General features: G+C 69.3%; 220 protein-coding genes, 3 tRNA genes and 1 pseudogene (1 of these 224 cut by a window edge). 81 read left to right on the top strand and 143 right to left on the bottom strand.

Annotated features, from left to right (window positions below):
• On the top strand, window positions 1-1210 hold the 3' portion of the coding sequence (gene gdhA / locus FB381_RS07075; protein ID WP_211352549.1) for an NADP-specific glutamate dehydrogenase. Its footprint begins 131 nt before the window's first position; the window shows 1210 of its 1341 coding nt (coding positions 132-1341); its start codon lies beyond the left edge, outside the window; it ends in the stop codon at window positions 1208-1210.
• Between the two features lie 138 nt (window positions 1211-1348).
• Here gdhA and FB381_RS24070 read toward each other — a convergent pair whose 3' ends face one another.
• The 10 genes from FB381_RS24070 to FB381_RS07035 all read right to left on the bottom strand — a co-directional run bounded on the left by FB381_RS24070 (window position 1349) and on the right by FB381_RS07035 (window position 7621).
• Window positions 1349-1744 carry an EamA family transporter gene (locus FB381_RS24070; RefSeq protein ID WP_211352344.1) on the bottom strand — a complete coding sequence of 132 codons (396 nt, stop codon included), beginning with the start codon at window positions 1742-1744 and terminating at the stop codon, window positions 1349-1351.
• A 101-nt stretch (window positions 1745-1845) separates the two neighbouring features.
• Window positions 1846-2193, bottom strand: a complete 348-nt coding sequence (locus FB381_RS24065; RefSeq protein ID WP_211352343.1) for a hypothetical protein — start codon at window positions 2191-2193, stop codon at window positions 1846-1848.
• The gene (locus tag FB381_RS07065) at window positions 2186-2719 is read right to left on the bottom strand and encodes a MarR family winged helix-turn-helix transcriptional regulator (protein ID WP_141779640.1); all 534 of its coding nucleotides are present in this window, start codon (window positions 2717-2719) and stop codon (window positions 2186-2188) included. The genes FB381_RS24065 and FB381_RS07065 overlap by 8 nt, the downstream gene beginning before the upstream one ends.
• A gap of 179 nt (window positions 2720-2898) precedes the next feature.
• Window positions 2899-2971 (bottom strand) — tRNA-Ala (locus FB381_RS07060).
• Window positions 2972-3035: 64 nt separating this feature from the next.
• The gene (locus FB381_RS07055) at window positions 3036-3671 is read right to left on the bottom strand and encodes a histidine phosphatase family protein (protein WP_170225090.1); all 636 of its coding nucleotides are present in this window, start codon (window positions 3669-3671) and stop codon (window positions 3036-3038) included.
• 5 nt (window positions 3672-3676) lie between these two features.
• Window positions 3677-4051, bottom strand: coding sequence for a ribosome silencing factor (rsfS, locus tag FB381_RS07050; RefSeq protein WP_141779638.1), 375 nt, complete (start codon window positions 4049-4051; stop codon window positions 3677-3679).
• Window positions 4048-4728, bottom strand: coding sequence for a nicotinate-nucleotide adenylyltransferase (gene nadD, locus FB381_RS07045; protein WP_141779637.1), 681 nt, complete (start codon window positions 4726-4728; stop codon window positions 4048-4050). Before nadD ends, rsfS begins: the two co-directional genes overlap by 4 nt.
• Window positions 4729-4739: 11 nt before the next feature.
• On the bottom strand, window positions 4740-4901 hold the full coding sequence (locus FB381_RS23860) for a hypothetical protein (protein ID WP_170225089.1): 162 nt from the start codon (window positions 4899-4901) through the stop codon (window positions 4740-4742).
• A gap of 28 nt (window positions 4902-4929) precedes the next feature.
• Window positions 4930-6180 (bottom strand): glutamate-5-semialdehyde dehydrogenase, encoded by a 1251-nt coding sequence (locus FB381_RS07040; RefSeq protein WP_141779636.1) that lies wholly within the window; start codon window positions 6178-6180, stop codon window positions 4930-4932.
• 4 nt (window positions 6181-6184) lie between these two features.
• Window positions 6185-7621: an MFS transporter gene (locus tag FB381_RS07035; RefSeq protein ID WP_170225088.1), complete on the bottom strand. Its 1437-nt coding sequence runs from the start codon at window positions 7619-7621 to the stop codon at window positions 6185-6187.
• Window positions 7622-7678: 57 nt separating this feature from the next.
• Here FB381_RS07035 and FB381_RS07030 point away from each other — a divergent pair, with 57 nt between their 5' ends.
• Window positions 7679-8605 (top strand): helix-turn-helix transcriptional regulator, encoded by a 927-nt coding sequence (locus tag FB381_RS07030; protein WP_141779634.1) that lies wholly within the window; start codon window positions 7679-7681, stop codon window positions 8603-8605.
• 36 nt (window positions 8606-8641) lie between these two features.
• Here FB381_RS07030 and FB381_RS07025 read toward each other — a convergent pair whose 3' ends face one another.
• The 6 genes from FB381_RS07025 to FB381_RS07000 form a co-directional block, all read right to left on the bottom strand.
• Complete coding sequence (locus FB381_RS07025) at window positions 8642-9526, bottom strand: phosphotransferase family protein (RefSeq protein ID WP_141779633.1); 885 nt, start codon at window positions 9524-9526, stop codon at window positions 8642-8644.
• Window positions 9527-9551: 25 nt separating this feature from the next.
• Window positions 9552-10796 carry a phospholipase D-like domain-containing protein gene (locus FB381_RS07020; protein WP_170225087.1) on the bottom strand — a complete coding sequence of 415 codons (1245 nt, stop codon included), beginning with the start codon at window positions 10794-10796 and terminating at the stop codon, window positions 9552-9554.
• Between the two features lie 172 nt (window positions 10797-10968).
• Complete coding sequence (locus FB381_RS07015; protein ID WP_141779631.1) at window positions 10969-11922, bottom strand: electron transfer flavoprotein subunit alpha/FixB family protein; 954 nt, start codon at window positions 11920-11922, stop codon at window positions 10969-10971.
• A 21-nt stretch (window positions 11923-11943) separates the two neighbouring features.
• Complete coding sequence (locus tag FB381_RS07010) at window positions 11944-12717, bottom strand: electron transfer flavoprotein subunit beta/FixA family protein (RefSeq protein ID WP_425465441.1); 774 nt, start codon at window positions 12715-12717, stop codon at window positions 11944-11946.
• Between the two features lie 132 nt (window positions 12718-12849).
• Window positions 12850-13191 carry a hypothetical protein gene (locus tag FB381_RS07005; protein WP_141779629.1) on the bottom strand — a complete coding sequence of 114 codons (342 nt, stop codon included), beginning with the start codon at window positions 13189-13191 and terminating at the stop codon, window positions 12850-12852.
• A gap of 4 nt (window positions 13192-13195) precedes the next feature.
• On the bottom strand, window positions 13196-13975 hold the full coding sequence (locus tag FB381_RS07000) for an enoyl-CoA hydratase/isomerase family protein (RefSeq protein ID WP_141779628.1): 780 nt from the start codon (window positions 13973-13975) through the stop codon (window positions 13196-13198).
• A gap of 216 nt (window positions 13976-14191) precedes the next feature.
• Here FB381_RS07000 and FB381_RS06995 point away from each other — a divergent pair, with 216 nt between their 5' ends.
• The 3 genes from FB381_RS06995 to FB381_RS06985 are packed head-to-tail and all read left to right on the top strand — an operon-like array spanning window position 14192 to window position 18416.
• Window positions 14192-14422: a hypothetical protein gene (locus FB381_RS06995; protein WP_141779627.1), complete on the top strand. Its 231-nt coding sequence runs from the start codon at window positions 14192-14194 to the stop codon at window positions 14420-14422.
• Window positions 14397-14963 (top strand): peptidoglycan recognition protein family protein, encoded by a 567-nt coding sequence (locus tag FB381_RS06990; protein ID WP_141779626.1) that lies wholly within the window; start codon window positions 14397-14399, stop codon window positions 14961-14963. Before FB381_RS06995 ends, FB381_RS06990 begins: the two co-directional genes overlap by 26 nt.
• A 30-nt stretch (window positions 14964-14993) precedes the next feature.
• On the top strand, window positions 14994-18416 hold the full coding sequence (locus FB381_RS06985) for a M36 family metallopeptidase (RefSeq protein WP_141779625.1): 3423 nt from the start codon (window positions 14994-14996) through the stop codon (window positions 18414-18416).
• Window positions 18417-18498: 82 nt separating this feature from the next.
• Here FB381_RS06985 and FB381_RS06980 read toward each other — a convergent pair whose 3' ends face one another.
• The gene (locus FB381_RS06980) at window positions 18499-19392 is read right to left on the bottom strand and encodes an RNA polymerase sigma-70 factor (RefSeq protein WP_141779624.1); all 894 of its coding nucleotides are present in this window, start codon (window positions 19390-19392) and stop codon (window positions 18499-18501) included.
• Window positions 19389-19973, bottom strand: coding sequence for a carboxymuconolactone decarboxylase family protein (locus FB381_RS06975; protein WP_141779623.1), 585 nt, complete (start codon window positions 19971-19973; stop codon window positions 19389-19391). The genes FB381_RS06980 and FB381_RS06975 overlap by 4 nt, the downstream gene beginning before the upstream one ends.
• A gap of 258 nt (window positions 19974-20231) precedes the next feature.
• Here FB381_RS06975 and FB381_RS06970 point away from each other — a divergent pair, with 258 nt between their 5' ends.
• Window positions 20232-20975 (top strand): NUDIX domain-containing protein, encoded by a 744-nt coding sequence (locus FB381_RS06970; protein WP_211352342.1) that lies wholly within the window; start codon window positions 20232-20234, stop codon window positions 20973-20975.
• A gap of 24 nt (window positions 20976-20999) precedes the next feature.
• Here the strand turns inward: FB381_RS06970 and FB381_RS06965 are convergent.
• A pseudogene (locus FB381_RS06965) lies at window positions 21000-21863 on the bottom strand (EamA family transporter); the annotation flags it as partial.
• A 46-nt stretch (window positions 21864-21909) separates the two neighbouring features.
• On the opposite strand from FB381_RS06965, the gene FB381_RS06960 reads away from it, so the two are divergent.
• Window positions 21910-22863 (top strand): LysR family transcriptional regulator, encoded by a 954-nt coding sequence (locus FB381_RS06960; protein WP_141779621.1) that lies wholly within the window; start codon window positions 21910-21912, stop codon window positions 22861-22863.
• Here the strand turns inward: FB381_RS06960 and FB381_RS06955 are convergent.
• The 4 genes from FB381_RS06955 to FB381_RS06940 all read right to left on the bottom strand — a co-directional run bounded on the left by FB381_RS06955 (window position 22836) and on the right by FB381_RS06940 (window position 26749).
• Window positions 22836-23798: a co-chaperone YbbN gene (locus tag FB381_RS06955; RefSeq protein ID WP_141779620.1), complete on the bottom strand. Its 963-nt coding sequence runs from the start codon at window positions 23796-23798 to the stop codon at window positions 22836-22838. The two genes, FB381_RS06960 and FB381_RS06955, sit on opposite strands and share 28 nt — an antisense overlap.
• A 65-nt stretch (window positions 23799-23863) precedes the next feature.
• Window positions 23864-24370 (bottom strand): PH domain-containing protein, encoded by a 507-nt coding sequence (locus FB381_RS06950; protein ID WP_141779619.1) that lies wholly within the window; start codon window positions 24368-24370, stop codon window positions 23864-23866.
• A 233-nt stretch (window positions 24371-24603) separates the two neighbouring features.
• Window positions 24604-25557, bottom strand: a complete 954-nt coding sequence (gene meaB / locus FB381_RS06945; protein WP_141779618.1) for a methylmalonyl Co-A mutase-associated GTPase MeaB — start codon at window positions 25555-25557, stop codon at window positions 24604-24606.
• A gap of 1 nt (window position 25558) precedes the next feature.
• The gene (locus FB381_RS06940; protein ID WP_141779617.1) at window positions 25559-26749 is read right to left on the bottom strand and encodes an acetyl-CoA C-acetyltransferase; all 1191 of its coding nucleotides are present in this window, start codon (window positions 26747-26749) and stop codon (window positions 25559-25561) included.
• Window positions 26750-26892: 143 nt separating this feature from the next.
• On the opposite strand from FB381_RS06940, the gene mce reads away from it, so the two are divergent.
• The 4 genes from mce (at window position 26893) to FB381_RS06920 (ending at window position 31589) form a co-directional block, all read left to right on the top strand.
• On the top strand, window positions 26893-27342 hold the full coding sequence (mce, locus tag FB381_RS06935; protein ID WP_141779616.1) for a methylmalonyl-CoA epimerase: 450 nt from the start codon (window positions 26893-26895) through the stop codon (window positions 27340-27342).
• A 188-nt stretch (window positions 27343-27530) separates the two neighbouring features.
• The gene (ccrA, locus tag FB381_RS06930; RefSeq protein WP_141779615.1) at window positions 27531-28871 is read left to right on the top strand and encodes a crotonyl-CoA carboxylase/reductase; all 1341 of its coding nucleotides are present in this window, start codon (window positions 27531-27533) and stop codon (window positions 28869-28871) included.
• Between the two features lie 145 nt (window positions 28872-29016).
• Window positions 29017-30375, top strand: a complete 1359-nt coding sequence (locus tag FB381_RS06925) for a coiled-coil domain-containing protein (RefSeq protein WP_141779614.1) — start codon at window positions 29017-29019, stop codon at window positions 30373-30375.
• Entirely contained in the window at window positions 30372-31589 is a 1218-nt protein-coding gene (locus tag FB381_RS06920; protein ID WP_141779613.1) for an AI-2E family transporter, read from the top strand. The genes FB381_RS06925 and FB381_RS06920 overlap by 4 nt, the downstream gene beginning before the upstream one ends.
• An 81-nt stretch (window positions 31590-31670) precedes the next feature.
• On the opposite strand, the gene FB381_RS06915 is transcribed toward FB381_RS06920, so the two are convergent.
• On the bottom strand, window positions 31671-32633 hold the full coding sequence (locus tag FB381_RS06915; RefSeq protein ID WP_141779612.1) for an EamA family transporter: 963 nt from the start codon (window positions 32631-32633) through the stop codon (window positions 31671-31673).
• Window positions 32634-32671: 38 nt separating this feature from the next.
• Here FB381_RS06915 and FB381_RS06910 point away from each other — a divergent pair, with 38 nt between their 5' ends.
• The gene (locus FB381_RS06910) at window positions 32672-33292 is read left to right on the top strand and encodes a CGNR zinc finger domain-containing protein (RefSeq protein WP_141779611.1); all 621 of its coding nucleotides are present in this window, start codon (window positions 32672-32674) and stop codon (window positions 33290-33292) included.
• On the opposite strand, the gene FB381_RS06905 is transcribed toward FB381_RS06910, so the two are convergent.
• Window positions 33274-34560, bottom strand: coding sequence for an ArsB/NhaD family transporter (locus tag FB381_RS06905; RefSeq protein ID WP_141779610.1), 1287 nt, complete (start codon window positions 34558-34560; stop codon window positions 33274-33276). The two genes, FB381_RS06910 and FB381_RS06905, sit on opposite strands and share 19 nt — an antisense overlap.
• A 101-nt stretch (window positions 34561-34661) precedes the next feature.
• Here FB381_RS06905 and FB381_RS06900 point away from each other — a divergent pair, with 101 nt between their 5' ends.
• Both FB381_RS06900 and FB381_RS06895 read left to right on the top strand, forming a co-directional pair.
• Complete coding sequence (locus FB381_RS06900; protein ID WP_141779609.1) at window positions 34662-35630, top strand: HAMP domain-containing sensor histidine kinase; 969 nt, start codon at window positions 34662-34664, stop codon at window positions 35628-35630.
• Window positions 35627-36289 carry a response regulator gene (locus tag FB381_RS06895; RefSeq protein WP_141779608.1) on the top strand — a complete coding sequence of 221 codons (663 nt, stop codon included), beginning with the start codon at window positions 35627-35629 and terminating at the stop codon, window positions 36287-36289. The genes FB381_RS06900 and FB381_RS06895 overlap by 4 nt, the downstream gene beginning before the upstream one ends.
• Here FB381_RS06895 and FB381_RS06890 read toward each other — a convergent pair.
• Window positions 36256-37707, bottom strand: a complete 1452-nt coding sequence (locus tag FB381_RS06890; RefSeq protein WP_170225086.1) for a serine hydrolase domain-containing protein — start codon at window positions 37705-37707, stop codon at window positions 36256-36258. The two genes, FB381_RS06895 and FB381_RS06890, sit on opposite strands and share 34 nt — an antisense overlap.
• Window positions 37708-37750: 43 nt before the next feature.
• Here FB381_RS06890 and FB381_RS06885 point away from each other — a divergent pair, with 43 nt between their 5' ends.
• Window positions 37751-38377 (top strand): TetR/AcrR family transcriptional regulator, encoded by a 627-nt coding sequence (locus tag FB381_RS06885; RefSeq protein WP_170225085.1) that lies wholly within the window; start codon window positions 37751-37753, stop codon window positions 38375-38377.
• A 10-nt stretch (window positions 38378-38387) separates the two neighbouring features.
• On the opposite strand, the gene FB381_RS06880 is transcribed toward FB381_RS06885, so the two are convergent.
• The 3 genes from FB381_RS06880 to FB381_RS06870 form a co-directional block, all read right to left on the bottom strand.
• Window positions 38388-39179: an alpha/beta fold hydrolase gene (locus tag FB381_RS06880; RefSeq protein WP_141779605.1), complete on the bottom strand. Its 792-nt coding sequence runs from the start codon at window positions 39177-39179 to the stop codon at window positions 38388-38390.
• 17 nt (window positions 39180-39196) lie between these two features.
• The gene (locus tag FB381_RS06875; RefSeq protein WP_141779604.1) at window positions 39197-39985 is read right to left on the bottom strand and encodes a hypothetical protein; all 789 of its coding nucleotides are present in this window, start codon (window positions 39983-39985) and stop codon (window positions 39197-39199) included.
• 144 nt (window positions 39986-40129) lie between these two features.
• Window positions 40130-41908 (bottom strand): 3-hydroxyacyl-CoA dehydrogenase family protein, encoded by a 1779-nt coding sequence (locus tag FB381_RS06870; protein ID WP_141779603.1) that lies wholly within the window; start codon window positions 41906-41908, stop codon window positions 40130-40132.
• Window positions 41909-41966: 58 nt separating this feature from the next.
• On the opposite strand from FB381_RS06870, the gene FB381_RS06865 reads away from it, so the two are divergent.
• Complete coding sequence (locus tag FB381_RS06865; RefSeq protein WP_141779602.1) at window positions 41967-42470, top strand: SRPBCC family protein; 504 nt, start codon at window positions 41967-41969, stop codon at window positions 42468-42470.
• Window positions 42471-42589: 119 nt separating this feature from the next.
• Here FB381_RS06865 and FB381_RS06860 read toward each other — a convergent pair whose 3' ends face one another.
• Entirely contained in the window at window positions 42590-43756 is a 1167-nt protein-coding gene (locus FB381_RS06860) for a 3-hydroxyacyl-CoA dehydrogenase family protein (protein WP_141779601.1), read from the bottom strand.
• A 149-nt stretch (window positions 43757-43905) separates the two neighbouring features.
• Between FB381_RS06860 and nucS the strand changes: the two genes are divergently transcribed.
• Window positions 43906-44580 (top strand): endonuclease NucS, encoded by a 675-nt coding sequence (gene nucS, locus FB381_RS06855; protein WP_141779600.1) that lies wholly within the window; start codon window positions 43906-43908, stop codon window positions 44578-44580.
• A gap of 87 nt (window positions 44581-44667) precedes the next feature.
• Complete coding sequence (locus FB381_RS06850) at window positions 44668-44916, top strand: hypothetical protein (RefSeq protein WP_141779599.1); 249 nt, start codon at window positions 44668-44670, stop codon at window positions 44914-44916.
• Between the two features lie 17 nt (window positions 44917-44933).
• Here FB381_RS06850 and FB381_RS06845 read toward each other — a convergent pair whose 3' ends face one another.
• From FB381_RS06845 to FB381_RS06820, 6 genes are all read right to left on the bottom strand, one after another.
• Complete coding sequence (locus FB381_RS06845; protein WP_141779598.1) at window positions 44934-46760, bottom strand: bifunctional metallophosphatase/5'-nucleotidase; 1827 nt, start codon at window positions 46758-46760, stop codon at window positions 44934-44936.
• A 111-nt stretch (window positions 46761-46871) separates the two neighbouring features.
• On the bottom strand, window positions 46872-47051 hold the full coding sequence (locus FB381_RS06840) for a hypothetical protein (RefSeq protein WP_141779597.1): 180 nt from the start codon (window positions 47049-47051) through the stop codon (window positions 46872-46874).
• 32 nt (window positions 47052-47083) lie between these two features.
• Window positions 47084-47980, bottom strand: coding sequence for an NAD(P)/FAD-dependent oxidoreductase (locus tag FB381_RS06835; protein ID WP_141779596.1), 897 nt, complete (start codon window positions 47978-47980; stop codon window positions 47084-47086).
• 115 nt (window positions 47981-48095) lie between these two features.
• Entirely contained in the window at window positions 48096-48527 is a 432-nt protein-coding gene (locus tag FB381_RS06830; protein WP_246087994.1) for a DUF6069 family protein, read from the bottom strand.
• A gap of 144 nt (window positions 48528-48671) precedes the next feature.
• Entirely contained in the window at window positions 48672-50753 is a 2082-nt protein-coding gene (locus tag FB381_RS06825) for a protein meaA (protein ID WP_141779594.1), read from the bottom strand.
• A gap of 80 nt (window positions 50754-50833) precedes the next feature.
• Window positions 50834-51142 (bottom strand): STAS domain-containing protein, encoded by a 309-nt coding sequence (locus tag FB381_RS06820; protein ID WP_170225083.1) that lies wholly within the window; start codon window positions 51140-51142, stop codon window positions 50834-50836.
• A 201-nt stretch (window positions 51143-51343) separates the two neighbouring features.
• Here FB381_RS06820 and FB381_RS06815 point away from each other — a divergent pair, with 201 nt between their 5' ends.
• On the top strand, window positions 51344-51916 hold the full coding sequence (locus tag FB381_RS06815) for a cob(I)yrinic acid a,c-diamide adenosyltransferase (RefSeq protein WP_141779593.1): 573 nt from the start codon (window positions 51344-51346) through the stop codon (window positions 51914-51916).
• 20 nt (window positions 51917-51936) lie between these two features.
• On the opposite strand, the gene FB381_RS06810 is transcribed toward FB381_RS06815, so the two are convergent.
• The gene (locus FB381_RS06810; protein WP_170225082.1) at window positions 51937-52932 is read right to left on the bottom strand and encodes a helix-turn-helix domain-containing protein; all 996 of its coding nucleotides are present in this window, start codon (window positions 52930-52932) and stop codon (window positions 51937-51939) included.
• Between the two features lie 387 nt (window positions 52933-53319).
• Between FB381_RS06810 and FB381_RS06805 the strand changes: the two genes are divergently transcribed.
• Window positions 53320-56499: a DEAD/DEAH box helicase gene (locus tag FB381_RS06805; RefSeq protein WP_141779591.1), complete on the top strand. Its 3180-nt coding sequence runs from the start codon at window positions 53320-53322 to the stop codon at window positions 56497-56499.
• A gap of 154 nt (window positions 56500-56653) precedes the next feature.
• On the opposite strand, the gene FB381_RS06800 is transcribed toward FB381_RS06805, so the two are convergent.
• The 17 genes from FB381_RS06800 to prmC all read right to left on the bottom strand — a co-directional run bounded on the left by FB381_RS06800 (window position 56654) and on the right by prmC (window position 70847).
• On the bottom strand, window positions 56654-57814 hold the full coding sequence (locus tag FB381_RS06800; protein WP_170225081.1) for an MFS transporter: 1161 nt from the start codon (window positions 57812-57814) through the stop codon (window positions 56654-56656).
• Between the two features lie 43 nt (window positions 57815-57857).
• On the bottom strand, window positions 57858-58478 hold the full coding sequence (locus tag FB381_RS06795; protein WP_141779590.1) for a DUF1707 and DUF4870 domain-containing protein: 621 nt from the start codon (window positions 58476-58478) through the stop codon (window positions 57858-57860).
• Window positions 58479-58566: 88 nt separating this feature from the next.
• Window positions 58567-58983, bottom strand: a complete 417-nt coding sequence (locus tag FB381_RS06790; protein WP_246087993.1) for a DUF2550 domain-containing protein — start codon at window positions 58981-58983, stop codon at window positions 58567-58569.
• A gap of 52 nt (window positions 58984-59035) precedes the next feature.
• Window positions 59036-59428, bottom strand: coding sequence for a F0F1 ATP synthase subunit epsilon (locus FB381_RS06785; protein ID WP_141779588.1), 393 nt, complete (start codon window positions 59426-59428; stop codon window positions 59036-59038).
• Window positions 59428-60864, bottom strand: a complete 1437-nt coding sequence (gene atpD, locus FB381_RS06780) for a F0F1 ATP synthase subunit beta (protein WP_141779587.1) — start codon at window positions 60862-60864, stop codon at window positions 59428-59430. Before atpD ends, FB381_RS06785 begins: the two co-directional genes overlap by 1 nt.
• Before the next feature lie 28 nt (window positions 60865-60892).
• Complete coding sequence (locus FB381_RS06775) at window positions 60893-61825, bottom strand: F0F1 ATP synthase subunit gamma (protein ID WP_141779586.1); 933 nt, start codon at window positions 61823-61825, stop codon at window positions 60893-60895.
• Between the two features lie 3 nt (window positions 61826-61828).
• Window positions 61829-63469, bottom strand: coding sequence for a F0F1 ATP synthase subunit alpha (gene atpA / locus FB381_RS06770; RefSeq protein WP_141779585.1), 1641 nt, complete (start codon window positions 63467-63469; stop codon window positions 61829-61831).
• 79 nt (window positions 63470-63548) lie between these two features.
• Window positions 63549-64361, bottom strand: a complete 813-nt coding sequence (locus FB381_RS06765; protein WP_141779584.1) for a F0F1 ATP synthase subunit delta — start codon at window positions 64359-64361, stop codon at window positions 63549-63551.
• On the bottom strand, window positions 64361-64900 hold the full coding sequence (locus tag FB381_RS06760) for a F0F1 ATP synthase subunit B (RefSeq protein ID WP_141779583.1): 540 nt from the start codon (window positions 64898-64900) through the stop codon (window positions 64361-64363). Before FB381_RS06760 ends, FB381_RS06765 begins: the two co-directional genes overlap by 1 nt.
• A 29-nt stretch (window positions 64901-64929) precedes the next feature.
• The gene (locus tag FB381_RS06755) at window positions 64930-65148 is read right to left on the bottom strand and encodes an ATP synthase F0 subunit C (protein ID WP_141779582.1); all 219 of its coding nucleotides are present in this window, start codon (window positions 65146-65148) and stop codon (window positions 64930-64932) included.
• A 78-nt stretch (window positions 65149-65226) separates the two neighbouring features.
• Window positions 65227-66033, bottom strand: coding sequence for a F0F1 ATP synthase subunit A (atpB, locus tag FB381_RS06750; RefSeq protein ID WP_246087992.1), 807 nt, complete (start codon window positions 66031-66033; stop codon window positions 65227-65229).
• A gap of 113 nt (window positions 66034-66146) precedes the next feature.
• Window positions 66147-66440, bottom strand: a complete 294-nt coding sequence (locus FB381_RS06745; protein WP_170225080.1) for a hypothetical protein — start codon at window positions 66438-66440, stop codon at window positions 66147-66149.
• 225 nt (window positions 66441-66665) lie between these two features.
• Window positions 66666-66809: a hypothetical protein gene (locus FB381_RS23855; protein ID WP_170225079.1), complete on the bottom strand. Its 144-nt coding sequence runs from the start codon at window positions 66807-66809 to the stop codon at window positions 66666-66668.
• Window positions 66810-66927: 118 nt separating this feature from the next.
• Window positions 66928-67983 carry a hypothetical protein gene (locus FB381_RS06740; protein ID WP_141779579.1) on the bottom strand — a complete coding sequence of 352 codons (1056 nt, stop codon included), beginning with the start codon at window positions 67981-67983 and terminating at the stop codon, window positions 66928-66930.
• 100 nt (window positions 67984-68083) lie between these two features.
• Entirely contained in the window at window positions 68084-69256 is a 1173-nt protein-coding gene (locus tag FB381_RS06735) for a glycosyltransferase family 4 protein (protein ID WP_141779578.1), read from the bottom strand.
• Window positions 69256-69993: an L-threonylcarbamoyladenylate synthase gene (locus FB381_RS06730; RefSeq protein WP_342778383.1), complete on the bottom strand. Its 738-nt coding sequence runs from the start codon at window positions 69991-69993 to the stop codon at window positions 69256-69258. Before FB381_RS06730 ends, FB381_RS06735 begins: the two co-directional genes overlap by 1 nt.
• Window positions 69990-70847, bottom strand: coding sequence for a peptide chain release factor N(5)-glutamine methyltransferase (gene prmC, locus FB381_RS06725; protein WP_141779577.1), 858 nt, complete (start codon window positions 70845-70847; stop codon window positions 69990-69992). Before prmC ends, FB381_RS06730 begins: the two co-directional genes overlap by 4 nt.
• 176 nt (window positions 70848-71023) lie before the next feature.
• Here prmC and FB381_RS06720 point away from each other — a divergent pair, with 176 nt between their 5' ends.
• Window positions 71024-72352 (top strand): sunset domain-containing protein, encoded by a 1329-nt coding sequence (locus FB381_RS06720; RefSeq protein ID WP_141779576.1) that lies wholly within the window; start codon window positions 71024-71026, stop codon window positions 72350-72352.
• A gap of 142 nt (window positions 72353-72494) precedes the next feature.
• On the opposite strand, the gene prfA is transcribed toward FB381_RS06720, so the two are convergent.
• From prfA to FB381_RS06680, 8 genes are all read right to left on the bottom strand, one after another.
• Window positions 72495-73571: a peptide chain release factor 1 gene (gene prfA / locus FB381_RS06715; protein ID WP_141779575.1), complete on the bottom strand. Its 1077-nt coding sequence runs from the start codon at window positions 73569-73571 to the stop codon at window positions 72495-72497.
• A 127-nt stretch (window positions 73572-73698) separates the two neighbouring features.
• A complete protein-coding gene (rpmE, locus tag FB381_RS06710) occupies window positions 73699-73911 on the bottom strand; it encodes a 50S ribosomal protein L31 (protein WP_141779574.1) in 213 nt (70 codons plus the stop codon).
• A gap of 165 nt (window positions 73912-74076) precedes the next feature.
• On the bottom strand, window positions 74077-75864 hold the full coding sequence (rho, locus tag FB381_RS06705; RefSeq protein WP_141779573.1) for a transcription termination factor Rho: 1788 nt from the start codon (window positions 75862-75864) through the stop codon (window positions 74077-74079).
• A gap of 200 nt (window positions 75865-76064) precedes the next feature.
• A complete protein-coding gene (thrB, locus tag FB381_RS06700; RefSeq protein ID WP_141779572.1) occupies window positions 76065-76994 on the bottom strand; it encodes a homoserine kinase in 930 nt (309 codons plus the stop codon).
• A gap of 6 nt (window positions 76995-77000) precedes the next feature.
• Window positions 77001-78071, bottom strand: coding sequence for a threonine synthase (thrC, locus tag FB381_RS06695; RefSeq protein WP_141779571.1), 1071 nt, complete (start codon window positions 78069-78071; stop codon window positions 77001-77003).
• Window position 78072: 1 nt separating this feature from the next.
• On the bottom strand, window positions 78073-79386 hold the full coding sequence (locus FB381_RS06690) for a homoserine dehydrogenase (protein WP_141779570.1): 1314 nt from the start codon (window positions 79384-79386) through the stop codon (window positions 78073-78075).
• Between the two features lie 85 nt (window positions 79387-79471).
• Window positions 79472-80416 carry a zinc-binding dehydrogenase gene (locus FB381_RS06685; protein ID WP_141779569.1) on the bottom strand — a complete coding sequence of 315 codons (945 nt, stop codon included), beginning with the start codon at window positions 80414-80416 and terminating at the stop codon, window positions 79472-79474.
• A gap of 55 nt (window positions 80417-80471) precedes the next feature.
• Window positions 80472-81134: a hypothetical protein gene (locus FB381_RS06680; RefSeq protein ID WP_141779568.1), complete on the bottom strand. Its 663-nt coding sequence runs from the start codon at window positions 81132-81134 to the stop codon at window positions 80472-80474.
• A 105-nt stretch (window positions 81135-81239) separates the two neighbouring features.
• Here FB381_RS06680 and FB381_RS06675 point away from each other — a divergent pair, with 105 nt between their 5' ends.
• Complete coding sequence (locus tag FB381_RS06675) at window positions 81240-81809, top strand: hypothetical protein (protein WP_246087991.1); 570 nt, start codon at window positions 81240-81242, stop codon at window positions 81807-81809.
• Window positions 81810-81830: 21 nt separating this feature from the next.
• On the opposite strand, the gene lysA is transcribed toward FB381_RS06675, so the two are convergent.
• Window positions 81831-83219 (bottom strand): diaminopimelate decarboxylase, encoded by a 1389-nt coding sequence (lysA, locus tag FB381_RS06670; protein ID WP_141779566.1) that lies wholly within the window; start codon window positions 83217-83219, stop codon window positions 81831-81833.
• A gap of 120 nt (window positions 83220-83339) precedes the next feature.
• Window positions 83340-85004, bottom strand: a complete 1665-nt coding sequence (argS, locus tag FB381_RS06665; protein WP_141779565.1) for an arginine--tRNA ligase — start codon at window positions 85002-85004, stop codon at window positions 83340-83342.
• An 85-nt stretch (window positions 85005-85089) separates the two neighbouring features.
• On the opposite strand from argS (FB381_RS06665), the gene FB381_RS06660 reads away from it, so the two are divergent.
• From FB381_RS06660 to FB381_RS06645, 4 genes are all read left to right on the top strand, one after another.
• A tRNA-Arg gene (locus tag FB381_RS06660) sits at window positions 85090-85162 on the top strand.
• 87 nt (window positions 85163-85249) lie between these two features.
• Complete coding sequence (locus tag FB381_RS06655) at window positions 85250-85855, top strand: acetoacetate decarboxylase family protein (RefSeq protein ID WP_141779564.1); 606 nt, start codon at window positions 85250-85252, stop codon at window positions 85853-85855.
• 48 nt (window positions 85856-85903) lie between these two features.
• Window positions 85904-86251, top strand: coding sequence for a VOC family protein (locus FB381_RS06650; RefSeq protein ID WP_141779563.1), 348 nt, complete (start codon window positions 85904-85906; stop codon window positions 86249-86251).
• Between the two features lie 158 nt (window positions 86252-86409).
• A complete protein-coding gene (locus FB381_RS06645; protein ID WP_211352341.1) occupies window positions 86410-86637 on the top strand; it encodes a MazG-like family protein in 228 nt (75 codons plus the stop codon).
• Window positions 86638-86641: 4 nt separating this feature from the next.
• On the opposite strand, the gene FB381_RS06640 is transcribed toward FB381_RS06645, so the two are convergent.
• The 3 genes from FB381_RS06640 to FB381_RS06630 all read right to left on the bottom strand — a co-directional run bounded on the left by FB381_RS06640 (window position 86642) and on the right by FB381_RS06630 (window position 89094).
• Complete coding sequence (locus tag FB381_RS06640) at window positions 86642-87403, bottom strand: lysophospholipid acyltransferase family protein (RefSeq protein ID WP_141779561.1); 762 nt, start codon at window positions 87401-87403, stop codon at window positions 86642-86644.
• A 69-nt stretch (window positions 87404-87472) separates the two neighbouring features.
• Window positions 87473-88426: an LCP family protein gene (locus tag FB381_RS06635; protein WP_141779560.1), complete on the bottom strand. Its 954-nt coding sequence runs from the start codon at window positions 88424-88426 to the stop codon at window positions 87473-87475.
• Window positions 88423-89094, bottom strand: coding sequence for a hypothetical protein (locus FB381_RS06630; protein WP_141779559.1), 672 nt, complete (start codon window positions 89092-89094; stop codon window positions 88423-88425). Before FB381_RS06630 ends, FB381_RS06635 begins: the two co-directional genes overlap by 4 nt.
• A 219-nt stretch (window positions 89095-89313) precedes the next feature.
• Between FB381_RS06630 and FB381_RS06625 the strand changes: the two genes are divergently transcribed.
• Window positions 89314-93102, top strand: a complete 3789-nt coding sequence (locus FB381_RS06625) for a multifunctional oxoglutarate decarboxylase/oxoglutarate dehydrogenase thiamine pyrophosphate-binding subunit/dihydrolipoyllysine-residue succinyltransferase subunit (RefSeq protein WP_211352340.1) — start codon at window positions 89314-89316, stop codon at window positions 93100-93102.
• A 98-nt stretch (window positions 93103-93200) separates the two neighbouring features.
• On the opposite strand, the gene FB381_RS06620 is transcribed toward FB381_RS06625, so the two are convergent.
• A complete protein-coding gene (locus tag FB381_RS06620) occupies window positions 93201-95384 on the bottom strand; it encodes an MMPL family transporter (RefSeq protein ID WP_141779558.1) in 2184 nt (727 codons plus the stop codon).
• Between the two features lie 85 nt (window positions 95385-95469).
• Between FB381_RS06620 and FB381_RS06615 the strand changes: the two genes are divergently transcribed.
• A complete protein-coding gene (locus FB381_RS06615; protein ID WP_211352339.1) occupies window positions 95470-96171 on the top strand; it encodes a TetR/AcrR family transcriptional regulator in 702 nt (233 codons plus the stop codon).
• Window positions 96172-96183: 12 nt separating this feature from the next.
• Window positions 96184-96360, top strand: coding sequence for a DUF6104 family protein (locus FB381_RS23850; protein ID WP_170225078.1), 177 nt, complete (start codon window positions 96184-96186; stop codon window positions 96358-96360).
• Window positions 96361-96530: 170 nt separating this feature from the next.
• Here FB381_RS23850 and FB381_RS06610 read toward each other — a convergent pair whose 3' ends face one another.
• The 3 genes from FB381_RS06610 to FB381_RS06600 are packed head-to-tail and all read right to left on the bottom strand — an operon-like array spanning window position 96531 to window position 99027.
• Entirely contained in the window at window positions 96531-96737 is a 207-nt protein-coding gene (locus FB381_RS06610) for a hypothetical protein (RefSeq protein WP_141779556.1), read from the bottom strand.
• 26 nt (window positions 96738-96763) lie between these two features.
• Window positions 96764-97888, bottom strand: a complete 1125-nt coding sequence (locus tag FB381_RS06605) for a fatty acid desaturase family protein (protein ID WP_141779555.1) — start codon at window positions 97886-97888, stop codon at window positions 96764-96766.
• Window positions 97889-97932: 44 nt separating this feature from the next.
• Window positions 97933-99027, bottom strand: coding sequence for a flavin reductase family protein (locus tag FB381_RS06600; protein WP_141779554.1), 1095 nt, complete (start codon window positions 99025-99027; stop codon window positions 97933-97935).
• A gap of 146 nt (window positions 99028-99173) precedes the next feature.
• On the opposite strand from FB381_RS06600, the gene FB381_RS06595 reads away from it, so the two are divergent.
• Window positions 99174-99809, top strand: a complete 636-nt coding sequence (locus FB381_RS06595) for a TetR family transcriptional regulator (protein ID WP_141779553.1) — start codon at window positions 99174-99176, stop codon at window positions 99807-99809.
• 6 nt (window positions 99810-99815) lie between these two features.
• Here FB381_RS06595 and FB381_RS06590 read toward each other — a convergent pair whose 3' ends face one another.
• The 4 genes from FB381_RS06590 to FB381_RS06575 form a co-directional block, all read right to left on the bottom strand.
• Window positions 99816-101417 carry an MDR family MFS transporter gene (locus FB381_RS06590; protein WP_141779552.1) on the bottom strand — a complete coding sequence of 534 codons (1602 nt, stop codon included), beginning with the start codon at window positions 101415-101417 and terminating at the stop codon, window positions 99816-99818.
• A 195-nt stretch (window positions 101418-101612) separates the two neighbouring features.
• Entirely contained in the window at window positions 101613-102581 is a 969-nt protein-coding gene (locus FB381_RS06585) for a zinc-binding dehydrogenase (protein ID WP_141779551.1), read from the bottom strand.
• Window positions 102582-102760: 179 nt separating this feature from the next.
• Entirely contained in the window at window positions 102761-103954 is a 1194-nt protein-coding gene (locus tag FB381_RS06580) for an NAD(P)-dependent malic enzyme (RefSeq protein WP_141779550.1), read from the bottom strand.
• A gap of 177 nt (window positions 103955-104131) precedes the next feature.
• Entirely contained in the window at window positions 104132-104536 is a 405-nt protein-coding gene (locus tag FB381_RS06575; RefSeq protein WP_141779549.1) for a S24/S26 family peptidase, read from the bottom strand.
• A gap of 29 nt (window positions 104537-104565) precedes the next feature.
• On the opposite strand from FB381_RS06575, the gene sodN reads away from it, so the two are divergent.
• The 3 genes from sodN to FB381_RS06560 all read left to right on the top strand — a co-directional run bounded on the left by sodN (window position 104566) and on the right by FB381_RS06560 (window position 106367).
• Complete coding sequence (sodN, locus tag FB381_RS06570; RefSeq protein WP_246087990.1) at window positions 104566-104991, top strand: superoxide dismutase, Ni; 426 nt, start codon at window positions 104566-104568, stop codon at window positions 104989-104991.
• A 196-nt stretch (window positions 104992-105187) separates the two neighbouring features.
• Window positions 105188-105568 (top strand): ATP-binding protein, encoded by a 381-nt coding sequence (locus FB381_RS06565; protein ID WP_141779548.1) that lies wholly within the window; start codon window positions 105188-105190, stop codon window positions 105566-105568.
• 1 nt (window position 105569) lies between these two features.
• Entirely contained in the window at window positions 105570-106367 is a 798-nt protein-coding gene (locus FB381_RS06560) for a SigB/SigF/SigG family RNA polymerase sigma factor (protein WP_141779547.1), read from the top strand.
• 18 nt (window positions 106368-106385) lie between these two features.
• On the opposite strand, the gene FB381_RS06555 is transcribed toward FB381_RS06560, so the two are convergent.
• The gene (locus FB381_RS06555; protein ID WP_141779546.1) at window positions 106386-106757 is read right to left on the bottom strand and encodes a hypothetical protein; all 372 of its coding nucleotides are present in this window, start codon (window positions 106755-106757) and stop codon (window positions 106386-106388) included.
• A 293-nt stretch (window positions 106758-107050) separates the two neighbouring features.
• On the opposite strand from FB381_RS06555, the gene FB381_RS06550 reads away from it, so the two are divergent.
• Window positions 107051-107305 (top strand): WhiB family transcriptional regulator, encoded by a 255-nt coding sequence (locus tag FB381_RS06550; protein WP_008362075.1) that lies wholly within the window; start codon window positions 107051-107053, stop codon window positions 107303-107305.
• Window positions 107306-107398: 93 nt separating this feature from the next.
• Here the strand turns inward: FB381_RS06550 and FB381_RS06545 are convergent, their stop codons facing one another.
• Entirely contained in the window at window positions 107399-108892 is a 1494-nt protein-coding gene (locus FB381_RS06545) for a sensor histidine kinase (protein WP_141779545.1), read from the bottom strand.
• 83 nt (window positions 108893-108975) lie between these two features.
• Between FB381_RS06545 and FB381_RS06540 the strand changes: the two genes are divergently transcribed.
• Together FB381_RS06540 and FB381_RS24575 are read left to right on the top strand one after the other, a co-directional pair.
• Window positions 108976-109815: a DUF2785 domain-containing protein gene (locus tag FB381_RS06540; RefSeq protein ID WP_141779544.1), complete on the top strand. Its 840-nt coding sequence runs from the start codon at window positions 108976-108978 to the stop codon at window positions 109813-109815.
• A 113-nt stretch (window positions 109816-109928) separates the two neighbouring features.
• Complete coding sequence (locus FB381_RS24575) at window positions 109929-110003, top strand: 50S ribosomal protein bL37 (RefSeq protein ID WP_369797015.1); 75 nt, start codon at window positions 109929-109931, stop codon at window positions 110001-110003.
• An 82-nt stretch (window positions 110004-110085) separates the two neighbouring features.
• Here FB381_RS24575 and rsrA read toward each other — a convergent pair whose 3' ends face one another.
• The 6 genes from rsrA to FB381_RS06510 form a co-directional block, all read right to left on the bottom strand.
• Entirely contained in the window at window positions 110086-110349 is a 264-nt protein-coding gene (gene rsrA / locus FB381_RS06535; RefSeq protein ID WP_141779543.1) for a mycothiol system anti-sigma-R factor, read from the bottom strand.
• On the bottom strand, window positions 110346-111083 hold the full coding sequence (locus FB381_RS06530) for a sigma-70 family RNA polymerase sigma factor (RefSeq protein WP_141779542.1): 738 nt from the start codon (window positions 111081-111083) through the stop codon (window positions 110346-110348). Before FB381_RS06530 ends, rsrA begins: the two co-directional genes overlap by 4 nt.
• Before the next feature lie 90 nt (window positions 111084-111173).
• Window positions 111174-111419, bottom strand: a complete 246-nt coding sequence (locus tag FB381_RS06525) for a glycine zipper domain-containing protein (protein ID WP_141779541.1) — start codon at window positions 111417-111419, stop codon at window positions 111174-111176.
• Between the two features lie 56 nt (window positions 111420-111475).
• Window positions 111476-112114, bottom strand: coding sequence for an alpha/beta hydrolase family protein (locus FB381_RS06520; protein ID WP_141779540.1), 639 nt, complete (start codon window positions 112112-112114; stop codon window positions 111476-111478).
• A 1-nt stretch (window position 112115) separates the two neighbouring features.
• Window positions 112116-112859 (bottom strand): SOS response-associated peptidase, encoded by a 744-nt coding sequence (locus FB381_RS06515; RefSeq protein ID WP_141779539.1) that lies wholly within the window; start codon window positions 112857-112859, stop codon window positions 112116-112118.
• A 55-nt stretch (window positions 112860-112914) separates the two neighbouring features.
• On the bottom strand, window positions 112915-113634 hold the full coding sequence (locus FB381_RS06510; protein WP_141779538.1) for a hypothetical protein: 720 nt from the start codon (window positions 113632-113634) through the stop codon (window positions 112915-112917).
• Window positions 113635-113954: 320 nt separating this feature from the next.
• On the opposite strand from FB381_RS06510, the gene FB381_RS06505 reads away from it, so the two are divergent.
• From FB381_RS06505 to FB381_RS06470, 8 genes are all read left to right on the top strand, one after another.
• The gene (locus tag FB381_RS06505) at window positions 113955-116549 is read left to right on the top strand and encodes a sigma-70 family RNA polymerase sigma factor (RefSeq protein WP_170225077.1); all 2595 of its coding nucleotides are present in this window, start codon (window positions 113955-113957) and stop codon (window positions 116547-116549) included.
• 33 nt (window positions 116550-116582) lie between these two features.
• A complete protein-coding gene (gene aroA, locus FB381_RS06500; RefSeq protein WP_211352338.1) occupies window positions 116583-117896 on the top strand; it encodes a 3-phosphoshikimate 1-carboxyvinyltransferase in 1314 nt (437 codons plus the stop codon).
• A 7-nt stretch (window positions 117897-117903) separates the two neighbouring features.
• Entirely contained in the window at window positions 117904-118911 is a 1008-nt protein-coding gene (gene rsgA / locus FB381_RS06495; RefSeq protein WP_141779536.1) for a ribosome small subunit-dependent GTPase A, read from the top strand.
• An 87-nt stretch (window positions 118912-118998) separates the two neighbouring features.
• Entirely contained in the window at window positions 118999-119871 is an 873-nt protein-coding gene (locus tag FB381_RS06490; RefSeq protein WP_141779535.1) for an inositol monophosphatase family protein, read from the top strand.
• 54 nt (window positions 119872-119925) lie between these two features.
• Window positions 119926-120360, top strand: a complete 435-nt coding sequence (locus FB381_RS06485) for a CBS domain-containing protein (protein WP_141779534.1) — start codon at window positions 119926-119928, stop codon at window positions 120358-120360.
• 63 nt (window positions 120361-120423) lie between these two features.
• Window positions 120424-121128 carry a response regulator transcription factor gene (locus FB381_RS06480; RefSeq protein ID WP_246087989.1) on the top strand — a complete coding sequence of 235 codons (705 nt, stop codon included), beginning with the start codon at window positions 120424-120426 and terminating at the stop codon, window positions 121126-121128.
• A complete protein-coding gene (locus FB381_RS06475; RefSeq protein ID WP_141779533.1) occupies window positions 121125-123749 on the top strand; it encodes a DUF4153 domain-containing protein in 2625 nt (874 codons plus the stop codon). The genes FB381_RS06480 and FB381_RS06475 overlap by 4 nt, the downstream gene beginning before the upstream one ends.
• Before the next feature lie 4 nt (window positions 123750-123753).
• A complete protein-coding gene (locus FB381_RS06470) occupies window positions 123754-124128 on the top strand; it encodes an FKBP-type peptidyl-prolyl cis-trans isomerase (RefSeq protein ID WP_211352337.1) in 375 nt (124 codons plus the stop codon).
• A 63-nt stretch (window positions 124129-124191) separates the two neighbouring features.
• On the opposite strand, the gene FB381_RS06465 is transcribed toward FB381_RS06470, so the two are convergent.
• Both FB381_RS06465 and FB381_RS06460 read right to left on the bottom strand, forming a co-directional pair.
• Entirely contained in the window at window positions 124192-124398 is a 207-nt protein-coding gene (locus FB381_RS06465; RefSeq protein ID WP_246088303.1) for an RNA-binding S4 domain-containing protein, read from the bottom strand.
• Window positions 124399-124598: 200 nt separating this feature from the next.
• Window positions 124599-125870, bottom strand: coding sequence for a DUF445 domain-containing protein (locus FB381_RS06460; RefSeq protein WP_141779530.1), 1272 nt, complete (start codon window positions 125868-125870; stop codon window positions 124599-124601).
• A gap of 134 nt (window positions 125871-126004) precedes the next feature.
• Here FB381_RS06460 and FB381_RS06455 point away from each other — a divergent pair, with 134 nt between their 5' ends.
• The 3 genes from FB381_RS06455 to FB381_RS06445 all read left to right on the top strand — a co-directional run bounded on the left by FB381_RS06455 (window position 126005) and on the right by FB381_RS06445 (window position 128310).
• Window positions 126005-126406, top strand: coding sequence for an FAD synthase family protein (locus FB381_RS06455; protein WP_141779529.1), 402 nt, complete (start codon window positions 126005-126007; stop codon window positions 126404-126406).
• A 199-nt stretch (window positions 126407-126605) separates the two neighbouring features.
• Window positions 126606-126905 carry a hypothetical protein gene (locus tag FB381_RS06450; RefSeq protein ID WP_141779528.1) on the top strand — a complete coding sequence of 100 codons (300 nt, stop codon included), beginning with the start codon at window positions 126606-126608 and terminating at the stop codon, window positions 126903-126905.
• 94 nt (window positions 126906-126999) lie between these two features.
• Window positions 127000-128310 carry an aspartate aminotransferase family protein gene (locus FB381_RS06445; protein ID WP_141779527.1) on the top strand — a complete coding sequence of 437 codons (1311 nt, stop codon included), beginning with the start codon at window positions 127000-127002 and terminating at the stop codon, window positions 128308-128310.
• Window positions 128311-128332: 22 nt separating this feature from the next.
• Here the strand turns inward: FB381_RS06445 and FB381_RS23845 are convergent, their stop codons facing one another.
• Complete coding sequence (locus tag FB381_RS23845) at window positions 128333-128518, bottom strand: hypothetical protein (RefSeq protein ID WP_170225076.1); 186 nt, start codon at window positions 128516-128518, stop codon at window positions 128333-128335.
• A gap of 79 nt (window positions 128519-128597) precedes the next feature.
• Here FB381_RS23845 and FB381_RS06435 point away from each other — a divergent pair, with 79 nt between their 5' ends.
• Window positions 128598-129848 carry a D-arabinono-1,4-lactone oxidase gene (locus FB381_RS06435; protein ID WP_141779525.1) on the top strand — a complete coding sequence of 417 codons (1251 nt, stop codon included), beginning with the start codon at window positions 128598-128600 and terminating at the stop codon, window positions 129846-129848.
• An 11-nt stretch (window positions 129849-129859) separates the two neighbouring features.
• Here the strand turns inward: FB381_RS06435 and FB381_RS06430 are convergent, their stop codons facing one another.
• From FB381_RS06430 to FB381_RS06410, 6 genes are all read right to left on the bottom strand, one after another.
• Window positions 129860-130168, bottom strand: coding sequence for a chorismate mutase (locus tag FB381_RS06430; protein WP_141779524.1), 309 nt, complete (start codon window positions 130166-130168; stop codon window positions 129860-129862).
• 43 nt (window positions 130169-130211) lie between these two features.
• Window positions 130212-130580 carry a thioredoxin gene (gene trxA / locus FB381_RS06425; RefSeq protein ID WP_141779523.1) on the bottom strand — a complete coding sequence of 123 codons (369 nt, stop codon included), beginning with the start codon at window positions 130578-130580 and terminating at the stop codon, window positions 130212-130214.
• A gap of 111 nt (window positions 130581-130691) precedes the next feature.
• Window positions 130692-130835, bottom strand: coding sequence for a hypothetical protein (locus FB381_RS23840; protein WP_170225075.1), 144 nt, complete (start codon window positions 130833-130835; stop codon window positions 130692-130694).
• A gap of 150 nt (window positions 130836-130985) precedes the next feature.
• Window positions 130986-133193 (bottom strand): DEAD/DEAH box helicase, encoded by a 2208-nt coding sequence (locus tag FB381_RS06420; protein WP_141779522.1) that lies wholly within the window; start codon window positions 133191-133193, stop codon window positions 130986-130988.
• A gap of 317 nt (window positions 133194-133510) precedes the next feature.
• On the bottom strand, window positions 133511-134212 hold the full coding sequence (locus FB381_RS06415; protein ID WP_141779521.1) for an EcsC family protein: 702 nt from the start codon (window positions 134210-134212) through the stop codon (window positions 133511-133513).
• A 121-nt stretch (window positions 134213-134333) separates the two neighbouring features.
• A complete protein-coding gene (locus tag FB381_RS06410; RefSeq protein WP_141779520.1) occupies window positions 134334-135092 on the bottom strand; it encodes an alpha/beta hydrolase family protein in 759 nt (252 codons plus the stop codon).
• A gap of 107 nt (window positions 135093-135199) precedes the next feature.
• Between FB381_RS06410 and FB381_RS06405 the strand changes: the two genes are divergently transcribed.
• A complete protein-coding gene (locus FB381_RS06405; protein ID WP_141779519.1) occupies window positions 135200-136048 on the top strand; it encodes an acyl-CoA thioesterase domain-containing protein in 849 nt (282 codons plus the stop codon).
• Window positions 136049-136077: 29 nt separating this feature from the next.
• Here the strand turns inward: FB381_RS06405 and FB381_RS24445 are convergent, their stop codons facing one another.
• The gene (locus FB381_RS24445) at window positions 136078-138324 is read right to left on the bottom strand and encodes an Eco57I restriction-modification methylase domain-containing protein (protein WP_141779518.1); all 2247 of its coding nucleotides are present in this window, start codon (window positions 138322-138324) and stop codon (window positions 136078-136080) included.
• 114 nt (window positions 138325-138438) lie between these two features.
• On the opposite strand from FB381_RS24445, the gene FB381_RS06395 reads away from it, so the two are divergent.
• Window positions 138439-139554: an MGDG synthase family glycosyltransferase gene (locus tag FB381_RS06395; protein WP_170225074.1), complete on the top strand. Its 1116-nt coding sequence runs from the start codon at window positions 138439-138441 to the stop codon at window positions 139552-139554.
• Here the strand turns inward: FB381_RS06395 and FB381_RS06390 are convergent.
• From FB381_RS06390 to FB381_RS06380, 3 genes are all read right to left on the bottom strand, one after another.
• Complete coding sequence (locus FB381_RS06390) at window positions 139551-140456, bottom strand: amidohydrolase family protein (protein WP_246087988.1); 906 nt, start codon at window positions 140454-140456, stop codon at window positions 139551-139553. The two genes, FB381_RS06395 and FB381_RS06390, sit on opposite strands and share 4 nt — an antisense overlap.
• A 10-nt stretch (window positions 140457-140466) precedes the next feature.
• Window positions 140467-141327: an RNase H family protein gene (locus tag FB381_RS06385; protein ID WP_141779516.1), complete on the bottom strand. Its 861-nt coding sequence runs from the start codon at window positions 141325-141327 to the stop codon at window positions 140467-140469.
• A gap of 84 nt (window positions 141328-141411) precedes the next feature.
• On the bottom strand, window positions 141412-141990 hold the full coding sequence (locus FB381_RS06380) for a TetR/AcrR family transcriptional regulator (RefSeq protein WP_141779515.1): 579 nt from the start codon (window positions 141988-141990) through the stop codon (window positions 141412-141414).
• 51 nt (window positions 141991-142041) lie between these two features.
• Here FB381_RS06380 and FB381_RS06375 point away from each other — a divergent pair, with 51 nt between their 5' ends.
• Window positions 142042-142518, top strand: a complete 477-nt coding sequence (locus tag FB381_RS06375) for a DUF4383 domain-containing protein (RefSeq protein WP_141779514.1) — start codon at window positions 142042-142044, stop codon at window positions 142516-142518.
• Window positions 142519-142526: 8 nt separating this feature from the next.
• Here FB381_RS06375 and FB381_RS06370 read toward each other — a convergent pair whose 3' ends face one another.
• Entirely contained in the window at window positions 142527-143561 is a 1035-nt protein-coding gene (locus FB381_RS06370; RefSeq protein WP_141779513.1) for a hypothetical protein, read from the bottom strand.
• 155 nt (window positions 143562-143716) lie between these two features.
• Here FB381_RS06370 and FB381_RS06365 point away from each other — a divergent pair, with 155 nt between their 5' ends.
• From FB381_RS06365 to gndA, 7 genes are all read left to right on the top strand, one after another.
• Window positions 143717-144892 carry a 4-hydroxybenzoate 3-monooxygenase gene (locus FB381_RS06365; protein WP_141779512.1) on the top strand — a complete coding sequence of 392 codons (1176 nt, stop codon included), beginning with the start codon at window positions 143717-143719 and terminating at the stop codon, window positions 144890-144892.
• Window positions 144893-144959: 67 nt separating this feature from the next.
• The gene (locus FB381_RS06360) at window positions 144960-145625 is read left to right on the top strand and encodes a DUF2470 domain-containing protein (RefSeq protein ID WP_141779511.1); all 666 of its coding nucleotides are present in this window, start codon (window positions 144960-144962) and stop codon (window positions 145623-145625) included.
• A gap of 82 nt (window positions 145626-145707) precedes the next feature.
• Window positions 145708-146745 carry an AurF N-oxygenase family protein gene (locus tag FB381_RS06355; RefSeq protein WP_141779510.1) on the top strand — a complete coding sequence of 346 codons (1038 nt, stop codon included), beginning with the start codon at window positions 145708-145710 and terminating at the stop codon, window positions 146743-146745.
• 129 nt (window positions 146746-146874) lie between these two features.
• Window positions 146875-147504, top strand: a complete 630-nt coding sequence (locus FB381_RS06350) for a LysE family translocator (protein WP_211352336.1) — start codon at window positions 146875-146877, stop codon at window positions 147502-147504.
• A gap of 83 nt (window positions 147505-147587) precedes the next feature.
• On the top strand, window positions 147588-150272 hold the full coding sequence (locus tag FB381_RS06345; protein WP_141779509.1) for an AfsR/SARP family transcriptional regulator: 2685 nt from the start codon (window positions 147588-147590) through the stop codon (window positions 150270-150272).
• 29 nt (window positions 150273-150301) lie between these two features.
• Complete coding sequence (locus FB381_RS06340; protein ID WP_141779508.1) at window positions 150302-151318, top strand: hypothetical protein; 1017 nt, start codon at window positions 150302-150304, stop codon at window positions 151316-151318.
• Between the two features lie 83 nt (window positions 151319-151401).
• A complete protein-coding gene (gndA, locus tag FB381_RS06335) occupies window positions 151402-152883 on the top strand; it encodes an NADP-dependent phosphogluconate dehydrogenase (RefSeq protein WP_141779507.1) in 1482 nt (493 codons plus the stop codon).
• An 88-nt stretch (window positions 152884-152971) separates the two neighbouring features.
• On the opposite strand, the gene FB381_RS06330 is transcribed toward gndA, so the two are convergent.
• Both FB381_RS06330 and FB381_RS06325 read right to left on the bottom strand, forming a co-directional pair.
• Complete coding sequence (locus FB381_RS06330; protein WP_211352335.1) at window positions 152972-154243, bottom strand: alpha/beta fold hydrolase; 1272 nt, start codon at window positions 154241-154243, stop codon at window positions 152972-152974.
• A gap of 315 nt (window positions 154244-154558) precedes the next feature.
• Window positions 154559-155026: a hypothetical protein gene (locus FB381_RS06325; RefSeq protein ID WP_141779505.1), complete on the bottom strand. Its 468-nt coding sequence runs from the start codon at window positions 155024-155026 to the stop codon at window positions 154559-154561.
• A 140-nt stretch (window positions 155027-155166) separates the two neighbouring features.
• On the opposite strand from FB381_RS06325, the gene FB381_RS06320 reads away from it, so the two are divergent.
• The 4 genes from FB381_RS06320 (at window position 155167) to FB381_RS06305 (ending at window position 159695) form a co-directional block, all read left to right on the top strand.
• Window positions 155167-155748: a TetR/AcrR family transcriptional regulator gene (locus FB381_RS06320; RefSeq protein WP_141779504.1), complete on the top strand. Its 582-nt coding sequence runs from the start codon at window positions 155167-155169 to the stop codon at window positions 155746-155748.
• A 141-nt stretch (window positions 155749-155889) separates the two neighbouring features.
• Window positions 155890-156378 (top strand): MarR family winged helix-turn-helix transcriptional regulator, encoded by a 489-nt coding sequence (locus FB381_RS06315; protein ID WP_141779503.1) that lies wholly within the window; start codon window positions 155890-155892, stop codon window positions 156376-156378.
• Between the two features lie 102 nt (window positions 156379-156480).
• The gene (locus tag FB381_RS06310) at window positions 156481-158865 is read left to right on the top strand and encodes an MFS transporter (RefSeq protein ID WP_246087987.1); all 2385 of its coding nucleotides are present in this window, start codon (window positions 156481-156483) and stop codon (window positions 158863-158865) included.
• A gap of 11 nt (window positions 158866-158876) precedes the next feature.
• Window positions 158877-159695, top strand: a complete 819-nt coding sequence (locus tag FB381_RS06305; protein ID WP_141779501.1) for a YceI family protein — start codon at window positions 158877-158879, stop codon at window positions 159693-159695.
• Window positions 159696-159788: 93 nt separating this feature from the next.
• Here the strand turns inward: FB381_RS06305 and FB381_RS06300 are convergent, their stop codons facing one another.
• From FB381_RS06300 to benA, 8 genes are all read right to left on the bottom strand, one after another.
• Window positions 159789-160130: a hypothetical protein gene (locus tag FB381_RS06300; RefSeq protein WP_246087986.1), complete on the bottom strand. Its 342-nt coding sequence runs from the start codon at window positions 160128-160130 to the stop codon at window positions 159789-159791.
• Window positions 160131-160176: 46 nt separating this feature from the next.
• On the bottom strand, window positions 160177-160908 hold the full coding sequence (locus FB381_RS06295) for an alpha/beta hydrolase family protein (RefSeq protein ID WP_141779500.1): 732 nt from the start codon (window positions 160906-160908) through the stop codon (window positions 160177-160179).
• Window positions 160905-162152, bottom strand: coding sequence for a benzoate/H(+) symporter BenE family transporter (locus tag FB381_RS06290; RefSeq protein ID WP_141779499.1), 1248 nt, complete (start codon window positions 162150-162152; stop codon window positions 160905-160907). Before FB381_RS06290 ends, FB381_RS06295 begins: the two co-directional genes overlap by 4 nt.
• Entirely contained in the window at window positions 162149-164854 is a 2706-nt protein-coding gene (locus tag FB381_RS06285) for a LuxR C-terminal-related transcriptional regulator (protein WP_211352334.1), read from the bottom strand. The genes FB381_RS06290 and FB381_RS06285 overlap by 4 nt, the downstream gene beginning before the upstream one ends.
• Before the next feature lie 20 nt (window positions 164855-164874).
• Complete coding sequence (locus FB381_RS06280; RefSeq protein WP_141779498.1) at window positions 164875-166149, bottom strand: MFS transporter; 1275 nt, start codon at window positions 166147-166149, stop codon at window positions 164875-164877.
• 70 nt (window positions 166150-166219) lie between these two features.
• Window positions 166220-168994, bottom strand: a complete 2775-nt coding sequence (benC, locus tag FB381_RS06275) for a benzoate 1,2-dioxygenase electron transfer component BenC (RefSeq protein ID WP_141779497.1) — start codon at window positions 168992-168994, stop codon at window positions 166220-166222.
• Window positions 168995-169005: 11 nt separating this feature from the next.
• Window positions 169006-169533, bottom strand: coding sequence for a benzoate 1,2-dioxygenase small subunit (gene benB, locus FB381_RS06270; RefSeq protein WP_141779496.1), 528 nt, complete (start codon window positions 169531-169533; stop codon window positions 169006-169008).
• A 2-nt stretch (window positions 169534-169535) separates the two neighbouring features.
• Window positions 169536-170903: a benzoate 1,2-dioxygenase large subunit gene (gene benA, locus FB381_RS06265; RefSeq protein ID WP_141779495.1), complete on the bottom strand. Its 1368-nt coding sequence runs from the start codon at window positions 170901-170903 to the stop codon at window positions 169536-169538.
• A gap of 194 nt (window positions 170904-171097) precedes the next feature.
• Between benA and FB381_RS06260 the strand changes: the two genes are divergently transcribed.
• Genes FB381_RS06260 through FB381_RS06245 form a run of 4 tightly spaced genes read left to right on the top strand, consistent with a single transcriptional unit; the run spans window position 171098 to window position 174815 of the window.
• Complete coding sequence (locus FB381_RS06260) at window positions 171098-172003, top strand: LysR substrate-binding domain-containing protein (protein ID WP_141779494.1); 906 nt, start codon at window positions 171098-171100, stop codon at window positions 172001-172003.
• A gap of 14 nt (window positions 172004-172017) precedes the next feature.
• Window positions 172018-173121, top strand: a complete 1104-nt coding sequence (locus tag FB381_RS06255; RefSeq protein WP_141779493.1) for a mandelate racemase/muconate lactonizing enzyme family protein — start codon at window positions 172018-172020, stop codon at window positions 173119-173121.
• A gap of 47 nt (window positions 173122-173168) precedes the next feature.
• A complete protein-coding gene (catA, locus tag FB381_RS06250; protein ID WP_141779492.1) occupies window positions 173169-174059 on the top strand; it encodes a catechol 1,2-dioxygenase in 891 nt (296 codons plus the stop codon).
• Between the two features lie 54 nt (window positions 174060-174113).
• Window positions 174114-174815: a dienelactone hydrolase family protein gene (locus FB381_RS06245; RefSeq protein ID WP_170225073.1), complete on the top strand. Its 702-nt coding sequence runs from the start codon at window positions 174114-174116 to the stop codon at window positions 174813-174815.
• Between the two features lie 6 nt (window positions 174816-174821).
• Here FB381_RS06245 and FB381_RS06240 read toward each other — a convergent pair whose 3' ends face one another.
• Both FB381_RS06240 and FB381_RS06235 read right to left on the bottom strand, forming a co-directional pair.
• Complete coding sequence (locus FB381_RS06240; protein ID WP_141779491.1) at window positions 174822-175742, bottom strand: diacylglycerol/lipid kinase family protein; 921 nt, start codon at window positions 175740-175742, stop codon at window positions 174822-174824.
• Window positions 175739-177301 (bottom strand): FAD-binding oxidoreductase, encoded by a 1563-nt coding sequence (locus FB381_RS06235; RefSeq protein WP_246087985.1) that lies wholly within the window; start codon window positions 177299-177301, stop codon window positions 175739-175741. The genes FB381_RS06240 and FB381_RS06235 overlap by 4 nt, the downstream gene beginning before the upstream one ends.
• A 17-nt stretch (window positions 177302-177318) precedes the next feature.
• Between FB381_RS06235 and FB381_RS06230 the strand changes: the two genes are divergently transcribed.
• Complete coding sequence (locus FB381_RS06230) at window positions 177319-177909, top strand: TetR/AcrR family transcriptional regulator (protein WP_141779490.1); 591 nt, start codon at window positions 177319-177321, stop codon at window positions 177907-177909.
• Entirely contained in the window at window positions 177906-179414 is a 1509-nt protein-coding gene (locus tag FB381_RS06225; protein ID WP_141779489.1) for a glycerol-3-phosphate dehydrogenase/oxidase, read from the top strand. Before FB381_RS06230 ends, FB381_RS06225 begins: the two co-directional genes overlap by 4 nt.
• A 46-nt stretch (window positions 179415-179460) precedes the next feature.
• Here FB381_RS06225 and FB381_RS06220 read toward each other — a convergent pair whose 3' ends face one another.
• From FB381_RS06220 to FB381_RS06190, 7 genes are all read right to left on the bottom strand, one after another.
• A complete protein-coding gene (locus FB381_RS06220) occupies window positions 179461-181314 on the bottom strand; it encodes a YhgE/Pip domain-containing protein (protein WP_141779488.1) in 1854 nt (617 codons plus the stop codon).
• Window positions 181311-181964, bottom strand: coding sequence for an ABC transporter ATP-binding protein (locus FB381_RS06215; RefSeq protein ID WP_141779487.1), 654 nt, complete (start codon window positions 181962-181964; stop codon window positions 181311-181313). Before FB381_RS06215 ends, FB381_RS06220 begins: the two co-directional genes overlap by 4 nt.
• Before the next feature lie 169 nt (window positions 181965-182133).
• Window positions 182134-182901, bottom strand: a complete 768-nt coding sequence (locus FB381_RS06210; protein ID WP_141779486.1) for an SDR family oxidoreductase — start codon at window positions 182899-182901, stop codon at window positions 182134-182136.
• Between the two features lie 44 nt (window positions 182902-182945).
• Entirely contained in the window at window positions 182946-183644 is a 699-nt protein-coding gene (locus FB381_RS06205; protein WP_141779485.1) for a triose-phosphate isomerase, read from the bottom strand.
• Window positions 183641-184447 carry a sugar phosphate isomerase/epimerase family protein gene (locus FB381_RS06200; RefSeq protein ID WP_141779484.1) on the bottom strand — a complete coding sequence of 269 codons (807 nt, stop codon included), beginning with the start codon at window positions 184445-184447 and terminating at the stop codon, window positions 183641-183643. Before FB381_RS06200 ends, FB381_RS06205 begins: the two co-directional genes overlap by 4 nt.
• Window positions 184410-185930, bottom strand: a complete 1521-nt coding sequence (locus FB381_RS06195; RefSeq protein WP_141779483.1) for an FGGY-family carbohydrate kinase — start codon at window positions 185928-185930, stop codon at window positions 184410-184412. The genes FB381_RS06200 and FB381_RS06195 overlap by 38 nt, the downstream gene beginning before the upstream one ends.
• Window positions 185931-185932: 2 nt before the next feature.
• The gene (locus FB381_RS06190; protein ID WP_141779482.1) at window positions 185933-186430 is read right to left on the bottom strand and encodes a YjbQ family protein; all 498 of its coding nucleotides are present in this window, start codon (window positions 186428-186430) and stop codon (window positions 185933-185935) included.
• A 123-nt stretch (window positions 186431-186553) separates the two neighbouring features.
• Between FB381_RS06190 and FB381_RS06185 the strand changes: the two genes are divergently transcribed.
• Together FB381_RS06185 and FB381_RS06180 are read left to right on the top strand one after the other, a co-directional pair.
• Entirely contained in the window at window positions 186554-187459 is a 906-nt protein-coding gene (locus FB381_RS06185; RefSeq protein WP_141779481.1) for a LysR family transcriptional regulator, read from the top strand.
• A 114-nt stretch (window positions 187460-187573) separates the two neighbouring features.
• Window positions 187574-189094: an APC family permease gene (locus FB381_RS06180; protein WP_141779480.1), complete on the top strand. Its 1521-nt coding sequence runs from the start codon at window positions 187574-187576 to the stop codon at window positions 189092-189094.
• 340 nt (window positions 189095-189434) lie between these two features.
• Here FB381_RS06180 and FB381_RS06175 read toward each other — a convergent pair whose 3' ends face one another.
• The 7 genes from FB381_RS06175 to FB381_RS06145 all read right to left on the bottom strand — a co-directional run bounded on the left by FB381_RS06175 (window position 189435) and on the right by FB381_RS06145 (window position 195787).
• Window positions 189435-190103, bottom strand: coding sequence for a hypothetical protein (locus FB381_RS06175; RefSeq protein ID WP_141779479.1), 669 nt, complete (start codon window positions 190101-190103; stop codon window positions 189435-189437).
• Between the two features lie 271 nt (window positions 190104-190374).
• Window positions 190375-190448: transfer RNA gene (locus FB381_RS06170), tRNA-Met, on the bottom strand.
• A gap of 53 nt (window positions 190449-190501) precedes the next feature.
• Window positions 190502-193399, bottom strand: coding sequence for a UPF0182 family membrane protein (locus tag FB381_RS06165; RefSeq protein ID WP_141779478.1), 2898 nt, complete (start codon window positions 193397-193399; stop codon window positions 190502-190504).
• Window positions 193396-193962: a PPA1309 family protein gene (locus FB381_RS06160; RefSeq protein WP_170225072.1), complete on the bottom strand. Its 567-nt coding sequence runs from the start codon at window positions 193960-193962 to the stop codon at window positions 193396-193398. Before FB381_RS06160 ends, FB381_RS06165 begins: the two co-directional genes overlap by 4 nt.
• Window positions 193963-193991: 29 nt before the next feature.
• Window positions 193992-195044 (bottom strand): YlbL family protein, encoded by a 1053-nt coding sequence (locus tag FB381_RS06155; RefSeq protein ID WP_141779476.1) that lies wholly within the window; start codon window positions 195042-195044, stop codon window positions 193992-193994.
• A 46-nt stretch (window positions 195045-195090) separates the two neighbouring features.
• The gene (locus FB381_RS06150) at window positions 195091-195327 is read right to left on the bottom strand and encodes a hypothetical protein (RefSeq protein WP_141779475.1); all 237 of its coding nucleotides are present in this window, start codon (window positions 195325-195327) and stop codon (window positions 195091-195093) included.
• 34 nt (window positions 195328-195361) lie between these two features.
• Window positions 195362-195787 carry a molybdenum cofactor biosynthesis protein MoaE gene (locus FB381_RS06145; RefSeq protein ID WP_141779474.1) on the bottom strand — a complete coding sequence of 142 codons (426 nt, stop codon included), beginning with the start codon at window positions 195785-195787 and terminating at the stop codon, window positions 195362-195364.
• A 56-nt stretch (window positions 195788-195843) separates the two neighbouring features.
• Here FB381_RS06145 and FB381_RS06140 point away from each other — a divergent pair, with 56 nt between their 5' ends.
• Window positions 195844-197229: a zinc-dependent metalloprotease gene (locus tag FB381_RS06140; RefSeq protein WP_141779473.1), complete on the top strand. Its 1386-nt coding sequence runs from the start codon at window positions 195844-195846 to the stop codon at window positions 197227-197229.
• Complete coding sequence (locus FB381_RS06135; protein ID WP_141779472.1) at window positions 197226-197765, top strand: NUDIX hydrolase; 540 nt, start codon at window positions 197226-197228, stop codon at window positions 197763-197765. Before FB381_RS06140 ends, FB381_RS06135 begins: the two co-directional genes overlap by 4 nt.
• Before the next feature lie 14 nt (window positions 197766-197779).
• Here FB381_RS06135 and FB381_RS06130 read toward each other — a convergent pair whose 3' ends face one another.
• Window positions 197780-198328, bottom strand: a complete 549-nt coding sequence (locus FB381_RS06130; RefSeq protein WP_141779471.1) for a M48 metallopeptidase family protein — start codon at window positions 198326-198328, stop codon at window positions 197780-197782.
• 11 nt (window positions 198329-198339) lie between these two features.
• Window positions 198340-199386, bottom strand: a complete 1047-nt coding sequence (locus FB381_RS06125) for a PHP domain-containing protein (protein WP_141779470.1) — start codon at window positions 199384-199386, stop codon at window positions 198340-198342.
• Window positions 199387-199963: 577 nt separating this feature from the next.
• On the opposite strand from FB381_RS06125, the gene FB381_RS23835 reads away from it, so the two are divergent.
• From FB381_RS23835 to argS (FB381_RS06115), 3 genes are all read left to right on the top strand, one after another.
• Window positions 199964-200122, top strand: a complete 159-nt coding sequence (locus FB381_RS23835; protein WP_091051197.1) for a DUF5679 domain-containing protein — start codon at window positions 199964-199966, stop codon at window positions 200120-200122.
• Between the two features lie 254 nt (window positions 200123-200376).
• A complete protein-coding gene (locus FB381_RS06120) occupies window positions 200377-201141 on the top strand; it encodes a hypothetical protein (RefSeq protein ID WP_141779469.1) in 765 nt (254 codons plus the stop codon).
• Window positions 201142-201299: 158 nt separating this feature from the next.
• On the top strand, window positions 201300-202994 hold the full coding sequence (argS, locus tag FB381_RS06115; RefSeq protein ID WP_246088301.1) for an arginine--tRNA ligase: 1695 nt from the start codon (window positions 201300-201302) through the stop codon (window positions 202992-202994).
• A 12-nt stretch (window positions 202995-203006) separates the two neighbouring features.
• Here argS (FB381_RS06115) and FB381_RS23830 read toward each other — a convergent pair whose 3' ends face one another.
• From FB381_RS23830 to FB381_RS06105, 3 genes are all read right to left on the bottom strand, one after another.
• Entirely contained in the window at window positions 203007-203171 is a 165-nt protein-coding gene (locus tag FB381_RS23830) for a hypothetical protein (RefSeq protein WP_170225071.1), read from the bottom strand.
• Window positions 203172-203235: 64 nt separating this feature from the next.
• Window positions 203236-203721, bottom strand: a complete 486-nt coding sequence (locus FB381_RS06110; RefSeq protein WP_141779467.1) for a carboxymuconolactone decarboxylase family protein — start codon at window positions 203719-203721, stop codon at window positions 203236-203238.
• Window positions 203718-204851 (bottom strand): NAD(P)H-dependent amine dehydrogenase family protein, encoded by a 1134-nt coding sequence (locus tag FB381_RS06105; RefSeq protein ID WP_141779466.1) that lies wholly within the window; start codon window positions 204849-204851, stop codon window positions 203718-203720. Before FB381_RS06105 ends, FB381_RS06110 begins: the two co-directional genes overlap by 4 nt.
• A gap of 171 nt (window positions 204852-205022) precedes the next feature.
• Between FB381_RS06105 and FB381_RS06100 the strand changes: the two genes are divergently transcribed.
• Window positions 205023-206633, top strand: coding sequence for a GMC oxidoreductase (locus tag FB381_RS06100; RefSeq protein ID WP_246087984.1), 1611 nt, complete (start codon window positions 205023-205025; stop codon window positions 206631-206633).
• A 105-nt stretch (window positions 206634-206738) separates the two neighbouring features.
• Here FB381_RS06100 and FB381_RS06095 read toward each other — a convergent pair whose 3' ends face one another.
• The 4 genes from FB381_RS06095 to FB381_RS06080 form a co-directional block, all read right to left on the bottom strand.
• Entirely contained in the window at window positions 206739-206903 is a 165-nt protein-coding gene (locus FB381_RS06095) for a hypothetical protein (protein WP_246087983.1), read from the bottom strand.
• Window positions 206904-207054: 151 nt separating this feature from the next.
• Window positions 207055-207354 (bottom strand): WhiB family transcriptional regulator, encoded by a 300-nt coding sequence (locus FB381_RS06090; RefSeq protein ID WP_141779463.1) that lies wholly within the window; start codon window positions 207352-207354, stop codon window positions 207055-207057.
• Window positions 207355-207460: 106 nt separating this feature from the next.
• Window positions 207461-207664, bottom strand: a complete 204-nt coding sequence (locus FB381_RS06085) for a hypothetical protein (protein ID WP_141779462.1) — start codon at window positions 207662-207664, stop codon at window positions 207461-207463.
• Window positions 207665-207803: 139 nt separating this feature from the next.
• Window positions 207804-209855 (bottom strand): ATP-dependent DNA helicase UvrD2, encoded by a 2052-nt coding sequence (locus FB381_RS06080; protein WP_246087982.1) that lies wholly within the window; start codon window positions 209853-209855, stop codon window positions 207804-207806.
• 159 nt (window positions 209856-210014) lie between these two features.
• Between FB381_RS06080 and FB381_RS06075 the strand changes: the two genes are divergently transcribed.
• The gene (locus FB381_RS06075) at window positions 210015-210263 is read left to right on the top strand and encodes a mycoredoxin (protein WP_141779460.1); all 249 of its coding nucleotides are present in this window, start codon (window positions 210015-210017) and stop codon (window positions 210261-210263) included.
• Between the two features lies 1 nt (window position 210264).
• Here the strand turns inward: FB381_RS06075 and nudC are convergent, their stop codons facing one another.
• On the bottom strand, window positions 210265-211176 hold the full coding sequence (nudC, locus tag FB381_RS06070) for an NAD(+) diphosphatase (RefSeq protein WP_211352333.1): 912 nt from the start codon (window positions 211174-211176) through the stop codon (window positions 210265-210267).
• A 37-nt stretch (window positions 211177-211213) separates the two neighbouring features.
• Here nudC and FB381_RS06065 point away from each other — a divergent pair, with 37 nt between their 5' ends.
• Window positions 211214-213043 (top strand): NACHT domain-containing protein, encoded by a 1830-nt coding sequence (locus FB381_RS06065; RefSeq protein WP_141779458.1) that lies wholly within the window; start codon window positions 211214-211216, stop codon window positions 213041-213043.
• Window positions 213044-213279: 236 nt separating this feature from the next.
• Complete coding sequence (locus FB381_RS24440) at window positions 213280-213411, top strand: hypothetical protein (RefSeq protein ID WP_281285036.1); 132 nt, start codon at window positions 213280-213282, stop codon at window positions 213409-213411.
• 123 nt (window positions 213412-213534) lie between these two features.
• Here the strand turns inward: FB381_RS24440 and FB381_RS06060 are convergent, their stop codons facing one another.
• The 10 genes from FB381_RS06060 to moeZ form a co-directional block, all read right to left on the bottom strand.
• Window positions 213535-216813, bottom strand: a complete 3279-nt coding sequence (locus tag FB381_RS06060) for an ATP-dependent helicase (protein WP_246087981.1) — start codon at window positions 216811-216813, stop codon at window positions 213535-213537.
• Window positions 216810-220169, bottom strand: a complete 3360-nt coding sequence (locus FB381_RS06055; RefSeq protein WP_141779457.1) for an ATP-dependent helicase — start codon at window positions 220167-220169, stop codon at window positions 216810-216812. The genes FB381_RS06060 and FB381_RS06055 overlap by 4 nt, the downstream gene beginning before the upstream one ends.
• A 125-nt stretch (window positions 220170-220294) precedes the next feature.
• A complete protein-coding gene (locus FB381_RS06050; protein ID WP_246087980.1) occupies window positions 220295-220588 on the bottom strand; it encodes a DUF1905 domain-containing protein in 294 nt (97 codons plus the stop codon).
• Window positions 220578-221276: a hypothetical protein gene (locus FB381_RS06045; RefSeq protein WP_141779455.1), complete on the bottom strand. Its 699-nt coding sequence runs from the start codon at window positions 221274-221276 to the stop codon at window positions 220578-220580. The genes FB381_RS06050 and FB381_RS06045 overlap by 11 nt, the downstream gene beginning before the upstream one ends.
• A gap of 73 nt (window positions 221277-221349) precedes the next feature.
• The gene (locus FB381_RS06040; RefSeq protein ID WP_246087979.1) at window positions 221350-222042 is read right to left on the bottom strand and encodes a lysophospholipid acyltransferase family protein; all 693 of its coding nucleotides are present in this window, start codon (window positions 222040-222042) and stop codon (window positions 221350-221352) included.
• Window positions 222015-222335: an MGMT family protein gene (locus FB381_RS06035; RefSeq protein WP_141779454.1), complete on the bottom strand. Its 321-nt coding sequence runs from the start codon at window positions 222333-222335 to the stop codon at window positions 222015-222017. The genes FB381_RS06040 and FB381_RS06035 overlap by 28 nt, the downstream gene beginning before the upstream one ends.
• A gap of 64 nt (window positions 222336-222399) precedes the next feature.
• Window positions 222400-223269 carry a hypothetical protein gene (locus FB381_RS06030; RefSeq protein WP_141779453.1) on the bottom strand — a complete coding sequence of 290 codons (870 nt, stop codon included), beginning with the start codon at window positions 223267-223269 and terminating at the stop codon, window positions 222400-222402.
• Between the two features lie 96 nt (window positions 223270-223365).
• Window positions 223366-224034, bottom strand: coding sequence for a class F sortase (locus FB381_RS06025; protein ID WP_141779452.1), 669 nt, complete (start codon window positions 224032-224034; stop codon window positions 223366-223368).
• A complete protein-coding gene (locus FB381_RS06020; RefSeq protein ID WP_141779451.1) occupies window positions 224031-224321 on the bottom strand; it encodes a hypothetical protein in 291 nt (96 codons plus the stop codon). The genes FB381_RS06025 and FB381_RS06020 overlap by 4 nt, the downstream gene beginning before the upstream one ends.
• Before the next feature lie 175 nt (window positions 224322-224496).
• Window positions 224497-225711, bottom strand: coding sequence for an adenylyltransferase/sulfurtransferase MoeZ (moeZ, locus tag FB381_RS06015; RefSeq protein ID WP_141779450.1), 1215 nt, complete (start codon window positions 225709-225711; stop codon window positions 224497-224499).
• 133 nt (window positions 225712-225844) lie between these two features.
• Between moeZ and FB381_RS06010 the strand changes: the two genes are divergently transcribed.
• Together FB381_RS06010 and FB381_RS06005 are read left to right on the top strand one after the other, a co-directional pair.
• Window positions 225845-226471 (top strand): TetR/AcrR family transcriptional regulator, encoded by a 627-nt coding sequence (locus FB381_RS06010; RefSeq protein WP_141782623.1) that lies wholly within the window; start codon window positions 225845-225847, stop codon window positions 226469-226471.
• Between the two features lie 110 nt (window positions 226472-226581).
• Window positions 226582-226803, top strand: coding sequence for a DUF3107 domain-containing protein (locus tag FB381_RS06005; RefSeq protein WP_141779449.1), 222 nt, complete (start codon window positions 226582-226584; stop codon window positions 226801-226803).
• The last annotated feature ends 117 nt before the right edge of the window (window positions 226804-226920 follow it).

Below are 226920 nucleotides of genomic sequence, written 5' to 3'. Positions count from 1 at the left end.
CGATGCGGCGATCATCCGACGCGTGTGCGAGCCCGAGCGACAGATCATCTTCCGGGTGCCGTGGGTCGACGACGCCGGGCAGGTGCATCTCAACCGCGGGTTCCGTGTCGAGTTCAACTCCGCGCTCGGTCCCTACAAGGGCGGGCTCCGCTTCCACCCGTCGGTCTATCTAGGCATCGTGAAGTTCCTGGGCTTCGAGCAGATCTTCAAGAACGCGCTCACCGGCATGCCGATCGGTGGCGGCAAGGGCGGGTCCGACTTCGACCCCAAGGGCCGCAGCGACGCCGAGGTCATGCGTTTCTGCCAGTCGTTCATGACCGAGCTCTACCGCCACATCGGTGAATACACCGACGTGCCCGCAGGTGACATCGGTGTCGGCGGCCGCGAGATCGGCTACCTGTTCGGCCAGTACAAGCGGATCACCAACCGCTACGAGTCGGGCGTCCTGACCGGCAAGGGCGTCGGCTGGGGCGGCTCGCTGGCGCGCACCGAGGCGACCGGCTACGGCACCGCCTACTTCGCCAACGAGATGCTCAAGACGCGCAACAGCTCCTTCGACGGCAAGACGGTCGTGGTCTCCGGATCCGGCAACGTCGCGATCTACGCCGCCGAGAAGGCCACGACGCTCGGCGCGACGGTCATCGCCTGCTCCGACTCGAGCGGCTACGTCGTCGACGAGAAGGGGATCGACCTCGACCTGCTCAAGGACATCAAGGAGGTGCGCCGGGGCCGCATCGCCGACTATGTCGAGGAGCGTGGCGGCTCGGCGCGGCTCGTCACCGACGGCTCGGTGTGGGACGTACCGTGCGACATCGCGCTCCCCTGCGCGACCCAGAACGAGCTCGACGGCGACGACGCCGTCTCGCTGGTGCGCAACGGCTGCATCGTCGTCGCCGAGGGCGCCAACATGCCCTGCACCCCCGAGGCGGTCAAGGTCTTCACCGAGGCGGGCGTCTCCTTCGCCCCGGGCAAGGCCGCCAACGCGGGCGGCGTCGCGACCAGCGCGCTGGAGATGCAGCAGAACGCGTCGCGCGACTCGTGGAGCTTCGACTACACCGAGGACCGTCTGCGTCACATCATGGTCGACATCCACGACCGCTGCGTCGCCACCGCCGACGAGTACGGCGCCCCGGGCAACTACGTGACCGGCGCCAACGTCGCCGGCTTCATCCAGGTCGCCGACGCGATGCTGGCCCTCGGCGTCATCTAGTCACCGACCACGGCCGGCGTCACCGCGTACGCCGGCCGTGGAGCACCAGCGCGCGGGCGAGCGCCACGAGCGCGGCGGTGCAGCACAGCGTACGGACGATGTTCCCGACGATCCAGGCCCCTCGAGCTGCGCACACGCCTACCCGAGCGTGATGAGCGTGATCGCGGCGCCGGCGAGGATCAGGCCGACGACCTGGAGGGTGCTGAGCCGCTCCTCGAGGAAGATCATGCCGAGGATCACGGGGATCGCCGGGTAGAGCGCGGTCAGCACGACCGCGAGCGAGACCAGCTGCTGCTGCGTCGCGAGGCTGTAGAGGACCAGTGCCAAGGTGCCCAGCACCCCGGCGCCGACGGCTGCCACGACGATCTTCGGTGGCACCTTCAGCGCCGGCAGGTTGCCGACGACCAGCAGCCCGATCACGGCCACAGAGGCCACTCGGCTGGCCACGATGGGCCACATGCCCGCGCTCTCCTCGGCCAGCGGCAGCGCGACAAACTGCAGCGCGAACCCCACTCCGGCGACCAAGGCGCTCACCGTTCCTGTCGCGAAACCAGGACTCGCGGCGGCCGTTCCCGTCGCAGCCCGGGAGACCAACCAGAGAGCGGGCAGCGCGATCGCGATGCCGCCCCAGGCGATCAGCTCCGGACGGCCCCGAAGAGAACCACCGCGGCCAGCACCGGCAGCGCCACGGCCGCGATGTCGCTGACCGGCACGACCACGCTGAACTCGCCCACGCTCATGGCTCGATAGAGAAAGGCCACCCCGACCCCGGTGCCGATGCCCGAGACCGCACCCCACAGGATCGACGCGGCGTCGAGCCGTGCTTCCGGGAACAGCGGAAGGCACATCAGGATGAAGACGCTGCCTCCGACCTGAGCGATCAGCGCGATCGCCATCGCCTCCGCCCGCCGGGCGAGCAGGCCGTTGGCGAAGTGGGTGAGCCCGAAGAAGACCGCCGCGCTCAGTGCGAGGAGCTCACCCACGCGGCTCCGTCCGCGAGTCTCGCTCCGCTTGCCCGACCGGGCAGATCGCACCACCTGTTACGCAGGCCGCCCGGTCGCAGAGCCGGCACAGACGGTCGGCGTCCCCGGGCTGATGGTGCAGCCAGGGCAACAGTTTCACCAGGAGCGCCTCCAGCTGCTCCTGCTCCTCCGTCGTCAGCGAGCTCACCACCGGCTCCAGAGAGCGGTCACGGATCTCCAGGAGGTCCTGGGCCATCCGGCGACCTCGGTCGGTGAGCTCGACGGCAACGCTCCTGCCTGCCCGCGGACCACGACGGAGAAGAGCGTCTCGTTCCAGCCCCTCGATCATCCGCACCGCGGCCGACTGGGTGATCCCGAGCCGCCTGCCGAGCTCGCTGGCCCCGATCCCACCGCGCTGGGAGAGCAGGACCAACGCCGCTGCTGCGCTGTCGCTGAGAGGCGCCGCGCCCGAGATGCCCGCACGCATGTGGTCGAAGAGACCTTGGGCGGCAGCACCGAGGAGGTTCGCCGTACGCGACCTATGCATGACTCATGCATACCTCGGCCCTGCGTACGCATCAACCTTCCGGAACGGAACGGCACGCCATCTCTTGGGCGGCGGGGGTCATCAAGACCGCCGACACCGACCCGCGTCGGGCATCACGGCCTCAAATGAACCAGGGCCGTGTTCCAGACTTGGAACGCGGCCCTGACCTGCTACTTCGGTGGAGGTGAGGGGACTCGAACCCCTGACCCTCTGCATGCCATGCAGATGCGCTACCAGCTGCGCCACACCCCCGTGGCGTTGTCCCGGATGATCACTCCCGGGCAACGAGAAGAACATTAGCGGAGAGGTTCTTCGATCACGAAATCGGGGCCCCTGTTGCGTACGTGGCCAGCCGCCAGGGCGCCGACGGGATGAGGCCGTGGGCGGTGTCGCTGGCGAGAAGCTCGATCCAGGAGCAGTTCGGCAGCGGGGCGAGGGTCGCGACCACGGACGCGTCCCAGCCGAGAAAAGCGGCCACGCCCTGCCGGATGGCGCCGCCGTGGGCGACGACCACGACGGTCTCGCCGGGTGCGACGGACTGCGCGACATCGTTGACCGCGGCACTGAAACGAGCCGCCACCGTGGGCCAGGACTCCCCGCCGTACGGCTCCCAACTGGCCGGCATCTCACCGAAGCGATCGAGGATCTGGGCGCGGTTCAGCCCTTCGGCCTCGCCCGCGCAGACCTCGCGCAGACGCGGGTCGAGGGCGACCTCGCGGCCCGTCTCCTCGGCGACGTACGCCGCGGTCTGCTGGGTGCGCATCAGGTCGGAGGAGACGATGCGGGTGACGGCGTAGGTCGTCCCGAGCGCGTGAGCGGCGGCCTTGGCCTGCTGGTGACCGGTCTCGGCGAGCTCGATGTCGGTCTGGCCCTGATAGCGGCCGTCGGCGTTCCACCCGGTGACACCATGGCGGAGCAGGAGGATGCGGCGGGCCTGGGCGGAGTCGACCACAGAGGTCAGCTCTCGGAGACGATGTCGGCCGGCAGCGAGACGACCGGGCAGTCACGCCAGAGCCGCTCGAGGGCGTAGAACTGGCGCTCCTCCTCGTGCTGCACGTGCACGACGATCTCGCCGTAGTCGAGCAGCACCCAGCGACCCTCCTTGTGGCCCTCGCGGCGCAGCGGCTTGGCGTCGAGGCCACGCAGCTTGAGCTCGACCTCGTCGACGATCGACTGCACCTGGCGCTCGTTGGGCGCGGAGGCGAGCACGAACGTGTCGGTGATCGCCAGCTGGTCGCTGACGTCGAAGGCGATGATGTGGGCGGCCTTCTTCTCCGAGGCCGCCCGGGCGGCGGTGATGGTGAGCTCGAGAGCGTGGTCGGTCGCGGTCATAGTGTGTCCTTGATGTGACCGGTCTCGTTCTGACCGGTCTTGGGTCGGTAGAGGTCATGCTTGCCGATGTACTGCACCACGCCGTCGGGGACGAGATACCAGACCGGCTCACCACGATGCCGCCGCTCGCGGCAGTCGGAGGACGAGATCGCCAGCGCGGGGATCTCGAGCATCGTGATGCGGTCGGCGGGGATCTTGGCGATCACCTCGGGGTCCATGGTGTATCCCGGACGGGTGCAACCCACAAATTGCGCCAGCTCGAAGAGCTCGTCGGTGTCGCGCCAGGTGAAGATCTCGGCCAGCGCGTCGGCTCCGGTGATGAAGTAGAGCTCGGCGTCGGGCAGAGCCTTCGCGAGGTCGCGCAGCGTGTCGATCGTGTAGGTGCGGCCGGCCCGGTCGATGTCGACCCGACTCACCGTGAACCGCGGGTTGGCGGCGGTCGCGATGACCGTCATCAGATAGCGGTGCTCGGCCGGGGAGACGTCGCGGTCGGCCTTCTGCCACGGGTCGCCCGTCGGCACGAAGACGACCTCGTCGAGGTCGAAGAACGACTGCACCTCGGAGGCGGCCACCAGGTGACCGTGGTGGATCGGGTCGAACGTGCCGCCCATCACGCCGATACGGCGCCGCCCGTTCAGGCCCTCCAGCCCCGGCTCAGGCACTCCCCCGCTGCCCATCTGGTCAGAGCTCAGGAGTGCTCACGGCCACCGGCGAACCAGACCAGGACCAGGACCGCGAAGACGAGGATCGCCAGAGCGACGCCACCGATGACCCACTCGATGCCCGAGGTCCCGTGCTCGGCCCCGTGCTCAGCGGAGGTGATGATGCTCGACACTACAGAGTTCGCCATGGCGACAGATTACCTTGCCCGCGCCGGGCTAGCGCACGTGCCCGTCCCCAGTGACGACATACTTCGTCGAGGTCATCTCCGGCAGCCCCATCGGGCCCCTGGCGTGCAGCTTCTGGGTCGAGATGCCGATCTCCGCGCCGAAGCCGAACTCGCCGCCGTCGGTGAACCGCGTCGAGGCGTTGACCATCACCGCCGCGGAGTCGACGGCCGCGGTGAATCGCCGGGCGGCGCCGAGGTCTTCGGTCAGGATCGCCTCGGTGTGACCGCTCGACCAGCGACGGATGTGGCTGATGGCGGCGTCGAGAGAAGGTACGACGGCGGCGCTGATCTTCAGCGCCAGGAACTCCGCCGCATAGTCCTCGTCGGTGGCCGGCTGGACACGGTCGAAGGCCTGGAACGCACTGTCTCCGTGGATCTCCACACCCTGCTCCTGCAGCGCCGGGACCACCATCGGCAGGAACTCCTGGGCGATGTCGGCGTGCACGAGCAGCGACTCGGCGGAGTTGCACACGCTGGTGCGATGCGTCTTGGAGTTGACCACGATCGAGACGGCCCTCGCCAAGTCGGCGGCCTTGTCGACATAGACGTGTACGTTGCCCACCCCCGTCTCGATGACGGGCACCGTCGACTCCTCGACGACGCTGCGGATCAGGCCGGCCCCGCCACGCGGGATGAGCACGTCGACCAGGCCGCGGGCCCGCATCAGCGCCTTGACCGAGTCATGGCCCTCACCGGGCACGACCTGGATGACATCGGCGGGGAGACCGGCCGAGACGACCGCGTCGCGCAGCACACCGACGATCGCCACGTTGCTGGCGGCGATGTTGGACGAGCCGCGCAGCAGCGCCGCGTTGCCCGACTTCAGGCAGATACCGGCCGCGTCGACGGTCACGTTGGGCCGCGCCTCGTAGATCATCCCGACGACACCGAAGGGCACCCGCACCTGACGCAGCTCGAGGCCGTTGGCCAGGGTGCCGCCGCGTACGACGTCTCCGACGGGGTCGGGCAGGGCGGCCAGCTCGCGGAGGGCAGCGGCGATCGCGTCGAGGCGCTCGGGGGTCAGGGTGAGCCGGTCGATGATGTTGGCCGGGCTGCCGGCACCTTCGGCGCGGGCGACGTCGTCGGCGTTGGCCGCGAGCACCTCGGCGGAGCGGTCGATCAGCGCGTCTGCCATCGCGTGCAGCGCCTTGTCCTTCACGCTGCGCGGCGCGACCGCGAGCTGATAGCTCGCCTCCCGCGCCTTCGTCGCGACGTCCTGGATCACTGCTCCGGCACTCATAGCCTCAGGATAGTGAGTCCACCTCAGGATCTCCCCCGGGTTTCACCTGCCGTACGGGTCTCACGCCTCGTGCGAGCGCGACGAAGACCAACGCCAGGGCGGCCTGGAGGACCACGCAGCCGGCGAACGCGACTCCGCCGGAGACACCTGCCAGGCCGGCGTACACGAGACCGAGCACGGCCACACCGACCGCCGTGAAGAGCTGTTGGGCGGTGCCGATCAACCCGCTGGCGAGGCCCGCGGTCTCCGGCGGGACCGCGCCCATCACCATCCCGATCAGCGGCGAGTACATCACCCCTTGGGCGACTCCCAGGACGATCAGCAGCGGCTGCAGCACCCACTGGTCGGGGGATGGCCACTGCGTCACCATCAGGCAGGCGAGCCCCAGCAGGGAGAGCGCCTGAGCAACCCCGCCGGTGACCATCACGACTGCCGGACGACGGCCGCGGTTGTAGCGCGGCCCGGCGGCCGAGGCCACGATGAAGCCCGTGGCGAACGGCACGAAGCACAGCGCCGAGACCATCGGGCTCAGGCCGAGCCCGCTCTGCGTCATCAGGCCGAAGACCGCCACGAAGCCGCCGTAGCCGGTGAAGAAGAGAGCGGTCAGCACCAGCCCCATCAACAGCACCCGCTGCCTCAGCAGCACCGGCGGCGCCAGCGCCTGGCCGACCGGCAGCCGGCCTTCCCAGCGCCAGAACGCCACCGCCGCCAGCACCGCGACGACGATCGCCGCGGTCGACCACCACGACCAGCCCAGCGAGCGGCTCAACGAGACCGGCACGAGCACGGCGACGACCACGACCGCGAACCCCACCGCGCCGACGGGGTCGAGGCGGGCACGCCCGCCACCACGGGTCTCCGGGACCCGGCCGAGCATCGCCAGGACGGCCACCGCCAGCACCGTCGTCGACCCGAAGGCGAGCCGCCACCCCGACGGCGCGGCTCCGGCGAGCGATCCGCCGACGAGCTGCCCGGCGGTCGCCCCCAGGGCCACGGTGACCACATACCAGGCGGAGAGGCGTACGCGCTCCTGGCCGGAGGTGGTCGCCTGGACCGTCGAGAGCACCTGCGGCAGCATCAGGCCGGCAGCGATGCCCTGCAGGATCCGTGCGACGAGCAGGATCCAGAACGTCGGCGCGAGGGCCACCCCGACAGAGGTCACCGCCAGCGCCGCGAGACCGATCCCGAAGAGCCGGCGCCGGCCGAACCTGTCGCCCAGGCGTCCGCCGAGCACGAGCACTGCGGCGAACCCGACGGAGAAGATCGACAACGCGAGCCCGGCGACATCGCTCGCGATGCCGGTCTCGGCCACGAGACTCGGCAGCGCCACCGCGGCGCAGCCCACGATGTAGTTCGCGATGGCACCGCCGCCGAGCAGGGCGACGGCACCGATGGCGTCCAGCTGCCGGGTCGGGCTGGCAGGGAGCGTAGTTGTGGTCACGACACCACTCTCGACCGGATCTATCCAGGTATCCAGAGCGTGTTTATCCTGGTACTCATGGTGACTGCGACAACTCCACCGGCGTCGACGACCCGTGCCGGGACCTCGCCGGCCCGCACGGAGATCGGCGCGTTCCTGCGCAGCCGCCGCGAGCGGCTGACGCCGCAGCGGGTCGGACTGCCCGGCGGCGGCCGCAGACGTACGCCGGGGCTGCGGCGGGAGGAGGTCGCGATGCTCGCCCAGGTGGGCGTGACCTGGTACACCTGGCTGGAGCAGGGCCGCGACATCAACCCCTCGCCCGAGGTGCTCGACGCGATCGCCGGCGCCCTGCAGCTCGACCACGACGAGCGCAACCATCTGTGGCGTCTGGTCACCGGCCACTCCCCCGCCCCGGCGGGCGCCACCAGCGGCTGCGCCGTGGTCACCCCCGGTCACCTGGCGCTGCTCTCCCAGGTGATGCCGTTTCCGGCGTGCGTGCAGAACGCGCGCTACGACATCCTGGCCAGCAACGCTGCCTACCGGTTCATGATCACCGACCTCGACGACGGGCCGGTCGAGAACCGCAACTGTCTGGTGCGGGCGTTCCTCGACCCCGACTGGGCGAAGGCGTATCGCGACTACCCGGCCGTGACCGCGCGGATGGTCGCGCGGCTCCGGGCCGGGATGGCCGCCCACCTCGACGACCCGTCGTGGACCCGTTTCGTGGAGCGGATGCAGTCGGAGTCACCACACTTCGCCGAGCTCTGGCAGCGCGGCGAGATCGCCAGCGACGGCTCGAGCACCACCGACTTCGACCTCCCGCGCTTCGGCAAGGTCTCGTTCGAGTTCACCCGGCTCTGGCTCGACACCGCGGCTACGCTCCACCTCAGCGTGCTGCGACCGGTGAGCGGCACCGACACCGGAGTGCTCGGCCCCCTGAGCGACTTCGTCGCCGACCAGCCGCCGGTCACCACGCGCCCCAGCGTCACCGCCACCCTGTCCTGACCTGGGCTGGCCTGGGCCGACCTGGGCCGACCTGCCCTAGTCTGCGTGGATGTCCTCGCGGCGGGCGATGGTGTGCAGGAGGTCGTGCGCCCGCGCGGCGACCGGATTGGCCGTACGCCGCGCCGCGAGCTCGACCAGGGCGAACAGGTCCGCTGCGCGAGCCAGGTCGAGCGCGGCCCGGGCGCTCCCGCCGCGCTGGGCGACGTAGCCCTCCAGCACGCCGGCGACGTACGCCGCGTCCCGGTCGAACCGGAGCAGGTTGCCGAGGTCGGTGAAGGGTGAGCCGGCGTGGGTGAACTCCCAGTCGAGCACCGCCCGCACCTGGAGCGAGTGCGGGTCGACGACGATGTTCTTGGGGTTGAGGTCGCTGTGCACGAGGCTCACCCGGGTGACCGTGTAGAGCAGGTCCTGAGCGCTCGCGGCGACGTCGCGCAACGCGTCGAGGTCCGCCGTCGACCAGTCGAGACGCTCGGCGTGCGACTCGACCCATTCGGGCAGGTCCAACGCGAACGGGTCCACCCGCAGGTCGCCGTCGACGAAGGTGCCGGCGGTCAGGAACGGCATCCCCGCCAGCGTGCCCGCGATCTGACCGAGCCGGCGGCCGAGGTCGGCGAGCGAGGTCTCGTCGAGGGTCGAGAGCACCTGATCGGCTCGGGCTCCCTCCACGAACTCCGTCACCAGCAGCGCCGGCATGCCCGCTGCCGGGTCGGCGCGGCGTACCTCCAAGACGGCCGGCACCGCCACGAGGCCCCGCACCAGACGGTGCAGGGCCTCCTGGATCTCCGCCGCCTGCGGATGGTGACGTGGATTCGCGAAGACCCGCACCACCGACCGGTCGCCACCGGCGTCGGCCAGGAACGTCTCTCCCGACCAGCCGCCGTCGAGCGGCTGGAGTCCGCCGCCGAGTTCACCGAAGCTCATCCGGCGAGCCTAGCGGCGGGCTCGCTCAGCTGGCGCAGGGGCGCTTCTTGGGCTTGGAGTAGATCTTGTGGGTCGCCCGGGGGCTGTCCCACATCTTGTTGAACCGGGCGGTGTAGGCGTCGTAGTAGCGCCTCGAGTTGAACCTGAAGGTGACCTCGTCGTTGCTGAACGACGGGGGCGACCAGTTCTCCGAGCCGGTCCAGACGCTGAAGGTGCCCTTGCCGGCGAAGGCGCCGTTGACGCTCATCCACTTGTAGTGGGAGTAGCAGCGCGACCCGAAGACGATCTTGTCGCCGCCGGTCGACTTCTTCCGACCCCAGTCCCAGGCGGCGTCGCGCGCCGGGATGCCGACCCGCCTCAGCTTGCGGTAGACCGCGTCGCTGGTGACCGAGCCGATCACCCGCACCACGCAGCCGCGCTTCTTGAGCCGCACGAGCTCGCTCGCGATCCGCTCCCCGCGCTTGCTGTACCACGCATACATGTGGACCCGCAGCAGGGTCTTGCCCCTCGTGCCGTAGCCCTTGGGCGCCCGGCAACCGACCCGGCGCAGCCTGTCGATGACGCGGTCGCCGCTGCCGCGGGCGTAGATCTCCTCGCTCGTCGCTCCCGGACGCTTGCGCTGGAACCCGACGGAGGTGCCGCCACCGGTCCACGAGACGTAGCGGGGCGAGGCCTTCCGGTCGGCCCTCAGCTCGCTGAACATCCGCATCCAGGTCTTCCACAGGCTGGAGTTGGCGTAGATCGTCTGGGCGTCGTTCCACTGCGCGCCGGCCGCGCCGCCACCGAGGTTGCCCGAGCTGCTGATCAGCACGTTGCGCTTGGACCCGACCTGGGTGAACGAGTGGATCTTGATGTGGAGGTTGCCCTTGGTGCCGCCGCGGCAGGCGCCGCCGCAGCCGTAGATGAAGCTCGGACGGTGGCGCTTGGTGCTCAGCCGCTTGGCCAGCTTCTTCTCACCGCTGCTCCACATCTTCCGGTTGACGAGGATCTGCACGTGCACACCGCGCTTGTGCGCGGCGATCAGCAGGTCGACGGTGTCGCTGCGATCCAGGTTGTAGGTCACGAACCTGATGTAGGAACCACGAGGCGCGTGCCGGATGCTGTTGTTGATGCGGCTGGCCACGAAGTTGCGCTGGCCCCAGTTGCCGGTCGGATTGTTGAACGACGGGCCCGCGGGTGGCGCCCACGAAGCAGCAGATGCTGGTGTCGACACCACGGACATCATCGCTACGACCAGCGCCGCCACACAGGCAGCCGCAGCCGAAGCCATCGAAATGTTTCTGGTCGTCAACGACCGCATAGGCATGCCCCACATGGGCTCGGACTATACCCAGCGATGTATCTGCGGCAACGACAATTCGGACAAGTCGCGGTCGAGCACGACAAAAGCCGCCTCCGAGCAGTGCTCGGAGGCGGCTTTTTTGTTGCTATCGGGGCAAGAATCAGCCCTTGGCGGCCTTCACGGCGTCGGTCACGGCCGGGAGGACGGCGTGCAGGTCGCCCACCACACCGAAGTCAACGAGCTCGAAGATCGGTGCCTCCTCGTCCTTGTTGACAGCCACGATGGTCTTCGAGGTCTGCATACCGGCGCGGTGCTGGATCGCACCGGAGATGCCGTTGGCCACGTAGAGCTGCGGGCTGACGGTCTTGCCGGTCTGGCCGACCTGGAAGGTGTGCGGCATCCAGCCGGAGTCGACGGCGGCACGCGAGGCGCCGACCGCGGCACCGAGCGCGTCGGCGAGACCCTCGACGGCGGAGAAGTCGCCGCCGGTGCCACGGCCACCGGAGACCACGATCGCGGCCTCGGTGAGCTCGGGGCGACCCGAGGCCTGACGCGGCTGGGAGGCCACGATCTGAGCGGTCTTGGCAGCATCCGAGATGGTCACCTCGAAGGGGGTGACCGCGGCGGCGCCGGCCTTCTCGACCGGGGCGGCCGAGTTGGGCTTGACCGTGATGATCGGGGTGCCCTTGGAGACCTTGCCCTTGACCGTGAAGTTTCCGGCGAAGACCGACTGGGTCGCCACACCGGAGTCGTCGATGTCGACGGCGTCGGTGATCAGACCGGAGTCGAGCTTGATCGCCAGGCGAGCCGCGACCTCCTTGTTCTCCGCGGAGGAGGGCAGCAGGATCGCTGCCGGGGAGGCGGTGCCGGCCAGCTGGGCCAGCGCCTCGGCCTTCGGGGCCACCAGGTAGCCCTTGATCTGGGCGTCGTCGATCGCGTAGACCTTCTCCGCGCCGTAGGCCTTCACGGCGTCGGCAGCACCAGCGGCAGCGTCGGCGCCGCCGATGAAGACCGCCGACGGCTCGCCGAGCTTGGCGGCGAGGGTCAGCAGCTCGTAGGTCGGCTTCTTGACCTGACCATCCACGTGGTCGATGAGAACGAGAACTTCAGCCATTGTCTATATCCCTTCTCGGCCTCAGATGAACTTCTTGGACGCGAGGAACTCGGCGAGCGCCTTGGCGCCCGAGCCGTCCTCGTCGGTGACGATCTCACCGGCGGTACGCGGCGGACGCGCGGCGGTCTCCTCGACCGTCGTGTACGCGGCGCCGGCGCCGACCTGGCCGGCCTCGACACCGAGGTCGGCGAGCGACCAGGACTCGAGCGGCTTCTTCTTGGCCGCCATGATGCCCTTGAACGACGGGTAGCGGGCCTCGCCCGACTGGTCGGTGACCGAGAGGACCAGCGGCAGCGTGCCGCCGATGACCTCGGTGGCGACGTCGCCGTCACGCTTGATGCGGATCTGGTCGCCCTGGGTCTCGACGACGGAGGCCAGCGTGACCTGCGGCAGGCCGAGGCGCTCGGCGAGCATCGCCGGGACGACGCTCATACCGGCGTCGGTCGAGGCGAGTCCACCGACGACGAGGTCGACGGGGCCGACCTTCTCGATGGCCTTCGCGAGCACCAGCGAGGTGGCGAGGGCGTCCGAGCCGGCGATCGCGTCGTCGACGACGTGGACGCCCTTGTCGGCGCCCATCTGCAGAGCCTTGCGCACGGCGGCCTCGGCAGCCTGCGGGCCCACGGTCAGCGCGGTGACGGTGATCTCCTCACCCTCGCGCTTCTCCTTGATCTGCAGCGACTGCTCGACGGCGTACTCATCCAGCTCGGAGAGCAGCCCGTCGACGTTCACGCGGTCGACGGTGAAGTCGTCCTCGAACTGCCGGTCCGCGGTCGCGTCCGGCACGTACTTCACAAGCACAACAATGTTCATGATGGTGCGGCCTAGCCGGCCCCTCCTGAATTGGTCGTAGTTCGCCAGCGATGTTACCCGTCAGTCACATACGGACGACAGGTGCCTACGGGTTGAGAATGTCACATCGGTCGATCAAGGTCGCACGATGCCCGCGACGATGCGACCGACGATCAGCCAGGCCAGGGCGCCGAGGCCCCAGTTGAAGAGCGCGTTCTTGATCTCCGCGTCCTCGCCACCGAACTGCTTGATGCCGTTCTCTCGCGAGAACAGGCCGAGGTCGGCCGTGTCGGCCAGGTTGAGCACGAAGTCGACCAGGCTGTTTCCCTGGTTGGCCTTGAGCGCGATCATCAGCGCACCGATCGCCAGCGCGAGCGCGGCGAGCAGCGCGATCACCCAGATCACCCTGGAGGCGTAGGACCGGACGGTCTTGACCGCGTCTCCGGCGGAGGACGTCTTGGACTTGGTGTCGGACACGAGTTCACTTCCCTTCGAAGTTGGCTTTGCCGGGGCCGTTCTCGACGAACGAGTGCATCCCGGTCTTGGAGTCCTGCGTCGCGAACACACCCGCGAACTGTTGCTGCTCGATCGCGAGCCCGGTGGCCAGGTCGACCCCCAGGCCCTTGTCGATCGCGGTCTTGGCCGCAGCCAGCGCGTACGGCGCGGCGTTGACGAACTGCTTGGCCCAGGCGAGCGCTTCCTCGTAGACCGAGGCGCTCGGCACGAGGCGGTCGGCGAGGCCGAGGGCGAGCGCCTCGTCGGCCTTGACGAAACGGCCGGAGAAGATGAGGTCCTTCGCCTTCGAGGGACCGATCAGCCGGGCGAGACGCTGCGTGCCGCCGGCGCCGGGGATGATGCCGAGCAGCACCTCCGGCTGACCGAACGTGGCGTCGTCGGCCGCGATCCGGAAGTCGGCCGCCAGCGTCAGCTCGCAGCCGCCGCCCAGCGCGTAGCCGGTCACCGCGGCGACCACCGGCTTGGGGATCTCCGCGACCGCCGTCACCGCCGCCTGCACGCCGGCGACCCTCTTCGCCATCTCGGCGTAGGAGAGGTCGGCCATCTCCTTGACGTCGTTGCCGGCCGCGAACAGTCGCTCGCCGCCGTAGACGACGACGGCGCGTACGGCATCGTCGGCCGCGGCCTGATGAGCGACCTCGAGCAGCTCGGCCTGCACCTGGAAGTTGATCGCGTTCATCTTCGGGCGGTCGAGACGGATCGTGCCGACACCGTCCTCGACGGTGAGGTTGACGAAGTCACCCATCGTGGAAGTCCCCTATATCTGTGAGGGCGGTTACGTTGCCGCGAACACTATCGGGTGCTTTCCAGGTTCAGTGCGGATGCGCCCGCACTGCAGGATCGGGCGGTGCACGATCGGGCAGTGCACAACTGCGGCCCTGCGAACGGTGGACGACGGCGATGTAACTGTGTTGCTCTTGAGGCCCCACAGAAGCAAGACCGTTCCTGAGCAGGAGACGCGATGCCCGACCATCCCCCACACACCGCGAGCCGCCGGGGTCTCCTCGTCGGCCTCGGCGCCGCCATGGCCGCTCCGGCCGTCGTCGCCTCGACCGGCAGCGTGGCCCACGCCGCCGCCGGCGAAGCCGCCGGACGCCCGCAGCAGCGCCCGCAGCAGACCGAGCCCGAGTGCCTCTCCGACCTCGTCGCGATGGGGGTGGTGACCCATGGCGCAGATTTCGTGGCTGGCTGACGTGCTCCGTGCCGCCGGCGTCGCGGTCGTCGAGGAGGGCGACTGGCTCAACCGCGGCGCTACCTCCGGCGGTGGCGCCTTCGAGCCGATCGGTGTGCTGTGGCACCACACCGCAGGCCCCACGACGTCGCCCGAGAACCCGCACCCCTCGCTCGACATCTGCATCAACGGCCGTTCCGACCTCTCCGGTCCGTTGTGCCAGGCCCTGGTCGACTACAACGGCGTCTTCCACGTGATCTCGGCCAACCGGGCCAACCACGCCGGCGTCTGCGGTGGCAGCGGCCCGATCCCCGAAGGCGACGGCAACACCATGCTGGTCGGTTGGGAGATCGACTACAACGGCGTCGACCAGGAGATGTCGCCCGCGCAGTACGACGCCTCGATCGCAGCCACCGCGGCGGTGATCGCCCAGCTCGGCACCGACGCGACCTACGTACGCGGCCATCGGGAGACCAGCACGACCGGAAAGATCGACCCCTACGCGATCGACCTGGACGCGATGCGCGCCGATGTCGCCGCAGCGCTGGGCGGTGGCGCGTAACCCCGGCGGGTAAAGGGACGTTTGGCCCATATGACCGAAACACGTTCCAGTCGCACTCGGGTGAGCCTCGGTGCCGCGCTGAGCATCGCCCTCGGCGCCTTCGTGCTGGCGACGCCGGTCTCGGGTGCCGCGCTCTCCGCTGCTGATGACACTGCAAGCAACACTGCCAACAAGGCCGATGCGGCCCGCTCCGGCGGGCTGCTGGGTCACGAAGCCGATGCCGGCCTCGACGTACGCGATCGGGTGCTGCCCACCTCGGCGCAGGAGTCTGCCGCCGATGCGCTGGACGCCGTCGACATCCGCTGGAACGCCCACGGGACGCCGACCTCGCTGATCACCTCCGACGGAGTGCTGGCCCCGGCCGACTCCTCGAACCCGGTGACGGCCGCCCGCGGCTTCCTCCGCGACAAGGCGGCGGTCTTCGGGCTCAGCCCCGCGCAGATCGACGACCTCGAGCTGGTCAGCGACCAGCTGCTGGCCGACGGCGGTGGCCACGCGGTGCTCTTCCGGCAGACCTACGACGGTCTCGCCGCCGCCACCGAGGGGCTGGTCACCGTGGGCGTCGCCGACGGCGACATCACCTACGTCTCCTCCTCGCTCTCGAAGGTGAGCGGCACCCCGGCGAAGCCGACGCTCTCCCCGAAGCAGGCCTGGCTGAAGGCAGCGGCCTCGGCCGGGCTGTCGGTGGCCGACGACGAGGTCGGCAAGATCGTGACGGACGCCGCCTCGAAGCTGACCAGCTGGACCAAGCTGGCCGTGCCCGGCCTCGCGACCGACCAGCTGGTGCGGCTGCGGGCGCTGCCGGTCCCCGGCGAGGGCGTACGCCCCGTCTTCCAGTCGACGGTCGTCGACTCCGCCGCCGCGACCCTCCTGGGCGAGACGGTGCTGGTCGACGCGGTCACCGGCAAGGTGCTCCTGCGCCAGAGCAACGTCAACCACGAGAACGACCTCGAGGGCCCGTTCACCGGCACCGCACTCGGCGCGTGCGGTCCCAGGCACAGCTTCGAGGTCACCGACGACAAGACCCGCACCCTGGCGGCGGTCGCGGTCGGGCTTCCAGTCGACGACTTCACCGTGAAGCTCTTCGACCCCTCCGGTGAGCTGCTCGTCGAAGGCGACCTGCTCACCAGCCCCGAGGCCGCGACGTACTCGGCCGAGAAGATCGAGGCGGGGACGTACTCGGTCCAGGTCTGCCCCTTCGACGACTCCCTCGTCGCCGGCAGCTACGCGGTGACCGTCGCCTCCTCGGACACGGCGGCGGAGACCGGCGACCTGCCGGGCAGCAACCCGCGCTGGTCCTACTTCCCCGGCACTCCTGACGCCGACTCGACCGGCGGCGACGCGGTCCCGGCCAACGACGTGGTCGCCTGCTGGACCAAGGAGTCGGAGTGCACCGGCCCCGAGCTGAAGAGCCTGGCCAACGCCGGCCCGTGGGACACGCTGCTCAACACCGCCGTCGGGGTGCCGTCGCTGACCACGATCGGCAACAACGCCAACACCCACGAGGGCTGGCTCTCGCCGCTGGCCGCGGGCGGGCTGGAGCAGGCGCCGATCTCGCCGGTGCGCGACTACTCGGGGAAGTTCACCGACGCGTGGAACAACTCCCAGTGCTCGCCCGCCAACCTGGTGCCGGGCGGCAACGACGTCAACTACGTCGTGGGCAACCTGTTCACCAGCCACAACCGGATGCACGACTGGTCCTACTTCCTCGGCTTCACCGAGGAGAACTACAACCTGCAGACCGACAACCTCGGCCGCGGCGGACGAGGGCTCGACGCCGAGATCGGCAACGCCCAGGCCGCCGCGATCGACTCGCAGGTCATCGAGCAGACCGGCCTGCTGACCGGCCGCAACAACGCCAACCAGCTGACCCTGATGGACGGCGTGCCGGGCATCACCAACCAATATCTCTTCCAGCCCGCCGCCGGCGCCTTCTACGCACCGTGCACCGACGGGTCGCTCGACTTCGGGATCGTCGGCCACGAATACACCCACGCCATCTCGAACCGGATGATCGGCGGGCCCGACGACGGCATCACCTCCGAGCAGGGTGGCGCGATGGGTGAGTCGTGGGGCGACCTGGCCGCGGCCGAGCACATGTTCGCCCACGACATCTACAACGGCGGCAGCCCGTGGGCCGTCGGCGCGTACGCCACCGGCAACACCGAGGTCGCGATCCGCGACTTCGCGATCGACAAGAACCCGCTCAACTTCTCCGACTACGGCTTCGACACCACCGGGCCCGAGGTGCACGCCGACGGCGAGATCTGGAACGGCACGATGTGGTCGGTGCGGAAGGCGCTGGTCGACAAGTACGACGCCGCCTTCCCCTACGCCGACAAGGCTCTGCAGCTGCGCTGCTCGGACGGCACGACGACCGCCTCTCCGCTCGCGGCCGACAAGTGCCCCGGCAACCGCCGCTGGATCCAGCTGGTCTTCGACTCGTTCCTGCTCCAGCAGGGCGCGACCTCGATGCTGGACGCCCGCGACGCCTTCCTCGCCGCCGACCAGATGCGCTTCGGCGGCGCCAACCGCCAGGTCATCGCCGACGCCTTCGCCCAGCGCGGCATGGGCCAGTACGCCACCACGACCGCCGACGACCACGAGCCGGTGCCGAGCTTCGCCTCCCCGGAGTCGCGCAGCACGAAGGTCACCTTCAACGCTCCCGGGTCCGGAAAGGTCTACGTCGGTCGGTTCGAGGCGCGAGCCACTCCGATCGCCGACACGAGCGCGGCCACCGCGCTCGGGTCGGTCGCACACTTCGTGCCCGGGACGTACGAGTTCGTCTATGTCTCCAAGACCGGCGGCGCCCAGCGCAAGACGGTCACGATCTCTCCGGCAGAGACCACCAAGACGATCTCGTTCGCGGCCACCAGCAACCTCGCGGCGGCCTCCAACGGGGCCGAGGTGATCGGCTCGACGGAGGGCTCGCGCAACCCCGGCGCCCTGATCGACGGCACCGAGGGCACCAACTGGGGTGGCGTGACCGAGGGCAACGTGGACGAGACCACCCCCTCGATCGCCGTCGACCTCGCTGGGGGCTCGCGCACGGTGAAGACGGTAGGCGTCAGCGCCTACCTCTCCCCCGCGACCGACACCGACGCCGACTCGGGGTCGCGCTTCACCGCGCTGCGGAAGTTCGCGCTCGAGGCCTGCGTCTCCGCGTGCGACACGGCCGGAGCGACCTGGAAGCGCTTCTACACCTCACCCGACGACGCCTTCCCCGGCAAACGTCCGAGGCCGGTCGCGCCCAACCTCAACCTGCGCACCTTCGACGTCCCCGACACCACCGCCGCCGCGGTGCGCCTCGTGGCCCTGGAGAACCAGTGCACGGGCTACGACGGCTACGCCGGCGAGCAGGACGCCGACCCGACCACCACCACCGACTGCAAGACCGGCTCCGACCGCGGCACGATCGTCCACGCCGCCGAACTGCAGGTCTTCGGCCAGTGAGATCTGGCCGGTGATCCGAGAAGGTCTCGACATCTCGCTCAGGCGGGGTGTCGAGACCTTCTCTCGTCGTGCGGTCTCAACCTCACCGTTCGACGTGAACCTGCCCGGAGAGCCCACTGAGCTTGGAGGGGTTGCGCACGTAGTAGAGCCCGGTGACCAGCCCGTCGTCGACACGCACGGTGACAGCCCCGTCGACCTTGTCGCCGAGATAGACCAGCAGCCCAGGGGCGTTGTTGACGGTGGTCAGCTCGAAGGTCGGCGTCTCGTACCTGGTCACCAGACCGGTGAGGAACCGCACGACCTTGTCGGCGCCGTAGATCGGGTTGCGGGCAGCCTGGACGATGCCGCCGCCGTCGGAGAGGAGCACGACGTCGGGGGCGAGCACGTCGAGGAGCGACTGCAGGTCTCCGCCGGTGGCGGCGTCGCGGAAGTGCTCCAGCACCCGGCGCGCCTCGGCGGAGGAGACCGCCTCGCGCGGGCGACGCTCGGCGACGTGGTCGCGCGCGCGGTGGGCGATCTGGCGCACTGCGGCGGACGACTTGCCGATCGCCTCGGCGATCTCGTCGTGGCCGAGCGCGAAGACCTCGCGCAGCACGAACACGGCTCGTTCGGTCGGCGAGAGCGTCTCGAGCACCAGCAGCACAGCGGTCGAGAGCGAGTCGGCGAGCTCGGCGTCGTCGGCGACGTCGGGCGCGGTCAGCAGCGGCTCGGGCAGCCACGGCCCGACGTACGTCTCCTTGCGCCGGGTCAGCGTGCGGATCCGGTTGAGCGCGAGACGGGTGGTGATCCGCACCAGATAGGCCCGCTGGTCACGCACCTCCTCGAGGGGCACGTCGACCCATCGCAACCAGGTCTCCTGCAGCACGTCCTCCGCGTCGGCGGCCGAGCCGAGCATCTCGTAGGCGACGGTGAAGAGGAGGTTGCGGTGGGCGACGAAAGCCTCCGTCGCGGCATCGCTGGCCGCCGGCTCGCTCATGCCTGCGACCTTACCGGCGCCGGGGCCAGCGGGAGGTCGCATACGTCGGAGTATCCCTGGCTCTGCAGCCCGGCGGCCGAGTTGAAGCGCGAGCGCATGTTCTCGACCGCGATCATCTGGGTGAGCTCGACCATCGCCTCGGTGCCCAGCTCGGCCAGCAGCCCCGCGACCATCTCGTCGGTGACGGTCAGCGGCGTGGACGACATAGCCTCGGCGTACTCGAGCACCTGCCTCTCGGTCTCGTCGAAGACGTCGGAGGTGCGCCACACCTGCACCTGGCGGATCTTGTCGAGGTCGAGGTCGTTGTTGTGGGCGAGGTAGTAGCCGAAGTCGAGGCACCAGCTGCACCCGATCGTGCTCGCCGCCGCCATCTCGGCCAGCGACTTGTAGGTCGGGTCGAGCGCCTTCCACCTCCCGACCTTGGTCTCGAAGCCCATCACCGCGCGCAGCAGCGGCTTGTGGTGGAAGTAGACGTAGCCGACGTCGGGCACATCGCCGTACATCTTCTTGCTGACCCGCCGCACCACCGCACCGTAGAGACCGGTCAGATCTGCCTTGGGGATCCTGAACGTGCTGGGCATCGTGCCCTCCTGATTCGGGTTCGCTCATCTCGTCACCATCCAGACACCGGCGGCAGCCTGGGCGTGACAGGAGCGCTCGCTAGGGTTGTCGCGTGAGCGAGCGCCAGCGAGTGAACCATCGAACAATCACGCGACCGCGTCCGTACTCTGGCGCTTGCGCTACGGAGGTGGTCGCATGAGCGAGCGCCAGCGAGTGAACCATCGAACAATCACGCGACCGCGTCCGTACTCTGGCGCTTGCGCTACGGAGGTGGTCGCGTGAACGAGCCAGAGACGACGACCGTGTCGGAGGGCGTTGCCCGGATCGAGTGGGCCGCGGGCGAGGCCGTCGATGTCGTACGCCGCGAGGTGGCCGCCGCTCTGCTGACCCATCATCGTGTCGAGGCCCTGGTCGACCCCGGCCAACCGCTCGAGCAGCGCACCGCGACCTGGTCGGGGCTCCACCGCGAGGGGCTGCTGCGGGGCGTGGCGGGTGGCGACGACCGGATGCTCTACGCGCGGGTCGCGAGCGATGCGCCGGTGGAGGCACCCGAGGGCTTCCGGGCGCTGCTCAACTCGTTCCTCCCGCGCAAGCGCGCGATCGGTCAGATGCTGGTGCGCGATCCCGACGGCCGGGTGCTGATGTGCCAGCTGACCTACAAGAAGGACTGGGACCTGCCCGGCGGCATCGTGGAGGTCGGCGAGTCACCGCGACTAGCCACGAGCCGCGAGATCGAGGAGGAGCTCGACCTCGAGATCCCCGCCGACAACCTGCTCCTCACCGACTGGCTGCCGCCGTGGGGCGGCTGGGACGACGCCGTCTGCCTGGTCTTCGACGGTGGCGTGCACCCGCCCTCGATCCTGGAGCGGACCACCCTCCAGCCCCGCGAGATCCGCTCAGTGGCGTTCTGCACCATCGACGAGGTGCGCGAGCGGGCCGCCGACTTCACCGCGCGCCGGGTCGAGGCCGCTCTCGCCGCCCTGGACGGCGGCCCGGGATACACCGAGTCGGGGCGCGCGTAGCACTCCCTGCGCGACGAGGGCGCCGAGCACCAGCAGCGCTCCCCCGGCGAGCTCGCCGACGCTCGGTGTCTCGCCGAGCAGCAACCACGCGGAGCCGATCGCGACCGGCGGCACCAGCAGGATCCACGGCACCACCGACGAGGCCGGGTGCCGGGCGAGCAGCGAGTTGAAGATCCCGTAGCCGACGAACGAGGCCAGCACGACGGTGTAGGCCGTCGAGGCCAGTGCCTCCCAGCCGAAGGCCGCCACCCCGTCGCGTACGCCGCCGGGCCCGTCGATCACCAGCGAGAGCGCCAGCAGCGGCACGGGCACGACGAGCGCCGACCACACCGTCAGCGCGAGCCCGCCGGGCACCTTCGCGGCCCGCGAGACCACGTTGCCCACCGCCCACGACAGCGCGGCCAGCAGGCAGAGCAGGAGCGAACCGAGGGGCACGTGCCCACCTCGGCCGAGCGCGACGACGAGCAGCCCGAGCGCCCCCGCGAGCACACCGACGACCTGCACCGTGCTCGGCCGCTCGCGGAGCACTCCGGCGGCGATCACGATGGTGAGCACGACCTGCGCCTGGAGCACGAGGCCGGCGAGCCCGGGCGGCATCCCGACGGCCATGCTGGTGTAGAGCAGCCCGAACTGCCCCAGGCTCATGAACGCCCCGACCGCCACGATCACCCGCCACGGCGCCTTGGGCCGCGGCAGCAGGAACACCGCCGGGAAGGCGACGAGGAAGAAGCGCACGGCGACCAGGAGCAGAGGCGGCACCGACTGCCCCTCGCGCGGGGCGAGGCCCCAGTCGATAGCCACGAAGTTGAAGCCCCACAGGACGGCGACGAGCACGGCGAGCAACGAGTCACGACGGTTCACGTCCACCAGGATGACGGCCACGACCATGTAGCACCAGCGAATGAATCTTCACCAAACGACGTAGCATTGCTTCATGATCGACCTCACCTCGATGGTCGCGCTCCGCGCGGTCGACGCCCACGGCTCGGTGGTCGAGGCCGCCGATGCGCTGGGCTTCACCCCCAGCGCCGTCTCCCAGCAGGTCAAACGCCTCGAGCGACAGGTCGGCCTACCGCTGCTGGAGCGGGTCGGCCGGGGCGTGATGCTCACGCATGCCGGCAGACACCTGGTCGACGAGGGCTCGAGGCTCCTCGCCGACATGGAGGCGCTGGAGTCGGGGCTGCACGAGCAGGCCACGACCGTCGCGGGTCGGCTGCGGCTGACCGCCTTCTCCACCGCGATGCGTGGGCTGATCGCCCCGGTCGCGCGCGACCTGCTCGCGGCCCACCCCGGGCTCGCCCTGACCCTCTCCGAGCGAGAGCCCTGGGACACCGTCGACCTGGTCGCCACCGGTCACAGCGAGATCGGCGTGGTGCACTCCTGGGGCGACGTGCCTCTCTCGATCCCCGATCACCTCGTCACCACCGAGCTCCACCGCGATGTCGCCGACATGATCGTCCATCGCGACCATCCGCTGGCCCAGCTGGCCAAGGTGACCCCGCACGACCTCGTCGGCGAGAGCTGGATCGCCACCCCGGAAGGCACGATCTGTCACCAGTGGCTGAACCGGATGTACGCCGGCACCGGCCATCTCCCCCAGATCGCGCACGTCTCGATGGAGTTCGACAGCCACCTCGCGCTCGTGCGGGCAGGCCTCGGCATCGCCCTCATCCCTCGGATGGGACGGGCCGAGCTGGGCGTGGATCTCGTCGCGGTGCGCGTCGTCGACCCGGTGCCCACCCGCGCGATCCTGGCGGTGCACCGCCGCACGATGGGCGCCTCACCGGCGGTCACCACAGTGCTGGCGGCCCTCGCCGGGCAGCACGACCCTGGGCGGAGCGGCTCTGGGCGGAACGGCCCTCAGAAGAGCGCGGAGGCCAGCGACTGACGGCCCTTGAGCACGCGCTCGTCGTCGTTGCCCACGGCGGCGAAGAGCCCGAGGAGGTGCTGGCGAGCCTGGTTGCGCTCGTCGCCCGACGTACGCCGCACCAGGTCGATCAGCCGGAGGAACGAGTCCTCCACGTGGCCGCCGAGCAGGTCGAGGTCGGCGACGAGGGTCTGTGCCTCGATGTCGTCGGGGGCGTCGGCTGCGGCGGCGCGGGCCGCGTTGAGGTCGACCCCCTGCGTACGCTGCAGGACCTTGGCCATCGCCAGCCCGGCGACAGCCTCGGTGTCGGCCGGGTTGGAGGCGATCAGCTTCTCGTACTCGGCCACCGCCGCGTCGATGTCGCCGCGCTCGAGCGCGTCCTGCGCCGGCGCGTAGCGCGGGTCGAGCTGCTGCTCCTCACCCTCCTCGGCCGCGGCGCCGCCACCGATGGCGTTGGGCTTGTGCCGCCCGCCGATCCCTTGGGCGGTGAGCTGCTGGCCGAGCTGCTGGAAGACCGTACGCAGCTCCTCGACGTTGAGCACGCCCGGGATCGGCTGGGTGGCCGGGCGACCGTCGATGAGGATGTAGACGACCGGCACCTGGGCGACCTGGAGCGCCTGTGCGATCTGCGTGTTCTTGTCGATGTCGACCAGTCCAGCCAGGAAGCGGCCCTCGTAGCCCTCCACGACCGTCGAGACGTCGCGCGAGTAGGCGACGCTCTCAGCGGCACGCGAGGCCGAGTAGAAGACCAGCACGACCGGGGCGGTCATCGACGCCTCGACCACCGACTGGAAGATCTGCTCGTCGACCTCGACCGTGTAGGAGCCCGCGCTCCGCCCCTGGGCGGGCGCACCGGCGCCCGGAGCACCGAAGGGCGGCGCGTCCTGGACGGGGCTGTTGCTGGCGAGGCCGGAGAGGTCGACGGCTCCGGGACGGGAGAACGGCTGCTGCGTCATAGGGACAATCCTAGGAGCACGCACCAGCCGGTCGGCCAGCCCCTACCCGGACCCTTGCCCAACCCTTAACCGACGCTGCCGCGAAGACCTGCTCGCTGGACGACGCGCTGGATGGTCAGGTCACGCTCGGTCGGCCGTCCGACGAAGTGGATGTCGTTGAGCCCCTGCTCCTGCGCGGCCGACTCGAAGACGAAGTGGCCGTAGTTGAAGATCTGGCCCGTGAACGACTGCTTGACCGTGATGTCGAGGACTCGCGCGAGCGGCATGGTCGCCAGCTCGCTCGAGAGCACGCCGTGCACCCGGAAGATGCGCATGTTGGTGACCACGAACCGGTCTCGGCTCACCACCAGCGACCGCCAGAACGCATGCCCGACCAGCGCGAACGCCACCAGCACGAGGATCCAGGCGATGTTCATATCGATCGTCGCCGCCACGATCATCAGCGCCAGCCCGAGGATCGCCTCGGCCACCGGCTTGATGTAGGAGACCCAGTGATGGGTGACCTCGTCCACGACGACCTCACCTTCGTCCCGCAGAAGGTGCTTGGAGATATCGACACCGAAGAGGTTCACGAGACCAACGATAGTGACCCCGTCGAGCGGGAGTCGAGAGAACAGGCCGTACGCCGGGACAACTCCCGCCGAGACGTCACTTCTGCAGGTCGAAAGGTCACTCGTGCAGGCCGAGGCGTCAGGTGTGCAGGTCGAGTTGGCACCGTAGCGCCAACTCGACCTGCAGAAGTGACTCTTCGGCCGGCCGGGGTGACCCCTCGACCTGCAGGCGTGACGTCTCGGCTGGGGTGGGATCAGTGGTCGGCGAGGAGGGCGTCGGCGGCGGCGTAGGGGTCCTGCGCGCCGCTCACCACCTTCTCGGCCAGCACGTCGAGGTCGCTGGTGGAGCCGAGGGTCCAGCGGGCACGCAGGGTCTCGACGGCGATCGCCTCGACCTCCGCCCGTGCCCGACGCGTACGCCGCGCAGCCAGCGCACCGCTGGACTCGAGCCACGCGTGGTGCTCGTCGAGCGCACCGACGACCTCGGGCATCCCCTTGCCCGACTGTGCGACAGCGGCGAGGACCGACGGGGTCCAGGCGCCTTCGGCGCGGTCGGAGAGCCGGAGCATCCCGCGCAGATCGCGGCGTACCTTGCTCGCACCGTCCCGATCGGCCTTGTTGACCACGTAGAGGTCGCCGATCTCGAGGATGCCGGCCTTCGCCGCCTGGATGCCGTCGCCCATGCCGGGCGCGACCAGCACGACGGTCGTGTCGGCCAGCCCGGCGATCTCGACCTCCGACTGTCCGACGCCGACGGTCTCGACCAGCACCACGTCGAACCCGGCCGCGTCGAGCACCCGCAGCGCCTGCGGCGCCGACCAGGCCAACCCGCCGAGATGACCGCGCGAGGCCATCGAGCGGATGAAGACACCGGGGTCGGTCGCGTGGTCGGTCATCCGGATCCGGTCACCCAGCAGGGCGCCACCGGAGAACGGCGAGGACGGGTCGACGGCCAGCACGGCCACGGTGCGCCCCGCGGCGCGCAGCTCGCGCACCAGCGCCGAGGTGGTGGTCGACTTCCCGACCCCGGGCGCACCGGTGAGCCCCACGATGTGGGCATGCCCGCTGTGCGGCGCGAGCGCGGCCATCACCTCACGGAGCCGCTCTCCCCCGCCGACGGGGGCGTTCTCCACATACGACACCAGCCGCGCGACCGCCCGGGGCTCTCCGCCCCGGGCGCGCGCGACCAGATCTGCTACCTCAGAGATGTCAGGCCTTCGGGACCCGCACGATCAGGGCGTCACCCTGACCGCCACCGCCGCAGAGCGCGGCCGCACCGTTGCCGCCGCCACGGCGCTTGAGCTCGTGGGCCAGGGCCAGCACGATGCGGGCGCCGGAACAGCCCAGCGGGTGACCGAGAGCGATCGCGCCACCGTTGACGTTGACCTTGTCCTCGGGGATCTCGAGGGCGGCCGCCGACTCGAGGCCGACGGCGGCGAAGGCCTCGTTGAACTCGACCAGGTCGAGGTCGGAGGCGGAGATGCCCTCCTTCTCCAGCGCCTTGGCGGTGGCGTTGGCCGGCTGCAGCTGCAGCGTGGAGTCGGGGCCGGCGACCATGCCGTGCGCACCGATCTCGGCGAGCCACTCGAGGCCGAGCTCCTCGGCCTTCTCCTTGCTCATGATCACGACGGCGGCGGCGCCGTCGGAGATCTGCGAGGAGGTGCCGGCGGTGATCGTGCCGGACTTGGAGAACGCCGGGCGGAGCTTGCCGAGCGACTCGACGGTGGTGTCGCCGCGTACGCCCTCGTCGGCGGAGACGACGACCGGGTCGCCCTTGCGCTGCGGGATCGAGACCGGGACGATCTCGTCGTCGAAGGTGCCGTTCTTCTGCGCGGCGGCGGCCAGCTGGTGCGAGCGCGCGGCGAAGGCGTCCTGCTCCTCACGCGAGAGACCCTTCTCGCGGTCGGCGTTGACGGCCTCGGTCAGGGCACCCATCGCCTGCGCGGTGGCCTGGTCGTAGAGCGCGTCGTAGGCCATCGAGTCGACCAGCGCGGTGTCGCCGTACTTGAAGCCCTCACGCGACTTCGGCAGCAGGTGCGGGGCCTGGGTCATCGACTCCATGCCACCCGCGACGACGATCTCCGCCTCGCCGGCGGTGATCAGCTGCGAGGCGGTCGCGATCGCGTTGAGGCCGGAGAGACAGACCTTGTTGACCGTGATGCTCGGGATGCTGGCCGGGAGGCCGGCGGCCAGCCCGGCGGTGCGGGCCGGGTTCTGGCCGGCGCCCGCCTGGAGCACCTGGCCCATGATCAGGTAGTCGACCTTGTCGGCGGCGACGCCGGACTTCTCGAGCGCGCCCTTGATGGCGACGGCACCGAGGTCGGCGGCGCTCAGGCCCTTGAATGCGCCGAGCAGGCGGCCGATCGGCGTGCGCGCCCCGGCGACGATGACGTTGGACATGGGTCCTCCAAGAATGTTGGTGGTGCTGATCTGCCTCGAGGTTACTAACTAGTAACCTCGGTGGGAAGAGCGATGGCCACGCCTTGCTGTGGCTGTCATCACACATTGTGCCCGTTTGCCCCGACCTACAGGAGAGTAGGCCCATGACAACCGCTGCCATCCCATCGCACCTGTTCACCCAGATCGACCACGTCGGCCTGGCCGTCGCCGACCTCGACGCGGCGATCGACTTCTACGACAAGACCTTCGGCATGAAGCTCGCCCACCGCGAGACCAACGAGGAGCAGGGCGTCGAGGAGGCGATGATCGCGATCGGCGACTCCGACAACAAGCTGCAGCTGCTCGCCCCGCTCAACGAGAACAGCACCATCGCCAAGTTCCTCGACCGCAACGGCCCGGGCATGCAGCAGCTGGCCTACCGCGTCACCGACGTGGAGCAGGTCTCGGCGATCCTCAAGGAGCGCGGCGTACGCCTCCTCTACGACGCACCGCGACGCGGCACCGCCGACTCGCGCATCAACTTCATCCACCCCAAGGACGCCGGTGGCGTGCTGGTCGAGCTCGTCGAACCGGCTGCCCAGTCCGACCACTGAGACCGGGCACCGGACCCGGGCACCGGAACCGAAGCTACCCGAGGGCCGACCCCTACCGCCCGAGCCTCGAGACACATGAACGATCCAAGAGTCATGGGTCACATGTGGCTGGCATATGCGGTTACTCACCAGTAATGTCCAGCGAACTAGAGTCAACCGCGACCCCTACGCACACGCAGGAGCCGACCATGAAGAACATTCTCGACGCGATCCTCGCCGGCGATACGCCCGGTGAGGAGTTCGCGAACCTCGAGATCCCCGACCACTACCGTGCTGCCACCGTCCACAAGGACGAGGCCGGCATGTTCGAGGGCGTCGCGACCAAGGAGAAGGACCCGCGCAAGTCCCTCCACGTGGAGGACGTCGCGCTCCCCGAGCTCGGCCCCGGCGAGGCGATCGTCGCCGTCATGGCCTCGGCGATCAACTACAACACCGTGTGGACCTCGATCTTCGAGCCGGTCTCCACCTTCGGGTTCCTCGAGCGCTACGGCAAGGAGTCCGACCTCGGCGCCCGCCACAACCTCGACTACCACGTCGTCGGCTCCGACCTCTCCGGCGTCGTGCTCGCGACCGGTGCGGGCGTGACCAAGTGGAAGCCGGGCGACCGCGTCGTCGCGCACTGCCTCTCGGTCGAGCTCGAGGCCCCCGACGGTCACAACGACACGATGATGGACCCGTCCCAGCGCATCTGGGGCTTCGAGACCAACTTCGGTGGCCTGGCCGACGTCGCGATGGTCAAGGCCAACCAGCTGATGCCCAAGCCCGAGCACCTCACCTGGGAAGAGGCCGCCTCCCCCGGCCTGGTCAACTCGACCGCCTACCGCCAGCTCGTCTCCACCAACGGCGGCAACATGAAGCAGGGCGACAACGTGCTGATCTGGGGCGCCTCCGGCGGCCTCGGCGGCTTCGCCACCCAGTACGCCCTCAACGGCGGCGCCAACCCGGTCTGTGTCGTCTCCAACGAGGAGAAGGCCCAGATCGTGCGCAACATGGGCGCCGAGATGGTGATCAACCGCTCCGAGCTCGCCCCCAAGTTCTGGAACGAAGAGGGCACCCAGCAGAACCCGAAGGAGTGGAAGCGCTTCGGCGCGGCGATCCGTGAGCTCACCGGCGGCGAGGACATCGACATCGTCTTCGAGCACCCCGGCCGTGAGACCTTCGGCGCCTCCGTCTTCGTCACCCGCAAGGGCGGCACCATCACCACCTGCGCGTCGACCTCCGGCTACATGCACGAGTACGACAACCGCTACCTGTGGATGAACCTGAAGAAGATCATCTCCAGCCACTTCGCCAACTACCGCGAGTCGTGGGAGGCCAACCGCCTCATCAGCCAGGGCAAGATCCACCCGACGCTGTCGCGCACCTACGCGCTCGACGACGTCGGCCAGGCCTCGCTCGACGTGCACCACAACAAGCACCAGGGCAAGGTCGGCGTGCTCTGCCTCTCCCCCGAGGAGGGCCTCGGCGTCCTCGACGAGGAGAAGCGTGCGGCTCACATCGACAAGATCAACCTCTTCCGCGGTGTCTGACTTGTGGAGATCTGAACAAATTCGTATGCTGTGAGACTCGATTCACGGCCGGTCTCCTCTTGCGCGAGAGGCGACCGGCCGTAGTCTTGCTCCTTGGGAGCAGAGGCAGCTCGACGACGACCTACAGGTGAGGAATCCGCTACACATGACGAATGAAGGACTGTCCATCTTCAACGAGGCTCCGGAGCCTCGGAAGAAGCCCGAGCAGGACTCGACCGAGACACAGGTCCTTCCCCGAGTGCCGGGCGCTTCCGGATCGCCCAACTCGCCCCACAACGCGCCACCACCAGCCGCCCCGGGCTCGCTCCCAGCCTTCCCGGTCGTGCGCCGTGGAGGCTACGACCCCGGCACCGTCAACGCGCGGGTCCAGCAGCTGCTCCAGGCCAACGGTCAGGGCCAGTCGGCCCTGCGCAACGCTCAGCGGCGCATCGGCGACCTCGAGCGCCAGGTCACCGACCTCAAGGCTGCCGCCACTCCCAGCAACGAAGCCCCCACCTACGCCTCCCTGGGCGGTCGCGCGAGCGCCATGCTCCGTCTCGCCGAGGAGGAGGCGCTCTCGGTCAAGGAGTCGGCCGAGAAGGAGGCTGCGGTCATCCGCGAGGCTGGGCAGCGTGAGGCTGCCGCCGCGAAGGCGTCCGCCCAGCGCGACATCGAGTCGCTGCGCTCCTCGCAGTACAAGGAGATCGACGACCACCGCGAGAAGGTCATGGCCGAGGTCCAGCAGGCCCGCACCATGGTCCAGTCCGAGAGCGACGACCTGCTCGCCGCCGCCAAGCGCGAGGCCGACCAGATCCGCCTCGGCGTGCAGCAGGAGGTCACCCAGCTGCGTACGTCGACCCAGCGTGAGGTCGAGAAGGCCCGCGCCGGTGCCGACCGCGAGGTCCAGGAGGCCCGCCGGATGCTCGCCGTCGAGCGTGAGCGTCTCGCCCGCGAGGCGGCGGACCACCATGACCAGGCGATGGCCGAGACGGCTCGCATCGTGACCGAGGGCGAGACCCGCGCGGCCGACGCCGAGGAGCGCGCCCGGGTCGCCGGTCAGCACGTCGCCGACCAGCGTGCCGAGCTGGAGAAGGAGTCCGAGGGCCTCATCGCTCGGGCCCGCCGCGACGCCGACGCGATCCTGTCCAAGGCCCGCGCCGAGGCCGACCACCTCGCCTCCACCGCCAACGTCGAGGCCGAGAAGGGCCACGCGATCATCAAGGCCGAGGTCGACCGCCTCACCAAGCGCCGCGACGCGATCGCCGCTCAGCTCTCCTCGCTCACCGACCTGGTCTCCGGCTTCGGCAAGAACGACGACCCGGCAGAGCTCGAGGCGCCGAAGGCTGCCGACGACGAGGAAGACATCGTCGACGGTGAGCTCATCCCCGAGCCGGCCGACGAGGGCGTCAGCCTGGTCGACTCCGAGGACGACTTCGACGATGACGACTTCGACTCCGAGCTCGACGAGCCGTCCGAGAAGACGGCCATCCGCGAGCCCGAGACTGTGAAGTCCGAGGGCCGGTGAACGCCGCTCCTGCGGACCGTCCCGACGACGGTCCGCACGAGGCCGTCTCCACGAAGTCGGAAGCCGACGACGAGACCACACAGGCCGGCAGCGAAGCCGACGCCGACGCGGCGGCCGACGCCGACGCCGACGCCGACGAGAAGCGCGAGCACGATCGACGCTTCGGCAAGCCCGGACCGCCCTTCGACCGCAACGCTCCCTACCTGTTCGGGCTGCTCCTCGGCCTCGGCCTGCTGACGGCGTACGCTGCCGGCAACCTGCTGATCACGATGGGGAGCGTGATCCTCCAGATCGTGGTCGCGCTCTTCCTCGCCTCGGGGATCAACCCGATGGTGGTGTTCCTGCAGAAGCGTGGGTTCCGCCGTCCGTGGGCCGTGCTGACGGTCATCCTCGGCGTGCTGGGCGCGCTCGCGCTCTTCTTCGTCGCGCTGGTCCCGGTGATCAGCGACCAGGTCGCCAAGATCTCCGCCAACGTGCCCGATTGGGTCGCCGAGCTCCAGCGCAACCAGCGCGTCCAGCAGCTCAACGACGAATACCAGATCCTCGACAAGGTGCAGGAGTACGTCGCCAGCGGCAACTTCGTCAGCACCGTCTTCGGCGGGGCTCTCGGCGTCGGTCTCGCGGTGCTCAACGTGCTCGTGACCGCGTTCGTCGTCACCGTGCTGACGCTCTACTTCATCGCCTCCTACGAGAAGACGAAGCACGCCATCTACCGGCTGGCCCCGGCATCGCGCCGCGACCGGGTGACCAAGCTCGGCGACCGGATCTTCGACGGCATCGGTGGCTACGTCTCCGGGGCCTTCGTCGTGGCCCTGTGTGCCGGCCTGTCGACCCTGGCGCTGCTCTTCGCCATCGGGATGGGCGAGTACGCCGTCGCGCTGGCCTTCGTCGTCATGATCACCGACGTGATCCCGATGATCGGTGCCACGATCGGTGCGGCCATCGTGTGCGCGATCACGTTCGCGACGACCGACCTGAAGACCGGCATCATCGCGGTGGTCTTCTACATCGCCTACCAGCAGTTCGAGAACTACGTCGTCTACCCACGGGTCATGTCCCGGGCCGTCGACATCCCGGGTGTCATCACCGTGATCGCGGCCCTCATCGGCGCCTCGCTGCTCGGTGTCGTCGGCGCCCTGCTGGCGATCCCGGCGGCCGCTGCCGTCCTGATGCTCGTGCGCGAGGTCTTCGTCAGGGCTCAAGACGAGCGTTAGCCGCTCCTGATCGCTGCGAGAAGGAGCGCGGTGCACCTGCGAGGTGCACCGCGCTCCTTCTCTTTCACCCGGCGTCTGTCGTCACCCGACGCGGGTCGCCCGCTCGCCCTGTCGCACCGCGATGATGCCGGCCAGCACGACCAGACCGCCGACGATCTGGATCGGAGCCGGCGCCTCTCCGAGCAGGAGCCAGGCGAAGACGACCGCGGAGACGACCTCCAGGAGGCCGACGAACGACGAGAGGCGCGAGCCCAGCCTGCGCGAAGCGGCGATGCCGGTCGCGTACGCCACCGAGCAGGTCAGCACACCCAGACCGATCAACGGCACCCACCAGGCGACCTCCCAGCCCGCCAGCACCGCCGGCGCGGTCGCCATCGCGAACGGGATCGCCCCCACCAGGCAGAGCACGCCGAGCAGCACCGTCGCGGCGCTCAGGCCCAGCCAGGCCATCGGGAGCGGCGGCATGGTCGTGGCCGAGTGGGCGTTGAGCACGAAGTAACCGGCCAGCCCCACCGCGGCGCCCGAGGCCCACAGGATGCCGATCGGGTCGACGTCGGCCCCGCTGACCAGGTCGAGCACGAGCACGAGCCCGGCGATCGCGACCAGCGCTCCCGCCATCGTCAGCCGCGAGGGCCGCTCGCCGTGCCGCGCCCACATCCAGGCGACCACGAGCACGACGCCCATGTACTCCACGAGCAGGGCCGGCCCGACGGCCATCCACTGCACCGCCGAGAAGAACGCGAACTGCGGCACCACGATCGCCAGCAGGGCGTACGCCACGACAGCACGCCAGCTCGCGACCACGGTGCGCCACCTCCCGGCGAGCTGGCGCACCGCGAAGGGGGCCAGCACGACGGCGCCGATGCCGACCCGGAAGATCAGCACGCCGCCCGTCGACCAGCCGGTGTCGAACAGCCCGCGACCCAGCGGTCCGGAGAGGCTGAACGTGACCGCGGACACGACCGCGACGAGCAGCCCGGCCGCCACGAGCGGAGTCTTCGGCGCGCTCGGCAGAGCCTTGTCGTCATTGGTCAAAGTCGCCATGACACATGACAATCCCACCGGCGCGGTAATGTGTCAACATGGTTTTCACCCATGACACCGGTGTAGGTCTCCAGGCGGCGGCCTCGCTCGCCAACACCCTGGCCCTCTCCCCCGGTGCGGTCGACGAGCTGACCACGGTCGACGACCTTTCGGAGCTGTTCGAGTCCTACGGATACACCGGCCGGCACGACAGGACCCGCGCCGAGCTCGACGAGGTGCGCGCGCTCCGCCCGCGCCTGCGTGACCTCCTGGTCGCCGAGGAGGGCGAGGCGGTGCGCCTGGCCAACCAGATGCTGGCCGAGCACGACGCCACTCCCCAGCTCGTGCGACACACGACGTACGACTGGCACATCCACGCCACCGGGTTCGACGCTCCGCTGGCCACCAGGATCGCGGTGGAGACCGCGATGGCGATGGTCGACGTCATCCGCACCGACGAGCTCTCCCGGCTCGCCGTGTGCGCCGACGAGGGCTGCGCCGGGATCGTCGTGGACCTCTCCCGCAACCGCTCCAAGCGCTACTGCTCGGCGACCTGCACCAACCGCAACGCCGTCGCCGCCTACCGCGAGCGTCAGGGCGCGGCAGGCGGCCAGACGGCCAGCGGTCAGTCCAGTGGCCAGGCGAGCAGTCGGGCGAGCAGTCAGGCCAGCACGAAGTAGCGGAGCGCGACGTAGACCCAGGCCACCGCGAGGGTCACGGCGGTCACCACGATGCCGTAGCGGGTGAACTTCCAGAAGCTGATCGGATGACCGGCTTTGGCGGCCAGGCCGAGCACCACCACGTTGGCACCGGCCGCGACGGCGGTCGTGTTGCCGCCCAGGTCCGCACCGAAGACGAGCGCCCACCACAGCGGGCTGTCGGCGCCCGACGACGACGTCGAGGCCACCATCTCCTCCACGATCGGCACCATCGCCGCGGTGTAAGGGATGTTGTCGACGAACCCGCCGACAACCGCCGACCCGATCATCAGGCCGGTCACCCCGGCGAGCTCGTTGTCGCCCATCAGCTCGGCGGCGTACGTCCCGACGGCCCCGATCACGCCGACCTCGACCAACCCGCCGACCAGCACGAACAGCGCCATGAAGAAGGCCAGCGTCGCCCACTCGACCTCCTCGAGGAACTCCTCGGTCTTGGTCTGCGAGACCACCACCATCGCACCGGCGCCGAGCATGGCGACCAGCGACGGATCCAGGTGGAGCTCGGTGTGCAGCCCGAACGCGAGCATGACCAGCCCGAGCACGGCCAGGCAGCGGTAGAGCAGCCCGCGGTCGGGGATCGCCGAGGCCGGCGGCTCGATGAGGCCGTCGAGCTCGACGTGACCCCGCAGATCTTTGCGGAAGAGCACCCGGACCAGGCCGATCAGGACCACCAGCAGGATCAGGCACAACGGCAGCGAGTGCACCAGGAAGTCGTCGAAGGTCAGGTTGGCGCGGCTCGCGATGATGATGTTGGGCGGGTCGGCGATGAGCGTGGACGTGCCGCCGACGTTGGCCGCAAGGATCAGCGAGATCAGGTAGGGCATCGGGCGCAGGCCGAGACGCTCGCAGACCGAGAGCGTGACCGGCGTGACCAGCAGCACCGTCGTGACGTTGTCGAGGATCGGGGAGAGCGCCGCGGTCACCAGGATCAGCAGGGTCGCCAGCCGGGCCGGGCGCCCGCCCGAGTGCCTGACCGCCCAGAGCGCGAGGAACTCGAACAGACCGGTCTGCTTGAGCACTCCGACTATCACCATCATCCCGAAGAGCAGGAAGATGACGTCCCAGTCGACCCCCGTCTCATGGCTGAAGAAGGCCGACTCCGCGTTGATGATCCCGATCACCACCATCGCCGCGACGCCCCCGAGGGCTGCTGCTACCCGATGAAAACGCTCGGTGGCGATGAGTCCGTAGGTCACGATGAAGATCGCCAGCGCGGCGTAAACGATCATGCGTTGAGCTCCATGCCAACGACTCTCCGTTAATACGCGCCGGATCCGAATGGGTGCTGACACCCATAAGTCCTTGCCGAAGAACGTGTCAGGCTTGCCACATGAGCAACCGACGTGGCGGGACGAGTCATCTTCCCCTCTACTGGCAGGTGTGCCTGACCAACGGGACGGTCTTCTGTGTCGGCACCCTGGTCCTGGCGCTGTCGCCGGCCCGGGTCTCGGAGCGGGTGCTGGCCTCGGAGGCGATCATCCTGACCGTCGGCCTGGCCGCCATGGCGACCCTCAACGCCCTCCTGCTGCTGCGCAGCCTGGCCCCGATCGACCGGGTGATCCGCACGATGGACTCGGTCGACCGCCCCTCCCCCGACCAGCGCCTGCCGACCCACGGCAACGGCGCCGGTGCCCGCCTGGTGGCCAGCTACAACGCGATGCTCGAGCGGCTGGAGACCGAGCGGAGCACCAGCAACGCCAAGGCCCTGGCGGCGCAGGAGGCCGAGCGCCACCGGATCGCCCAGGAGCTTCACGACGAGGTCGGCCAGTCGCTGACGGTCGTGCTCCTGGGGCTCAAGGGGCTGGAGCGACAGGTGCCGGAAGAGGTGCGCCCCGAGCTCTCCGCCGTCCGCGAGTCCGCACGCACTGGCATCGACGACGTACGCCGCGTGGCGCGACAGCTGCGACCGGGGGTGCTCGAGGATCTCGGCCTGCACGCCGCCCTGGCCGCACTGACCACCGACGTCGGCGCACTCGGCCGCACGACCGTGCGCCGCACCATCGGGCGGGGCCTGCCCGATCTGCCCCAGGATCGCGAGCTCGTGGTCTACCGGGTCGCCCAGGAGGCGCTCACCAACGTGGTGCGCCACGCGCACGCCGGCACCGCCGAGCTCTCGCTGTGCAAGGTGGGCGACAAGGCAGTGCTCACCGTCTCCGACGACGGCCGCGGCAGTGCCGATCTCGTGCCCGGCGCCGGCATCAGCGGCATGCGCGAGCGGGCCCTGCTCGTCGGCGCCGACCTGAGCGTCACCAGCACCGCTGGCCACGGCACCGTCGTCCGTCTGGAGGTCCCGCTGTGACGCCCACATCTGCGAAGATCCGCATCCTGCTCGCCGACGACCACACCCTGGTGCGTCGCGGCGTGCGCCTGATCCTCGACGCCGAGCCCGACCTCGAGGTCGTCGCCGAGGCCGCCGACGGCACCGAGGCCATCGCCGCACTGCGCGACGTCGAGGTCGACCTGGTCATCCTCGACGTCGCCATGCCCCGCACGACCGGGCTCCAGGCCGCGCGCACCATCGCGCGGATGCGTACGCCACCGAAGATGCTGATGCTCTCGATGCACGACAACGAGCAGTACTTCTTCGAGGCCCTCAAGGTCGGGGCCAGCGGCTACGTGCTCAAGTCGGTCGCCGACGAGGACCTCGTCAAAGCCTGCCGCACCGCGATGAACGGCCAGGCCTTCGTCTACCCCGGCGCGATGAGCGCCATGGTGCGCGACTACCTCGACCGCCTCAAGCGCGGCGAGAGCCTGCCGGCCACCGTGCTCACCGAACGCGAGGACGAGGTGCTCAAGCTCATCGCGGAAGGCCACTCGACCCGCGAGATCGCCCGCGAGCTCACGATCTCCTACAAGACCGTCGAGCGACACCGGGAGAACATCCTCGCCAAGCTGGGCCTGCGCGATCGCACCCAGGTGACCCGCTACGCCATCCGGTCGGGGCTCATCGAGCCCTGACCGCCCTCGAGCCTCTCGAGGGCGGCGGGAGCCGGCTGCAGGAGTCCTCGGGGCCGGACCGCGCAGGAGACGGCCACGAGCAGCAGCGTCGCGCTGCTCGCGACGACACCGAGCGCCAGGTCGGGCAGCCATGTGAACGCCGTGCCGAACGACCCGCCCAGCAGTCGCGGCAGCACGGCCAGAGCACCGGTGGCCAGCGCGGCGACCGCCGCGCACGCCCATCTGAGCCTCGGCGAGCGCGGGCCGCGGCGGGCGGCCAGGGCGAGCCCCAGACCGAGCGGGACGAAGGCCATCAGCAGCCACGGCGCGGCCGTCAGGATCGGGTCGCCGCCTCGTACGCTCGCCGACCCGCCGCGCGCGATCCGGTCGATGTCGGCGGCCGCGGCCGCCAGGCTCGGGGCGCGCTTCTCGGCGTAGGCGTTGGCGAGGACGACGACGGCACGACCCTCCTCGGGCACCAGGGAGACATGGGCGAAGTAGCCGGGAGTGGCACCCGTGTGATGGACGCGAGGCTGGTCACCGTCCTCGACGCTCCAGCCGTAGCCGTAGCCGCGCCCCGCTCCGGTGACCTCCTGCACGCTCCAGGCCTCGTCCTCGAGGCTGTGCGGCAGCACCTCGCCGGCCAGCAGGGCTCGGGCGTACGTCGTCAGGTCATCGAGCGTCGAGACGACGTAGCCGTAGGACGCACCGGACTCGTCGAAGCCGGGGTCGTAGGCACGCGTCCACCCCCACCACTGTCGGTGGCCGGGCGGGAGCGCATCGGCGCCCTGTGCATCGGCGGCGGTCTCCGTCATCCCGACCGGATCGAAGAGGGACTCCTCGACGACGGAGGCGAACGAGCGCCCCGTCACCTCCTCGATCAGGGCACCCAGCACGAGATAGTCGGCGCTGTTGTAGGCATAGCGCCCCGGCGTGCCGTGGCGCTCGAGGTCGCCCGCCGCCCGGCGCAGCGCCCCGGGCGAGCTGTCGAACCGCTCCGAGACCGCGAGCCCGTCACCGGCCGTGTAGCCGGCCGTGTGGGTGAGCAGCTGACGCACGCTCACCCGCGGCGCGTCCAGCCACGGCAGATGCTCCTGCACCGGGTCGTCGAGCCGGAGGCGGCCCTCATCGACCAGGCGGAGCACCAGTGCGCTGGTGAACGTCTTCGCGACCGATCCCACCAGGAACGGCGTCGTGCGCGAGACGGCGGCCCCGTCTCCGTCCTCGCCCGAGACATAGGTCTGCACGCCGTCTGCGTCGATGACCGCGACCGCCGCCCCGGGCACGTGGTTGACCTCCCGCCAGCTGTCGACGTACGCCTCCACGGCACCGTCGCCCTCCCGGGCCATAGCCGTTCCGGCAGCCGCCGGCACTGCCGCGCCGACGATGACGACCGCAATCACGGCGAGTGCGCGTGCGAGAGCTCGAGAACCGTCCATGTCGTACACCATAACCGTATGCCCATATTGTTATCATTCGACGATGACCAGGACCGCAGACCACGACGCCCGCCGAGCGCAGATCACCTCGGGCGTGCGCACGCTTGCCCTCACCTCCGGCCTCGGCGCCGTGACCGTCGCGGGCACCGCCAAGGCCGCAGGCGTCTCCGTCGGCCTGGTGCAGCACTACTACGACTCCAAGGAGGCGCTGCTCGCCGACACCCTGCGCACGCTGCTCGACGAGATCGACAGCCGGATCACGACGGCGATCGCCCGCGCCGAGCGCCGACACGCCCGCATCGAGCACATGCTCGGCGCCGGTCTGCTCGAGCTGCTCCCGCTCGACACCAGCCACCGCGACGAGGCCTATCTCCGGCACGCTTTCGCCGGGCTCGCCCTCGACAACCCGACCCTTGCCGAGCACCAGCGCGCCTTCGACCGACGGCTCGGCGACCGCATCGCGCACGCCGTACGCAACGGGATGGAGTGCGGCGAGGTCGCGCCCGAGACCGATGCCCTGCTCGAGAGCGACGCGGCGTTCGCGCTGACGCAGGGTCTCGCCGTGCGCCTCCTCATCGACCCGAGCAGGGCAGCCCAGCGGCGCGCCGAGACGGCGGTCGCCGCACGGATGGCGTCGGTGTTCGCGGGCCCCTGCGCCCGGGAGGTCTAGCGGTGCGCCGCTAGGAGGCGAGGAACTGCTCGAGGGCCGCCAGGAAGGTCTCCGGCTTCTCGGAGTGGATCCAGTGGCCGGCGCCCTTGACGGTCACCTTGCGATAGCGCGGGAACCATCCCTTCATGGCCGGCGCGTAGTCGTCGGTGACGTAGCTCGACCGCTCCCCCGCCAGCCACAGCACCGGGCCGTCGTAGGGGTCGAACCCCTTCAGGTCGTCGGCGGGCCAGTCACCGATGCGGTCGAGGTCGCGGCCGAGCACCGGGAGGTTCATCGCCCAGCGCCAGCCGTCACCCTCGCGGCGCAGGTTCTGCAGCAGGAAACCGCGGATCGTCGGGTCCGGCACGGCGGGCTGCAGCGCGGCGTCGGCCTCGTCGCGGCGGGTGATCGAGCCGAGATCGAGGCCGTTGAGGGCATCGACGTACGTCTTGAAGTCGCGTGCCTTCTCGTAGACGACCGGCGACATGTCGGCCACGACCAGCTTCGCGACCAGCTCGGGTCGGGTGATCGCGAGCAGCATGGCGACCTTGCCGCCCATCGAGTGGCCGACCACGGTGGCCGGGTCGTCGGACCCGTCATCAGCAGAGAGCAGCTCGGCGACCGAGGCGGTGACCTCGAGGTAGTCGAAGGCGTCCGGATGCGGCGAACGACCGTGGTGGGGCAGGTCGACGAGGCTCACTCGGTGGTCGCCGGCAAGCTGCTTGCCGAGGGTGTTCCAGTTGCGTCCCTGGCCGAAGAGGCCGTGCAGGAAGACGACGCGGCTGCCGCTCTCACCGAGCTCGAGCGTATGAAGTGGTGGCACCTGCGAAGCGTACGTCGCTAGAAGTCGAAGCCGTCGAACATGTCACCGATGCCGTCGCCGATGCCGCCGAACATGTCACCGAGGCCGTCGCCGATACCACCGATCGCGTCGCCCATGCCCTCACCGATCTCACCGAAGGCGTCGAAGCCGCCGAACGCGCTGAACATCAGCCCGGCGAACATCCAGTCCATCGGCGAGAACGCGCCGAAGTAGCCCGCCGCGTAGGGCCGGTAGGCCGGGCCGCCCTGCCAGTAGGGCACCCGCTCGTTGCCGACCATCACCTTGCGGGTGTCGGGCTCGGCGCCCGCCTTGACCCGCTCGGCGTCGAGCGCACAGGCCGGTACGTCGCGCGAGGTGCCGCCCGGCGGCGCCCACTCCACGTCTTCGACGGAGAGCCCGTGGCGCGGGTCGAAGAAGCACGGCGGACGCCGGGTCGGCAGCGCCTCGCCGGCGACTCGCGCCTGCACACACGCCACCGCGTAGCGCCCGTCCTCGACGATCTCGGTGATGCCCTTGACGTCCTCGGGCTTCTCCATCTTGTCGACGGCCCGCTTCGCGGTCTCGTATTCGTCGAGCGCACGCTGATAGTCGGCGTTGGCGCCCTCGTCGAGCGCCTGCCCGGCCATCTCGAGGTCGAGCTTCTGGAGCTCTTCACCGAACGCGGTGACGTCTTCGAAGGCGAGCTGCTTGACCGGCTCGAGGTCAGCGCGCTGCTTTTCCAGGGCCCGCGCCTGCGAGCGCCTGCTGGTCACGACCACGGTGCCGATCACCGCGACGACGACGAGGAGTGCGATCAGAAGTCCCACGTCGACCAGCGTACTGCTGGGGTGGGCGCGGGGGTTCCTCCGTCAAGGTATGCAGACGAAGGCGCACATCCCACGGGGAGCTCCGCGTGGGATGTGCGCCTCGACCTGCATACCTTGACGGAGGAACGCTCAGGCGCGCTCGGATCAGCTGTAGTCGCGGAACCCCTTGCCGGTCTTGCGGCCGAGGTAGCCGGCGGTGACCAGGTGCTCCAGCAGCGGCGCGGGCGCGAAACCCGGCTCGCGGAACTCGAGGTAGAGCTCGCGCTCGATGGCCAGCGAGACGTCGTTGCCGACGACGTCGAGGAGCTCGAAGGGGCCCATCGGCAGTGCGCAGCCGAGCTTCATCGCGGTGTCGATGTCGTCGGCGGTCGCGTAGTGGCCCTCGAGCATCTTGACGGCGTCGTTGAGGTAGGGGAACAGCAGCGCGTTGACGATGAACCCTGCCCGGTCACCGCACGAGACCGGCGACTTGCCGATGTCGGAGCAGAGCGCGCGAACGGTCTCGGAGACGTCCTCGGACGTGGTGACCGTCGAGACCACCTCGACCAGCTTCATCACCGGCGCCGGGTTGAAGAAGTGCATCCCGACGACGTCGGCCGGCCGCTTGGTGACCTTGGCCAGCTCGATGACCGGCAGGCTCGAGGTGGTCGTGGCCAGGATCGCGCCGGGCTTGCAGATGTCGTCGAGGTTCTCGAAGAGCGTGGTCTTGATGGCCAGGTCCTCCGCGATCGCCTCCACGACGATGTCGACGTCGGCCAGGTCGTCGAGCGAGGTGGTGCCGGTCAGCCGGCCGAGGATCTCGGGCTTCGCCGACTCCTCCAGCTTGCCCCGCCCGATCGCCTTGTCGAGGCTCTTGGTGATCTTCTCGTTCACCTTGGCGACCTTGTCCTGGCTGCGCCCGACGTACGTCACGTCGTAGCCGCCCTTGGCGAAGACCTCGACGATGCCGGAAGCCATCGTGCCGGTGCCGACGACGCCGACCTTCGAGACCTGGCGGCGCAGCTCGTGGGTGGCGTCGGCGCTCGGGGTGAGGCCGTCGGGCACCACGACGGGTGAGTCGGCGCCCTCGTAGGTGTAGAAGCCGCGGCCCGACTTTCGGCCGAGCATCCCGGCGGTGACCATCTGCTTGAGGATCGGCGACGGAGCGTGGAGGCGGTCGCGGCCCTGGCGGTACATCGTGTCGAGGATCTCGTAGGAGGTGTCGAGCCCGATCAGGTCGAGCAGCGCCAGCGGGCCCATCGGGTAGCCGCAGCCCAGGCGCATCGCGGTGTCGATGTCCTCGCGGGTGGCGTAGTGGCCCTCGAACATCGAGACCGCGTGGTTCAGGTAGCCGAAGAGCAGCGCGTTGGCGATGAAGCCGGCCCGGTCGCCGCAGACCACCGGCGACTTGCCGAGCTTGCCGACGACCTCCCGAGCGTCTTCGAGCACCTCGGCCTCGGTCACCACGGTGCGTACGATCTCGACGAACTTCTGCACCGGCGCGGGGTTGAAGAAGTGGACGCCGACCACGCGGCCCGGCTTCTGCGACGCGGTCGAGATCTCGGTCACCGAGAGGGAGGACGTGTTGGTCGCCAGGATCGTGTCGGGCGCGACGATCTCGTCGAGGGTGGCGAGGATCTTCTTCTTCAGCTCGAGCGACTCGACGACCGCCTCGACGACGAAGTCGGCGTCCTTGAGGGCCGTCGGATCGGTGGCGAAGGTGATCCGGCCGAGCAGCGCCTCCTGCTCGTCGGCGCTGAGCTTGCCGCGCTTGACCGCGCGGCCCGTCGAGTTGGCCAGGTGCTCCTTGCCTCGCTCGAGGCCCTCCTCGTCCCGTTCCACCCCGACGACGGTGAACCCGTTGCGGGCGAACACCTCCGCGATGCCGGCACCCATGGTGCCCAGGCCGACGACTCCGACTGTCTCGATCGTGCGCTCACTCATGCCCGCATCCTGCCACGGTGTGATCCGACGCACAGGGGGTGCCGCTACATTCGGCCCCGTGACCGATCAGACCCAGACCGAGGCCTCAGCCGCCGAGCGCATCGAGGCCGAGCGGATCATCCCCGCCTCCCCCACCGACATCTTCGCCGTCCTCACCGACCCCGACGGCCACGTCGCCATCGACGCCTCCGGCATGCTCCAGTCGTCGGAGGGCTCACCGGTGGGCGCGGTCGATGACCGATTCGTCGTCCACATGGACCGTGAGGCCCTGGGCGACTACCCGATGGGCAGGTACGAGGTCACCGTGATCATCACGGCCTTCGAGCCGGCGATCAGGATCGAATGGACCATCGACGGCACCATCAAGCCTCCGATCGGCCACCGTTTCGGCTACGAGCTCGAGCAGCTCGATTCGGGCGACACCCGCGTCGTCTCCTACTGCGACTGGTCCACCGCCCACCCCGACTGGAAGCCGATCTTCCCGGTCATCGACCAGAAGTCCATCCGAGCCACCCTGGGGATCCTCGAACGAGCCGTACGCCGCGGCTACCCCACACCCTGAGCGCCGAAGCGTCACCTCTGCAGGTCGAGAGGTCAGAAATGCAGGTCGAGCCGTCACCTTCGTGACGGCTCGACCTGCAGAAGTGACTCTTCGACCTGCGGGAGTGACCTCTCGGCGGATCAGTAGGTGTGGAAGCCCTCGCCGGTCTTGCGACCGAGCTTGCCTTCCTCGACCTTCTGCGCCAGGAGCGCGGCGGGCTCGAAGCCGGGCTCGCCGAACTCGTTGCGGAGCTCGGTCTGGATGGCGAGCGAGACGTCGTTGCCGACGACGTCGAGGAGCTCGAACGGGCCCATCGGCAGACCGGCGGTCTCCTTGATCGCCGCGTTGATCTCGTCGATGGCGACGCCCGACTCGTGGAACTTGACGGCGTCGTTGAGGTAGGGGAACAGCAGCGCGTTGACGATGAAGCCGGAGCGGTCGCCGCAGGAGACCGGCACCTTCTTGACCGCGGTGGACAGCGCGCGCACGGTCTCGTCGACCTCGGGCGAGGTGAGGTCGGTGGTGACGACCTCGACGAGCTTCATGATCGGGGCCGGGTTGAAGAAGTGCATGCCGATGACGTCGGCGGGGCGCGAGGTGACCTTGGCGAGCTCGGTGATCGGCATCGAGCTGGTCGTGGTCGCGAGGATCGCGCCAGGCTTGGCGATGCGGTCGAGGTCGGTGAACAGCTGGGTCTTGATGTCGAGGTCCTCAGCGATGCCCTCGACGATCAGGTCGGCCTGGGCGAGGTCCTCGCGCGAGGTGCTCCCGGTCAGACGGCCGAGCACCGCGGTCTTGGTCTCCTCGTCCGAGCGGCCCTTGGCGATGGCCTTGTCGAGCGCCTTGGTGATCCCGGCGACGACGGCGTCGAGCTTCTCCTGCGAGCGGCCGACGAAAACGACGTCGAAGCCGACCTGCGCGAAGACCTGGACGATGCCCGAGGCCATCGTGCCGGTGCCGACGACGCCGATCTTCTCGATCGTGTGGCGCAGCTGCGGAGCCTGGGCGTCGTCACCGTCGGCCGCGGTGAACGAGCCGCCCTCGTCGGCGGTCTTGGTGAGCAGGTCGGCAGGCTTGTGCAGGTTGTCGCCGGACTCCTCGAAGCGGGCGAGCAGGGCGTCGCGTACGACAGATGCGCCGAGCTCGTCGACCGTGGTCAGCGGGCCCTTGGGGTAGCCGCAGCCGAAGCGCATGGCGTTGTCGATGTCGGTGGCGGTGGCGTAGCCGGACTCAAGCATGCGAATCGCGTGGTTGAGGTAGGGCAGTACGAGCGCGTCATGGATGGAACCCTGAGTCGAATCCGTCATGCGAACGAAGACTGCCATCTTTATTACCGGCGAGTAACCCATCGTCCACGTGAGCCTGCTCACACGCGCGTGGACATGGCGCCGGACTCGTTCCTCGAGTCGACCGACGCCTGACCGGTCCGGGTCACCTCATGCGATAGGTTTCCCGGGTGAGACTCGTCGTTGCCACCTGTCAGGTCGACTACGCCGGGCGGCTCACCGCCCACCTCCCGATGGCCACCAGAGTGTTGATGATCAAGGCCGACGGATCGGTGCTGGTCCATTCCGACGGCGGCTCCTACAAACCGCTCAACTGGATGTCGCCGCCCTGCACCCTCTCCGAGGGCAAGTCCGAGGACGGTCGTGTCGAGTGGACGGTGACCAGCAAGACCGACGACACCCTGCGCATCCTGATCGACGAGATCCACCACGAGACCTCCCACGACCTCGGCGTCGACCCGGGCCTGCAGAAGGACGGCGTCGAGAAGCACCTCCAGGAGCTCCTCGCCGACCATCCCTCCACCTTGGGCGAAGGGCTGATCCTCGTACGCCGCGAGTTCCCCACCCCGATCGGGCCGGTCGACCTGATGTGCCGCGACGCCGAAGGCCGCTCGGTGGCGGTCGAGATCAAACGACGCGGCGAGATCGACGGCGTCGAGCAGCTCACCCGCTATCTCGAGCTGCTCAACCGCGACCCGCTGCTCGCACCCGTGCGGGGCATCTTCGCGGCCCAGGCGATCAAGCCGCAGGCGCGCGTGCTCGCCGAGGACCGCGGCATCACGTGCGCCGTCGTCGACTACGACGCCCTGCGCGGCCTCGACGACCCGACCGAGAGACTCTTCTGAGCAACAGTTGATGCACGCGTAGGCAAGTTCACGCAAGTGCACCGACATTCCCCCACGCGACACCAGCGAGCGTGCCAGGATTCACGCATGTCCATGAACCACTCGGGGCATGGCGTTGGGGGCCGCCTGTCCGTGAGCGACGTCGAGGCGATCATGATCGACCTGCTGACGATGCAGCAGATGCACACGGCGGAGTTCCACGCGATCAAGAGCAGATCCGAGCGCTCCGACGCCGCGCTGGACGACGTCAACGCGCGGCTCGACAACATGGAGCGCCGGCTCGACGATCTGATGCTCTCGATGAGCCAGATCATCAACTGGATCAACCCCCGCTGAGAACCACCGCCCGACGATCAGGACGTCACGGTGATCGGGTCGCCGCCGGAGACCAGGCGCCAGTCGGCCGAGGCGAACTCGGCGGGGTCGATGACCTGGTTGGCGGTGACCCAGTCGATGAGCAGCTGACGGATCTCGACCTGCTGGTTGTAGACCACGGGCGCGTCGGTCACGTGCGGGAAGCCGCCACCACCCGACTGGCGGTAGTTGTTGACCGCGAGCACGAACTCCTGGTCGTCGGCGACCGCGACCCCGTCGTAGGCGAGGTCGGTGATACGCGAGCCGACGGCGGCGGCGATGTCGATGTCGTAGGTCAGCGCCGCGTCGAGGCCCGAGATCGTGTCGAAGTTGTAGTCGGGGGTGCCGTTGGGCGCGGTGTCGGTGGGCGCGTTGGTGACGTCGTCGATCGGGAACGGGCCGGTGCCGCTGATCTGCTTGAAGTAGCGCGCGGTGTATTCGAGGTAGTCCTTGACCTGGGCGCCGGTCACCTTCACCGCCATCAGGGTGTTGTCGTAGATGTAGAGGCCGGCCACGTCGCGTACGGTCACCTCACCTGCAGGGAAGGCGGCCGCACGGCTGAACGGAGCGGCGATCGAGATGACCGGCAGCTCCGCGTCGGCCCCCGTCAATGCCGCCTTGACCGCGTCGGCCTGCACGAAGTTGACGAAGTCGATGATGGGTACGTCCTCGACGACCGCCCGCGCGGCCAGCATCTCGACCGCCGAGGTGCCGACGACGGAGTTGACGTAGTCGATCACCACCTCGTGCTGCTCCTGCACCGCGGCCGAGACCTCCAGGTCGGGGTCGACGGTGTTGGAGTTGAGGGTCTGCGCCGTCGCCGACTCCAGGACCCAGCGCGGCTTGCCGTGACCCTTCTCGCGGCGTACGACCAGATCGATCACGGAGACGCGCATGCCCCAGTAGAGCGGCTCGGTCAGCAGCACCTGCTTGCCGGTCTCGGTGTTGGTGACGAAACGCTCGGTGATCTCACGGTGGGCGTGGCCGACGAGGATCGCGTCGACGTCGGGCACCTGCTCGGCGACCAGGGTGGCAGCGTTCTCCGGGGGCAGCTCGTCACCGTAGGAGCTGGAGGTGTCGGCGCCGGAGTGGGCGCTGATGATGACGAGGTCGCAGCCGGCCTTCTTGAGCTCGGGCACGTAGATCGAGGCCTGCTCGACCAGCCCGGGGAACTCCATCTTGCCCTCGACGTTGGCCTTGTCCCAGATCGCGATGCCGGGGTTGGTCAGTCCGAGCACGCCCACCTTGAGGCGGCGGCCGCGGCCGAGGTCGTAGTGCTTGATGATGTAGGGCGGGAAGACCGGGAGCTTGGTCGAGGGGTCGACGGCGTTGGCGCCGAGCAGCGGGAAGTCGAGCTGCTCCTCGAACGTGCGCAGGGTGTCGATGCCGTAGTTGAACTCATGGTTGCCGAGCGCGGCGGCGTCGTAGCCGACCAGGTTCATCGCCCGCGCCATCGGGTGGACCGCGCCATCGGTGATCGGGTCGATCCGGGCGTAGTAGTAGGCCAGCGGGGTGCCCTGGATCGTGTCGCCCGCGTCGATGGTGAGGATGGGGTCGTCGCCGCGCTCCGCGCGGACGGCGTCGATCAGCGTCTTGACCTTCGCGACGCCGATCTCGTCACCGGTGGTGTTCGAGAAGGCGGCGTTCTTGTAGTAGTCCCAGCTGAAGACGTTGCCGTGCAGGTCGGTCGTGCCGAGCACGGTCAGCCGCACCGTGTCGCCCTTGGGGGCGGCAGACGCGGGGGTGGCGGTGTAACCGGCGGCGGCCAGACCGGCCGCTCCGGTGACGGCACCGGACAGGACAGAGCGGCGGGTGGCGTGAGGCATCGGTAACGTCCTTGCACGAGTAGGTAATCGTCTGCAAGGAGATTCCTACCACTTCCGACGCCGCTTGGCGCGGGCTTTGAGGAGGCGCCTTCGCAGGCGCCTTCACCCACCTCAGGCGGCGAGGTGCTTCTTCTTGACGGGCTTGCCCTCGAGCGTCACCAGGCGACGCTTCTTGACCGTCATCCCGTCGGGCAGCGTGCCGTCCTTGAGCATGCGGATCGGGCAGCGCTTGCAGCGCGGCTTCGATACGCAGCACTCCGTCTTGGGAGGCTTCTTCCCCTTCTTGCCCACGGCCACAGCGTAACAGCGGACTTAGGGGAGCCTTACTTCGTCGCGAGCTCCGAGACGAGCTCGGCGACCTCGGTGGCGCAGCCCCAGCTCAGCGTGACCCCGGCGCCACCGTGGCCGTAGCAGTGCACCACCGTGCCCTCGCGCTCGAGGCGCACGGCGGGACGTGCCGGACGCAGGCCGACGCGGTGGGCCCTGACCCCGAGGTGCGCGATCTCCGGCACGAGGGCCGCCGCATCGGCGAGGATCCGCTCGGCCGTACGCGGATCCGGGCTCTGGCTCCAGGCGTGCGGCACCGAGGTGCCACCGACGACGGTGTCGCCGCCGCGCGGGAGGACATAGACAGGCGCGGAGCCCTCGGCCTCCAACCACTCCTCGGTGGCACCGGCCTCGAGCACGACGACCTGGCCCTGCACCGGATAGAGGCTGGTGTCACCGACCAGCTCTCGGGCGCCGAGACCGGTCGCGTTGACGACGACGTCGGCATCCACGCTCGAGAGGTCGGTGACCGAACCCGTCGAGACGGTGCCGCCCGCCTCGGTGACCTGGCGCTCCAACCACTCCAGATAGACCGGCATCTCGGCGATCGGCGCGGTGAACTCTGCACGGCCGCCGACGACGCTCAGGTCGGTCAGCGGCGCGGCCCACCACAGGTCGTCCTCCGGGTTGTGCTGGGCGCCGTGCACCATGCGTACGCCTGCGGCCGGCTCGTCGGTGGCCAGCCGGGAGAGCTCGTGAAAGGTCTCGGCGGCCCACGCCGCGACCCGTTCGCGCGGCTCGGCCAGGTAGGGGAACCAGAAGCCTCCCGCGATGGCCGAGGTGGTGCCGGTCGTACGCTCCCGGCCGATCACGCTCACCCGGTGGCCGGCCTCGAGCAGCCGCACCGCGCAGGAGAGACCGATGACACCTGCTCCGACCACCGTGACCCGCATGCTCGGCAGGCTACCGCCGCTGGGGTAACACGTTGTTCGTAGGACTATCCGGTCGTTTGAAACGACCGGATAGTCCTACGAACAACGTGTTGCACGACTCGCGGACGGGCCGGACTCAGCGCGCTTGGGCGAGGCGCCGAGCCAGGACCGGGACGACGATGACCGCAGCGACGACGTGCAGGGCCATCAGGACGATCGCGCTGGGGACGTCGAAGCCGAAGGTGGCGTCGGGGACGAGCGAGGCGACCGTCAGCACGACAGTGGTGACGACGAACGTACGCCGCGGGCGGCGGGCCACCCGGGCCATGATCGCGGCCATCGCGACGCCGACGAGCGAGAAGACGGCGGTCAGCTGGGTGAAGCCGAGGAGCGGGATCGGCCCGTCGGCGGTCTCGAAGCTCACTCCGGCGGCCATCGCGACCGCTGCGAGCGCTGTGATGGCCACCGAGGCGGCGACCACCGCGGCGAGGCCGTGGAGCCAGACGGACCGGCGAGCAGAGGTGCGGCTGGTGGTGGCGTACTGCTGGGTGTTGGTGATCGTGGACATCTCAGTCTCCCGTGACGTGGTGGGAGGCGCCGTCCGCCTCCCTCTGCCTACTCCACGAACGGGCACGCTCGAGATCGACAAGGGCTCCCGAGATTCTTCGAAGAATCTTCGGGAGCCCTCGCGATCATCGACTCCAGGGGCCGGTCAGGAGAGGTCGTTGGCCTTCCGGACGACCTCGACGATGTCGGCCATGATCTCGGTGAGGCTGAAGTCCTTGGGCGTGTAGACCGCCGCGACACCCGACTCGATCAGGGTCTTGGCGTCGGACTCGGGCACGATGCCGCCGACGATGACCGGCACGTCACCGAGCCCGGCCTCGCGCAGCCCCTCGACCACCGACGGCACCAGTGACATGTGGGAGCCGGAGAGGATGGAGAGCCCGACCACGTGCACGTCCTCGGCGACAGCCGCGGCGACGATCTGCTCGGGGGTAAGCCGGATGCCCTGATAGATGACCTCGAAGCCGGCGTCACGCGCGCGGACCGCGACCTGCTCGGCACCATTGGAGTGGCCGTCGAGGCCCGGCTTGCCGACGAGCATGCGCAGCTTGACGCCGAGCTCCTCGCCGGTGGCCTTGACCCGCTCGCGGACGGCGGCCAGCTCGGCCCCCGCCTCCGCGGCACCGACGGCACCGGAGACGCCCGTGGGCGCACGGAACTCGCCGAAGACCTCGCGCAGCGTGCCGGCCCACTCCCCCGTGGTCGCGCCGGCACGGGCGGCCGCCAGGGTCGCCTCCATCAGGTTGACGTCGGTCTTCGCGGCGGCGGCCAGCGCTGCCAGCGCCTCGGAGACGGCGGCCTCGTCACGCTGTGACTTCCACGCCTCGAGCGACTCCTTGGCGGCCTCCTCGGCGCGCGGGTCGGCGACCATGATCGCGCCGTCGAGGTCAGCGGTGAGCGGCGACGGCTCGGTGGTGGTGAACTTGTTGACGCCGACGATGAGCTCCTCGCCCGACTCGATGGCGCCGCGACGGCGCGCATGCGAGGAGACGAGCTCGGACTTCATGTAGCCCGAGTCGACGGCGGCGATCGCGCCGCCCATCGCCTGGACCCGGTCGATCTCCTCCTTGGCGCCCGAGACGAGCTCGGCGACCTTGGCCTCGATGACCGGCGAACCGTCGAAGATGTCGCCGTACTCGAGCAGGTCGGACTCGAAGGCCAGCACCTGCTGCAGCCGCAGCGACCACTGCTGGTCCCACGGACGCGGCAGGCCGAGCGCCTCGTTCCAGGCGGGCAGCTGCACGGCGCGCGCCCGCGCGTTCTTGGAGAGCGTCACCGCGAGCATCTCCAGCACGATGCGCTGGACGTTGTTCTCCGGCTGGGCCTCGGTCAGACCGAGGGAGTTGACCTGCACGCCGTAGCGGAAGCGGCGCATCTTCGGGTCCTCAACGCCGTAGCGCTCGCGGGTGATCTCGTCCCACAGCTCGACGAAGGCGCGCATCTTGCACATCTCCTCGACGAAACGCACGCCGGCGTTGACGAAGAACGAGATGCGGCCGACGACCTTGCCGAAGTCCTCCTCGGAGACCTGACCGGAAGCCTTGACCTGGTCGAGCACCGAGATGGCGGTGCACATCGAGTAGGCGATCTCCTGCACCGGGGTCGCCCCGGCCTCCTGCAGGTGATAGCTGCAGATGTTGATCGGGTTCCACTTCGGGATCTGGTGGACCGTGTAGGCGATCATGTCGGAGATCAGCCGCAGGGAGTGCTCGGGCGGGAAGACGTACGTCCCGCGGGAGAGGTACTCCTTGATGATGTCGTTCTGCGTGGTGCCGGCCAGCTTGGCCGCCACCTCGGTCGGATCCATCTCGGGGTTCTGCTCCTCTGCGGCGACCTGATACATCGCGAGCAGCCACATGGCGGTCGCGTTGATCGTCATCGAGGTGTTCATCTCGGTGAGCGGGATCTGGTCGAAGAGCTTGCGCATCTCGCCCATGTGCATGATCGGCACGCCGACCTTGCCGACCTCGCCGAGGGCGAGGGTGCTGTCGGGGTCGTAGCCGGTCTGCGTCGGCAGGTCGAAGGCGACCGAGAGACCGGTCTGCCCCTTGGCGAGGTTGTTGCGATAGAGCGCGTTGGACGCCTCGGCGGTCGAGTGGCCGGCGTAGGTCCGCATGACCCAGGGGCGGTCCTTCGCGGGGCGGCTGCTCTGATCGCCTCGGGTCTGGTCGCCTCGGGCTTCGCTTCGGCCGGGCTCGGCAGGCGTGGTGTCCGTCATAGGAGGCATGCTAGCCCCTCGGTTACCGATCAGTAACCGGGTCCGGGTGTGGAAAATCCCACTCCGTCGCGGCTGCAGCAGTGACGACGCTAGGCGATCAGCGGCGAGTTCTCCACCTCGAGGACGCGATAGAGCCTGGAGAGATGCAGCATCCGGCGTACGGCCGGGGTGCAGCCCTGCAGGATCAGGCGGCGCCCGTCGATGTGCGCCTGCCTGGTCGCGACGGCGAGCAGCTTCAGCGCCGTGACGTCGGCGCAGTGCACCCCCGAGACATCGAGCACGACATCCCCCTCGACAGTGTCGAGATGGTCGTAGATGACGCTGCGCGCCATCCAGGTGCTGCGTACGTCGAAGTCTCCGCTCAGCACCAGGGTCGGTCCGTCGATCACGATCTCCATGCCCTGCCTCCGTCCCCCGGGAAGTGGGGTTGCCCTACGTCTGTGACGGTTCGTCTCGCCCACTATGACGCGCGACACAGCCGATTGGTTGCACCACATCAGCCTCATTCGTCACTTCCGTCACTATTTCCTGTCATTTGACCCAACTCGTCCCACAGGCCGACGCGCATCGATGTGTGGTCGGCCGAATAGGCTCGGCGCATGGTCAACCTGACGCGCATCTACACCCGCACCGGCGATGCCGGTGAGACCCGGCTCGGCGACATGAGCCTGACCGCGAAGACCGATCTGCGACTGGAGGCCTACGCCACCACCGACGAGGCCGGGGCCGCGATCGGGGTCGCGCTGGCGCACGGCGGCATCGACGCCGACGTCGTGAAGGTGCTGACGACCATCCAGAACGACCTCTTCGACGTGGGCGCCGACCTCTCGACCCCGGTGGTGCCCGACCCCGAATACCCGCCGCTGCGCGTCGAGCAGGCCTACGTCGACCGGCTCGAGGCCTGGTGCGACGAATACAACGAGACCCTGGAGAAGCTGCGCTCCTTCATCCTCTCCGGCGGCACCGTCGCGGCGGCCCACCTGCACGTGGCCCGCACCGTCGCGCGTCGCGCCGAGCGGGCGGCGTGGGCGGCGTACGCCGAGCATGGCGAGACCATGAACAAGCTGGCCCTCACCTACCTCAACCGCCTCAGCGACCTGCTCTTCATCCTCGCCCGGCACGCCAACCGGGAGCAGGGCGACGTGCTCTGGGTGCCCGGCGGCGAGCGCTGAGCCTCAGGGGGCGCTGAGCCTCAAAGCCAGCCGCGGCGACCGGCCTCGAAACCGAGCTGCAGGCGGGTGTCGACGTGCGCGCGATCCATCATCTGACGTACGCGGCGCTGCACCGTGCGCAGCGACAGACCCAGCTGCGCCCCGATGGAGGCGTCCGTCAGACCCGCGAGGAGAAGCGAGAGCACCTTGGTGTCGAGGGGCTCGAGACGGTCGGCGGCGGTCTCCACGGTGCCCTCCGGGGTCGCCACCAGCTTGGGGGCGGAGGCCCAGATGAGGTCGAAGAGGGCGTTGAGCGCGTCGAGCAGACCGCTGGGGTGGAGCAGCAACGCGTCCTGGACGGTGTTGTGCTCGCCCGACGGCGAGACGCTCTGCATCAGCGGGATCAGGGCGATCTCGCGGTCGACGATGAAGGTACGCAGCGGCACCGTGGGCACGACGCGCAGCTCGATGCCGATCTGGAGCCCGGAGTCGATCGACTCGTAGATGCCAGGGGTGTCGAAGACGGAGCGCTCGAGCACGATGTCGTGCCTGACGCCGCGCTCGATCGCGGCGCGCTCGGCCTCGTCGGCGTCTTCTCGGGTGACCACCGCCGCCTGCGGCTTCTGCAGCGCCTGGATCGACTTCCGCGCCGAGTACTGCAGCTGCGCGAACCGCTGGGCGATGGCCTCGGTGCCGTGCACGACGTCGACGACATCGGCCACGTCGCGGCGGGCCACCGAGCCGCGGTAGAGGCCGGAGAGCTCGGTCATCTCGACCTGCGCGCGGCGGAGCTCGTCCTGCCGCTGCACCAGCAGCGCCCCCAGGGCGACCGCCGGCGGCGAGGCGACGTAACGGTCCTGTCCCGCCGATGCCCGCGCCACCAGACCCTTTCCCTCGAGCGCCGAGAGCACCGCGGTGGTCGCGTAGGTGTCGAGGTCGGCTGCCTCGGCCAGCTCGTCAAGGTTGGCCGAGGGCGCGCCGACCAGCTGGCGGTAGACCGTCTCCTCGAGGGCGTCGAGACCGAGCGCATCAAGCATCAAGACACCTTTCATGACTGAGATCGAACGACGGACATCATGGCAGATATACGACACGGCACATTCCCGCCATGGCGGTTCGACTTGCTTTCCTAGGCAACTTGGCCGAAAGTATTCATCGCCACCTCGGTCCGGATCCCCCCGCTCGGATCGAGGTGGCTTTCGTTTTTGCGCGAGATTCCTGTGTGGAGTCGTTCGGATCCCGCTGCCCGGCATCGCGCGGCGTACCGGCGTCTATGCAGCCGGATGAATGCGCCGGCGCCGCCCCGATGCGCACTGCTGGTCTAGACCGGTGTCACCCCGACGAACCCGTTGCTCGACGCCCGCATGGCGCGCCAAGCGTCCACGAAGTCGCAGAACACGCCTCATGCTGGAAGACTAGTGCGGGTGTCCTTGCTCGAAGCTCTCACGAACGACCTCCTCCGCGAGACCTTCGACCCGCAGACCTTTCAGCGCGGCGAGGCCTACGCAGAGGACGGGCGGGTCGGCGACCCGCAGCTCAAGGAGATCGGTGATACGACCCTGCGCGCGGCCGCCGAGGTGCGCGGCAGCACGCCGGTGCCCTACCGCGTCGTCCTGATCCTGGAGACGAAGGACGCCGCTCCTCGGGTGATGAACACCTGCACCTGCCCGGTGCGTCTCAACTGCAAGCACGGCGTCGCCCTCGGTCTCTCGCTGATCAACCCGGCGCCGGCGACGGCGGCCGCCTCGGGCATCGGGCCGTCGTGGGAGACCGAGCTGCGTACGCTGCTGGGCCAGCTCGCCGAAGACAGCAAGCCCGAGGACGACCTGCCCGCGCTGGCGCTCGAGATCGACGTGCACAGCCCGCGCTCGGCAGCGGCGGGAGCTCCCACGGTCGAGCTCCGCCCCATGCGTATGGGCAACCGTGAACGCTGGGCGAAGACCGGCGCCGACTGGTCCAACATCGCCAGCGCGGTGCCGGGCAAGGACTTCCCCCGCGGGCAGCTGCTCCCGCTGCAGGAGCTGGCTCGCCAGCTGCGCTCCGACCGGCTGCTCTACGCCCGCAGCTCCGCCCTCGGTCTCTCCGACTTCGGTGAGCCCGCGATCGGCCTGCTCCGCGAGGCCGTCCGTGGTGGGGTGACGGTGCTGCCCGGTGAGAGCGTGCGCGACGTGGTGATCTTCGACGATCCGCTCTCGCTCGCCGGCGAGCTGCACCGCGAGGAGGGCGAGGCGGTGCTCCGCTTCGGTCTCGCCCACGGCGACCGCGTCTACTCCGGCCCGACGGTGCTCACGGTCGGCCGCCCGATCCATTCGGTGGGTGTGCTCGATGCCGGCGTGCTCCATCTCGGCGATCTGGCCGGGCCGCTCTCGACCCACGCGCAGCGCCTGGTGACCGCCCGTGAGCCGCTGACGGTGCCCGAGGCCGAGATCGGCACCTTGAGCGCCCTGCTGGGCCCGCTGGCCCGGCTGGTGCCGCTGACCTCGACCGACGGCGCGCTCGACATCCCCGAGCCGCCCGAGCCGCGGCTGAGCCTCGCAGTCACCTGGCACAGCTCGACCCACGCCTCCCTCGGCTGGACGTGGGCCTACGGCACCCGCCACTACCCGGTGGACTCCCGCGAGGACATCGGCCTCGTGCGCGACCCGGCGGCGGAGACCCAGCTGCGCGCTCTCGTCTCCTCCGAGCTCCTCCGTCAGCGCGAGGTGCGCGACGGCGACGCCCTCGCGCTCGCCATCCACGACCTCCCCGCGCTGCGCGAGATCGACGGCGTCGACGTCTCCGAGGTCGAGCGACCCCACTTCCAGGAGACCGAGGAGGAGCCCGAGATCTCCTTCGAGGTCGAGGAGCAGGGCAGCGACGGCGGGGCCGGGCAGGACTGGCTCGACCTCAAGGTCGTGGTCAGCATCGGCAACGAGTCGGTGCCGCTGGCCGACGTGCTCTCCTCGCTGACCCGTGGCGACGACTTCCTGGTGCTCCCCAGCGGCACCTACATCTCCACCGACCGCACCGAGCTCGACCGCCTGCGCAACGTCGTCGAGGCGGCCGGGCAGCTCCACCAGCGCAGCGGCGACGGCATCTCGGTCGGCAAGCACGACCTCGGTGTCTGGGCCGAGCTGGCAGAGCTCGGCGTGGTCGACCAGCAGGCCGCCGAGTGGGTCCACCGCGCCCAGGCGCTACGCGACCTGCGCGAGATCCCGCGGCCGGAGCCGACCGGGGTGGCCACCGACCTGCGCCATTACCAGCTCGACGGCTTCCACTGGCTGGCCTTCCTGCACGACCAGGGGCTGGGCGGGATCCTGGCCGACGACATGGGTCTCGGCAAGACCCTCCAGGTGCTCGCGACGATGTCGCACGCGGTCGCCAACGGCACCGCCTCGGACGCCCCGTTCCTCGTGGTCGCACCCACCAGCGTCGTGCCGGCCTGGGTGCAGGAGGCGGCCCGCCACACCCCCGGTCTCCGCGTCGCGACGGTGAGCAAGCGCAGCGACCACGTGGCAACGGCCCGTGAAGACGCCGACATCGTGATCACGACGTACGCGATCCTCCGGCTCGAGCAGGATGCCTTCGCCGGGCGCCCCTGGGCCGGACTCGTCCTCGACGAGGCCCAGCAGGTCAAGAACCACCAGAGCAAGACGTACGCAGCAGCCCGCCGTATCGACGCGCGCTGGCGGCTCGCGGTGACGGGCACACCGTTCGAGAACCGGCTGATGGAGCTGTGGGCGCTGCTCTCGATCACCGCACCGGGCCTCTACCCCAGCCCGCGGATGTTCCGCGACACCGTCGTCTCGCCGGTGGAGAAGTCGGGCGACGACGGGGCGCTGCGCCGTTTCCGCACCCGGCTGCGTCCGTTCCTGCTGCGCCGCACCAAGGAGCTGGTCGCCGACGACCTGCCGCCGAAGCAGGAGCAGGTGCTCGGCGTCGACCTCAACCCGGAGCACCGCAAGATCTACGACGCCCACCTGGCCAAGGAGCGTCAGCGGATCCTGCACCTGCTCGACGACTTCAACGACAACCGGGTCGCGATCCTCAGCGCGCTGACCCGGCTGCGCCAGCTCTCGCTCGACGCCGGGCTCGTCGACCCCGATGACGACGAGGTCGGCTCGGCCAAGCTCGACACCCTCGTCGACCACATCGAGGAGCTCGCCGCCGAGGGCCACAAGGCGCTGGTCTTCAGCCAGTTCACCTCGTTCCTCGACCGTGCCCGCACCCGGCTCACCGACGCAGGCATCGACGCCGCCTATCTCGACGGCGCCACCCGCGACCGCGGCAAGGTCATCGAGAGCTTCCGCGACGGCGACGCCCCGGTCTTCCTGATCTCACTCAAGGCCGGCGGTGTCGGCCTCACGCTGACCGAGGCCGACTACGTCTTCGTGCTCGACCCGTGGTGGAACCCCGCCGCCGAGGCCCAGGCCGTCGACCGCGCCCACCGCATCGGCCAGACCCAGCACGTGATGGTCTATCGCCTCGTCTCCACCGACACCATCGAGGAGAAGGTCATGGAGCTCAAGGAGCGCAAGGCCGAGCTCTTCGCCAAGGTCGTCGACGGCGAAGGCGCGATGAGCTCCGCTATCGGCGCCGACGACATCCGCGCCCTCTTCGACTGACCCACTCTTCGCCGAGTCGGCTCATCCTGACCGAGAATCACGTCGAGTCGGCTCGTTAGAACGCGCCGACTCGGCGGGGGTGGGGTGGTGTAACACGTCGTACGTAGGACTACTCGCCCTATGGAAACGACCGGATAGTCCTACGAACGACGTGTTACACGGACCGTCGCCGCGCGACCGTGACGGCCAAGGCCGCCGCGGGAAGCATCAGGAAGGCTACGACCAGGAGCGCGCGCAGGGTGCCGAGCTGGTCCCCCACGGCACCGAGGATCGGTGGGAAGCCGAGGAAGGCTCCGTAGGCGAGCGTGGAGACGACCGAGACGCGCGCCGCTGCCCGGGTCTCGTCGTCGGCGGCGATGCTGATGCCCAGCGGGAACCCCAGGGCGGCGCCGAAGCCCCACAGCGCGATCCCGACCAGTGCCAGCTCGAAGGAGCCGGCGAAGACCGCCAGCAGGATGCCGGCCCCGGCCAGCCCCGCCGAGGTGACCAGCACCGGCTGTCGTCCGACCCTGTCGATCACCTTCGCGCCGGCGAAACGGGCGATGCTCATGCAGAGCACGAACGCCGCGTAGCAGGCCACCCCGACCCGATGGCTGACGTCGTAGCCGTCGATCATCGCGAGCGAGACCCAGTCGTTGGCGCTGCCCTCGGCGGCAGCGAAGGCGAGCACCATCAGGCCCAGCAGCAGCGTGTGCGGCGAGCGCCAGGCCGCGATCAGTTCCCGCCGCGGCGAGTGCCCTTCGGGAGCCATCTCCGCCGGCAGGAAGCCGGCAGTGCCCCACCAGCACAGCGCGAGCGCGAGCGCCGCGACCCCGGCGATGTGCCACACCGTCGGCACCGTGCCCACCAGGGCGATGCCGAGCAGCCCGCCGAGCACCGTGCCCACGCTCCACATCGCGTGCAGCTGCGGCATCAGCGTCTTGCCACCGCGCCGCTCCACCGCGGCGCCCTCGACGTTCATCGCGACGTCCCAGACCCCGTAGCCGACGCCGTACGCCACCAGGAACAGCGCCACCAGCCACACCTGCTCGAGCCAGGCGCCGGAGATCGCCACCAGCGACAGCGCGGCCGCGGAGAGCACCGCGCAGCGGCGTACGACTCGGGCGGCGCCCCATCGCATCACCAGTCCCCCGGCCAGCGGCAGCGCGGAGACCGACCCGATCCCCATCGCCAGCAGCATCAGGCCGACGGCCGAGTTGCTCAGGCCGAGGCTGTCGCGCAGCGCGGGGATCCGGGAGATGAAGGTCGCGGAGAGCAGACCGTTGGTGGCGAACGCGACCACCGATCCGGCCTGGGCGCGGCGAAGAGGGGTCACGAGTAAAGGCTAGTGGCCCCTCGGGCCTCGACCGTGGGCGGGATCAGTCCCGCTTCTTCTCGTAGGGGCCGCCGCGACCGAAGATGGGCAGCACCCACGGCTGGCGCAGCGGGGCGCCGGCGAGGGCTACGACGGCGAAGGCGGTCGCCAGCACCCAGGCGATCCCGTAGAGCGCCCCACCGAGACCGAAGGTCACGATCGTGACGGCGAGCAGGGTGAGCTGCAGGTTGAGCGCACCGGCCGCGTGGTGCTTCACGAACTCGGAGCGCTTGCCCACGGTGTAATAGAGGATCGCCGGGCCGACGACGACGGGCACCCAGGTCGTCGCCTGGGCGAGAGCGCCGAGCAGTCGCTCCTCGGTGGTCGGCGGCGGCAGCAGGTCGCGAGCGGGCTGGCCGGGCGCGCGCGAGGCCGCGGAGGCCGGCCGGGCGACGAGGTCGCGGGTGATCGGCTCGAGGGCGACGTACGTCTTCGCCTTCATGGTCAGGTCGAACCGGGCGTCGAACTCGGCCTGGTCGAGGCGACCGTCGGCGTAGGCGGCCTTGAGCACGTCGACGACGCTGTCACGGTCGGCGTCGGTGCAGCGGAGCTCGTCGCCCGCGGGCTGCGAAGTGGGCGGGGCCGGCGGGGTGGACGGGGTGTGGATGGGAGCAGTTGAGGACATACCTCAACGATCCGCCCGAAGTGGCCACCGGACAATCAGGGAAGCCCCCGAAAGCAAACCGATCGACCCCCGAGTTGGCCGAGGTCGATCAGAAGACGGTCCAGTTGGACCTGATGGGGCGGGACTCGAGCCACGCCTGGAAGCCGATCAGCGTCTGATGGTCCATCGAGAGGTCGATCTGCTCGCCGTCGACGTCGCAGGTCACGATCAGGCTCTCCGGGTAGAGGACGAGCTCCTCGATCCCTTCGGGCGAGCGGCTGGAGATGTAGGAGATCTCGACGCGCCGCCAGACCCGTTTGGGCTTGGGCGAGAGGGAGAAGATGCGGAACCACTCCAGCTGCTCCTCGCCGGAGTATCGGCCGATCCCGATGACCCAACCGCGCCCGGGACTGGTGTCCCGGACGCGGTGGCTCAGTTCGAAGACGCCGCCGTTGCGAGCGAGCAGACGGCGGCGGACGGCAATCCCGATGCCATAGGCGAGGACAAGCAGAAGCGATGCGGCCACAACGACCAACAGCAGCTCCCACCATGCCATTCGGGTTTCCGCCCCTCTCTGCCTAAGAGGCCTTCTCGACAGCGCGGATGCGTGCCTCAGCACGGCGGATGCGCTGCTCGGCGTCGTTGCTGGTGCCAAGCAGCCTACGGGCCTCCTCAAGCTCGACCTCCGCTTCGCTGAGGTCGATCTCCTGGGCCAGCAGGATGTGCTCGGACAGGATCGAGACGCGGTCGTCGGAGACCGAGAGGAAGCCACCGTCGACGGTCGCGATGACCTCGGTGCCCTCCTCGGGGGTGATCTCCACGACCGCCTCGGTGAGTGCCGACAGCACCGGCGCGTGACCGCGCAGGACGCCGACATCACCGTCGACCGTACGGGCGATGACCATGGTGGCCCCGCCGCTCCAGACCACGCGGTCCGCAGCGACGAGCTCCACCTGCAGTGCGTCAGTCATCAAAGGCTCTTCTGGATCTCGGCCCACTTCGCGTGGACGTCGTCGAGGCCACCGCACATGAAGAACGCCTGCTCGGCGATGTGGTCGAACTCGCCGTCAGCGATCTTGTTGAACGCCTCGATGGTCTCCTTGACCGGAACCGTCGAACCCTCGATGCCCGTGAACTGCTTGGCCACGTAGGTGTTCTGCGACAGGAACCGCTGGATACGACGCGCGCGGGAGACGATGATCTTGTCTTCCTCGGAGAGCTCGTCGACACCAAGGATCGCGATCATGTCCTGCAGCTCCTTGTTGCGCTGCAGGATCTGCTTGACGCGCACCGCGCAGTCGTAGTGGTCCTGGCCGATGTACTGCGGGTCCAGGATCCGCGACGTCGAGGTCAGCGGGTCCACGGCCGGGTAGATACCCAGCGAAGCGATCTCACGCGAGAGCTCCGTGGTCGCGTCCAGGTGGGCGAACGTGGTCGCCGGCGCCGGGTCGGTGTAGTCGTCAGCCGGCACGTAGATCGCCTGCATCGAGGTGATCGAGTTGCCGCGCGTCGAGGTGATGCGCTCCTGGAGCACACCCATCTCGTCGGCGAGGTTGGGCTGGTAGCCCACCGCGGACGGCATCCGGCCGAGCAGGGTCGAGACCTCGGACCCAGCCTGGGTGAACCGGAAGATGTTGTCGATGAAGAGCAGCACGTCCTGGTTCTGAACGTCACGGAAGTACTCCGCCATCGTCAGCGCCGAGAGGGCCACGCGAAGACGCGTGCCCGGCGGCTCGTCCATCTGGCCGAAGACCAGGGCGACCTTGTCGAGCACCTCGGCCTCGCCCATCTCGACGATGAGGTCGTTGCCCTCACGGGTGCGCTCGCCGACACCGGCGAACACGGAGACACCGTCGTGGTTCTTCGCGACTCGAGCGATCATCTCCTGGATGAGGACGGTCTTGCCGACGCCCGCACCACCGAAGAGGCCGATCTTTCCACCCGTGACGTACGGGGTGAGCAGGTCGATGACCTTGATGCCCGTCTCGAACATCTGGGTCTTGGACTCGAGCTGGTCGAAGGCCGGAGCCTTGCGGTGGATGCCCCAGCGCTCCTTGACCTCGACCGTCTTCGGGTCGACGTCGAGGATGTCGCCGGTCGCGTTGAACACGTGACCGAGCGTCGCGTCACCGACGGGCACCGAGATCGGGGCACCGGTGTCGCGCACCGCGGCGCCGCGGACGACGCCGTCGGTCGGCTTCAGCGAGATCGCGCGGACCATGCCGTCACCGATGTGCTGAGCGACCTCCAGCGGGAGGGTCGTGGTCTCGCCACCGAGGGTGACGTCGACCTCGAGCTTGTTGTAGATGTCCGGCATGGCGTCGACGGGGAACTCCACGTCGACGACCGGGCCGATCACGCGGGCGATGCGGCCCGACGTGGTCTTCTCGTCAACCGTTGCAGTCATTAGTTTAAGTCAGTCTTTCTGTGGGTTCTCAGTCGTTCGCAGCCTGGGCATCGGCGAGCGCGTTCACGCCACCGACGATCTCGCTGATCTCCTGGGTGATGCCGGCCTGACGGGCCTGGTTGGCGATCCGCGTGAACTTGTTGATGAGCTCGTCGGCGTTGTCGGTCGCTGCCTTCATCGCCTTCTGGCGCTGAGCGAGCTCGGAGGCAGCAGCCTGCAGCAGCGCGAACCAGATCCGGCTGTTGACGTACTGCGGGAGCAGGCTGTCGAGCACGGCCTCAGCAGAGGGCTCGAACTCGTAGAGCGGAAGGACGTCGCCCTCCTCGGGCAGCTCTTCGCCCTCGACAACCTCGAGCGGGAGCAGCCGCATGGCGGTCGGCTTCTGGGTCATCATGGTCACGAAGCGCGTGTAGACCACGTGGACCTCGTCGACGCCCGGAGCCTTCGTCTCACCGTCGGTGCCGTCGGCGCCTTCGGTGAAGACCTCGATCAGCTTCTCGCCGATCTCCTTGGCCGCCTCGTACGTCGGCTGGTCGGTGAAGCCCGTCCAGGACTGCGAGATCCGACGACCACGGAACTTGAAGAAGCCCTCGGCACGGCGACCGACGACGTAGAGGTCGGTCTCCTTGCCCTCGGCGCTCAGCTTTGCGATGAGGCCCTCGGCCTCACGCATGGCGTTGGAGACGTAGCCGCCGGCCAGGCCGCGGTCGCTGGCGAGGACCAGGACCGCAGCCCGCTTGGCGTTCTCCGGCTCGGTGGTCAGGGCGTGGTCGACGTTGGAGTACGTCGCCACGGCCGAGACCGCGCGGGTGAGCTCACGGGCGTACGGCGCGGCCGCATTCGCCCGCTGCTGCGCCTTGATGATCCGGGACGCAGCGATGAGCTCCATGGCGCGCGTGATCTTCTTCATCGACTGCGTCGACTTGATCCGCGCGCGGAGTTCACGCACTGACACGGCCATGGGTCAGCCCCGCTTCTGCTTGACGATCTGCTCCTGCTCGACGTCCTCGTCCTCGAGAGCGCCGACATTGGCCGAACCCGGCTTGATCGACTTGCCCTCGGAGGTCTCGAACTGGTCGAGGAAGGACTCGTACGCCTGGGCGACCCCGGACTCCGTGGCGTCGTCGAACTTCAACGACTCACGGATGCCGGCAAGAACGCCGTCGTGCGAGCGGCTCAGGTAGTCGAGGAACTCCTGCTCGAACTTGAGCACGTCCTCGACCGGGACGATGTCGAGACGGCCGGTGGTGCCGAGCCAGAGCGACACGGTCATCCGGTCGATCGGGTAGGGCGAGTAGGCCGGCTGCTTGAGCAGCGCCATCAGGCGCTGACCGCGAGCCAGCTGCTGCTTCGAGGCCGCGTCCAGGTCGGAGGCGAACATCGCGAAGGCCTCCATCGCGCGGTACTGCGCGAGGTCGACCTTGAGCGAACCGGTCACGCCCTTGAGCGCCTTGGTCATCGCGGCGCTACCGACACGGGAGACCGAGACACCGACGTCGATCGCCGGGCGCTGGTTGGCCGCGAACAGGTCGGACTGCAGGAAGATCTGACCGTCGGTGATCGAGATGACGTTGGTCGGGATGAACGCCGAGACGTCGTTGGCCTTGGTCTCGATGATCGGCAGACCGGTCATCGAGCCCTTGCCCATCTCGTCGGACAGCTTCGCGCAACGCTCGAGCAGCCGGGAATGCAGGTAGAAGACGTCACCCGGGTAGGCCTCACGGCCCGGCGGGCGGCGCAGCAGCAGCGATACGGCACGGTAGGCCTCGGCCTGCTTCGTCAGGTCGTCGAAGACGATCAGGACGTGCTTGCCCTCGTACATCCAGTGCTGGCCGATGGCCGAGCCGGTGTAGGGGGCGAGGTACTTGAAGCCGGCCGAGTCGGACGCCGGGGCGGCGACGATCGTGGTGTATTCCAGCGCGCCGGACTCCTCGAGGGCGCCACGCACGGAGGCGATGGTCGAACCCTTCTGGCCGATGGCGACGTAGATGCAGCGGACCTGCTTGTCCGGGTCGCCGGACTCCCAGTTCTGCTTCTGGTTGATGATCGTGTCGATCGCGACCGTGGTCTTGCCGGTCGCGCGGTCGCCGATGATCAGCTGACGCTGGCCACGGCCGATCGGGGTCATCGCGTCGATCGCCTTGATGCCCGTGGCGAGCGGCTCGTGCACCGACTTGCGGTCCATCACGCCAGGAGCCTGGAGCTCCAGGGCGCGGCGGCCGACCGTCTCGATGTCGCCGAGGCCGTCGATCGCGTTGCCGAGCGGGTCGACGACGCGACCGAGGTAGCCGTCACCGACGGGGACCGAGAGGACCTCGCCCGTACGGCGGACCGGCTGGCCCTCCTCGATCTTGTCGAAGTCACCCAGGACGACGACACCGATCTCACGGGTGTCGAGGTTCAGGGCGAGACCAAGGGTGCCGTCCTCGAACTCGAGCAGCTCGTTGGTCATGGCCGAGGGCAGGCCCGAGACGCGCGCGATACCGTCAGCGGTCGAGGCAACGGTGCCGACCTCTTCGGTCTTCGCGGCCTCGGGCTTGTAGTCGGCGACGTACTTGGCCAGTGCGTCCCGGATCTCATCGGGACGGATGGAGAGCTCCGTCATCTGTGCCTTCTCTCTCAGTTCTTCAAGTCAGTCTGTGTCACACAGGGGTGGTACGGCCAGTTGGGGCCGCGGTGCCGGATCAGCCGGCGAGGGCTCGCTGCGCCCCATCGAGGCGACTCGAGACGGTGCCGTCGATGACATCGTCACCGATCGAGACCTTGATGCCACCGACGACGGCCGGGTCGACCACGACGTTCAGGTGGACCTTGCGGCCGTACTTCTGCGCGAGGGCAGCAGCCAGACGAGTGGTGTCCGCCTCGGAGAGCGGAGCGGCCACGCGGACGACCGCGGTGCCTTCGCCCGCGACCGCGGCAGCGACCTTCTGGTATTCACCCAGCGCGGACGAGGCGGTGCGGTAGGTGCCCGCCAGTGCCTGCTTGGTCAGGGCGACCGTCGACGGCAGAGCCTTGCCGCCGAGGAGGTCGTCGACCAGCGCGGCCTTGTCCGAGGTCGTACGAGTCGGGTCGGAGAGCGCGTCGCGCAGCTCCGGCGTCTCCTGCACTGCCTGCTGGACGGCGAAGAGCTCGTCGGCGAGGCGGTTGGCCTCGTCGCCCGCTCCCCGCACCGCGGCGATCTCGCTGAGCCGCTCGACGGCGTCGCTCAGGTCACCGGCGCGCGTCCAGCGGCGCTTGACCGCCGACTCGACGACGCCGAGGCCCGTCGCGTCGACCTTCCCACCGAAGACCTCGGCGACGAGGCCGGTCTTGGCCTCCGTCGGCACCGAGACATCGGTGACGAAGCGGCGCAGGGCCGCCTCGGAACGGAAGGTCTGGGAGACCTCGAAGAGGGTGTCGGCCGTCTTCGCCGCCGCCTCGGGAGAGGCGGAGACCACGGTCTTCAGCTCCTCGGTCAGGGCGGCAACGGCCTCGGCCGACGCTCCACGGAAGTCCATCAGTGAACCCCTGCCTCGAGGTCGGCGAGGAACCGCTCGACCACTCGGCCGGAGCGCGCGTCGTCATCGAGGGACTCCCCGACGATGCGTCCGGCGAGACCGGTGGCCAGCGTGCCGACCTCGGTCTTCAGCGACGCAGCAGCCTGCTGACGCTCGGCCTCGATCTGCGCCTTGCCTGCGGTCACGATGCGCTCGGCCTCGGCCTGGGCCTCGGTGCGCATCTCTGCCTTGATCGCTGCGCCCTCCTCGCGAGCCTGCTCGCGGATGCGGGCAGCCTCGTGACGAGCCTGCGAGAGCTGCTCTTCGAGTTCGGCGAGCTTGGCATCGGCCTCGGCCTGCTTGGCCTCGGCGTTCTCGATGCCGCCTTCGATCGCTGCGGTTCGATCGGCGTACGCCTTCTCGAAGTTCGGGACGATGAACTTGGAGATCCCGATGTAGAGGATGGCGACGACGATGAAGCCGAGGATGATCTCCGGTACGTGCGGGATCAGCGGGTTAGGCGCCGCGTCTTCCGCTGCCATTACCTGGGTAAGGATCATGTCGAAACCTCAGTCGTTCCTCGACGTCGTCAGGGCTGGAGGACGAAGGCGAGAGCAAGGGAGATGATGAAGAACTGCTCACAGAGAACGAAGCCGAAGATGGCGATCGTCTGCAAGCGGCTCTGAGCCTCCGGCTGACGGGCAACGCCGGCGACGTACGCAGCGAAGATCAGGCCGACACCGATGGCCGGGCCGATCGCAGCGAGGCCGAGGCCGACCATGTTCAGGGTGCCCAGGGCGATGTCCATGGGTTTTCCTTTCGGGGTTGTGACGCCGAATGCGTCAGTTGTTGTGCGTCATGGGGCTGGAAGGGGATGCTTCTGAGCTCAGTGCTCGTCGGCGATTGCCTGGCCGATGTACATGGCCGAGAGCAGGGTGAAGACGTAGGCCTGCAGGAACATCACCAGCATGTCGAGGAAGCTCACCGCGATGCCGATGATGAACGACAGAACACCGGTGGTGACACCGAGCGCGGCCGGCGAGTAGTGCAGGATCAACCAGGCGCCGCCGATGGAGAACAGCGCGAGGAGCAGGTGGCCGGCGAACATGGTCGCGAACAGACGAAGCGCGAGCGTGAACGGCCGGACGATGATGTTGGAGAAGAACTCCAGCGGCACGAGCATGAGCAGGATCGGTCCGCTGATGCCGGCCGGAACAGTCTGATGCTTCAGATAGCCGAAGAAGCCGTGCTTGGCGATGCCGACGATGTTGTAGATCAGCCAGGTGAGCAGCGCGAGCGCGGCGGTGTAGCCGATGTGGGACATCGTCGGGAACTGCACGAACGGGATGATCCCGTAGAAGTTGTTCACCAGGATGAAGAGGAAGATGGTGAACAGGAACGGCACGAACTTCATGAAGTCCTGCGAGCCGATGGTGTCGCGGGCGATGCCGTTGCGCACGAAGCCGTAGACGTACTCGCCGACGAACTGCATGCGACTCGGAACGACGGCTGCCTTGCGCGACATGGCGTAGAACAGCACGAAGGCGATCACGGCCGAGAGGATGACCAGGAGCGAGACCTTGGTCAGGGCCCAGTCGCCGGAACCTACGATCGGCGGCAGGTTGAAGTCCGCGGGCCCCGGGATGTGGGGCTCCGGTGCGGACGCCAAGACACTGGCGGCAAGCGACTTCACGCTGTCTCCTGTTTCTTCGAAACTTACGATTCTGGGTGGCGAGCCATGTGGCTCGGGTATCATCCCGGCGGCCGCTCCCGACGGCCCGGACGATATCAGGCGTTACTGGCGGGTCACGAGTCTGCCCCTGGCAGGTCGAAGAGCGGGATCCGCTCGCGTCGCACCAAGAACGCAAACGACGTCGTCCAAGCGATGGTGACCACGACGATCGACAGTGCAGCCGCACGCACGACCACGCCTTCGGCCTGTGTCGAGAGCACCAGCAGGATGGCGAACAGCAACAGCCCCTGCAGGGTGAACACACCGAAGGATCCCGGAAGCGAGAGGGTCGGCGACTTCGCCGCGATCCAGAACATCGCCCAGGTGCCGACACCGAGCACGACCAGGGCAGCGATCGAACCGATCACCGCACCTGTCAGGCCAGTGGCGCCAGCGACAAAGAAGGCCACCAGGACTGCCGCGAGCACAGCGACAGAGGAGACTGCGGCAGAACCTCGCAGCACCATGGTCTTGCTGGTTGCGGTCGTCATCTCGGCGGCCGTTCTCTCTGGGGGCATTTCACGTGTTCAGGAGCGTATCCCGAACGCTCGTGAAAACTATCACAAGCGTGTTTGGGTGCCCTAATTGATCGATCAAGAGCGGTTGATCGACTCGTCCTCCCATTGCTTCCAGACCTGGGCGCCGACCTCGGCCAGGTCGATCCCGCGCTGACGGTGCTCGTCCGCGACCTCGTCGTACCACTGCTGCATGGCCTCGCTGAAGCCTGGATCACGCATCAGATCGAACCGGCTGGAGCCGCCTGCTAGATACTGATGGATCTGACCCACGACATGAGCGTCTTGTGTGCGTTCGAGCAGCGCTCTGGCCGTCTCGTCGAACAGGTCCCGCCCCATTTCACGCCACCCCGTTCACGTCTGGCGCTGCCCACTGCGGAACCTCGGGGAACCGGAGGTCCTGCTGGAACCGCGCAAGCTGCGAGAACCCGGCCACGAGCTGCTGTGCTGCCCCCAGGGCCACGTCAAATGCCAACTTGAATGCCATGACGTTCGCGAGCAGGCTCGTCAGGGCTTTCGGGGTCACCGTGTTCATCGCCGTCGTCAAGAGGTCGGCCAGACTCGTTGGCTGCGGTATCGCATCCACGACCAGTTCGAACATGTCGTTCATCACTTCGACCTGCGCCTTGTACGCCAGCGACTCAGCGGTCATCCGCTCCCGGTATGCCCCGATCCCGCTACCGCTGTCGTCCACCACGTGGCGTACTTTCTTGAAGTACTCACGGGCGCTGTTGGAGGCGTTGCCCTCCCACTTGCCGTCCAGACTTTCGATGATCCCGTCGAGGTCCCAGATGATGTCGGTCAACGTATTGACGGTCATTTCCACCGCGCCCAACGCATCGCCCACCTTGGCCCAATCCCCGCTCAGCTGGAACTTCAACTTCTTGAGAGGGTCCGGGATCCCCAACTTCTCCAGGGCGCTGCCGACCCATTTGAACTCGAGCATGTAGTTGATGCTCTTGCTGATGGTGAGGAACTGGTCGTAATCGTCGAAGCTCCCGCTGGGACCCTCCTTGAACCGCGTGGCGTACTCCTCCTCATCGATCCCGGGGCTTGCGAAGGAGGCGGTGGCGGGTCGGTCGATCTCCTTCATCAAGCCATCAGCCCGACGGGCAACCTCGCGGTCGGTGGTCTCGTAGTCGCGGGCGATCGAGCGGAGGGTCTCCGCGACTCCCTCCATCATGCGGCGATAGTCGCCGGTCGATCCGTACGAGTCGAGGAGCGCTTCCCGGATCTGCTCGACCTCGGACGCGATGTCGCTCAACACGCTGGAGTCGTGGGGCACATGCATCCAGTTCGACGCCGCGTCACGGATGTAGTCGGCCTTGTCCGCCAGACTTTCGAAATTCGCGGCGACCGCCCGGATGGCCGCCGGCTGTGCAACGAACCCGTCCACCTGAAACTCCACTCACCCCGAGATACCGGTCAGTTGATCGGCGGTCCCAAGTCTGCGGCAGGCCATCTGTCCTAGCAAGGACAAACGCGCCTTCTCCGGATCAGGGCTGATGCTCGAGCGGGGTGAGGTCCTCGGGGGCCTCGAGGAGCTTGTCGGTGCGCTCGCCGCGGATCTTGGGGAGGACAAAGGTGAGCAGCACGATGAGGGCGGTGGCGACGGCGAGGCCGGTGATGACGATCGGGCCGCGGTAGAGGGTCACGAAGACGGACCCGAACGACACCAGGCCGGCCCAGAGCCACATGATCAGCACGGCGCGACGCTGGGAGTGGCCGATCTCCAGGAGGCGGTGGTGCAGGTGCTTCTTGTCGGCGGCGAACGGGGAGCGGCCGGCGCGGGTGCGGCGTACGACGGCGAGCACCAGGTCGACGAGTGGGACGACGAGGATCGTCAACGGTAGGAGAAGCGGCAGGAAGGTCACCAGGAGCGCGGTGGAGGCGTCGAAGGCGTTCACGTTGAGGCCGCCGGCGTTGTAGGAGCCGGAGAAGGTGACCGCGCTCGCGGAGAGGATCAGGCCGATCAGCATCGATCCGCTGTCGCCCATGAAGAGGCGAGCCGGGTGCCAGTTGTGGATCAGGAAGCCGACGCATGCACCGGCGAGCGCGACGCTCAGCAGGGCCGCGGTCGAGGCGCGGCCGATGTCGTTGATGCGGGTGAACTGGTAGCAGAACAGGAAGAACGCGAGCGCTCCGATGCCGACGACGCCGGCGGCCAGACCGTCGAGGCCGTCGATGAAGTTGACCGCGTTGACGACGGTGATCACGACTAGCCCGGTCAGCAGCGCGCCCTGAGCGGGGTCGATGGAGAACTGGGTGCCGTCGGGGAAGGTGATGAAGGTGTATTGCAGGTTGAAGCCCACCAGGATCGCGGTGGCCAGCACCTGACCGCCGAGCTTGGTGAGGGCATCGAGCTCGAAGATGTCGTCGACGACACCGACCACGCAGATCAGCGCCCCGGCCAGGATCACCACGCCGGTGTCCTGCAGCACGAAGTCGGGCGCATCGGCCAGGAACGGCAGCTCACGCGCGACCAGGTAGGCCGCGATCAGCCCGCCGAGCATCGCGACACCGCCCATGTAGGGGATCGGAACGGCGTGCACGTCGCGGTCGCGGACCTTCGCGACGGCGCCGGTGCGCATCGCGAACTCGCGAGCGACCACGGTGAGCAGGTAGGTCGCCACGGCGGCGACCAGGAAGAGGAGGACGTAGGCGCGCATCAGGCTTCGGGGGCTTCGGCGTCGGGTGCTTCCGACGTCTCGGTGGTGGTCGCATCGCGGTCGTGCGGGGCCCCCGGCCCGGCGATCGCGACGTCGTGCTTGGCGAGGACCTCGTTGATGCGCTGGGCGCTGATCGCGCCCTGGCGCAGGATCTCGGGCTCGTCGCCGGTGGCAGCGACGATCGTGGACGCCTCACCGACAGGTGACTGGCCACCGTCGACGATCGCCTGGACCATCCGGCCGAGCATCTCGTCGGCCTCGTCGGCGTTGGTGGCGGCCGGCTTCGTGGTGCGGTTGGCCGAGCTGGTCGCGAGCGGACCGACCCGGTCGATGAGCCGGCGCAGGAAGTCGGAGTCGGGAATGCGTACGGCGACGGTCTGGCGGGACTCGCCCAGATCCCACTGCAGCGACGGCTGCTGGTGGAAGACGACGGTCAGCGCGCCGGGCCACAGCTCCTCGACGAGGGTGCGTGCCCAGTCGGGGATCCTCGTCGCGAGCGCGTCGAGCGTGGCGACGTTGGAGATCAGCACGGGCGGAGGCATCGAACGGCCCCGTCCCTTGGCCGCGAGCAGGCCGGCGACCGCACCCTTGTCGAACGCGTCGGCGGCCACGCCGTAGACGGTGTCGGTCGGCACGACCACGAGCTCGCCCGACTGAAGAGCGGCCGCCGCAGCGTCGATCGCCTCCGTCTGCTCGTCTTCGGTCGCGATCGGGTAGCGCTCAGTCACAGTGCTCATGGTGCCAGTTGCGCGGTCGTGAAGCGCGGACGCCCTGCCAGATCGAGGTGATCGCGTACGTCCTGCCACCTCCCGGTGGCGGCGAAGACGGCCGGAGCTCCGCCGCGATCGCCGTTCGGACCCTGCTCGTCGGCGTGCTCGAACCCCACCACTCCCCCGGGCCTGAGCAGCTCTGCGGCCCGTCGCTCGAGGACGCGGATCGCGTCGAGGCCGTCCTGGCCGGAGAAGAGGGCGAGGTCGGGGTCGTGGTCGCGCGCCTCCGCGGCCACCGACTCCCAGGCCTCGAGCGGGATGTAGGGAGGGTTGCAGGCGATCACGTCGACGCTGCCGTCGAGGTCGGTGAACGCGTCGGCCATGTCACCCTGCCGGAGGTCGACGCCGGTGCCGGCCAGGTTGCGTACGGCCCAGGGATAGGCATCCTCGGAGAGCTCGACGGCGTGGACATGCGCGCCCGCGACCTCGTCGGCGATGGCTTTGGCGATCGCGCCGGAACCGGTGCAGAGGTCGACGACGACCGGGCGGTCGAGGCCGGTGGCCCGGTCGATCGCCCAGCCCGCGAGCAGCTCGGTCTCCGGACGAGGCACGAACACGCCGGGCCCGACGGCGAGCTCGACGTGGCGGAAGTAGGCCACCCCGGTCAGATGCTGCAACGGCTCGCGGCGTGCGCGACGGACGAGCAGGTCCGCATAGGCGGCCTCGTCGTCTGTAGAGACGTCGTCGACCAGGAAGAGGCGGTTGCGGTCGGTGTCGAGCACATGGGCCAGAAGGATGGCCGCATCCACCTCGGGGCTCGCGACTCCGGCGTCTCCGAGCTGCTTTCGGGCGTTCATCAGAAGCGTGCGCGGGGCGGTCATGGGCAACTACTCCTGAATGTGTTAGTCATGCTTTACCCGGCTGAGGGTAACGTTCGGGCGCCTCAACGGTTCTTCGGGTCATATCGGGACGCGAGATCTGGCCGCACACCCCTGGCCGGCCGTTGTGCTGCCCCACCATCACACCCGAGCTCTCCCCCGGAAGGAACATCACCCCAATGTTGAAGTGGCTCCTGCTGCTTGCCCTGATCCTCGTCATCGCCATCTTGATCTGGTTCTTCTTCGGTCGGCCGATCCGCAAGGACGCCAAGGCCGCTCACCGCGCGGACAAGACCAACCCGGCCACCGAGGCGACCACTGCTCCCGTTGCCGCACCCGTCGCGGCCGCCGCTGTCACCGAGGCGCCCGCCGAGTCGCCCGCCGAGGCTCCGGCCGAAGCGCCCGTGAGCGCGGCGGCCGAGGCCGCGCCCGCCGCCACGGAGACTGCTGGCGACGACGCGAGCTCCACGGACGCGACCGCCGACGAGACTGCGACCTCGGCCGACGCGACCGCTGATGTCGACGCGACCTCCGCCGACGATGTGGCCGCCACGTCCGAGACCACCACGTCCGAGGCCGCCACGTCGGATGCCGGGGCCGCCACCGCGACCAGCGAGACGACGACCTCGACCACCCCCGACGCCCTCTCCGGCGACTCGGCCTCGACCACCGCGACCGACGACGCCGCCGACGAGGAGACGCCGATCGCCTCTGCCGCCGAGGCCCAGGTGGCGGAGGCGCAGAGCACCGAGTCCGCGCCGGCCACCGCGCCGTCGGCTGCGGAGACCGACGGCGAGCCCACGCTCGCCACCGGCTCCGGGAGCACCCCCGAGACCGGCGCCGTCACCGAGGCCGCCGAGTCCACGGCACCCATCGAGACGACGCCCACCGAGACGACGCCCACCGCCGAAGCCACGTCGGAGCCTGCTCAGGATGCTCCGGCCGCCGCGGCCGCCACCTCCGCGACCACCTCCGCGACCACCTCGGAGACCGCCACCAAGGCCCCCAAGAAGGCCAAGGCTGCCAAGAAGCCCGCCGCCACCGGCGACGCTCCCTACGCCGGCGCCGTGCGACCCGCGGCCGACGGCAGCAGCTCGGATCCTGCGTACACGATCAAGGGCAGCAGCGGGAAGAAGTACCACACCGAGGCCAGCCCCTACTACGGCCGTACGAAGGCGGCCGTCTACTTCGACACCGAGGAGTCGGCCGAGGCGGCCGGGTTCGTGGGGGCCAGCAGCGACTTCTACCAGCGCGGCAAGAAGCCCGCTGCCGGCGCCGAGAAGGCTCTGCCGCCGGCGAGCAGCTTCGGCGCCGGCAGCGCCGACCCGCTCGGCGACGGCTCCAGCCCGCACCCCTCCTATGTCGTGAAGGGCAACGTCCGCAAGGACGGCGAGAAGCGCTACCACACCTCCGCCAGCTCGGCCTACAAGCGCACGCAGGCCGAGGTCTGGTTCGACAGCGAGGAGTCCGCCCAGGCCGCCGGGTTCGTCGCGGGCTTCACGAAGTAGGGCACCACAGCAGCACACAAGCACGAGGGCCGCAGTCACATGGTGACTGCGGCCCTCCTCGCTTCTACCCTCATCCGGCGTGCAGACCGAGATCCTCGCAGGCACCATCGACCCGTCGAAGGACCTCGGCGGCACATCGCCGCTAGGAGTCCAGGGAGGCCAGACGGGCTTCCAGGTCGGCGTCGACCGCGCTGGAGATGACCGGCTCCAGGGCACCGTCGAGCACCTGGTCGAGGTTGTAGGACTTGTAGCCCGTGCGGTGGTCGGAGATGCGGTTCTCCGGGAAGTTGTAGGTGCGGATGCGCTCGGAGCGGTCGACGGTGCGCACCTGAGAGCGACGGGCGTCGGAGGCCTCCGCGTCGGCGGCGTCCTGAGCCGCCTGGAGCAGGCGCGAACGGAGCACGCGCAGGGCCTGCTCCTTGTTCTGCAGCTGCGACTTCTCGTTCTGCATCGAGACGACGATGCCGGTCGGCACGTGAGTGATCCGGACCGCGGAGTCGGTGGTGTTGACCGACTGGCCACCGGGCCCCGAGGAGCGGTAGACGTCGATGCGGAGGTCGTTGTCGTTGATCTCGACGTCGATCGGCTCGGCCTCGGGCACCACGAGCACGCCGGCCGCCGAGGTGTGGACGCGGCCCTGCGACTCGGTCACCGGCACTCGCTGGACGCGGTGCACGCCGCCCTCGAACTTCAGCAGCGCGTACGGCGCGCGGCCAGGCTCCGGGTTGCCCTTGGCCTTCACGGCGACGGTGACGGACTTGTAACCACCGAGGTCGGACTCGTTGGCGTCGAGGAACTCGAGCTTCCACCCCTGGGTCTCGGCATAACGGGTGTACATGCGCAGCAGGTCGCCGGCGAACAGCGCGGACTCCTCCCCGCCTTCACCCGACTTCACCTCGAGGATCGCGTCCTTGTCGTCGGTGGGGTCGCGGGGCACCAGCAGCCGGCGGAGCCGCTCCTCGGCCGCCTCACGGTGGGGCGCGAGCGCCTCGGCCTCCTCGGCGAAGCCGGGGTCCTCCCCCGCCAGCTCACGGGCAGCGTCGATGTCGTCACCGAGCTGCTGCCAGTCGCGGTAGGCGTCGATGATCGAGCTCAGCTCGGCGTACCTCTGGTTGAGCTTCTTCGCCAGGCGCGCGTCGGCATGCGTCTCCGGCTCGGCGAGCCGCTTCTCCAGCTCGGCGTGCTCCTCGATGAGCCCCTCGACCGCTTCAAACTGCATGTGTTGCGCCTCCGCTTCGCTCCGGCGGGGACATCTCCGCCCAGGAGTGGTTGTTAGAACCGAGTGTCGTCCCTGAAACGCGCCAGCGCCGGCCACCTGCAGTGCAGGGGCCGGCGCTGAGAGGTCGCTACTTGTTGCGCTTGCCGAAGCGGGCCTCGAAGCGAGCCACGCGGCCGCCGGTGTCGAGGATCTTCTGCTTGCCCGTGTAGAACGGGTGGCACTGCGAGCACACGTCGGCGCGGATGGTGCCGCCGTCGATGGTGCTGCGGGTGGAGAACGAGTTGCCGCAGGTGCAGGTGACCTGGGTCTCGTTGTAAGTCGGGTGGATGTCGGACTTCATGAGGTTCCTCTCAAGACATGGGCTCCGGGTCGCCGCCGCAGGTTGCGGGACGTGAACCGGCACCGAGGATTCAGTGTATGTGAACGTCTGGGGCCGCCAATAATTCCCGGCGGCCCCAGACGACAGCGCGCGCCGCGCTGCGCGCGGTCACTCGCTACGGCCGGCTCAGCCCTTGGAGATCTGGTTGAGCAGCAGCATGTTGGTCGGCGAACCGGTGACCTTCTCGGCGAGCACCGAGGCCGCCTTGGCTCCCTCGAGAGTCGCGAGCGACTTGCGCAGCTTGCGCACCGCGTCACCCTCGCCACCGGCGAAGAGCAGGTCGTCGCGGCGGGTGCCCGACGCCTGGACGTCGATGGCCGGGAAGATGCCCGCCTCGGCGAGATCCTCGCGCAGCCGCAGCTCGAGGTTGGCGGTGTCCTTGAACGCCTCGAAGATGATCTCGTCGGTCTTCGAACCGGTCTCGACGGCCGCAGTGGCGAGGATGGTCAGCGAGCCGCCGTCCTCGACGTTGCGGGCCGCACCGAAGAACCGCTTGGTCGGGTAGAGCGCCGCGGAGTCGACGCCGCCTCCGAGGATCCGGCCCGAGGCCGGGACCGAGAGGTTGTACGCCTTGCCCAGGCGGGTCAGACCGTCGAGCAGGACGACCACGTCGTGACCGAGCTCCACCAGGCGCTTGGCCCGCTCGATGGCCAGCTCGGCGACCACGGTGTGGTCGGCCGGCTGCCGGTCGAAGGTGGAGGCGATCACCTCGCCCTTCACGCTGCGCTCGAAGTCGGTGACCTCCTCGGGGCGCTCGTCGACGAGCACGACCATCAGGTGGCACTCGGGGTTGTTGGCGGTGACCGCTCCCGCGATCGCGCTCAGGACCGTCGTCTTGCCGGCCTTGGACGGCGAGGCGATCAGGCCGCGCTGGCCCTTGCCGATCGGGGCGACCAGATCGATGACCCGGCCGGTGACCGAGTCGGGACCGCCCTCGATGCGCAGCCGCTCGTCGGGGTGGACCGGGGCGAGCTTGTCGAACTCGACACGGTGCTTGGCGACCTCGGGGTCGGCACCGTTGACCGAGTCGATGCGCACCATCGGGTTGTACTTCTCCTTGCGCTCGCCCTCACGGGGCTGGCGCACCTGGCCGACGATCGCGTCGCCACGGCGCAGGCCGAGGCGCTTGACCAGAGACAGGGAGAGGTAGACGTCGTCGGGCCCGGGCAGGTAGCCGGAGGTGCGCACGAAGGCGTAGTTGTCGAGCACGTCCAAGATGCCGGCCGCGGGGACGAGCACGTCGTCCTCGAGCACGGTCGTGTCGGGCTCGCCGCGACCCGGACGGCTGCGGTCGCGGTCGCGACCGCGACGACGCCGGTTGCGACGGCTGCCGCCCTCGTTGTCGTCGTCGTTGTTGTCGTCGTTCGAGTCGGAAGGCTTGTCCTTCTTCGGCTCGTCGTTCTTCTTCTCAGCCTGCTGGTCGGCCTTGGCGGGGCCCTTGTTCTGGTTCTGGCCCTGGTTGGAGCCGCCACCCTGGTTGGGGTTGCCGCCCTTGTTCTGGTTCTGGTTGCGCTGGCGGCGCTGACGCTGACCGCCTTCGTTGCCCGACTCGGACGTCTCGGCAGACTTCTCCGTCTGCTTGTCGGCGGGCTTCTCGGCAGCCTGCTTCTCGGCAACCGGCTTCTCGGCCTGCTTGTCGGTCGGCTTGTCGGCCTGCTTCTCCGCGGGCTTCTCGGCGGCGGCCTTCTTGGCGGCAGGCTTCTCGGCTTTATCCGCGGCGGGCGCCGACTGCGCACGGCTGCCCTGGGCAGCCTTGATCGCATCGATCAGCTGGGCCTTCTTCATCGAACTGGCACCGGCGATGCCCATGCCGTTGGCCATCGCCTTGAGGTCAGCGAGGAGCATCCCGCCAAGGCCACCGCGCTTCTTCGGGGCGTTCGGCTCCGGGGCGGCGGATTCCATGGTCTCTGTCACGTGAGTCCTTTCCCACGTATCGCCGATCGGCGTACGACACCGACGGCTCGATTGTCAGAACCCCCGACGGGCCGATGTGCCAAACGATGTGGCACGACGCGCTGGGGGGATAGCACATCCTGTTGGCCTGAACGGCCAGGTGGATATGCGCTCAGGCTAACACGCACCGACCCCGTGGCTGCAGGGCCCTAGAGCCCAATTCAGAGGATGCGTACGCCGTCGATGTCGACGTTCAGCGAGTGGCAGGTCCAGCCTGCCGGACAGCGCGCGGCGAGCTTGGTCGTCTCCGCCGACTCGACCCCGCTGCTGAAGGCCAGGACGGTGGGACCGGCACCGGAGACGATCGCCGCGACACCGTCGGCGCGCAGCTCGTCGACCAGGGCGAGCGACTCCGGCATCGCGGGCCGGCGATACTCCTGGTGGAGGAAGTCGCGGGTGGCCCGGTAGAGGTGCTCGGGAGCGTCGCTCAGCGCTGCGACCAGCAGGGCCGAGCGCCCCGCGTCGGCAGCCGCGTCGGCGTGCGGCACGGTCTCGGGCAGCAGCCCGCGCACGGTCTTGGTCTCCACGCCGACGACGGGCACGAACACGACGACGCTGATCCTCGGGTCGACGGCGGTGCGCACCGCGAAGCAGTGCGTGGCCGAGCCGGTCGGCGAGGCGTCGTCCTCACCGGCGATCGTGAAACCGCCGTAGAAGGCGGGCGCCACGTTGTCGGGGTGACCCTCGATCTCGGCCGCGGTGCGGAAGAGCGTGTCGTCGTCGAGGATCAGCTCGCCGCCGGCGACCAGGGCCCGCGCGAGCACGAGACCACCGATGATCGCGGCCGAGGACGAGCCCATGCCTCGAGCGTGCGGGATCCGGTTGCGACAGTGGAGCCTGAGCCCCGGCGGCTGCTTGCCGATCACCTCGAACGCGGCTCGCATCGAGCGTACGACGAGGTGGGACTCGTCGAGCGGCACGCTGCCCTCGCCCGCGCCCTCGACGGTGACCTCGAGGCCCTCGCTGGTGAGGATCTCGCCGGTCAGCTCGTCGCGGAGATCGAGCGCCAGACCGAGCGAGTCATAGCCCGGACCGAGGTTGGCGGAGGTGGCCGGGACGGTGACGGTGACCGGGCCTTCGACGAACGTCATGCTCGCTCAGACGAGCCCGGCGGCGGCAGCGGCGGCCTCGATGTCGGCCTCGATGACCACCTCGGGCAGCTCACCGAAGAACTCCAGCGCGGTGGCGGTGTCCTTGAGGCCGTGACCGGTGACGGTGATGACCGTGGTCGCCCCGGCGTACGTCTCCCCCGACTCGAGGTCGGCGAGCAGGCCGGCGACGCCGGCCGCCGAGGCGGGCTCGACGAAGACACCGTCGTTGCGGGCCAGCTGCGCCTGCGCGGAGAGGATCTGGTCGTCGGTGAGCGAGCGGAAGCGCCCGCCCGACTTCGACGCGGCGGCCTCGGCGAGCTGCCAGGAGGCCGGGTTGCCGATGCGGATCGCGGTCGCCTTGGTCTCCGGGTGCTCGACCGGGTGACCGAGCACGAGCGGCGCGGCACCCTCGGCCTGGAAGGCACGCATGACCGGGGTCTTGGTGGCCTGACCGGCCGCTGCGTACTGCTCGTATCCGAGCCAGTAGGCCGACAGGTTGCCGGCGTTGCCGATCGGCATCAGGTGGTAGTCGGGGGCGTCGCCGAGGCGGTCGACGACCTCGAAGGCGGCGGTCTTCTGACCCTCGAGGCGGACCGGGTTGACCGAGTTGACCAACGCGACCGGGTAGGTGTCGGCGAGCGCGCGGGAGAGCTTGAGGCAGTCGTCGAAGTTGCCGCGCACCTTGACCACCTCGGCGCCGTGGACCAGCGCCTGGGCCATCTTGGCCGCGCTGATCTTGCCGTTGGGCACCAGCACGACCGGGGTGATCCCGGCCTTGGCCGCATAGGCCGCCATCGAGGCGCTCGTGTTGCCGGTGGAGGCACAGACGACGGCCTTGGCACCGTCGTGGACGGCGACGGAGATGGCCGCGGTCATGCCACGGTCCTTGAACGATCCGGTCGGGTTCTGGCCCTCGACCTTCAGCCACACCTCGCCCTTGGTGGCCGAGGAGAGCCACTCGGAGTGGACCAACGGGGTGCCACCCTCGCCGAGCGTGACCGCCGGGGTGCCCTCGGGGATGTCGAGGAAGCGTCGATACTCCTCGACCACTCCACGCCACTGCTTGGTTTCGGCCATCTCAGACTGCTCCTTCTACGCGCATCACCGAGGCGACGTCGCGGACGTACTCCATCTCGCGCAGGTGCTGCACGGTGGCCGCGAGCGCGGCATCGGGGGCTTCATGGGACACCACGACGAGCTGGGCATCGGCGCCGCGGCCCTCCTGGCGTACGGCGTTGATCGAGACGCCGTGCTCGGCGAAGTCGGTCGCGACGGCGGCGAGCACGCCGGCCTTGTCGGCCACGTCGAGGCTCACGTGGTAGCGGGTGACCGTGTCGCCCATCGGGCGCACCGCGCGGTCGGCGTAGGCGGACTCGCCGAAGCTCCGCATGCCGAGCACCTTGTGGCGCGCCATCGTGACCAGGTCTCCCAGGACAGCGCTCGCGGTGGGCTCACCGCCGGCACCCTGGCCGTAGAACATCAGGTCACCGGCCGAGTCGGACTCGACGAAGACGGCGTTGTAGGCGCCGCGCACGGTCGCCAGCGCGTGGCTGCGCGGGATCATCACCGGGTGCACGCGGACCGAGACCTCGTCGCCGTCGAGCTCGGCGATCGCGAGCAGCTTGACGACGCTCCCCATGGCCTTCGCGCTGGCGACGTCACCGGCGGTCACCTCGGTGATGCCCTCGCGGTAGACGTCGCTGGCGGTGACTCGGGTGTGGAACGCGAGCGAGGCCAGGATGGCGGCCTTGGCGGCCGCGTCGAAGCCCTCGATGTCCGCGGTCGGGTCGGCCTCGGCGTAGCCCAGCTCCTGGGCCTCGGCGAGCGCCTCCTCGAAGCCGGCACCGTAGGTGTCCATCTTGTCGAGGATGTAGTTGGTGGTGCCGTTGACGATGCCCATCACCTTGGTGACCTGGTCGCCGACCAGGCTGTCGCGCAGGGGGCGCAGGATCGGGATGGCGCCGGCGACAGCGGCCTCGTAGTAGAGGTCGGTGCCTGCCTTCTCGGCGGCCTCGTAGAGCGTCGGGCCGTCTTCGGCGAGGAGGGCCTTGTTGGCGGTCACGACACTGGCGCCGCTCTCCAGCGCCTCGAGGATGAGGCCGCGGGCCGGCTCGATGCCGCCGATGACCTCGACCACGAGGTCGACGTCGTCGCGGGCGACCAGGCCGTGCGCGTCGGTGGTGAGCAGGTCGGCGGGCACCTCGACGTCGCGGGGCGCGTCGAGGCGGCGTACGGCCACGCCCCTGATCTCCAAGGGCGCACCGACTCTGGCGGCGAGATCCGCGTCGCCCTCGAGCAGGAGCCGGACCACCTGAGACCCGACCACGCCGCAACCGAGGACGGCGACGCCCAGGGGTTCGACAGCGCGTGCGGTCGTCTTGTTGCTGCTCACGCGCCCAGGGTATCTGGGACCTGCCCCCGGCTCCGACTTCCGCTCTGTGCGCGGACACCTGGACGCCGCTCGTGCTCGGCCAAGCTCAGGGAAGGAGCACGACCTTGCCGCTGGTCTCCCGGTTCTCGAGCGCGCGATGGGCGGCTGCCGCGTCGGCCAGCGGGAAGGGGGAGCCGACGTAGGGCTTCCGGGTGCCGTCGGCGGCAGCCGCGAGCGAGGCCTGCTCGAACTCCTTGATCCGGCCCTGGATGCGAGGACCGAGGATGTCGATGATCTTCGCCGCACCCTGATAGCCGTGCTGGTCGCCGGAGAAGCGCACCATCCGTCCGTCGGGGTCGAGAGCCGAGTGCACCCGGCGGGGTTCCTCACCCCCGAGCCCGTCGAGGAGCACGGTCAGGCGCGGCTCCGCGGCACGCAGAGCGTCGAGCCAGCCGTCGCTGCGGTAGTCGATCACCGTCTGCGCGCCGAAGCCACGAGCGATCTCGAGCTTGGCCGCGGAGCCGGCCAGTCCGACGGCACGAGCACCTGCGTTGCGGACGCCCTGGAGCAGGATCGCACCCATACCGCCCGCCGCGGATGTGACCACGACGACGTCGTCGGGGGTGATCTCGGCGGCCTCGAGCACTGCCGCCGACGTACGCCCGGTGCCGATGGCCGCCACCGCCTCGGGTGCGCCGAGGCCGTCTGGGCGGCGGTATAGCTGGGTCTGGTCGGCGATCGCCAGCTCGGCGTAGCCGCCGCTGCTGCCCGGGCCGAGGTGGGCGACGACCTTCGCCTGCTCCCAGGCCTCGTCGACGCCCTCGCCGATCGCGTCGACCACTCCGGCGACCTCGCGACCCGGGGTCATCGGCAGCTCGGGCCTCGGCATCGTCGGCGGGAGGTCACCTGCTCTGATCGAGGTGTCGAGGCGGTGTATCCCCGCGGCTTCCACCCGGATGCGCACCTGGCCCGGGCCCGGCACCGGGTCGGGCACCTCCTCGATGCTCAAGACCTCAGGGCCGCCGAACTCGTGCTGTCTGATCGCTCTCATATGCCAAGCCAACATGCTCAAGCTGACTTGAGGTCAAGGTATTTCCGGGATCGGCTCAGGAGAGCTCCGGCAGCGGGCGGAGCACCGCGGCGACATCACGAGCCAGGCGTACGCGGCGGAGCAGCTCCTCCGCGTCGGGCTCGACGTCGGTGGTGATGGTGATCGCGTCGGACCTCGCCACCACCCACAGCCGCTCGTCGACGACGTGGCTGGCGAACCGCGACAGCGCCCGGGCGTGCTCCTCGTCGGCCGCGATCACCGCCCCGTCGGGCGTGTTCACGTTGGTCTTGGCACGAAACTCGGGCGGGAAGAAGACCGGCGTGGAGACCCGGCCGGTGCCCGAGCTGCCCGAGCCCGGGGAGAGGCCGATCATCGCGCGGGTCTTCGGCAGATGCGCGGGCACCCGCACGACGACCCAGCTGGCCGGTCGCCACGGGCCACGCTCGGCGGACGCCTTGCCGTGCCAGTACTCCACCAGGATCCCGTCGCAGGTGCCGTCGACGACGAGGTCGCACCGCTCCGCGCGTACGTCGGGGCCCAGCACCTCCCAGCGCACCGGCCGCTGCGCGGCAGCCTTGCCGCTCACCACCGGCCAGCCGAACGTCTCCGCGGCGCTCGTGACGCTCCCCCGTCGCTCCCGGGTCAGACGGGCGGCGGAGACTCGCGGCGCCGTGGCCGGCGTCGCACGCTGTCCTTCTGAGTAGACCCCGCGAGGCATGGCGCCATCGTAGGCTTCCGGAGCCCCGAATTTCAGGAGGGCGAAACCGGATTTCGTACGCAGCCCGCTGCCGCGCCGCCGACGAGGCGGTTTGATGGGTGGGTGATGTTCCCCAACGCCGACCTCGAACGCATCCGCACCGGCGAGGTCGATCTCGCCTTCCGCCGCTGGAAGCGGCCGATGCACGTCGCCGGCGGCCGGCAGCGCACCCGGATGGGGGTGATCGAGTTCGTCTCCGTCTCGCGCGTCTCCCCCGACGCGCTCACCGAGGAGGACGCACGCCGGGCGGGCACCACGCTCGACGCGTTGCTGGCATTCCTCTCCCGCAAGGACGGCGACGCCTACCGGATCGAGCTGCGCCACGCCGGCGACGACGAGCGGGTCGCGCTGCGCGCGAAGCGACCGGGGAAGAAGGAGACCGCCGCGCTGGTCGCGAAGCTGGCCGACATGGACCGCCGCAGCCGCCGCGGCGCGTGGACCCGGGAGCATCTCGAGCTCATCGAGGCCCGGCCCGCCGAGCTGGCCGAGACAGTCGCGGCCTCGATCGGGCGGGAGAAGAAGCCGTTCAAGGCCGACATCCGCCGCCTCAAGGAGCTCGGACTGACCGAGTCGCTCGCCGTCGGCTACCGCCTCTCACCGCGGGGGCGGGCGGTGCTGCGGGCGTTGCGTTCCTGAGACCTCGGCGTTCCTGAGATCTCAGCCGAGGTCGGTCGCGAACAGATCCGCCTCGGTCTCCCGTCGCACGATGACCCGCGACTCCCCGTCACGCACCGCCACGACCGGTGGACGCAGGGCGTGGTTGTAGTTGGAGGCCATCGAGCGCCCGTAGGCGCCGGTGCCGGGCACCGCGATCAGGTCGCCGGGGGCGATGTCACCGGGCAGGAACTCGTGCTTGACCACGATGTCGCCCGACTCGCAGTGCTTGCCGACCACGCGGCCCAGCACGGGCTCGGCCGACGAGGCCCGGCCGGCGAGCGTGGCGGAGTAGTCGGCGTCGTAGAGAGCGGTGCGGATGTTGTCGCTCATCCCACCGTCGACGCTGACGTAGGTGCGGGTGACGCCACCGTCGAGCGCGACCTCCTTGACCGTGCCGGCGGTGTAGACGGTGCACATCGCGGAGCCGACGATGGCGCGCCCCGGCTCGATCGAGAGGTGCGGCACCGCGAGGCCGTAGCCACGGCACTCGTGCTCGACGATCGCGGTCAGCTCCTCGGCCAGCGCCTTGGGGTCCGACGGGTCGTCCTGGGTGGTGTAGGCGATGCCGAAGCCACCACCGAGGTCCATCTCGGGCAGCTCGGTGCCGAGCTCGTCGCGGATCCGCGTCTGCAGCGCCAGCACCCGCCGGGCAGCGACCTCGAAGCCGGAGGAGTCGAAGATCTGGGAGCCGATGTGGGAGTGGAGCCCGAGCAGCTCGACGCCGGGGGCGTCCAGGAGGCGGCGTACGGCCTCGAAGGCGTCGCCCGACGAGATCGAGAGACCGAACTTCTGGTCCTCGTGGGCGGTGGCGATGTATTCGTGGGTGTGCGCCTCCACGCCGGCCGTGACCCGCACCATGACACGCGCGGTCATCCCGGTCTCGGCGGCGATCGCGGCGACCCGGTCGACCTCGTCGAAGGAGTCGACGATGATCCGGCCGACGCCGGTGACGATCGCGCGGCGCAGCTCCATCGGGGTCTTGTTGTTGCCGTGATAGCCGATCTTCGCGGGGTCGACCTCGGCGCGCAGCGCCACCGAGAGCTCGCCGTCGGAGCAGACGTCGAGGCAGAGCCCCTCCTGCGCCACCCAGCGCGCCACCTCGGTGCACAGGAACGCCTTGCCGGCGTAGTAGACGTCGTAGCCACTGAACGCGTCACGGAACGCGCGAGCGCGCTCGCGGAAGTCGACCTCGTCCAGGACGTACGCCGGGGTGTTGACGTTGGCGACCAGGTCGGGCAGCGCGACGCCGCCGACGGCGAGCACACCGTTGGCATCCTTGGCGGCGGTCGCCGACCACAGAGCCGGCACCAGGGCGTTGACGTCTTCGGGCTCACGCAGCCACACCGGCGACGTCCCGGTGAAGCCACCGGGCGAAACATGCGAGTTCATTGCCCGCTCCTCTCCTCACGCCGAGTCGGCGCGTCCTGACACGTTTTCATGCCGAGTCGGCTGGTCATGACGAGCCGACTCGGCATGAGATCCGGTCAGGACGAGCCGACTCGACGGTGGTCACATCCGCTCGGGGGCCGATACGCCGAGCAGGCCGAGGCCGTTGGCGAAGACGGTGCGGGCCGCGGAGACGAGCGCCAGCCGGGCCAGGTTGACCGGGGCCACCGGCTCGTCGCCCTTGGGCAGCATGCGGCAGTCGTCATCGTCGTACCAGCGGTGGAAGATCCCGGCGGTGTCTTCCAGGTAGCGCGCGACCCGGTGGGGCTCACGCAGCTCGGCGGCGGTCGCGACCACGCGCGGCAGCTCGGCCAGCGCGCGCAGCAGCTCGCCCTCGCGCTCGTGGACGAGCAGCGACGGGTCGAAGGTGTCGAGGTCGATCGCCATGCCATGGTCGGCGGCGTTGGCCATCATCCGGCAGGTGCGGGCGTGGACGTACTGCACGTAGTAGACCGGGTTGGCGCTGTCGGCCTTGGCCCACAGGTCGAGGTCGATGTCGATGTTGGAGTCGCTGGAGTAGCGGGCCAGCGCGTAGCGGGCCGCGTCGACGCCGATCGCCTCGACGATGTCGTCGATGGTGACCACGGTGCCGGCGCGCTTCGACATCCGCATCGGCTGGCCGTCCTTGAGGAGGTTGACCATCTGGCCGATCAGGATCTCGAGGTTCTCGTGCGGGGTGTCGCCGAAGGCGGCGCACATCGCCATCATCCGGCCGACGTAGCCGTGGTGGTCGGCGCCGAGCATGATGAAGCAGCGGTCGAAGCCGCGCTCGCGCTTGTCGAGGTAGTAGGCGAGGTCTCCGGAGAAGTAGGCCCCGTTGCCGTCGGCCTTGATGACGACACGGTCCTTGTCGTCACCGAACTTCTCGGTCGCCAGCCAGATCGCGCCGTCCTTCTCATAGACGTTGCCGAGCTCGCGGAGCTTCTCGATGGCGCGGTCCACGGCACCGGACTTGTGCAGGTTGTCCTCGTGGAAGTAGACGTCGAAGTCGACGTTGAAGTCGTGCAGGCTCTTCTTGATCTCGGTGAACATGAGGTCGACACCGATCTCGCGGAAGACCTCCTGCGGGTCGTTGCTCTCGAGGGCGTCCGGGCGCTTGGCCAGCACCTGCTTGGCGATCTCCTCGATGTACGCCCCGCCGTAACCGTCCTCCGGCACCGGCTTGCCCTGCGCCCAGGCGAGCAGCGAGCGGGCGAAGCGGTCGATCTGGCCACCATGGTCGTTGAAGTAGTACTCCCTCGTGACCTCGGCGCCGGAGGCCTCCAGCACACGGCCCAGCGCGTCACCGACCGCGGCCCAGCGGACACCACCGAGGTGCAGCGGGCCGGTCGGGTTGGCGGAGACGAACTCCAGGTTGATGGTGTGGCCGGTGAACGTCGTGTTGTTGCCGTAGGTCTCACCGGCCGCGACGATCTCGCCCGCCAGCTTGCCCTGGGCGCCGGCCTCGACGGAGATGTTCAGGAACCCGGGACCGGCGATCTCGATGTCGGCGATCCCGTCGCTCTCCTTGAGCTTGGCGGCGATCTGCTCACCCAGCGCGCGCGGGTTCATGCCCGCCTTCTTGGCCAGCTGCAGCGCCACGTTGGTGGCGTAGTCACCGTGCCCCTTCTGTCGGGGTCGCTCCACCGTCACAGTGCTCGGCACGCCGTCGGGAAGGGTGATCGCACCCTCATCGACGAGCGCGGTGAGGACATCGACGACCGCGGTGGAAAGCTGCTCAGGAGTCACAAGGTCCAGCGTATAAGCGCCAGTCGGATTCCCCCTTATCCGTCCCAGCCTGTAGGGTTCCCACTGCACTGCTCAGGCAGTGCACGCCTCCGTAGCTCAGGGGATAGAGCGCCGGTTTCCGGTACCGTAGGCCGCAGGTTCGATTCCTGCCGGGGGCACAGATGAAACCGCTGGGTGACCAGCGGTTTTTTCATTTCGTGGACCGCCGGCATGCAAACTCGGGATAGAACGTGTTTCATGGATGCATGGCGACCTATCCCCCAGCCCCTTGGCACATGCACGGCTCGATGTGGCTCTCGGTCTATCGACTCGCCCACGACGTCGACGAGCGGCACCCGAAGGGCATCTACGCCGTCGCGCTGGTCGACTACACCGAGCCGAGCCCGCTGACCTATCACGAGCTTCTGTCCGCGCGAGTGATCACCGCGTCCAACGGAAAGAAGGCGGTGAGCGTGGTCGACATCTGGGTCGACTCCCCCGACTCCGTCGCCGGCGGCCGTACGTTGTGGGCGATCCCGAAGGGGCTGGCGAAGTTCGGCGGTGAGGCCTCCACGAAGGGGCCGCTCGCGACCCACACCTGGGAGACGAGCCACGACGACGGGCCGATCGCGACCGCCCGGTTCAGCGATGTCACCCAGCTCGCCCCGCGCCTGCCGATGCAGGGCGGCGTCGAGCAGCCGGGCATCGAGGAGCACCCCGACACGGCCTGGCTCACGATGGAGGGCAGCGCGAAGCTCCTGCCCGCTCGCGGCAGCTGGACCTTCGACCCCGACGGCCCGCTCGCCTACCTGCGCGGGGCCACCAAGGTCGGATCGTTCCGCGGCAAGGGCTTCCAGGTCGCCTTCGGCTGAGTCGCGCGCGAGCGGAAGTGTCGGTGGTCGCCGGTAGCGTCGCCGGGCATGAACTCCATGCGCATCGACTACCTCGAGCTCGCGGTCACCGACCTCCCGCACGCTCGCACCTTCTACGAGTCGGCCTTCGGCTGGTCGTTCAACGACTACGGCGGGATGTACGCCGGCGTCGTCGGCCCCGACGGCGCTGGTGAGAGCGGTGGGATGTATCCGTCCGAGACGCCTGTCGCGCCGCTCCCCCTGATCCGCACGACCGACCTCGAAGCCGCGGTGGCGGCCGTCGAGAAGGCCGGTGGCACCATCGCCGAGCCGCCCTACGACTACCCCGGCGGGCGTCGTTTCATCTTCACCGATCCGGCCGGAAACCGCCTCGGGGTCTACCAACCGGCCGAGTAGACAGATATCTAGGGGTCGACCGGATTGCGAGAACAGCCCTAGACTCCGATCGCATGACCGACGCTACGCCGGCTCTGCTCGCGAATCTCTCGCGGTGGCTCGATGAGTCCCAGGGTGATCGCGACGCGGAGGCCGTTCTCTGGGGGAGAGTTGCGAAGGTGAGCGAAGAAGCCGGCGAGGCGATCGCCGCACTCATCGGAGCCACCGGCCAGAACCCCCGTAAGGGCATCACCCACACCTACGACGATGTCGTCGACGAGCTCCTCGACGTCGCGATCACCGCGATGACCGCTGTCGAGCACATCACCGGCAACGACGCGAAGTCGCTCGACATGTTCCAGGCGAAGGTCGGCGCCGTCGCCGAGCGCGCCGGCGTCACGACCTAGCCCGCTACGACTTCTTCTTCGCAGCCTTGCGCTCGGCGCGGAGGCGGCGCTCCTCGGCGTACATCGCCTCGGCCTCCTCGAGCGTGGGCGCCGAGCCGCCGTAGGCCTTCGGCAGCCACCACGACCCCGGAGGCTGCTCCTCGGCGGGGTGGGCCTTGATCAGCCGGTCGAGCATGGCCTCCATCCGCGACTTCAGCTCCGCGGTCTCGGCGGCAGGGTCTTCACCGGTCACCGGCAGCGGGGCACCGATCTCCATGCCGATCGTCTTGTGACGCGAGAGGTCGATCTTCTTCCCCTTCGTCAGGATCCGCTGGGTGCCCCACAGTACGACCGGGATCAGCGGCACACCGGCCTCGGCGGCGATGCGGACCGTGCCGGTCTTGAGCTCCTTGATCAGGAACGAGCGCGAGAGGGTGGCCTCGGGGAAGATGCCGACGATCTCGCCGTCCTGGAGGTAGTCGACAGCCTTCTTCATGCCGGCCGCGCCATAGCTGCGGTCGATAGGGATGTGGTGGAACGAGCGCATCACCGGTCCGCCGACCGGGTGGTCGAAGACCTCCTTCTTGGCGATGAACCTGGTCAGCCGGCCGCGGTCGGCGCCCGGGACGCCGGCCATGATGTAGTCGACGAAGGAGAGGTGGTTGACGGCCAGCAGCGCACCGCCCTTCTCGGGGATGTGCTCCTCGCCGGTCATGTTGATCGTGATGTCACCGAGCTTGAACCAGGTGCGAGCGGCGGCGATCGTGACCGGATAGCTGATGTCCATGGCCGAATGGTGCCATGCCCGTACGAACGGTCGTGGGCCAGTCCGCGGTCGAAGCCGGCCGACCGGGGCTCAGCCCCGGCAGCCCCGGTTGAGCCGGCCGTCGCGACGCGCGTCATTGCCCATCGCCTTGGCTGCGCCGACGTTGGGGAAGACGACGCTGGCGGCGCCGGCGTTGCCGATCCCACCAGGAACGACGCAGGTGCGGATCTTGCCCGGGTTGATCGCGGCGACCGCGTTGGCGAGCTGGTAGAGGTCGCGACCGGAGACGCCCGAGGTGTGCATCTTCTTCATCACCAGCGATACGCCCTTGGCCATGAACCCGACGTCATGCTGGCGGGCCACGACCTTGCGGTGGATGCCGCGCAGGATCCGCGACTGGTTGGCCGAGCGGTCGAAGTCGCCGTTGGCCAGCCCGTGACGGGCCCGGGCGAAGTCGACCGAGTGGGGGCCGTTGATGTGGATCCGGCCCTTCTTGAAGCCGTAGGGGGCGACGTAGGAGTCGGTGAACGCGCGGGGGTTGTCGACGTCGACGCCGCCGATGCCGTTGATCATGTCGCTCGTGCCCCAGAAGGAGGAGACGAAGACGTAGTGCGGCTGCACCCCGACCATGTTGCCGACCGCGCGGCCCATGGCCTTCGGGCCACCGTTCAGCAGAGCCGAGTTGATCTTGTCGCGCCCCTGGCCGGGGATGTTGACGTAGGAGTCCCGCGGGATGCTGATGTCGGTCGCATACCCGGTGGACGGGTTGAAGCCGACCAGGTGGAGGGCGTCGCCGCGGGTGCGGGTGACCTTCTGGCCGGGACGGGCGTCGGAGCCGACGGCGAGGATCCAGATGGTGCCGCCCTTGCCGGTGAACTTGCCGACGTCGAGACCCTTGGCCCATTTGGTCGCGATCAGCTCGGCGCGCGGCTCGGTGACCTGCGCGTCGGGCACCATCACCGCGGTCAGGGCGAGCACCACGCCCAGCGCGAGCGTGGTCAGGAGGCGGTGACGGAGGGAGGCGAGGGCGGTGAGGTTCTTCATGACTTGTCTCCCGACGAGCTAGGCGACGCGGAGGCAGAGGCCGGCTTCGCCAGCTTCTCCTCGCGGGTGATGTCGAAGCCGAAGACGGCCCAGGAGGTCTCGGTCGGCACCATGTCGAGGGTGCCGCGCACGGTCTGGCGCGACTTCCGCTCGCCGTCGGTGTCGTAGACGAGCTGCACGCGCGCGAGCGCACCGACCGGGTAGTTGTTGCTGGCCAGCAGGTCGACGTGCACGTCGCTGGAGACGACCTTGACGCCGTCGATGTGCGGGGCGATCGTGGCGTTGCTCATCAGCGACATCTGCTTGCCGGCCTGGCTGATCGCGCCCTGGGAGAAGCCCGGGAGCGACTTGGCGGAGAAGGTCGAGGTGGCGCGCGGATAGTCGCCACCGACGTACGCGGCCTGCAACCAGCGGTCGACGACCTTGGCCACGTTCGTGGCCGCTGCCTGGCGGCGGTTCTTGGGGAACTTTCCCTGCACGTGGATGAGCTTCGCCTCGGACTGCACCGTCGGCGGCGGCGTCGGTGACGGGGAGGGCGAGGGCGCCGACTTCTCGGAGTCTCCGCCGCAGCCGGCGAGCGCCATCGTGCCGCTCAGAATCGCCGCCGTGAGTGCTGCTGCGGCACGCCGGCCGATCGGCCGGCACCGCTTGGAAATACTGCTCGCCATCTGGGGAATCCGCCTCGTCGACCTGCTCTGGGACCGGGCCACTGTACGCACATCGACCCGGGTTGCAACCTCGGCCGGCGGATAACGCAAGATGTGGGACGGATTACAACCTGTCCACAGGTGCGGCCAGCATCGGGCATTTGCGTGTCCGGGGGGATAGCCTTGCGCGTGGGCAACCATTTCTTACTGTGCGAAAATTCGGAAGAGGCGAATCAAGCCGTGTCCTCAGGCACCCCGTCCCCCAACACTGCCGACATCCCAGCGGAATTCGGCGCCAACGAGTGGCTGGTCGAGGAGATGTACGACCAGTACACGAAGGATCCCAGCAGTGTTGACCCCGTGTGGGTGAAGTTCTTCGAGACGAACGGACAGCCCGGCGCATCACAGAACGGTGCGATGGCACCGGACGCGCCCGCCGCCAAGTCGTCGACCACGTCGTCCGCCCCGGCAGCGCCCGCGGCCAAGGCTCCGGCGGCCGCTCCCGCCGCCAAGTCTCCCGACTCCGCCGCGCCGACGACGCCCGCCTCGCCCGAGGCGCCCGCGGCCAAGGCCGCCCCCGCGCCGAAGGCCAAGCCGCGGCCCCCGGCCGAGGCCGCCGAGCCGGCTCAGGGCACCTCCAAGCCGACGCCGAAGGACGCCCCGAAGCCGACCGCGGTCGCCGTCGGTGACGAGCCGACCTACACCACGCTGCGCGGCATCGGCGCCGCCACCGCGAAGAACATGGACGTCTCGCTGAGCGTGCCCACCGCGACCTCGGTGCGCAACATGCCGGTCAAGCTGCTGTGGGACAACCGCACCGTCATCAACAACCACCTCAAGCGCGCCCGCGGCGGCAAGGTCTCCTTCACCCACCTCATCGGCTACGCCATCATCAAGGCGATCAAGGCGATGCCGGCGATGAACAACACCTTCGAGGAGATCGACGGCAAGCCGACCCAGGTCACCCCGCCGCACATCAACCTCGGCCTGGCCATCGACCAGCAGAAGAAGGACGGCACCCGCCAGCTCGTCGCTCCCTCCATCAAGGGCTGCGAGCTGATGGACTTCGCCGGCTTCTGGACGGCCTACGAGGAGATCGTCCGCAAGGCCAAGGACAACAAGCTGTCCATGGCCGACTACTCCGGCACCACCGTCAGCCTGACCAACGTCGGCGGCATCGGCACCAACAACTCGGTGCCGCGGCTGATGCAGGGCCAGGCCGCGATCATCGGCGTCGGCTCGATGGACTACCCGCCCGAGTTCCAGGGCGCCTCCAACTCGGCTCTGGCCAAGGCTGCGGTCTCGCGGATCATGACGATGACCTCGACCTACGACCACCGGGTCATCCAGGGTGCGCAGTCGGGCGAGTTCCTCGCCACCGTGCACAAGCTCCTGCTCGGTGAGCACGACTTCTATGACGAGATCTTCGCGTCGCTGCGGATCCCCTACGAGCCGATCCGCTGGAACCAGGACATCGACACCACCCACGACGACCAGATCTCCAAGCAGGTCAAGGTCGGCGAGATCATCCACGCCCACCGGGTGCGCGGCCACATGATGGCCGACACCGACCCGCTCGAGTACAAGCAGCGCAGCCACCCCGACCTGCAGATCGAGTCGCACGGGCTGACCCTGTGGGACCTCGACCGTGAGTTCCCGGTCGGCTCCTTCGCAGGCGGCCGCAAGCCGTTCATGAAGCTGCGCGAGATCCTCGGTGTGCTGCGCGACTCCTACGTGCGTACGACCGGCATCGAGTACATGCACATCCAGGACCCCGAGCAGCGCCGCTGGATCCAGGACCGGATCGAGCTGCCCTACGACAAGACGCCGCGTCAGGAGCAGCTCCGGATCCTGTCGAAGCTCAACGAGGCCGAGGCCTTCGAGACCTTCCTGCAGACCAAGTTCGTCGGCCAGAAGCGGTTCTCGCTCGAGGGCGGCGAGACCGCGATCCCGGTCATCGACGAGGTCTGCGAGGCCGCCGCCGAGGCCGGGCTCGACGAGGTCACGATCGGCATGGCCCACCGTGGCCGCCTCAACGTGCTCGCCAACATCGTCGGCAAGTCCTACAACCAGATCTTCCGCGAGTTCGAGGGCAACATCGACCCGCGTACGGTGCAGGGCTCGGGTGACGTGAAGTACCACCTCGGCGCCGAGGGCGAGTTCCTCTCCGACCTGGGCGACAAGATCAAGGTCTCCGTCGCAGCGAACCCGTCCCACCTCGAGACCGTCGACCCGGTCCTGGAGGGCATCGCCCGCGCCAAGCAGGACGTGCTCGACAAGGGCTCGGCCTTCTTCCCGGTGCTCCCGCTGCTCGTCCACGGCGACGCGGCGTTCGCGGGTCAGGGTGTGGTCGCGGAGACGCTCAACCTCTCCCAGCTGCGCGGCTACCGCACCGGTGGCACCGTCCACCTGGTCATCAACAACCAGGTCGGGTTCACCACCTCCCCGGGTTCCTCGCGCTCCTCGCTCTACGCGACCGACGTCGCGCGGATGGTCCAGGCGCCGATCTTCCACGTGAACGGTGACGACCCGGAGGCCTGCGTACGCGTCGCACGGCTCGCCTTCGAATACCGCCAGGCGTTCAACAAGGACGTCGTCATCGACCTCATCTGCTACCGCCGTCGCGGTCACAACGAGGGCGACGACCCGTCGTTCACCCAGCCGATGATGTACGACCTGATCGAGCAGAAGCGCTCGGTGCGCAAGCTCTACACCGAGTCGCTGATCGGTCGTGGCGACATCACGATCGAGGAGGCCGAGCAGGTGCTGGCCGCCTACCAGGCTCGCCTGGAGCAGGTCTTCACCGAGGTCCGCGAGGCCGACAAGATGCCGCAGGCGTGGGAGACCGTGCCTGACTACCCGGAGAAGCCGGCCGGCGAGACCGTCACAGCGATCACGACCGACGTGCTGAAGCGGATCGCGGACGCGTTCGTCACCCCGCCGGAGGGCTTCACGGTCCACCCGAAGGTGATGCCGCAGCTGCAGCGTCGCGCGACCCAGATCTCCGACGGTGGCATCGACTGGGGCACCGGCGAGATGCTCGCGTTCGGTTCGCTGCTGCTCGACGGCCGCCCGGTGCGGCTGGCCGGTCAGGACTCGCGCCGCGGCACGTTCGTGTCCCGCTTCGCGACCATGATCGACCGCAAGAACGCCGACGAGTGGACGCCGCTCAACAACCTCACCGAGGAGCAGGCGAAGTTCTACGTCTACGACTCGCTGCTCTCCGAGTACGCCGCGCTCGGCTTCGAGTACGGCTACTCGGTCGCCCGCCCGGACGCCCTGGTGATCTGGGAGGCGCAGTTCGGCGACTTCGTCAACGGCGCGCAGTCGGTGATCGACGAGTACATCTCCTCCGGCAAGACCAAGTGGGGACAGGACTCCGGCGTCGTCCTGCTGCTGCCGCACGGCTACGAGGGCCAGGGTGCCGACCACTCCTCGGCACGTATCGAGCGGTTCCTCACGCTGTGCGCCGACGAGGCGATGGTCGTGGCTCAGCCGTCGAGCCCGGCGTCGTACTTCCACCTGCTGCGCCAGCACACGCTCGGCGAGGAGCACCGTCCGCTGATCGTCTTCACCCCGAAGTCGATGCTGCGCCGCAAGGAGGCCGCCGCGCAGGCAGCAGACTTCACCTCGGGCTCGTTCCAGCCGGTCATCCCCGACACCGAGGCAGACGCCTCCAAGGTCAAGACCGTGCTGGTCGTCTCCGGACGCCTCACCTGGGACCTCACGGTGGAGCGCAAGAAGCGCGAGCGCGACGACGTCGCGATCGTCCGCGTCGAGCAGCTCTACCCGTGGCCGACCGAGCAGCTGGCCACCGAGCTCGCGAAGTACCCCGACGCCCGCGTGAAGTGGGTGCAGGACGAGCCTTACAACCAGGGCCCGTGGCCGAGCTACTACCTCAACGTGGTTCCGCAGCTGGACCGCGAGGTGGAGCCGATCACCCGCGAGGCCTCCTCCACCACCGCCGTCGGCACCATCAAGCGGCACACGGCCGAGCAGAAGGAGCTCATCGAGCGCGCCTTCGCGTGATCTGAGAGCGACAGCACGAAGGGCCCCTCGGTGTTTCACCGAGGGGCCCTTTCGTACGTCTCGGCTCCGTGCCACGCGCAGTAGCGCCGTCGGCCGCCTCAGACCGTGACCGGGTGCGGGGCCGTCGCCGGCTCCTCGCTCAGCCCGACTCTGCTGTGCAGTCGGCGCAACGGCCGCGGGGCCCACCAGGCAGCCTCGCCGAGCATCCGCATCGCTGCTGGGAGCAGGATCCCGCGGACGAGCACGGCGTCGATGAGGATCGCCAGACCGACGCCGAGGCCGAAGAACTTCATGAAGCTGACGTCGCTGACGAGGAACGCGAAGAAGCTGGTCGCGATCAGGGCGGCGGCCGTGGTGACGATCCGCCCGGTGTGGGCGAGCCCCTGCACGACGGCCTCGACGTTGCTCAGACCACGTCGGCGCATCTCTGTGATCCGGCCGAGCACGAAGACCTCGTAGTCCATCGAGAGCCCGAACGCGATCACCAACAGCAGGACGACCATCGAGACGTTGAGCGGCAGGGCCGTGAAGCCGAGGAGATCGGCACCGAAGCCCTCCTGGAAGATCACGACCATCGTCCCGACCGTCGCGCCGAGGCCGATCACGTTGAGCGTCAGAGCCCGCAGCGGTTGGACCAGGCTGCCGGTGAACAGGAAGAGAATCACCACCATCGCGAGCGCGAGGCCGCCGGCGGCGTACGGGAGCTTGGCACCGATCGCGTCGAGGGAGTCCAGCAGCTCCGCGGCGCCACCACCGACGAGTGCGGTGGCACCCGGTGGGGCGGGAACGGCACGTACGTCGCGAACCAGGTCGCGCGCCTCCTCGGACTGGCGATCGAGCTGGTTGACGACGGCGAGCTCGTCAGCGCCGTCGCCGGGCGCGAGGGCAGGCTTCTTCGAGACGAGGGAACCGTCGGCGTACGTCCCGACGCGGGTGTCGACGCGGTCCACGTCGTCGACCCGGGAGAGGTCGGCGGCGTAGGCCCCGAGACTCTTGGCGTCGATGGCCGAGGTCGTCACGACGCGGATCGGGCTGGTGCCGTCGCCACCGAACTCCTCACGGAGCAGGTCGCCTGCCTGACGGCTCCCGGCGGAGGCCGAGAGCACCCGGTCGTCGGGGGTGCCGAACTGGATGCCGGCCAGCGGCGTCGCCATCGCGATCAGCATCGCAACGACTGGCAACGCGACCCAGGGACGTCGGGTGACGAAGCGGGCCAACCGGGTCCAGAACGGGGCCGCCCCACCATGGAGGCCGCGCACGCCGGGGACACGGAGCGCGTCGATCCGGTCGCCGAGGAGCATGATCGTGGCAGGGAGCAGCACCACGGCGACGACGGCGGTGATGATCATGACCCCGATCCCGGCATATGCCGAGGAACGCAGGAAGTAGAGCGGGAAGACGAGCAGCGCGGCCAGGGAGACGGCGACGGTCGTTGCACTGAAGACGATGGTCCGACCCGCGGTCTCCACAGCACGCACGACGGCGTCGGCGTGGCCCGCTCCGGCGGCCCGCTCCTCACGAACCCTCGCGACCATCAGCAGTCCGTAGTCCACCGCGAGTCCCAGCCCGAGGCCGGTCGTGAGGTTGAGCGCGTAGATCGAGACGTCGGTGACGTTGCCGAGCACCGAGAGCTCCGCGAAGGTGCCGGCGATGGCGAACCCACCGACCCCTATCGTGACGAAGGCGGCGACGACATTGCCGAAGGCGAGGACCAACAGTGCGATCATCAGCGGGATCGCGATCGCCTCGGCAAGACCGAGGTCGCTACCGAGCTGGCTGCTGATCTCCTCGAAGATGGCGAGCCGGCCGCCGACATGGACGAGCGTGGAGCCATCGGTCGCGGTGTCATCGGTGTAGCGGTCGATCACGGCGGCGGCGTCGACGTTGTCCGGATCCTTCGCCGCGACGGAGATCAGCCCATGGGCGCCGTCGTCGGAGACCATCCCGGATCCAGGTGTATCCAGATACGAGACGACGTGGGTCAGATCGTCGTCGGCTCGGAGTCGGTCGACGAGCGACTGGGCATCCTTCGCCGCGTCACCCTCGGTCACCTTGCCGCCGTCGGCACTGACGGTCAGGAGGAACCCAGCCTCGTCTCCGAAGCCCTCCTCCAGCGCGGTAGCCGCGCGAGTGCTCTCCGAGGCGGGGTCGTCGAAGCCGGCGTCGTCGAGCTTGCCGAACGCCGAGGTGGCCAGATAGATCGCACCGAGGAGGGCGATCACGCCGATCACCAGGACCCGGCGCGGGTGCAGCACCACGAGTGTGCCGAGTCGGTGGAACATGATTCCTCCAGAGGAATGTGTGCAGTCGTTAACTTTTCAGGTGTTAACTTTGCAGGGGATGTGTGCGGGTGTCAACATGTTGACCGTGAAATCTGCTGCGACGCCCGAGCCCCAGGCACGGCCCTACCATCACGGCGACCTGCGTAATGCGCTGGTCGAGGCAGCGGTGTCCCTCGCCGAGGAGGGCGGTCCCGGCTCGGTGACGATTCGCGCGACGGCCCGCGCAGCAGGCGTGACGCCAACAGCGGCGTACCGTCACTTCGCCAACCAGTCCGACCTGCTCCACGCAGCCAAGCACGAGGCGATGGAGCAACTCACCGCGACGATCCTCGAGCTGCTCGCAGCCGAGTCGCCCGCACCCGACCCGGCCGAAGCGGCCGTGCAGCGACTCACGGCGGCAGGGCGGGGATACATCCACTTCGCCCTCGCGCAGCCTGGCCTGTTTCGCACCGCGTTCTGCCGCCCCGAGTCGAGCGAGGATCACATCGCCACGGATCTCTCCCAGATCCTCGCCGAGGCCCCGCCGTACGCCTTCCTCACGACCGCCCTCGACGATCTGCTCGAGGCAGGCTGGCTCGCGCAGGAGCTACGGCCTGACGCAGAGACGGCAGCCTGGTCCGCCGTCCACGGACTCTCGGTGCTGTTCGTCGACGGTCCCTACCGCTACGTGCCCGAGAGCGAGCGCGAGCGGCTCATCAACGCCACACTCGCCACTGTCGTTCGCGGCCTCGCCGGTGGTCCGGCCTCCCTTGCACCGCTCGACGGCGACCGACCCGGACCCGGATGAAAGACTGCCCTCATGTACTTCACCGACCGCGGGATCGAAGAGCTGGTCAACCGCCGAGGCGACGAGGAGGTCACTCTCGCCTGGCTCGCCGAACAGCTGCAGGCCTTCGTCGACGTGCACCCCGAGCACGAGACCGCCATCGAGCGCCTCGCCACCTGGCTCGCCCGCCTCGACGACCCCGAAGACTGACCCACCAAGAAGTCACCCCCACAGGCCGAGGGGTCACTCGTGCAGGCCGAAGAGTCACTTACGCAGGTCGAGTCGTCACCTGAGTGACGACTCGACCTGCAGAGGTAACTTCTCGACCTGCAGGAGTGACCCCTCGGCCCGCAGGAGTGACTTCTCGGCTCCGGTACGGGCTACTCGGAGAGGTGGTCCTTCTCGGCTCGCTTGGCGGCGGCGCGGAGCTCGAAGAGCTCGCTGGCGAGGCCTCCGACGGCACCGGCCACGTCGCGTACGGCACCGGTGATGATCATGGTCACCTGGCCGACGGTGGTGGCGGTGACCTCGACGGCGCTCTGCGCGACATCCTTGCGGATCTCGTTCTTGCTCAGCTCAGGCTCCATGACAACCCATTGTGGCCGCTCTTCGCTCATGCCGCGACCTCCTCGATGGCCGGGGCTGCGCCGGCAGGAGCGGCGTCGCTGCTCTTGCGGTCGGGGAGAGCGAAGCGGCAGATCTTCTTGAAGACGCCGAAGAGCTGCTTGTGCAGCGGCCCGGTGTTGTACGCCAGGTCGTAGCGCTCGCAGATCTCGCGGACCTCCTCGGCGATCTCCGGGTAGCGGCGGGCGGGCAGGTCGGGGAAGAGGTGGTGCTCGATCTGGTAGGACAGGTTGCCCGACATGATGTGGAAGAGGCGGCCGCCGGTGATGTTGGCCGAGCCGAGCAGCTGACGGTAGTACCAGTGGCCCTGCGTCTCGTCCTCGCACTCCTCCTGCGAGAACGACGCCACACCGGCCGGGAAGTGGCCGCAGAAGATGATGTTGAACGTCCACAGGTTGCGGATGATGTTGGCGGTGAAGTTGCCCGCGAACGTGAGCGGCGCCAGCGGCCCGGTGAGCAGCGGGAACAGCACGTAGTCCTTGAGGGTCTGCTCCTTCACCTTGCGCAGGATCCGGGCGCCGATCTCCTTGTTCTCAGCCCAGGTGCGACGGCCTGCGACGAGCTCGTCGACCTCGAGGTCGTGCATCGCCACGCCCCACTCGAAGAACGTCATCAGCAAGAAGGCGTAGATCGGGTTGCCGAGGTAGTAGGGGCGCCACTCCTGGTCCTCGTCCATCCGGAGGATGCCGTAGCCGACGTCGCGGTCCTTGCCCACGATGTTGGTGAACGTGTGGTGCATGTAGTTGTGGCCGTACTTCCAGTTCTCCGACGGCGCCATCGTGTCCCACTCGAACATGCGCGAGTTGAGGTCGGGGTCGCCCATCCAGTCGTACTGGCCGTGCATGACGTTGTGCCCGATCTCCATGTTGTCGAGGATCTTCGAGATCGACAGGCAGGCGACGGCAGGCACCCAGCCGATCACGGGCAGGTAGTAGAGCGAGCGGCCGGCGATCTCGAAGGCGCGCTGCTTCTTGACGATGTTGTAGATGTACGCCGCGTCGTCCTCGCCCAGGTCGGCGACGATGCGCTGGCGGATGACGTCCATCTCGGCGCCGAAGGCCTCGAGCTCCTCGGCGGTGAGCCGCCGGTTGCCGGTCTTCTCAACGGTGGTCATGGGTTCAGTTCCTTACGTTCCGTGGTGGGACGGGTCCGCGGCGCTCAGAGGTCGACTGCACAGTCGCCCTCGGGCGTGCTCACGCAGATCCGGATCTGTTCGTCGGGCAGCTCGGAGGTCTCGCCGGTGAGGACGTTGCGGACCAGCCCGGAGCTCTTGTTGGCGGTGCAGGAGAAGCAGATCCCCATCCGGCAGCCGTGCTCGGGGCTCAGCCCCGCGGCCTCGGCCTGGTCGAGGATCGTGGCGCCGTCGTTGGCGACGGTCTTGCCGGTCGTGGAGAAGGTCATCTCGCCGCCGGCGACACCGCCGGAGCGAGGCGGCTTGAAGTACTCCACGTGGAGCGACTCGGTGCCGTCGTAGGCAGCCTGGGTCGCCTCGATGAGCGACTCGGGGCCGCAGACCCAGGTGGGCAGGTCGCGGTAGCCGGGGACGAGCTTCTCCAGGAGTGCCGGCGAGAGGTAGGGCGCCCCGTCGGCGGTGTGCATGATGTGCAGGTCGACGCCGTGCCCCTGGCCGCGGATCTCCTCGAGCTCCTCGGCGTAGATCTGGCGCTCCGCGCTCGGCGCCCAGTGCAGGAACGTGACCTTCCCGCGGTGCGTACGCCGCTGCAGCGAGCGCAGCATCGACATCACCGGGGTGATGCCCGAGCCGCCGGAGATGAGCACGATGTGCTCGGGCACGTGGTGCGGGAGCACGAAGTCGCCCTCGGCCTGCGAGAGGTGCACGAGGGTGCCGACCGTCGCTCGCTCGGTCAGGTACTTCGAGATGCTGTAGGGGGTCGCGTCCTCGTCGTCGTGGGCACGCACCGTGATGGTGAGCGGGTCACCCGGCTTGCTCTCGGTGTTGGAGACGGTGAAGACGCGGGTCGTACGCCGCCCCTCCCCCGTGTCGATGCCGACGCTGACGTGCTGGCCGGCGCGGTGACCGCGCCAGGTCGAGGTGGGCTGCAGGGTCACGGTCGCCACGCGGGGCGCGCCGGGCGCGCTGACCTCCGGGTGGATGTCGACGATGCGGGCGCGCACCTCGTGCGCTGCCAGCATCGGGTTGATCTGGGTAAGATAGCGGTCGATGCCGTGCGGTGAGGCGAGCGCCGCAACCGTGCGGGAGCGGAGGATCCGGCCGCCGAGGTCGAGTGCCATGTGTTTCGCCTTTCAGTGAACATCTGTACACCGACAACAATGACGGGCCACGAGGCAGTGCGTCAATACTCCGACGGAGTGGTTCAGGTCACGGTGTACACCCGTGCACTGAGCATCGAGGGCCTGTCTCCCCCTAGGATGGTGTGGTGATCGAGACGGGCACCGAGCCGGAGAGCCGCGCGGAGCGCAAGCTGCGCACCCGACGAGCCATCCTCGACGCGACCCTCGAACTGTGCGCCGACAGCTCGCTGGCCGCGCTCTCGCTCCGCCAGGTCGCCAAGCAGGTCGGCATCGTGCCGACCGCCTTCTACCGCCACTTCGACTCCATCGAGTCGCTCGGGCTGGCCTTGGTCGAGGAGTCGTTCGGCTCGCTGCGCGCCCTCTTCCGCGACGTACGCCGCTCAGCGCAGCACGACGAGGACATCGTCGACGGATCGATCGATGCCCTCGTCGACCACGTCCACCGGCGTCGCGACCACTTCGCGTTCATCGCCCGTGAGCGGGTCGCCGGCCCCAGCTCGGTGCGCGAGGCCATCCGGCGCGAGATCGAGCTCTGCGAGCGTGAGCTCGCCACCGACCTGGCGCTGATGACCGGCACCGACGTGTGGACCTCCAAGGATCTGCGCGTGCTCTCGTCGCTGTTCGTGACCGTGCTGGTCGCGACCGCCGAGCAGATCCTCTCCACCGACCGCTCCGAGCGCGAGGAGCAGGTCATCGCCGCCGTGCGCACCCAGCTCAGGATGCTGCTGGTCGGCGTCTACCACTGGCGATCGGAGCGGTGAGGCAGCTCAGCAGCCGCACGCGGCGGGCTCACGCCCGTGCTCGCACAGCTCGGCGAGCTCGACGTCGAGATCGGTGCGGGCCTCCGGGTCCTGCTCGGCATCCGTGCCAGGGTCGGCCTCCGCCTCGGCCTCGCCGTGCCCGTCGGCACGAGCGGGCAGCAGCACGGCCATCACGACGACGACCAGCGCGAGGACCGCGCTGACGAGGAAGGCCGCCTGCAGTCCGCTCACCTGAGCGGCGACGGCACCGACCGTGTCGACGACCTGCTCGCTGCGTACGGACATCACGGTGACCGACAGGGCGGTGCCGAACGCGGCGGCGACCTGCTGCAGCGTGCCCAGGATCGAGGACCCGTGGGAGTAGAGGTGGGTCGGCAGCGACCCGAGGCCGAGGGTGAAGACGGGCGTGAACGCCGACGCCAGGCTCACCATCAGCACCATGTGGAGCGCCAGCACCACCCAGTAGGGCGTGGTCATCGAGATCTGCGAGAGACCCGCGAGGGTCACGACGATCCCGATCGAGCCCGGGATCATGAGCACGCGGCCGCCGTAGGCGTCGAAGATACGCCCGACCGTCGGCCCGAGGAGCCCCATCGCGAGGCCACCCGGCATGACCAGCAGGCCGGTGTAGAGCGGGCTGAGCCCACGCACCGTCTGCAGGTAGAGCGGCAGCAGGATCATCGAGCCCATCATCGCCAGGAACGCGATCGCCATCAGCACCAGCGCCTTGGCGAAGGTGGCGTGCTTGAGCGCGCGCAGATCGAGCAGCGGCGTGCCGGAGCGCTGCAGATGAAGCTGGCGGAGCACGAAGCCGACGATCAGCAGAGCACCGACCCCGGCGATCACCAGCGGCAGCCCGACCTCGCCCTCGGCGAAACGGCTCAGACCGTAGACGAGCGACCCGAAGCCCAACGCGGCGACCACCACAGAGGCCCAGTCGACGCTCGACTCGGAGGTCTCACCGACGTTCTCGAGGCGGCGCAGGCCCGACCAGGTGACCGCGACCGCGATCGGCAGCACCAGCACGAACAGCAGCCGCCACGAGCCGAACTGCAAGATGAGGCCCGACACGGTCGGCCCGAGCGCGGGCGCCACCGAGATCGCCATCGACATGTTGCCCATGACCCGGCCGCGATCGCTCTCCTCGACCACCGTCATCAGCGTGGTCATCAGCAGCGGCATCATGATCGCCGTGCCGGCCGCCTGGATGACCCGGCCGGCGAGCAGCACCCCGAACACCGGCGCCAGCGCCGAGACCAGGGTGCCGGCGATGAAGACACCCATCGCCGTCGCGTACGCCGCCCTGGTCGTCACCCGCTGCAGGAACCAGCCGGTCACCGGGATCACCGACGCCATCGTCAGCATGAACGCGGTCGAGACCCACTGGGCGGCATGCTCGGTGACCCCGAAGCTCCGCATCAGGTTCGGGATCGCGTTGAGCATGATCGTCTCGTTGAGGATCACCACGAAGGTGGCCAGCACGAGCAGGGTGATGACGGCAGGCGTACGCCGCTTCTGGCTGGCCCGCGACGAATCGGCACGGTCGCCCCGCGACGAATCGGCAGAGCCACCCAGCGGGCGGTCTGAGGTGGAGACGGCAGCAGTCATGACAGGTTCCTCGGATGGTTCGCAGGGGCCCGTTGCCACCCGCTCTATACATAGATCGAACGGGCCAGGCCGATTTCGACATCACGCCACGAGAAACTTTCCGAGCCCTCCGGCGGTGAGACTCAATGCTCCCTTGCAGAACCAGTCGAAGTCGAACGATATTCCGTACGTCACACCTGCTGCCGCACCTCCTGCTCAGACGGTGAAGACGACCTTCCCGAACAGCTCACCGGCATGCATCGCCTCGAAGCCGGCCTTGGCCTCGGTCAGGGGCATGGTGCGGTCGATGAGCGGCCTGGTGCCGGTGGCGTCGAGCAGCGACACCAGCGAGGCCAGGTCGGCGCGGGTGCCCATCGTCGAGCCGATCACCTTGAGCTGGAGGAAGAAGATGTTGGTCAGCAGCGCGTCGTCGAGGTTCGCCCCCGAGGTGGTGCCGCTGATGATGATCGCCCCGCCGGGGCGCAGCGAACGGATCGAGTGCTTCCAGGTGGCCCGCCCGACGGTCTCGATCACCGCGTCGACCTTGACCGGCAGGCGCTCGCCGCTCGGCAGCGCCTCGTGGGCGCCGAGCTCGATGGCACGCTTCTGCTTGGCCTCGTCACGCGAGGTGGCGTAGACCTTCAGGCCGGCCGCCCGCGCGAGGGTGATCGCCGCCGTCGCCACTCCCCCGCCGGCGCCCTGCACCAGCACCGAGTCGCCGGCCTTGAGTCCGCCCTGGGTGAAGAGCATCCGGTAGGCGGTCAGCCACGCCGTCGGCAGGCAGGCCGCCTCCTCGAACGACATCCCCTCGGGCTTCGCCACGACGTTGCGCCGCGGCACGATCACCTTCTCGGCGAAGGTGCCCTGGTGACGCTCGGAGAGCAGCGACCGCTTCGGGTCGAGGGTCTCGTCACCGGTCCAGTCGGGCGAGGAGATCACCGAGTGCACCACGACCTCGTTGCCGTCCTCGTCGAGCCCGGCCGCGTCGCACCCGAGGATCATCGGCAGCGCCTCCGCCTTGAGCCCCACCCCCTGCAACGACCACAGGTCGTGGTGGTTGAGCGATGCGGTCTTGACGGTGACCGTCGTCCACCCGTCGGGCGCGACCGGGTCGGGCCGCTCACCCAGCACGAGGCCTGAGATCGGGTCGTCGGATGAGAACTTCTCGGCGTACGCAGCGAACATGGGCCCGACCCTACCGAACCTCGCCGCACCCCATCGGCGCCAACCAAACCCCGATCAAACCCCACCCAGAAACCGTCGAGTCGGCTCGTTCTGACGCCACAACGCGCCGAGTCGGCTCGTTAGAACGAGCCGACTCGGCGCGAATCTCGGTCAGAACGAGCCGACTCGACGCGGGTGGGCTACTGGCGGGCTACGCCGTCGGCGCGGGCGGCGTCGGCGACAGCAGCGGCGACGGCGGGGCCGACGCGGGGGTCGAAGGGCTCGGGGATGATCTTGTCGGCGGCCAGGTCGTCGCCGACAAGAGCCGCCAGCGCCTGGGCAGCGGCGAGCTTCATGCCTTCGGTGATCGAGGAGGCGTGGACGTCGATCGCGCCGCGGAAGATCCCCGGGAAGGCGAGCACGTTGTTGATCTGGTTGGGGAAGTCGGAGCGACCGGTGGCGACGATGCTGGCGTACTTGTGCGCGACGTCGGGGTGGATCTCCGGGTTCGGGTTGGCCATCGCGAAGACGATGCCCTGGTCCGCCATGGTCGCGACGAGCTCCTCGGGAACGGTGCCGCCGGAGACACCGACGTAGACGTCGGCACCCGACATCGCGTCGGCGAGCGAGCCCGAGCGGCCGGTGGTGTCGGCGGTGAGCTCGGCGATCGCCTTCTTCGAGGCGGTCAGGTCGGAGCGGGTCGAGGAGATGATGCCCTTGCGGTCGAGCAGCACGAGATCCTTGATGCCGAACTCGAGCAGGATCTTGGCGACGGCCACACCGGCGGCGCCGGCACCCGAGATGACCACGCGGGTCGTCTCCGGGTCGCGGCCGGTCAGCTTCAGCGAGTTCATCAGCGCAGCGAGCGTGACCACGGCAGTGCCGTGCTGGTCGTCGTGGAAGACCGGGATGTCGAGCGCCTCCTTGAGGCGGTCCTCGATCTCGAAGCAGCGCGGAGCGGAGATGTCCTCCAGGTTGATGCCGCCGAAGGAGGGCGCCATCCGGATGACGGTCTCGACGATCTCGTCGACGTCGGTGGTGTCGAGGCAGATCGGGATCGAGTCGACGCCGCCGAACTCCTTGAACAGCACCGCTTTGCCCTCCATCACCGGCATCGCGGCGGCGGGACCGATGTCGCCCAGGCCGAGCACGGCGGTGCCGTCGGTCACCACGGCGACGGTGTTGGGCACCCAGGTGTAGGTGTGCGCCAGGTCGGGCTGCTCGGCGATCGCGGTGCAGACCCGCGCGACACCGGGCGTGTAGGCCATCGACAGCGAATCCTTGTCGGAGACCGACGCGGTCGCCGTGATCGCCATCTTCCCGCCGCGGTGAAGCTCGAACACCGGGTCACCGTCGTAGGTGGCGGGTTCGGTGGGCAGGGTGGACTCGGTCATTAGGGGGCCTCCAGAAACTTCGGACTCAGGACGTCGGGCGTTCGAACGCGAGCCGAGGGTGGTGCCGCGCAAGGCGCCATCTACAGGGATGTGATGCCCGGATGGCAGTTTCCCATACGTTACCGGAGGCAGCGGTTGATGTTTCCTACAACGTGATCAACCCCTCATCTGGAGCCCTCAGCCAGACTGGGCCGCCGGACCGGGCCACAGGATGCGCGGCCGCGGCCACATCCGGGCCGTCACCACGCCGATCACGTCGTCCTCCGCGACCGGCCCGCGGTGGCGGGAGTCGATCACCCCTGTGGCCTCCGAGTTGTCCGAGAGCAGCCACCACGCGGCACGCCCCGACGAGGTCGTACGCCGCTCCACGGCCCGCTTCACCACGACCGCCCCGTCGGCGAGCCGTGCGACGACCATCGCACCGGGCACCGGCGTACGTCGGTAGGAGACCCACAGCCGGTCACCCGCCCGCAGGGTCGGCTCCATGGAGACGCCGACGACGGTCGCCATCCCCCACCGCGGGCCGGACGGGGACGGCGGGTTGTCCGGGTGATGGGGTGCCGTCGACCGGGTGTGTTCCATGCGGAGTAGTGTCGCAATCAGTAGGACACATGAACACTCTCGAGAGGATCCGCATGTTCGCGCGACTTTTCGCTCCCTCCATTGAGGTCTCTGCCCACTGCGACCTGCCCTGCGGCGTCTACGACCCCGCCCAGGCACGCATCGAGGCCGAGTCCGTCAAGGCCGTCATCCAGAAGGCTCTGGACAGCGACGACCCCGACTTCCGCACCCGTGCGGTGATCATCAAGGAGCAGCGCTCCAACCTGGTCAAGGAGCACCTGTGGGTGCTGTGGACCGACTACTTCAAGCCCCCGCACTTCGAGAAGTACCCCCAGCTCCACACCCTCGTCAACGAGGCCACGAAGCTGGCCGGTGCCTCCGGCACCAAGGGCACCCTCGACGTCGAGGTCGCCGACCAGCTCCTCGCCAAGATCGACGAGATCGCCGAGATCTTCTGGGCGACCAAGAAGGCCTGAGGGACGAAGGCCGACTTGCGAGAAGCCAGATCAAGGCGCCAGCCGGGATCTGAAGACAAGAAGGCCTGAGCTCCGTCTCGAGCTCTTCGGCCGCAGCCGCTCCGTTCCACGGGGCGGCTGCGGTGCGTTACGGCCCGGCCGGGCCGATCCCGTTGCATAATCAGCGAGACGCCCATCAGAAGGACTGACACCCCAGATGCCCCAGGTCGAGCTGCGCCTTCCCGCAGAAGGTGCCTACGTCTCCGTGCTGCGTACGACGACCGCCGCGCTCGCCGCGCGCCTCGACTTCACTCTCGAGGACATCGAAGACCTGCGGATGGCGGTCAGCGAGGCGGCGGCGATCTGCCTCGAGTGCGCCAAGGAGGCCGCCGACCTCGACGTCGTCTTCGACCTCGGCGAGGACACCATCGGCATCACCGTCGTCACCACCTGTGAGGCCGTGGCCGAGATCGACGAGGAGAGCTTCGCCTGGCAGGTGCTCACCTCGCTGGCGCGAGACGTCACCGCCACCCCCGAGGGCGACCGGCTCCGCATTTCCCTGGTCGCGGGAGCGACCCCACTGGGAGCCGCTCGCTGACATGGCGCCACAGGCGATCCGGGCGTCGCGATCGAGGAGCACCAGCGAGGTCGACGAGGCCCGCAGACGCTCCCGCGTGCTCTTCACGAAGCTCGCCGGCTCGGAGCTGACCGACGCCGAGCGGGCCACCACCCGCGACGAGCTGGTCCACCTCAACATGGCGCTGGTCGAATACTGCGCCGCGCAGTTCTACGGCCGCGGCGAGCCCCACGAAGACCTGGTGCAGGTCGGGGTCGTGGGACTCCTCAACGCCGTCGACCGCTACGACCTCGGCCGCGACACGGAGTTCTCGACCTACGCCGTGCCGACCATCCTCGGCGAGATCAAGCGCTACTTCCGCGACAGCCGGTGGGCGATCAGCGTGCCCCGTCGCCTGCGCGACCTGCAGCAGAACCTGCGCGAAGCCACCTCCGAGCTCACCCAGGAGCTCGGCCGCTCCCCCACACCGCGCGACCTCGCCGCCCGCCTCGGCGTCAGCCTCGAGACCGTCATCGAGGGCCTCGAGTCCGGCAACGCGTACGCCGCGCTGTCGCTCGACTCCGAGAGCGACGATGCCTCGCCGATGCTCGACTCGCTGACCGCCCACGACCTGCGCCTCGACGACGTCGAGGTGCGGGAGTCGATCAGGCCCGTCCTCGACAGCCTCTCCCCCCACGAGAAGCGGGTCCTGACGCTGAAGTTCTTCCGCAACCGCACGCAGACCGAGATCGCCGCCGAGCTGGGCGTCTCCCAGATGCAGGTCTCGCGGCTGCTCAACCGCTCCCTGACCCAGCTCCGCAAGGCGCTGGAGGAGGACTAGGTCGACGGACCGGCGATGTCAGCTCTCCTCGAGCGCGGCGATGCTCGGCGGCGCGAAGATGCCGACGAGAGCGACGATCGCGACCAGCGCCAGCCCACCGGCCAGGGCGAGGTCGGCACGGAGGTTCCAGGCAAGGCCGAGCACGATGAGCTGCACGAGCACGAGCGGTGCGCGCGACCACGAGTCGAGGCGCCACAGCGTGTAGGTGCACCAGCCGATCCCCGCGGCGCAGAGCAGGAAGAAGATGCCGCCCGCGATCGCGGTGGTCAGCGACGCCGCGCCGGGGATGCGTACGAACTCCAAGATCGCCCAGGCCAGCATGGCGACGGCCTCGAGGCCGGCGGCGACGAGGGTGAGCAGAAGGGTCCAGGGCCGGCGCTGCGCGATCACCTTCGTAGGCTAGAACCTGGCGTCCGGCTCAGAAAATCGCGAGAGCATACACCACGGAAAATCCCGGTAACTCACCGCGTTACCGATTTGTCTAGCCACAAGCAGACTGAGTGTTACGGTTCGGTGACGAAGCAGACACTGGTTAGGGGTTGTCTCGGCGTCCATTTCTTGGAACGCTAGGGACAGTACGCACGTGAAGACATTCACAACATCCCCATCCACGTGCTCATTCGCAAGGTCTCGCACCACCAGGGCCTTGCCCATCCTACGTCAGAAAGAGGGTCTGCCCAGCCATGGATTGGCGCCACCGTTCGGCTTGTCTCGATGAAGACCCGGAACTGTTCTTCCCCATCGGAAACACCGGTCCGGCCATCTTGCAGATCGAGGAAGCCAAGCAGGTCTGCCGGCGTTGCGACGTCCGGGAGCAGTGTTTGCAGTGGGCTCTTGAAGCCGGTCAGGATCACGGCGTCTGGGGCGGACTGAGCGAAGACGAGCGTCGCGCGCTGAAGCGCCGCAACGCCCGCTCGCGTGTTCGCACCGCCGTCTGACCAGCCCGACCGCGTTCCTCTGCGAGTCCCCCACCCGCAGAGTCCGCACAAGGCTCACCACGAACCCGTGAGGGTTCACCACAGGTACAAGAACTAGAGATTCAACGGCAGCTCGACCGCAGCTCTCGCCCCATCGCCATCTGGCCGGGGCCCCAACGAGAGCCGGCCACCGAGCTCGCCTTCGACGAGAGTCTTGACGATCGACAGCCCCAGGTTCGTCGAGGTGTCGAGGCTGAACCCGTCGGGTAGTCCACGGCCATCGTCCTCGATGGTCACCTGGAGATGCCCGGCGGGTTGCTGTCGTACGGACATCGTGATCTTGCCGGCGTCCGGGGTGTCCCGGCCGCCGGTGTCGCGGTAGCCGTGCTCGACGGCGTTCTGCAGCAGCTCGGTGATCACCATCGCCATCGGCGTGGCCACCTCCGAGGGCAGCGCGCCGAACGAGCCTTCGCGGCGCATCCGCACCGGCACGCCGATCGAGGTGACCTCCCCGACCATGGAGGCCAGCCGATCGGCGATCTCGTCGAACTCGACGGTCTCCTCGACGGCCTGCTGGGAGAGGGTCTCGTGCACCAGCGCGATCGATCCGACCCGGCGTACGGCCTCGTTCAGCGCATCTTGGGCCACACCCGAGTCGACCCGGCGAGACTGCATCCTGAGCAGCGCGGCCACGGTTTGTAGGTTGTTCTTCACCCGATGGTGGATCTCGCGGATCGTCGCGTCCTTGGTGACGAGCTCGCGATCACGCCGACGCAGGTCGGTGACGTCGCGCAGCAGCACCAGCGCGCCGATCGCCTCACCCCGCGGTCGCAGCGGGATGGAGCGCATGATGATCGCGATCCCACCGGTGTCGATCTCGGTGTCGCGGTGCGCCCGACCACCGAGCACGGCGCTCAGCGTCTCCTCGTCGGGGCGCTTGCGCGGCGGCACCAGCGCGCGCGTCATCCCGGCCAGCGACTGGCCGGCGAGGTCGCCGGAGAGCCCCAGGCGCCGGAAGACGGAGAGTGCGTTGGGGCTGGCGTAGTCGACGACACCGTCGGCGTCGACGCGCACGAACCCGTCACCGACCCGAGGAGTGTCGGCGTGGTCGCTGCGCTGACCGGCCGCCGGGAAGTAGCCGTTGGCGACCATCTGGGTCAGGTCGTTGGCGGTCTGCAGGTAGGACAGCTCGAGTTTGGAGGGGGTGCGCACGCCGAGCAGGTTGGTGTTGCGGCTCAGGACGCCGATGATGCGGCCGGAGCGGCGTACGGGGATGGTCTCGACACGCACCGGGAGGTCGTCGCGCCACTCCGGGTCACCCTCCCGCACCAGCCTGCCGACATCCACCGCGTCGTCGAGAGTCGCGTGGCGGCCCTTCGGCACGAACATGCCGACGATGTCGTCGACGTAGGCCGTCGGACCGGTGGTGGGACGCATCTGCCCGGCCGCCCAGAACCCGTTGCCCGACTTGTCGGGCAACCACAGCACGAGGTCGGCGAAGGAGAGGTCGGCCAGGATCTGCCAGTCGGCCATCAGCAGCTGAAGCCAGCCGACATCCTCGCTGACGAGGTCGGTGTGGCTCTGGGCAAGCTCACTCAGGGTGGGCACGCCGCCAGCGTAGATGTAGACCAAGGTATGGCATTGCGCGGGTCGGATATCCACGCGCTGGCGGGTTTGGCAGGATGTTCCCCATGTCGGAGGCGTACTGGCGAGAGGTTCACTCGACCGGTCTGGCCGTACCCACCGACCGGCCGCTCGGAGACCTCACCATCGAGCTCACCAGGATGCTCGGTGACCCCGATCCAGACGTACGCAGCGGCCTGGCCGTGCCCACCCTGTCGGCGTGGATCCAGCGCGGTGTCTATGACGACCTGCTCGCCGGTCTGGGCGACGGGATGGCGGCCGGTCTCGTCGTCGGGCTCGGCGACTCCGGCAACAACGGGGTCTTCCGCCGTGCCTCCTCCGTCGAGGCGCTGGCCCAGTGCATCGACCGCGACAACGCCCGCTCGCTGGTGCCGGCGGGCAAGGTGCTCGAGTGGGGCGACCGGATCGCCACCTGGCTGCTGCGGGAGCGTGACCTGCGCGCGTTCGTCCCCGAGCGTGGCTGGGCGCACGCGGTCGCTCGCGGAGCCGATGCCCTGGGCATCCTGGCGGCCTCGGTGCACCTCGGCAAGCCCGAGCTGACGGTGATCCTCGACGTCGTCGCCGACCGGGTGCTCGCCCGGGGCGACACCATCTACACCCACGGCGAGGCCGACCGGCTGGCGGCCGCGACCATCTCGGTGCTGCGCCGCAACCTCGTGCCGCTCAACATCATGGAGCCGTGGATCAACCGGATCGTCACCGTCGCCACCAGCACCCCGGAGACGCCCGACCGCGACCCCTTCCTGGTGACCGGCAACGCCGAGACCTTCCTGCGCGCACTCTACGTGCAGCTCGCGCTCAGCAACGACACCCCGCAGATCCGCGGCGACCTGCTGCTCGTCGTCGTCTCGGCGCTCAAGCGCTCCAACAGCGCCTTCGTGGGTTGATCACCGGCCCGAGGAGCCGGCCGAGGGCGGGGTGAATTTCACGTCTCCGCCCCGCATTTGAGACACTGTCGCGAGGCCCCTCGGGGTCACGTACCCCAATGGAGGAGAACATCATGGGCAAGACCGGCCGCAAGCGGCGCGCTCGCCGCAAGAAGGGCGCGAACCACGGCAAGCGCCCCAACGCCTGACGCGCTGTCGACAGACGCGAAAAGAGCCCCAGCCGATTCGGCTGGGGCTCTCGTCGTCTGTGACCAGGCAGGAACGCCGTCGTCAGGACTCCGTGCGGAGCGCCTGGATCTGCACCATGATCTTCGAGCGAAGCTCACCCGGGGCGACCTCGGCGCAGGAGCGCGCCACGACCGCCTTGACGATGCGCTGCTGGTCGTAGGTCTCCAGGCACGGGGTGCAGCTCTGCAGGTGCAGCTTGACCGCGGCGACGTCGGTCGCACCGAGCTCGTTGTCGATCAGGAAGACGATCTGCTCGAGGAAGTCGGCGCACTCGGTGGCGGAGGCCTCGTGCTCGTGGGAACTCATGACGCACCTCCACGAGCGACCGTGAGGTCGTTGGTGCGCACATAGTCGGAGAGAAGGTCGCGCAGCTGGCGTCGGCCGCGGTGAAGGCGCGACATGACGGTGCCGATCGGGGTTTCCATGATGTCGGCGATCTCCTTGTAGGCGAATCCCTCGACGTCGGCGAGGTAGACGGCGAGCCGGAACTCCTCGGGAAGACGCTGCAGCGCGTCCTTCACCTGAGAGTCGGGCAGGTGCTCGAGCGCCTGCATCTCGGCCGACTTCAAGCCGGTCGAGCTGTGGGACTCGGCACGAGCCAGCTGCCAGTCCTCGACGTCCTCGGACATCGACTGCTGCGGCTGACGCTGCTTCTTCCGGTAAGTGTTGATGAAGGTGTTGGTCAGGATGCGGTAGAGCCAGGCCTTGAGGTTGGTGCCGGGCTTGAACTGGTGGAAGGAGGAGTACGCCTTGGCGAACGTCTCCTGCACGAGATCTTCCGCATCCGACGGGTTGCGGGTCATCCGCATCGCGGCAGAGTAGAGCTGGTCGAGGAAGGGGAGAGCGTCCCGCTCGAAGCGCAGCGCGCGCTCCTCGGGTGTCTCGGTCGCCAGGTCGACGACCTCAGGGGCCCCCGCCTCGGCTGCCTCGGAGTCGAGGTAGTTGTTGTTGTCGCTCATCACGTCCCAGGGTACGCGGGTGAGCATGGGTGCGCTCATCGGCGACGCGTACGCCGCAGGGCGCTCGAGCAGGGTGATCATGTTTTTCAGAACGCCACGACGGTGCCCATGCATTCCCGGCGATGACCGCCACCCACTCAGGGCTCGTCCGGTCGCACCGCGAGAGGAGCTTCAGCCGGCGTCGGTGGAGCTTGGCGGGGGCGGAGGATCGTCACTGCCACCGGACGACGCAGTCAGCATCGCGAACACGGGGACGAACGCGGCACCGAACGAGATGCCCAGGGGGATGTTGTGGAACATCACGCCGAAGACGATGCCGAACGCTGCGCCGACGCCGATCCCCGCACCCCAGTTCCAGCGACGCGCGGTGGGCTCAGCACCGTCGCCCTGCTTCTCGGAGCCGTTGTTGTTCCCCATGTCTTCCAGGCTAGGAGCCGGCCTTCTGCGTGGCCTCCCTCTTTGGTAGGAGATTTCTAGGCGATGACCTCGCGCACCAGCCACTCCAACGTCGACTCGACCAGGATGGCGTCGGCATCGGACTGGCTGACCGGGCCGCGCTTGCCGACGACCAACGAGTGGTCGGCGCCGGGGATCGGGGTGACCTCGACGCTGTCGGGGAACTCCTCGGGCGTGCCGAACCTGTCGCGGGTGCCCTGCAGCACCAGCGTCGGCACCTTGGCGTCGAGCAGCTCGTGGGCACGCGAGTTCTGCGGCTTGCTCGGCGGGTGCAGCGGGAAGGCCAGGCACAGCGCACCGGCGGCACCGAGACCGCGCGCGGTGCGCACCGCCGAACGGGCGCCGGCCGAACGGCCACCGACCACCAGCGGAGTGCGCACCCGCATCCAGTTGGCGGCGGTGGTCAGCGCCGCGTCGAGCGACTTGGGTGGCGTGGCCACCGGCTTGCCCTTGACCCGCCAGGGCTGCTCGAAGCGCACCACGGTGATCCCCTGACCCGGCAGCGCGTCGTTGAGCGCCATCAGGTCGTGGGTGTCGATGCCGTTGCCGGCTCCGTGGGAGAGCAGCAGGGTCGCCTGCGGCCGCCGCGCACGCCGGGTGAACAGCCGCCCTGGTCCGTAGGGCGTCTCGATCATCTGCGTGGTGGTTCCGCCCATGTCAGCCCCAGGCCTCCTCGAGCGGAAGCGGCTCGATGAGCTCACGCCCGTTGTTGCGTACGTTGCTCACCAGCGTGGACACCGGGAACGCCTCCAGTCGCCCGGGCGCCGCCGGGGTCAGCAGGCCAACGTCGCCCGGGCCGGCCGGGTCGAGCCACTGGTCCCAGCGCTCACGTTCGACCATCAGCGGCATCCGGTCGTGGATGCGTCCGAGCGCGTCTTCGGCCTCGGTGGTGATCACGGTGCACGACCACAGCCAGCGGGTGGGGTCGTCCTCGTCCTTCGCAGGGTCGGGCCACAGCTCGTAGAGCCCGGCCATCGCCAGCACTCCCCCGTCCTTCGGGGTGATGAAGTAGGGCTGTTTGCGAGCCCGTCCCTTCTGGTCTACCGCATCGGTGGCGTACCACTCGAAGTAGCCGTCGGCAGGAAGGAGGCAACGGCGCTTGGCGAAGGCCCTGCGATAGGCGGGCTTCTCGGCGACCGTCTCCATCCGGGCGTTGATCATCCGGTTGCCGATCTTGGCGTCCTTCGCCCACGACGGCACCAGCCCCCACCGTACGGCGCGGAGCTGGCGCTCCCCCGCCGGCTGCTCGTCGCGCGGCGGACGCTCCAGGACGGCGTAGACATCGTTGGTCGGGGCCACGTTGTAGCTCTCGGTCAACGGCTCCTGGAGGCGCAGCTCATCGATCTCGAACTCCTCCGCCAGCTCGTCGGGCTGGCGGCTCGACGCGTATCGACCGCACATACGTTCACCTTATCGCCGCCGCGCGACGGCGTCGGGCGATCGAGGTAGCGGCCAGCTACGCTCCGCGGGCGAGCTCGTCGAGCAGGAAGCCCGCGGACCGGTCGTTCTCGGGGAGGCCCTCGATCCAGATCCGGTCGGCGCCGTGATCGACCATCTTCTTCAGCAGCGCGAGGCGTCTGGCCAGCATCTCGTCACGTGGGGCGACCACGATCATCCGCCTGCGGCCGATCTGCCCGACGGCGGCCGCACCGGCGAAGACGGTGCGGGCCGTCTGGCCGAGCAGCGACATCCGGCGTGCGGCGGCGATACCGTCGGTCGGCCCGCCCGACGTGCCGGGGACGTGGGCGTCGGTGACGACCAGCGCATGGCTCGCCCAGCGGGCTTCGCGGTAGAGGTCCGAGATGCGTTCGCGGACGTGCGCGAGGGTCGCGAGGCCGGTCAGTGGATCGGCACAGGAGATGGTGTGGAGATAACCGAGCGTGGTTTCGCTCCACGCGACGGAGAGCGCGTGCACCTCGGAGAAGGCCGGGTCACGGTCTTCGACCGTCCGAGTCGTCGTACGCAGGTCCTCCAGGCTCTCGCCGAGCGCTGCCCCGCTCTCGGCGAGGTCGTGGCCGGCCACCCAGCACGCCTCGGCGACGTAACCGCTGCGATCCGCCAGGGCCTCGGCGACCGCCTCGAACCGGGGCGGGAGCGCTGCCCGCTGCTCATCGGTGAGGGGCACCGCGAGCGGGACAGAGGTGTGCCCACGCCACGCCCGGGAGAACAGCCGCACAGCACACCCCTTTCTCATCATGATTCGGGTCTTGCCACAATTTTTCCGGTCGCGGATCGTCGTGGATCCTCGCGGATCGTCACAGATACAGTCATCGGCGCGCCGACTCGCGCGTCCCCGCATAGACTTGACGCACTCGATCGGCAACCATGACGGGAAAGCGACCCGCAATCTGGGGTAATTTCTGGGCGCTTCAAAAACTTGTTGTCATATCCATTGAAGGGGCGTGACGTGCCGACTACCGCTGTCGTTGGCTCGACGTGCGCCACCGTGTGGCGCGATCCGCGTCATGTCTTTGTCCGTCTACCGTCTCTGGTGCTGTGAGCGATCCGAACCCCACCTCTGTCTCCACTCTCGACGCCCCTGGCGACGCAGAGCTGATCACCGCCGTCCGCGCCGGTGACCTCGAGGCGTACGGCACGCTGTTCGAGCGCCACGTCGACGCCGCGCGGCGCCTCGCCCGCCAGCTGATGTCGCCGGGTGACGCCGACGACCTGGTCTCCGAGGCGTTCGCCAAGGTGCTGGGCGTGCTGCAGCGGGGTGGCGGCCCCGACCTGGCCTTCCGGGCCTACCTGCTGACGTCGGTGCGCCGGCTCCACGTCGACAAGATCCGCGCCGCCTCGAAGCTGACCACCACCGACGACCTGACCCCGTTCGACCCGGGTGTGCCGTTCGAGGACACCGCCGTGTCGGGCTTCGACAACCAGGCGGCCGCGAAGGCGTTCCAGCAGCTCCCGGAGCGCTGGCAGCAGGTGCTGTGGCACACCGAGGTCGAGGGCCAGAAGCCGGCCGAGATCGCCGCGATGCTCGGCATGTCGGCCAACTCGGTCTCGGCGCTCGCCTACCGCGCACGAGAGGGCCTCAAGCAGGCCTTCATCTCGATGCACGCCCAAGACATCGGCGAGGAGGCCTGCGCCACCACCCGCGCCAACCTGGGCGCCTACATCCGCAACGGTCTCTCCAAGCGCGACGCGAAGAAGGTCGACGACCACCTGCAGGACTGCCGCCCGTGCACCGCGATCTACCTCGAGCTCACCGAGGTCAACTCCGGGATGGGTGCTTGGCTCGCTCCGGCCCTGCTCGGCGCCGCCGGCGCCGGCTACCTCGCCGTGGGCGGTGGGGCCGCCGCGAAGGGCGGCATCCTGCTCTTCCTCGGCCGGGCCAGGGACTGGGTCCTGGGCGATCCGGTGGGGCGTACGGTCGCGGGTGGTGCTGGTGTCGCGGCGGCTGCCGCCGTGGTCGCCGGCCTCGTCCTCACCGGCGGTGACCCGGCCCCGAAGACGCCTACCGCCGACAAGCCGCCCGCCGACGCGCCGGCCGACCCGGCTCCCGCCGACCCCGCACCGCCCGCGGCTCCGCCGGCCGCTCCCCCGGCTGCACCGCCCGCGGCTCCGCCCGCCGACAAGCCGGCAGACCAGCCGCCTCCGCCGGCCGACGCGGCCCCCGCGAAGGCGCAGCAGGCTCCGGTCATCACCACCCCGATCCCCGACATCCAGGGTCAGCCCGGCGGGAAGACGGTCATCGATCTGACCCAGGGCGCGCGCGACGCCAACGGCGACCCGCTCTCGGTCAAGGAGGCCAGCGTCGCCTCCCCTGCCCACGGCACCGTCACCAAGGGCGGCACCGCCCCCTCGGGCGGCAAGGGTGGCGGCGTCAGCGGCGCGGTCCTCGGCGGCCTACGGATGGCCGGCGACCGCGTCACGACGGTGACCTACCAGCCCGACCGCGGCTGGCGTGGCACCGACACGATCACCTACGTGCTCACCGACGGCAAGGGCGGCGACGTCTCCGGCTCGGTGAAGGTCACGACCCCCAACGCCGACCCGAGGGCCGCCGCCGACAGCGCGACGCTGAAGCGCACTCCCGGCAACGGCAACGGCCAGGGCAACAACGGCCAGGGCAACGGCAACCAGGGCAGCTCGGCGAGCGGCACCATCGACGTCCTCGCCAACGACACCGACGACAACGACGACGCCCTCACGATCGCCAAGATCACCAAGGGGCCCGCACACGGCACCGTCTCCGTCACCGGCGGCAAGGTCGCCTACACGATGAAGGGCGGCTACGAGGGCGCCAGCGACACCTTCAGCTACCAGATCTCCGATGGTCACGGCGGCACCGACGAGGCTGTGGTGACGGTGCGGTTCAACGACGTGAAGCAGAGCGACGCGAGCGTCGACCTCGCCCACACGCACACTCCCGGACCGGGAGGCCACTGGTTCTGGGGCCAGATCCGGCCCGAGCACGAGGACGTCAGCGTCGACGTGACCGGCCTTCCCGAGCCCGCCGAAGACACCTCCACGGTGCTCAAGATCAAGATCACCGGGGTGCGTTCGCCCTACGTCGGACGCTGGTGGGCCTGCGACCAGTTCGCCGCTCCTCCGGTGCCGTCAGCCGATGGCAGCGTGACCCACGAGTGCACCCTGACCGCCGACGGCGAGGCCGCTCACTTCACCTTCGTGCCGGAGCCGGGTGAGAGGTGGAGCTTCACGGCCAGCGTCGAGCCGGTGGGCTACGAAGACACCGACACCTCCGACAACAGCGAGGTCGCGGCAGGCGCCGCCGAACCGGAGCCCACCCCGACGCCGGCCCCGACTCCGACGCTCACGCCGCTTCCCACTCCGACGCTGAGCCCGTTCCCCACCCCGACCCCGCGGCCGACGCCCGACCTGCCGACGCCGTCGACGAGCTCGGGCGTGCCGGATCCGTCCGGTTCGCCGTCGCTGCCCAGCCCGTCCGGCAGCCCCTCCGCCACTCCCTCGGGCAGCGCGAGCGCGACGGTCTCGCCCGTGCCGAGCGGCAGCGCCGACCCGAGCAAGCCTCCCCTGCCGGAGAAGTCCGAGAAGGCCGAGCACAGGACCATGTCGAGCGGGTTGACCTGGAAGGGCTTCCTCTCGGCGATCGGCATCGGCTGATCGAGCGTCGCGGCGCGGGCTTAGGATCGTGGCGTGACTACGACGACCGACCGTGCCACCGACATCGCCGACCCCTGGCCGGCACCTCGAGCCCACGGACCGGTCACCGCGACGGTGTCGTTGCCCGGGAGCAAGTCGCTCACCAACCGGGCGCTGGTGCTGGCATCCATCGCCGATGGTCCCAGCGTCGTACGCCGCGCTCTGCGCTCGCGCGACACGGCACTGATGGCGGCAGCGCTGACGTCGTTGGGCTCGCAGGTCGACACCTCCGGCGACGACTGGGTCGTCACGCCGGGCCCCTTCGACGGTGACGCCGAGATCGACTGCGGGCTGGCCGGCACGGTGATGCGCTTCGTACCTCCCGTCGCCGCCCTCTCCACCGGCAAGGTCGCCTTCGACGGCGACGAGCACATGCGCAACCGGCCGATCGGTGAGGTGCTCGAGGCGCTGCGCGGCCTCGGCGCGATCATCGAGGGTGAGGCTCTCCCGTTCACGATTCACGGGCACGGCGCCATCGAGGGCGGCACCGTGGTGGTCGACGCCTCAGCCTCGAGCCAGTTCATCAGCGCGCTGCTGCTGGCGGGCGCACGCTACGAGAAGGGCGTGGACATCCGCCACGACGGCAAGCCAGTGCCGTCCCTGCCTCACATCGACATGACCGTCGCGATGCTCCGCGAGAACGGCGTCACCGTCGACGACTCGGACGCCAACCGGTGGACGGTGGCGCCGGGACCGATCAAGGCGCTCGACCGCACCATCGAGCCCGACCTGTCCAACGCGGCACCGTTCCTGGCGCTCGCCGCCGTCTCGGGCGGCACCGTGACGGTGCGCGACTGGCCACGCGCGACCGACCAGCCGGGCGACGCGCTCCGCGAGATCCTCTCGCTGATGGGCTGCGAGGTCTCGCTCGGTGACGAGGGCCTGAGCGTGACCGGGCCCGCCCGCCTGCAGGGGGTCGACCTCGACCTGCACGACCTCGGCGAGCTCACCCCCGCGCTGGCCGCCCTGTGCGCACTCGCGGAGACGCCGTCGCACCTGACCGGCATCGGCCACATCCGTGGCCACGAGACCGACCGCCTCGCCGCGCTGGCGCGGGAGCTCGGTGCGCTCGGTGCCGACGTCACCGAGCTTCCCGACGGGCTGACGATCCGCCCCGCGACGCTCCACGGCGGGATCTTCCACACCTACGCCGACCACCGGATGGCTCACGCCGGCGTCATCCTCGGCGCCGCGGTGGACGGCGTGCTGGTCGAGAACGTGCAGACCACCAGCAAGACCTTCACCGACTTCGCGCCCTTCTGGGCCCGACTGTTCGCCTCGGGCTCAGCCTCGACCAGCGCCTTCTGAGCACCTGATGGCGAAGGCACAACGCCGGTTCGGCACCGAGGACATCGAGCACTACGACCGTCCGAGACGACGGACGAGGCCGCGTACGAAGGATCGGCCCAGCTACGACGACGCCGACCTCGGCCGGGTGATCACCGTCGACCGGGGGCGGTTCACGCTGGTCATGGACGATGCCCCCGAGGTCGAGGTGTGGGCCGTCAAGGCACGGCCGTTGGGTCGCAAGGGCGTCGTCGTGGGCGACCGGGTGAAGGTGGTCGGCGACACCTCGGGGGCCGACGGCGCCCTGGCGCGCATCGTCGAGCTCGAGCCGCGCACGACGGTGCTGCGGCGTACGGCCGATGACGACGACCCCGTCGAGCGGGTCGTGGTCGCCAACGCCGACCAGCTGGTGATCGTGACCGCGATCGCCGACCCCGAGCCACGCACCGGCTTCATCGACCGTGCGCTCGTGGCGGCCTACGAGGCCGGCATCGAGCCTCTGCTGTGCATCACCAAGGCCGACCTGGCCGACCCGGAGTCGCTGGTCTCGACCTACCGGTCGCTCGGTGTGCCGTGGATCGTGACGCAGCGCGGTGGCGACATCAGCGAGCTCCGTCGCCTGCTCGACGGGAAGACGTCGGTGCTGCTGGGCCACAGCGGCGTCGGCAAGTCGACGCTGGTCAACGCGATCGTGCCCGACGCCGACCGCGAGATCGGCCACGTCAACGCCGTCACCGGCCGCGGCCGGCACACCTCCACCTCCGCGTTGATGCTGCCGCTTCCGTCGGGATGGATCGTCGACACCCCGGGGATCCGTACGTTCGGGCTGGCCCACGTCGAGCCCGAGAAGCTCATCCTCACCTTCCCCGACCTCGGGGAGGCGACGGCCGAGTGTCCGCGCGGCTGCACCCACGCCGCCGGTGAGCCCGAGTGCGGTCTGGACGCCGCGGTCGAGGCCGGCCGGCTCGATCCCGACCGGGTCACCTCGTTCCGCCGGCTGCTCGAGGCACGATCGGCGCCGGCCTACACGCTGTGACCCGGATACCGGGCCCGGTGTTTTCGTGGGCAAGCGGTTACCTGGGCCTGTCTCGCCGCGGCGCGGATGCCACTACAGTGAGCCCTTGTGGCGAGCACTCCTGACTTCAACGACGACCTCCGGCTGGCGCATCTGCTGGCCGACGATGCCGACTCCTTGTCGCAGTCACGGTTCAAGGCGCTCGACCTGCACGTCATGACCAAGCCCGATCTCACCCCGGTCTCCGACGCCGACAAGGCCGTCGAGGAGTCGATCCGCCGCACCCTCTCCCGCGCCCGCACCCGCGACGCGATCACCGGCGAGGAGTCGGGCTCCTCCGGCTCCTCGAGCCGGCGCTGGATCGTCGACCCGATCGACGGCACCAAGAACTTCGTGCGTGGTGTGCCCGTCTGGGCGACCCTGATCGCGCTCGCTGTCGACGACGAGGTCGTGATGTCGGTGGTCTCCGCGCCCCAGCTCGGGCGGCGCTGGTGGGCGGCGAAGGACCAGGGCGCCCACACCGGCAAGTCGCTGATGAAGTCGACCCGCTGCCAGGTCTCCGACGTACGCCGCCTGGAGGACGCCTCGCTGTCCTACTCCTCGCTGCACGGCTGGGAGGAGCGCGAGCGGCTCGAGGACTTCCTGGCGCTGATGCGCAGCTGCTGGCGCACCCGGGCCTACTCCGACTTCTGGTCCTACATGCTCGTCGCCGAGGGCGCGGTCGACATCGCCGTGGAGCCCGAGCTCGAGGTCTACGACATGGCCGCGCTCGACATCATCGTGCGCGAGGCCGGCGGGTCCTTCACGTCGCTGGCCGGCGATCCCGGCCCGTGGGGCGGCAACGCGCTGGCCACCAACGGCCACCTGCACGACGCCGCTCTCTCCTTCCTCGGCGGCCTCCCCGACGGCAGCAACGACGCCGACTGGCCGGCCGCGCAGCCCGGATCGGTCACCGCGTTCCGCCGTCCGGGAAACGAGTAGCCCCGCAGCTCGCGACACTGGCGTGGCGTGAGTCACAGCCGCTACCGTTGGTTCATGAAGATCGCGGACGTCATCACTCGCAAGGCGATCGCAGAAGTCGTGACGATCGCATCAACCGCAACCGTACGTGACCTGCTCGGCGTGCTCGCCGAGCACAGCATCGGAGCCTGCGTCGTCAGCGGCGACGGCACCAGCGTCGACGGCATCGTCTCCGAGCGTGACGTGGTCCGTCGCCTCCACGACAACGACGCGCTGCTCTCCGCGGCGGTCTCCTCGATCATGACCGCCACCGTCGAGACCTGCGACCCCGAGGCCACCATCGACGACATCCTCGGCATCATGACCACGCACCGGATCCGGCACATGCCGGTCGTCTCCGCCGACGGCAGCCTGGTCGGCATCGTCAGCATCGGCGACCTGGTCAAGCACCGCATCGACCAGCTCGCCTTCGAGCGCGACCAGCTCGAGGCGTACGTCCACCAGACCTGACCTTCACAGGACCTGCACAACTTCTGCAGCCTTTCCGGCGGCTCGGGCTTCTAGCCTGAGCATGTGCCAGAACATGTGACCGCGCCGCGCCGGCTCGTCCTCGTCGTCGAGGACGAGCCGGTCATCAACCAAGCCGTCTCCGACCGTCTCGAGGCGGAGGGCTACGACGTCGTCCGAGCGTGGGACGGGCCGGGCGCGGTCACGTCCTTCGAGGAGACCTCGCCCGACCTGGTCGTGCTCGACGTGATGCTGCCGGGCTACGACGGCCTCGAGGTGTGTCGACGGATCCAGGCCGTACGCCCCGTGCCGGTGCTGATGCTCACCGCACGCGTCGACGAGGCCGACGTGCTGGTCGGCCTCGGTGTCGGCGCCGACGACTACCTGACCAAGCCGTTCCGGGCACGTGAGCTGGTGGCGCGGGTCAACGCGCTCCTGCGACGGGTCGAGCGGGCCGCCGAGCTGGCGGCGGCGCCGCGGCGTACGGCCGAGATCGGTGGCCTGCGGATGGACCCGGCAGCGCGCCGGGTCTGGGTCGACGGTGAGGAGGTCAGGCTGACCCCGACCGAGTTCGACCTGCTGGTCTGCCTCGCCGCCGACCCGGGCGCCGTGGTGACCCGCGAGCGGTTGCTCGCCGAGGTCTGGGGCTGGGCCGACGCCTCCGGCACCCGCACCGTCGACAGCCACGTCAAGGGGCTGCGCGCCAAGATCGGCTCGGCGCGCGTGCGCACCGTGCACGGCGTCGGCTACGCCCTGGAGGCCGGGTCATGACGCCGCTGGAGCGGGTCTCGTCGATCAAGGTCAAGCTCGGGCTGCTGGTCGCCGCGAGCGCACTGGTGGCGGCTGTCGTGGCCTCCGTCGGGCGCCTCGCAGGCGTATCGCCGTGGATGTCGATCCCCGTCACGATCGGGATCGCCCTCGCCGTCACCCAGCTGCTGGCGGCGGGGATGACCTCGCCGCTGCGGCAGATGACGCTCGCGGCTCGGCGGATGGCCCGGGGCGACTACTCCGTCTCGGTGCCGGCCGGCGGCGCCGACGAGGTCGGCCAGCTCGGCCGCGCGTTCAACACCATGGCCAGCGACCTCGGCGCGGTCGACCGCCAGCGCCGCGACCTGGTCGCCAACGTCTCCCACGAGCTGCGTACGCCGCTCGCGGCCCTCACCGTCGTGCTGGAGAACCTCGTCGACGGCGTCGGCTCGGAGCCGGCCGCGCTGCAGACCGCGCTGGGCCAAGCCGAGCGGCTGAGCCGACTCGTCGAGGACCTGCTCGACCTGGCTCGGGTCGACGCCGGCAAGGCGCCGCTGAGCACCTCGTCGGTCGACCTCGGACAGCTGCTGGAGACATGTGTCGCGGAGGTGCGGGCCGACGCCCGTGAGGTCACCTACGAGATCGAGGCGCCCGCCGAGCTCGTCGTCGACGCCGACCCCGACCGGCTCAGCCAGCTCGTCGTCAACCTGCTCGACAACGCTGCGAGGCACAGCCCTCGTGGTGGCGCGGTCACGGTGCGCGCGGGCGCCGACGGCGAGCGCTACCACCTCGAGGTGCTCGACTCCGGGCCCGGCATCGCGGCCGCCGACCGCGCTCGCGTCTTCGAGCCGTTCGGCACCCTCAGCGCCTCCGCCGACGACGGTGGCGGTGGCACCGGCCTCGGGCTCGCCATCGCCCGCTGGGTCACCGACCTGCACGGCGGCACCATCGCCTTCCTCGACCCGCTCGCCGGGTCGGCCGGCGCCCGGGTGCGCGTCGATCTTCCGCTGCGGCCACCCGCGCGTCCCGTTCTCACTCCGCTCACCCCCAACCACGAGGAGCATGCGATGCCCACTCCCCCGGCGGCCGAACCCGCCCGTCCCACCGAGCCCGATCTGGCAGAGACATCCGGCCCGAGTCCGGCGAACCCGACACCTTCGGTGCTCGACGACATCTTCGGCACCTACTGGCCCGACACCGGGGTCGGCGGACGGTTCGGTCTGTTCGTCGGCGCCGTCGTCGCCGGTCTGCTCGGCGGGCTGCTGATCCCCGACCGCAACGCGGGCCTCGGCACGGTCATCGTGCTGCTGGCCGCCGGCGCCGTCGTGATGCTCGCCGGCAAGCAGGTCTCGCGACGACCGTCGGGGTTCCAGATGGTCTGCTACGTGCTGTTCGCGCTGCTCTCCTCGGTCGCTGTCTTCCGCGACGCGGAATGGATCGTCGCGCTGTGCCTGGTCACCGCGATCGCCGTGCTGCTGTGCGCCTCCACCGGCGCGAAGACGCTGCTCGGCATCATGCTGACCGGGATCTCGTGGCCGTTGGCCGGGCTGCGCGGCATCCCCTGGGTGGGGCGCACCCTGACCAGCGTGTCGGGCAACGGTCACGGCGCCGCGGTCGCTCGCACCACCGTGCTCTCGCTGCTCGGCCTGGTGATCTTCGGACTCCTGTTCACCACGGCCGACGCGATGCTGGGCAGCTGGGTCGACCGGTTCGTGCCCGACGTACGCCCCGACACCTTCGCCGCGCGGATCTTCATGACCGTCTTCGTCTTCGGCGTCGTGCTCGGCGCGGCGTACCTCGCGGTCAACCCGCCCCGGATCGACCGCAGCGAGCGTGCGTCGCAGCCCGTCGCCAACCGCTACGAGTGGTTGGCCCCCGTCGGGGTCGTCGTCGCCGTCTTCGCCGCCTTCCTCATCGCCCAGGCGACCGCGGTCTTCGGCGGCGAGGACCACCTGCGGGCCACGACCGGGCTCACCTATGCCGAATACGTCCACCAGGGCTTCGGCCAGCTCACGGTGGCGACCGCGCTCACGTTGCTCGTGATCTGGGCAGCCGCTCGCAAGGCACCGGTGGAGACCGTGGCCGACCGACTGTGGCTGCGCATCGCGCTCGGGCTGCTGGCCGCGGAGGCCCTGGTGGTCGTCGGCTCGGCGCTGTACCGGATGCATCTCTACCAGGAGGCGTACGGCTTCACCCAGCTCCGTCTTCTCGTCGACGTCTTCGAGGCGTGGCTGGGTCTGCTGGTGATCGCCGGGCTGGTCGCCGCGGTGGCTCGTGGCATCGCCGGCGGCGCCTGGCTCGGCCGGTTCGCGCTGGTCAGCGGGGCCATCGCCCTGATCGGGATCGCCGCGATCAACCCCGACGCCTGGACCGCCGAGCACAACATCGCGCGTTATGAGGAGACCGGAAAGATCGACACGGTCTACCTGCGCGGTCTCTCCGACGATGCCGTGCCCGCGCTGAAGAAGCTCCCGGCCGACCTGCGCCGATGCGTGCTCGCGCCCGACGAGCGCACGGGCGACTGGCTGGAGTGGAACCTCGGTCGCGAGCGCGCCGACGGCATGACCCCGACCTACGACCCGCCGATCGGCTCCGAGGCCGACCCGGCCGCGGTGTGCCCCAGCGAGAATCGATACGTAGACTGAAATCATGAGCCAGAAGCCAGAGATCGACTTCGTCGACCCGACCCCGCCCACCGACCTCGTCATCAAGGACATCACCGTCGGTGACGGCGAGGAGGCCACCGAGCGCGACCGCGTCTCGGTCCACTACGTCGGCGTCGCCCTGTCCACCGGCGAGGAGTTCGACGCCTCCTACAACCGCGGCGAGCCGCTCGACTTCCGCGTCGGCATCGGCCAGGTCATCGAGGGCTGGGACAAGGGCATCCTCGGCATGAAGGTCGGCGGCCGCCGCCAGCTCGTCATCCCGCCCCACCTGGGCTACGGCGACCGCGGCGCGGGCGCCGTCATCAAGCCCGGCGAGACCCTCGTCTTCCTCTGCGACCTGGTCAAGGTCGAGAAGTAGGACAGCTCGTACGCAGCGAGGCGGTGACCCTTCGGGGTCACCGCCTCGCTCTGTTTCTGCTGACTACCAGGGCACGTCGAAGTCGGCCTCGTCGGAGACCCGAGCCGCCTGGCCGGCGTACTCCACGACGTCGCCGAGCCGGAGCTGACGACCGCGACGCAGCTCGACCTCGCCGTTGACCAGCACCTCGCCGGCCGTGATCGCCGGCCGCGCCTCGGAGCCGGTCTCGACCAGGTTGGCCAGCTTCAGGAACTGGCCGAGCCGGATGATCTCGTCGGTGATCGGGACGTCGAAGGGCTCACTCACGCCGCCATCCTCCCCCGCCCCGCCGACCGGTGACAATCTCAGCCGAGAAGTCACTCCTGCAGGTCGAAGCGTCACCGCGGTGACGCTTCGACCTGCGGGGGTGACTTCTCGACCTGCGGGGGTGACTTCTCGGCCTGCGGGGGTGACTTCTCGACCGACGCAGGTCAGGTGACGAGCACGGAGACGGTGTGGATGATCACGCCGACGAGGCCACCGACGATGGTGCCGTTGATGCGAATGAACTGCAGGTCGCGGCCGACGAAGAGCTCGATGCGGCTGGCGGCCTGCTTGCCGTCCCAGCGCTGGATGGTGTGGGTGATGACGGTGGTGGCCTCTTTGCCGTAGCGCCGCACGACATAGACGGCGACGTCGGAGGCGAGCGCGTCGTAGCGGCGCTGGAGGGACTCCTCGAGCACGACCTTCTGGGCGTAGCGGACGACCTCGTCGAGAGCCCGGCGGCGCACGACGCCCTCGGGGTCGCTGAGCGACTTGGTGAGCGCACGGCGCAGCGCGTCCCAGATCGAGATGGCGGTGTCGATGACGCCGGGGTGGTCCAGCACCCGCTCCTTGAGCCGCTCGGCGCGCTCCATGGTCGCCTCGTCGTGCTGCAGGTTGTCGGCGAGGTCGGCGAGCATGGCGTCGATCGCCTTGCGTGCGCGGTGGTCGGGGTCGTCGCGGATGTCGGCGATCCAGCGCACCAGCTCGACGTGGATGCGGTTGGTCACCGGCTCGCGCAGCGCCTGCGGCGTCCACCACGGAGCTCGCTCACCGAGCACGTCGGTGACGATCTCCTGGTTGTCCTCGAGCCAGCCGTGCAGCTCGACGAGCGCGAGGTCGACGAGCCCGTGGTGCACCTCGTCGTCGAGCGCCGCCTGCAGCGTGCCGCCGAGGAGAGGCGCGATCTGCTCCTCACGGAAACGGGGCACGAACCCGTCCTGGATGATCTCGATGATGTGGCGGTTGCTGATCCGGGACAGACCGTCGGCCACCACTGTGGAGACCTCGTCGACGACCCGTTTGGCGTTGGGCTCCTCGGAGAGCCACAGCGCCAGCCGCAGCGACGGCATCGCGACACCGAGCCGCTCGCGGATGATGTCTTCCTGCAGGAAGTTGTCCTGGACGAACTCCTCCAGGCTGGCCCCCAGCTCGTCCTTCCGCTTCGGGATCAGAGCGGTGTGGGGCACCGGCAGCCCCATCGGATGACGGAACAGCGCGGTCACCGCGAACCAGTCGGCCATCGCACCGACCATGGACGCCTCGGCGCCGGCGTTCACGAACCCCCAGAACCCCTCCATGCGCAGCGTCAGCAGGTAGACGACGGCTGCCACGACGAGGAGGCCCGTGGCGACGATGCGCATGCGCCGCAGTGCCTGGCGGCGTACGACGTCGGCCTCGGTCTCGACCATCAGGCCGCCCGCGCTCCCTGGGGCACTCATGCTCCCAATTGTGCCGGGTCGTCCCATGCGCCGCTCACCGACGCGCTCACCGAAGCCCGCGGTCGGAGACAAAGGGACGGATTGTGGAACGCCGGTTGAACAAAAGATGTCAGGACATGGCAGCATTACCCCTCATGTCTTTCCCCCGTACCGTCGTGACCTTCGGCACCTTCGACGTCTTCCACGTCGGACACCTGCGAATCGTCCAGCGTGCGGCCGAGTACGGCGACCGGCTGGTGGTCGGAGTCTCGGCCGACGCCCTCAACTTCAAGAAGAAGAGCCGCTACCCCGTCTTCAGCGAGGACGAGCGGATGGCGATCATCTCCGCACTCAAGCCCGTCGACGAGGTCTTCCTCGAGGAGAGCCTCGAGCTCAAGCGCGAGTACCTGCTCAAGCACAAGGCCGACGTGCTGCTCATGGGTGACGACTGGGAAGGGCGCTTCGACGAGTTCAAGGACATCTGCGAGGTCGTCTACCTGCCGCGCACCCCGGCGATCTCGACCACCGCGCTGATCGAGAAGATCTCCAACACCTGAGTTTCTAATACCTATCGGCTACCCACGGGTTGGCCAACAGGTGGGTTACAAAGCGACCAAGGCCATGACGGATCCCTTCCGCCGGTCGTTGGGGTGGGTGAGAGTGCCTCCGGGAGGCACACGTCCACCGAGGAGATACATGTCGTCGCACCACTCGAGCGGTGTGGGGTCGCACCTGTTCGATTCGTCGAGGAGCGCGATGTCGCTGACCACCGCCGCCAAGGTGGAGGTCCTCGGCGTCCTCGTCAGGGCGGGCCGCGAGGCCCGCGCCCCGCTCTCACCGAGCGACTGCCACACCGTGGTCGAGACCAGCGCCCACCTGGCAGAGATCGCCCCCACGCTCCCCGAGACCACCTCGGGCGAGCGGGCCCGCGCGACCCGCGCGGCGATGGAGCTGTTCCTCTCCCACGACTGCCCCCAGATCGCGCCCGAGCTCCGCGACGAGCTCGCCAGCGCCGTCGAGCACGTCGTCGTGCGGCATCCGTCCAGCGCCTCCTAGGCATCGCCACCCAGTCATCGCGACCTATGCGTCGTCACTTGGTCATAGAGTGGGCGAACCAGCTCAACCTTCGTCTACGACCCCAGGGGCAGCCTTGACCGAGTCCGCTTCAGCCCTCGACGCGCGCGCCTACGATCTCGACCGCGCCCATGTCTTCCACTCCTGGTCCGCCCAGGCAGCACTGAAACCGCTGGTCATCGCGGGCGGCAAGGGATCGCGCGTGTGGGATCACTCCGGGCGTACGTATCTGGACTTCTCCTCCCAGATGGTCAACACCAACATCGGCCACCAGCACCCGAAGGTCGTCGAGGCGATCAAGAGGCAGGCCGACACCCTGACCACGATCGCGCCGGCCACCGCCAACCTCGCCCGCGGCGAGGCGGCCGAACGGATCACCGACGTCGCTCCGGTCGGCTTCAACAAGGTCTTCTTCACCAACGCGGGCGCCGACGCGGTCGAGAACGCGATCCGGATGGCCCGCCTCCACACCGGTCGCGACAAGGTGCTCTCGACCTATCGCTCCTACCACGGCAACACCGGTGCGGCGATCGTCGCGACCGGCGACCCACGGCGGTTCTCGAACGAGTACGCCCGCGGCCACGTGCACTTCTTCGGGCCCTACCTCTACCGCACCGAGTTCTGGGCGACCACGCCCGAGCAGGAGGCCGAGCGCGCGCTCCACCATCTGCGGCGAGTCATCGAGGCCGAGGGCCCCGACTCGATCGCGGCGATCCTGGTCGAGACCGTTCCCGGCACCGTCGGAGTGCTGATGCCGCCTCCGGGCTACCTCCCCGGCGTCAGGGCGCTGGCCGACGAGTTCGGCATCGTGCTGATCCTCGACGAGGTGATGGCCGGCTTCGGCCGCACCGGCGAGTGGCTCGCTCTCGACGCCTACGACGTCGTGCCCGACCTGATCACCTTCGCCAAGGGGTCCAACTCCGGCTACGTGCCGGCCGGCGGCGTGATCATCTCCGACCCGGTCGCGGCCACCTTCGACGACCGGGTCTTCCCCGGCGGGCTCACCTACTCCGGGCACCCGTTGGCGATGGCCTCGATCGTCGCGACCATCGAGGCGATGAACGAAGAAGGCATCGTCGACAACGCCGCGACCATCGGCAGCGACCACATCGCGCCCGGCCTCGCCGCGCTGGCCGAGAAGCACTCCGTGGTCGGCGAGGTGCGCGGCACCGGCGTCTTCTGGGCGCTGGAGCTGGTCGCCGACCGCGAGACGCGTGAGCCGCTCCCGGCCGAGACGATGGCGAAGGTCAAGTCGGAGCTCGTCGCCCGCAACCTGATTCCGTTCACGGCCGGCAACCGCATCCATGTGGTGCCGCCGTGCATCATCACCCCCGACGAGGTCGCCGAGGCGATGTCGATCTACGACGACGTGCTCGGCTCGCTCTGAGCGACTTCAGGCGAGCGATGCCTCAGCGGTCGTAGTCGTCGGCGCCGGTCGCGTCGAGCGTCTGCTCGACGAAGTCGGCCTCGTCGACGTCGTCGGGCATCGGGTCGAGCCTCTCCTCGGTGTCGAGCGGCGCCTCGTCGTCGACGGCCTCCACCTCGACGTCGGTCGCCTGCTCCTCGAGGTCGGCCTCTGCTGCGTACTCGCTCATCTGCCCCTCCTTCGATCGACGTTCTCGAACTCCAGTAGACCATCCGCGACAAGCCCGTGCGATGGCTACGATCCCTCCTATGCCTCACGAGACGGCCGCCCATCAGCCCAGCGGGTCCACGTGGGCCCGCAGCTATGCCTACACCGCACGCGAGCTGGTGCGGCCACGCTCGGTCGAGGACGTACGCGACCTGGTGCTGCGCGAACCGCGACTGCGCGCCCTGGGGTCGAGGCACTCGTTCACCGACCTCGCCGACACCCCCGGCGTGCTGGTCTCCCTCGACGAGATGGGCGAGGAGCCGACGCTGGCCGGCGACATCGTCAGGGTGCCCGGTGGGATGCGCTACGGCGCGATCGCGAGCTGGCTGCACGAGAGGGGACGCGCGCTGGCCAACCTCGCCTCGCTCCCCCACATCTCCATCGCCGGGGCAGTCGCGACCGGCACCCACGGGTCAGGGCTGCGCAACGGTTCGCTGGCCACGTCGGTGACGGCCCTGGAGCTCGTCGACGGCCACGGCTCCCTGGTGCGGTTGGAGGCCGGCGCGGCCGACTTCGCCGGCGCGGTGGTCGGCCTCGGCGCGCTCGGGATCGTGACGCATCTCGAGCTGCGGACCGAGCCGACGTTTCAGGTCACCCAGACGGTGCACGAAGGTCTTTCCTATCCTGACCTGCACGAACACCTCGTGGAGATTCTCAGCGCGGCCTACTCGGTCTCGATCTTCACCCGGTGGACCGACGAGCCTGACGGGTCGGTCGCCAAGGTCTGGCAGAAGTCACGTACGACGCCGGCAGAGATCCCCGGCACGGAGCCGGCGACCCGCGCCCACCACGTCATTCCCGGCCTCGACCCGGCGCCCTGCACCGACCAGCTCGGCGTCGCCGGGCCCTGGCACGAGCGGCTGCCCCACTTCAGGCCCGACTTCGAGCCGAGCGTCGGCTCCGAGCTGCAGAGCGAGTATCTGGTGCCGATCGAGCAGGCCCAGGAGGCGGTGAGCGCGGTCCGGTCGATGGGCGACCGCGTCGCGCCGCTGCTGCTCGTCTGCGAGATCCGCGCGATCGCTGCCGACGACCTGTGGCTCTCCCCCGCCTACGGCACCGACACCGTCGGGCTGCACTTCACCTGGAAGCCCGACCTCACCGGCGTACGGGCGATACTCACCGACCTGGAGCGGCGGCTGCCGTCGGGCACCCGGCCGCACTGGGGCAAGGTCTTCACCAGCACCGACCTGGGGTCGAGATATCCGCGCTGGGACGACTTCAAGGATCTCGTCGCCCGCTTCGACCCCGACCGCGGCTTCTGGAACGGCTGGCTCACCCGCGTGCTGGGCTGAACGGTCGGGGTTCAGTCCTCCACGAACTGCCGGTGGTTGCGGATCACCTCGGCGATGATCACGTTGAGGATCTTCTCGGCGAACTCGGGATCGAGGCCGGCGTCGTCGGAGAGCCGCCGGAGCCGCTCGATCTGGACCGACTCGCGATTGGGATCGGCAGGTGGGAAGCCTGCGTGCGCCTTGAGCCGGCCCACCTGCTCGGTGCACTTGAAGCGCTCGGCGAGGAGGTGGACGAGAGCGGCGTCGAGGTTGTCGATGCTGCCTCGCAGGCGCAGGAGCTCGGCGTGGGCGGCACTCTCTGGACTCTCTGGTTCGGTCACAACGCTATCCAACCTGATGCCGGCCCCGGCGCACCAACGAGTCTTACTCGCCGGACTGCTGCGCGTCCTGCTCGGCCAGCGCCTTGTCGACGTCGAGCTCGACGACGGCGTCGATGACCTGCTTCAGCGCGGGTGCGGGGAGCGCACCGGGCTGGGAGAAGACGAGGTTGCCCTTCTTGAAGGCCATCAACGTCGGGATCGAGGTGATGCTGGCGGCACCGGCGAGCGCCTGCTCGGCTTCGGTGTCGACCTTGCCGAAGACGATCTCGGGGTGCTCCTCGGAGGCGGCATCGTAGATCGGGCTGAACTGGCGGCACGGGCCGCACCAGGACGCCCAGAAGTCGACGAGGACGATCTCGTTGTCGGTGACGGTGCTCTCGAAGTTCTCTGCGCCGAGCTCGACGGTGGGCATTGCGGTCTCACTTCCGATCTGGAGTCGCGTGCGCGCCGGACCGGCGGGCACGTACGTCTCAACGCACGTGCCGCGCCAACGATTCCCCCGCGTCGCCGACGGGAGAATCTCTCAGTGGAGACGCTTGGCCTTCGGCCCGATCTGCCGCTCGATGCGGCTACGGGGCTGCCCGGTCAGCTTCGCCACGAGCGGCACCCGGAAGACGTATCCACCGACGGCCGCCGCGATGACCAGCAAGATGATCAAGAATGTCATGCACCGAGCCTACGTCGCCCCTGCACATCCGGCCTCAGGATTCACCCCGACCCGACCCCCACGTCTGCAAGGTCGAAGCGTCACGTCTGCAGGTCGAGTGGGCATCAAGGTGCCCACTCGACCTGCAGGAGTGACTTCTCGACCTGTGGGTCAGGCGGCGCGGCGACCTCGGCGGCCGGCCTCACGCTTCTGGAGCGCGTCGGTGAGCAGCGAGACCAGGGCCTCGAGCTGTACGTCGGCGGAGTCGGTGACCTCTTCGTCGGAGCCGTCCAGGGCGCGGGCCGCGAGGCCGGCCTTGGAGTCGATCAGCTCGGCGATGCGGGTGTCGATGGTCTGGCTCGCGATGATCCGCCAGGCGGTGACCGGCTCGGTCTGCCCGATGCGGTGGACACGGTCGATCGCCTGGGTCTGCTCGGCGTCGGTCCAGGAGAGCTCGGCCAGGATCAGGTTGGAGGCGGCCTGAAGGTTGACACCTACGCCGGCGGCGGTGAGCGAGCAGACGATCACCTCGACCTCCGGGTCGTTGGTGAAGTCTTCGATGGCCTTCTCCCGGGCCTTGCCGGTCTGGTCACCACGGATCGTGGAGTAGCGGATGCCGCGCTCCTCGAAGAGCTTCTGCGCGGTGTCCATGACCTCGATGTGCTTGGCGAAGAAGACGACCTTGCCGACGTTGCGCGCCAGCTGGGCGGCGTAGTCGGCGGCCAGGGTCGCCTTCGCACGACCGATGCGGCGCATCATGCCGAAGACGTTCTCGCCGGTGGAGGCGTCCTGGTCCTCGCGCTCCCAGGTGGCGACGCGGCGGATCAGGTCGACGTCGAGCTCGCCCGGAGCCGGCTTGGCACCGGTCACCCGGGTCTCGATCGCGGTGTCGTAACGCTGCACCATCCGCTTGGCCAGCTCGGCCTCGGCGGCCCGGATCGAGCGACCCTCGGCGTCGTCGAGCTCGACCGGGAGGTCGGCGACGCGGCGTGCGGGGATGTCGCTGGCGACGTCGACCTTGCGCCGGCGCACGATGCCCTGGTTGACGACGACGCGTCGAGCGGCCCCGTAGAAGCTGTTGTCCTGCGGCGTCATGCCGGTCTCCTCGAGCCCCTCGAGAAGGCCGCCCCGCGGCTTGACGTCGTCGATCCAGCCGAGGAACTGCCAGATCGCCCGGAAGTCCTCGATGTCGTTGATCAGCGGGGTGCCGGTCAGCGCCATCAGAAGGGGGTTGGCAGCCCGCTCGCGGATCTTCTCCGAGAGCGCCAGCACGTGCTGGGAGCGCTGGGACGACTTGTTCTTGATGAAGTGGGCCTCGTCGACGACCATGCCCTTGAATCCGAAGTCGCCGAGCCAGCGGACGTGACGGTCGAGGATCTCGTAGTTGACCACGATGATGTCGGCGAAGCCGTCGATGTCCTCGCCGTTGCCGTGCACGACGGTGGCTTTCTTCGACGGCGTCCAGAGGCTGACCTCGCGCGCCCAGTTGGTCTTCACGACGTTGGGTACGACCACCAGCAGCGGGTAGGCGTCGGCTGCCTCCGCGGCGAGCAGAGCCTGCGCGGTCTTGCCGAGCCCGGGCTCGTCGGCCAGCAGGTAGCTGCGGTGGCCCTCGGCCGCCGAGGCGACCAGCTGGGCCTGGTGGTGCATGAGCTCGCGGGTGCCGGGCGCGTCGACGTGGCCGGGCCCGTAGGCCGGAGGCTCGGGCAGCACCATGCAGGACGGGCCGGAGTCGGCGTACTCAAAGCTCCTGAACAGCGGACCGAGCAGCTCCCAGCCGGCCAGGCGGCGGGCGTGCACCGGCGGGCGCGCGTTGGTGAAGTCGGGGGTCAGGAACGGGTTGGAGAGCTGGCGCTGGAGGACGCTGGTGGGCACCACACGCTTGTCGGGCACCACGACGACCGGGGTCTCGTCCTCCGTCTCCTCCTCGTCGTCGGGCACATCGACGCCGCCGCGGGTCATCAGCTCGTGCTTGAGGTCGAGCGCGGCGTCGGAGATCTCGGCGTCCTCGGCGAGGAGCTCGAAGAGACGCGAGTCGAGCGTCGCAGTCTTGGCGAGGATCGTGGCGATGCCGTCGAGCCGCTTGAGCTGCTCGGCGCGGCGGCCCTCGTTGAGGGTCTCGTCCTCGAGCACCCGGTGGCGCTCGTCGCGAGCCAGGAGGGCGACGACCTGGAACTTGGTGCGTACGTCAGGCATGGCCGAGCGGCGCTGAACGGAGGCCTCCACCTCGCGAACGACCTGAGCGAGGACGGGAATGATGCCCTCGTTGTCCTTGTGGACGCCCTTGCGGCGACCGTTCTGCCCGGACTTGGACCCGTTGCCGTTGTTGCGTGAACGGCCGGACCGGTTGTTGCGCCGGGTAGCGGCTCCCTGAGCCAACTGAATCCTCCTTGGGCCAACCCACGCATGAGTGGCACGTCCAAAAGCCGACCCTTATCGGCCGGTCGCCCTCCCAGGGCTCACGCAGATCGATGGCGGGCGGCTGACGACCGCGCTCAAAGAGCGGATACGCGCGATCGGCGCCTCATCGACCGGGCTGGTGACTCGTTCGGTCCCCACGACGAACGTCCACGAGCCGGGCGCTTGCAGCGAGTGTAACCCGACCCACACCTGTTCGCGGAAGTCTCGTTCCACGTTTTCTGTCAACTGATCAGACCGATCGGTCGAACAGAGGCCGCACAGAAGGCGGAGAGACCTCAGACAGAGGCCGGCCGAGTGCGGTAGAACTCGCGGGCCCGCTTGCCGAGACGGTTGGTGGCACGGTCGGAGAGGACCACGCCGAGCGGGATGTTGAGCACCGGGACGGCACGCAGCCCGACACGCCGGGCGACCCGGGCACCGACCAGCTGCATCATCGACTTGATCGCGCCGAAGGTCTTGCTCGCCGCCCAGCGCGAGGCCGCACGTACGCCGAACCGACTGCCCTTCTTGCTCGTCGCGGCCGCGCCCGTCGCGGTGGCGCCGCCGTCGAAGAGCATCTCCACACCGGCCAGCGAGAGGAACTCCTCGACGCGGGCGGGATCCTCCAGATCCTGACCGTAGGCAGCCGCGATGTGCATCACCAGACGCTGCTCGATCCACGCCAGCGCGACCAGGTCGCCCAGGATCGCGGTCGCGGCTGCCGCGGCGACCGCAGCCGGACCGCCGATCACCGCCGGCACCTCGGCGGCCGCGATCATCGCGCCACCACCGGCGCCCTGCAGCCGCGCGAGCCGACGGTGGCTCTTGATCAGGTCGTCGACGTACGCCTCGGCCTCGAAGCCGGGCTTGTTCCGGTCGGCCGCGACCTTCCTGGCGATCTCCGGACCCTGCGTGGCCACCAGGTGGCCGACCAGCACCTGCGGCGCTGCCGGGCCGGCCTTGATCAGCTCCTTGACCGGAAACTTCGGCTTGTTCATCTGCCCTCCGCGTACGTCGATGGCTTGGCGCCCCTGTGATGTCTCGAACCTATCCGAGCCGGAGCGATCGACGGTGACCGGCGACGGCACGGGCCGGTCGAAGCCTCAGTCGATCAGATACTCAGTCGATCAGATACTGGTGTGCCCACGCCGAGATGATGCGGGCCGCGCGCTGGGCCTGGCCCTTCTTGGTGAGGAGGTGGTCGGAGCCCTCCAGCGCGACGAAGGATCGCGGGTGACGTGCGGTGTTGAAGATGTCGGAGGCGTTCTCGATGCCGACGGTGGTGTCGGTGGGGCTGTGCATGACGAGCAGGGGCAGCTTGAGCTGCATGATCCGCTGCCGCAGGTCGGCGCGGCGTACGTCGTCGACGAACTCCTTGCGCAGCGTCAGCGACTTCCCGCCGGCCATCCAGTCGGCGTGTCCGTCCTCCATCACTCGCGCGAGGACCGAGTCGTAGTTGTGCTCGACGTGGGCCGGCTCGAAGGGAGCAGCGACGGTCACGACGGCATCGACGCCGACCGCGTCGGGAGCCGCGGCCAGGACCGCCGCGCCGCCGAAGGAGTGCCCGATGAGCAGCTCGGCCGGGGTGCCGCGGTCGGCCATGAAACGGGTGGCCTCGACCGTGTCGGCGACCTTGTGGGTGAACGACCCGTTGCCCCAGTCGCCCTCGGAGTCACCGAGCCCGAGGTTGTCGAAGCGCAGCATCCCCACGCCCTCGGCGGCGAGCTGCTTGCAGATCCGCGAGGCCGCCGGACAGTCCTTGCCGAGAGTGAAGCCGTGGCTGAAGACGCCCCAGCCGCGCACCTCGCCCTCGGGCTCGTCGATGAGACCGGCCAGCATCGGCCCGGACGTACTCTTGAAGGTCACCTTCTCGCTCACGCACCGGATTCTTTCAGACTCCGGCGTCCGATCCGGGACGATCCGCACTCAGCGGGCGAGGTGGGAGCAGTGAGGGCGAAGGTAGGACACGTTCTAGTATGAGCGGCATGGAACTCGCTTTCTTTCGGCGCACCGACGACGGCTTCGAGCCGACGCAGATGGCGTGCAGCATGTGGTCGCAGGACCAGATGCACGGGGTGGCCGCCAGCGGCCTGATCTCCCGCGGCCTCGAGGATCAGGTCGAGGAGCTCGGCCGCGCCGCCGAGCTGGTGCCGGCGCGCTATCACGTCGACCTGTTCCGGCCGCCGAGGATGAGGCTGACGACGATCCAGACGAGCCTCGTACGCAACGGCCCCCGCATCGCGCTGCTCGACGCCGAGATGGTCCAGGCCGACGATGACGGCGAGGAGCGGGTCGTCGCCCGCGCGACCTGCACCTACCTGCGTACGGGCGACAACCCTGCGGGCGAGGTCTGGTCGTCGTCCGGACGCGCCGCTCCCCCGCCGCTCGAGGTCGCGCCGCCGACCTCCGAGCCGCACGTGCCGTACTTCTCCTCGGAGAGCCCGTGGTCCGACGACTTCGGCCGGCACCAGAACGGCGGGCGCCACATCACCTGGCAGGTTGCGGTGCCGACCGTCGCCGGCGAACCGATGACCCCGTTCCAGACCGTCGCCTCCATCGCCGACGCCACCTCGATGGTCACCAACTGGGGCACCAACGGCGTCGAGTGGATCAACACCGACATCTCCCTCGCCCTCGCCCGACGCCCCGCCGGGATGGAGGTCGGCCTGGCTACCATCGACCACGTCGCCCACGACGGCATCTCCGTCGGCACCGCCGAGGTCTTCGACCGCGAGGGCACCATCGGCACCGCCACCGTCACCGCCCTGGCCAACGCCAAGCGCGCCGTCGACTTCACCGCCCCGGTCGTCGGCGGCCCCGCCACCTCAGTCTGACCGAGAGGTCACTCCTGCAGGTCGACACGTCACCGCGGTGACGTGTCGACCTGCAGAGGTGACTCCTCGGCCGGCGTACGTGACTCCTCGACCTGCAGGGGTGACTTCTCGGCGAGGGTGAGGTTCTGGTCGATGAGGACGGACATCAGGGTTCGCTGGCGGGCGGGGGTGAGGCCGAAGCCGGCGGGGGTCAGCTCGGGGGCGGCCAAGGACTCATCGATGCCGTGCAGACAGGCGGTGGCTCGGTTGACGTCGGCGATGGCGGTGCGCAGGGCGGCGGTGGCCGGGTCGCCGGCGGTGGGGTCGCCCACGAGGTTGAGCACGCCGGTGATGCCGAGCCGGTGCTCGTCGCCGACCCGGGCGAGGGCTGCTAGGAGAGCCTCACCGGCCGGACGGAGCGGTCCGAGATCCGGCGGGAACGGGTAGGTGGCGCGCAGTCGGGACGGGTTGTAGCGGTAGGCGGTGTTGAGCATCGTGCCACCGGCGCGCACCGCCCAGACGCGGTGGAGGTCGGAGGCCAGGAACGCGTACGCGGCCGCATCCTGCGTCGGGTAGACCACCAGGCCGTTGGAGAAGACATGGTCGGCACCGACCAGCACCGGCCAGAGATGTTTGCTGTGCTTGCTGAACGCGATGACGTGCGAGAGCCCGTCGGAGTCGCGGTAGAGCTCGTCGACAGGGCTCAGGAAGCCCCACCAACGGTCCTTGAGCTGGGGGTATTTCACGAACTGGCGGCGACGCTCGGGACGCACCCGGGTGCGCACCCGACGCGCGATCGCCGGATCCTCGGCGAGCTCGTCGAGACCGAGACCGCCGACGTCGAGCACGGACCGGGAGGCCACCGAGCCGCATGGCCTGACCAGATCCTCGCCGCTCAGATAGGGCCGCACCGTGTGCCCGAGCGGCCCACGACCCAGCGACTCCGCCTCGGCCGAGGTCAGCACGAGCGAGCGCCCGAGCACGATCGTGCCCTGATAGCCGTGCGGCAGCGGGACGTCGAGGTCGAGCGGGGCAGGCTCGGGATGCGGGAACCCGTCCTCGAGCGTGCCGGTGATGGCCGGCACCGAGCGCCCGTCGAGCCATGCGGAGGAGAGCGGCCGTGTGGTGAGCCAGATCTTGGCGAACCGCACCCCGGCTGTCGGCCATGGCGCCGACCGCTCCGCTCGAGCCACCTGCCATCCGCGTTCGAGCAGCGCACCCAGCCCGAACCGCGCCGTATCGCCCTCGCTGATCGAGTCGGTCGTGATCAGTCCGATCTCGCCACGGCTCAGCGCCGCCGCCCGGAGCAGGAAGTAGATGACGTAGTCGGCCCGCCTGGTCGTGCCGGCCGCGAGCGTGTGAGCCAGATAGTCCCTCAGCTCCTGCCCGATCGCGTCCCGCACCCGCTTGACGCCGAGGTAGGGCGGGTTGCCCACCACCACGTCGAAGCCGCCGCGTGCCATCACCTCGGGCGCGACCAGGGCCCAGTGGATCGGTCGTACGCCGGGCACCGGCAGACGCCGGCGGTCGGCCAACGCGGCGTACGCCTCCTCGAGCCGCTTCCCGGGCCGGCCACCGAGCGGCAGCGCGACCGCGACCATCGCGTCGGCGTACGCCTCCCGATCCCGTACGCCACCGGGCAGCTCGTCGACGTCGACGAGACCGACCAGCGAGTTGCCGCACAGGATGCGGCGGTCGAGGAAGGTCAGGGGCTGCGCGGGGTCTGCGCCGAGCAGCCACAGGGACAGCTTCGCGATGTCGACCGCGACCGGGTCGATGTCGGCACCGTAGATGCAGCCGGTGATGACCTCGGCCACCGGCACCTGGCATTGCGCGGCCAGATAGCGCGCGGAGGCGAGGAGGAAGACACCGGTGCCAGCGGCGATGTCGACCACGGTGGCATCGACGGCGGCGACCGGCGCCAGCGTGTGAGCGACGATCTCGTCGGCCAGCTCGGGCGGTGTGTAGTGCGCGCCGTTGTCACGCCGCGAGGAGTCCTCGAGGAGCGCCTCGTAGACATAGCCGATCTCCTCGAGACCAAGACCAGCGATTCCATCCGGATCAAGATAGTCCGACACCAGACGATCCAGTGCCGAACGATCTGGCATCGGACGATCCGGATCGCGCGAGAGCAGCAGCCCCGCCTCGTCCAGATCGCTCTCGGTGATCGGCAGACCTCGCGCCGCCGCGAAGGCCACCACCACACGGCGCATCACCGCGACCACCGCCGAGGAGCCACCGCCCAGCTCGGCGACCGCGGACCGCGCCCAGCTGTGCAGTGCCCGGGCGATGATCACAGGATGAACCTTAGAACGCCACCAGGTGCGAGGAGACGAATCGACGATGAAGAGTGATGCGCGAGGGTGCTCACGTTCACCGCGCCGTCACACCCCGCCGACAGAATCCGCCGCATGTCCATCGACTCGGAGCGGCCCGGGCCCCTCCTCCAGATCCGGCCAGGAACGGCGCCCCGCGTAGCGATCGTCTCGGCGAGCTACGGCGCCGGCCACAACTCGGCCTCCCGCGAGATCTCTCGAGCGCTGGGAGGAGCCGGCTGCGACGTCGAGATCTTCGACTTCGTCGACCTGATGCCGTGGCGCCTGGGACGCGCGCTCAAGGTCGGCTACAAGATGCAGCTGCGGATCAGCCCGGACTCCTGGGGCACCACCATGAGCCTGACCATGCCCGGTCGACCCTTCCACGAGCCGTTCACAAGACTCCTTCGCCTCTCCACGGCCAACATCGTCGAGGCCGTCCGCGGCGCGGACCTGATCATCTCGACGCACCCGTTCAGCTCCCAGGTCATCGGCCACCTCCGCACCACCGGCGCCGTCACGGTGCCGACGGTCACCTACCTCACCGACGCCGCAGTCCCAGCCCTGTGGATCCACCCCGGCATCGACCTCAACCTCGCCATCCACGAGGTCGCGGCCCGCGAGGCCCGCGCGCTCGGCGGCAGCACAGCCGTGGTGCAGCCGCTCGTCCCGCCAGGGGCGGCGTACGTCCCGGGGAAGACATTTCCCGACCCGTTGGCGGGGCTGGGCCTCATCGGCCCGCGCGCGCTGGTCACCGGCGGCTCGCTCGGCGCGGGCGCTCTGGAGCAGACCGCCCGCGACATCCTCGAGCACAGCGACATGACGCCGGTGGTGCTCTGTGCGACCGACCCCTGCCTCAAGCGACGCCTGGAGCGCATCCCGGGTGTCGTGGCGCTCGGCTGGCGCACCGACGTACGCGCCCTGATGGCGACCAGCGACTGCGTCGTGCAGAACGCCGGCGGCTTCACCTCGCTCGAGGCGCTCGCCTCCGGCACACCGGTGATCACCTACCGGTCGATCTCGGGTCACGGCGCCGCCAACTCGGTCAACCTCGACCGCGCCGGGCTGGTGCCCTGGGCCCGCGACGAGATCGAGCTCGCCAAGCATCTCGTCGTCGCCGCCGACTCACCCAGGTTCAACCGGCTCGCTCTCGGGGTGCCCGACATCGTCGGGATCCTCACCGGCACCCGCGACGCGACCGCCGTCGCCTAGGCGAACAAGCGCGCCGCGTTGTCGTGGAGGACCCCGCGCGCCCACTCCTCACCCAGCCCGAGGCCGAGGACCGCGTCGACCGCCTCCAGATAGGGGTAGGGGATGTTGGGGAAGTCGCTGCCGAACATCACCCGCTCCCCCAGCTCCTTCAACCGCGGCAGCTCCGCACGCGGGAACGGCGCCGTCTCCTCGGTGAAGGCGGTGAAAGCCATGGTCGTGTCGAGGTGCACCCCGTCATAGCGCTCCACCAGGTCCAGGAACCGGGAGTAGTCCGGGAGCCCCATGTGGGCGACGATCAGCACGAGGTCGGGATAGCGCGCGAGCAGCGCCTCCATGCCCGTCGGTCCGGTGAACTGCCCCGGCGCGGGCCCGTGGCCGGAGTGGATCACCAGCGGCGTACGCGACTCGGTGAGCACCTCCCAGACGGGGTCGAGCAGCGGCGAGTTGGGGTCGTAGTCACCGACCTGGACGTGCGCCTTGAAGATCTGCGCCCCGGCCTCGATCGCCTCACGCACGTAGTCGCCGGCACCCGGCTCGGGATAGAACGTCGCCGAGCGGAGGCAGTCGGGCTTGTCCGCCGCGAACTCGGCACCCCACTGGTTGAGCCATGCCGCCATGCCGGGTTTGTGCGGGTAGGTGAGCGCCGAGAAACGACGTACGCCGAGACCTCGCAGCGCCCGAAGCCGCTCCTCCTCCGAGTGCCGATAGGCGATCGGCCACGGCCGGCCGAGCAGCGGCCCGGCAGAGTCGAAGTAGGCCCACACCTTCTCGAGCATCCGAGCGGGCAGGAAGTGCGTGTGTACGTCGAAGATGCCCTCGAGCCCCAGGGCATCGAGCCGGGCGCGGATCTGCGCGGGCTCGTCGGGCGCGATGGTGACCTCTGACAGGGTGTGCTCACTCACGACCGCGAACCTATCGGGCAGATGCGACCGGCGAAGAGAAGGTCTCCGCGATCGCGAGCGCCCGCCCCGGAATCTCGTCGGCGGTCAGGCCCCAGGTGCCCTCGGCGAAGCGCCGAGCCAGCTTGGCCAACGAGTCGGCACCCTCGTTGAGCGCCTCGCCGACATGGCCGCGCACCCACTCGAACGAGAGCCGCTCGGACTCTCGGCACAGCTCGTCGTGCATCCGGTTGAGCCCGGCGAGCTCGGCGCGATGCTCGGTCTCGTAGCCCTTCGGCATCGACATCTCGCCCCCGAGCCAGTCGTGGATCAGGGCGAGCGCCACCCGGGAGTCGGTCCGGATCGTCAGGTCGCGCCTCGGCAGCGCGCGTACGGCCTCCGCGATTGCCTGCAGCTCGGAGAGCACCACCAACGAGTGCGGATCACGGATCCGCGCGTTGGGCACCTGCCGCCCGAAGCCGTGCTGTCCGTCGCCGGCGAGCCAGCCCCACCCGATGAAGCCTCGATGGGCCGAGCCGTCGGTCGCCACGACCAGCGGCTGCAGCGGCCCGGAGCGGTGGACGGCGAGCGCTTCGACGGCCGCCGCCCGGATGTCGGCGTCGTCGTCGGTGAACGGCACCACCGCGACGCCGGGATAGGCGTGGGCGATCTCGTCGGTCAGCATCCAGAAGCGCGCGTTGGACGGCAGCGCGACCACGACCTGCACCGGGTCGAGCGACTTCAGCGACCCGTAGGCGGCTCCGAGCGCCGCGATGATCGCGTCCTCGATCCCGCGGGCGTCGAGCGATCCGGCTGCCTGCATGTCGGGTCCGACCAGGACCCAGTCCCACTCCCCCTCGTCATGACGTTCTTTGACGATGATGAAGCAACGCAATGCCGACCTCCTGACTCGCCCGAACAAGCCAGCTGTGACGTTACCCCACGGGCCCGAATGTCTAGACCAGTGCCCGACCGCTGATCACGGAAGTGCCTCGAGCGCCTCCCGCACCGATGCCTGTACGTTGCGGCCGGCCGCCTCGAGCGGCTCGGTGGAGCGCAGCGCGCGGGCCAGCACGAAGGCTCCTTCGAGACTCGTGACGAAGCCGATGATGAGACGTCGGGAGACCTCGGGCGTGAACCCGTGCTGCTCGAGCGAGCGGGCACCGGTCTCGATCCAGTCCGTGAACGCATCGGCCGTGGCGACCCGCAGGGTCTCGTTGGTGCTCGCGACCTCGAGCGCGACGGTGGCGATCGGGCAGGCGTCGGCATAGTCGGTCGCGACGAGCACGTCTCCGGCAGCGGTGAAGGCGGTCGCGACGCTGTCGAGCAGGTCGTCGGGGCCGGTGAAGAAGGCGAGCACGAGGTCGCGGTACTCCGCACCGGCCCGACGGATCGTCTCCCCGGCCAGGTCGTCCTTGCCCCCGGGGAAGAAGTGGTAGATCGACCCGAACGGCGCCTTGGCCACCGCGGCGATCTGCTTCAGGCCGGTGCCGGACATGCCCTGACGACGGAACAGCTCCGTGCTGGCATCAAGGATTCGCGTACGCGTGCTGGTCATCGGCCCTCTATTTCGGTAGCGCCCGTCGGACTGCAGGTCTATGGTCAATATATGACTAGAACGATCTATCAAGAAACGCAGGTGGCGACGGCGAGCTGGACGTTCGTCCAGTGGGCGGTCCTGGTGATCTGCACGGTCAACATCGTGTGGTCGGCCGCCGGGTTCGCCGCCGAGCCGAGCTTCGCGGTCGGCCACCATGCGCCGACACAGAAGGTGCTGGCGATGGACTTCAACGGCTGGCACGCGATCTCCGGCATCGCGATGTTCGCGCCCGGCCTGTTCCTGTGCCGCCGCACCTCGTGGTCGGTGCTCTACCTCTTCGGCGCCTCCCTCGCCGCCGTCGTCCCGGGGATCTGGGCGCTCTTCTCGCCGCGGGTGCTGTGGGTGCTGCACATGCCCGACCACGTCACCGACGCGGTGATCCACTTCGCCATCGCCGCCGTCATGATCGCGGTCGCGCTCGTGCAGATCCGGCGAGACGGCGGCTGGGCCGCCACGATGGCCGACCTCCGCGCCCAGCCGAGGTAGTCCGGCAACTACCTCTTCGGTCGACGCGGGGTCGTGATCATGCGTACGACACCCGCGATCACGGCGCACACGACCGAGACCACGACCAGCGTCACGACCTGGGCAACACCCTCCCGGCCACGCAGCCCACCGTCGATCGCCGACATGAACACCGCGATCGCCAGCGGGCCGATCACCAGCAACGCCACGGTGATGCCGATGACCTTGAGCGCACCCATCGTCCGCAGGCCAGCATCGTCGGCGACGTGCCGCTGCGGGATCGGGATCCCCGACGCGTTCGCCTTCTCCGCGCCACGACCACGGCCTCGACGGCGGTCTCGCGAGACCTCCGCCAGCCGCTCTGCCAGCTGCTGCGCCAAGCCGAACGCCTCCGCCATCCGGAGCGGATCCTTCGGACGGAGCTCGCGGCGGCCGAAGACGGTCAGCTCGGAGCCCGAGATCTCGAGCGAGTAGGCGCCCGCGAAGCTTCGCAGCCGCTCGTCGAGCTCCGGAGTGACGACCTCCGCCCTCATCCCGGCTCTGATCGAGAAGCCCATCTTCACCCGCAAGAAGAGCCGCCGCTCCGGGTAGGCCGCGGACCCGGGATCCTCGACACCGTCGGCAGCGCGGGCCGCCCCGCCCAGCGGCCACAGATCCCCCACCTCGACGAACGTCTCACCGCGGGTGCGAACGCTGTGCAGCACCAGGTGCGAGCCGTCGGCGAAGAGCGAGCCGGCGTAGGAGGTCGCCGTCGTGCCATGGATCGCCTCCAGGCCGTTGGCCCGCGCGAACGCACTCACCGATCCACCTCGACCGGCCTGACGCAGACCATCGGCAGCCGCCAGCACCCCGCACGGGACGAGGAAGCCGAGACAGAACCAGCCGAACTCCCCCACGTGCCCGGTGATCAGCTGCACCAGGAACACCGCCAGCCCCGCGGCGGTGAGCAGCACACTGACAGTCATCCCGAGCAGATACAGGTTGTTGCCCGCGATCGCCGCCAGTCGCGCCCGGAGGCCCACTCGTCGGCCCAGCGGCGTGTAGTCGAGACTGCGAGACGGCAACGGCTTCTCCTCGGTTCGGCTCGTCCCTGACCACAGAGCCCGTCGATGACCGTCAGGGTACGACGCGCGCGGACCCGGCCGGGCCGTCATCGTGCATTCCGCTGAGCGGAAGTTCGGGCTGGCCGGTGCGGCCGGAGGAGGAGTTGACTCCCCCCATGGCTGCAGAACGTACTCAGGTCGTGATCGTCGGCGCCGGACCCGCGGGGATGCTGCTCAGTCATCTCCTCGCCGCCGACGGCGTCGAGTCGGTGGTGGTGGAGACCCGGAGCGAGGCGTACGTCGCCGCCCGGATCCGTGCCGGGATCCTGGAGCAGTCGAGCGTCGACCTGCTCACCGAGGTCGGCCTCGGTGACCGACTCGCCCGCGAGGCCGACAGGCATCGCGGGATCTATCTGCAGTGGCCCGAGGAGCGCCATCACCTCGACTTCGTCGACCTGGTCGGCCGTGCGGTCTATGTCTACGGCCAGACCGAGGTGCAGAGGGACCTCATCGATGCGCGACGGGCCGCAGGGCAGGTGGTCCACTACGAGGTCAGCGACACCGCGCTGCACGACATCGAGTCCGAGCGGCCGTCGGTCACCTTCACCGACGCAGAGGGTCGCCCCCGGCAGGTGGTCGCCGACGCGATCGTCGGCTGCGACGGCTCCTTCGGCCCCAGCCGCGCCGCGATCCCGGCGCGGGAGAGCTGGGAGCGCACCTACCCCTACAGCTGGTTCGGCATCCTCGCCGACGTAGCGCCCTCGACCGACGAGCTGATCTACGCGTGGCATCCCGACGGCTTCGCGCTGCACTCGATGCGCTCGGAGAAGGTCTCGCGCTTCTACCTCCAGGTGCCCAACGGCACCGACCCGGCCACCTGGTCCGACGACCAGATCTGGGACGCGCTCGCCGCCCGCCTCGGGCACGGCCAGAACGGCTGGTCGCTCCAGCCCGGCCCGATCACCGACCGCAGCGTGCTCCCGATGCGCTCGCACGTCTCCACGCCGATGCGCCACGGCCGGCTCTTCCTGGCCGGCGACGCCGCGCACATCGTTCCGCCGACCGGCGCGAAGGGCCTCAACCTGGCCGTCGCCGACGTCGCCCTGCTCGCGCCGGCGCTCACCGCTCTCCTCGCGGGCGACTCGCGCCTGGCCGACGGCTACTCGGAGACCGCACTGCGCCGGGTCTGGCGCTGCACGCACTTCTCCTGGTGGATGACCACGATGCTGCACACCGCGGAGGATCCGTTCGACGCCCAGCTCCAGCTCTCCCAGCTGCGCTGGGTGACCTCGAGCCGGCACGCCGCGGCGGGCCTGGCGGAGAACTACGCCGGCCTGCCGATCGGCTTCTGAGTGGCCCGCTCTTGCCCGATCGGCCGCAGGCATGTTTAGGTAAGCCTTACCTAAACATGGAGGTGCCATGCACTCGACCGCACGCACAGCCCGAAACATCCTGTCGTGCCCCCGCGACGGGACGCTGGTGATCGACGGCATCCCCTACTCGACCGACGAGCTGGAGATGCAGGGCTTCGCCGACGACGGCGGCCGCCCCACCTTCCTGTGCCCGCCCGACCAGCGCCTGGCGTACGCCGGACGTCGCGGCAGCCATGTCGTGCTGGTCCTGCAGGGCGCCCTGGGCGAGCGCGAGACGATCCGGCTCACCGGCACGCTGCGGTGGCTGCGTACCGACGCCTGCACCTGTTGCGAGACGGAGTGGGAGGAGGTCGTCATGGACCTCGCCAACGTGATCCTGATCCGCCCCAGCGGCGAGGCCTCCCCGATCCCGCTCGACGCCTTCACCGACCCGGGCCTCGACCTCAACGACGGCGTGCTCCACCGCAACCAGGACCACCTCAACAACCATCACGGCGACGACCTCCGCGACGCGGTCGCGACCAGGTCGTACGCCTCCGTCGGCAGCATCCTCGCCGCCCAGATCACCGGGCTCTGTGCCGATGGGTTCGAGTTCCAGTGGGTCGACGAGCGGGGCGCCCACACCGCGCGCACGACGTTCGACCGCCGGGCCCGCACACCGGACGACCTGATCACCGGCGTGCGGAAGGCGCTCGCCGCCGAGATCTGCTGAGCGGGACACGCCCAGAGCCTGTTCCCGGGACACAAATCCCATGTACCTTGGTGATGAATCAACATCGCGCAAGGAGGCTCGGATGGTTGTGCAGACACTTCGCTCGATCGGTAGCTATGTGGGCGCCGTCGCCGGCACCCCGGCGCGGGTGATCGCTCCCCGTACGCACGGCCGCCAGGGCTATGACGACACGCTGCGTACGTTGTCGGTGGCGTCGGTCGAGAAATACTTCAACGCGTTCAAGGACGTCGACTGGGACGCCCCGGAGATGGCCGTGCCCGAGGACGACGAGCGCTGGATCCTGCCCACGCTCGACCTCCTCGGCGCCCACCCCTGGTATCAGTCGCTGCCGAGGGCGCGGCAGATCGAGGTCGGCCGCCACCGCCTCACCGCGATAGTGAAGACCGGCTCGCAGTTCGAGCAGCTGCTGCTGCTCGGCGGCACCCAGTTCCTGATGAGCGTCGAGAACGGCGACCCCGAGTTCCGCTACTTCATGCACGAGCTCACCGAGGAGACCCACCACATCCAGATGTTCCAGGAGTTCACCAACCGGGTCTGCCCCGACGTCTCCGGCGCACCCGGCTGGCTGATGCGCTCCATCCCGCTCGTCGGCCACCTCGGCGGGCTCTACCCGGCTCTCTTCTTCGCCATCATCCTGGCCGGCGAGGAGCCGATCGACCACGTGCAGAAGGAGGTCATGCGCTCCGGGGGCACCCACCCGCTCCTCGACCGGATCATGGCCATCCACATCGCCGAGGAGGCCCGGCACATCGGCTTCGCCCACGCCTGGCTCGAGGAGCACGCGCCGTCGCTCAACCCGGTCTCCCGGCTCGCGCTCGGCCTCCTCACGCCCCTGGCGATGCGCATCGGCGCCGACGCGATCATCATCCCCTCGCGCGCCGATCGTGAGCTGATGGGCATGCCCGACGAGGTCGTGCGGGAGGTCTGGGGCTCCGGCCCTGACGCCACCGCGTTCCGGGAGCACCTCTTCGCCGACGTACGCATGCTTTTCGACAACATCGGGCTGCGGACGCCGCTGACTTCGTGGGCCTGGCGAGCGCTCGGAGTCGGCGGGCGGTCCGCACGGTTCCGGGGCGAGCCCGGACGGATCGCCGCCTAGACGTCTCGTCCCCGGCCGGCCCCGGCCACGTCAGGCATGCAATCGAGACGTAAGCGACAAGTAAGCCCCTTCCCTCAACCTGGCTGTCCAGGTGGCCGACGTACGGCCCCTGGACATGGGGGAAGAGCAATGTTCGTGCTCAGCAGCGAGGTCATGCTCGCATTCGGGGCAGCGTCGCTGGTGACGATGCTCATACCGGGACCGGCGGTCGTGTACGTCGTCACGCGCAGCGTCGAGCACGGCCGGGTCGCCGGGCTCTTCTCGATGGCCGGCCTCGAGACCGGCGCAGCCGTCCATGTCCTGTTGTCGATGACTGGGATCGCCGCCCTGCTGCGGGCGTCCGCGACGGCGTTCACCCTCCTCACCTGGGTCGGCGCCGGTTATCTGCTCTGGCTGGCCACGCGGGCGCTGCTCGTCCGTGACCGCCCGCGGACCGAGGAGGTGACGGCGATGCCGCCACGACGTCGGCGGTTCTACGTCGACGGCCTGCTGGTCGACCTGCTGAACCCCAAGACCGCACTGTTCTTCCTCGCCTTCCTGCCCCAGTTCGTCGATCCGCGGCGCGGCTCGGTGTCCCTGCAGGTCGCCGTGCTCGGCGTCATCTTCGTGCTCATCGCCGGGCTCTGCGACGGCACGTACGCCATCTTGGCCAGCCGGATGTCGCGGCGGCTGCGCTCCTCGACACGGGCGCGGCGGCGGCTCGGCTGGGCGAGCGCCGGGATCTACCTGTCGCTGGCCGTGGGCGCTGTGGCTGTCTGACGAACCCGCCCCCGGGGCCCGGATATTGCCGTTGCGCTGCATCTTTACCATGCCCACAATGGCAATTTGTGGGAGGTGTTCAGATGGACTTCCAGGTCCTGGGTCCGGTGCGAATCGTCGCCGACGGGCGGCGGCTTCCGGGTCCCGCGCCCATCCGGCAAGGGCTGTTGTCGGTGCTGCTCGCGCGCGCGAACGCGCCGGTCGCGACCGACCTGCTGCTGGACGCCATCTGGGGCGACCACCCGCGGGAGGTGAGTCTCCAGCGGCTCCAGGTCACCGTGCACCGCCTCCGCAAGTCGCTCGACGTCCCCGACCGTCTGACCCACACCGACGGTCATTACGTCCTCCGTGTGGAGGACGGCGAGCTGGACAGCGACCGCTTCCTCGAGCTGGTGCGCAGCGCCTCGACCACCGCGGACCCGGCCGAGCGTGCCGCGCTGCTGCGCTCGGCGCTGGCCCTGTGGCGCGGCACCCCGTTCCAAGGGGTCGACCTCGGCGAGCTCTGGAGTCACGCGCAGCTCCTGACCGAGCGTCGTCAGATGGCGCTCGAGGAGCTCTACGCGGCCGAGCTGGACTGCGGTCGCCACCTGGAGGTGGTCGCCGACCTCGCCGACGCGGCTCGCCGACACCCGCTGCAGGAGAGGCTCCAGGCCCTGCTGATGACCGCGCTGCATCGCGCCGGTCGCCAGGCCGAGGCGCTCGAGGTCTACCACGCGGCTCGCCGCCACCTGCTCGACGAGCTCGGCCTGGAACCCGGCCCGGAGCTGCAGCGCACCGAGCGCCGGATCCTCCTCGGCGAGGACGCCGAGGTCGCGCCGCGCCCGCAGGCGCCGCTCCTCAGACCGGCTCAGCTCCCTGCTCCGCCCGGCGAGCTCGTCGGACGGCGACCCGAACGGGACGTGCTCGACGGCGTTCTCGCCGAGGTGCCGGGCATGACGGCGCGGCTCGTGCTGCTCACCGGCACGGCCGGCGTCGGCAAGACCGCGCTGGCCACGTCCTGGGCACACGAGCACCGCGAGGACTTCCCCGACGGTCAGCTCTACGTCGACCTGCGAGGCTTCAGCCCCGACGATCCGGTGCCCGCCTTCACCGCACTGGCCGGCTTCCTGGTCGCGCTCGGGGAGAGACGCACCACCCTCCCGCCGGACCTCTCCGAACGCGCCGCCCTGTTCCGCACGCTCACTCACGACCGCCGACTGGTCATCATGCTCGACAACGCCCTCGCCGCCGACCAGGTCAGACCTCTCCTGCCCGGCGGGACATCCTGCTTCGTGATCGTGACCAGCCGAGGCGCACTCTCCGGCCTGTCCACGAGCCAGGGCGCCCACCGTCTAGATCTCGGGCCGCTGTCGGAGGACGAGTCGCTCGCGCTGCTGCGTTCCTCGCTCGCCCCTGACCTGGCCGACACCGGAGCAGCCGCCCGGCTGGTCGAGCACTGCGCGGGTCTTCCGCTGGCCCTTCGGGTGGCCGCCGAACGCCTCCACGGTCAGCACCGCCCCGGCATCGCTCAGCTGGTCGCCGAGCTCGACGCCGAGCGATCGCATCTGGATCTGCTCGAGACCGGGGACGTGCACACCTCGATCCGAGGAGTCCTGTCCTGGTCCTACCAACGGTTGAGTCCTGATGCCGCGCGCCTGTTCCGGCTCTGCGGGTTCCGGTGCAGGCATCCGCACCACTACCTCGACGCTCAACAAGCCGCTGCCCTGCTGGACGCGCCTGGCCTCGGGGGCATGCGCGGGCTGCTCGACGAGCTCGTTCGGTTCGGTCTCGCCCGGCGCGCCGCACCGGATCGGTACGCCCTGCACTCGCTGCTCCAGGCGTACGCCGAGGACCTGGCCAACCTGCACGACGACAAGGCCGCTTCCCACGACCGCCTGCTGGGTTATTGGCTCGACACCATCGCCCGGGCCGCCTCGTTGATACACCCGGTGGAGGCCGTTCGCCGCTCCATACCCGGGCAGAGTGGTCGTGCCGCCGCGCTGGACATGTGCGCGACGGCGCTGAGGTGGCTCGACGCGCGACGCTCCGAGCTCCTGTGCATCGCAGACTTCGGCATCCCCGAGTATCCGATCGATCTCTCCTTGATGCTGTGGCCCTACCTCGACCTGGGGCGACATGACGACATCGCCGGGCATCTGCACGCGAGCGCACGCGAGGCCGCCCGATCGCTCGGCGACCGCGAGGCAGAGGGCATCATCGTCCGGTCCCTCGGCGTCCGCGAGCTGCGCCTCGGCCGGCTCGACGCCGCCGGCGAGCTGCTGCGCGAGGCGCTCCGCATCCACGACGACCACCCGGAGGCGGCACTGCGCGCGACCACCACGGCATTCCTCGCCGAGACCCTGGCGGCGAGCGGACGCGCCTCCGAGGCGTACGCAGCAGCCGACTCGGTCTCGGACGCGCACCGCTCCGGCTCGATCGACGTCTCCTCGCTCACGCTCCTCCCGCTGGCTCGCGCCTACTACCTCGGCGGCCGGGCCCACGACGCAGCCCGCTGGCTGACCGAGGCCCACGAGGTGGCCCAACGACAGCGTCACCGGCCCGTCCAGGTCCGGGCGCTGCTCGAGCTGGCCGCGGTCCACCACAGCCGTGGGCGGACATCGGCGGCGCTCGTCTGCTCCCGACAGGCCGCCGTCCTCGCCGAGGAGCACGGCATCGAGACGCCCGAGTGCGCGACCGGCCTCGAGGCCTGCTTGGACGCGGTGGTCCCGCCACCACGATCGCGGACCACCGATGAAAGCGCCCTGAAAGTGCCTTCGGCAACACTCTGAGGAACACACTCGATCACCCGGAGGCATCCATGGCTCTCCACCGAAAGCTCATTGCCGCCCTCGCCCTGACTGCCACTCTCGCCGCGACGACCGCCGCGGGTGGCTCAGCATCTGCCACCGCCCCGACCTCTTCCGATCTCACCTGGGTCTGCCTCGCGAGCACGCAGGCGCCGGACCGCGAGCGATCGCTGCGGGTGCCGGAGAAGCTGGTGGACCTGCTGATCGCCACCACCGCGTCCTACCGCGGCCCCTGCGCCGAGCGCGGCGAGTCGGAGAGGTTCGGCGACGGCGTGCTGACGGCCTACAGCCAGTCGGTCGGCGATCGACCGCTGACGATCGGGCTGGTGTTGTCCGACGGCAGCCTCTCCGGGCTGCCGCAGCACCCGCCCCACGACGGCACGACCTGCTACGACGTCGACGGCGACGGGCACATCGACGAGATGACCGAGTGCGCCGGCGGCCATGCCCGGCAGCTCGACCTCGGTCGGCAGTTCCGCGAGGACGTGGACACCCCGTTCACGTACGTCCTGAGCAACTGGAACCCCGGCGGCCACCCGCCGCCCGACGTCTACGGCGATCCCCACTTCGACGTGCACTTCTACGTGAAGCCCGATGTCGAGCGCGTCGCGATCCGGCCGGGTCCGTGCGCACACCTGATGAACTGCGACGACCTCGAGCTCGCCAAGGTGATGCCGGCCGCCGAGTACCTCGCCCCGGACTACACGGACATGGACGCGATCGAGCCCGCCATGGGCAACCACCTGGTGGATCCGACCGCTCCGGAGTTCAACGGCGAGCCGTTCACGCACACCTGGATCTACGGCACCTGGAACGGCGAGGTCACCTTCTACGAGGCCATGGTCACCCACGAGTGGTTCGACCGCATGCGTGGTGGAGAGACCGAGGACGCCTGCCACGACTTCAAGCTGCCCGCGCAGTGGCAGGAGTCGGGGTGGTATCCGACCTCTTACTGCCTGCGCCACCGCGACAACCGCGACGAGATCACCGTCTCGCTCGAGGACTTCGTCCATCGCACCGCACGCTGACCAGGTTTCGCTCTCCTTTCTTGGCTGCTTCACGTTGAATGGGACCACCTTCATCCAACCCGGAGCAGCAACGAGGAGCAGCGATGTCGAACACCGAGACCGGCTCAGCGGACGACCGAGCGAACATCGGCGTGGTGGGGCTGGCCGTCATGGGGTCCAACCTGGCCCGCAACCTCGCCTCGCGCGAGGGCAACACGGTGGCGGTCTACAACCGCACCTACGCCCGCACCGAGGAGCTCGTCACCGAGCATCCCGAGGCCGGGTTCATCGCCTCCGAGACGATCGACGACTTCGTGGCGACGCTGGCCACGCCGCGTACGGCGATCATCATGGTGCAGGCCGGCAAGGGCACCGACGCGGTGATCGAGCAGCTGGCCGAGCGGTTCGAGCCGGGCGACATCATCGTCGACGGCGGCAACGCCAACTTCAACGACACGATCCGCCGCGAGCGCGAGCTGCGTGAGCGTGGCCTCAACTTCGTCGGCACCGGCATCTCCGGCGGCGAGGAGGGTGCGCTCAACGGGCCCTCGATCATGCCCGGCGGCTCGCCCGAGGCCTGGACGACGCTCGGCCCGATCCTGAAGAGCATCGCCGCAGTGGCCGAGGGCGAGCCGTGCGTGACCCATGTCGGCACCGACGGCGCCGGCCACTTCGTGAAGATGGTCCACAACGGCATCGAGTACGCCGACATGCAGCTGATCGCAGAGGCCTACGACCTCCTCCGGCGGGTGGGCGGGCTCTCGGTGGAGCAGCTCGTCGACGTCTTCAAGGACTGGAACACCGGCGACCTGGAGTCCTACCTGATCGAGATCTCCGCGGAGGTGCTCGCCCAGAAGGACGCCGAGACCGGCCAGCCGCTCGTGGACGTCATCCTCGACGAGGCCGGCTCGAAGGGCACCGGCGTCTGGACGGTCCAGAACGCGCTCGGCCTCGGCATCCCGGTCTCGGGCATCGGCGAGGCGGTCTTCGCCCGCGCGGTCTCCTCCAAGACCGCCCAGCGCGCCGCGATGCGCGCCTCCGTGCAGGGCTCCACGCGGGCACACCCCGCGACGCCGCAGGTGCCCGACACGTTCGTCGACGACGTACGGGCCGCCCTCTACGCCTCGAAGGTGGTCGCCTACGCGCAGGGGTTCGACCTGATCGTGGCCGGCGCGAAGGAGTACGGCTGGGACATCGACCTCGGCGCGCTCGCCAAGATCTGGCGGGCCGGCTGCATCATCCGGGCTCGCTTCCTCAACCGGATCGTCGATGCGTACGCCGCCGAGCCCGACCTCGAGACCCTGCTGGTCGACCCCTACTTCGCCGACGCGGTCGCCTCGGGCGAGGAGACGTGGCGGCGGGTCGTGGGGATCGCGGCCGCGGCCGGCGTGCCCGCCCCCGGGTTCTCCTCGGCGCTCTCCTACTTCGACTCGCTCGCCGCCGACCGCCTGCCCGCCGCGCTCATCCAGGGCCAGCGGGACTTCTTCGGCGCCCACACCTACAAGCGCGTCGACAAGGACGGCGCCTTCCACACGCTGTGGTCCGGTGACCGCTCGGAGATCTCGACGACACCCTCGACGCACTGAGCATGCCCGGCCAGGACCACGTCCTGGCCGGGCGCCCAGCGCCTAGGGCCTATCGAGCCGAACACGGCGAGATGGCGGCCCCGTGGGGTCACTTGAGGCTGCAGGTGGCGCCCTTGTCAGGGACCTCGAGATCAACGACGTAGTCGCTGACAACGTCATTGACACACGGGCTCTGACCGGCCATCGCGACGGTGTGCTGCTCGCCCTCGACGGTGAGCAGGGCGCCGCCGAGAGTGTCGGCGAGGGTGACTCCGCCCTGGTAGGGAGTGGTGGGGTCGCCGGTGATGGAGATCGTGAGGGTCTCAGGCAGGCCGTTGATGTTCTGTGCGTACGGGTAGGTGATCTCGGTCTTTCCCGGCATGGCCTCACAGCCGTCGCGGGCACCCTTGACGCTCTCCCCCGGGTCCAGGAACGGCGCTTTCGCCCAGATCTTCGCGCGCAGCTGCTCTTCCTCCTCGGGTGTGCGGCGCTGCTCGTCCATGCAGTTGATGACCACGTTCGCCTCCAGGTAGTTGGACCAGACACCCTGCGATCCGCGTTCCGCGAATCCGTCGCTGAGCGCGAGGAGGGCGTCGCCCTTGCCGTGGGTCAGCTCTTCGATACCGGCTTGCACGGTCGGCCAGGTCGTGGACTGGTAGAGCCCGCCGATGACTGCCCCGATCGCGGTGTTGTAGTTCACGGGACGGCCGCTGCTGGTCGTCACCGGCTTGTCGATGAGCGGACGGACGATGTCGTGGAACCGCTCCAGCGCACGTTCGCGATCCTGCCCGAGGACACAGTCCGGCTGCTTCGTGCAGGCGTCGGCCATCAGGTCGAAGGAGCGCTGGAACCCGGCGTACTGCGTGATCTTCCGTTCCGCGCTCTGCAGGGAGGGGTCCTGAGCGCCGTCGAGGACGAGGGCGCGCACCTTCGAGGGGAACATCTCGGCGTATATCGCACCGAGACGCGTTCCGTAGCTCTGGCCGATGTAGGTCAGCTTCTCGTCGCCGAGAACCTCCCGCAGTACGTCCATGTCACGCGCCACATTGGGGGTGCCGACCTCAGCGACGAACTTCTCGCCCCCCGAGCGCTTGACGCACTCGCTGGCGGCCTTCTCGGTGTCCTCGGCTGTCCACGAACCCTGGAGGACGCCGGCGGGGAACACGAAACCGGTCTTGTCGCTCTGCTTGTCGGAGATGCAATCGATGGCCGGCGACGACGCAGACACGCCACGGGGGTCGATTCCGACGATGTCGTACTGCTCGGTGATGGGGGTGTCCTTCAAACCGACGAAGGCGTTGAGCGCCTGCAGCTGTCCGGAGCCGCCAGGACCCCCGGAGTTGACGACCACCGACCCTTTCGCGTCTCCACGTGCAGCCATGCGCGTCACGGCCAGCTTCGTGGTGCCCTCGCTTGGATGGTCGTAGTCGACGGGCACCGTCAAGCGCGCACATTCGGCGCTAGGGATGTTCTTGAACGCCTGCTCCTGCAGCTCGGTGACGGCATAGTCCGTGCAGGATTCAAACTGCAGCTCTTGGTCGTAGAAGCTGCTCAGATCAGCCTTCGCCGGAGTCTCGCTCGCGGGTGCCGACCCGCAGGAGGCCAGCAAGAGTGCGGCCGGCGCGAGTGCAACGGCAACGATGGTTCGGACTGTGTGCTTTCGCAACATGATGTGTTCCTTCGTGGAGAGAGGTCTTCAGTGCCCGAGCGCGTGGATGCCGAGACCGCCGAGGACAGCGACGGCGACTCCCCAGACCACGATCGACGTCAGCTCCCAGACGAGGACCTTGGTGGGGTTCGCGCCGAGACCGACCATCGCCGCGGACGAGATCTGTGTCGGGTGACCGACGAAGGAGACCCCCGGGATCCCGAATCGCTGGAACAAGCGGCCGACGCGTTTGCGCCCGGGAGAGCTCGTCTCTGCCTTCGGCGCCGCCCGGAGGCGCTGCCGGATCCGGCTGGACACGACGACGACAAGCACGACAGCCGCGGCGTTCCCGGCGATCGCGGCACTGACCGCGACAGCAGGGTGCAGCCCGATGGCGACACCGATGAGGGTGCCGGCGTACGACTCGACGAACGGGATGGCGGCGACCAGGAAGACGGCGAACCATTGGAGCCAGCCGGGGAACGACTGGGCGAAGTCCTGGAGGGTCTCAATCACGATGGACTCTCTTTCTGTGGTGGGTAGGGCCACTCGGCGTCTGCGAATGGAACGACTAGCACGCTGTGCTAATCCAGACGGTAGCACAGCGTGCTAGCGTGAGTGCTACTTCGGAGACACGCCAGGGACAGAGAGGGATCATGAGCACGCGGGACAAGATCTTGGACGCGGCCGCATCGATCATGGGAGAAGACGGTGGGCAGCGCCTGACGGTGCGCGCGGTCGCCGCACGAGCAGGCGTCGGGATGGGGACGCTGCGACACCACTTCCCGACGCAGCGCGTCCTGCTCGACGCCGTCCTCGCGTCGATGTACGAGTCGGCGATGCCCGACGACCGCATCCACGACACGGCACTGCCCGCGCGGCAACGCCTCGTCGACAACCTGGGCAGACTCGTCGCCGCCATCGGCACAGGAGACGAGGCTCGGACCCGATGGGACGAGATCTTCCGGAACTACATCAGCCCCGACGCGCCTGACGACGTCCGCACCACGTACGCCACCTTCGACGTCCAGGCCACCCGTCGCATCGAGACATGGCTCTCGATACTCGTCGAGCAGGGCGCGCTCGAGGAGGGCGACAACAGGGCCAGGGCGCACTTCCTCCTCAGCGTCGTCAACGGCCTCGCCCTCTGGCGAGCCCTGCCGCTCACGGAGTCCACCCTCACCCGAGAGATCGACGCACTGACCTTCGCCGCGCACGCGCTGCCGTTCACGCGATAGCCCGCGACAACGTCGACCGAGGCCGCCCACCGAGGCCTCCGCCAACCGAAACGGAGACTCCCTCCCCCGGACCCGCTCGGCAATTTGCATCGGCCCCCTATCCTCAATAAGGTTGTAAAAGTCAACCAACTTGGAGGGGCGATGGCCGGACACGCGACGTACCAGGAGCTGATGTTTCAGCTCAGCGAGGTCGGGGCCGTGCGCAAGGGTCTCGTGCGCCACCTTCCGGCCGAGCTCTCCGCTGGGCCGGCCGGCGTGCTGACCATGCTGCGACAGCACGGCGACATGACCATGAGCGAGCTCACCGAGCTGCTCGCGGTCGACATCTCCGTGACCAGCCGGCACGTCGCCTACGTCGCCGAGCGCGGCTGGATCGAACGCTCCCCCAACCCGACCGACGGACGCTCCCGCATCCTGTGCCTGACCGACGCCGGCCGCGACCTGCTCGACGTCGCCTCACGGCAGATCGAGGAGCTGATCGCCGACCGGCTCAGCGGGTGGGAGGACGGCGACGTACACGAGCTGATCCGTCTGCTCACCAACCTTCGCGACAGCCTCGGCAGCTGCCGGGCCGCGACCCAGGACCCCACCCCCACAGACCACATTCGCACCAGCACCACCGGCAGCTAGGAAAGGAAGTCCATGGCAACCACGACGACAGCCGAGCGGACTCACCCCAGTCCCCCTGGAGGCTCGTCAGACGACGGCTTCCACATGTCTCACCGAGAGATCATGGAGGCACTCTCGGGCCTCCTGCTCGGCATGTTCGTGGCGATGATCTCCTCGACGATCGTCTCCAACGCACTGCCTGAGATCATCGCCGACATCGGCGGCGGGCAGTCGGCCTACACCTGGGTGATCACTTCCACCCTGCTCACCATGACGGCCACCACCCCGCTGTGGGGCAAGATGGCCGACCTGTTCAGCAAGAAGCTGCTCATGCAGGTCGCGCTGGTGATCTTCGTGGGCGCATCCGCCGTCGCCGGCCTGGCTCAGAACCCGGAGCAGCTCATCGCCGCCCGGGCCGTCCAGGGCATCGGCATGGGCGGTCTGACCGCTCTGGCCCAGGTCATCATGGCGGCGATGATCTCCCCGCGTGAGCGTGGCCGCTACTCGGGCTACCTCGGCGCCGTCTTCGCGGTCGCGACCGTCGGCGGGCCGCTGCTCGGCGGTGTCATCACCGACGCCGACTCGCTCGGCTGGCGCTGGTGCTTCTACGTCGGCATCCCGTTCGCGATCATCGCCTTCATCGTGCTGCAGAAGACCCTGCACCTCCCCCTCGTCAAGCGCGAGGGCGTCAAGGTCGACTGGGCCGGCGCGTTCTTCATGGCGGCCGGCGTGAGCCTGCTGCTGGTCTGGGTCACCTTCGCCGGCGACAAGTACGACTGGGCCTCCTGGGAGACCGCGGCCATGGTCGGCGGTTCCGTCGCGCTGCTGCTGATCTTCGTGCTGATCGAGTCGAAGGCCAAGGAGCCGATCATCCCGCTGCGGCTCTTCGCCAACCGCACCATCACCCTCTCCTCCCTCGCCTCGCTCTTCGTCGGCGTGGCGATGTTCTCCGGCACGATCTTCTTCAGCCAGTACTTCCAGCTCGCCCGCGACAAGTCGCCGACGATGGCCGGCGTGATGACGATCCCGATGATCGCCGGGCTGTTCCTGTCCTCGACCATCTCCGGCCAGGTCATCACCCGCACCGGGAAGTGGAAGGCGTGGCTGGTCGCCGGCGGCGTCTTCATCGTCGGCGGCCTGGGTCTGCTCGGCACGATCCGCTACGACACCGAGTACTGGCATGTCGCCATCTTCATGGCCCTCCTGGGTCTCGGCGTCGGCATGACGATGCAGAACCTGGTGCTCTCCACCCAGAACCAGGTCGCGCCGGCCGATCTCGGCGCGGCCAGCTCGATGGTCACCTTCTTCCGCAGCCTCGGCGGCGCGATGGGCGTCTCCGTGCTCGGCGCGCTGATGTCCCACCGGGTCAGCGACTACGTCGAGGACGGCCTGGCCGACCTCGGTCCGAAGTACGCCTCGGCTGCCCAGGGCTCCACGGGTGAGATCCCCGACATGGACAAGGTCCCGGAACCGCTGCGGACCGTGCTCGAGAGCGCCTTCGGACACGGGATCGCCGACATCTTCTTGGTCGCCTCGGGCATCGCCGTCATCGCGCTGGTCCTCATCCTGTTCATCAAGGAGGTCCCGCTAAAGACCAAGGGCGGTCTCGAGCAGGCCGCCGCCGAGGCGTCTGACCTCGACAGTCCGGCAGCGGTCTCCGAGGCGTTGGTCGGTGTCCCCGAGCAGCACTCCCACGAGGACACTGTTGACGACGTGAACCCCGCCGCGGTCTCGGCGCCGATCTCCCACGGGATCCCGCTGCACGGCTTCGTACGCGGCGCCGCGAGCGCTCCCATCCCGCACGCGGCGGTCACGCTGATCTCCCTCTCCGGGCGTCAGCTGGGCCGTTCGGTCGCCCACGCGGACGGCGCCTACTCGGTCGACGCCCCTGGCGCCGGCACCTACGTGCTGATCGCCTCTGCCGACGGCTTCCAGCCGCAGGCGTCCACGGTCGTCGTGAGCGGTGACCCCGTGGCGTACGACCTCCTGCTCAGCGGCACCACGGGCCTCAAGGGCATCGTGCGCGGCGGCGACGGCGGTGCGCCGGTGCCGGGTGCGATGGTGATCGTCACCGACGTACGCGGCGACCTGCTCTCCACGGGCACGACCGTCGCCGACGGCACCTTCTTCATCGACGAGCTGGTGCCCGGCCCGGCCACGGTCGCGGTCAACGCCGAGGGCTTCCGTCCGCACGCGGTGCCGATCGAGATCGGCGCCACCGGGGTCACCCGGCTCGAGGTGGAGCTGATCACCGGCTCGCGCCTGACCGGCCTGGTCAAGGCGTCGGTCGGTCCGCTCGCCGACGCCCGGGTCACGCTGGTCGACGCGGCCGGCAACGTGGTCGCGACCGCGACGACGGGCGAGGACGGGGCCTACGCCTTCGCCGATCTCGACGGCGGCGACTACACGGTGCTGGCCACCAGCTACCCACCTGCGACGAGCACCGTGACCCTCAGCGGTGCCGGTGTCGACGGCCACGAGATCGTGCTCACCCACCCCGACGAGTAGAGAGAACCAGCATGGCTCTGACCGCACAGATCCGCACCCGCGACGGCTGGGCCGTCGCCCACGCGGTGATCACCCTCACCGACACGGCGGGCGGTCAGGTGCTGCGTGCCGAGGCCGACCAGGACGGTGTCGTCACCGACGACACCGTCCTCAAGGCCGGGGCGTACGTCGCGATCGTCACCGCGATCGGATGGACCCCCACCGCGTCCACCGCGATCGTCACCGCCTCGGGCAAGGCCGACCTCGGCACCGTCACGCTGACCCGTCAGGGTGAGTCGTCGCTGCCGACCCCGGGGCCGTGGACGATCGATCCGGTCCACTCCAGCGTCGGTGCCGTCGCGCAGCATCTGGGCATCTCCAGCGTCCGCGGCCGGTTCACCGACTTCTCCGGTGTCGTCGAGATCGCACCGCAGGATCTCGCCAGGTCGCGGGTGGAGGCGATCATCCGGGCCGCCTCGATCGACACCGGCAACTCGATGCGCGACGGTCACCTCAAGAGCGCCGACTTCCTCGACGTGGAGAACCACCCCGAGATCGTCTACCGCTCCACGGGCCTCACGCCGACCGGCTCCGACCGCTGGACGGTGCACGGCGAGCTCTCGATGCACGGGCAGACCCGCGAGGTCGATCTCGACGTGACCTACCTCGGCACAGGCCCCGACCCGTGGGGCGGCACCCGGGCCGCGTTCCACGCGACCGCCCAGCTGCGGCGCGAGGACTTCGCGATGAACTACAACCAGGCCGTCGCCGCCGGCATCGCCGCCATCGGCACGACGCTGAAGGTCGAGCTGGACATCCAGGCCGTCCAGGGCGACTCGCTGCCCGGCTGAGCATCCAAACCGTCGAGTCGGCTCGTTCTGACGAGCCGACTCGACGTCGTTTTCGGTCAGAACGAGCCGACTCGACGTGGTTTTCGACTGCGGCTAGCGCGCGATGATCCAGATGCCGACCACGGCGGGCAGGAGGCCGAGGAGCAGCCACGGCGTCAACGGGCTGCGCTTGTGGATGAGGAACCCCCCGGCGACGCCGAGCACACCGAAGGCGCCGGCGATCACGCACAGGCCGATCCGCGAGCTCTGGTAGGCCGGGTCGATGGCCACGGCCCCGATGACCAGCCCGACCGCGAGGTGGGCGACCGTGAACACGGCCAGCACCGACATGACCCACTGCTGCACCCGGGTCAGCGACTTGTCGTTGACGGGTCGGACGGGATTGTCCGGGTCCATCAGATGACGCTGTCTCCGCGGCTGCTCGTTCACGGTCATGCGACTATTCTCCGCGCCCACGCCGTCGTCACCCAATCCGCTCGGCTCAGACCTCGCCGACCGCGGTGAGCAGGCGCGGCCAGGCCGCGGAGGCCGGGTCTCCCCAGGCGGCATGGTCGGCGCCGTCGACCGCCTCGAGGCGTACGCCGGGGTGGGCTGCCACATAACGCTCGGAGATCCCGTAGGGGATCACGGTGTCGGCAGCGCCGTGCAGGATCCGGACGGCGACCTGAGGGGCGAGGCCGACGGGGTCGGCGGCGGCGTACGCGTCGGGCACCTCGGCGGGCGACCCACCGAGGAACTCCTCGACCGCTCCGTCGCCGAGGCCCTCGTCGCTCATCGCGGCCAGTGCGGCGGCGGGAGCCAGGGCCACGACGCCGGTGACCAGGGTGCCCGGGCGGGAGGCTGCCCACAGGGCGAGCTGACCGCCGGAGGAGTGTCCGACCAGGGTGATCCGGCGCGGGGCGTCGTTGTGCACGGTCCACTCGCGGCCGCTGAGCTGGATCGACTCGATCGCGGTCTCGACGTCCTCGCACGCCTGGCGCCACTGGCCCTGGCCGTGCCGATACTCCACCGTCGCGGTGAGATGACCTGCCTCCCCCAGAGCCCGGCCGGCCGCCCAGGTGCGCATCCGGTCGGAGTCGCGCCACAGCCCGCCGTGGAGCAGCAGCACGAGGGAGTCGGTGGCCTCCTCTGGCTCGAAGACGTCGGCCACCTGACGAGCGGTGGCGCCGTAGCGCATCGTCGCGTCCGGGTAGGTCGACTCGGTCGTGGTCATGACTTCTCCTCGCTGTTGCGGCTGTCGCCGTCTTCTCGGCTGTTCCGGCTGTCGCTGTCGAGCAGCACGCTGACCACGACACCGACCACCAGCCCCCAGAAGGCGGAGCCGATGTTGAGCACGGTGATGTCGGCGACGGTCACCAGGAAGGTGACCAGGGCGCCGGTGACGTGGGGCCCGCTGAAGGCGGACTGGAAGGCACCCTGCAGCGGCTTGAGCATGGCCAGGCCACCCAGAGCCGCGACGTACGCCTCGGGCATGGTGGTGATCGCCCTGACCATCCCCGGGGCGAGCAGGCCGAACCCGATCGCGAGCACCCCGCACCAGATCGCTGCCGCGTAGTGCCGTCGAGGTTCGCCCGAGGCGGTGACCAGCGCGTTGGTGGGTCCGGCCAGGCAGGTGGAGACGCCGCCGAAGGGCGCGGCGACCAGCGAGGTGACCCCGCACCAGCCGGTCACCTGGTTCATCCGGGGGTCGTGGCCGACGGCGCGCAGCACCGCCATCCCCTGCCCGTTCTGCACGACCAGGACGGTGACCAGGAGCGGGATGGTGAGCTCGACGAAGGCGGACCCGGTGAACGACGGAGCCGTCCAGACCGGATCGACCACCCAGCGGCCGGTGACCTGGACGGCCGGCCGGTCGGCGAAGGAGACCGCCACCGCGCCGACGGCGAGCGCCGCCAGCACCGCGGGCAGCCAGCGCGCCAGCCGCGGGATCGCGCTGACGGCCACGAAAGCGGCCACCATCGGTCCGGCGATCGCGAGGTCACGATCGACGGCGAGCACCAGGTCGGTGCCGAAACGGAGGAAGACGCCCGCGACCATCGCCATCACGATCGGCATCGGCAGCAGGTGCATCACCCGGTCGACCTGGCGGGTCAGCGCCAGGGCGAGCAGCAGCACCGCCGCCATGACGAACCCGCCGACAGCCTCCGGCCAGGTCGTGCCCGCGGACATCGCCTGGCCGACGACCACGGTGCCGGGGATCGTCCAGAAGTAGACCAGCGGCTGCCGGCTCCACCGCGAGGCGATGATCGTCAGGACGCCGTTGAGGCAGAAGACGGCGCTCACCCAGGAGGCGACCGCGCCCGCGGAGAGGCCGGCGCCCTGGCCGACGGCGAGGATCACCGCGACCGGACCGGTGCAGGAGAACAGGAACCCGATGAAGCCGTTGGTCAGCTCGTGACTGCCCAGGTCGTGGAGCAGACCGGAGCGGGGCTCGCGGACGTCGATGTCGATGCTCATGACTCCTCCGTCGGCTCGGCGGACGACCCGGTGGATGACTCGACGGCCGGCTCGGCGGACATCGCCGCCAGCTCGGTGCGGCCGCGGACGCCGAGCTTCGAGTAGATGCGAGTCAGGTGATACTGGACGGTCTTGGGCGAGACGAACAGCTGCGCGGCCACCTCCCGGTTGGAGAGCCCGGAGGCGACCATCTCGGCGACGGCCTCCTCCTGCGGGGTCAGGTCGACCGGGCCGCGGCGGCCACGCGGCGCCCGCACTCCCCCGGCTCGCAGCTCGCGCTGGGCCGCATCGACGAAGGTGCGCGCACCCATGCCGTCCCACTGGTCGCGGGCCGCCGAGAGCAGCGCGTCCGCGTCGCGCCGGCGACCCGCGCGCCGCAACGCCTGGCCGTAGGCGAAGGTGACCCGGGCTCGCTCGTAGCGCAGCGGCAGCCCTTCGAGCAGGCCGAGCGCACTGTCGAAGGTCTCCCGCACCCCGACGAGATCGCCGCGGGCACCGTGCCAGCGGCCACGTGCGGTGGCGAGCCGCGCCTGGGCGGAGCGATGCTGCTCCTCGCGGGCGCGGGTCTCATGGGGGCCGAGGAAGGCGTCGGCCTCGTCCAGCCGGCCCTCGGCGACGAGCGCGGCAGCGTACGTCTCGGCCCAGGGCCAGATGGCCGGCTCGGTCAGCGCGCTGCCCGTCGGAGCGTGGGTGAGCGGCTCCAGGATGCGGAGCACAGCACGGAAGTCGCTGCGCGCCTCGGCGATGTGGGCGCGGGCGAGCATGGCCGGCACCCGCATGATCTCGTAGCCCTGGGCTCCGGCCTCGGCAGCGCGGGCGGCGCGGGCGGCGTCCTCCCAGCTGCCGTTCAGCAGGTGGGTCTCGGTGGCCGTCCACTCCAGCAGGGGCGTGATCAGGGCGATGCCCGACTCGGCCGCGAGCGCGCGGCCGGCCGCGACCGTGTGCAGGGCGGCCTCGCCCTCTCCCATCAGGAACTGCACACGTGCCAGCCAGGCGAGCGCCCACAACGAGATCCGGGTCGAGCCACCGAGGACGCGTGGGTCGGTGACGCCCTCCAGAAGGCTCCGGCTCTCGTCGGGCTCGTCCGCGAGCACCCCCAGCCAACCGCGGCCCATCGTGACCCGCTGGGTCTGCGCGCTGTGGCCGACCTCGCGGGCGGCGAGGACGTACGCGTCGTGGGCGTCCTCGAACCGGCCGGACATCGCGAGCCCGAGCCCGCGTATCGCTGCCGCCTCGACGCCGGCCGCGGTGTCCCGGCCGGCCAGCGAGATCGCTCGGTCGGCCCAGGTGACCAGCTCGGTGCCCCGGCACTGCGCCAGCGAGTGCAGCACGTGTCGCTGGGCGATCAGCGCCGCGGTCTCGGGCTCCCGGTCGGCGTTGACGATGTCCCAGGCCCGCTTGAGCCGCACCTCGGCCTCGGTGGCCCGCCCGCGCAGGATCGCCAGATAGGCGAGCACGGCATCGCGCAGCGGCGTCTCGCGCAGCCCCTCGATCACGGGCACCAGCGCCGCCGCGCCGGTGCCGTCGCCGGCCGCGACCAAAGCGTCGACGGACCGGATCAGCCGGTCGTCTCGGTCCAGCGGATCCACGGTGAGCCGGCTGGCGTCGCGGTAGAGGGCGGCGGCGTCGGCCCAGGCGCCTTCGTCGCCGCGCCGCTGGGCCAGCCGGGCGACCTCGTCGGCCAGATCGGCGTCGGCCATCGGGGTGGCGGCGACGAGGTGCCGGACCCGACCGACCTCGTCATCGACGATCTGCGCGGCGCGCTGGTGCGCGTCGGCGGCGCGGCGAGCGCCCATCGCCGCCAGCACCGCGGCACCGACGAGCGGCGTACGCCACCGCGGGAGGTGATCTCGGGAGGTCTCGGTCAGGCCGGCTGCCGCCAGGGCGTCGACCGCGGTCAACGGGTCCGCGAGGCCGGCGAGCGTGGCGGCCTGCCCCAGCGAGGCGCCCTCGCCGAGCACGGCGAGAGCCTCCGCCAGGGCGCGTCCCTCGGGGGTGCAGCCGGCCAGAGCGGCCTGCACCTCGTCGCGTACGTGGCTGGGTGCCGGCAGCTGGGTCTCGGGGCGCACCCACTGGCTCGGCGCGAGCTCGTCGAGCAGTGCGACCGCATCGCGAGGGTTGCCCGCGGTGTGCCGGGTGAGCACCTCGGCCATCGCCGGGTGCAGCACCCGCCCGCGCAGCGCGCCGAGCTCGGCGATCGCGGACGCGTCGAGGCCCTCGATGCGGATCGCGTCCGCGGCGATCTCGCTGAGGAAGGCGGTGCTGCGGGTGGCCGCCAGCACCACCAGGAAGGGTGAGTCACGGTGCCGGCGCAGCGCTGACGCGATCGCCTGAAGCGAGAAGGCATCGGCGAGATCCGCGTCGTCGAGGACGATCAGACCTGGCTCGTCACCGACAGCGACGACCAGCGCACGGGCCACCAGGGCGTCGGCGGCATCGGCCGGGTCGGCCGGCGGGTCCTCACCGAGCAGCTGGCGCAGCGCCGCGCCGGGCGTGCCCTGCTCCCACGCGCCGGCGCGGGCCTTCAGCGCCGGTGTGGCGGCGCGGTCGGCAAGACCGCGCAACAGCGCTGTCTTGCCCATCCCCCGGCCCCCGAGGGCCAGGATCGCTGCGGATCCCGAGGCACGGGTGAGGGCCAGCCGCGAGGCGAGCTCACCGAGCTCGTCCTCACGACCGACACACCCAGCTCTCTCTATGAGCACGGTCACACCCTAGGCCCCCTTCATGCTGCCACGGCTCCGTCGACCACGACGTCGACCACGGTCTCCTCGGGCGAGCGCGGCACGGCAACGGCGACCACTGCGCCGAGCAGCGCGATGCCCGCGAAGATCTGGAACGCGGTGCTGCCACCGACCCCGGCAGCGACCAGAGCACCGCCGATGATCGGCCCGACGATCCCGCCGAGCCGTCCGAACCCGGCGCACCAGGCGACGCCCGCGCCGCGGGCACGGGTCGGGTAGTAGTTGGCGACGAGGCCGTAGATGAGCACCTGCGTACCGATCGTGCCGACGCCGGCGATCGCCACGGCGGGGAAGAGCACGGCGAGCGGCAGCCCGAGGGGCAGCAGCACCAGCATCAGGCCGGCGAGCACAAAGGTCGTCGAGACGACCTTCTTGGCTCCGGTGCGGTCGGCGACGTACGAGGCCAGCAACCCACCGACGATGGCGCCGCCGTTGAGCACCAGCAAGAAGGTGAGCGCGTAGGCCTTGCCGTAGCCGTTGTCCTCCATGATCTTCGGGAGCCAGGTGTTGAGGCCGTAGGTCAACAGCAGTCCGGAGAAGCTCATCAGGCCGAGCACGATCGTCGGGAACGCGAGCGGTCGGCGGGCAAGAGCGCTGAAGCCGACCGCGTCCTGGGCCGCGCCGGCGCGCGCCGGCTGAGCGCGGGAGTCGAGCCACAGCTGCGACTCGGGAAGCTTGGCGACGGCGAAGGGCAGGAGCAGGATCAGCGGGCTGGCTCCGATCGCCATCAGGATCCGCCAGTTGGAGCCGCTCGGGTCGATGATCAGGGCCATCAGGGACGCGGTCACACCGCCGGCGGGGATGCCGCTGTAGACGAGCGCGTTGAGCCGGTTCTTCTTCTCCGGCGGTGCGAACTCGGCGACGAGCGCGCCGACGGTCGCCAGGATCGCGCCCAGCCCGATCCCGGTGAGGAAGCGCAGGGTGCCGAAGACGGCGATCGAAGACGCGAGCGCGGTCGCCGCCATCCCGAGGGAGAACCAGGTCACGCTGGCGAGCACCACCTTTCGCCGCCCGATCCGGTCGCTGACCGCGCCCGCGCTCAGCGCGCCGACGAGCACCCCGACCAGCGCATAGCTGCCCAGGGTGCCGGCCTGGCCCGCGGAGAGCTGCCCGATCTGGGACGAGTCGGCCATGAGCGTCGGCAGGACGGTGCCGTAGACCACGAGGTCGTAGCCGTCGAACATCAGGGCCAGCGCGGAGAGCGCGACGACCCAGGCGAGCTGGCGCCCGCGCTTGTCATCAGTACTTTCGGACATGGGTGATCTCCATGGGTCACGCGAGCGTGCTCGCGAAGGGAGGGTCGGCCCCGAGAGAGGACCTGGTGGCTCAGCCGAGGTCACCGCCGGCGACGGGAAGGACCGTGCCGGTGATGTAGGAGGCCTCCTCGGAGGCGAGGAAGCAGATCGCGGCGGCCTGCTCGTCGAGCGTGCCGTAGCGATGCATCAGCGAGGTCTCGAGGGTCTGGTCGATGTGCGCCTGGAACCACGCCTTCTCCGCGTCCGTGCCCGGCGCTGGTGTGCCCCGGGAGATCCGGCGCGGCGGTGCCTCCGTACCTCCCGGAGCCGTCGCCGTGACGCGGATGCCCGCGTCGGCGTACTCGAGCGCGAGGGAGGCGGTGATCGCGTTGATCCCGCCCTTCGCCGCCGAGTACGGGATCCGGTGGATGCCCCGGGTCGCGGCCGAGGAGACGTTGACGATGACGCCACGGCCCCGCTCGACCATGCCCGGCAGCGCGGCCCGGCAGGCGTAGAGGGTGGTCATCAGCGACCGGGTGATCTCGGCGTCGATCTGGTCGGCGGTGAACTCGACGAACGGCTTGAAGTTGATCGCGCCACCGACGTTGTTGATCAGCACGTCGATCCGGCCGTACGCCGCCAGGGCCTGCTCCACCAGCGCGGCGGCGCCGTCGTAGCGCTCGAGGTCGCACTCGACCGCCGTCGCCGTCCCACCCTGCTCGGTGAGGTCGGCGGCCACCTCACCGGCCAGCGGCGAGCGGTCGGCTAGGACGACCTTGCCGCCCTCGGCGCCCACCCTTCGGGCGACCTGGGCGCCGATGCCCTGGGCCGCCCCGGTGACCACCACGACCTGGCCGGCGAACCGGCCCGGGGTGATGAACCGTGGCTTGGTCGCGGCGGCCGACTCAGCCATCGCGCGCCGCATCGTCTCCTTCGAGCGCTCGCTGTGGGCCTTGATCAGGTCACGAGCGGCGATCCGGTCGCCGCGCTCGAAGGCCTCGACGATGTCGAGGTGGTCCTGGGTACAGCTCGGGTGGCACCAGGTGGCGTTGCGCAGCACGTCCTCCATCCGGCCCTTGACCCCGAGCGCCTGGTAGGCGGCCAGCAGATGGCTGTTGCCGGTCAGGGTGAACAGGTAGTCGTGGAAGGCCGCGTTGGTCTCGGTGTAGCCGTGGGCGTCGAGGAAGCGGTCGCCGTCGACGTACGGCAGGGTCGCGTCGGCGAGCAGCCGGTAGCCGGTCAGCTGCTGGGAGTCGAGCCGGCCGATGGTCAGGTCGAGCGCGCCGACCTCCAGCGCCGCCCGGGCCTCGAAGATCGCGTCGGAGGCCGAGATGTCCGGATGCTCCTCGCCGATCGTGTAGCCGTCCGCCGTCGTGTCCCCGCTGGTCGAGCCGGCTCCCCCGCTGGTCGAGCCGGCGGAGCCGCTAGGCGGAGGCCCCACCGGATCAAGCTCAGTGAGACCAACAGAGTCGTCTCGCGCAAACACCTCTTGTCCGCCGATGCCACGCGCCTCGGGGGACTCGAGCAGGTCCTCGACCGTGTTGGTCTCGACACCGGCCACTGCGTGTCCGGGCTCGACCAGCGGAGGAAGCACCAGCTGCCCGGCGATCCGGCGAATCCGGTCACCATCGTCGGTCGAGCCACCCCCGCCGGTCGAGCCGGCCTCGTGAGGAACGAACGAGGCCGTGTCGAGACCAACAGAGTCGTCAATCGCGAACACCTCCTGCCCGCCGATGCCACGCGCCTCGGGCGACTCGATCAGTGCCGCGACTGTGTTGGTCTCGACAGGCTCGCTGGCGCTCGCGGCTCGACCAGCGGATTCGGGCGCCTCGGCGGGCACGGCGAGGGCGAACTTCTCGTAGTAGAACCCGGTGGGCTCGAGGCCGGCGTCGGCGACGTGCGTACGCACCGCCTCGACCATCGGCGGCGGGCCGCACAGGTAGATCGCGACGTCGCCGTCATGGAGGTGCTCGTCGCCGATCAGGCTCATCACGTAGCCCTTGTTGGCGGCGGTCGAGGCCGGGTCGGAGACACAGTGGTCCCAGGTGAACCCGGGGATCCGCGAGACCAGCTCACCGACCTCGTCGAGCTTGACCAGGTCGTCGTCGGTGCTGACGCCGTAGACCAGTCGGCCACCACGGGCGCAGCCGTCGACCTCGAGCTGGCGCAGCATCGAGAGCACCGGCGCCAGGCCGGTGCCGCCGGCCAGCATCAGCACCGGCCGGCGCGCCTCGCGCAGGAAGAAGGAGCCGTTCGGCCCGGTGAAGGTGACCTCGTCGCCGACGGCGGCGCGCTCGGTCAGCCAGGTCGACATCGCGCCGCCCTCGGTCAGCTTGACCAGGAAGACGAGCCGCTCCTCGTGCGGGGCGTTGGCGAAGGAGTACGACCGGGTCACCTCGGTGCCGGGCACGGCGATGTTGACGTACTGGCCGGGCAGGAAGGCGAGCTCGCCGCGGTTGGGGATGTCGATGGCGAGCTCGACCGTGGTCGGGCTGAGCCGGTCCAGGCCGACGACCGTGCCGGTGTAGCTCGCGGCGCCGGTCTTGGCGACCTCGGAGGTGGTGGCGATCTGCAGCGCGAGGTCCGAGCGCGGCTTCATCGAGCAGGGCAGGGCGTACCCCTCGGCGGCCTCGGCATCGGAGAGCGCGTCCTCGATGTAGGTGCCGCCGTCGTACTCCCCCGACTCGCACAGTGCCTTGCACGTGCCGCAGGCGCCGTCGCGGCAGTCGAGCGGGATGTTGATCCGCTGACGGTAGGACGCGTCGGCGACGGTCTGGTCCTCACGGACGGTGATGAACCGGGTCACCCCGTCCTCGAAGGACAGTGCGACCTGGTGGGTCGCGATCTCAGTCTCGGTGGCAGTCATCCCACACCTCCTCAGAAGTGGTAGATGTCGACGACGTGGTGGATGTAGTCGTTCTTCAGCACCACGGTCTTGCGGCGGATCAGCGGCTGCTCTCCGGAGAAGTCGATCGTGTAGAACGACGTGCCGTAGTAGGGGTCGACGCTCTTGTAGCGGAAGTACATCGTGTGCCAGTTGAACCGCACGTCGACCAGGTCGCCGCGGCGCTCGATCACCTCGACGTTGCTGATGTTGTGCGACGTACGCGGCTCGGGCAGCGAGGTGGCCGAGGACCGCTCCGTACGGATCCGGAAGACGCGGTCCTCCAGGCCACCCTTGTTGGGGTAGTAGACCAGCGACATCTCGGTCTGCGGATCCTCGGTGAGGAGGTCGGCGTCGTCCCAGCAGGGCATCCAGTAGACGACGTCGTCGGCGTAGCACTCGAGCCACTTCTCGAACTCGCGGTCGTCGAGGAAGCGCGCCTCGCGGTAGAGGAACTGCTCGATCGCGTTCTGGGTGATCAGCTTCTCCCCGGCCGGAGCATCGTTCTGCGTGAGCGTCATGATCAGTTGCCCTTCTCGTTCGCGATGGCCGTACGCATCTGCTCGGTCCACTGCGCGTGCATGACCGGGTAGAGGCCCTCGTCCTCGTTCTTCGCACCGGCCGAGATGACCCCCGGCATGTCCAGGGCCTCGGCGACCTCGTCGGGCCCGGTGAGCCAGTGCTCGGCACCGCGGCTCATGTCGTTCCAGGGCGCGGCGGAGGCCTGGTAGGTCAGGAAGCAGGAGCGGAACTCCTCCAGGTCGTCGGGCGTGGCCATGCCGGAGGCGTTGAAGAAGTCCTCGTACTGCCGGATCCGCCAGGCCCGTGACGCGGGCGCCTCGCCCTTGGGCGCGATGCAGTAGATGGTCACCTCGGTCTGGTCGACCGAGATCGGCCGGAAGTGCCGGATCTGGGTCGAGAACTGGTCCATCAGATAGACGTTCGGGTAGAGCAGCAGGTTGCGCGAGCCCTTGACCATGAACTCGCCTTTGGCGTCGCCGAACTTCTCCTTGAGCCCGTCCATCTGGTCCCACAGCGGCCGGTCGGCCGGGTTGGCCGCCCAGGTCCACAGGCACAGGTGACCGTTGGGGTAGGACCAGTAGCCGCCGCCCGACTTGCCCCAGCTGCCGGCGTCGACGGTCTTGGTGGTGTTCTTCGACTCGCCGGTGTTGCGGCGCGAGGTGGTGGCGGCGTAGTTCCAGTGGGTCGCGGTGACGTGGTAGCCGTCGGCGCCGTTCTCGGCCTGCACCTTCCAGTTGCCGTCGTAGGTGTAGGTCGAGGAGCCGCGCAGCACCTCGAGGCCCTCGGGCGACTGGTCGACGAGCATGTCGATCACCTTGACGGTGTCGCCGAGGTGCTCCGCGAGCGGAAGCACGTCGTCGTTGAGCGAGCCGAACAGGAAGCCGCGGTAGCTCTCGAAGCGCGCGATGTGGGTGAGGTTGTGCGAGCCCTCGGTGTTGAAGCTCTCCGGGTAGCCGGCGTCGTCGGGGTCCTTGACCTTGAGCAGGGTGCCGTCGTTGCGGAACGTCCAGCCGTGGAAGGGACAGGTCAGGGTCATCCGGTTGTCGGTCTTGCGCCGGCACAGCATCGCGCCGCGGTGGGCGCAGGCGTTGATCATGCAGTGCAGCTCGCCGTCCTTGTCACGGGTGATCATGACCGGCTGGCGACCGATGTAGGTGGTGAAGTAGTCGCCGGGGTTCGGCACCTGGCTCTCGTGGGCGAGGTAGATCCAGTTGCCCTCGAAGATGTGCTTCATCTCCAGCTCGAAGATCTCCTCGTCGGTGAAGATCCGGCGGTTGGCGCGGTAGATCCCGGCCTCGCGGTCCTCGACGACAGCGTCGGACAGGACGTCCTCGACGTGGCCGAGGTTCTCGGTGAGCGGTGCGGTCATGATGAATCCTCCAGCGGGTGACGGTCCTCCGACCTTCGCAGCCAGTGGCGTCCGTCACACCAGGTGAATACCCAGTTCCGACCTGGGCATCTATTGATCTACAGGACCGATCAATAGACACGTTTTTCGTCCTTGTTGTTTATCGATCGCAGGCCTAGCGTGGCGCTCATCACCACATTTCGAGGAGGAGCGTCATGGAGCTACGCCATCTGCGTTACTTCGCGGCGGTCGCCGAGACCTGCCACTTCGGGCAGGCCGCGACCCAGCTGCACATCGCTCAGCCCGCGCTCTCCCAGGCGATCCGTCAGCTCGAGTCCGAGCTCGACGTCACCCTCTTCACCCGCACCACCCGTCAGGTGTCCCTCACCCCCGCCGGGGAGTTCCTGCGGGCAGAGGCCGTCCGGGTGCTGGCCGCCGTCGACGACAGCGTCCGAGGCGTACGCCGCATCGGCGCCGGCCGCCACGGCCTGGTCCGCCTCGGGCTGACCGGCACCGCCTCCTTCTCCCACCTGCCGGGCATCGCTCGCGTGGTCAAGCGCGAGCTGCCCGACGTGGCGCTGGAGATCCACGCCGACCTGCTCACCCCGGCACAGTGCGAGCGCCTGCAGAGCGGCTCGCTCGACCTCTGCGTGCTGCGACCGCCCGCCGTCGGCGACGGCCTGACCCTGCGCACCCTCGAGGTCGAGCCGCTCGTGCTCGCCGTCCCCGTCGACCACCGGCTGGCGGTCGAACCGGTGGTCGCGCTGGCCGACCTGCGAGCCGAGCCGTTCGTGGCGTACGCCGGGCGCGACTCCGCGGTCAACGAGGCCGTCCTGCGCAGCTGTCGCCAGGCCGGCTTCGTGCCGCGACGCGAGCACGAGGCGCCCAGCACCGCCGTGCTGCTCGCCCTCGTCGCGGCAGGTCTCGGCATCGCGGTCGTGCCGGCATCGGTGCGCGCCCTGCCGCTGGCCGGCGTGGTCTTCCGCGACCTGCTCGACGCCGGCAGCGTCGAGCTCGCGCTGGCCCACCGCACCGACGACGACAACCCGGTCGTCGAGGCCGTCATCGACATCCTCGACGCCGCCGCCCTGTTCTCCTCACCCGGCCTCGACGCTCCCTGATTCGGAGTCACATCATGAAGATCACCAACATCGAGGCGATCCCGTTCGCCATCCCTTACCGCAAGCCGCTGCGCTTCGCCTCCGGCGAGGTGCACGCCGCCGAGCACGTGCTCGTCCGCGTCCACACCGACGACGGTGTCGTGGGTGTGGCCGAGGCTCCGCCGCGGCCCTTCACCTACGGCGAGACCCAGGCCGGGATCATCGCGGTCATCGACCAGCTCTTCGCACCACAGCTGGCCGGGCTCACCCTGCTCGAGCGGGAGACCGCCCGCGTGCTGATGGGACGCACGGTCGGCAACCCGACCGCCAAGGCCGCCGTCGACATGGCGATGTGGGACGCCCTCGGCAAGACGCTGAACCTCCGCGTCGTCGACCTCCTCGGTGGCTTCACCGACCGGATGCGGGTCTCGCACATGCTCGGCTTCGACTCCCCCGAGGCGATGGTCGCCGAGGCGGAGCGGATGCTCGACACGTACGGGATCCGCACGTTCAAGGTGAAGGTCGGCCGCTCCCCCGTCGAGCTCGACACGGCTGTCGTGCGGGCGCTGCGCGAGCGGTTCGGCGACGAGATCGAGCTGTACGTCGACGGCAACCGCGGCTGGAGCGCGGCCGAGTCGGCCCGGGCGATGAAGCAGATGGCCGATCTCGACCTGCTCTTCGCCGAGGAGCTCAACCCCGCCGACGACGTGCTCGGCCGGCGCTGGCTGGTCAGCCAGATCGACGTGCCGTTCATCGCCGACGAGTCGGTGCCGACCGCGGCCGACGTCACTCGTGAGGTGCTCGGCGGGTCGGCCACCGCGATCAGCATCAAGACCGCGCGCACCGGTTTCACCGCGTCGCAGCAGGTGCTCCATCTCGCCGAAGGGCTCGGCCTGGAGGTGGTGATGGGCAACCAGATCGACAGCCAGGTCGGCACCGCCTGCACGATCGCGTTCGGCACCGCCCACCAGCTCACCTCACGCCGTGCCGGTGAGCTCTCGAACTTCCTCGACATGGCCGACGACCTGCTCACCGAGCCGCTCGAGATCCGCGACGGCGAGCTCGCCGTACGCCCTGGTGCGGGCCTCGGGGTCGAGATCGACCCCGACAAGCTCGACCGCTACCGCACCGACCGCTGAACACCACCCCACACGGTCTCGGGCCGTGCATCACGAGAGGAACAACCATGACCACCGACCAGACCGTCGAGTCCGCCGAGTCCACCGCCTCCGAAGCCGCCTCCGCTGCCGCGTCCGGCGCCTCCGCCACCGAGCGGTTCGCCGCTGACAAGTCGCCCTTCGAGGCCGTCAAGGACACCCCGCCCGAGCGCGTCGACAGCATCGCCAAGCGAGTGCTCGGCGCCGTCTACGACACCATCCGCGAGGAGAAGGTCACCTACGACGAGTTCAACGCGCTCAAGGCGTGGCTGATCCAGGTCGGCAAGGACGGCGAGTGGCCGCTCTTCCTCGACGTCTGGGTCGAGCACGAGGTCGAGAAGGTCGCCACCGAGCACCGTGAGGGCAACAAGGGCACCATCGAGGGCCCCTACTACGTGCCCGAGGCCCCCGAGCAGGGCGCGAACGGCACCATCCCGATGCGCGAGGGCGAGTCGGGGACGCCGCTGACCTGGCACGGCACGGTCACCTCCACCGACGGCACCGCGCTCGCCGGGGCCAAGATCGAGCTGTGGCACGCCGACGCCGACGGCTTCTACTCCCAGTTCGCCCCCGGCATCCCGGAGTGGAACCTGCGCGGCAGCTTCACCCTCGGCGACGACGGCGCCTTCGAGATCCACACGATCCAGCCGGCTCCCTACCAGATCCCGACCGACGGCTCCTGCGGCAAGCTCATCGCCGCCGCCGGCTGGCACGCCTGGCGTCCGGCCCACCTGCACGTCAAGGTCTCGGCCCCGGGCCACGAGCTCCTCACCGCCCAGCTCTACTTCCCCGGCGACGAGCACAACGACGACGACATCGCCTCGGCGGTCAAGCCCGAGCTGGTGCTCGCGCCGGTCGCCAACGAGGACGGCACGGTCAGCGTCGACTACGGCTTCGTGCTCGACCCGGTGCGCGACTGAGACCGATCACCGCCTCGGCGCTCGACCTGCAAGGATGAGCGCCGAGGTGATGAGATGTCGATGATCGACTATGCGGCGCCCGCCGGGTCCGTGCCGGGCTATCTGTCGGTGCCCGACGGCGACGGACCCTGGCCCGGGGTGGTGGTCGTGCAGGACATCTTGGGCATGACCACCGACATCAAGCGGATCAGCGACCGGTTCGCTGCCAACGGCTACCTGGCGCTGACCCCGGCGCTCTACCAGCGCGGGTCGAAGCCCGCCTGCGTCGTGAGCACGATCAGATCCCTCGTGACCGGCCGCGGCACCGCCGTCGACGACCTCGTCGCGGCCCGCGACCACCTCGCCGCCGACCCGAGGTGCACGGGCAAGGTCGGCGTCGTGGGCTTCTGCATGGGTGGCGGCTTCAGCCTGCAGCTGGCGCCGCGGGGCATCTTCGACGCCGCCGCGCCCAACTACGGCATCCCGCCGCGTGACCTCTCGGTGCTGAGCGAGTCTTGCCCGATGGTGGCCAGCTTCGGCGCCAAGGACCGCACCCTGCCCGGGGCCGCCGGCAAGGTCAAGGCTGCCCTCGCGGCGGGCGACGTGCCCCGCGACGTCAAGGAATACCCCGAGGTCGGCCACAGCTTCATGAACGACTGGGGCTTCCCCCGTCCGATGGGCACCCTCGAGCGGGTGGTCGGATTCAACTACTCCGAGCCCGAGGCCGAGGACGCGTGGCGACGCATCCTCGGCTTCTTCGCCGAGCACCTCTCCTGACCGGTCTCAGCTCGGCAGCAGGAGCTGGAGCGCGCCGGGGAGGACGTCGATCCTGGTGGCCTCGTCGACACCGGCCGGCAGCTGGCCCAACGGCTCGCCGTCGCCGCCCATCGGCACCGAGGGCGTGCCGTTGATCGTCACCGACCGCCCGCGCACCACGTGCACCTCGTCGAGCTCGACGTGGGCACCGTCATAGACCTTCGGCAGCGACTGGATCAGACCCCGCCTGCCGGCGGCCTCGATGACGACGACGTCGAGCAGACCGTCGTCGACCTCGGCCTGCGGCGCGATCTTCATGCCCGACCCATAGAACTTCGAGTTGGCCACGACCACCGTCGCGGCACCGAAGTCGTGGGCCACACCGTCGATCACCACGTGGGCCTCGATCGGCTTGTACGTCGCGAGCGCATGCACCGCGGCGTACGGGTACTGGAGCTTGCCGGGCAGCCATCGCACCTTGTCGACGATCTCACCGGCGACCGCGTCGACTCCCGTGTAGACGGAGCTGGCGACCACGCGCGGCTCCGCGTCGCCGATCCGCACCGAGAGCAGGTCGATCGCGCGGGGTGCGCCCTCGAGCAGGATGGCGGCGACCTCCTCCGGGTCCGAGGAGAGACCGAGCATCCGGGCGAAGTCGTTGCCTCGCCCGGCGGGCACGATGCCGAGGGTGCCGCCCAGCTGAGAGACGCGGCCCGCGATCGAGGACAGCATCCCGTCGCCACCGACGGAGACCACGATCTCGCCGCGGGCGACGGCGCCCTCGATGACGTCGAGGGTCGCGCGCGGACCCGAGGAGTAGGTCACGTCGACCGTGGCGCCGGCGTCGCGCAGGATCCGGGCGACGGGCACGACCGCCGCGGGGGCGGCGCCGCCGCCGGAGACCGGGTTGACCAGGAAGGAGAAGGTGCGGCCGCTGGGCTCGGTCACGGGATCAGCACCCCCGGGTTGAGCACGCCGTCGGGGTCGACCGCACCCTTGAGGCCGCGCAGCATCGCCACGCCGACCGGGCCGATCTCGCGAGCCAGCCACGGCTTGTGGTCGGTGCCGACCGCGTGGTGGTGGGTGATGGTGGCGCCGGACTCGACCATCGCGTCGGAGGCTGCCGCCTTCGCCGCGAGCCACTGCTCCAGCGGGGCGTCGGCCTGCTTGGCGGCGACGGTGAAGTAGAGCGAGCAGCCCGTCTCGTAGACGTGCGAGATGTGGCAGAGCACGAGGGTGCCCTCACCGAGCGAGGTCTCCAGCGCCTGCTTCACGGCCTGGTAGACCTTCTCGCGCGAGGACCAGAAGGTGGCGGTCTCCAGGGTCTCCACGAGCACCCCGACGTCGAGCAGCGAGTCGCGCAGGTAGGGCGCGTGGAAGCGGCCCTCGGCCCATGCCTGGCCGCGCTCCTCCCCCAGGTTGGTGCCGCCGAGCGACTCGAGGACGGCGCTGACCTCGGCGCGCGAGGCGGCCACCGAGGCTCCCTCGTGGCCCACGATCATCACGCAGCCGCTCACACCGTCGCCGCCGATGTCGCTCTGGCTGGCGAGGTTGACCATCGTCTCGGCCTCGTCGGAGATCCTGATCACGGTCGGCAGGAGGCCCGACTGCGCGAGCTTCCGCATCGCCTCGGCGCCCTCGGCGAAGGTGGCGAACGACCACGCCTCGTAGACCTTCTCAGCTGCCACGGCGCGCACCCGCACGGTGACCTCGGTGATCACACCGAGAGTGCCCTCCGAGCCCATGACGACCTCACGCAGGTCGGGGCCGGCGGCGTTGGCAGGGGACGAGCCCAGCACGAGCTCGCCGATCGGGGTGGCCATCCGCAGACCGACCACCATGTCGTCGAAGCGGCCGAAGCCCGCCGACGACTGGCCGCTGGAGCGCGTCGCGGCGAAACCGCCGATCGAGGCGTACTCGAACGACTGGGGGAAATGACCGAGCGTCATGCCGTGCTCGGCCAGGGCCTTCTCGGCCGCGGGGCCACGCATGCCCGGCTGGAGCACCGCCGTCATCGACACCGGGTCGACGGAGACGAGCTGGTCGAGGCGTACGAGGTCGAGGCTGATCAGGCCGGCGAAGCCGTCGCGGCGGGCGGCGAGACCACCGGTGACGCTGGTGCCACCACCGAACGGCACGACCGCGACCCGGTGCTCCACGGCCCAGGCCAGCACGGCCTCGACGTCGGCGTGGGAAGACGGACGCACCACGGCGTCGGGCGCGTCGGCGAGGTCGCCGGAGCGCGCCCGCAGCAGGTCGGGGGTCGACTTGCCACGGGTGCGGAGGCGACGCGACTCGTCGTCGACGAGCACGGCGTCGTCACCGATGGCCGTCTTCAGGGAGCCGAGCACGTCGTCGGACAGACCGGAGGCCGGCACGCTCACCTCGGTCACCGCCGGGGTGTCGCGGGTGCCCACGAACGCGTCCACCAGCCCGCGGACGGAGTCCGAGAGGGCGGATGCCTCCGACGGGGCGCCCCAACGCTGGGGATGCATTTCATTCGTCATTCGTTACAGTGTGACACATGACGTCAGGACGCAACAAACAACCCTCCACGGCAGAGCGGCTGATCACCGCTGCCCGAGAGTGTGTGATCGCCGTCGGCTGGCGGCGCACCACGCTCACCGACGTCGCCAACCGTGCGGGCGTCTCGCGGATGACCGTCTACCGCACCTACCCCGACATGACGACCCTGTTCGCCGACCTGATGACGCAGGAATGGCTCCAGGTCGTCTCGGAGGTGCTGCCGGCGGACGCGGACCCTCGCGGCCCCGAGCAGTTCGCGACGGCCATCACCGGCACCGTGAGCGCCGTACGCCGCAACGAGCTGTTCCGCCGGGCGATCGACCTCGATCCCGAGTGGCTGCTCCCCTACCTGTTCGTCCGTCGCGGCCGCTCCCAGGACGCCGTGCTGGAGCTGCTGGCGACCGAGCTGGCGCGCGCTCAGCAGGACGGCTCGATCCGCTCCGGCGACCCCGCTCAGCTGGCCCGGACGATCGTGCTCGCCGCCCACGGCCACGTGCTCTCGATCGCCACGATGACCGACGAAGACATCAGCACCGACTCACTCGACCGCGAGCTCACCGAGCTCGTCCGGAGGTATCTCACGCCATGACCGCCCGCATCCGAACCGGACTCGCCGGAGCACCCGACAACGTCGACCTGGTCGTCGTGGGCCTCGGGGTCACCGGCGCCGGCGTCGCCCTCGACGCCGCCTCGCGAGGGCTGAGCGTACTCGCCGTCGACGCGCACGACATCGCCTTCGGCACCTCTCGCTGGTCGAGCAAGCTGGTGCACGGCGGGCTGCGCTACCTCGCCTCGCTGCAGGTCGGTATCGCCCACGAGAGCGCCGTCGAGCGCGGCATCCTCATGGAGCGCACCGCTCCCCACCTGACCCGTCCGCTGCCGTGGCTGATGCCGCTCTCGAGCAACGTCTCCTTCGCCCAGGCCACCCTCTCCACCCTCGGTTTCCAGGCCGGCGACGTGCTGCGGCTGGGCGCCCGCACCAGCAGCGACACGCTCCCCCGGCCCCGCCGGGTCTCCCGCACCGAGGCCCTGGGCCTCGCGCCGGCGCTGCGGTCGGCCGGGCTGCGCGGCGGCCTCATCAACTGGGACGGTCAGCTCGAGGACGACGCGCGGCTGGTGACCTGCATCGCCCGCACCGCCGCCGCCCACGGGGCGCACGTGCACACCCGCGTACGCGTGCAGGAGGCGACCGGCACCCAGGTCGTGCTGCGCGACGAGATCACCGGCGAGAGCCGTACGGTGAGTGCTCGCGGCGTCGTGAACGCTGCCGGGGTGTGGGCCGGCGACCTGGTCGAGGAGGTGCGGCTGCGCCCCAGCCGCGGCACCCACGTGGTGCTGCGCGCCGAGGCCATCCCGGGCCTCCGCTCGGCGCTGACGGTGCCCGTGCCCGGCAGCACCAGCCGGTTCATCTTCGCGCTGCCTCAGCCCGAGGGCACCATCTATCTCGGCCTGACCGACGAGCCCGCCGACGGCGACATCCCCGACGTGCCGCAGCCGACGGAGGGCGAGATCGGCTTCCTCCTCGACATCGTCGGCTCGGTCCTCGACCAGCCCCTGAAGCGCTCCGACGTCGTCGGCGCGTTCGCCGGCCTGCGGCCGCTGCTGGAGAGCGACGGCTCGACCGCCGACCTCTCCCGCAAGCACGCCGTGCTCACCTCGCGTACGGGTGTGGTGACCGTCGTCGGCGGCAAGCTCACGACCTACCGGCAGATGGCGGAGGACGCCGTCGACGCCACCGGTCTGGCCACGACGCCCTCACCCACCCGCGACCTCCCACTGCTCGGCGCAGCGCCCCGCGCCGAGCTGGCCGCGATCGAGGAGCCCGAGCGGCTGGTGCGCCGGTTCGGCACCGAGGCGCGCTTCGTCATCGACGAGGCGGCCCGGGTCACCGGCCTGACCGAGGACGAGCTCGTCGCCCCGGGCCCCGGTGGCGTCACCCTGGCCGAGCTCGTCTTCGGCGTCACCCACGAGGGCGCAGCCGACGTCGACGACCTGCTCGACCGGCGTACGCGGGTGGGGCTCGTGCCCGCCGACCGCGAGGCCGCGGTCCCGCTCGCGGAGCGCGCCCTCTCCCTGGCGCACGCCAGGTCATGATTCCATGCCCGGGATCTGATCCAGAGGGGGCAGATCCCGGGCCTGGTCACAGCACGATCTCCGGACGCACCCGCTTGGGCGTCCAGACGCGCTGTCGGCGTGCGCCGTGGCCGGTCACCAGCAGCGCACCGACCAGGAAGGCCAGCAGGACGAGCACGTCGGTGACGACCCGTCCGGAGAGTCCGCCGTACATCAGCTGTCTCAGGCCGTCGACGGCATAGCTCATCGGCAGCACATGGTGCAGCCAGTGCAACGGCTCGGGGATGGTCTGCCACGGGAAGGTGCCGCCGGCGGTGACGAGCTGGATCACCATCAGCACCAGGCCGAGGAACTGACCGGGCGCGCCCAGCAGCGCGTTGAGCATGTGCACGATCGCGATGAACGTCGCGGAGATGAGCAGCAGGAACCCCAGCGTGCCCAACCAGTTGGCCGGGGTGATGTCGACGGCGAGGCCGACGACCACGAGCACGACGAGCATCTGCGCGACACCGATCAGCGCCGGCGTGATCCACCCGCCCAGCGCCACTCGCAGCGGCGTCTGGTTGGCGGCGAGCGCACGGGAGGAGATCGGCCGCACGAGCAGGAACAGCACGTAGCCGCCGATCCACGCCCCCAGGGCGAGGAAGAACGGCGCCAGCCCGGCGCCGTAGGAGGACGCCTTGGCCTCGGAGACCGAGTCGATGGCGACCGGGTCGGAGATCGTCGAGGCGATCTGCTTGCGCAGCTCCTCGTTGGTAGCCGGCGCCTGCGCGACGCCGTCACGCAGGCCCTTCGTCAGGTCGCCGGCGCCGTCGGTCAGCCTGCCGGCGCCGGCACGCAGCTTGGTCGCGCCGGCGCTGAGCTCGCCGGCGCCGTCGGCCGCCTTCGAGATCCCGGCGACCAGGTCGGGCATCGCGTCGGCCAGCTGCTCGTTGCCGTCGGCCACCTGGTCGGCGCCGGAGGCGAGCTCGTCGAGACGGTCGGAGACGTCACCGACGCGCTGGTCGACGCGGTCCAGCGGAGCACCGCCGCGGTCGTAGACGGCGAGCACATCGGCCCGCTCCTGGTCATCGAGACCTTGGGCCTTCATCCGGGCGTCGAGGTCCTTGCGGGTGGCGTCGTAGGAGGCGACCGCCTCGTCGACGGCCGACCTCGCCCGTTGCCCGGTCGCCGCGATCTGGTCGTTGCCGTCGGAGACCTGGCGCGCGCCGTCGGCCAGCTGACGGGTCTTGTCGGGCAGGTCGGTGACCTTGCCCTCGATCGTGCTCAGGCCGTCGCCGAGCTCTCCGGCTCCGGTCGCCAGCTCGCCGGAACCGTCCCGGAGGGTGCCCGCGCCCTTCTCGAGCTTCGCGGACCCGTCGGCGGCCTTGACCAGACCTGAGCGGAGGTCGGAGATGCCGAGCAGGAAGTTGGCCGCGGCCTGCTCGGAGACCTCGCTGGCGATGGCGTCGCGCACCTTGTCGGTGACGTTGGTCGCGATCGTGGTCGACAGGTAGGAGTTGGCGTCGTTGGTGATGACCTGGATCTGCGCCCGCTCCGGGTCGAGCCGCTCGGCCCCGCTCAGCGAGCGGGAGAAGCCCTCCGGGATGCGCAGCGCGAAGTAGTAGTCACCCTCGCGGATGTCGCGCTGCGCCTCGGCGGTCGATGTCTCGGACCAGTCGAAGTCGCCCGACTTCAGCAGCTTGTCGGCCACCTGCCGGCCCGCGTCGATCTTGGTGCCGTCGGTGGTGGTGGCGGCGGTGTCCTCCACGACGAGCGCCGCCGGCAGCTCGTCGAAGTGAGCGTACGGATCGTGGTTGGCGTAGAGGTAGAGCCCGGCGTAGAGCGTGGGCACGAGCACCAGCGCGACGATGACCAGCTTGGCCAGGCGTCCGGCGGTGATCCGGCGCAGCTCGGTGAGGGCGATACGCAGCGAGTTCATGCTTCCTCCGTCGGACCGATGGTGAACGTACGGACCCCGGCCGGGACGGCCACGGCAGGGCTCGCGGTGACCAGCACTCCGGGCTCGGGTGCGGAGCCGGCCAGGTCTTCGGCGATCTCGAGCCAGTCGGCGACCGGCAGGCCCAGACGTTCGGGGTAGGTGAGCACGAGGAAGCGCGTGCCGGGCCGCAGCGCCGCCATCTGGCCGAGCAGGCTCAGTCGGGCGCCGGGCGGGACCGCCTCCGTGGTGATGTCTGCCGGGAGGTCGTGCTTGCCCAGCCAGTGGTCGATGATCGCCGCGCTCGGCCGGCGTCGCGCCATCGCCAGCTCCTCGCCGACGATGGTGCGGAACGGCACCATCTCGTCGGGCTCGGAGACACCCGGCACGTCGACCAGCGCGACCGCGCCCTGCAGCACCCGGGGCGATGCCTCTGCATCGAGGGTCACGCTGCCCGCGTCGAGGCGCAGCCGGCCCGCCAGAGCGAGCGCCAGCGCCGTATGCCTGCCTCCCGGCGGACCGACCGCCACCGCCACCTCTCCCCCGCGCAGCGTCAGCGACGTGGACGGAAGCAGGTCACGAGCCCCCTGCCGCGCCTGCAGGCCGGTGGCCTGCAACGTCGTGGGCTCCTTCTCGTCCGCGTCTTCGCTCATGCCCGAAGCCTGTCATCACATCCGGCCGACGACACTCAGACACAGCGACACCGCACGCGGTCTCTCCCCACCCGATCGCGCCGCCCCGAACCGTTCAGACGGGCCAGTCCAGCCTCGTCCGTGACGGTTCCGAGGCGATGTGCGGCGGGCTTCGTTCGTGCGTACCTGCCTAGAGGGCGGTGTATCCACCGTCGATGACGATGTCTTGCGCAGTGAGGTAGGAGGACGCGTCGGAGGCCAGGAAGTTGACCAAGCCGGTGAGATCCTCAGGAGCGGCCATCCTCTTTTGAGGGATCTTCTCGACCCAGCCTTCGCGGAGCTCGGGTTGCTGGTCGAGGATCGCCCGGGTGAGGTCGGTCAGCACGTAGCCCGGGGAGATCGAATTGACCCGGATGCCGGCGGCGGCCCATTCGACGGCCAGTGACTTACCCAGATGTGCGACGGCCGCCTTCGACGCGTTGTAGGAAGCAGCCCACTGCGGGACGTTGACGATCGAGCCCGACATCGAGGCGACGAGAACAGCGCTGCCCGGAAGGCTCGCGCGCAGCAGCCCCTCGCCGAAAGCCTGGGCCGCGAAGAAGGTTCCGGAGAGGTTGACGTCGATCACCTTTCGCCACTGCTCGGCAGTCACGTCGACCGAGTCTCCGTTGATCTCGATCCCCGCCGCGGTGACCAGAGCCTGCGGGATACCGAGCTGATCACCCACGCTCCGGAACGCGTCGGCGACAACGGCTTGGTCGGTGACGTCGACCCGATGGCCGGATGCCTTCACGCCGTAATCGTCGGTGATCTGGCGCGCCGCGTCGTCGACGGAGTCGAGCAGGTCGAACAGGGCGATGTCCATCCCGTCGGCGGCGAGCGAGCGGGCGAGCGTGAGGCCGATCCCGCGGGCCCCTCCGGTGACGACGGCCGTACGGCCGCTCAAGGTGTTGGTCATGATGGTCTCCTTGGTGTGATGAGTTTGCGCGTCAGTTGGGTTGGTCAGCCGCGGCGAGCTTGCTCCCAGCCGGCTCGGGTCGCGGCGACGAGCGCGCGTACGGCGTCATGGGGGTCGTCAGCGGAGAGCACCCCGTTCGTCGCACCGGTGCCGTCGGCACCGCGCGCCATGATGGATCTGGCGATTTCCGGCGTCGCGACTCCTCCGGCATGCATCGCCAGTACGCCCGACCCGGCGTCGTGGATCGCCTTGGTGGAAGCGCCGATCCACCCTCGTGGGTCGGCACCGCCGCTGCCGATGAGCTCGGGCGGCTCGAACAGAACCGCCGATGGCCGCAGTGCAGCGAAACGGGTGGCGTCGGCCGACGTACCGGCGCAGACGATGGTCTGCAGGTGCAGGTCGTGAGCCCGCTCGAGAGCGAGGCCGAGGTGAATGTCGTCGAGGGGGTCTGCGTCGTGGTTGAGCATCACCCCGGCAGCGCCGGCGTCGACGAGCGACTCCGCGGTGACGCGATTCATCGAGGACCCGACGCGTGCCGTGCTCATGCCCTGTGCCAGGACGAGTGCGCTGGTGCCCAGATCTCGGACCGGCGCGATCAGTGCGGTCGGCACGGTGACGAGCACGGTCACACCGTGCTCGTCACCTGCCCTGGCGGCGGCAACGACGAGCGGCTCGATCGCGTTCCTCCGAAGTAGATTCTTCGGCCCGACCTCGAAGAACGGCGGCCTGACCCGCGTGGTCATGGGGCGATCAGCTCACGTAGACGCTCGGCGGTCGGGGGGAGCGACTGCTCCGGGTCACCCTCCGTGGAGCACTCGAGGTTGACCGCGCCGTCGAATCCGATCTCCGCGAGGGCGCCGAAGATCGACTCCCAGTCGAGGCGGCCGTGCCCAGGTAGCAGCCGGTTGTTGTCCCCGAGGTGGACATGGCGCACCTGACCGCCCGCCTGCCGGATCGCGTCGGCGGGATCGGCCTCTTCGATCGACATGTGGAAGGTGTCGGGCAGCAACCCGGCGTTGGGGTGCCCGACCGCATCGATGATCCGGAGGTTGTCGGCCGTCAGATTGAGGTATCGGCACTCGTAGCGGTTGATCGGTTCGAGCAGCACCTGCCCATCGCTGCCTTCGACGACCTCGAGGGCCTGACGGTAGAAGTCGATGAACTCGGTCTCTTGAGCGCCGTCGAGCTGCTGGTACGGGTGGAACAGCGGAAGTGGGTCGCGAGCTCCGTACTCGTACTCGATCTCTGTCACGGCGCCGATCTCGGCACAGACCGAAGCCGCCTCGATATACATGGCCCGGCAGCGGCCTCGCAGGTCCGGGTCAGGCGACATGGCGTGCCCGTATACGGCGTCCTGGAGGACGAACTCGACCGGACGTACGCCCGTGCGCCTCTCGAGCGTCAGGAGCTCCTGCCTGACGTCGGGCGTCCAGTCGTCCAGCGGCCAGAACAGTGCGATGGCGTCGTACCCCCAGCGCTTCGCCTTCTCGGCCTTCGCGGTCAGGGAGTCACCTGGGATCATCGGGGACGAGCAGGACAGCAGCATCGTGGTTCTCCTTCGGGGTCGGTCCGGGGTTGGTCATGAACAGTCGTTGGAGGTAGTCGTCGAACTGGTGGTAGCGCGCGTCCAGAGCGGCTGATCGCCGTGACGGATAGCGGACCGAGCTCGGTTGATCGAGGGCTGTCACGTCGTCGAGTCCGTCGAGGTCGCCGGAGGCGACGAGCGCCAACGCCGCCGCCCCGCGGCAGGTCGCTTCGCGCTCATCCGGAACGAGCACGTCGAGTCCACACGCGTCCGCCTTGAGCTGGTTCCAGAACGCGGAGGAGGCTCCGCCGCCGGTCGAGACGATCTCTGTGATCGGCTCAGCGGTCAGCGCATCGATGTTGCGGCGGAGCAGATGCGCGACGCCTTCCTCGACGGCGTAGGCCAGGTCGATCCGGTCGTGGGCGAGGTCGAGGCCCACGAATGCCCCGCGGGCGTCCGGGAAGTAGTCGGGCGGGTTGACCCCGGTGAGGTACGGCAGGAACATCGGCGCGCTTCGCGCTGCACGTGTCCGAAGCTGCTCCTCCAGATCGTCGTACGCCATCTCTCCGAGTCCCTCGCGACGGAACCACTCCAAGGATGCTCCACCGCTGTCGACACCGTTGAAGAGCACGATCTCGCCGGGGCGGAGACCGGGGTGGAACGAGACTCGTCGTCGGGGGTCGAAGGTCCATCCCGAGGTCAGGAGCGAGAGCGACAGCACGGTGCCTGCCGACTCGCTCACCACGCCTGGGCTGTACGACCCGGTGCCGGCCATCGCGCAGAAGTGATCGAGCGCACCGGCGTTGACGCGGTAGGAGGCGGCAGCGGGCAGCCGATCGAGGACGTCAGGCCTGACCGGACCGAGGTCGGTACCGGCCGGCACGACCGGTGCCAGCGTGTCCTCGGAGACGGACACGAAGTCGAGCATCTCGCCCCAGAACCGTCGCGCCGGCACGTCGTAGAGATAGGAGAACCCGCGTGTGGTGACCTCACCCGTGGCCGTTCCTGTGAAACGACGAATGATCTCGTCTTTGATCATGAGCACCTGGCTGGCGCGCGCCAGCACGCGTGGCTCGTGCCTGGCGAGCCAGCGGAGCTTCGCTGCCGGCCAGGTCGGCGACGGCGTCGGCTGCCCGGTCACGGCGAAGGCCGTGTCCGCATCGAACTGCTCCCCGATCTCACGCGCCTCGTTGCCGGCACGGTCGTCCAGCCAGGAGAGGGCGGGTCGCACCGGGGCCCCTCGACGGTCGTTCAAGACCAGGGACTCGGCTTGGCCGGTGAGCGCGATGATCGCGTCCTCCCCCTCAGACCCCTGAACTCTCGTGGCACACCGGCCGATCAGGTCGAGGACGAGGTCGAAGAGCCGGTCGGCCGAGAACTCGACACGGTCGCCGTCACGGCTGTAGGTCGCGAGGGCGGATGAGACCGCCCGTCGACGCAACCGCTCGTCGAAGGCGACCACCTTCACGTTGGTGGTGCCGAGGTCAACCGCGTACACAAGCATCGTCAGTCGCCAAGCACCTGGAAATGGACGGTGCGGGCACGTGGTCGCACCGCGTCGAGGTCTCCGAAGTACGTCCGTCCGAACTCCCCGAGCACGAGCTCGCCGTCGATCAACGGCACCGTCTCCGACCGGCCGAGGATCGAGGAGATGATGTGGCCGTCCGTGTTCAGCCCCCACTCCGGCAGCTCGTCCCGCAGGTCTGCGGCGTTGCGGATGTGGATCGGGCCGGGATGGAGATACTGACCTTCGTGGCGCGTCGGCGGGGCGACCTTGGCGAGCACGTTGAGGGTGTCTTGGAGCAGCAGCTGGGTGCCGTAGAAGGTGACGTCCTCGGACTCCTCCTGGAGGAAGACGCAGCAGCTGGTGTGCGCCGAGTAGACGATGGCGATCCCGTCCAGCACGCCGGTGCCGGCGACGAACTCCTGGAACTGCGGGGTGAGGTCGAAGAACTCCTGTCGAGCAGGCGTCTCGATCCTGACGGATCCGTGATGAACAGGCATGCCTTCGTTCCTCTCTGATGGACTGGCTCGCCTCGATCAGAGTGTCGGCAGGGGATCGTCAACGGAATCGCAGCTTCACTATGGTGAGATAACCAGCGGTTATCAGAGCGTCGAGGAGGTGCAGTGAATCGCGACGTCAACCTCCGTCTCCTCAGGTACTTCGAAGCAGTCGCGACCGAGCTGAACTACCGGAAGGCAGCCGAGCGTCTCTACGTCTCGCAGCCAGCGCTGTCCGTGGCGATTCGGCAGCTCGAGCGGCAGATCGGCGACAGGCTGTTCAACCGCGACACCCACTCGGTCACGCTCACCGCGATCGGGCGCGACTGGCTCCCACACGTCCGGTCCGCTCTACGTGAGGTCGATGCCGCGATCGACGTCGTGGCAGACCTCGTCGGCAACGCCGAGGTGCGTGTCGGCTACCTCACCGGCACCGGTGCCGACCTGCTTTTCGAGCTGCTGGACGGGGTCGAGGAGGTACTGCCCGAGATGTCGATCGTCACGACCGAGTTCGACTTCGGCGACCCCAGCGCCGGCCTCGCCTCCGGTGAGTCCGACATCGGGCTGCTGCGACCACCTGTTGACGTACCTGACCTCGAGTCGGTTGTGGTCGAGGAGGAGTCGTGGGTCGCCTGCCTACCCAGGAGCCACCGCCTGGCCGACCGCGCCGAGCTGCGGATCGAGGAGCTGCTGGACGAGCCGATCATCGTCGCTCCCGAATCGGCGGGCCGATGGCGTTCCTACTGGATGGCGGACGATGCGCGTGGCTCCCGTCCGGCCGTCGTCGCAGCCGAGGCGGCTACCTATGAGGCGGAGACCACGCTCGTCGCGCGCGGCGTCGGGATCAGTTTCACCACGTCCTCTTTGGAGCGGCTCTATAGCCGTCCAGGCATCCACATCGTCCCGATCGTCGACCGCCCGGCGAGCTATACGGCGCTGGCCTGGCGCGCCGGCCGACTGTCGGCGCCGGCTCGGCAGCTCCTCGAGTTCATGCTTCGACGCATCCCGAACTCGACGGGGCCGCAGTCATAACCACCGCTTAACAGCAGATAAGAGCTCGGACCTTCCAGCCGACCAAGGGTCGGCGGTTCACTGCTTGGCAACCTTCGGCGCCGCGCCGAGATAGTCAGCAAGGGAGATCGTGTCATGAGCGACCAAGAACCATCTCGCCTGGCCCCGCCACCACGTGTGGTGGGTGAAGACGAAGACGCACGTCTGGCCGAGTTCGGGTACGACCAGAAGCTCGATCGTTCCGTCGGCAAGATCGCGTCCTTCGCGATCGGATTCTCGACGATCAGCGCCACCACCGCCGTGTTCACCGGCTTCGGCGCTGGCTACCTCAACGCGGGCTCGCCCTTCATCTGGACGCTTTTCCTGGCGATCCCGGTGTTTCTCCTCTGGACGCTGATCGCAGCTGACCTGGCTGCCAAGATCCCGCTGGCGGGCTACGCCTACCAATGGACGAGCCGGCTCAATGGATCGAGCTACGGGTGGTTCACCGGCTCTGCGGCGCTCGTCGGCTGGGTGAGCGGGATGACCAGCCTCGGCTACATCTTCGCCGGATATCTGGGCAGCGTCCTGGGTTGGCAGCTCACCCAGCCGAAGCAGATCCTCATCGCGATCTTCGTCGTGACCACCTGCGTACTCATCAATGCCTACCGCGTTCGGCTGGCTACGTTCATCAACAACATCGGCGTCGCCCTGGAGCTGGTCGTCACCGTGGGGGTCACCCTTGTCGTTGCCGTCGTCGCGTTCGTGGTCCCGGGAAACTCACAGCCGCTCAGCTCGCTCTTCGACGGCACATCGGCCGGAGATGGGCCTTATCTGCTCGCGTGGCTGGCTGCCTCCCTCGGTCCGTTCTTCGGCCTCGTCGGCGTCGAGGCGGTGGCCGACGTCGCCGAAGAGACCAAGGGCGCCCGCCGGGTGATCCCGCGAACGATGTTCTATGCGTTCGCGACGTCGTGCGTGATCGAGTTCTTGATGTATCTCGTCTACGTTCTCGCGATCAAGGATGCGTCCACACTCACCGACTCCGCAGCTCCCATCGAGGAGATCATCACCCAACAGGTCGGCCCGGTCGCCTCACGGATCGTCGTCGCCATCGCTCTTACCAACATTCTGGTCTGTCTGCTGGCGAACGTCCTCGTCGGTACGCGGCTGCTGTACTCCCTCTCGCGCGACAACATGATGCCGTTCTCCCGAGCGCTCCGACGCGTGTCCCCTGCTCGTAAGACGCCGGCGACCGCAGTGCTGTCCCTCGGGGCCGTGTCTGTTCTGATGCTCCTGTCCGCACTGGTCAACGAGCAGGCGTTCAACTACTTCCTCGGCATCGCGACACTCGCTTTCTTCACGACGTACCTTCTCCAGACGGTCGGTCTGCTCATCGCCGCCAAACGGGGCCGGATCCCGGAGCCCGAGCGGGGGACGTTCGATCTCGGCCGAGCTCGAACCCCGGTGCTCGTCATGAGCCTGATCGTGTTCGGCGTCGTCGAGGCGGCGCTTCTGTTCCTCCCTGCCTTCGCCGGTAACGGATTCGTGCTCGCAGGCATACTCGGCCTCGCCGTGGTCTGGTGGCTCGTGGTGCTCCGCGGCCGGCTTCGTCAGGGGCAGGCTGGACCGCGCTACGCGCAGGACCACCCTGACGAGACGGTCGCCGTCAACGTCTGATTCCGCGGGCGGCGAGCCGGACACGTGGTGCAGGACCACGGCGAGAACGATCAGGAGGCCGGCGGAGAGCAGGGTGGAGGCGCTTCCGGCCAGGCCCGGACCGTATGGTCCGGGCCTTCGTCTTGGAGTATCAGGGACAGGATTTGAACCTGTGACCTCTGGGGTGTGAGCAGTCTGTACGCCGCCTGACCCCTGCACAGACGCACACCTTGTCGGCCCTTACATCTCACCTGTTCGGCCAGATCAGATCTCGTTTCTAGCCAGTCCGTCCCGCCGCGTCTAGGCAACGGATCTGGCCCTGAACCCTCCTCATCCGAGCGACCCGGAGACTTTCTTGTGGCTACGTCTCGGACGACGGGTTCTGCGTTTCGGTAGGACGCCGGTTGGGGTGATGGAGCAGATCATCGACGTACTCTGCAAGCGGAACCGGGCCACTCGCCATGAGCCCGAGCGGAACCTGTATCTCAGTCGAGGGCCCTGAGATGAGCAGCACGACCTTCGGCTCGGGGGTGATCGCCACGCTGTCCAGCGACTCCCACGGAGCCGACGTCGTGCGGCGGTAGCCGTGGTAGGTGACCAGATCGTGCGTCAGCACAAGCCGGTTGAGTCTGTACTTGCCCAGCAGCACCATCACGAGCACCGGGAGACACGCCACCGCGACGAGGAACGACAGCGCGAACATCGTCATGGAGCCTTCCTCGACACCATCGCGGAGGACCGCCACACCAAGCGAGATCGGGTAGAAGACGATGCCTACGAGCGCGATCACCAGCGCCGACGCGAAAAAGCGAGAACCGCGCAACACAACCTCGCCGGGGTGCTCGTCAAGCACGAGCAGGCCGGAACGCCGGCGTGCCATGCTCAGCGCAAGAGCGGCGGTCGGAATCAGGACGACAGCGGCCATCAGCACTGCCGCGGCCCGGGCAGCAACCGAACCTGAGATCCACAGGACCCAGAGGCCGAGGCCGAGGCAAGCGACCGCGAGTGCAATGAGCGCGAAGACCCGCAAGACCGACTTGGACAGGGCAGGTGGAGCGACGAACGGGCCGTCGGTGTGTCCTCCTGACGGGTCAGTCCCAGAATGTGATGGCATCGCCAACTGCCTCCAAGCCGTCATCGATCTTCTCACGCGGGACTGGCCCACTCCCCCGCGCTGACGATTCTGAGAGTCGAAGAGGCTTCCCAACGCCGCAATCCGTGCGCAGCATCATGCGAAGCCCCAGTCCAGACCCGGAAATCGAAGAAGCCCGGACCTGATGGTCCGGGCTTCTTCTTTGGAGTAGCGGGGACAGGATTTGAACCTGTGACCTCTGGGTTATGAGCCCAGCGAGCTACCGAGCTGCTCCACCCCGCGTCGCAAGAAGAACATTACACGCGGGGTGAACCGAACCCAAATCGGGGGTGTCCTCAGCCCCCGGAGATCAGCTCGGCGGCCTGGTCGACCTTGTCCTGCGCCTGGCCGAGAAGGTCCTCGCGTTCGGCGTAGTCGCCGGCCTTGCCGGCCTTGTCGGCCTGGGCGAAGAGGGCGCGGGCGTCCTCGAGGAGCTGGCCGGCCTCGCCCGGGGAGTCGCCACCGGAGGGCGGCTTGGTCTCGGCCGGGTCCTCGTCCGGGTCGGAGGTCGACGGGGCCGGGGAAGCGCCGGTGAGCGCGACCGTCAGCGCCTCGCTCAAGGTCGAGCCGTAGCCGACGCGGCCGTCGTAGGAGACCAGCACGAAGGCGAGCTGGGCATAGCCCGACGTGGAGGCGGTGGCCCGGCGGGCGTAGATCGGCTCGACGTACAGGATGCCGTTCTTCGCCGTCGGATAGGTCACGACCTGTCCCCAGACCGGGGCGGAGCCCGAGCGGTTGAACGAGGCGACCTCGTCGGCGATCGCCTTGTCCGTACGGAACTCGTTGGAGACCATGCCCGGACCCTGGGTGTCTTCGGGGAATCCGGTGGTGATCCGGATCTTGCCGTAGTTGTCGGAGGTGGCGTCGGAGTCGACCGACATCATCGACGCCAGGTTGGGCCGGTTGTAGGGCACGAACGCCGACGTCAACGACCAGCGGGCGGTGCCGGTGCCGTCGTCGAGGAACATCCGGTAGGGGGCCTGCTGGTGGTTGTCGTCGTTCGGGTCCTCGGGCACCGCCCAGCGCTCGTTGCCGGAGAAGAAGACGTCGGGGTCGGAGACGTGGTAGCGCGCGAGCTGGTAGCGCTGCACCTTGTAGAGATCCTCCGGGTAGCGCAGGTGCTCGGTGAGCTCCTTCGGGATCGACGACTTCGGCATCACGGTGCCGGGGAAGGCCGCCTCCCACGTCTTCAGCATCGGGTCTTCCTCGTCCCACTCGTAGAGCGTGACCGTGCCGTCGTAGGCGTCCACGGTGGCCTTCACCGCGTTGCGCATGTAGTTGATCTCGTCGGTCGGCAGCGTCTGCGGACCCGCCGAGGACTGAGTGGCGTCGTCGGTCATCGAGGCGAACGAGTCGGTCGCCGCCTGCGGGTAGCGGTCGGTGGTGGTGTAACCGTCGACCACCCACTGGATCCGACCGCCCACGACGACCGGGTAGACGTCGTCGTCGAGCGTCAGCCAGGGCGCGACCTTCTGCACGCGCTCCTTCGGTGAGCGGTCGTAGAGGATCTCGGAGTTCTCGTTGACCCGCGAGGAGAGCAGGAAGTTGGTGGAGCCGAACTGGATGGCATACATCAGCTGGCGGAAGTTGGACCCGATCGGCACACCACCGGCACCCTCGTACGTCGTGCGGGTCTCGCCGTCCTCGGAGTTGTAGTCGAGCTCGACGGCGCCCTTCTTGGCACCCTTGCCGACGATCGAGTATTCCGGGGAATCCTCGCCGAAGTAGACCTTGTCCTGGAACTTGCTCTGGCTCCCGGTCAGGTCGTGCTGGCCGGTGCGGTCGCCCTCGGCCCACTGCATCTGGCTCGACTCGGACTTGTCGTCGGCGCCGCGCATGTTGGCGTAGGCACCGATGACGCCGTTGGAGTGGGTGTAGACCGTGTGCAGGTTGGTCCAGGTGCGGTCGGAGTCGGAGATGCCGGCCTGGTTGAGCTCGCGTACGCCGAGCACGACCGCGCGTTCCTTGCCGCCGACGTCGTAGGTCGAGATGTCGAGCGGCTCGTGCACGGAGTAGTAGGAGCGGCCCTGCTGCACCTGCTCGAACTCGCGGTGCACCACGGCGGGGTCGACGATCGGCAGCGAGGAGGCGGTCTCGTTGAGCTGGTCGGGCGAGGCACCGTCGGCCTCGGCGTTCGACTTGTACTCGGTCACCTCGAGGTTGTCCTTCGAGATGTCGTAGGCATCCTGGGTGGCCTTGATGTTGGCGGCCAGGTAGGGCTTCTCCTTGTCCTGCTCGCTCGGCCGCACCTGGAAGCCTTGCACGATCGCGGGCCAGATCATCCCGATCAGCAGCACCGAGATCGCGAACAGCGAGATCGCGACCGAGGGCAGCTGCCAGCTGCGCCGCCACAGGTTGACCACGAACAGCACACCGCAGATCACCGCGATCGCCAGCAGGATCTGGTTGGCCGGGAGCACCGCGTGCTCGTCGGTGTAGGTCATCCCGTCGAGTCGCGGCCCCGAGCCGTTGACCAGGTCGTAGCGGTCGACCCAGTAGTCGAGACCCTTGACGAGCAGCACCAGCCCGAACATCGCGCTGAGCTGGATCTGCGCCGACCGGGTGAACCGGTCACGGGGCGCGGTGAGCCGGATCCCGCCGTAGACGTAGTGCACGATGATCGCGCCGAAGGCACCGAGGATCAGCCCGGTCAGCGCGAAGTTGACCAGGTAGTGCCACCACGGCAGGTCGAAGACGTAGAAGCCGATGTCCTTGCCGAAGAACGGGTCGGACTTGTCGAAGTCGCGGCCGTGCCGCCACATCAGATAGGTGCGCCACTGGCCCGAGCCGGAGAACCCGGCGAAGAGCCCCGACACCCCCGCGATGCCGATCAGCAGCCACGTACGGATCGGGGCGATCGCGTCGCGGTAGCGATCGAGGCCGCCGATGTCGTCGGCCGGGTGGAAGTAAGGACGGGTGCGGTAGGCGAGCGCCGCCGGCAGACCGATCATGATCGCCATCAGCACGCCGAAGACGACGAAGAGCGCCGTGCGGGTCCAGAAGACGGTGCCGAAGACGCTGCTGAAGTCGATCGCGTCGTACCAGAGCGCGTCGGTGTAGATCGCCGCGAAGGCGCTGATGCCGAAGAAGAGCACGATGACCGAGACGGCCGCGATCGCCAGCCAGCGGTTACGGCCGGTGCTCTGCGTACGCGCCGGCGCCTGCGCCGGGTCGTCGTCGTCGAACAAGCTCATTCGTCACCCTCGCTGTCCTCAAGAGTGACACGCAGCAGCTCGAGCAGCTCGGGGACCAGGTCGACGCCACCGATGACCGACTGGTCGTCGTCGTGGGCCTTCAACCGCAACGCACAGTACGTCGCGCCGGCACGCGTCGCGCCGGCCACGATGCGCACCTCCTGCCGGTCGGGGTGGGCCTTGGCGAACTCCACCGCCTCCGCGGCGTCCTCGGGGATCTTCCCGTCGGCGTCAGGGGGAAGCACGAGACGCTCGACGACGGCGGCACAGCCGGCGACCTCAGCGGGCCAGGCGGTCGTCTGGAGCACCTCCTCCAGCTGGGTCGTCACCGGCACCTGGTCCTGCTCGATCGGCGTCAGCGACCCGTCCTGGTCGGGGCTGTCGAGGCCCATCATCGCCGCCAGCGCGGGCTCGGCCTTGACCAGCGCGGCGGTGTCGACGAGCGCGAAGAGCCGCGCCGGACCGTCCCAGCCCTCGCTCGCGACGTGCGACTCGATCTCGAGGACGGCCGCCGCCAGCGCGGGGTCGGTCTCCAGGTCGAGTCCGCGGCTGAGCTCAGGCATGGGCTCAGGCATGGGCTCAGGGGTGTCGTTCACTTCGTGCTCCCACAGGTCGGCAGCTTGGCATTTGGGTCCTTGGTCCAGGTCTCGATCGACTTGATGGCGTCCTCGAGAGTCTTCACGCGGGTCAGGCGCATGTCACCGTGGGCTGCGCCCTGGATGTCTTGGCAGTTGCCGGCCGGCACCAGGAACAGCTTGGCACCGTCGTTGGCGGCGCCGGGGATCTTCTGCTGGATGCCGCCGATCGGGCCGACGTTGCCCGAGCCGTCGATCGTGCCGGTGCCGGCGATCGACTTGTTGTCGGTCAGCGGCCCCTTGGTCAGCGTGTCGTAGACGGAGAGCGCCATCATCAACCCGGCGCTCGGCCCGCCGATGGCTGGATCGAGGGTGATCTTGATGTCGTAGGGGAACGTGTAGGTCGCGCCCAGCGAGACTCCGATGAAGGCCTTGCCTTCCTTCTCACCGGTCTTGACGCTCTGGGTGAGGCTCTTGCCCTTGCGCCGGATCGTCATCTCGAGCGTGGTGCCCGGCTTGACCTTCTGCACCTCGTTGACCACCGCCTGCGGCGTGTCGACCGCCTTCGTGCCGACCTTGGTGACCACGTCACCGGCGGCGAGCTTGCCGGTCGCGGGCGCATTCTTGGTGACCTCGGCGACCGAGACCTCGTCGACGTCCTCACCGAGCTCGGTCAGCGCGGCGGCGATCGCGGCGTCCTGGGCGCTGGCCATCTGCACCTGCCCGGCCTCGCGGTCCTCCTTGACCGTGCCCTGGTCGGGGTAGGCGACCTCGCGCGGGTAGACCGCCTCGGTCTCGCTCATCCAGGCGCCCAGCAGGGTCCACAGGCCCAGGCGCGCCTCACGGGTGGTCTCGGAGACCGTGGTCATCCGCAGCTGAGCCTTCTCGCCGTTGCGGTAGGCCTTGTGGTCCTTGACCTGCACGATGTCCTTGTTCTGGAACTTGCCCAGGACATTCACCGTCGGCCCGGGGCTGTAGATCGTGTAAGGCAGTGGAACCACCCAGGCGATCACGATGAGGGCGACGACGAGCGGCAGGGCGATGAGACCGGCCAGGGTGCGCTGCGTCATAGCGTCACCTTCTCATTCGCGTCCAACTGGCCTCTGAGGGCCCGCACTAAGAGGCGTCGCGGTTGACGCGCACCGCGATCCCGGTCGACCTGTCGGGCGGCGGCTGAGGGGCGGCGTAGCGCCGCGAGCGCTCGCGCGTCTTGGGCTTCTCCAGGGCGATGCCGAGGCGGCGTACGACTTCTTCCCGGTCCTGCTCGCGGCCCTCGCGGCCGAGGAACGCGACCCATGCCATCGACAGGACGGTGATGACCGCCGACGGCACGAGCCAGAGCAGGATGTCCACGTACGCAGCCTATTTGGTCAGCCCAAGGCGCGCATCAGGGCGCGCCGACCCATTCGTCGGTGCCGTCGGAGAAGATCTGGTGCTTCCAGATCGGCACCTCGGCCTTGAGGGTGTCGATGAGGACTCGGGAAGCGGTGAAGGCCTCGCCGCGATGGCCGGAGGCGGTGGCCACGATGACCGCGATCTCACCGATGGCGAGGTGTCCGGTGCGGTGGACGGCAGCGACGCCGGCGACGTCGTGGCCGGCGGCCACCTTCTCGGCGACCTCCTCCAGCCGCGCGAGCGCGGACGGGTGGGCCTGATAGTCGAGCCCGATGACGCCCTTGCCACCGTCGTGGTCGCGGACCCGGCCGACGAAGAGGGTCAGGCCGCCCGAGGCGTCGTCTTCGAGAGCGTCCATCACCTCGGTGACCTCGAGGGGTGTCTCGCGGATGTCGACAAGCTTGACGGCGGGGTGCATGGAGCAAGCCTAATGCTTGCGTACAGCACTCTTCCCTCACCGCGTAGGCTGGACATATGAGTCAGACCCCAGGTGGCCCCGACGAGCCGGAGGAGCCGGAGAACCCCTTCAAGGGCACGCCTTTCGAAGCATTCTTCGGTGGTTTCCCCATCGGTGGCGTAGGTGGCGGCCCCGGCGGCATGCCCGACCTGAGCCAGATCTTCGGCCAGATCCAGTCGCTGCTGCAGCCTTACGACGGCCCGCTCAACTGGGACGTCGCGATGGACCTTGCCCGCAAGGTGGCCGCGTCCACGCCCGACCCGACCCCCTCCCAGAAGCAGAAGGACGCTGTCGCCGACGCCATCCAGCTCGCCGACCACTGGCTGGAGGAGACCACCTCCTTCCCCAGCGGCGTGAAGTCGGCGACCGCATGGTCGAAGGCGGAGTGGCTGGTCAACACACTCGATGCATGGAAGCCGCTGATCGAGCCGGTCGCCGCCTCGACCGCGTCGGCGATGAGCGGACAGCTCCCCGAGGACATGAAGGCCCAGATGGGTCCGATGATCGGGTTCGTCGGCAAGGCGATGGGGGCGTTGTACGCCAACCAGGCCGGCACCGGTCTGGGCCATCTCGCCGGCGAGGTCATCTCCGTCTCCGACATCGGCATCCCGCTCGCCGAGCCGGGCAATGCCGCACTGCTGCCGGTCAACGTCGAGCCGTTCGCCGAGGGTCTCGGCGTCAGCACCGACGACGTGCTGCTCTTCCTCGCCCTGCGTGAGGCCGCCCACCAGCGGCTCTTCGCCGGGGTGCCGTGGCTGCGCGACCACGTGGTCGCCGCCGTCACCGACTACGCGCGCGGCGTCGAGCTCAACATGGAGGCGATGCAGCAGCGTATCGAGGAGCAGATGCGCGGCCTCGACCTCTCCGCCATGCAAGACCCGACCCAGCTGCAGAACATGTTCGAGGAGGGCATGTTCGAGGTGCCCGAGTCGCCCGCCCAGAAGGCAGCGCTCGAGCGGCTCGAGATCGTGCTCGCGCTCGTCGAGGGCTGGGTCGACGAGGTCGTCGCCCTCGCCACCGCCGACAAGATGCCGGTCGCGACCCAGCTGCAGGAGACCGTACGCCGCCGGCGGGCTGCCGGCGGTCCGGCCGAGCAGACCTTCGCGACCCTGGTCGGTCTCGAGCTGCGGCCACGACGGCTGCGTGATGCGGCTGCGCTGTGGGGCTCGCTGCGCAACCGTCAGGGCATCGAGGCTCGCGACGGCGTGTGGATGTCGCCCGCGCTGCTGCCCACCTCGGCCGACCTCGACGACCCGCTGGGCTTCCGCGAGGGCGCCGAGGCCCCCGACGTCGACTCGATCGACTTCGACGAGGAGCTGAAGAAGCTGCTCGGCGGCTCGGGACCGGACGACTCGAAGGGCTCTGACGGCAGCGACGACGCAGACGGCACGGACACGGAGTGAGCCTGCACGCTGACGCGCTCGCGAACCTGCGAGCGTGGCAGGCGCCGTCTGTCGAGCAGGACGACCTACGCCGGCGTTACGTCTCCCATCTGGAGGCCAACCCCGACGGGGTCTTCAAGGCCTGCGTGCCCGACCACCTCACCGCGTCGTGCCTGGTGATCTCCGACGACGGCGCCTCGGTGCTGCTGACCCATCACCGCAAGGCGCGGCGCTGGTTCCAGTTCGGCGGTCATCTCGAGACCGGCGACGAGACGTTGTGGGCGGCCGCCGCCCGCGAGCTGCACGAGGAGTCGGGCGTGCCCGGCCTGGAGCCGCTGCCCGGGGTCGTCCAGCTCTCCGAGCATCCGGTGCCGTTCTGCGCTCCCTCGGGCGACGTCCACCACCTCGACGTACGTTTCGTGGCGGTGGCTCCGGCCGACGCCGTGCCCGCGGTCAGCGAGGAGTCGTTGGACGTGCGCTGGTGGCCGGTCGACGCCATTCCTGATCCCGAAGACAACCTTCTCGAGCTCATCAAGCTCGCGCAGGGCGCGCTCTAGCGTTCGGCGCCGGGTCAGTCGACCTGGTCCTGGTCCTCGTCGTCGTTCTCCCCCGGTGGGGCCGGGAGCCTGGCGCCGGCGGACCAGCCGGCCAGATATCCCTTGGCGCGCTCGGCCTGCGGGTAGCGCTCGACCCACGCCCAGAAGGCGTCGTTGTGCTTGGCCTCGAAGAGGTGGGCGAGCTCGTGGACCAGCACGTAGTCGACGACCCAGGTGGGCATGCCCTGGAGGCGTGCGCTGAGCCGGATCGAGCGGTCACCCGGTGTGCAGGAGCCCCAGCGGTTCTGCTGGTTGTCGACCCAGCGTACGGAGTCGGGCTTGGCCAGCCCGCCGAAGTAGAGGTTGCTGAGCGTCTTGGCCCGCCGCACCAGCTCGTCGTCCGACGGCTTGCGTCGGCGCTCGGCCTTCTCGAGGCGGGCCACCATCTGCTCGACCCATTCGGCCTCCTCGCGCTGCGACATCGCAGCCGGGATCATGACGATGATGCGCTCGCCGTCACGGTAGGCAGAGACCGTACGCCGGCGGCGCTTGCTGCGCCGCACCTCGATCTCTGGCCGGTCCATACCTCAAGAAACTACCTGTTCGCCCAGGCCAGCAGGCGTTCACGGGGCCAGGTGTTGACGATCCGTTCCTCTTCGATCCCTGCGGCCTCGGCCCGTTCGCAGCCCAGGACGAGGAAGTCGAGCTGCCCCGGGGCGTGCGCGTCGGAGTCGATGGAGAACAGGCAGCCGACGTCGCGAGCGAGCTCGAGGAGCTTGGTCGGCGGGTCGCGTCGCTCCGGCCTGGAGTTGATCTCCACGGCGACGTCGTGCTCGGCGCAGGCCTCGAAGACCTTGCGTGCGTCGAACTGGCTGCCCGGGCGGGTGCCACGGTTGCCGGTGACCAGGCGGCCGGTGCAGTGGCCGAGCACGTTCATCCTCGTCGCGGAGACGGCGTTGACCATCCGGGTCGTCATCTTGTCCTTGTCCATCTTGAGCTTGGAGTGGACGCTGGCGACGCGCAGCTCGAGCTTGGCGAGCATCTCGTCGCTCTGGTCCAGGCTGCCGTCGTCGAGGATGTCGACCTCGATGCCCTTCAGCAGCGTGAAGCCGTGGCCGGCCAGGTGCTCGTTGACGGCGTCGACGACGCCGAGCTGACGCTCCAGCCGAGCGGCGCTGAGCCCGTTGGCGACGGTCAGTCGCGGGCTGTGGTCGGTGAGCACCAGGTAGTCGTGACCGAGCTCGATCGCGGTGAAGGCCATCTCCTCGATCGGCGAGCCACCGTCGGACCAGTCCGAGTGACTGTGCAGATCGCCCCTCAGGCTGCTTCTGAGCCGCTCCCCCGCGCCCCCGGCGGTCAGCGAGCGGCCATGCTCGGCCTCGGTCTCCTGCAGGCGTCGAGGCACCTCGCCGCGGGCAGCCTCGGTGATGACCTTGGCCGTGCTCGCACCGACCCCGCTCAGCTCGGTCAGGGTGCCGTCGTCCGCCCGGCGGCGTACGTCATCGGTGGAGAGGGGAAGGATCGCGGCCGCGGCCGCGCGGAAGGCCTTCACCTTGTAGGTGTCCGCGCGGGCGCGCTCGAGCAGGAACGCGATCCGGCGCAGGGCGGCGACCGGGGTCGGGGCCTCGTCAGGACCGCTCACGGCGCGCCTCGTCCATTCGTACGTCTATCAAAACCGGCCTCTCTCACATCTTCTTCCAACTATTTTTTCATCCACAGCCGACGAAGATCGCTTTTCCCAGGTCACAACCTGGATTCAACCGGTCATCCTCGGGCCCTCCGTCATGGTTACTCACAGGATCAGCCATGTCTTCCACCGGCTGTCCCCAAACAAAACCGGGTTGTCCACACCTTGTCCACAAGCAACGCGGAGTGGGACGTTGACTGACCCTCTCAACGTCTTTAGGTTCGTTGTCAGTGGGACCCCCGGCGCCGCCGGACGGCCTTCGCAAGGGGAAGGCGAAGGACGATCCAGGCACCGGGGGTCCCTCCAGTTTTCGCAACGCCTCGGCGGCCTTCGCGCACCGCTTCGATGCTTCATCGAAAGCCCCGTTTCCCCCGGCATGACGCCAACACGCCGACACACGCCGGATAGCCCGTGTTGCCGCCGGGAGCGCCGCGTGTCGTAGGGTCGAGACGGCTCGCTTGGGCGAGCTTCCGACGGGCTTCCCTGACAACCCCGTCGCGACGACCAGTTAAATAAAGGCAAGGAGGCCGTCATGGCGGAGACCTGGAGCGGCGAGTTCTACTGCGTGAAGTGCAAGGAGAAGCGCGAGGCAACCGGTGAGATCCGGGTGAACGACAAGGGCACCAAGATGGCCAAGGCCGTCTGCCCCGTCTGCAGCACCAATCTCAACCGCATCCTCGGCAAGGCCTGAGCGCTAGCTCATCCTGAGCCAACGCGGCGGCGCCCCGGCATGGACCGGCGGCGCCGCTTCGCGTTTTCCTCCCGTCCTGAACCCCTCACCCCCGCCGGCCGAAGCGTCACCCCTGCAGGTCGAGAAGTCACTTCTGCAGGCCGAAGCGTCACCCCGGTGCCGTCTCGACCTGCAGAAGTGACTTCTCGGCGAGTTATCCACAGGGGCTGTGGATTGTCGGTGCGGGAAGATTCGTAGGGTGTGAGACTCCCGCCATGGATACGCGCTACCGGATTCGGCCGGGTTATGTGGCCGTACGACGTGATGAGAACCGACTTCAGATCGGCATCGACCCGCCGCGGCGGGCGATCGTGCAGGACGGCGTGGAGGTACGCCGCCTGTTGACCGACCTCGCCGCCGGACGGGCCGTCGAGCCCGACCATCTGCCCGGCCGGCACGCGATGCAGCAGCTCGCCGCCGCCGGCCTCCTGGTGGCAGCCGACCACTCCGAGCCGCCGCCGCGGATGACCTTCGACGGACCGCCGGCGCTGGTCGCGACAGCGCAGGCGTTGGCAGGCCCCGTCTCCCCCGCTCCCGAGATCGTCGTGCTCCTCTCCGAGGGGCCGCTCGACCGCGAGCGCGCCGACGAGATGATGCGCGAGGGGCAGGCACACCTCGTGGTCGAGGGCGGCCCCGACGCCTGGTCGGTCGGCCCCCTGATCGTGCCCGGGGTGACCGCGTGCCTGCGGTGCGTCGACGCGACCCTCGCCGAGGACGACGAGCGCCGCGCCGTGATCGTGCGCCAGCTCACCGGCGTCGAGGTGCCGCCGGACCCGTTGCTCCAGGCCCTCTCCCTCTCCTGGGCCGTACGCGACGCGCGCACCTATCTCGCCGGCCGCACTCCCGCCACCTGGTCGACCACGGTCACCCTCACCCGCGACGAGGAGCCGGACACCAGGATGTGGCTGCGCCATCCCTACTGCGGCTGCACCTGGGACCTCGTCGCGTCGGGGAGCGCCGGCACCGGCCGACCGGCTTGACCTCCGCCTGAGGCGTACTGCACTCTTGCGAACATGGTCACGAAGAGCGCGCTGCGACGACGAGGCACGGGTCTCTGACCCCGCCTTCGCGCCGGCTACCCTCTTCACCCTCCTAGGACCACTCCGTGCACGAGCACACTCTCGCCCTGTCCGCCCACCTGCGGAGCGCCGTCGTCGCCTGTTTCGGTGACGCCTACGCCCAGATCGACACCGAGCTGCGGCCGGCCACCCGGCCCGAGTTCGGCCACCTCCAGTCCAACCTCCCGCTGCGGTTGGCCGGGCCGCTCGGCCTGGCGCCCCGCGAGATCGGCGCCCGGCTCCTCGAGGCGCTCGACATCGGCGGCCTGGGCAGCGTCGAGCTGGCCGGTGCCGGATTCCTCAACGTCACCTGGTCTCCCGAGCACCTCGCCGATGCTGTCCGAGAGCTGTTGGCCGACCGGCACCTGAGCGTGCCCGCGCCCGAGACACCGCAGCGCGTGGTCGTCGACTACTCCTCCCCCAACGTCGCCAAGCAGATGCACGTCGGCCATCTGCGCTCCACGGTGATCGGCGACGCGCTGGCCCGCGTGCTCACCTACGCCGGCCACGAGGTCGTGCGGCAGAACCACCTCGGCGACTGGGGCACGCAGTTCGGGATGCTGGTCGAGGAGCTGCTCGGCGAGGACATCCGCGACCCCGACGCTGTCGGCGCTCTGGACATGTCCGAGCTGCTCGCGCTCTACCAGCGCGCCAAGGCTCGGTTCGACGACGACCCGGGATTCGCCGACGCTGCCCGGCGCCGGGTGGTCGAGCTGCAGTCCGGCGACCCGACCACTCTGGCGCTGTGGCAGGCACTCGTCGACGCCTCGATGACCGAGTTCGACGCCACCTACAGCCGGCTCGGTGTGCTCCTCACCGACGACGACTTCGACGGTGAGAGCCGCTACAACGACAGGCTTCCGGGCATCGTCGCCGACCTTCAGACACTGGGGGCGCTGACCGAGTCCGACGGAGCCCAGGTGGCATACGCCGACGGGTTCACCGGCCGCGACGGGGCGCCGCTGCCGCTGATCGTACGGAAGGCCGACGGCGGCTTCGGCTACGCGGCGACCGACCTCGCCACGATCCGCCACCGTGTCGACGACCTGGCGGTCGACCGTGCCGTCTATGTCGTCGACCATCGGCAGAGCCAGCACTTCGAGATGGTCTTCGCCGTCGCCCGGGCCGTCGGCTGGCTGCCCGGATCGGTCGAGGTGCAGCACATCGGCTTCGGCACCGTGCTCGGCCCCGACGGTCGCCCTTTCAAGACCCGATCGGGCGAGACCGTCACTCTCACCACGCTCCTCGACGACGCCGAGGCGGCCGTCGCCGAGCGCTACGACAACCCCGAGGTCGTACGCGCAGTCGCCAACGCCGCGGTGAAGTACGCCGACCTCTCCAACCATCTCGCCCGCGACTACGTCTTCGACCTGGGCCGGATGTCGGCGACGACCGGCGAGACCGGCCCCTATCTGCAGTATGCCCACGCCCGCGTCTGCAACGTGCTGGCCAAGGGCGGGCAGACCACCGGACAGATCATCGGGAAGACGTACGCCGTCGGCACCCTGCACCACCCGGCCGAGCAGCGGCTCGCGCTGGCACTGACCGGCTTCGCGCCGGTGGTCGCCAAGGTGGCCGACACGTTGGAGCCGCATCACCTCACCGCCTACCTCTACGGGCTGGCGACCGCGCTGACGGCGTTCTACGAGACCTGTCCGGTGCTGAGGTCCGAGGGCGAGGTCAGGCAGACCCGGCTGGCCCTGTGCGAGGCGACCAGGCAGGTGATGTCAGCAGGGCTCGGGCTCCTCGGGATCGAGGCGCCTGAGCGGATGTGACCGCGGAGCGGGTCAGGCCCACCAGTCGGAGTCGAGCTTGGCTTCCATCGAGCGTACGTAGCGCCGCGAGCAGGCCTCGCAGAACGACTTCGCGCGCCCGCGCTCGACCGCCGTGGTCCACGCCAGGAGGCGCTGAGGATCGGCCTCGTAGCATCCGCAGAAATCGCAGGTCTTCATGTGTCAACGATAGGTCGCTACTGCGCGCTCACCACGTCGAAACACCGAAAATCCGCATCCCCGGTCAACTCTTGACCGGCGTGAGCACGCAGGCGCTGTCGAGACCGAGCACGCGGTTGAGACGGCCGAACGCGAGCCAGGACCCGAGGCACATGCTCAGCTCGACGATCTCGGCCTCGGTGTACTCGGCAGCCATGCGGTCCCACACGTCCTGGTCGATGCTGTGGTGGTCGAGCGCGTAGAGCTCGGCGAACTCTGCGGCCAGCCGGGTGCGGTCGTCGAAGGAATCCGTCGTACGCCACTCGGCCACCGCGTCGACGAAGGACTCCTCCACCTTCTGACCGTCACGTTCGGTGCGCCAGTCGAGGCAGAACACACAGCCGTTGATCTGCGCGATCCGCAGCCGGGCGGCCTCGAACTCACGGAGCCCGAGCGTCGAGTGCTCGTAGACCGCGAGCGAGAGCCCCGCGGCGGCGGGTCCGATCCCCGGCACCATCTCTCCCCAGACGTGAGCGATCGGGTCTCGTCCTTCGGGGACGTTGATCATCATGGCATCGTTCCTTCGGTCGTCTCGGTCGTCTCGGTCGTCTTGCTCGTCTCGGCCGCCCGGGCGGCGCCGAGCCTGCCCGTCGCGGGAAGCAGCGGTACGTCCAGCGCGTCGTAGAGCCCCGGCGGGGCGTCGATGAGCCATTCGACCGCACCCACGAGGCGCCCGACCGCGGTGGCGTTGCCTCCCGCGGCACGGTTGCCGGCCCGATCGGTCGCCTCGACGGTCACCTCGATCCGCGGGTCGCCCTCGATGATCACCCGGTGCGCACCGTCACCGTCGGGCGGCGTCGGCCAGTGCGCGGCGCAGGAGGGATGGATGCGGGTGACGTGCTCGATGACGATGAGCGGCTCCCCGGCGACGATCCCCTGGACCTCGAAGCGCACCGCACCCTGCGTACCCGCATCGAAGTCGCCCATCGACGCGGTGGTCACGGTCTCCTCCAGCGGCAGCCGCTCGACGCTCTCGCGGATCTCGTCGAGCTCGACCTCGAGCGCACGAGCCAGCAGCCGCACCTGGCCGCCCCACACCATGGTCGGCACGGTCTCGGCGAGCATCGGGGCGTCGTAGTCCATCGGCTGGCCCATCCCGACGAGGTAGCGGACCGAGTCGGGCTGGTCGTAGGTCGAGTAGTCGAAGATCTCCTGGCACCGGACGACGTCCACGCTGCTGCCCAGGCCGCTGACCAGCAGTGGCAGCACGTCGTTCGCCCAGCCGGGATCGACGCCGGAGACGAAGAGGGACCCGCCGCCCTCGGTGATCGCGGCCAGCACCGGCCCGCGCATCTCCGGCGGAGCGTTGCGCTGGTCGTAGAGCGCGTAGAGGGCCGGCGTGACCACCACAGCCCCGGCGCCGAGCGCTCTCACGATGTCGGCGACCGCCTCGTCGGGCCGGATGTCGCCCGAAGCGGCGTACACGATGGCCTCCGGTCGCGTCGCGATCACCGAGTCGATGTCGTCGGTGGCGGCGACACCGAGATCGCGGCCGAGGTCGCCGAGGTCGCCCGCATCGCGCCCGACCTTCTCAGGGTCGTGGACGAGCACGCTCGTCAGCTCGAGCCGTGGATGTGCGTCGACTGCACGGATGGCGAGCCGGCCGATGTTGCCGGTGCCCCAAACGCATAGGCTGACCATGCGACCTCCCTGGTCGGTTTGTGGTGCGGGTTTGCGTAGATGTTGCGAAACCTGTGACACCCCCACCGGCATACTAGAACATGTTCTAGCAATCAGTGGATGAAAAGGGAGGTCATCTTGAGCAACACACCACGAGAGGACAGGTCACGTGGCCTGTCACGCCGAGGATTCATGCTCGGCGCGGGATCACTGGCTGGAGCCGGGATGCTGGGAGGAGCATTCGGGACCAGCCCGACCTGGGCGTCGTCGGCGGCCATGGCCGCCTCGGCGTCGTCGATCGGCGACGGCGCGAAGGTGCCCGTGCTGGTCATCGGCACGGGATACGGCGGCTCGGTCGCGGCTCTGCGGCTGGCCCAGGCCGGCGTCGACGTCCACATGGTCGAGATGGGACAGGACTGGGCCACCGTCGCCCCCGGGCCCGACGGCAAGATCCATCCGAAGGTCACCAGTCCCGACTACCGCTCCTTCTGGATGCGCACCCGGACCAAGCAGCCGGTCAGCAACTTCCTGGGGTTCCCGATCGACAAGGACGTCCCGAAGCACGCCGGCATCCTCGACGCCGAGGACTTCGCCGGGATCAGCGTCTATCAGGGGCGTGGCGTCGGCGGCGGCTCGCTCGTCAACGGCGGCATGGCGGTCACACCGAAACGCGAGAACTTCGGCGACGTGCTGCCATCGGTGAACGCCGAGGAGATGTACGCCACCTACTACCCACGCGCCAACGCCGGTCTCGGCGTCGGCCAGATCGATCCGGACTGGTTCGAGCGCACGGCCTACTACCAGTACTCGCGGGTCGGCCGGAAGCACGCCGAACGCTCGGGCTTCGACTGGACCTTCGTGCCGGACGTCTACGACTGGGACTACATGGAGGCCGAGGACGCCGGCAGCGTCCCCAAGTCGGCACTGGGCCAGGAGATCCTCTACGGCAACAACCACGGCAAGAAGACGCTGCCGAAGACCTACCTGGCCGAGGCGTCCGCCACCGGAAAGGTCGCGATCTCGGCCCTGCACCGCGCCGCGTCGGTGACCCCGGCCGCCGACGGCGGCTACCAGGTCGTGCTGGAGCAGATCAACACCGACGGCGACATCGTGGCCACCAAGACAGTCACCGCGGGCAAGGTGTTCTTCGCGGCCGGCAGCGTCGGCACCAGCAAGCTGCTGGTGAAGATGAAGGCCACCGGTGCGCTGCCCGGGCTCAACAGCGAGGTCGGGCAGGGCTGGGGCGAGAACGGCAACGTCATGGTCGGTCGCGCCAACCACATGTGGGACCCGACCGGCCCGGAACAGTCGACGATCCCGTGCTCGGGCATCGACAACTGGGACGCCGGCGGCGCCTTCGCCGAGGTCGCGCCGCTGCCGACCGGCATCGAGACGTACGCATCGCTGTATCTCTCGATCACCAAGAATCCGCACCGTGGGACCTTCACCTACAACTCGGCGAGCGATGCGGTCGACCTGTCGTGGCAGACCGCCTGGAAGCAGGACTCGATCACGATGGCCAAGACCATCTTCGACAAGATCAACAGCACGGAAGGGACGATCTACCGGACCGACCTGTTCGGCGGCTACAAGATCTGGAACGACCAGCTGACCTATCACCCGCTGGGCGGGGCCGTCCTCGACAGGGCGACCGACAACTACGGCCGGCTGCACGGCTATGACGGCCTCTACGTCATCGACGGTGGCCTCATTCCGGGCAACACGAGCGTCAATCCGTTCGTGACCATCACCGCGCTCGCGGAGCGCAACATCGAGGAGATCATCGCGACCGATCTCGCCTGAGACCGGAAACGTAGGACCGGCCAGCCCGAGGTTCTCTCGGACTGGCCGGTCATCTTCCACACCCGCGATCAGAGGGGTGAGGTCTGGAGTCCCATCACGCGGGACTTAGAGCGCGCGGGCCAGAGCCAGCTTCGCCTGGACGGCGGCCCGCTCGGCCTTGCGGCCAAGACGCGCAGCCTTGACGAGGGCGTGCCCTCGCCGCAGTTCATGCGCCTCTCCCAGGCGCGCGGACATTTGCGCGCGCGCCAGGTCTTCGTAAAGCAAGTTCATCTGAGTGCTCCGTACTCGATCAGTGTTCATGGTGTGGTCTTTCTAGGCGGTCAGCGGGCCGGGCCCGTGGTCATCAGAATCGTGGTCATGGTGGTTGCCCTTCGTCGTTGAAACGGCTCTGTGATGCTGGATGTGTTGCTGGAACGCCTGCTCAGGCGGCGTCCTTACGGGGCCGGCCGCGGGGCCTCTTGCGGGGGATCACCTTCCCCTGCAGGAAAAGCTGCCCGCCCCAAACGCCCCAGGGCTCACGCCGGTCGACTGCACCGTTGAGGCACAGGCTCTGCACGGGGCAGGTCTGGCACAACGCTTTTGCGAACTCGACGTCAGCAGGTGACTCGGCGAACCACAGCTCGGGGTTGTTGGCCCGGCAGGGAAGCAGGTCCTCGTCAAACCGGTTGGCCCGGTCATGGAGAACGCCGAGGGTGACCTCGGGTTCGAGAATGCTGGTCATATGTACACCTCCTCTTCTGACTGATCGCGGGTTTTTGAGAAACAGAAAGGCCGCGGATCCCGGGTTTCGGGTTCCGCGGCCTGGAGGCTGCTGTGACTACGTGGTTCTACGTAGTCGGACAGCTCCAGGCTCGAATCCCGTGGGACTTGACCTTGATGGCATCTGCCTGCGGGGACACGAGTCCCTTCGCAGCGCGCATGCCGTAACCGGCGCCCGTAAAGGCCCCAGCAGCCGGGGTGGACAGCTCGAGGCGGCCGCACGCGGACACAGCGATGCCATTGATCGGCGTCGTCATCGTGTTGATCTTCATCTGGGGCCACCTCCTTCGGGGCTGTCGGGCGCGCTCAACAGGCACGCGGCTTTACTTGATGAAAGAACAGTAACCGGCCGGGCATGTCCGCGGCAAACGATTAAACTGGTTGATTTCAAGGAATTTTGGTGAACGCTTTTCAGGCGTCGGCAGCGATGACGTTGAGAACTTCCGCGCCATAGGTCTCCACCTTGCTGCGACCGATGCCGGCGATGCGCTGCAGATCCTGGAGCGTGCCGGGCTTCTGCTCGGCGATCTGCTCCAAGGTGGCGTCGGTGAAGACGACGAAAACAGGCTTACGGACCGCCTCAGCGGCCTCCTTGCGCCACTGTTTCAGTCTGCCGTAGAGCTCCTCGTCGTACGGAGCGTCACACCCCTCGTGACGGCCCATCCGCTTCTCGGCAGCCGAGCCGAGCGGGCCGCCGCACGCCTTGCACATCCGCGCCCTGCCCGATCCGGGGCGACGCTTCGGCGGCGCGGACCGCGCCGGCAGGAGCGGGTCGAGGAAACGGGAGGGCCGTCGCCGCGCGGACTGGCCGGGCTGACGCGCCAGCGCCCACGACAGGTTGAGATCCACTCGCGCCCGGGTGAGCCCGACGTAGAGCAGCCGCCGCTCCTCCTCGATCTCGGCAGGGGTCGGCTCTTCGCCACGCGAGATGAAAGGCATCGTGCCGTCCTGCAGCCCCACCAGGAACACCGAGTCCCACTCCAGGCCCTTGGCGGCGTGGAAGGTCGCCAGGGTCACGCCCGAGGGCACCGGGGCGTGCTGCTCGGCCGCTCGCCGGTCGAGCTCGGCGACCAGCCCGGCCAGGTCGCCGCCCGCCGCCGCGAAGGCACGCGCCTGGTCGATCAGCGCCTGCCACGACTCCCAACGGTCACGGGTCTGGCCGCGGCCCTCGGGTGGCTCCGAGGTCCAGCCCATGCCGGCCAGGATGCCGTGGACGGACTCCAGCAGCTCGTCGGCGACCGTGGCTCCGTGGCCGCCCCTGGCAGCGCCCCGGATCCGGGTCACCGCCTCACGGACCTCGGGCCGGTCGAAGAATCTGGCGGCGCCACGGAGGACGTAGGGGATCCGGCGCGCGGTGAGAGCCTCTTCGTAGGCCTCCGACTGGGCGTTGATCCGGAACAGGATCGCCATCTCGGAGTAGTCCTTGCCCGACTGGTGGAGGCGGAGGATCTCGGCGGCGGTGCCTTCGGCCTCGGCGACCTCGTCGGGATGCTCGGCGTGCTCGACGGCAGGCCCGGCGTCGCGCTGGGCCTGCAGCTGGACGCCGGCGCTCGGCGTACCGTCCAGGATCTTGTTGGCCGACCTGACCACCTGCGGCGTGGACCGGTAGTTGCGGACCAGCTCGACCGAGGTGGCACCGGGATGCTTCTTCGCGAAGTCACGCAGATAGCTCGCGTCGGCACCGGCGAAGGTGTAGATCGTCTGGGCGGGGTCGCCCACCACACAGATCTCGTCGCGCCCGCCCAGCCACAGGTCGAGCAGCGCCGACTGCAACGGCGAGACGTCTTGGAACTCGTCGACGGTGAACCACTTGTACTGCCGTCGCACCTGAGCCGCGACCCGCTCGTCGTGCTCGAGGAGACCAGCGGTCAGCAGCAGCACGTCCTCCATGTCCATACGGCCCTGGGTGCGCTTGACGTCCTCGTAGGCCCCGTAGACGTGGGCGACCATCGCGGAGGTGAGGCCACCCACCTCGCGGCCGCGCGCCTGCGCCGTCTTCGGGTAGTCGTCGGGATGGACGTTGGAGACCTTCGACCACTCGATCTCCGAGGCGAGGTCGCGCGCCTGGGCCTGGTCGACGTTGATCCGCTGGCGCTGGGCGGCAGCGCGGATGAGCGGGATCTTCGACTCGGTCAGGGTGGGCAGCTCGGTGCCGTAGACCTTCGGCCAGAAGAAGCGCAGCTGGCGTAGCGCGGCGGAGTGGAAGGTGCGCGCCTGGACCGCCCCGGCGCCCATCGCACGCAGCCGCTGCCGCATCTCCCCTGCGGCCCTGGTGGTGAAGGTGACCGCGAGCACCTCCTGCGGCGCATAGACGCCGGTCGCCACGCCGTAGGCGATCCGGTGGGTGATCGCCCGGGTCTTGCCTGTGCCCGCACCCGCCAGCACCCGCACCGGACCGCGTAATGCCTCCGCAACCCGCCGCTGCTCAGGGTCGAGGGCGTCGAGGAGCGACTCTGGGGTCATGGGACGAACGGGGTTCAACGGGGAATGACTCCTGGGCATGGAACGTTAGGGCGTGCGGCCAACACACTAGAGGCCCGCACCGACAGTTTGATCAGCACCGTTTGATCAACACAGTTCGATCAGCACCGTTTGACCAGCACCGTTCGACGAGGAGAGTCCATGAGCAGCTTCACGATGTACACCACCCCCTGGTGCGGCTACTGCCAGCGGCTCAAGGGACAGCTCGGCCGCGAGGGCATCACCTTCGACGAGGTCGACATCGAGCAGGTCCCCGAGGCTGCCGAGATCGTCGAGAAGGCCAACGGCGGCAACCAGACCGTGCCGACCCTCGTCTACTCCGACGGCGCCGCGCAGACCAACCCGTCGCTCGCCCAGGTCAAGGCGAAGATCGCCGAGCTGGGGGCGTAGGTCACCAGGAGCCGGGCAGCTCGCCGCCGTACCACTCCTCGACCAGCGAACGGCTGATCGAGACACCGCTGGGCAGCTTGACCTCGCCCGACTCGGCCACGGCGGCGAGATCGGCTCGGGTGAACCAGCGCGCCTCGCGGATCTCGTCGGCGTCGACGGTGATCTCGGTCGACTCGGCTCGGGCGAAGTAGCCGAGCATCAGGCTGGCCGGCAGCGGCCACGGCTGGTTGCCGAAGAAGTCGACCTGCCCGATGCGTACGCCGACCTCCTCGGCGACCTCGCGGCGCACCGTGTCCTCGAGCGCCTCCCCGGGCTCGACGAAGCCGGCGAGGGTGGAGAAGTAGGGCATCGGCCAGCGGGTGTGGTTGCCGAGCAGGCAACGCTCCTCGTCGGAGCCGGGTTCGCCGGTCGTCACCAGCATGATCACCGCCGGGTCGGTGCGCGGGAAGGTCACGTGTCCTTCCGCGCAGACCAGCTCGTGACCGGCCGAGCGCGGCTCGAGGCCGCCGCCGCAGCGCGAGCAGAACCGGGTCGCGCGGTGCCACTCGGCCAGCCCGACCGCGTGCATCAGGAGGCTCGCCTCGGTGGTGTCGGCGAGCATCGCGGGGAAGAGCCCGCGCAGGTCGAGCCACCCCTCCCCCGACTCCTCCCTGCTGGCGAGCACCGCGAACCGGGCACCGTCGGGGCTGTCGCCGAGGAGCAGCCGGATCCCTGCCGGGGCGGCCGCCGGCGTACGCCATCTCACTCCGGTCTCGCCCGCGGGCTCGACCCTGTTGCCGGCGACCACGAGGACCTTCGTGGCCGGATCCGCCCAAGCCCTCTGGACCCAGTCGTCGTCGGTGCGCAGATGGCCGGTGCGGTCGTGCGGATCCTGGGTGAGTCGCTGATGGATGGGCAGATTCGGAGCGTCCACCCGGCAAAGCCTAGGAGGTTCGGTATATGTTCCGCGCGTGGTCCGGTTCTGGCGCATCGCCGCTGTCGTCTCCGTCGTGGTCGCTCTCGCGGTCAACGTCTACATCGCGTGGGGCTCGAGCCTCTCGTTCATGTATGACGAGATCGGCACCGTCATCCATGGCCGGACGGCCCTCGGGCTCGAGACGCCACAGCTGAACACACCCGGCTACTACCCGGGCTGGGGCGTGCTGCTGGCGCCGTTGTGGCTGGTCACGTCCAACGTGTTCACGTTCTACAAGCTCGCGCTCGTCGTCGGGCTGGCGATCAGCATGCTGACGATCTGGCCACTGGCGCGGATCGCGGTGCGGCTCAGCGGGGTGACGCCCGCGCAGGGTGTGGTCGCCGGCGCGATCGTGATGGCGCTTCCGCCGCGCGCCGTCCAGGCCGACTACATCCTCTCCGAGCGGCTGGTCACGCTGCTCGTCGTCGTGGCGACCCTGGTGGCGTTCCGGCTCTGCGAGAAGCCCACCTTCCGCAACGCGCTCCTGCTCAGTCTGCTCGCCGGTCTCTCGCTCTTCTCCCACGCCCGCATGCAGGTCTTCGTCGCCGCGGTGGCGTTGTGGCTGGTCTGCCTCCTCGTCCACAGTCTCGTCTCGCGCAGGTGGCGGGTCGCGCTCGTCTTCCTCGTCGGGCTCGTCGCCACCGGTGTGCTGGCCGTCCTCGCCAACAAGGCAGCGCTCTGGTTCCACGAACAGCTGGTGCCGTGGAAGTTCCTCCAGGCCGAGGGCTTCTTCGAGAAGGTCGCCGCGGCCAACCCGCGGTTCTGGGTCGACACCTTCGCGGGTGAGGCCTGGACGCAGATGGTCGGCAGCTTCGGTGTCGTGGTCGTCGGGGTCGTCGCCGTGACCGCGACGCTCTGGAAGGAGCTTCGCTCCCGCGCGGTGGGACCGGCCGCGTTCGTGCTGATCGCCGCCGGGTCGATGTATGTGCTCAGCTGCCTGAACTGGGGCAACGAGCGAGCGCTGTTCACCATGGAGTGGCGCCGCTTCGACTACTGGATCTACGGCCGCTACATCGACCCGGTCTTCGCTGTCCTCGTGCTGGCCGGGGTCTGTGCGGCGATCCAGGCCGTACGCTCTCGGGCGATCCTCGGCTGGTCCTGGGTGCTCGTCGCCGGCATCTCCCTGGTCACCATCCTCGTCGTCGCGCCCGACGCACCCACCTGGGCGTACGCGACGCCGGCACACATCCCCGGCGCGATCCCGTGGTGGTGGGCGCTGCCCGACGGCGAGTTCCCGCAGCCCGGGCCGATCCCCTCCTTCACCAACGAGAACCGCTTCTGGCTGATCGCGACCTTGTGCGCGCTCGTGCCGCTGGTGGTGTGGACCCTGCTCGCCACCCTGGGGCGAGTCGCGCCTCGGCTCGGCGCACGGTTGACGGACACGGTTCGCGCGGTGGGCGTCACGGCGCTCGTGCTCGTGCTGGGCACGACCGCGTCGGCGGTCGCCGACACGTCCTCGGACCGGTTCCACGACCACTTCGACCGCGCCACTCCGGTGGTCGGCGAGCTCCGCTCCATCCTCGCCGAGCACCCCGAGGCCGACATCGCCTACGACAACAACTGCCCGCGCCGGCGATCGTCGATGAACGCCGAGCGCAACTGGGTGATGTGGTGGATGCTCCCCACCATCGTCAAGCGACAGTGGGAGTGGGGCGACGACATCGTCTTCTCCTGCCCGACCGGCGAACCGGCGTACGTCACCGGCGCGGTGATGCTCCGCGACCGTCCGTTCCCGCTGGCCACCGTGTGGATCCTTCCCGGCGACCTGCTCGACTCGCTGCGCGAGTCGGGTGACCTGCCGCCGGTGGCGAAGGTGGTCAGGTAGCGCGAGGCGGGCCCCAGTCGGCTGGCATCGGAGGCACCTCCACCGCGGCGCCGCCACACACGAGCTCGGTTGCCGGCGCGCGCTTCACCTGCGGCGAGCTCCCGAAGGGCGGACCAGACCCGCACGGCGTGGATCTCCTCGTCGCCGGACGGCAGCCGCACCCGCACGACGCCGTTGAAGTCGGGGTGCGACACCCACCGGATCCATCGACTGCGAAGCGGCCGACGACCATCGCGATGAATCTGTCGCGGCCACCCGAGGCCTGCTTCACCGCTGACGGCACCTGGCGCAGACGGCGGGCGACCGCGCTCATGGTGATCTGGTCCGATCCGCTCTCGAGCAAGATGTCGATGACCGCGTCGGCGTAGATGGCCGCATGGTGCGGTGACGTCGGCTCACCGACCTACTGACGTGTCGCGCCGGTCGACATCGTCTGGACCCCTCGGCCCCGAAGGTGCCTTCGCGATCTGACTGACCGGTCAGTCAGATCGCTAGGACCCCGCTGCCGGCGGAGCCACGATCTGCTCCAGGCGGGCGCGGTCCGGAAGAGCCTGCGGCTCGACGAGCTTTCCCGAGCGTACGTAGTAGAACGCTGCCCTGACCTGCGACAACGGGATGCCCATCAGCTCAGCCCAGCCGAGACGGTAGAGCGCGAGCTGGAGCGGGTCGGCGTTCTGGGCCTGGTTGGTCTTCCAGTCGACGATCAGGTAGCTGCCGTCGGGTTCCTGATAGACGGCGTCGACGCGACCGCGCACGACCTGACCTGCGAGCACGATCGCGAACGCGGCTTCGACGCGGAACGGCGGCCGGTTGGCGAACGGGCCCTTCTCGAAGGCGGCGATGACCTCCTCGAGACCTGACTCGTCCTCGATGCCGTGGTCGGCGCGGCCGGGCAGGTCGTCGGGGTCGAAGAGGTCCTGCTGGCCGAAACGGGCCTCCACCCAGGCGTGGAACCGAGTGCCGAATCGGGCCTGAGAAGACGGCTTGCGGGGCATCGGACGCACCAGATCGGCGGCGAAACCGAGCGGGTCGTCACGCAACCTCGACATCGAGGTGGCCGACATCGAGGACGGCAGCGGCACGACCACCTCGGGAGCACGCTCGCGCTCGGCCTCGGTGAGCAGCCGCTCGATCTCCTCGTCCCACTGGTTCACCGTCTCGAGCAGGGTGAGGTCGTCGAGATCATCAGGCCCCGGCGATGCCTCCCTGACCAACTTGGCCGCCTCCAGACGTCGCTCCACCTCAGGGGTGTGGTGGTTGATCGGCCAGGGCTGGTCGACCTCCTGGGCGGCGTACGGGTTCTCCTCCTCGCCCTTCACGACGACCTCGGCCCAGCGGTCGGGCCTGGCGCCCCACTGCAGCAGCGCCTCCCGGGTCTTCTCCACGTAGAGCGACGGCCCGCGCCCCTCCTTGATCGACGGCGACCAGCGCCAGCAGGAGACGAACTGGGTGTGCCGGGCGCGGGTCCAGGCGACGTACGCGAGCCGCAGCTCCTCCACGCGCTCGTGCTCCTTGCGCTCGGCGAGGAGCGCATCGATCGAGTCGGCGTCGTGGCCGAGGAGCTGCGGCAGGTCGTCGCGGTCACCACGGAGCGCGGCGGGCATGACCGAGGGCACGGTCAGCCACGACGAGCGCGTCTGGCCGGTGGGGAACTTCTTGTGGGTCACGCCGACCAGGAAGACGGCGTCCCACTCGAGGCCCTTGGCACGGTGGACGGTGAGCAGCTTGACCGAGTCGGCCTCCGACGGAGTGGCGACGTCGAGGCCCTGGCCGTATTCGTCCTCGGCCTCCAGGTAGGCCAGCAGCGCGGCCAGGGTGACCTGTCCGTCGAGCCCCTCGAACTCGGCGACCGCCTGCACGAAGAGGTCGAGGTTGTCGCGTCGGGCCGTTGCCGCCGGCGAGACCGAGGCGGCCAGCTCGACGTCGATGCCGGTGACGTCGATGATCCGACGAACCAGGTCGAGGAGCGGCTCGTTGACAGAGCGCCGCAGCCCGCGCAGCTCGTCGGCCAGCATCGTGAACCGCTCCCTGGCCTGCGGCGAGTAGTCGTAGCCCTCGTCGCCGGGATCCTCCAGGGCGTCGTTGAGCGAGGGGATCTCGGTCGGGTCGGTGCCCTCGACCGCCGCCTCCAGCTGCCGCTCGATGTCGGCGAACTCGGCCGCGCCGCCGACCACACCGGCCAGGTCGCGCGACCTGCGGCCCAAGATCGCCAGGTCACGTGGGCCGATCGTCCAGCGCGGACCGGCGAGCAGGGTGAGCAGCGCGGCGTTGGCGGTGACGTCGTGGAGCAGCTCCATCGTGGCGACCACCTCGGCCACCTCAGGCAGCCTGAGCAGCCCCTTCAGGCCGACGATCTCGACCGGGATCTCGCGAGCGGTGAGCGCGTCGAAGACGGCTGCGGCCTGAGAGTTGTCCCTGGTCAGCACGCCGATCTCCTTCCACTCCCCCACCGCCTCATGGGCCTCGACCACCTGGTCGGCGAGCCAGAGCAGCTCCTCGTCGTACGTCTCGTGGACATGCACCCGCACCTCGCCGTCGCTGGCCCCCTCGGCGGCTACCAGACGCTCCCGCTCACGGCCCTCGTAGAGCTGGGCGGCCAGGTGGTTGGCGGTGGCGAGGATGCGGGCGTCGGAGCGGCGGTTGACCGTCAGGGAGTACGCCGGCCGGCGCCCGTCGGCGGTCGGGAAGTCGCGGCCGAACTCGATGATGTTGCTCACCGACGCGCCGCGCCAGCCGTAGATCGCCTGGTTGGGGTCGCCGACCGCGGTGACGGGGTGACCGTCACCGAAGAGACGAGCGAGCATCTGCGCCTGCGCGACCGAGGTGTCCTGGTATTCGTCGAGGAGCACCACCTTGAACTTGCCGCGCTCGATCTCGCCCACGTCGGGCGTCTCCATCGCGAGCCGCGCCGCCAGGGCGATCTGGTCGGAGAAGTCCATGAGGCCGAGCCGGTCCTTGAGGCGCCGGTAGCCGTCGACGAGATCGAGCAGCTCATAGCGCTTGTCGATCGCGTCGATCGCCTTCTCGACCTTGGTGAGCTTGGTCTTCACCCGCTTGCCGTCGGCCAGCTGCGCGCTCAGATCGGCCACCTCGAGCGCGAACAGCGACCGCTCGTTGCGGTCGTAGGCCCGCAGGGTCGTGATGTCGACGAGATGCTCGGAGAGCTCGGCGTCGAGGGCGAGCAGCTGCTGCACGGCCAGCTTGGGATAGTCGGTCAGCTTCTCGACCGGGTTGGTGTGCCGCGCCACCGCGCGAGCGGCCAGCTGGTAGCGGGTCGCGTCGGCGATCAGCCGGGTGTCGGGCTCGTGACCGATCCGCAGGCCGTGCTCGGAGAGGAGCCCGGAGGCATAGGAGTGGTAGGTCGCCACCGTCGGCTCGACGGGTTCGTCGTCCTCCTCGCCGGGCCGAGGCGGACCCTCCGTGCCGCCCACGCCCACGCTCGCGCGACGCTCCGGCCACAGACCCGCCTTCTGCAGCGACTCCCGGATCCTGGTGTTCAGCTCGGCGGTCGCCTTCGTGGTGAAGGTCAGGCCCAGCACCTCACCGGGGAGCACACGGCCGGTGGCGACCAGCCACACCACCCGCGCCGCCATCACCGCGGTCTTGCCGGACCCGGCGCCCGCGATCACCACCGCCGGCTCCAGCGGTGCGGTGATCGCGCGGAACTGCTCCTCGCTGTAGAGCCAGTCGTGGCCCATCAGCTTGGCGAGCTCCTCGGGCGTGTCGACCTTCATGGCCGAGCTCATCTCATGGTGCGCATCCGAGGTCATGACAGCACCGATCCCGAGGTCTGGGTGGGGCAGAGCGCGACGAACTGGCACCGGTCGCAGTGCTTGCCGGGTCTGGCCACGAAGTCTTCGGCCCGCACCGTCGCCACGGCCTTCTCCAGCTGGGTGATGATCTCCGGCGGCTCGGGCGCCTGCACCTGCACCTTCGGCAGCTCGCTCCCGGAGCCCGCGGCATGGCGCAGCTGGATCAGCTCGGCTCCCCCGGACGTCGCTCCGGACGCCAGCGCGGAGGCCGCGCCGTGCTCGACGGCGAGCTGGTAGAGACCGAGCTGACCGTGCTCCTTGACCTCCTGCGCGGTCGGCGGATATTTCCCCGTCTTCAGGTCGACGACCACGATCCTCCCGCTCTCGTCGAGCTCCAACCGGTCGGCATAGCCGTTGAGCCGCACGGTCTCCCCGCTGGGCAGCTCGACCTTCGCGGTCAGCTGCTCCTCGAACCCGATGACGGTGCGCGCTCCGGGGCGCCGATGCCAGGTCAAGAACCTTGCCAGCACGTCGTAGACGGCCTCGCGCTCGCGGGCGGCCGACCACGGCGTACGGAACTCGAGTCGGCCCCAGACCTCGTCGACGAACGGCATCAGGTCATCGACCCCTGCGGCGTCGAGGTCGCCGCGGGCGAGCTGCTCGGCGATCGCGTGCACCACCTTGCCGAACCCCTGGCTCGAGGAGTCGACGACGGCGCCCCCGGCCTCGCGGGCGAGGAACCACTGCGCGGGGCAGGTCAGGATCGCCTCCAGCGCCGACGCGCTCAGCGTGATCGGACGGTCTTCGGCGCGCACCGGGGCCGAGGCGTACGTCGGAGCCCGCAGCCCCCACCAGGTCGACGGGTCGGCGGCGGCCGCGATCCGCTTGCCACGCACCTCGGTGGCGGCCAGCTTCTGCAACCTCCGGGCGGCGGCGTCACGCAGCCCGGCGGGCTGAGCCGGGTCGGCCGCGGTGCGGCGCAGCTCGGCGACCAGCCCGGCCAAGGACAGTGGTCGCGTCGGACGGCCGACGCGGTGGCGGATCTGATCCTCGCGCAGGCCCAGCTCGTTGATGAACCGCGACGGCTGGTCACCGTCGTCATCGGGCGACTTCACCGCGGTCACGACCAGCCGGGAGCGAGCGCGGGTGGCGGCGACGTAGAAGAGCCGGCGCTCCTCGGCAAGCATCGCCGTGCGGGTCAGCGGCGGCAGCAGACCACCATGATGACCGTCGGGCATCGCCGGCGCGATCCGGTCGGGGCCGAGGAGCGAGTCGCGCCGGCGCAGGTCGGGCCAGGCCCCCTCCTGGACGTGGGCGGCCACCACGAGACCCCACTCCAGCCCCTTGGAGCGGTGGGCGGTCAGCAGCCGCACCGCCGAGCCGCGTACGCCCTTGTCGGCCAGGGTGTCGGCCGGGATCTCCTGGGCGCGGAGCGTGGCCAGGAAGGTCTCGACCGAGGTGAACTCCTGACGGCCCTCGATCTTCGCGGCCGTGTCGAAGAGCGCCACGACCGCGTCGAGGTCGCGGTGGGCGAGCCGCGCCGCCGGCCCGCCCGATTCCACCTGCGACCGCAGCCGCTGGCCCCAGTCGGCGCCGTCCCACAGCGTCCACAGCACCTGCTCGGCCCCGGCCCCACCCTTCAGCGCGGCCCGGGCCTCGGCGAGAAGCCCCGCAAGGCGACGTACGCGCCCCAGCACCCGCTCCTCGCCGTCACTGGTCGAGCCGCCCCCGCCGGTCGAGCCGGATTCGTGAGGTACGAACGAATCCGTGTCGAGACCAACACGGTCCCCCGTCGCGCTCGAGTCGACCGTGTTGGTCTCGACACGCTCGGCCGCAGGCGGCCTCGCGGCTCGACCAGCGGGAGGGGCGGCGAGCAGCGACGGATCGAGCACGGAGCGGCGTACGAGATCATGGGCGGCGACGTCCGGGAACCTGGCCCGCAGCGTGCGGGTCAACGCGCGAACATCGGTGGCATCCAAGCCGCCGAGCGGACCGGTCAGCAGCTCCTCACAGCGGTCGGCACGCACGTAGCGCTCGTCGAGATCGGAGTCGACGTCGGCGTCGATGACCACCCCGAGCGCGCCGAGCAGCACGGCCGCGGCCGGCTCCCGCACGAGCGGCGTCTCGTCGGCGGCGACCTCGACCGGCACCCCTGCCGCGGTCAGCGACCGGCGCAGCTGCGGGATCGAGGTGCGTCCCGAGCGCACCAGCACGGCCATGTCGGACCAGTCGGTGCCGTCCTCGAGGTGAGCCCGGCGGAGCAGGTCGGCGATGTGCTCGGTCTCGGCACGGTCGGTGTCGAAGGTGAGCACCTCGGCGCGCCCGGGGTCGGAGGCCAGCGGGTGCGGGTTGCGGAACGTGTCGTAGGCACCCGCCGGGATCGACCCACGCACCGAGATGCCCGCGGCGATCGAGCGCGAGGCCCGCAGCAGCCGCGAGCCGAACCGCCTGGTCGTGCCCAGAGCCACCACCGGGGCGTGCCGACGCTCCCGGGTGGGGAACTGCGAGGGGAAGTCGAGGATCCCGTTGACGTCGGCGCCCCGGAACCCGTAGATCGACTGGTCGGGATCGCCGACGGCGACCAGGTCGCGGCCGTCTCCGGCCAGCGCCTGCAGCAGGGCCACCTGTGAAGGGTCGGTGTCCTGATACTCGTCGACGAAGACACAGGCGAACTCGGCACGCAGCTCGGCCGCATGCCGCTCGGCCTCGATCACCCCGCGCATGATCAGGTCGGGATAGTCGATGGCCGACTGGGCGCCGAGCACGTCGAGATACTGCTCCAGGAACCACCCGGCCGCGACGAACTCGGCGATGCCCTCGTCACGGCCGAGCGCTACCAGCTGGTCGGGGTCCAACCCCCGCTCGCGCGCCCGCGCGATCACCGTCTGCACCTCGCGCGCGAAGCCTCGGGTGCCGACCGCCATCCGGAACCGCTCCGGCCAGCGCACCGACTCCGGGCTGTCGGCCAGCAGCTCCTGCAGCACCACGTCGGCCTCCGGCGCGGAGAGGAGGGTCAGCGGCGCGGAGTAGAGCTCGGCCGGCGCATAGCGCCGCACCAGCCCGTAGGCGAAGGAGTGGAACGTCGAGGACACCGCCCCCGACAGAGTGCGCCCGAGCCGCGCGGTGACCCGGTCACGCAGCTGCTCGGCGGCCTTGCGGGAGAAGGTCAGCGCCAGCAGCTGATCAGGGCGTACGCCGCGGTTCTCGATGCGATCCACGACGGCCTCGACCAACGTGGTGGTCTTGCCGGTGCCGGGCCCGGCCAGCACCAGCAGCGGCCCGCCGGGATGCTCCACGACCGAGCGCTGGTGCTCGTCGAGCACCGGCACGGGGGCAGCGCTCGGCGGCGGGGCAAGGCGGTAGGCGACGCTCACGGGACCACCCAATCAGAGAGCACCGACATCCGAGCCTTGCCCGGCGCTTGCGTCGGGCAGACGCGAGGAGATCGAGCGAGCGCAGCGGCTGAGCCAGCGAAGCCGCGAAGCGGGTCGAGATCCACTCAGTCGTGGCCCAACCGCATCCGCACCTCCAGGACGTCGTCGAGGTCGATCCCTTCCGCCCTGCGTACGACGACCTTCAACGGGAGCAGGTAGGTGCCGTCCTTGGGGAACAGCGCCGTCGTGAACGTCGTCTCGCCGATGGTGGCGGTGACGGCGACCTGGCCCCAGTACTCCAGCCCGCGGGCGTCCTCCTTGAGGTCCTCGGCGTCCTCCACCGGCATGGGCACGTAGAAGTAGGGCGCCGGCCCGCGCCACTCGATGACGGCTCCTTCGAAGATGTAGTCAGCGCTCACCCGGCTCATTGTGCCGTCCCGCGTCGGCCGGGTCGTCGGGGAAGCGCGGGTCGCCGAGCAGATACTGCCACCACGGCCCGGGCTTCTTGTGCGGCGCGGGCTTGGGGCCACCGCCGTCACGGCCCTCGACGGCGTCCCAGACCGCGTCGACGGGGCGGGTCATGCGGCGTACGACCTTTCCGGGAAGCCCGGTGTGCGGGAGGTGCGGATGCGGGCGCGAGGGCGCACGGCGGTCGGCGGCCGCGATCCGCTCGGCGACCAGGAGCAGATCGTCGTCGGGAGCCTCCGCGACCAGCTGCGCGACCAGCTCGTCCTCCATCTCCTGCTGAGCGACCAGGGCCGCCTCGACCTCGTCCCACAAGCGCGGCCAGTCGTGGGTGGTCTCCCAGGTGGAGCCGTACTCGTGCGCCTTGACGTGGAAGAGCAGCACCTCCAGATGACGCGCTACAGGCAGGTAGCGATGGACCAGGTCGGCGCCGTCGGCACAGTGCGCGCTGACCGCGGGCAGGAGCGCCTCGTCGACCGCGTGCAGGTGGCGGCTCGCGCCGGCGTTGAACTGGTCGATCGGCGGACAACCCCGTCGGGTCTGCTCCGGTCTGGCGATGATGCTGCGAGCGTGGACCAGTCGGCCGGCAAGCTCGTCGTGCTTGTGTCGCAGCTCGTCCTGCAACACGGTCGTGGTGGCCATCTGCCTCACCTCGGCTGCTAGGAGAAATCCACCTCCCAGCGTGCGCCCGTTCTCGGCCGGGCGCAAGAGCCGATCAGGCGTCTGCCGGCCGTTCGTTGTAGACGCCGGCCAGCTCTTGACCGCTCAGCGCGGCGATCGACTCCATCACCTCGTCGGTGATCACGCGGCGAGCCTTGCCGAGAGGCACCCCGTCGAAACGGCCGGCCACCTCGATCGGCCGCCCGAACGCGACCGAGACCTTGGCCAGACGAGGCACGTTGGACCCCACCGGCTGCAGCTCAGCCGTGCCCCGAAGCCCCACCGGCACGACCGACACACCGGCCGTCAGCGCCAGGTGCGCCACGCCCGTACGCCCGCGGTAGAGCCGCCCGTCGCGCGAGCGGGTGCCCTCGGGGTAGATCCCGAACGCCTCGCCCTTGCCCAGGACCTCCAGCGCCACCTCCAGCGAGCCCAGCGCTGCCTGCGGGTCGTCGCGGTCGACCGGAAGCATCCCGAGCCCCTCGAACCACGCCTTCTGGGCGGCGCCCTTGAGCCCGGTGCCGGTGAAGTAGTCCGACTTGGCCAGGAAGTGCACGCGCCTGGGCGAGACCGACGGGATCACGATCGAGTCGGCGAAGCTGAGATGGTTGCTGGCCAGGATCACCCCGCCGCTGCGCGGGACGTTCTCGGCCCCCGTCACCGCAGGGCGCCAGATCGCGCGAAGCAGGGGTGGCACGACTGCGTGGAGGGCGCGATACATCACCCCGACATCGTAGGCGGCAGCCACATCGCGCTGCGCAGGTCCACCGCTCCAGACGTACGCCGCGGGGTGCCCTCCTCGAGATAGGCCTGTCGGGCGTCCTCCCCGTGGGAGGCCGGCAACGAGCCGTCGGCGCGCACCACCCTCCACCAGGGCATCCCGGCGCCCTCGCGCGACATCACCGAGCCGACCTGTCGCGGCCCGCCCCCGAACTCGTCGAAGAGGGCGTCGGCGATCGCGCCGTAGGTGGTCACCTGCCCGCGCGGGACCTGCTCGACCAGCCGCAGCACAGCCTCGACGTACGCCTCCCGGTCGGTCATGGCTCGAGGTTAGCGAGTCACGTCCGACCGGGAGGAATCAAACGGTTCGATCAAGCGGTGTCGCTCAGAGGGCACCCTTGAACGGCTCGGTGCCGTTGACCAGGCGCAGTCCGGAGATGCCGGAGGTCGCCTTGGCGTAGTCGAGCTCGAGGTCGAGGTCACCGATGTTGTTCGAGGCCGGCAGCGGCGCCAGGCCCAGGGTCGACAGCGTGCCGACGGCCTTGCCCTCGCCGCTCAGGAAGCCCGAGCCGGAGTCGCCGGGGATGCCGGGCGTGACGTTGTAGAGCGGGTGCGACCAGCGGGTGCCGCTGACGTCGTCACCGAGCGAGAGGCCGACCTTCGGGGAGAGCAGGTCGAGGTCGGCACGCAGCGAGGAGTTGCCGTAGGAGTAGACCCGGTCACCGGCGGCGGTGCCGTCGGTGTCGATGCCCGTCGGGCCGCCCCAGATCGGGATGCTCGGGTTGACCTTGCCCTTGTCGGCGTCACTCACCTTGACCAGCGCGAGGTCGTTGTAGGCGCAGGTGTCGGGGTCCTTGGTGCCACGCTTCTGCATGGTCTCCCAGGAGGAGTAGACCAGGGTGCCCTTGCCGATCACGGTGCCCTCGTCGAGCAGCGAGCCACCCTCGTTGAAGGTCACCGGGGTGCCGACCGGGAGCGACTTGGCCGCACAGCCGTTGGTGTCGGTGGCCTCTCCGAGGCCGGCGCAGTGCGCGGCGTAGCCGACGTAGACGTTGGAGGCGGAGTCGGTGTAGACGAAGTTGGACGTGCACTGAGCACCCTTGGTGTACATCTGCACGCCGGGGGTGATCCGGGCGGTGTCAGCAGGCGCCCAGGCGTGGGCGGGGGTGGGGATCAGGGCGGGCACGAGAGCGGCAGTCAGGACGCTGGCAGCGAGGGCTGCGGCGCGGCGGACGGAGCGACGTGTGCGGAGCATGTGGGGAGCCTCGGTTCATCGGTGACGTGACTCACACTCAACGACGCCCGAGGCGTGGAGGTTACGACTTGTTCACCACGTGGGACGGCTGACAGATCAACCTTCAGGGGTGGCGACGACCACGGTGTTGCCCTGGAACGAGGTGCCGTCCCAGTCGTCGCAGGTCACCACCACGAGGCGGGCCTCGCCGTCGGGGTCGAACAGCATCTCGCTGCGCTCGGCGACCTGCGCCTTGGAGAGATCGCGCACCGAACGGACGGTGTAGTCGAACTCGTCGTTCTTCGTGCGTACGACGATCTTCTCGCCCACGCCGACCTCGCCCAGATGGTTGAGCACGCCGCCGCCGTTGTGCAGGGTGTGCCCCACGATCAGCACAGACCCGGCGTCGGCACCGGGCTTGGCGCCGCCCTTCCACCAGCCCATGAGGGCGGAGTCGGCGGGCGGAGTGAGCGTGCCGCTCTCCATCGACAACGGCACCACGTCGGCGTGCACGTTGAGCGTGGGGATCGAGACGCCGCGCACCTTGCCCTTCTTCTTCGGCACCTCGGCGAGGGCCTCCGCGGGGATCGACGACGTCGTCCCGGACGGGGCGGCGCTCGCCTGCTGCGCCTCGCCGATCTTGGCGTAGTAGTCGTAGGCGGCATAGCCGAGCACCGCGACGGCGATCACCAGGACGACGACGAAGACCTCCCCGACGAGCGTTCTCAGGCTGGGTTGCCGCCTGGGCCGCCGGGGAGGCTCGTAGTGGTCGTAGCCGTAGCTCACTCGGCCGAGCGTGCCACAGCCTCAGCCCGTCTGCGGCGGACAGCCATGGTGACGCCCGCGCCCATCAGCAGGGCGCCGACACCGGCGAAGACATAGGACGGGGGTATTCCGCGGGTCGGGTCGGCGACGTTCGACTCCAGTCTCTGGGGGTCGATCGTCGAGCCGACGGCGGAGTCTGAGGCCGGCCTGGGGACCTCGTCGCTCGCATGGGCAGGGGCACCGAGAAGCAGACCGCCGGCCAGGGTGGCACCGGCGAGCGTCGCGCTGAGACGAGCGCGTGTGGACAACGTCGAATCCTCCGAGGTTCGTGCATTGGGCAGCTCCGCCCCCCGCAGCTGCGCCGTCAAACTATCGGCTACCCCCGACACAGATAAAGCCAGCGGCGACCCCAGAGGGGCCACCGCTGGCCAACAGAACAGTAACCCGGTTCTCGAGCCTGCCGAGACTCGCCGGGAAGGCGGATCAGTAGGAGGGCTGCGACGGGTCGATCTGGTTGACCCACGCGACCACGCCACCGCCGACGTGCACGGCGTCGCCGTAGCCGGCGCCCTTCGCGATCGCCAGCACCTCGGCGCTGCGTACGCCGCTCTTGCAGTGGAACACGAGCGGCTTGGCACCGTCCGAGGTCAGCTCGGCGACCTGCGGGATCGCGTTGCCGTTGAGGAAGTCGCCCTTGGGGATCAGCACCGCGCCCGGGATCTTGTTGATCTCGAACTCGTTGGGCTCGCGCACGTCGACGAGCACGAAGTCACGGTTGCCCTCGTCGCGCTCCTTGATCATGTCGGCGAGCTGGGTGACCGAGATCGTCGAACCGGCCGCGGCGTCGGCGGCCTCGGTGGAGACCGCGCCGCAGAAGGCGTCGTAGTCGATCAGCTCGGTGACGGTCGCGTTCTCGCCGCACAGCGCGCAGTTCGGGTCCTTGCGGACCTTCAGCTTGCGGTATTCCATCTCGAGCGCGTCGTAGATCATCAGCCTGCCGACCAGCGGCTCACCGATGCCGGTGAGGAGCTTGATGGCCTCGTTGACCTGGATCGAGCCGATCGAGGAGCACAGCACGCCGAGCACGCCGCCCTCGGCGCAGCTCGGCACCATGCCCGGGGGCGGGGGCTCGGGGTAGAGGCAGCGGTAGCAGGGCGCGTCGTCGGCCAGGGAGGGCGCGAAGACCGAGGCCTGACCGTCGAAGCGGTAGATCGAGCCCCAGACGTACGGGATCCCGAGGAAGTACGCCGCGTCGTTGACCATGTAGCGGGTCGCGAAGTTGTCGGTGCCGTCGACGATCAGGTCGTAGCCCCGGAAAACGTCCATGACGTTGTCGTTGTCGAGCCGACCCTCATGAAGGATCACCTCGACGTTGGGGTTGGTCTCGGCGATCGTCTCCTTGGCGGACAGCGCCTTGGACTTCCCGATGTCGGACTGACCGTGGATGATCTGGCGCTGCAGGTTCGACTCGTCGACCTCGTCGAACTCCGCGATGCCCAGAGTGTGGACGCCGGCGGCGGCCAGGTAGAGCAGCGCGGGCGATCCGAGGCCGCCGGCGCCGATGACCAGCACCTTGGCGTTCTTCAGGCGCTTCTGCCCGTCCATGCCGACGTCGGGGATGATGAGGTGGCGGCTGTAGCGGCGCACCTCGTCGATCGTCAGCTCGTCGGCGGGCTCCACGAGCGGGGCTAGGGACACAACTGCTCCTCAGTTCGGACGTACGTATGCCTGCTTGAACACCGCGGGCACCACTCCATGTTCCCTCATCGGAGGAGATGGGAACGACCCGTCCCGCAATCCGAGTACCAGCGGGTAGGCTGCGGGCGTGACCATGCACCAATCCGAGCTCGACCCCACTCGTCCGCGCGGGGCACGTCTGCCCCGGACGGAGCGACGAGCCCAGCTTCTCGACTCCGCTCTCGAGGTCTTCGTCGCCTACGGCTTCCACGCTGCCGCGATGGACGACATCGCCGAGCGAGCCGGCGTCTCGAAGCCCGTCCTCTACCAGCACTTCCCCGGCAAGCTCGACCTCTATCTCGCCCTGCTGGAGAAGTCCAGCAACGAGATCATCGACGGCTGTCGCGCAGCGCTGGCATCGACCGACGAGAACAAGGAGCGCGTGGCCCGCACCGTCGAGGCCTTCTACGACTACGTCGCCTCCGAGACCGGTGCGTTCCGGCTCGTCTTCGAGTCCGACCTGACCAACGACCCCGCCGTGCGCGAGCAGGTCGACCGGGTCACCAACGCGTGCGCCGAGGCCGTCGCCGAGGTCATCGCCGAAGACACCGGCTTCCCCGCCGCCGCCTCCCACCTGCTCGCTGTCGGGCTCGTCGGCCAGGCGCAGGTCAGCGCCCGCTTCTGGCTCCACGACAACGGCGGCCTCTCCCAGGCCGACGCCGCTCGCCTGGTCGCCGGCCTCGCCTGGCGTGGCATCCGCGGCTATCCCAAGAACGACTGAGCACGAACGACCGAGACCACCCGATTCCGCTCGTAGCGCAACGACGGGGTTCCTCACCTCCTGTGTGAGAGGATTCCGAAGCATTGATCGACCCATCGCAAGGAGGACCCGTGGAGGTCAAGATCGGCGTCCAGCAGGCCGCCCGTGAGCTCGTCGTAGAGACCGAGGAGTCGAGCGAGTCGGTGGAGAAGCTCATCACCGACGCCCTCGATGGCGGCAAGGTGCTCGCACTGACCGACACCAAGGGCCGCAAGGTGATCGTGCCGACCGACAAGCTCGCCTACGTCGAGCTCGGCCCGACCAAGACCGGCAAGGTCGGCTTCGCCGGCTGACCCGGTCGACGAAGGCCCTGATCCGGGAGCACTTTCCGGGTTTGGGCCATGTTGTCCGTGCAAACTCGTCCCAACAGGTGCAAGATCGAGTTATCGGCGCATTCTTAGCGTCAATCT

The organism is Nocardioides albertanoniae, from assembly GCF_006716315.1.
Taxonomy (GTDB): domain Bacteria; phylum Actinomycetota; class Actinomycetes; order Propionibacteriales; family Nocardioidaceae; genus Nocardioides; species Nocardioides albertanoniae.
This window is presented reverse-complemented; position numbering and strand designations above follow the sequence as displayed.

Excerpts from the sequence above, each read along its gene's own strand:
- FB381_RS06310 (WP_246087987.1), top strand. The coding sequence starts at position 156,481 with ATGGAGGCACTCTCGGGCCTCCTGCTCGGCATGTTCGTGGCGATGATC.
- FB381_RS06415 (WP_141779521.1), bottom strand. The coding sequence starts at position 134,212 with ATGAACAAGCCGAAGTTTCCGGTCAAGGAGCTGATCAAGGCCGGCCCG.
- FB381_RS06155 (WP_141779476.1), bottom strand. The coding sequence starts at position 195,044 with ATGACGCAGCGCACCCTGGCCGGTCTCATCGCCCTGCCGCTCGTCGTC.
- nadD (WP_141779637.1), bottom strand. The coding sequence starts at position 4,728 with ATGGGCAGCGGGGGAGTGCCTGAGCCGGGGCTGGAGGGCCTGAACGGG.
- FB381_RS06765 (WP_141779584.1), bottom strand. The coding sequence starts at position 64,361 with ATGGACTTCCGTGGAGCGTCGGCCGAGGCCGTTGCCGCCCTGACCGAG.
- FB381_RS06350 (WP_211352336.1), top strand. The coding sequence starts at position 146,875 with ATGTTCGTGCTCAGCAGCGAGGTCATGCTCGCATTCGGGGCAGCGTCG.
- FB381_RS06380 (WP_141779515.1), bottom strand. The coding sequence starts at position 141,990 with ATGACCAGCACGCGTACGCGAATCCTTGATGCCAGCACGGAGCTGTTC.
- FB381_RS06610 (WP_141779556.1), bottom strand. The coding sequence starts at position 96,737 with ATGGAGCCTGAGCTGAGCAAGAACGAGATCCGCAAGGATGTCGCGCAG.
- FB381_RS06160 (WP_170225072.1), bottom strand. The coding sequence starts at position 193,962 with ATGCCTGAGCTCAGCCGCGGACTCGACCTGGAGACCGACCCCGCGCTG.
- benC (WP_141779497.1), bottom strand. The coding sequence starts at position 168,994 with ATGACTGCCACCGAGACTGAGATCGCGACCCACCAGGTCGCACTGTCC.
- FB381_RS06145 (WP_141779474.1), bottom strand. The coding sequence starts at position 195,787 with ATGCACCCCGCCGTCAAGCTTGTCGACATCCGCGAGACACCCCTCGAG.
- catA (WP_141779492.1), top strand. The coding sequence starts at position 173,169 with ATGACCACCGACCAGACCGTCGAGTCCGCCGAGTCCACCGCCTCCGAA.
- FB381_RS06095 (WP_246087983.1), bottom strand. The coding sequence starts at position 206,903 with ATGAACTTGCTTTACGAAGACCTGGCGCGCGCGCAAATGTCCGCGCGC.
- FB381_RS06010 (WP_141782623.1), top strand. The coding sequence starts at position 225,845 with ATGCACCAATCCGAGCTCGACCCCACTCGTCCGCGCGGGGCACGTCTG.
- FB381_RS06960 (WP_141779621.1), top strand. The coding sequence starts at position 21,910 with ATGATCGACCTCACCTCGATGGTCGCGCTCCGCGCGGTCGACGCCCAC.
- FB381_RS06640 (WP_141779561.1), bottom strand. The coding sequence starts at position 87,403 with ATGGACATCAGCTATCCGGTCACGATCGCCGCCGCTCGCACCTGGTTC.
- FB381_RS06775 (WP_141779586.1), bottom strand. The coding sequence starts at position 61,825 with ATGGCCGTGTCAGTGCGTGAACTCCGCGCGCGGATCAAGTCGACGCAG.
- FB381_RS07020 (WP_170225087.1), bottom strand. The coding sequence starts at position 10,796 with ATGGCTTCGGCTGCGGCTGCCTGTGTGGCGGCGCTGGTCGTAGCGATG.
- thrB (WP_141779572.1), bottom strand. The coding sequence starts at position 76,994 with ATGACGTTCGTCGAAGGCCCGGTCACCGTCACCGTCCCGGCCACCTCC.
- FB381_RS06755 (WP_141779582.1), bottom strand. The coding sequence starts at position 65,148 with ATGGACATCGCCCTGGGCACCCTGAACATGGTCGGCCTCGGCCTCGCT.
- FB381_RS06220 (WP_141779488.1), bottom strand. The coding sequence starts at position 181,314 with ATGAACTCGCTGCGTATCGCCCTCACCGAGCTGCGCCGGATCACCGCC.
- FB381_RS06205 (WP_141779485.1), bottom strand. The coding sequence starts at position 183,644 with ATGACCACGCGGGTCAGGCCGCCGTTCTTCGAGGTCGGGCCGAAGAAT.
- FB381_RS07030 (WP_141779634.1), top strand. The coding sequence starts at position 7,679 with ATGGTGACTGCGACAACTCCACCGGCGTCGACGACCCGTGCCGGGACC.
- mce (WP_141779616.1), top strand. The coding sequence starts at position 26,893 with ATGACAACCGCTGCCATCCCATCGCACCTGTTCACCCAGATCGACCAC.
- FB381_RS06235 (WP_246087985.1), bottom strand. The coding sequence starts at position 177,301 with ATGACGAATGAAATGCATCCCCAGCGTTGGGGCGCCCCGTCGGAGGCA.
- rsfS (WP_141779638.1), bottom strand. The coding sequence starts at position 4,051 with ATGACCGCGACCGACCACGCTCTCGAGCTCACCATCACCGCCGCCCGG.
- FB381_RS06585 (WP_141779551.1), bottom strand. The coding sequence starts at position 102,581 with ATGTTCGCTGCGTACGCCGAGAAGTTCTCATCCGACGACCCGATCTCA.
- FB381_RS06045 (WP_141779455.1), bottom strand. The coding sequence starts at position 221,276 with ATGGCCACCACGACCGTGTTGCAGGACGAGCTGCGACACAAGCACGAC.
- rpmE (WP_141779574.1), bottom strand. The coding sequence starts at position 73,911 with ATGAAGTCCGACATCCACCCGACTTACAACGAGACCCAGGTCACCTGC.
- thrC (WP_141779571.1), bottom strand. The coding sequence starts at position 78,071 with ATGGCCGAAACCAAGCAGTGGCGTGGAGTGGTCGAGGAGTATCGACGC.
- FB381_RS06870 (WP_141779603.1), bottom strand. The coding sequence starts at position 41,908 with ATGAGTGAGCGCACGATCGAGACAGTCGGAGTCGTCGGCCTGGGCACC.
- FB381_RS06560 (WP_141779547.1), top strand. The coding sequence starts at position 105,570 with ATGGCGCCACAGGCGATCCGGGCGTCGCGATCGAGGAGCACCAGCGAG.
- FB381_RS07040 (WP_141779636.1), bottom strand. The coding sequence starts at position 6,180 with ATGAGTGCCGGAGCAGTGATCCAGGACGTCGCGACGAAGGCGCGGGAG.
- FB381_RS06760 (WP_141779583.1), bottom strand. The coding sequence starts at position 64,900 with ATGATCCTTACCCAGGTAATGGCAGCGGAAGACGCGGCGCCTAACCCG.
- FB381_RS06395 (WP_170225074.1), top strand. The coding sequence starts at position 138,439 with ATGTCCATCGACTCGGAGCGGCCCGGGCCCCTCCTCCAGATCCGGCCA.
- FB381_RS06215 (WP_141779487.1), bottom strand. The coding sequence starts at position 181,964 with ATGAGCGAAGACGCGGACGAGAAGGAGCCCACGACGTTGCAGGCCACC.
- FB381_RS06785 (WP_141779588.1), bottom strand. The coding sequence starts at position 59,428 with ATGACTGACGCACTGCAGGTGGAGCTCGTCGCTGCGGACCGCGTGGTC.
- FB381_RS06140 (WP_141779473.1), top strand. The coding sequence starts at position 195,844 with ATGAGTCAGACCCCAGGTGGCCCCGACGAGCCGGAGGAGCCGGAGAAC.
- FB381_RS06630 (WP_141779559.1), bottom strand. The coding sequence starts at position 89,094 with ATGGCGAGCAGTATTTCCAAGCGGTGCCGGCCGATCGGCCGGCGTGCC.
- FB381_RS06290 (WP_141779499.1), bottom strand. The coding sequence starts at position 162,152 with ATGAGCATCGACATCGACGTCCGCGAGCCCCGCTCCGGTCTGCTCCAC.
- FB381_RS06730 (WP_342778383.1), bottom strand. The coding sequence starts at position 69,993 with ATGAGCACTGTGACTGAGCGCTACCCGATCGCGACCGAAGACGAGCAG.
- prfA (WP_141779575.1), bottom strand. The coding sequence starts at position 73,571 with ATGCAGTTTGAAGCGGTCGAGGGGCTCATCGAGGAGCACGCCGAGCTG.
- FB381_RS06460 (WP_141779530.1), bottom strand. The coding sequence starts at position 125,870 with ATGAGTGCCCCAGGGAGCGCGGGCGGCCTGATGGTCGAGACCGAGGCC.
- FB381_RS06435 (WP_141779525.1), top strand. The coding sequence starts at position 128,598 with ATGCCTCACGAGACGGCCGCCCATCAGCCCAGCGGGTCCACGTGGGCC.
- prmC (WP_141779577.1), bottom strand. The coding sequence starts at position 70,847 with ATGACCGCCCCGCGCACGCTTCTGATGAACGCCCGAAAGCAGCTCGGA.
- FB381_RS06910 (WP_141779611.1), top strand. The coding sequence starts at position 32,672 with ATGGTTTTCACCCATGACACCGGTGTAGGTCTCCAGGCGGCGGCCTCG.
- FB381_RS06810 (WP_170225082.1), bottom strand. The coding sequence starts at position 52,932 with ATGCTTGATGCGCTCGGTCTCGACGCCCTCGAGGAGACGGTCTACCGC.
- FB381_RS06530 (WP_141779542.1), bottom strand. The coding sequence starts at position 111,083 with ATGATCACCCTGCTCGAGCGCCCTGCGGCGTACGCGTCGCCGATGAGC.
- FB381_RS06575 (WP_141779549.1), bottom strand. The coding sequence starts at position 104,536 with ATGGAACACACCCGGTCGACGGCACCCCATCACCCGGACAACCCGCCG.
- FB381_RS24440 (WP_281285036.1), top strand. The coding sequence starts at position 213,280 with ATGAATCTGTCGCGGCCACCCGAGGCCTGCTTCACCGCTGACGGCACC.
- FB381_RS06230 (WP_141779490.1), top strand. The coding sequence starts at position 177,319 with ATGACGTCAGGACGCAACAAACAACCCTCCACGGCAGAGCGGCTGATC.
- FB381_RS06940 (WP_141779617.1), bottom strand. The coding sequence starts at position 26,749 with ATGTCCAACGTCATCGTCGCCGGGGCGCGCACGCCGATCGGCCGCCTG.
- FB381_RS07015 (WP_141779631.1), bottom strand. The coding sequence starts at position 11,922 with ATGGCTGAAGTTCTCGTTCTCATCGACCACGTGGATGGTCAGGTCAAG.
- FB381_RS06315 (WP_141779503.1), top strand. The coding sequence starts at position 155,890 with ATGGCCGGACACGCGACGTACCAGGAGCTGATGTTTCAGCTCAGCGAG.
- FB381_RS06320 (WP_141779504.1), top strand. The coding sequence starts at position 155,167 with ATGAGCACGCGGGACAAGATCTTGGACGCGGCCGCATCGATCATGGGA.
- FB381_RS06255 (WP_141779493.1), top strand. The coding sequence starts at position 172,018 with ATGAAGATCACCAACATCGAGGCGATCCCGTTCGCCATCCCTTACCGC.
- FB381_RS06035 (WP_141779454.1), bottom strand. The coding sequence starts at position 222,335 with ATGACCGACCGGGAGGCGTACGTCGAGGCTGTGCTGCGGCTGGTCGAG.
- FB381_RS06845 (WP_141779598.1), bottom strand. The coding sequence starts at position 46,760 with ATGCCTCACGCCACCCGCCGCTCTGTCCTGTCCGGTGCCGTCACCGGA.
- FB381_RS06375 (WP_141779514.1), top strand. The coding sequence starts at position 142,042 with ATGACTAGAACGATCTATCAAGAAACGCAGGTGGCGACGGCGAGCTGG.
- rsgA (WP_141779536.1), top strand. The coding sequence starts at position 117,904 with ATGGCGAAGGCACAACGCCGGTTCGGCACCGAGGACATCGAGCACTAC.
- FB381_RS07000 (WP_141779628.1), bottom strand. The coding sequence starts at position 13,975 with ATGGGTGACTTCGTCAACCTCACCGTCGAGGACGGTGTCGGCACGATC.
- FB381_RS23860 (WP_170225089.1), bottom strand. The coding sequence starts at position 4,901 with ATGGCGAACTCTGTAGTGTCGAGCATCATCACCTCCGCTGAGCACGGG.
- FB381_RS06245 (WP_170225073.1), top strand. The coding sequence starts at position 174,114 with ATGTCGATGATCGACTATGCGGCGCCCGCCGGGTCCGTGCCGGGCTAT.
- FB381_RS06590 (WP_141779552.1), bottom strand. The coding sequence starts at position 101,417 with ATGACTGCTGCCGTCTCCACCTCAGACCGCCCGCTGGGTGGCTCTGCC.
- FB381_RS06110 (WP_141779467.1), bottom strand. The coding sequence starts at position 203,721 with ATGATGATCAACGTCCCCGAAGGACGAGACCCGATCGCTCACGTCTGG.
- FB381_RS06360 (WP_141779511.1), top strand. The coding sequence starts at position 144,960 with ATGCACTCGACCGCACGCACAGCCCGAAACATCCTGTCGTGCCCCCGC.
- ccrA (WP_141779615.1), top strand. The coding sequence starts at position 27,531 with ATGAAGAACATTCTCGACGCGATCCTCGCCGGCGATACGCCCGGTGAG.
- FB381_RS06330 (WP_211352335.1), bottom strand. The coding sequence starts at position 154,243 with ATGGCTGCACGTGGAGACGCGAAAGGGTCGGTGGTCGTCAACTCCGGG.
- rsrA (WP_141779543.1), bottom strand. The coding sequence starts at position 110,349 with ATGAGTTCCCACGAGCACGAGGCCTCCGCCACCGAGTGCGCCGACTTC.
- trxA (WP_141779523.1), bottom strand. The coding sequence starts at position 130,580 with ATGCCCACCGTCGAGCTCGGCGCAGAGAACTTCGAGAGCACCGTCACC.
- gndA (WP_141779507.1), top strand. The coding sequence starts at position 151,402 with ATGTCGAACACCGAGACCGGCTCAGCGGACGACCGAGCGAACATCGGC.
- FB381_RS06990 (WP_141779626.1), top strand. The coding sequence starts at position 14,397 with ATGGCGCAGATTTCGTGGCTGGCTGACGTGCTCCGTGCCGCCGGCGTC.
- FB381_RS06520 (WP_141779540.1), bottom strand. The coding sequence starts at position 112,114 with ATGGGCGGAACCACCACGCAGATGATCGAGACGCCCTACGGACCAGGG.
- FB381_RS06975 (WP_141779623.1), bottom strand. The coding sequence starts at position 19,973 with ATGCCCAGCACGTTCAGGATCCCCAAGGCAGATCTGACCGGTCTCTAC.
- FB381_RS23830 (WP_170225071.1), bottom strand. The coding sequence starts at position 203,171 with ATGAAGACCTGCGATTTCTGCGGATGCTACGAGGCCGATCCTCAGCGC.
- FB381_RS06685 (WP_141779569.1), bottom strand. The coding sequence starts at position 80,416 with ATGAGAGCGATCAGACAGCACGAGTTCGGCGGCCCTGAGGTCTTGAGC.
- FB381_RS06260 (WP_141779494.1), top strand. The coding sequence starts at position 171,098 with ATGGAGCTACGCCATCTGCGTTACTTCGCGGCGGTCGCCGAGACCTGC.
- FB381_RS06605 (WP_141779555.1), bottom strand. The coding sequence starts at position 97,888 with ATGACCACCGTTGAGAAGACCGGCAACCGGCGGCTCACCGCCGAGGAG.
- FB381_RS06820 (WP_170225083.1), bottom strand. The coding sequence starts at position 51,142 with ATGGAGATCGTGATCGACGGACCGACCCTGGTGCTGAGCGGAGACTTC.
- FB381_RS06830 (WP_246087994.1), bottom strand. The coding sequence starts at position 48,527 with ATGTCCACGATCACCAACACCCAGCAGTACGCCACCACCAGCCGCACC.
- FB381_RS06900 (WP_141779609.1), top strand. The coding sequence starts at position 34,662 with ATGAGCAACCGACGTGGCGGGACGAGTCATCTTCCCCTCTACTGGCAG.
- FB381_RS06075 (WP_141779460.1), top strand. The coding sequence starts at position 210,015 with ATGAGCAGCTTCACGATGTACACCACCCCCTGGTGCGGCTACTGCCAG.
- FB381_RS06130 (WP_141779471.1), bottom strand. The coding sequence starts at position 198,328 with ATGGACCGGCCAGAGATCGAGGTGCGGCGCAGCAAGCGCCGCCGGCGT.
- FB381_RS06635 (WP_141779560.1), bottom strand. The coding sequence starts at position 88,426 with ATGAAGAACCTCACCGCCCTCGCCTCCCTCCGTCACCGCCTCCTGACC.
- FB381_RS06165 (WP_141779478.1), bottom strand. The coding sequence starts at position 193,399 with ATGAGCTTGTTCGACGACGACGACCCGGCGCAGGCGCCGGCGCGTACG.
- FB381_RS06475 (WP_141779533.1), top strand. The coding sequence starts at position 121,125 with ATGACGCCGCTGGAGCGGGTCTCGTCGATCAAGGTCAAGCTCGGGCTG.
- FB381_RS06365 (WP_141779512.1), top strand. The coding sequence starts at position 143,717 with ATGGCTGCAGAACGTACTCAGGTCGTGATCGTCGGCGCCGGACCCGCG.
- FB381_RS06195 (WP_141779483.1), bottom strand. The coding sequence starts at position 185,930 with ATGCTTGTGTACGCGGTTGACCTCGGCACCACCAACGTGAAGGTGGTC.
- FB381_RS06655 (WP_141779564.1), top strand. The coding sequence starts at position 85,250 with ATGGCGACCTATCCCCCAGCCCCTTGGCACATGCACGGCTCGATGTGG.
- FB381_RS06580 (WP_141779550.1), bottom strand. The coding sequence starts at position 103,954 with ATGACCGAGTCCACCCTGCCCACCGAACCCGCCACCTACGACGGTGAC.
- sodN (WP_246087990.1), top strand. The coding sequence starts at position 104,566 with ATGAACACTCTCGAGAGGATCCGCATGTTCGCGCGACTTTTCGCTCCC.
- FB381_RS06280 (WP_141779498.1), bottom strand. The coding sequence starts at position 166,149 with ATGTCCGAAAGTACTGATGACAAGCGCGGGCGCCAGCTCGCCTGGGTC.
- FB381_RS23855 (WP_170225079.1), bottom strand. The coding sequence starts at position 66,809 with ATGCGTGATCCAGGCTTCAGCGAGGCCATGCAGCAGTGGTACGACGAG.
- FB381_RS06675 (WP_246087991.1), top strand. The coding sequence starts at position 81,240 with ATGTTCCCCAACGCCGACCTCGAACGCATCCGCACCGGCGAGGTCGAT.
- FB381_RS06470 (WP_211352337.1), top strand. The coding sequence starts at position 123,754 with ATGAGCCAGAAGCCAGAGATCGACTTCGTCGACCCGACCCCGCCCACC.
- FB381_RS07065 (WP_141779640.1), bottom strand. The coding sequence starts at position 2,719 with ATGCATAGGTCGCGTACGGCGAACCTCCTCGGTGCTGCCGCCCAAGGT.
- FB381_RS06300 (WP_246087986.1), bottom strand. The coding sequence starts at position 160,130 with ATGACCGTGAACGAGCAGCCGCGGAGACAGCGTCATCTGATGGACCCG.
- FB381_RS06030 (WP_141779453.1), bottom strand. The coding sequence starts at position 223,269 with ATGCTCCGCACACGTCGCTCCGTCCGCCGCGCCGCAGCCCTCGCTGCC.
- FB381_RS06485 (WP_141779534.1), top strand. The coding sequence starts at position 119,926 with ATGAAGATCGCGGACGTCATCACTCGCAAGGCGATCGCAGAAGTCGTG.
- FB381_RS06565 (WP_141779548.1), top strand. The coding sequence starts at position 105,188 with ATGCCCCAGGTCGAGCTGCGCCTTCCCGCAGAAGGTGCCTACGTCTCC.
- FB381_RS06345 (WP_141779509.1), top strand. The coding sequence starts at position 147,588 with ATGGACTTCCAGGTCCTGGGTCCGGTGCGAATCGTCGCCGACGGGCGG.
- FB381_RS06060 (WP_246087981.1), bottom strand. The coding sequence starts at position 216,813 with ATGACCTCGGATGCGCACCATGAGATGAGCTCGGCCATGAAGGTCGAC.
- FB381_RS06650 (WP_141779563.1), top strand. The coding sequence starts at position 85,904 with ATGAACTCCATGCGCATCGACTACCTCGAGCTCGCGGTCACCGACCTC.
- benB (WP_141779496.1), bottom strand. The coding sequence starts at position 169,533 with ATGACGCTCACGCAGAACGATGCTCCGGCCGGGGAGAAGCTGATCACC.
- FB381_RS06180 (WP_141779480.1), top strand. The coding sequence starts at position 187,574 with ATGAGCGACCAAGAACCATCTCGCCTGGCCCCGCCACCACGTGTGGTG.
- FB381_RS06835 (WP_141779596.1), bottom strand. The coding sequence starts at position 47,980 with ATGCGGGTCACGGTGGTCGGAGCAGGTGTCATCGGTCTCTCCTGCGCG.
- FB381_RS23850 (WP_170225078.1), top strand. The coding sequence starts at position 96,184 with ATGTACTTCACCGACCGCGGGATCGAAGAGCTGGTCAACCGCCGAGGC.
- FB381_RS06825 (WP_141779594.1), bottom strand. The coding sequence starts at position 50,753 with ATGCCTCCTATGACGGACACCACGCCTGCCGAGCCCGGCCGAAGCGAA.
- FB381_RS06955 (WP_141779620.1), bottom strand. The coding sequence starts at position 23,798 with ATGACGCAGCAGCCGTTCTCCCGTCCCGGAGCCGTCGACCTCTCCGGC.
- FB381_RS06200 (WP_141779484.1), bottom strand. The coding sequence starts at position 184,447 with ATGCTGCTGTCCTGCTCGTCCCCGATGATCCCAGGTGACTCCCTGACC.
- FB381_RS06525 (WP_141779541.1), bottom strand. The coding sequence starts at position 111,419 with ATGGGGAACAACAACGGCTCCGAGAAGCAGGGCGACGGTGCTGAGCCC.
- FB381_RS06080 (WP_246087982.1), bottom strand. The coding sequence starts at position 209,855 with ATGACCCCAGAGTCGCTCCTCGACGCCCTCGACCCTGAGCAGCGGCGG.
- FB381_RS06225 (WP_141779489.1), top strand. The coding sequence starts at position 177,906 with ATGACCGCCCGCATCCGAACCGGACTCGCCGGAGCACCCGACAACGTC.
- FB381_RS06305 (WP_141779501.1), top strand. The coding sequence starts at position 158,877 with ATGGCTCTGACCGCACAGATCCGCACCCGCGACGGCTGGGCCGTCGCC.
- FB381_RS06190 (WP_141779482.1), bottom strand. The coding sequence starts at position 186,430 with ATGCCTGTTCATCACGGATCCGTCAGGATCGAGACGCCTGCTCGACAG.
- FB381_RS06680 (WP_141779568.1), bottom strand. The coding sequence starts at position 81,134 with ATGCCTCGCGGGGTCTACTCAGAAGGACAGCGTGCGACGCCGGCCACG.
- FB381_RS23845 (WP_170225076.1), bottom strand. The coding sequence starts at position 128,518 with ATGAGCGAGTACGCAGCAGAGGCCGACCTCGAGGAGCAGGCGACCGAC.
- benA (WP_141779495.1), bottom strand. The coding sequence starts at position 170,903 with ATGACCGCACCGCTCACCGAGAACCTCGGCCACGTCGAGGACGTCCTG.
- FB381_RS06985 (WP_141779625.1), top strand. The coding sequence starts at position 14,994 with ATGACCGAAACACGTTCCAGTCGCACTCGGGTGAGCCTCGGTGCCGCG.
- FB381_RS06405 (WP_141779519.1), top strand. The coding sequence starts at position 135,200 with ATGGAACTCGCTTTCTTTCGGCGCACCGACGACGGCTTCGAGCCGACG.
- FB381_RS06295 (WP_141779500.1), bottom strand. The coding sequence starts at position 160,908 with ATGACCACGACCGAGTCGACCTACCCGGACGCGACGATGCGCTACGGC.
- FB381_RS06905 (WP_141779610.1), bottom strand. The coding sequence starts at position 34,560 with ATGATCGTTTACGCCGCGCTGGCGATCTTCATCGTGACCTACGGACTC.
- FB381_RS07025 (WP_141779633.1), bottom strand. The coding sequence starts at position 9,526 with ATGAGCTTCGGTGAACTCGGCGGCGGACTCCAGCCGCTCGACGGCGGC.
- FB381_RS06795 (WP_141779590.1), bottom strand. The coding sequence starts at position 58,478 with ATGTCCTCAACTGCTCCCATCCACACCCCGTCCACCCCGCCGGCCCCG.
- FB381_RS06210 (WP_141779486.1), bottom strand. The coding sequence starts at position 182,901 with ATGACCAACACCTTGAGCGGCCGTACGGCCGTCGTCACCGGAGGGGCC.
- FB381_RS06815 (WP_141779593.1), top strand. The coding sequence starts at position 51,344 with ATGGTCAACCTGACGCGCATCTACACCCGCACCGGCGATGCCGGTGAG.
- FB381_RS06720 (WP_141779576.1), top strand. The coding sequence starts at position 71,024 with ATGTTGAAGTGGCTCCTGCTGCTTGCCCTGATCCTCGTCATCGCCATC.
- FB381_RS06120 (WP_141779469.1), top strand. The coding sequence starts at position 200,377 with ATGGATACGCGCTACCGGATTCGGCCGGGTTATGTGGCCGTACGACGT.
- FB381_RS06550 (WP_008362075.1), top strand. The coding sequence starts at position 107,051 with ATGGATTGGCGCCACCGTTCGGCTTGTCTCGATGAAGACCCGGAACTG.
- FB381_RS06100 (WP_246087984.1), top strand. The coding sequence starts at position 205,023 with ATGCTCGGCGCGGGATCACTGGCTGGAGCCGGGATGCTGGGAGGAGCA.
- FB381_RS06515 (WP_141779539.1), bottom strand. The coding sequence starts at position 112,859 with ATGTGCGGTCGATACGCGTCGAGCCGCCAGCCCGACGAGCTGGCGGAG.
- atpD (WP_141779587.1), bottom strand. The coding sequence starts at position 60,864 with ATGACTGCAACGGTTGACGAGAAGACCACGTCGGGCCGCATCGCCCGC.
- lysA (WP_141779566.1), bottom strand. The coding sequence starts at position 83,219 with ATGAACTCGCATGTTTCGCCCGGTGGCTTCACCGGGACGTCGCCGGTG.
- FB381_RS06600 (WP_141779554.1), bottom strand. The coding sequence starts at position 99,027 with ATGGCACTCGACCTCGGCGGCCGGATCCTCCGCTCCCGCACGGTTGCG.
- FB381_RS06980 (WP_141779624.1), bottom strand. The coding sequence starts at position 19,392 with ATGAGCGAGCCGGCGGCCAGCGATGCCGCGACGGAGGCTTTCGTCGCC.
- FB381_RS23835 (WP_091051197.1), top strand. The coding sequence starts at position 199,964 with ATGGCGGAGACCTGGAGCGGCGAGTTCTACTGCGTGAAGTGCAAGGAG.
- FB381_RS06890 (WP_170225086.1), bottom strand. The coding sequence starts at position 37,707 with ATGGACGGTTCTCGAGCTCTCGCACGCGCACTCGCCGTGATTGCGGTC.
- FB381_RS06915 (WP_141779612.1), bottom strand. The coding sequence starts at position 32,633 with ATGGCGACTTTGACCAATGACGACAAGGCTCTGCCGAGCGCGCCGAAG.
- FB381_RS06085 (WP_141779462.1), bottom strand. The coding sequence starts at position 207,664 with ATGAAGATCAACACGATGACGACGCCGATCAATGGCATCGCTGTGTCC.
- FB381_RS06885 (WP_170225085.1), top strand. The coding sequence starts at position 37,751 with ATGACCAGGACCGCAGACCACGACGCCCGCCGAGCGCAGATCACCTCG.
- FB381_RS06090 (WP_141779463.1), bottom strand. The coding sequence starts at position 207,354 with ATGACCAGCATTCTCGAACCCGAGGTCACCCTCGGCGTTCTCCATGAC.
- FB381_RS06860 (WP_141779601.1), bottom strand. The coding sequence starts at position 43,756 with ATGACGGATTCGACTCAGGGTTCCATCCATGACGCGCTCGTACTGCCC.
- FB381_RS06455 (WP_141779529.1), top strand. The coding sequence starts at position 126,005 with ATGTCTTTCCCCCGTACCGTCGTGACCTTCGGCACCTTCGACGTCTTC.
- atpA (WP_141779585.1), bottom strand. The coding sequence starts at position 63,469 with ATGACGGAGCTCTCCATCCGTCCCGATGAGATCCGGGACGCACTGGCC.
- FB381_RS06340 (WP_141779508.1), top strand. The coding sequence starts at position 150,302 with ATGGCTCTCCACCGAAAGCTCATTGCCGCCCTCGCCCTGACTGCCACT.
- FB381_RS06450 (WP_141779528.1), top strand. The coding sequence starts at position 126,606 with ATGTCGCTGACCACCGCCGCCAAGGTGGAGGTCCTCGGCGTCCTCGTC.
- FB381_RS06995 (WP_141779627.1), top strand. The coding sequence starts at position 14,192 with ATGCCCGACCATCCCCCACACACCGCGAGCCGCCGGGGTCTCCTCGTC.
- FB381_RS06620 (WP_141779558.1), bottom strand. The coding sequence starts at position 95,384 with ATGTTCCACCGACTCGGCACACTCGTGGTGCTGCACCCGCGCCGGGTC.
- FB381_RS06850 (WP_141779599.1), top strand. The coding sequence starts at position 44,668 with ATGTCCATGAACCACTCGGGGCATGGCGTTGGGGGCCGCCTGTCCGTG.
- FB381_RS06540 (WP_141779544.1), top strand. The coding sequence starts at position 108,976 with ATGTCGGAGGCGTACTGGCGAGAGGTTCACTCGACCGGTCTGGCCGTA.
- FB381_RS23840 (WP_170225075.1), bottom strand. The coding sequence starts at position 130,835 with ATGACATTCTTGATCATCTTGCTGGTCATCGCGGCGGCCGTCGGTGGA.
- FB381_RS06355 (WP_141779510.1), top strand. The coding sequence starts at position 145,708 with ATGGTTGTGCAGACACTTCGCTCGATCGGTAGCTATGTGGGCGCCGTC.
- FB381_RS06105 (WP_141779466.1), bottom strand. The coding sequence starts at position 204,851 with ATGGTCAGCCTATGCGTTTGGGGCACCGGCAACATCGGCCGGCTCGCC.
- FB381_RS06925 (WP_141779614.1), top strand. The coding sequence starts at position 29,017 with ATGACGAATGAAGGACTGTCCATCTTCAACGAGGCTCCGGAGCCTCGG.
- FB381_RS06735 (WP_141779578.1), bottom strand. The coding sequence starts at position 69,256 with ATGCGCGCCTACGTCCTCCTCTTCCTGGTCGCCGCCGTGGCGACCTAC.